A 230,686-nucleotide genomic window follows, 5' to 3' on the forward strand; every position below is an offset into this window, starting at 1 on the left:
AAAGCGCCCTGACCAGCGTGCGGGCAGGTTGTGCGCGGAAAATTTGTTTTTCTCTTCGCTTTCAAGCACAGCGGCGTTTCCAAACAGACGGGTGATGACCATATTGATTTCCTCAGGCGGGGGTGTACCGATTGTCCCGTTATCGTTCATCGTTTTTGCTTTTTTAAGGCAGGACGCCACCCATGCCGGCAATGCCGGTTCGATGACAGGGATGGAAGTGGTTTCCAGCAATTCCATGAACCACGTTACATTCATGCATCCTTTTTCAAGAATGAGCCAGATGATGCCGAACAGTTTGGCATCCTCGATCCGGCCCGGAATATACTTCGATCCCATTTGGCCGATCCAGCTTTTAACGGTGTTAGGGGATACACCTAGTTTGTATGCGATTTTTTCCATGTAAGATTGCCCGGTTTTGTTGCCGGCTTCTCTATTTGTCTTGTAATCCGGGTGCTGTTTTAAAGCTTTAACACCGGAAGATAGCAGACTGGAAAACTTTTTTTGGTTTTCAAGTTCGGCCAAGGACCTCACCTCCTTTCCTATATTTTATCAATATAATAACCGAAGTCTAAAATTTAAGCATAAAACATACAGTGCGGCTGTCCTTTTATACAGCAACAATAGCTGGTTCCCCTTTCATCCGTTTTGTATGATAAAAATAGTGAAAACAGAATATGCCAAAATGAATGCGCTTTCATCACGGTATATTCCGGAAATCCAGTTTTTCAAAGAGAGGGACTTTGAAGATGACAAACCATATACCTGAAACAATGAAAGCAGCAGTGATGCACGGGACACGAAATATTTCGATTGAGACATTGCCTGTTCCGCAAATTGAAGAAAATGAAGTTTTAATTAAAGTCATGGCGGTCGGCATTTGTGGTTCGGATTTACATTATTACGAAACGGGCAGAATTGGAAAATATGTAGTGGACAAGCCGTTTATTCTCGGGCATGAATGTGCAGGGGAAATTGCAGCAGTTGGTTCAAAAGTCCGCCATTTTAAAGTAGGGGACAGAGTCGCTGTTGAGCCAGGTGTCACTTGCGGGCATTGTGAAGCATGTAAAGAAGGGCGTTACAATCTTTGCCCACATGTCCAATTTTTGGCAACCCCTCCTGTAGATGGTGCCTTTTGCCAATATATTAAAATGCGAGAAGACTTTGTGTTCGCCATTCCGGATGCGCTTTCTTATGAAGAGGCTTCTCTTGTTGAACCTTTTTCCGTTGGCATTCACGCAGCCACAAGAACAAAACTGCAACCGGGATCGACCGTAGCGATTATGGGAATGGGTCCGGTCGGTTTAATGGCTGTTGTGGCAGCGAGGGCCTTCGGAGCGTCGAACATTATTGTAACGGACTTGGAACCATTGCGGCTTGAAGCGGCAAAAGAAATGGGCGCTACCTATGCGATCAATATTCGCGAACAAGATCCTTATGAAGCAATTCAAGACATCACCAATGGCAAGGGGGTTGATGTTGCTTGGGAAACAGCAGGTAATCCAGCAGCGCTCCAATCAGCGCTTGCATCTGTACGCCGCGGCGGGAAGCTGGCCATTGTCGGTTTACCGGCTCAAAATGAAATTCCGTTGAACGTCCCATTTATCGCGGATAATGAAATTGATATTTACGGTGTTTTCCGTTATGCGAATACGTATCCAAAAGGCATAAAATTTTTGGCTTCCGGCATCGCGGATGTGAAAAAACTGGTGACGGATCAATATGCCTTGGAAGATACTTATCAGGCGATGGAACGCGCACTGAATTTCAAGAACGAATGCCTGAAAGTCATGGTTTATCCGAACAACTGAAAATACTGAGCCGTTCATTTATAACAAGAGCGAGGCATCCCTATTTAGGAAAAGGGTAGTATCATTCGTTCATTTTATAGAAAATGGTTGCAATCTACATGCGCGGGCCGGATGGGTTTCACCGGAAAAATAGGATCGAAATCATGATGGCCTGTAGGATGTCACACGAATCATAGAATGGGGAGGATGATGCGGGCTGGCCGATGAATTTCAAGCCACCCGCATCCATCATCCATTTGCATGTTTGAAGGAAAAGCCGGTACAAAATGTCTGTTTTTCTGCAGGCAGTTGAATGAACGAATCATTGAAAACGCATTCGGAGGTATCACCTATGTTGGTTTCTGATAAAACAGTACGATTCCATGCAGCGGAAAATCAAAAGAGCGCTTCCGGCGGCAGGTTGTCTTGGACGGAACGAATCGGTTACGGGCTCGGGGATATGTCTTATAATATTATTTTCCAGTTCGTAAACGCCTATCTGTTATTCTATTATACCGATGTGGACGGGATTTCACCTGCTATCATTGGCACTTTGTTCCTTGTTGTGCGCGTTTTGGATGCCGTTTTTGACCCGGTGATGGGCGTCATTATGGATAAGACAAAGAGCAGATGGGGGAAAGCCCGGCCGTACTTATTATGGGCGGCAGTTCCTCTTGCTTTGTTTACTTTTTTATGTTTTACAACGCCCCATTTTAGTGTGGCGGGCAACAGAATTTATGCATACGTGACCTATATTTTGCTCGGGATGTCATTCAGCATGCAGACGATACCGGTAAACAGCCTGACTGCAAGAATGACGGACAATTTACAGGAACGGACATTATTGACAACGATCAGGATGATTTTGGTCTATATCGGAATTCTTCTCTCCATATCTTGTGCAACACCGCTTGCCCAATATTTCGGCGGCGATGACCAGGCAAAAGGATTTCAACTCACGGCGCTTGTTTATGCGGCCGCAAGCTTTGCATTAAATTTGATCAGTTTCCTGACAGTGCGGGAGAGGGTCGCTATAAAACCAGAAAAAAACACGGTGTAAAGAAAACATTGGCCGTCTTGATCCGAAATAAACCTTTGCTCATCCTGGCTTCTTCTTTCCTGGCTTTTGCCGTCGGTTTTAACATTAAATTGACGACAATGGTTTACTACTTCACCTATAATGTCCACCGCAAAGATTTGGTGTTTATGGGGACGCTGTTATTTTTTGGTGCTGCGCTGATCAGCAATATCTTCATCCCCAGCCTGTCCAAAAAATGGGACAGGAAGAACGTCATGATGATTTCGGCAGCCCTTTCCCTGATTTCTTATGTCGGCTTGCAATTTACAGCATATTCCTCCATTCCACTGATTTTGTTTTTACTGTTTGTTTCCGGGTTTTTTACCACCCCGCTGAACACGCTCGCATGGGGGATGCTTGCGGATTGTGTGGACTATGCAGAGTGGAAAACGGGAATCCGCGCAGACGGTGTGGTGATTTCGAGTATGAGTTTTACCAATAAACTGGGTGTTGCGCTCGCCGGTTCGTTTTCAGCGTTCTTTTTAAACAAGGCCGGCTATGTTCCAAATGTAGCCCAGTCCGTTTCATCCCTTCAAGCGATTAAGGACATGAATGCCATCATCCCTGGCATTTTCATCCTGCTGTCTGTTTTGCTGATCAGCTTTTATCCGATTACAGAAAACAGATACAAGAAGATGATGAAGGAACTGGAGCAGAGAAGATGAAACCGCATGTACGGGGGTTTTTGAACAGATCAAGGGGCCGGCCGGGATGCCGGTCCCCTTTTCCCCGGTAAAACGGGAGGGCTGCAGCAACCAGCCCTTTTTTGCATGTCCACATCTTCACCGGCGCTTTTCTGTTTCAACATCGAAACGGATTTTGCAAAAATAAAAATTGACATGAAATGCGTTTCATCATTTACACTATAAATACATAAAAATGAGCCTGCTGGCAGGGGCTTGGTTTAAACACTTCCATCCTAAAGCATGGATGCCTGCTGAAAAATCGCAAGTGTTTTAATAGGTGAGGTTATGACAAATATTAGAGACTTGGCGAAAATGGCCGGCGTGTCTGTGACGACCGTCTCCCGTGTGCTGAACAATCATCCGTATGTGAGTGAAGAAAAAAAGAACGCTGTTTTAAAAGCGGTGAAAGCGACCCGGTATCATAAAAACATCAATGCCGTCCATTTAAGTAAAGGGAAAACAAAATTGATCGGGGTCGTGTTGCCATTTACAGATCATCCTTATTTTGCCCTTTTATTGAAAGGGATCGCAAAGCAGGCGCTGGAGTATAACCATAAACTGCTTTTGTTTCAAACAGACTATATGGAAAGCAGGGAAACGGAAGCCTTACAAATGCTGCAACAAAAGCAAATTGACGGTTTAATCATTTGTTCGCGCGCCTGCAGTATGCGCAAAATTGAAGAATACTTGCCATTCGGGCCGATTGCGCTTTGTGAATGTGTAAAAGGCGGCGAAATATCGTCAACCTATATTGACCACTATAAAATTTTTATGGATGCACTGGAATTTTTGTACCGGAAAGGCCATACGAAAATCGGGTATTGCATCGGCAGGAAATCCGGCACCAACAGCCGGAATCGCGATAAAGCCTATTGGGATTTCCATGAAAAATACCATTTGCCGCACCATCCGGAATATATTTTTGACCAATGCTACGACTATGAGGATGGAGAAAGGGTTTTGAGCCGGGTAAAAGAAATGGACCCGCCTCCTTCGGCATTGCTTGTAACAAGCGACCAGGTTGCAGCGGGGATTGTCATCAGTTGCAACAAACAGCAAATTTCTATTCCGGATGAGTTGGCGATCATCGGATTTGACAATGAACCGATTGCCGGAATGCTGAATATTACAACGATAGATATTCCGCTTGTTGAAATGGGCCGGAACCTTGTCCACCAGGTTTTGACAAAGGAAATTAAAAACAAGGAAATCTCAGCAACACTCATTGAAAGAGGTACGGTATAGGGATATAGGCTGGGAAGTTTCGTCCTGCCGCGTGTAAAGCCCGGCCAACCTCAGCCTGCCAAAACAAAAACGGCGTCTGCAGCAGTGCCGCAAAAGGGATGCTTGTGCTTTATCAAACGGGGAGGGAGAAAAGTGAATATACTGGAAGATGCAAAGGCCATGGTTTTAGAACTGTATGCCAGTTTGTGCAGTAAAGTAGACGATCAACCATTAGAGCAGGTTGTAGAGGTGATTGGTCGGTCGAATCGTTTGTTTTTGGCAGGAACGGGCTGTTCGGAAATGATCCTCCGTGTCTTTGCCAACAGGCTGGTCCATTTGGGGTTCCGGGTTGGGATGATTGGCGACTTAATTTCCCCTGTTCCTAAAAAAGGGGATACCATCTTGTTCAGCTCAAAATCAGGAGAAAATCCCGTTTTATTGAATGCCGCCCGAAAAGCCAAGCTCCACGGTATAAACATTGTGGCCATCACGGCTTCTCCCGCATCAACCCTTGCAAAAATGGCGGATGTGACGGTCTTGTTGCCGGACGAATCGTCTGAATTTGAAAGCATAAAACAGGCCGGCCTCACCCCGGATAGAATCGGAACCTTATTTGAACTGCTGAGTTTTTTGATTTATGATGTCATTACAGCATCTTTAATGAAAAAACGGCATCCTGAAAATGAGTATGCTTGAAATAGAACGGGAAAGGATTATGAAGAATATGAAGCAACAAAGCGTGATTTTTTTTGATATCGACGGGACTTTGCTGACACATGAGAAGAAGCTGCCTGTCACAACCAAAAAAGCGATAGATAAGCTGAAAAGCGATGGCCATGTCACAGCCATTGCAACGGGCAGGGCCCCGTTTATGTTTGAAGATTTGCGGAAGGAACTCGGGATGGATACTTTTGTAAGTTATAACGGGCAATATGTTGTTATGAACGGAGAGGTATTGTTTAAAAATCCGTTAAACAGGCAATCGCTTGAAGAATTGACTGCATATGCCCTTTCCCACCAGCATCCGCTTGTCTACATGGACCATGAAGACATGAAGGCCAATGTGCCAAACCACGAGGATATTGAAAAAAGCATTACGTCTTTGAAAATTGGCCGGTTGCCTGCGTATGACCCGCATTATTATAAAGGGCGTGAATTGTACCAGGCGCTCCTGTTCTGTTCAGAAGGGGAAGAGAAACAGTATGAACAGGCGTTTCCGGATTTTGAATTTATTCGCTGGCATCCGCTTTCCGTCGATGTTTTGCCAAAAGGCGGGTCAAAAGCGAGAGGAATTGAAAAGATTGTTGAAAAATTGGGCTTTCCTCCAGAACGCCAATATGCATTTGGCGACGGGTTAAATGATATTAAAATGCTGTCCATGATTAAAAACAGTGTGGCAATGGGAAATGCGGAAGAAAAGGTAAAGGCTGCCGCCAAATACATTACAAAATCGGTGGAAGACATGGGCATTCCCCACGGTCTGCAAATTGTAGGGCTGTTATAACCTGTACAGAGCTAGCTGAATAAGCAAACTGCTTAGATTTGGCAAGGATGCTGACAGCTTTGGCAACCATTTAAATGCTAGTTTTACAACAAATCCGGTGAAAAGCTTGCACTCGTAAGCCAAATCAGATAAAATCACCCATTTCTGCAAAAGAATTCTGCTATATTTTGAGACAGAGCTTGCAGACAAACTCAGAATTGGATTCGTTCAGCAAGCCCTAAATAAAGGTGTCACGTTTACTGTGGCAGGAACGTCTATGCCGTTTTTGGGCATTTAAAAAAATACACAAAAAAGAAGCGCCGGCAAAACTATTCTCTTCCGGACGCTTCTTTTTCTTGGCTGATTTTGCTGAAGTATGCATATTCTGTTTCAAGTTCCGTCAATGTCAGGGTGAAAAGCTGCTTGTCATCTTCCTGATAGGCGCCAAGAGCAATCAGCTGTTCTATCAAATATTGCCGTTTTTTCTCTATCGCGTGCCGTAGAAAATTTTTCAAATGAGCATCCTCCCATTCTTTTGGAGCATGATTTAAAACTCATCATATTTCCGTACGGGTTTCGATATGCGCAATTTCTTGAACAAATAATGAACATTGGGCCGCAATCCATTCTTTTTCATGATCCATTGTTGCGACATGATAAGAGTTGCGGAGCGGTACGATTTTTTTCCGGCTGGCATGAATATGCGCGGCAATATACTCTGTATTTTCAGGAGGCACGACATGGTCTTCTGTTGATTGGAACAAAAGTGCGGGGCAATGGATGGCGGAGAGGTTTTCCCGCGTTTCCCACATCACGGACAGAAGCTCACGGATGGAAGCCACCGGCACTTTTTCATATGAAATTTCATGCACGCCCGCTGCTTTAATATCCGGCGGGCCCTCTTGAATAAACCGTCCTTTCGCCAGGCATTTTTCCAGTTCAGGAATGCTTTGGATAGCCGCGTTGATACACACTATTCCCTGGATATCCGGGTGTTTTTCCGCGAGATGCAAAGCCAGTGTGCCACCCATTGACTGGCCAATAACAAAAATATCGCGGCAATGCTGTTTCAGCAGCTGATAACCTTCTTCAAGGCTAGCAATCCAGTCTTTGTAAGTGCAGCGTTCCATGTCCAGGATATGCGTCCCGTGTCCCTTTAATCTTGGCGCGAAAACCGTAAACCCGTCCGATACCAGTGCCTCTCCCAAAAAGCGGACGCTCTGCGGGGTGCCGTTGAAGCCATGCGAGATGAGAATGCCAATTTCATTTCCTTTTATAAAAAAGGATTCTGCACCCGAAAGAACGGGATAGTATTCATGCATAAAAGAGCTCCTTCCTAACATTTATACGGTCAGTGAATTTAAAATGTTAACATAATTTTAAACCAATTAATCCTAGTTGTAAAGTATGTTTTATCGGTAAAATGGAATAGGTTAGGTAAAAAACAGAAGGATGCAAAGAGGCTGCTTGAAACAGCCTCTTCTCGCGGAGCAGCCCGGATGAAGGCTTATTCCGCCTTTTCAATGACAATGAAACAGGTGCTGTCCGGGAGTGCGGTTTCTTTTCCGCTCTCGTCCATTACTTTGACTTTCGGAAGCAGGTGCGTGCTGTAGCCTTCTTGAAGATAGTGGCGGAAACAAATGATGTTTGCCCTGCTGCCGAGCGTTTCTTCAATCACTTTCCGATATTCAGATGGGGTGAAGTATCCGAATTGTTCCTGGACTTCATGCGGATAAGCTTCCTCCCCCCATGTATAAGTATATAGAAATTCCATCAGGTCATTTACCGGGAGTTTGATCTTATTATCCTCTGTAATCTCGTAATCAATTTTTCTGCCTTTAAAATCTTCAACATATCTAGTGAAAAAGCGGAAGCCGTCCGGATCGCGGAATGCTAATAACCGGATCAGGTCTTTTGGCTCCGTCATAATGCCGTCGCGGATGATCATGCGCCACCCGGTTTCAGCACGGCAAAGGCGCTTTTTAAAGCCGCTTTTACGACATCCGGGTTATATGTCCGGCCGTGAAAAGGGATATAGGAATACATTTCATGCAAAATAGATGAAAATATAATTGTATCAGCGCTCTCTAACTCAAAATAAGATGAAAGTTTGAGCGCATCTGCCTGTTTCACCTTCCAGCTTTTCCGTTCACGGACCTTTTTTCTCTCCAGTTCTTGAATGACATTGGTCGAAATATCGATCCCCGTAATGTCGGCATCCGGGTGCTTTTCGGACAGGAGATCGAGCATGATCCCGCCCCCTGCGCCAACATCAATCATGACCGTTCCTTTTGCAAAGTCTGCGATGATCTTTTTATGGTCTTCGGCATTGTTCATGTCTGCCAAATAATGCTGTTCATTTTGCAGCCTGTCAAACGCATCTTTACGGAATCCGAAAAAATCGTACAACAAGAGTATGGAACGTTCATAGAGAGGGGACTTTTCTGCTTCCTGGCAAAATGCGATGAGCTTTTCCCCGGGTTTGGAAAAAGTAAAATTGACGCCGGTTGCACTGCCCAATGAATCGAACGGAATGAGTTCAAGCGTAACATGTTCGTTCGGCTGCGTATCTCCGCTGATCAGGCCTGCTAGCGGACAAGCTTTTAAATATGCTTCTATAATTCTTTTTTTATACAAATTAACCGATTTTTTCCCTTTGTAATCATAATAGATATCTTTCATCAACGGCTCAAAACTGATTTGCTCAACGGTAAGCGGGTTTGTTTTCTGATAGACGAGAAGAAAAATTTTCAGGAATTCCTCAAAAGAAAAATCCTGCAGTGCGGATTCCACATACCAAATATCCGTTTTCTGGAAAAGTAAGTGAAACATACTGGCAAGTTCCCGGTTGCTGAACCATTTTGTGTATAAAGCCTCAAAGTCCTCGCCTTTTTGGATGGAACTTTCTCTTAATCGCCTGAGCCGTTCTTTAAGGGAATGCTCCCGGCTTTTTTCTCCCGCGGCAATCCAGCTTATGATTTGTGAAGTTTCTGCACGGACTTTTTCCCATATAGCGGGGGATACCCCTTCAATAATACAGTGATTGAGGGCAAGCAAAATGCGTTTGATATCCCATTTTAAAGATGACCGGTGGCTTTGGATCCAATCAATTAGAGGATACAGCTGGCGGTAGCGGACTTCTCCCCTGATAAACTGCCCGACAAGGCCGTGGGTCAGGATGAGCGTATAGATCAGGTCTTCTTTTTGCAAATGACGCTGCCCGAATGGAACCGCCATTTGTTCATGGGCATAAATCCGCGCTGATCCGATATTATGGATACGCAATTGAAAACCGCGCCTGCGCCATTCTTCCCGCTTTTGGGCAGACCCGCATTTTGCCACCTCGCTCCATCTTAAAACTTCCTCAATGATTTCTTTTTCAGATGCGGGCAAGTCTGCATAACAGCGGTCCAATATGGCTAGCGTTTTTTCAACATAGTGCAGGACCGGATTCGGTTCAAGGTTTTCCAATGATTCGACTTGTTCGAGGTTCACATTTTTTTCGTCTGTACGGTACAAGTATGAAAGCCATTTATGTTCGTGGAGAATATCCGTATTTCCCGCTTTTGCTTTTGCGATCAGTTTCAGTGAAGATAACAAATCAGCCATTCCCTTCGTTTTTGATGAAAAACAGGGGCTGATATATCAGCCCCTGTTGCTTTAGTGCATCGGTTTTTCCCAGGCGCCCTTAATTTCCACACCGGTTGCTTTTGCCGCCGCTTCCAGTTCGCGGATTTCCTGTTCTGTCAAATGGACTTCAGCGGCCGAAACGGCGTCTTCAATTTGCGAAACCTTTGTTACGCCGATAATCGGCACCGTTCCCTTCGCAATGGCCCATGCGATTGTGATTTGTGCCGGGCCTGTTTCGTATTTGCTGCCGATTTTTTTCATCACCCGGATTAAATCTTCCAGTTTGCTAAGCACATCCGGAGTAAATGCATCGCCTCGCCTCGTGCCGGCAGGGAATGGGTTTTGCGGTCCGTATTTTCCAGTTAACGCCCCCTGTTCGAGTACCATATAAGGGAAGAACAGAATGCCGTTTTGATTGCAGTAATCTAGAATCCCGGCTTCTTCTGAAGAGCGGTACAGCAGGCTGTAATGGTTTTGCACGGCAGAAAGTTTCAGCCCTTCCGCTGCTAAAATATCGGCAGCCAGCTTGATTTCCTCCAGATTGTGATTGGAAACGCCGACATGCTTTATTTTTCCGCTTTTCATCAGTGGAATCAGCTTCGGGGTCCATCTTTTTACATCGCCCGGGTTGTGGATCCAGTAAAGATCAACATGATCCACACCAAGTCGCTCAAGGCTGCCTTCCAGAAACGCTTCCACCGCATTGTCGTCCTGTTCGCCGCCAGGGGTAAATTTTGTGGAGATCAGGGCGTCCCCGCGCTCACGGATAAAACGACCCAGAATCGTTTCGGAAGCGCCCATTCCGTATACAGCAGCTGTATCCCATAAGTTCAGCCCAGCATCCATTGCTGCATCAAACACCGGTTTCAGATCAGCTGCTGTAAGGTGATTACCAAATACGGTATCCCCGCCGTTTGCGCCGGTGCCCCATGACCAGGTCCCAAGCGCAATCGGAGGAATTTTGTCATTTTGCATTTGTACCATTTTCATCAAATTCGCCGCCTTTTGTCATAATTTTTTTGAGAGGATTGCCCCGTTAGCGGTTCTAATTGGACAAAAGCCCCTGCCGCCGCGGAAGAACTGTCCCGTTAGGTGTTCCAATTGGACATAAGCTCCACAAATACATTATGGGCGGCAAAAGGGGAGGAGTTCAAGGAATTGACTTAGAGATAAAATCAAATGCCTTTCTCTTCTTTTTGTTATGTAAGTTGGTTTTAAACGATAGACAAATAAGCCTATTGCAGAAGCAGCTGCTTCTGCAATAGGCTACTCACTGATACCCCGGGCTCACCGGAATGAAGCCATTATTGATACAATTGCCCGCTGTCTCCGGCAGTTGGGTTCTGGGACTGTGCCATGTACTGCTGGATTTGCGGCTGGTTTTCCGGAACAACTTGGTACATGGCGCCGATTTTTGCCGTATCCACAGATTCTGCCTGGTCAACCGGATAGTAGCCTTTTGATGCCATATACTGCCACATGTCATAGGCGTGGGCGCAGCTCATCATAAAGGCAGTCTGGCAAAACGACCGGATTTCAGGATTTGCCATTTCCATCGCCGCCCATGCATATTCCCGCCCGGCCCGTTTCAGCGTTAACAGATACGCAGTTGCCATTTCACGGTCGTTCATATCTTCAACCATCGTCCGCGGCTGGACGGGACAGCCGGTGGGGCCATTTGCAGTGCCATATTGGAGATCTCTTGATTTTCTTTTAACAACGGCAATTCTTTTTTTGCCCCTTCAGCTTTGTTTAAAAATTCGACTTTCATGTTATAGTCCCGGATATGGAGCGGAAAATGCTTTTCAAGAATTTTTTTGAATGCCGGATCCTGGACATGCTGGAGCATATAAGCCATGTTCGTAATCGAGTTGACACAGCTCATCGCCAGTTCATTTAAATCGTACAGTTCATGTGCGGCTAATTTCATGATTCAACCTCCACTTCATTTTTTAAACCAATCTTATTTTGTTTTAAACGGGGCAGGATATACAGGAACGTTTTCATTGTTTTTTGTAATTTCCGGTGCTACTGTAAAAATAAAGCCGTCCCGGAAATGGGCAGAAGGAGGAGAGCGTTGTGAAGACAGAAACTTTACATTTAAAGGCGCATCAGAATGCTGAACTGACGGCGTACGTACTGGACGGATCCCCCGAGTTCAGCAATATCGAGGCGCGCCCGGTTGTGCTTATTTTTCCCGGTGGCGCCTACCGGTTTACTTCGGACAGGGAAGCTGAACCGGTTGCGATGGCATATTTGGCGGAAGGATTCAACGCGTTTGTACTTCGCTACTCGGTCGGGGAAACATTCCGGTTTGAAGCGGCTTTACAAGATGCGGAAGAAGCGATTGCGATGATCCGCGCGCATGCGGAAGACTGGCATACCGACCCTGAAAAAATTGCGGTTGCCGGTTTTTCTGCAGGAGGGCATCTTGCCGCTGCACTTGGTACGATCGGAAAAAATAAGCCTAATGCCTTGATTTTAGGCTACCCATGTATTTTGGATTCGATGAGCGAAAGCCTTGCTTTTCCGGTGCCGTCTGTTGACAAGGAAGTGACTGCCGAAACGCCGCCGGTCTTTCTGTTTTCAACTTTTGAAGACCAAACCGTGCCGATTGAAAACTCGATTGCCTTCTTGCAGGCGTTGAATGTGCACGGCATTCCATTCGAGTCGCATATTTTTCAAAAAGGCAAGCACGGGCTGTCGCTCGCCAAACCCCACACTTCAAACGGATTAAAAGCAAATGTGGATGCAGATGTTGAAAAATGGTTTGGCCTAAGCGTTTCCTGGCTTCATAAAGTGCTCGGCCAGTTTCCGGCTAATGCTTAATTGAGGGGAATTTGACGGTCCGGGAAAACGGTTCTTGATGGCTCAGAAAAGGGTTCAAGAAAATCAGAATTTTCATGTTTTTGGTGCTTTACCACGCGCGCAGAGTCCGTCTATGTAAAGAAAGCTGGCGCAAAAATCGATGTTCCTTCACGTAGAGTGCGTCTACGGATTAAGTCCGTATAATTGTGTAAAAAGAAGGAGTCATTTTATCAACTCTTGGCAACACTGTTTTCAACAACAATAAACAATGAAAAGAGGAGATAAAATGACTCACTTACAGTTTAACCTAAATTTGGATGTTTTAAAAGAAGCCATCATGACTTCAGATCTTGACGCGGTAATTAAATCAGCGGTTGTCCTCGTGTTAAACGAGTTTATGGAAAAGGAAAGGGATGACTATTTAAAAACGAGCCCTTATGAACGCGCTGTTGAACGCCGGGATTACCGGAACGGTTACTATGAACGCGAGCTGTTGATGAGCATCGGCAATGTTACATTAAAAGTTCCCCGGACACGTAATGGCGAATTCTCAACTACCTTATTTGAAAAGTATGCCAGATGTGACCAAGCTTTCGTCCTTTCAATGTTGGAGATGGTCATCAATGGCGTCTCTACCCGTAAGGTCACAAATGTCGTAGAACAGCTTTGCGGTAAGAATGTATCCAAGTCGTTTGTCTCTTCCCTTACGCAAAAACTGGATCCCATTGTGAATGCTTGGGCCGAGAGACCGTTGAATACAACCTACTACCCTTATGTGTTTGTGGACGCCATGTATATAAAAGTACGGGAGCACCATAAGGTCATATCAAAGGCTGTTTATATTGCGACTGCCATTACAGAGAAGAATACACGTGAAATACTGGGTTTAAGCGTTGACCATGCAGAAAGTTTGGAGAGTTGGAGTTCATTTTTTAAACAACTTAAATCACGTGGACTCCAATCACCAAAACTCGTTATTTCCGATGCTCACACGGGCCTTCAGAAAGCAATACAACGGGAATTCATTGGCACTGCTTGGCAAAGGTGCAATGTTCATTTTAAACGCAATATCATTGAAAAACTGCCCAAAAAAGATACTGCAGAAATCCGGGTGATGATTAAGCGCGTGTTTGAGGCCGTTACGATTGAGGACATACGCAAGTTTAAAGATGAATTAATAAACAAATTTGGTACAGAAGCAAGATTTGAAAAAGCCCTGGCCATTTTAGATGAAGGTTTTGAAGATACTATCCAATACATGAACTTTCCTGAGAATATCCGTATGCACATACGGAGTACTAATTCCCTCGAGCGGCTTAACCAAGAGGTTCGTAGAAGGGAAAGGGTCATTCGCATTTTTCCTAATACCCAATCTGCTTTTCGTTTGGTTGGTGCCGTTTTAATGCAGTATCAAGATACAGAATACTCGAAGAGGAAGTCACTTATGGGAAAGAATAGTTAGCAGCATTTTCAGCTTAACTTCCATCATGGATGATTTCATCTCCGGGAAGGGATGTCAAATTGAAAGGCATTTGACATCCCTTCCCGGAGATGAAGAAAAAAATCCATGGAAGTTAAGCCGAAAAAATGAAAGGGTGGTTGAAAACATTTGCCCATAAATTTACACAATAACCTGGACTTGACTCGTCTACGTGAAGGAAGCGAGGAAAAAAGGTGTTGTTCCTTAACGTAGAAGCCGCCTATGTTAAGAAAGGGTGCAAGAAAATCGCCGTTTCTTAACATAGAGTGCGCCTACGTGAAGGAAACGCGCAAAAAAATTGATGTTCCTTAACATAGAGCGCGTTTATGTAAAGAAAGCACGCAAAAAAATCGTAGTTTCTTCACATAGGCTGCAACCGAAACGGCCGGTGCTGTAGTATAAACCATTTTTGTAAAATTGGGAGGAATGTATATGTCAAGTCTACATGAAACTTTTGTATTGGAAAATGGGGTGGCGATCCCGAAAATCGGCCTTGGTACATGGCAAGTCCCGAATGGCGAAACCACTTACCATGCCGTATCTTTTGCTTTAAAAAACGGCTATCGCCACATTGATACCGCCTATGCTTACCATAATGAAGAAAGTGTCGGCAAAGCAGTGCGGGATTCCGGCATTGACCGGCGCGACATTTTTGTCACGTCCAAGCTGCCGGCGGAAATCAAGTCGTATGACAAAGCGCTGAAAACATTTGACGAAACAATGGAAAATCTTGGCCTTGAGCAGCTCGACCTTTATCTGATTCATGCCCCGTGGCCGTGGAGCGAAAAGGGGGCCGATTACACGAAAGAAAATATTGAAGTTTGGAAAGCGATGGAGGAGATCTATGAAAGCGGGCGCTGCCGGGCAATTGGCGTTTCCAATTTCAGCGTTTCCGACCTGAAAGCCGTGATGGAAAATGCAAAAATCAAGCCGATGGTCAATCAAATCCGTTACTTCATTGGACATACACAGGAAGATGTGACAGCATTCTGCCAGGACAATGGCATTCTGGTTGAGGCCTATTCGCCGCTTGCTACTGGAAAAATTCTGGAAAACACCGAGATACAAAAAATTGCAGACAAATACGGCAAAACACTTCCGCAAGTTTGCATCCGTTACTGCTTGCAAAAAGGCGTGCTGCCACTCCCAAAATCGACGCATGAGGCATTTATCCTGCAAAATGCGGACGTAGACTTTGAAATTTCCAGTGAAGACATGCAATATCTCGATCAGTTGAAAGAGACAGAAAAATAAACGGAAAGAAAAAGGCTGTTCATTTGGACAGCCTTTTGAAATGTACCGGAGCCGATTCCGAAGCGCGATTAAGTGCAACCGTTCTTTTTTCATATTATAATAGTTACAAAAGAACAAAGCAGCAGTTTACAGAAAAGGTATAACAGCAATAACGCCGGCAGTCTGTCAATCCCGGCCGGCACAGGCTGTTTGAAAAAATAGAGAAATCGGCGGACTTTTTACCGGCATTGAAAAATATACAGCAAAGAACCAGGGGGAGCATAAATGAAGATTGTTGCACTTTCGGGCTCGCGAGTCGGCTCGAAAACAAGAACAGCGATGAACTACGCGGTAAACGTGATCCGTGGGAAATATCCAAACGCGGAAGTCACGCTCCTTGATCTGGCGGATTACGATGTGCAGTTCAGCGACGGGCGCCATTATATGGATTACGAAGGGGATACCAAATTTGTGGCGCAAACTGTCATGGACGCGGATGCGCTTATCATCGGCACGCCGGTTTTCCAGGCATCGATTCCGGCGACATTGAAAAATGTGTTTGACCTGCTGCCCGAAAAATCACTTCGGGATAAGGTGGCAAGCATCATTGTCACGGCCGGCTCACCGAAACATTATTTGATTGCCGAGCAGCAGATCAAGCCGATTTTGTCTTACATGCGGGCACAAATTGTCCAGTCTTATGTTTTTATAGAGGAAAAAGATTTTTACCAGAAAGAAATTGTCAATGAAGACGTCCTCTTGCGCATCAGCCGGCTTGTGGAGGACACCGTCATGCTTACGGAAACGTATGCAAAAATAAAAGAAGCAAAAGAAGCAAAAGAAGCAGCGTACATCTCCCGTGATTAAAGCCGCGCACGTACCGGACGATTCAGAAAAGGGCGGACAGCTAAAACTGTCCGCCCTTTTCTGATGCAGGTGGTAGGAGAGTAAAGGAAAATCCCGTTTTTGCAGCTCTCCGGGAAGAAAAAAGATACCAAAAACTGGTGAACGATATTCAATATAAACTGGGAATCGGCCGGGCGTAACTCCTCTGTTTAAACTACAACGACTTGCAAAAAAACCTACCGAAATATAAAAATTTTTCAGAAAAACGGTTTTTCTCTTGATCATTCCCTCCCTGTCCATGTAAAATGAAAATAGCAAATAAATGTTCTCGTTTTTAAATTCGGGAGGGAGTGCCTTGTCTTTTTCATTTATCCATGCGGCTGATATTCATTTGGACAGCCCTTTGGCCGGCCTGGAGCAATACGAGGGAGCACCAGTGGAAAAAATCCGCGGTGCAACCCGTGAAGCATTTAAAAATTTGGTGGATGCGGCGATTGAACGGCAAGTCCATTTTCTCATCATTGCCGGCGATTTGTATGACGGCAACTGGAAAGATTACAATACCGGCCTCTTTTTCACAAGCCAGATGGTGCGCCTGCAGAAAGAAGGCATTCCTGTTTTCCTCATCCGCGGCAACCATGATGCGGCCAATTTGATGACGAAATCTCTGAAACTGCCGGCCAATGTGCACGAATTTCCGGTCAAAGCGCCGGAAACGGTTACCCTTGATGCACTTGGCGTCGCCATTCACGGGCAAGGTTTTGCACAACGGGCAGTGGAAGAAAATCTTGTGAAGAACTATCCGCCGAAAAAAGAAGGCTATTTCAATATCGGCATTTTACATACAAGCGCGACGGGGCGTGAAGGGCATGAAAATTACGCGCCGTGCACGATAGAAGATATGATGGAGAAGCAGTATGATTATTGGGCGCTCGGCCATATCCATATGCGGGAATTGCTCCATCCGCATGATCCGGTGATTTTGTTCCCGGGAAATATCCAGGGACGGCATATCCGGGAGACAGGAGAAAAGGGCTGCACCTATGTGGAAGTAAAAGACGATACGATTGAAAAGATGGAACCCATCCCGCTTGATGTGTTGCGCTGGACATTATGCCCGGTTGATATGGGCGACATCGAAACGATGGACGGGCTCATGGACGCGGCCCGCAGTGCGCTTGAAAAGGCATACGGGGAAGCAGACGGGCGTTACTTGGCGGTGCGTTTTGAATTGGCCGGCGCAACGAAAATGCACAGGGAACTGATTGCAAAAAAAGACCTCCTCTTGAACCAGCTGCGTTCCATTGCGCTTGAGACAGGTTTCGGTGAAATCTGGGTGGAGAAAGTAAAAATCAAAACAACAGGACTGAACGATGCCGATGCCTTTTCCGATGAACAGTCGCCAATCGGGACGGTGCTAAAATTTATCCGCAGCACGGCCGAAAATGAAGAGATGCTTGAAGCGCTGCTGGATGAGTTCAGCGATATCCGCCAGGCCATTCCGCATGAACTGAAAGAAGGGGAAGACGGGTTTGATTTTTCCAACCCGGGCCTCGTCAAAAAGCGGATAAAAGATGTGGAAGACTTCATTCTTTATTCCTTAACGGAAACGGGGGCGGAAAAGGCATGAGATTTGATTATTTGAACCTGCTTGCTTACGGGCATTTTACTGACCAGATGCTTTCCTTTGATCCGGAGAAAAACTTCCATCTGCTGTTCGGGCCGAACGAAGCCGGAAAAAGCACAACACTCCGCTCGATTACGCATTTTTTATACGGATTTCCGCAAAAAACGAACGACGCTTTCCTCCATGGCAATACGAAATTAAGAATTGAAGGGCTTTTGCGCAACACAAAAGGGGAAGCCTTGCAGTTTACCCGCAGAAAAGGGAAAAAGAATACGGCACTTGACCCGGACGGCAACCCGGTCCCGGAAAATACGGTCGCGGCCTTTTTAAACCATATGCCGGAATCCCAGTTTTTAAATATGTTTGCCCTTGACCATGTCCGTCTTCGTGAAGGCGGCGAAAGCCTTTTGGAAAGCGGGGGCAATGCCGGGGAAAGTTTTTTCACCGCCGCTTCGGGCATCAATGTGCTGCGCCGGGTTCTCGAGAACTTTGACAAACAGGCAGGCGCACTGTACAAAAAAACCGGTTCCGTCCCTGAATTAAATAAGCTGCTCAAGCGGGAAAAAGAGCTTTCGAAAAAAATCAATGAGCAGCAGTTGAAAGTACAGGCATGGAAAGCTTTCGAGGCGCGTTACCGGGAGTTGGAAAAAGAACTCGGCGCCCTCACCGCAAAAATAAAGACGCTGCGCAGCCAAAAAGAACAGCTGCAACGGGTCAAATGGATTTTGCCGAAGATCGCAAACCGGAAAAACCTTTTGCAAAAATTGGAAGCGCTCGGCGATGTCCCGGATCTTCCAGATAATATTGCCGAAGTCCGTGCCGAAGCGGAAAACAAATGGAACGCTTCCCGGGCAAACTTGGACAAAATTTCCCGGCAACTGGCGGGCACCGAAGCGGAAATGAAAGAAATCAGCATTCCGGAACACATTTTAGAACAGGCTGCCGCGATTACAGCCCTTTACCGCCAAGTGCAACAGTACGAAGACGATGAAAAAATGTTGCCTGAGCTCGAAGGGAAAAAGCAGCAGCTCCAAGCCCAATTGATGTCCGTTATGAAGGAGATCGACCCGGGCCGTGCAGCCGTTGAAAATATAGAACTTTACCGGCTGCCTTCCGCCCAAAAAGAAATGATCCGCGAGCTTTGCAAGCAAAAGCCGTTGCTCGACCAGGCTTATGAATCATTGAAACGGGAAGGCGAAAAACTGGAAAAAGAGCTGGCAAAGAAGCTGGAAGAATTGGCTGCCTTGCCTGATCTGCCGGACGTGGAAAAACTGGAAGCCGTCCTGGCAAAGGTGAACCGTGCAGGGGACGTGGAAGCGGCGATACACGAGCTGGCCGCGGAATGCCGGCAAAAACAGCGGCAAGTGGAAGAAGCCGTTCGTGCTTTGCCGTTATGGGATGGCGAGGCGGAAGAACTTGTCAAACTTCCGGTGCCCGGTTTGGAAGAAACGGTGAAAAAGTTTGAAAAAGAAGCGGAGCAATTGACGCGGCAGCTGGATTCGGTGCAAAGCCGGATTTCCCGGTTGAAAGAGGACATCGAAGCTTCAGAAGAAAGCATCCGCCGGCTTGATTCCATTGCCGAGATCCCGTCCGAAGAAAAGCTGTCGGCCGTCCGTGCCTTAAGGGATGCCGGCTGGCAGCTGATACGCACCAAACTTGAAACCGGCCATTGGCTTGAAACGGCTGAAACATATACAAAGGGAGAGCCGGCCGCGTCGGTTTATGAGAAACATGTCCTTGAAGCTGACCAGATTGCGGATACGATGCGGCTGGAAGCGGAAAAAGTCGGCGAGAAGAATAAACTTTTAGCCGATATTAGAAAGTTCCGCGGGAAAAAGGAACAGCTTGAAAAAGAGAAATCCGGACTTGAAGAAGCTTTGCGTGCGTGGGAATCCGGCTGGCAAAATCTTTGGGCGCCGGCGCAAATCCGTCCGCTTACGCCTGGAGAGATGCGGGAATGGCTGCAAAAACACGCGCAAATTAAAAGCTTGATGCAGGATTATGAGAAGGAGCAAGATAAAATGCGCGCGCTCCATGATAGCCGTGCGGACTGCTGCAATGCGCTATCTGCCGTGCTGAAAACATTTGCCGCCGTTTCAGAAGGGCAGCCGCTTGCGGAACTGGTAAGTCTTGCAGAAAACGAATTGAAACGAGTCCGCAATCTTGCCGCAAAGAAGGACAGCCTCGAAACGGCTATCCGCGATTTAAAAGAAAAACGGGAAGAGATGCAAACGGAGAAAGCGGAAATCGGGAAGAAACGCGAAGCATGGCTGGCAAATTGGTCTTCGGCTGTCGCGGGCACGGCAATATTGGAAGAGGTGCCGCCGGCGGTTGCTGAATCCCTGCTCGCCCGCTATGAAACATGTATGCAACTCTATGATGCATACAACCAGACTGAAAAAGAGCAGCAAGCCGTTACTGAAAAAATGGCGCGCTTTGAAGAAAAAGTGCAGCATATCCTTGAAACGGCCCAACTTCCATTGAACGGGGAGAATGCCGCTGTTGCCGTAAACCGGATGTATCAGCTGCTGCAAAATGCCAAACAGGACGATGCCGCTTTGAAAAAGCTCAAACGCCGTTTAGAAGACTTGGAGAATGAGAGAAAAGAAGAAACAGAAGCACTGGAAGCAGCTGAAGCGGTTTTAACAGAACTTTTCCAACAGGCAGGCTGCAGCACAATCGAAGAACTAAAGCAAATTGAAACAGCTTTCCTGCTGAAAAAAAGTTTTGAAAAAGAAATCCGGCAAATCGAAGCGGACATGCTGGATGCGGGTGCCGGTAAATCACTGCAGGAATTGCTTGATGAGGCGGCCCGGTTTGATGCAGATTCGATTGACGCCGATTTGGCGGAAACCGGGCGTGAACTTGACCGTTTGGAAGCCTCGCGTTCCGAGGTGGAGCAGGAATATGGGGCGGTCAAAAAAGAATACGAAGAACAGATTCGCGGCGCCAACATGACAGCCATTGAAGCCGGCCAGGAAAGGGAAAGCGTGCATGCGCAAATCGCCAGTTTGACGGAGCAATATATCCAGTTGAAACTCGCTGCCGCTTTGCTGCAAAAGGGGATTGAATTTTACCGGAGCCAAAATCAAAATCCGATTTTAAATCGTGCGGGTGACATTTTTGCGCGGCTGACACTTCATTCTTTTGACGGGTTGGCGGTGGATTACAACGAGCAGGACGAGCCTGTTTTAATGGGCGTGCGCGGCGGGGAGAATGTGCCGCTGAACGGGATGAGCGACGGGACGACCGACCAGCTGTATCTGTCCTTACGCCTTGCGAGCATTGAAAAATACGCAGCTGAAAACGAGCCGCTACCGTTCATTGTCGATGATATCCTCGTTCATTTTGACGATGAACGTTCAAAAGAAACATTGAAAGTATTGCTCGAACTTTCCAGCTGCACGCAAATCATCTTTTTCACGCATCATCAGCGCCTTGTCGACATGATGCAGGAAATCGCCCCGCCGGAAGCCGTCCAATATTTGGCCTTCCATGGGCAGAAAATTGCCGTGCATTAAACAGGGCGTGTCGAACAAATCCGTTTTGGCTTTGGATCCGGCCCATTCAGCAAGTGCTGCAATGTTTACCAGATACAGGTTGATTCTTTTCTATCTATCTATGGCTGTGGCTTTTGAATTAAGTTTTTTCGGGATCACTATAAAAGCAAGACAAAATAAAAAAGGCCCCGCTTTGTGCGGGTCCTTCTTTTACATCAGGATTCGGTGGAAGGATATTTGTAAAAGCCCTTCTCCTGTTTCTTTTCCGAGTTTACCTTTGTCAATGTATTCCGTTTTCAGCAAGTCTGCAATTTTTTTATACAGCTCATCGCCGGTAGCTTCTGCTTTTGCCAAACTGATATTGTAGGCGGTGTTGATGCCGACAACATCCAGAATTTGGAATGGTCCAGCCGGGGCGCCTGTTGCAATGCGCCATGTTTTGTCAATCGTTTCCGGATCGGCAACCCCTTTTACCAGTAGCATTTGGGCTGCTTCCAACAGCGGTACGAGTAATGAGTTCAGAATATAGCCCGGCTGCTCTTTGTGCAAGGGCAGCGCTACCATGCCAATTGCCTCTGCGAATGCGATCACATCCTGAAACACTTTTTCATCTGTGCCAGGATGTTTCATGACTTCTGCTGTATTGTTTTTCCAAATTTCATTGGCAAAATGGAGCGCCAGAAATTTTTCCGGGCGGCCGGTTGCTTCTGCAAACTGGCTTGGCAGCAGGGTCGAGGAGTTCGTGGCAAAGACCGTTTTTTCCGGTGCTAATTTTCCAAGCTTTTGGTAAAAATCCTTTTTAATGGAAACCACTTCTGGAATGGCCTCAATGACCAGATCGGCATTGGCTACAGCTTGCCCCAGATCATCAGAAAAAGAAATTCTATGATAGGCTTCATTCACTTCTTGCTCTGTTGCACCAAGATCTTTCTGGTACCGGGCCTTCAACCCGGAAATTCTTTCTTTTGCCTGTTCGATTGCCTCGGCAGAAATATCATAAACGTATACACCAAAGCCTTTAAAAGCCGTTTGATAGGCAATTTGGCTTCCGAGTACGCCGCTCCCTGCAATGGTGATATTTTGAAAGTCCATCATCATACACCCTTCCCCATTTATGTAACCCCTTACATGTCTATCGTATCACCATGGAAATGAAGCGTCAAAAATTGAATAGCTACCGATGGAAAAATACAGTTTTTCAGGCCTCATTTGGCTTGCTGGCGCTTGTTTTCCGGGTTACCTGCTATTCACAAAATCGTAAATTTCGCCAGGCGAAAAAGCTTTACTCTTTTTATCAAGGTGATATAATATGGGTTGCATTCAAAAGAACGGATGAAAAAGCCCGCAAAATGAAGAAGAGAGGTCTTATGGAAATCAAAGCTGTCAAACTCAAGCAGAAGTCTACTTTTTACCTGAACAGATATTTAACGGGGGATTCTATAGATTATCGGGAAGTTATTGGCATTATTATCCCAATTTTGGTGGATCAGACGTTTTTGATCTTAATGAGTTTTCTAAATACGGCGATGATCAGTTCTGCCGGCGTCAGTGCTGTCAGTGCCGTAAACATGGTAGATTCATTGAATATTTTCCTTGTCAACGTATTTATAGCGATCGCAACCGGTGGAACGGTGATTGTTGCCCAGTATAAAGGAATCGGCAATAAAGAAATGGTGTCAAAGACCGCGACACAAGCCATTTCTGCTGTTGCTATTTTTTCGGTCGTGCTTGCCGTGTTTGTGATTGTGTTCAACACGCCGACACTCAATTTACTGTTCGGGAAAGCAGATGCAGCCGTTTTTCATAATGCGAGAATTTATTTGATTGGCAGCTGTCTCTCCTATCCTTTTATTGCGATTTTCCAGGCAGTACTGGGCGGTTTGCGCGGCGTCGGGGAAACAAAGCCATGCCTTGGCTTGTCGCTGTTTATGAACTTAACGAATACCGTGCTCAATGTTGTATTTATTACCATTTTTCATATGGGCGTCGTCGGCCTTGTGACATCCATTTTATGTGCAAGAATTTTCGGCATGATCGCTTCCATTTTTTATGTCATGAAGTACAATGAGACGATTCGTTTTAAAATTAAAAATGCGCTTCACCTCGACTTTTCTTTATTGAAGAAAGTGATGTTTATCGGGATCCCGTTTGCGGCGGAACAAATCTTTTTTAACGGCGGGAAACTGCTGACACAGACATTTATTGTGCAGCTTGGGACATTGGCGTTGACGGAAAATGCGATCGCAAGTTCAATCACGCTGCTCTTCCAGATTGGACCGAATGCGCTTAGCATTGCGATTGTCACGATTGTCGGACAATGCATGGGTCGGCGGAATATCGATGACGCACGGAAATTTGCAAAGTCGTTTATTGTTTTGTCTTCGCTACTTTATGTTGTAACGACAGCGGTTCTTTTGCCGTTTTTCCCTGTCATGATGCAATTGTTTAATCCGCCTGACTCAATTATTCCGACGATCTTTACGATTGTCCTGATTTCTGCGTTTGGGCAGCCGCTGTTATGGCCGCAAAGTTTTATTATGCCGGCCGTGCTCCGGGCAGCAGGTGACTCAACATTTACATCGGTCGCTTCGCTGCTGTCAATGTGGCTTTTGCGGGTCATACTCGGCTATATTTTAGGGATTACATTCGGTTTTGGCATCATTGGCGTCTGGGTCGCGATGATTGCCGAATGGGGTGTGCGCGGGCTCATTTTTATGAACCGCTTCAAAGGTGCCAAATGGTATGCGCATAAACTGGTTTAACGACGGAAAGCAGTGCGATCGTCCGCACTGCTTTTAGTTTTCAAAATGTGAAAACGTCAACAATTTCGACACAGCTTTTTTCGGCTGCCCATGCTATACTGCAAGTGTAAGGAAGGAAAGCCCTTACAGTTTGGGATTGCAGGAGACTCAACCATCCCGATTGGTTCCGTCTTCACGCGTATATTTCGAAAAGCCCAGAACGGTGAGCACAACCGGTTCACTAAAAAGGAATTGGCGAATGCCCTCCGCCCGTTCAGGCAGCTGAAAAGCAAACCTTTTGCCGGAACATAAACGATTGCCGAAAAAGTGATTTGAAGCATCATGGAAACTCCAGGCACTTGAGTAAATGAATGAAAGCCATTGGGGAACCAGTTTCCGACGATGAAAGTTTTCTAAGGAAAGTTTTCTAAGGAAAAGGCCGCAAAGCAATTCATTCATGAGAAAAAGTGCTGAACAGTCAAATGAAATGTCAATGAACTTTCAGGCAAAAGAATATGGTAAGGCAAAGGAAAGCCGGATCAGTTACGGATCTTTTAAGGCACAAGCTTTAAAAGCAGCAAATCTTAACAACGATTTGTATCTGTCACGGAGCCGACGACAGGCATCCTGATAACATCACACTCCGGCAGCCGGGAAAAGGCTGAAAACTCCATTCATACATTGGGGAGTTACCCCCCGAATGTGAAAATGTATACAGGATGCGGCATGGTTGGGTCCCCTGTAATACCAAACTAAAGGCAGTGCGATGAAGTACCCGTTCATCGCACTGCCTTTTTATTTGGGAAGCATGCCGTTCAAGAAAAAAACAGGATTGCCAAGAAGTTGGGGCTTCCGTTATTTGGAAAAAATGGAGTGGCCGCGATCGGAATAGGGGGCGAAACAGGTTGGGCTGCAGGGTTCAAGAGGAACAAAAGCGAGTTTGACAACGCCGGAATATCTTTTTTCTCGCTTCTTCCCGCAGGTCAGCCAATTGGACAAAACGAACGCCGGTCGGGGAGCTTTTGTCTAATTGGACCTTCTAATTAGACAAAACATTCAGGGAGCGTTGAGCTTTTGTTCAATTAGAGGGGTTCTAAGTCAAGATTGTCTTTTTCCTCCGCTTTCTTAGGCCCAGCCCCCAATCCAAATGCCTGTGCGCCGCGAAACATCCGCGTCCAAAATGTCTTCATCAGGCAGCGGGAGACAAAAAAGGGAGCAAATTCAGCTCCCAGTTTAAGAATGGGCTCCTGTTTTTTGTTTTTTCAACCACTGCCTCATTTGAAATGTTCAGCGTTCCCGTGTACTCCACTAAACCGATCTTGCAGCCGGGGCCGATTTCGATATTTTCCCCGCGAACCGTGCCGGCTTCAGTGTATTCCAAATAGATTTGATCTCCTTCAATGATATCAGCGTGCAATAGATGCCGCTTTTTTCCAAACATGCCGGGAAGCCCGCCTTGCATGCGGACGTCAATTTTCTTCCCGCCGATTTCGCCCGCGCGGCTGTTGCTATACTTTAACGCAATTTCAATTTCTTCCGCATTTAACAGGCCGCCAACTAGAAACTTTCCTTTTAAAATAAAAGCCTCTGCTTCGACATCTTCTTTGACGTCAAGCGAACCTTTGATCTCTGCTTTTTCCGTGCTGAACCGTCCGCCGATTTCCATCTCCCCGCGTACAAGGCTGGTCTTGATTTCCGCATCCCGTTCAATTCGGCAGCTGCCTGAAACTTTCAATTTCTCTGCCTCTACACTGCCGGCAAATATCCCCTCGCCAAAAACTGAAATCGTTTTGGCGGTTGTATTGCCGCTTACCTTGCTTGTACCGCGGATCGACAAGTTCAAACAATCGAGCGCATCGACAATTTCCGCTTCTCCGTTCACTTTTACATTTCCGTACAATCCGCCGCCATAAGCGCCCGAATCATTCACAATCAAAGGATTTCTCTCCATGTTCTGCACGCCTTTCTTTATATTTTCCGGTATTCTTTCACAACCGCTGAGCTGTCTTTTTCAAACGTATCCTTGTACTCCACAAGATTAATTTCACATTTTGGACCGATTTTTACACGGGCGCCCCGCACCACTTTCGCTGTCGTCATTTCAAGCACAATATCATCCCCTTCAATACTGTCAACCGTGAGGCCTGTGGGCGTAAACGGCTTCAACCAGCTTGAAATAGAATTGACTTTTTTCACCGTGATCTGCTGCCCACCCATTTCACGGATAAAACAGCGCCACAACGGGTTCATTTCAATCTTTTCGGCATTCAGTTCGCCTTCCATTTTGACGGTGCCGTGGATGTTGATTTCCTCGGCTTCACAATCTCCGGCAACAGACACATTCCCTTCAAGCAGGATTTCCGTTCCTTTCACTTTGCCGCCAAATTTTGCATTCCCGGATACGTGAAGATTTTCTGCCAGGACATCATCCAAAAACTTGGCCGATCCCGAAACCTCCATGCTTTTACTGGAGAGACTGCCGTGAAAGGTTGCGGTTCCATTGATCGTGGCATTTTGTGAAACAATGTTTCCTTTAAAAACCGCTATTCCGTTTTATTCCAAATTTTTACACTTGATTTCACTATTCACTGTTCCTTTTCCATTCACGATGACGTCGTCAAAAGTCCCGCCGTTTGAGGATGCGACTCCGTTTATGACAAGATTTCCCACTTTTGCCCGCCTCCTATAGCCATTTTCCTTTTAATTCTGCTGATAACTCCATCAGATCAAGGCTGACAATCACTTTTGCTTCACGGTCAAACAAAATATCTTCTGCCTTTTTTGTCAAAAAGCAGGTGGAAACGCCGAACTTTCGGATCAGCCATACGTTTGTGCCTTCCGTTGCAAAAGATTTTTCTGCATCCTGCAAGAGCCCAACCAGCATTTTTCCTTCCTCAAGGGAAATCTCCCCGCCGTGCAAAAGTTTTTCCAATAAAAAAATGGCGAGCACTTCCTCAAAAGGAAAAGCCTGTTCTTGCGCCTGCGTTTGTTCGATGTAAAAATTTAGTACAAAATCGGAGGCAATACCCCGTTTCAGTATATCTGCCTTGCTGATCCGTTTCCCGCCGCCCGGTGCAAACATTTCGGCAAGCGCATCAAGCGAAAGTTTTTCTTTCATCGCCTGGATTTTTTTAATCCGCTCCAAAATGCGTTCGCGGGGGAAAAAGGTTTCCTGCCCGGTAAACGTCGATTTGCGGATAAACCAGTCTTCCGGAATCAGGTTTTTCCGTTTCCACCGGTATAATTGCCCATAGGAGATGCCGGTTTGTTCGAGCAGATCTTTTTTGGAAATTAAGTCTTCATCCATTTTCGCCACTCCTTTGCTATTTTTAATATAACATAACACTGTTACACCGTAAACAAGAAAGCAAATTTAGAAAATTTCATCATAACGGGCTCAAAATATGTTATAGTTATATCTATACATAGGATTGATGTTCAGGAGGAAGAAAAACATGATTGCGGAAGAATTCAAAAGGATGCTTGGCCAGAAATCGGTCATCCGGGAAATTGCTGAATACGGGGCAGTACGTGCAAAGGAAATCGGGTCTGAAAATGTTTTTGACTATAGCCTTGGCAATCCGAGCGTGCCGGTCCCGCAAGCTTTTACCGAAAAACTTATGGAACTTGCGAAAAACCCGGCGGTGCACGGCTACAGCCCGAGCCTTGGGATTGATTCAGTCCGTGAAAAAATTGCAGATTCCTTAAAACAGCGGTTTGGCATGCCGTACCGGAAAGAACATATTTTTATGGCTACGGGGGCAGCCGGCGCCATTGCACACGCGTTAAGGGCGGTAACCGTACCGGGAGATGAAGTGCTCACGTTTGCGCCGTATTTTCCGGAATACGTGCCATACGTCAATCAAACGGGCGCGGTGTTAAAAGTTGTTCCTGCTGATACGGAAAATTTTCAGATTCATTTTGACGCGTTCCGCCGGATGATTTCGCCCAAAACGGCAGCCGTTTTAATCAACACGCCAAACAATCCTTCAGGCGCTGTCTATTCTGAAGCTACGATCCGGGAATTGGCGCAGATTTTGCAAGAAAAAGAGCGGGAATTCGGGCATGAGATTTATATCATTACAGATGAACCGTACAGGGAAATTGTGTTCAAGGGTGTAGAGGCCCCGTGCGTTGCAAAATATCATCCGTACACGATTACATGCTACTCTTTCAGCAAGTCGCTGTCGCTGCCAGGCGAGCGGATCGGGTACGTGGCTGTGAACCCGGACTGCCCGGATGCGGAATTGATTGTCAATATGTGCGGCCAGATCTCACGCGGCATCGGCCACAACTGCCCGCCGTCAATCATCCAGCTCGCTGTTGCCGAAGTGCTGGACATCACGGCGGATCTTTCAGTCTATGAAACCAACATGAATATTTTGTACGATGCCTTGACCGATATGGGTTTTTCCATCACAAAGCCAGGTGGTACATTCTACATGTTTCCGAAAGCCTTGGAAGAGGATGCTGTGGCATTTTGCAAAAAAGCACTTGAATATGACCTGCTGCTCGTTCCTTCTGATACGTTTGGCGTTCCGGGCTACTTCCGGATTGCCTACTGCATCCCGACAGAGAAAGTGAAACGGTCGCTTGCAGCGTTCAGGAAACTGGCAAATGAATATCAACTATGAAGCATTTGGCCAGTCCGCCGTATGTCGTGTAAAACAGACTTAAGCTTTTGCATCGGGGGTAAGTCAACAATTTTCATGGTGTTTGCGGCCGGTAGCAAAACAACAATGATTCGCTCGGTTTATCGAAGAAGGTGAACTTAACTTCAAAACTACGCATCCATTTTCATGTGTTTGTAGCAGACAGCAAAACAACAATGATTCGCTCGGTTTAACGAAGAAGGTGAACTTAACTTTAAAGCGACTTATCCATCTGCATGGTGTTTGCAGCCGGTGGCAAAACAACAATGTTTCGTCTGGTTTATCGAAGAAACTGAACTTAATTTCAAAGCCGCGCATCCATTTGCATGGTGTTTGTAGCAGACAGCAAAACAACAATGTTTCCCTGTTTTATAGAATAAAGTGAATTTAATTTCAAAGCCATGCATCCATTTGTATGGCGGCTGCTTTTTTCCGGCAGGGAGCATCTCCTCTGGTTCAACAACCCCAATAGTGCTAGAGACAGGCAGCTTATGATTTTGAGATCATGGAGTCTAAGTACTTGATGATCTCTTCTTTGTTTTCGGAGACGGATTCTTCCCTAAGCTGGTCTTTTTTTATTTTTTCCTGTGCTTTTTGCAATATCTTTTCTCCTTTTTCTGCCGGGACCACAACAACTCCGTCCGCATCGCCCACGATGATGTCCCCGGGATGTACGGCTACTCCCCCGCAGGAAATGGGGACGTTTATTTCGCCAACACCGCTTTTTCCGCTAGCGGCCACAGTTGTGCCTCTGCAAAAAACAGGATAGTTCAGTTTTTTAACGCCATCTATATCACGAATGACGCCGTCCACAACAATCCCGCTTATGCCTAAAGTTTTTGCCATCCCGACCACAAAGTCGCCAGCAATGGCTCTGTACTCGTCTCCTTTTGCATCCACGACAAGCACATCGCCAGGTTGTGCATGTCTGATGGCTTTTAGGACGGCTAAATTGTCACCCACCGGCATTTTAACAGTAAAAGCTTTGCCGCAGAGAAAATAGGAAGATTTCAATGGCTTAATCCGCGGGTGCAAGTTATTCAAGCCATCCATAGCATCTGATATACATGTGGTAGGAATAGAACGGAATGCGTCTACAAATGCATCCATAGTTGAACCCTCTTTCTTTAAGACTGGTTTTATGTATACTATACTGAAATAGAGAAAAAAATGAAAATAAAAAATTGTTATATTCATTCATAACAAAAATGAATAGAGGAGAGGAGAAAAGCCGCTGAAAAAGTCCAAGAGAAAACGGCAAGACACCGCGCCATTCATAGTGTCTCACCGTTTTTCAGTGTCCTCTGCCGGGGAAGAGGGGCGGTGTTTTTACTCGTATACCACCTTAAACTCCATCTTGTAACTTGCAAAGTCCTGTTTGTTAAACAATGGCAAATACAGCCCGATGTTCATCAGTTCGTCGCCACCGTAGATTTTGTCTGTTTCAATATGCCGGTAGTTTTTGTCCGGGTCAAGGCCTGCCAGTTTTAATATTTTCAACGGGCCGGCTGCTTCAGACAGTACGTTGAAAAAATAGGCAATGGTATGGTTGCGGTCCGGTGAGACAAATTGCCAGGCGGCGCTGTTGCCTTCAAACGGGCTTATCAGGCGGTAAAACCGGCCAAACTGGAACAATTGCCGGTGTGCCTTGTAAAATGCAATCTGGTCCCGGATCACCGCTTTTTCATCTTCCGTGCATTTTGTCAAATCCAACTCATAGCCGAAATTGCCGCCCATTGCCACGTCACCGCGCGTCGATAACGGCGTAACCCGGCCGGTTTGGTGGTTCGGAACGGCCGAGACATGCGCGCCCATCGTAATCGGCGGATAGGCGAGGCTTGTGCCGTACTGGATTTTCAGACGGTCGGCCGCATCGGTATTATCGCTCGTCCACGTTTGTGGCATATAATACAGCATGCCCGGATCAAAACGCCCGCCGCCGCCGGAACAGCTTTCAAACAAAATATCAGGGTAACGCGATGTCAACTTTTCTAAAAAGTCATACAGCCCAAGCATATAGCGGTGGGCAGTTTCTCCCTGGTTTTCCGGCTCCAGCAGGGCGGAATGGACTTCTGTCATATGGCGGTTCATATCCCATTTGATGTAATCGACATGGACATGATCCAGAATTTCTGTCATCTGCCGGAAAATGTTTTTGCGCACATCCCTGCGGCTAAAATCGAGCACATATTGGGAGCGCCCTTCAGAAAGCCCGCGGCCCGGAATTTGCAGTGCCCAGTCCGGATGTTCACGGAAAAGGTCGCTGTCCCGCGAAACCATTTCCGGTTCAAACCAGAGCCCGAATTGCATCCCACGTTTATGAATTTCTTCCGCCAGGTTTTTGAGCCCCATCCGGATTTTTCCCGCGTATTCATACCAGTCCCCTAAAGAACTGCGGTCATTGTCCCGGTGGCCGAACCAGCCGTCATCCAGCACAAACAGCTCAATGCCGAGCTTTTGTGCCTCGTCGGCGAGTTCAAGCAGCTTTTCATCATGAAATCGGAAATAGGTCGCTTCCCAGTTGTTGATCAATACCGGGCGTTCCGCATCTTTATGCTTGCCGCGCAAAAGGTGGCGGCGGTAGAGCGTGTGAAACGTTTGCGACATCCCGTTTAGCCCGTCTCTGCTGTATACCATCACCGCTTCAGGGGAATAAAAAGTGTCACCCGGCTCCAGCGTCCAGCTGAACCCGAAATCATTCAGCCCGATTCCAAAGCGTACCTGGCCGAACTGGTCCTGCTGCACCATTCCGGCAAAATTGCCGCTGTAAACGAGGTTCACTGCATATGCTTCACCTTGGAATTCCGTTGTTTCAGGCCGGACAAGCGCCAAAAACGGATTTTCCTGATGGCTGCTGGCGCCGCGCTTGCTGTCTATCCGCTTGACGCCGTCCGTTACGGTTTCTCTTGCTATTTGCCGTTCGCGTTTATGGGCGCCGGGGAGATGCAAAAGCTCAAAATTTCCGGCTGGGAAATCGACATTCAGGCTCATCAAGCGTTCAATCCGAACAGGTTTGTTTCCGCCGTTTGTCAGCACAGCCGCGCGGGAAATCGCCGGAAAGTCGCGAAAGATGGTATATAAAAGCGTTAATTGAAGGCCTGTAAGCTTGTCTTCCAACATGATTTTCAACGTTTCGGCTTCATTTGGATTGGCAAAAGTAGCGGGAAGCCCGGGAAGCGCCGGCTTGCCCTTTAAAATGTCATTCGCCCGGTAGCGGAAGTCCGTGACCGTTGACCCGTCCGCATGCCGGATAACATGTGCCGGTTCACGGAAATCGCCGTTGCCGTAACCCGGGAATTCCTGCAGTACCGTATCAAGAGAAAATTTGCGGTCTTTTGCACCGGGCGGGTTCGGGGAAAAACTGCGGTCAATGCGCGGATAGGCGCGACCTCCGTGATAGGCCCTCACCGGCTTTCCCCAATACAGATGTTCAACGTAGCCGAATGCATCCACTTGTAAAAGGTAACTCACTTCATTATTTTGCAAATGGAAAGTTTTCGTTTGTTCATCAAAAGAAATCATCCATCTTCCTCCTCGTTTCGTAAGTGCAGAGGCCATTTTCAGTTTTGCCGCATCAGTTGGAATGGCCGAGGCATCCCCAGTTTTGTTCAATATGATAATACGGTTAGAGAAAATTCTTTTGGGTAAAGGAATGGTGCATCTGCTTTACCGAAAGAATCCGTTTACACTTTACTATCATTTTAGTGTTTGCATCCGTCCTTGTCACTTGATTTGTAGAGAAGCTGTCCGGGCGGGTTCGTATCCAGGGAATGCTGCAGCGGCCCTTCCCCGGAAAAATTTGGCATAAAAAAGTTAGCGTCAGGTATTGCATTCTTGTGCTGGCGTTGTAAAATGACTATTATTAAAAGTAGATGAGAAACAATTTGTTAACATTTACACAATGGAGCTGATGATGATGCGGGAAACCATTTCAAAAGAAAATATCCGGGAAAGAGTGCGCGACATTGTGTTGAATGATTTCGATGATGACCCTTCGGAAATAAAGGACGACACCCTTTTTGTCGATGATCTCGGTGCGGACTGGATCGATCTTTCAGAGTTAGCTGTGGAGTTATCGGATGAATTTGATTTCGATATAGAGGAAGATGAAATCAACAAGCTTGTTTCCATTGAAAAGGCAACAGACTATATATATGAAAAACAGCGAAAATGTCGTGAACATCTGGCGATCAAACTGCCAAAAATACTGGAAATCAGAAAGCAAAACAAGGCCCGTGGATAACTCTAGATTCACGGGCTTTGTTTTGCTTATGGGTTGCTGAATAAGCAAAATTTATAGATTTGGTTTATAAAAATCTAGAGAAAAGTTTGCGCTCGAGCTGTTTCATCGTACTAGAAGACAGAATCCTGCATTTTGCAGATAGTTTCTTCTATATATTGAGACAGCATTTGCTGATCAATTGGGTAGAAAATCGGATTCGCCCAGCAAGCTTTATTTACGGGATGGCTTACAACGGTGCGATGCAGCATTTGCAAACCGCTTTTTTTCCATTATACTATTACAAGGCAGTGAAACGCCCGTTTTTTTGAATCGAAAATTTTACACTTTAAACGTGTTCAAGATATTTGTTTTTCAATGGAAGGAGAGATTGGATTGGCCATTTTGCAAGGGGAATCATTGGTGACAGAAATCCGCGGCCTTGATGCAAAAGGTTCCGGGCAGGCGGTTGTCTGGCGTGAAAATGAACTTGGTAACGCGAAAAAATTAAAACTGACCATTCCGCGTACGCTTCCCGGGGAAAAAGTACGCGTCACCGTGGATCAGCCGGAAAAAAGAAGAAGAAAGGCACTTCCGGATGAAATTCTGAAAGCCCATCCGGAAAGGGTGGTGCCCATGTGCCCGCACTTTGACCGTTGCGGTGGCTGTGTCTGGCAGCAGTGGGCATACGAAGGGCAGTTAAAACAAAAAACCGTCCATGTAAAAGAAGCCATTGCCGCACAAGGCTTTGACCCGGCGCTTGTCCGTGATACGATCGGCATGGATAATCCTTGGCATTACCGCAATAAAATGGAATTTACATTTGCTCCGGATGGATCGCTCGGCCTGCATGAGCAAGGGAATTTCCGGAAAGTGATTCCGCTTGAAACGTGCCTGATTGCCGGAAAAGAAATGGTGGATGGCGCGATGGAAGTGGCCGCGTGGGTAAAAGAGCATGGCTTAAAAGGCTATGACAAAGATGCGCACGAAGGCCTCTTACGCCACTTAATGGTGCGCCAGTCTTTTGCAACAGGGGAAATGATGCTCGCCCTGTTTGCAACCGAAGCGCCGGATGGGGAACTAGCTGAAGCGGCCCGCGATTTGGCAGAGCGGATCACCGGCAAATTCCCGCAAGTAAAAAGCCTGCTCTGGCTCGAAAATACCGATTGGGCAGACCGGACACAGGCGGAAAAAACACATGTCCTCTCTGGACGTGATTTTATTTACGATGAAATGGGCGGTTACCGTTACCGGATATGGTTCGATACATTTTTCCAAACCAACCCAGTACAGGCACAGAAACTCGTCGATCTTGCGCTTGAAATGGGTCGGCCGGAGAAAACAGAAAAAATGATTGACCTGTTCTGCGGCGTCGGCACATTTTCGCTGCCGTTTGCGGACCGTGTCAAGGAACTTGCCGGCATTGAAATTGTTGAATCCTCGATCGAATCGGCAAAACGGAATGCAAAAGACAATGGCATTTCAAGCACATATTTCCTTGCCAAAGATGCACGCAAAGGGATAGATGAAGTGCTGGAAAGCTTCGGCAACCCGGAACTGCTGCTCCTCGATCCCCCACGTTCCGGCGCCGGCGGCAAAGTGATGCGCAAAATCGGCCGGGCCCAACCTGCGCGCATTGTCTATGTCTCCTGCAACCCGGACACATTTGCAACGGATATAAAAGAACTCGAACCGTTTGGCTACAAACTGACTGCCGTCCAGCCGGTGGACTTGTTCCCGCATACGGTGCATGTGGAGTGCGTGGCGCATTTGGTTTTAGATGTGTAAACAGCAACGATACAAAGCCCTGATTTTGTGAAAATCACCTTTCCAAAATCAGGGCGATTTTTTATTCAAAATCAAAAATCTCCAATAGCCGGCTTATTACCGGGACTATAATGAATATTTATGATTTGTAATAAAATTTTCCGAATTTTTCTTTCCAATGAGGTATAATAAAATAAAGCTGGAGAGAATGAGCGAAACATTGCTATTTTGTTACCGGTTGCAAAAGCAATTAGGATGTAAAATGGATGACTTGGTCTTAATGTAAAAAACTAAGTTCAGTTTTTAGAGTAATATGATTTTTCAATAGAGATGAGGGATAAGAAATGGGAATTGATTTTCACAGTAAGCAAAATCGATTGACTTATACAACCCGTGTTGCGGATCGTTCCTGGATTGACATGATGAAAAGTCTGCTAACTGTCGAGCATATATCAAACGCTTTAGATATCGGGTGCGGAGGAGGGATTTATTCGAAAGCCCTGGCAGATATGGGCGTTCAAACTGTTATAGGCATCGATTTTTCGGAACCGATTCTTGAAGGAGCGAAGGAAAATTGTAAAGACTATAAAAATATCTCCTTTCAACTCGGAAACGCTTATGATACAGGCTTAGAAAGTCAAAGCTTTCAATTGGTGATTGAAAGAGCGTTAATACACCATCTTTGGGATTTGCATGCTTGTTTTAAAGAAGCACACAGACTGTTAAAGGATGGCGGGGTTTTTATTATTCAAGATCGCACACCCGATGATTGCTTATTAGAAGGAGATAACACAAACATCAGAGGGTATTTATTTGAGTTATTTCCAAAATTAATTGATGAGGAAATAAAACGCAGGCATAGCAGCCAAACGGTCATCGAGGCTTTGCAAGAAGCAGGGTTCAAAAAAATTGAAGAAGTTAAATTATGGGAAACAAGAAAGGTGCACGAAAATAAAGCGCAATTATTAAAAGACATAAGTGAAAGAACAGGAAGAAGCATTTTGTATGAACTGGATGATCAAGAACTAAGTTTGCTGACCGATTATGTCCAGAAAAAGGTGACAAAGGAAAATAACATCGTTGAAAAAGACCGGTGGACAATATGGAAGGCAACTATTTAGCTGATTGACCGCCTGCAGGGCAACGGGTAAGAACAACATACTCTCCCAAATTTTTCCAGGCATAAAATTAGAAGATCTGGAAATGCATCAAAAGGGGATGTTCAATTTTAATTACTAAATCCTGAACAATATTTATGTGTTTGTGAGGCGTCCTCTAAGGATAGCTATAGAGCAGATCATAACAATTATAAAGACATTGATAAAATAGATTTCCGGAAATATAAGTCCTGAAATTGAAGTATTTTTAACCATTTTCGGCCATTTCCTGGACAGTGCCGAAACGCGGCAAATTAGGGAAAGTGGCCGGTACTACTATTTTAGGCCGGGCCAGAATCAGTGCCCGTCAATGTCGAAGCAAACGCTATTGATTGAGTATCGTTTTAAAAGATGTCTCATGGCTAACCCAGATTCTGCTTAACGGATAGGACGTCCTGATATCTCACAGCACCTGAGCCATGTGGAGTGTGTTTGCATTTAAAAAATATAATGAGAAAATAAACCACAAGGCGGTGAAACGTTTTGAGAGTGAGCCGTGAAGAATTAAAGCGGATGATTGATCAAATTCCTGAACAAGATGTCCTTGAAGTGTATGATTTTATTGAATTTTTAACCTTCAAGCGGGGAGAACAAGCACTAAACGAAAAGGAAGTTGAATATCTGGCAAAAGATGAAGAAGTTGTTCGTCAGGTTCAAAAGAGTCGCGAAGATCGGCGAAACGGACGCATTTACAGCAAAGAACAGGGGCTTAAGTATCTTCGGAGATGTTTCAAGGGGTCTTAAGCGTGGACAAAGAGTATCGTGTATTTTGGTCACAAACTGCGCTGGACGAATTGAGCAATATTCGGGGATACAAACAAGAAGGCATATGCTTATTGGTGTTAGTATGAAACATAAACGCTTGGAACAAAAAGGATCGCTTGGTCAGCTTTCATTAGCTCGTAAAGTAACGATAAGTCGAGAAACCCCTACTTCGAGTGACCCATCGAAGTGAGAGTAGTTCACTGTGGAGCCATTTTTATACGTATATGTCAATTCTATTTCGTGCAATGTTTGTGCTCGCCTGAAGCGGGAGAAGGGAGAAAAATGAACAATCAATTTCGACGAGAAGATATTGACTTTTATTCAAATGGAACAAGGTGTAGCGCGTGGCTATATCTACCCAATGTAGATAAAAGGTGCCCGGTCATTGTAATGGCTCATGGCTTGGGTGGAGTGCGTGAAATGCGGTTGGACGCATATGCTGAAAGGTTTGCTGCTGCCGGGTATGCCTGCTTTTTATTTGATTATCGTAACCATGGAGCAAGTGACGGAAATAAAAGACAACGGATAAATGTAAAAGAACAACTTGCAGATTGGAACTCTGCCATTGATTTCATCAAAAAGAATGATAGCATTGATGATAGTAAAATACTCCTGTTTGGAAGTTCGTTTAGTGGGGGACACGTTATAACCCTATCAGCTCATCGAATAGATATTCTTGCAACCGTGGCACAGTGCCCATATACAAACACCTTAGCTACAGTGAAAACGGTCTCACCACTATCTGCCCTAAAAATATTCCCCTTTGCCATAGCTGACGTTTTATCTTCTATTACCGGGTATCATCCGGTCATGATTAAATTGGTGGATGCGCCGGGGAAAGTAGCGATGATGGCTGTTTCTGACTACAAAAAGGTTTTTAAGTTGATGCCTGAAAATTTAAAGTTTGTGAATAAAGCCCCCGCAAGATCGGTTTTAGAATTCTTTAAATATTCGCCTAGTAGATACACTAAAAATATAGGAATACCGATATTTTATGCGGTTTGTCGGAAAGATACATTAGCACCTGCTTGGGCAACCATAAAGTGTGCAAAACGCTCCAAGAAAGCAACGATAAAAGAGTATGACTGTGGACATTTCGATATTTATTTAGGTGATTATTTTGAAAATGCAATAGTAGATTATATAGGCTTTTTTGATAAAATTACAAAAGGCTAGTTGGATAATCAAATGCAACAAGCTAAATAAATGAAAAAAACCATGATAAACCGTTTGCGATAAAAACGCAATCAATACGGGGGTTTATCTATGGTGAAGATTGCCACCCTTCGTGCAGAAGGAAATCCATGCAAGTAATCACTGATATGGTTGGCTGTAATAAAAATACCGTATCTCGGGAACTGAAGCGTGGTACAGGCAGCATTTGAGTCAACATTCTTTGGCTCTGTTTCCATATTTTACAAAAACTTAAAAGACGGACAATAAATCTCCTGTTGCACAAAATACGATACTATGATATGGTAAGAGTAATGTAAATGAATATTCATAATAATCTACTAGGGGCGCCGGGTTGGCTGAGAAGTACCCTTTGAACCTGATCTAGTTCGTACTAGCGAAGGGAAGTAGGTGATGAAATTACACCTGATGATTTGTAATTGATACACCCGCTTTCCGATGGAGGGCGGTTTTTTTATTTTGAGGATGCTCCTCCTGCCATTGCTCGGGGCAAAGGGTGAAACCAGCCTGCAAACCGCATTCGGCTTTCCGGTAAACAAGGAGGAATCATTGTTGAAACGATCTTTTACAGAAAGACTATATCAAAATGTCCAGCCGATTTGGGAGAAAAACCATAACCATCCTTTTGTCGTGGGACTGGGGAACGGAACTTTAGAAAGAGATAAATTTATCTATTATTTAAAGCAGGATTACGTATATTTAGTTGAGTACGCAAAACTGTTTGCCATGGGTGTTGTGAAAGCGGGTAACCTCGGCATGATGACGAGATTTGCTGCGGTGCTCCATGAATCGTTGCATTTTGAGATGGAACTGCACCGCCAATACGCTGCCGAGTTTGGCGTTACTCGGACGGATTTAGAAGCAACCCAACCAACGCCGATCAACCTTGCTTACACGAGTTATATGCTGCAAGTGGCCGCCAATGGAAGCTTGGCTGAACTTGTTGCCTGCTTGTTGCCGTGTGCCTGGGATTATTGGGAAATTGGGAAACTGCTAAAAGTAAATCATCGAGACACATTGGAGGCCAATCCTTACAAGAAATGGATCGAAACCTATTCTTCAGAAACGTTCGGCTCCGGAACGCAGTGGTTAATTGACTTAATGGACCAACTGGCAAGCGGAAAATCAGAAACGGAATTGGCAGTCTTAGAACGCCATTTTCAAATAGCCTCAAAGTATGAATACTTATTTTGGGATATGAACGATAAAAAACAAGACTGGCCGGTCTGATTTTCATTCACAACTAAAAAGGAGGGAAGGTTGGTTCTAATGAGAAAAACACAAAAAATAACAGCAACTGCAGTTATTGCAGCTATCACAACTGTATCCAGCAGCTTGATTTATATCCCGGTTGGTTTTGCAAAAATTTTTCCGGTACAGCATTTTGCCAACATACTCTCGGCTGTTTTGCTAGGCCCCGGTTATGCGGTTACGCAAGCTTTTATATCCTCGCTTTTACGTAACTTGCTTGGGACAGGGAGTATTTTTCCTTTCCGGGAAGCATGATCGGCGCGTTTTTGGCAGCTTATCTGTACGCGAAGACGAATAAGCTCATTTTTGCCTTTGTTGGGGAGGTTATGGGGACAGGCATTCTCGGTGCCTTGGCATGTTATCCCATTGTTGTTTTCTTACTCGGCCAAGCGTCAACGCTTTTCGGATTTATCCCTGCCTTCTTTTTAAGCTCTTTTGCAGGGGCCATTTTTGGCTATGTTTTGATAAAAGTTTTACAAAAAAATAAAGGGTGGGACAGAATGATCAATCATACCGTAAGCAACCGTAAGTTTTGAGCGAAACACCGGGGAGGAGTGAAGGCATTACCACGGCGCATACAGGATGCCAGCCATTGATAACCGGTCAAAATTTATGCCAGCAAAACCAGGCTCTTGAAAACAGCAAGCTGTCTTACGTTATTTTTATTCCTGTCCCGAAATCTGTGCCAGCAACATCAGGCTCTTGAAAACAGAGCCTGATGTTATTGGCATTATGACGGCACTCCGGCATAGTCTGAAACCTTCGCTGGCCGGATCCATTTGCCAACCGGCTCGCCTGTATACAGCCGCTATCCAGATTGAATACGAGCTTCCTCTTACATTTACATTTGAACGAAGCACCACGGAGGATTGAAGGCATTTGCCATGGTGCATACAGGTTGCCAGCCATTGATAACCGGTCAAAATCCATGCCAGCAAAACCAGGCTCTTGAAAACAGCAAGCTGTCTTGCGTTATTTTTATTCCTGTCCCGAAATCTGTGCCAGCAACAACAGGCTCTTGAAAGCAGAGCCTGATGCTGTTGGCATTATGACGGCACTCCGGCATAGTCTGAAACCTTCGCTGGCCGGATCCATTTGCCAACCGGCTCACCCTTGATACCACCGCCATCCAGATCAAATACGAGCTGTCCTCTTACAAAAGTTTTCGTAACCCGGCAATCAATTTTTCTGCCGATATACGGGCTGTGCTTATGGCGGTAATAGAGGTCTTCCGCACTTACCGTGTATGGCCGGTCGGGATCGAGAAAGAGGAGATCCGCATCTTTTGCGAGCGCAATTTCCCCTTTCGATTTTAAGCCAAAACGTTCGGCAGGGTTGGTTGCAATCATGCGCGTAAATTGCGTAATGGGAATATTGCGCTTTTTGACAGCCTCATCGAACATCAAATCGACATTATTCTGGCACCCGGTTATGCCGCCCCATACCTCAAAAATATTTCCGGTTTCGCTGTCCTTCATTACAGGCGGGCAAGGGGAATGGTCGGATGTCAGCATATCGATTTTTCCTTGTTTCAATCCTTCCCAAAGTTTTTCCTGCTCCGCTTCGCTGCGCAAAGGCGGGGAACATTTGGCAAGTGGGCCGATTTCCGCAAATTGGGCTGTTGTGATGGTAAAGTAATGGGGGCATGACTCAAGCGTGACATCCTGTCCTTCGTTCCGCACTTTCGTAATTTCTTCCACCCCTTCCGCACTGCTGACATGGACAAAATGCAGTTTGCACCCGGTTTGTTTCGCAAAATATAGCGCCCGCTTGATGGCATCCACTTCTGTAAATACAGGCCGTGTTGCAACATAATCAGCCGGACTTGTTTTCCCTTGTTTGATCATCTCCTCTGCTAACCCATCGGTAATGGCGGCATTCTCTGCATGAATCAATAAAATATGTCCCAGCTCGGCTAATTTTTTCATCCCCGCATAAAGCGTGTAATCATCTACATTTTTAAAGTCTCCCGGCAAATCGGTTCCGCAGCTGGCCATAAAACATTTATAAGCAACAACACCGCAATCGGAAAGTTCTTTTAACTGATCGAGATTACCTGGGACTAATCCGCCGTAAAAAGCGTAGTCCACATAGTTTTTGCCGGCGGCAGCGGCAAGCTTTTTTTCTAAAGCATCTTTTGTTGTCGTGGCAGGCAGCGCATTTAAAGGCATATCTACATAGGTTGTCGTTCCCCCGGCGGCAAGCGCCTTTGTTCCGGTTTCAAATCCTTCCCATTCCGTCCTCCCCGGTTCGCACATATGCACATGGATGTCGACCATTCCCGGCATCACATATTGGTCTGAAGCGTCATAAACTTGTTCTGCCGTTTCCTCAATTTTATCCGCAATTACAGCAATTTTTCCATTTTGGATGGCAAGATCAGCGATTTTAACGCTGTTTCTAAAAACAACTTTTCCATTTTTTATGAGCGTATCATATTTCATTGTGAATCCCCTCCCTGTGATTTGATTCGAGAACGACTGTGTTTTGAAAAATTGTATCCTTTTTAAATTTTGAAAACGGAAATGCGTATTTTGACAGAATGATATAGGCTAAACCAGCCGCAACAAAGCCGATGATCCATGCCAGTTCCACTTTTGCAAATGCGGCAGCCGCGCCAATTACTAATGAAATGACAGCCGCAGGGTTATAGCCGGAATAAGGCCCGTCTTCCGCGTACAAGTCGGCGATATTTACCTTTTGTTTTCGGAAGATGTAGTACTCAATCAATAGAATGGCTACAATCGGACCTAAAAACGCCGAGTAAGCCAGAATGAAAATGTCGAGCCCCTTTGCTGAAGAATCCCGGACAAGCACCCATGGAAAAGATGCAAAAGCAAGCAGCCCTGTAATGGTGACAGCATACTTAAATTTTAATTTCGTAAGCAATGTAATGACGTAAGTTGGTGGAATAATATTGGCAACCATATTCACCGAAACGGTCCCGATCACGATAAACGCAGACACGAAAAATGTAATATAAGGATTATCGACCACTGCTGAAAAAGCCTTTACAGGATTTGTAATTCCGGTAGCAGAAGCAAGCATGGCCCCCATCGTTAAAGCAAACCCGTATGCGATAAAGATCGGAATAAAATACAATAACCTTCTTTTTGTATGGCTGATCCCGGCTTTCAATTCTCTTGAATAATCCGCTGCACTTAAAAAGATGGCGGCATAATTGCCCATAAACGTCATGATAAAAGCAAAGAATGGCAGCCCCCACGTTCCTTTTGCATGCACCCATTTGTTTGCAATCGTGGCGCTATGGGATGTGAGAAGAATGCTGAACACATAGAAAAGTGCAGCTAAAATCACGACTGAAGTCAGGGCCTCCACCCACTTAATCGCATGAAAGCCATAGAGGGAGAGCGCAATTTGAAACAATTGGAGCACGATAAAGCAAACAGCCGCATTGTCAAAAGCTCCGCCCGTTGCAATTTTGGCCATTTCATTTAAAGCCGTGCCGCCAATCCAGCTTTGGTATCCGTACCAAACAATGGCAGGTATCCCGCGGCAAAGCGATGTGAATATCGAACCTTTTACGCCGAAGGACATTCTCAGCTGGACAACGTACGGAATGCCTGTTTTGTAGCCTAATCTGTCGTTCAATGAAAAGATGGTTGAAATAATACTGATGGCGATCAATGCCGCAGCAAAAGTTTGATAAATGTTTAATGTCGCCATCCCGGCCACAATCAGACTTGCACCAAGCGTAATATTTCCAATATTGACCCCGTCCCCAATCCACATAAAAATATAATTCAAAGGGCCAACTGTTCTGTCTGCATCTGTTTTCGGGATCAGGGAGGGATCCATACTCGCCTTCTTCTGCGGTTGCGGATAAGCACTTTCCAATTGAGTAGCCATTGCTTCAGCTCCTTTTCAATAGATTTACGGTAGTGAATTTGGAATGTTTCTTTTGATGTCGTTTAATATCACATATAATGTCATCTATATTTTTAATATAGCAAAGGATAAACGGTTTTTCATTAGCGATTTTGCACAATTCTTTATCTATTTATTATTCAAAATAGATAAAGTAGAACCAGTGTTGGTGTTTTCTTTGTTTTTTATGTAAGGTAACTTAACATGAATAGGAGGGAGAGCTGAAAGATTTTTTCTTGGTGAAAACAAAAGCTTGGGTTTGAGGAGACATCCTTTATCCAAATAATCGCTGCTGTAGGAAATGTAAAAACAGCAGATTCTGCACATGATTCAACCAGGATTTTTTAGCAAAAATGGTCACGGCCGGATTTGTATGGATGTTTTGCACCGAAAACTCGCCTCAGCAATTTCCCCATTCAGTGCTACCAATTTTGTTATAATAGAAATGCTAGGTGAGAGCCCAAAAATATCAGTGATCATTTCTGGTGAGCGAGGACAAATATTGTAAGCGGTTAAGTATAGAATGGTTTTTATATATTGTTGTGTTTACATCAAATCCATTTAGGAAAAGGAGCGTTGCGCATGTCCTATATCGTTGATTTCAAAAATGTGTCTGATGTTGGTCTAGAGTCTTCACCTGTTGCGAAGGCGCTAGCCGGTTTGCGTGCGAATGAGGCGCGCTATTTTATGAATAAATACAAACACGTATTTACTGTTTTGCCAGCTGCAGAAAGCGGAGAGACCCTAGAATATGTGAATAGGATTTTGAAAGAAGAACGCGGCATTGAATTTGCAGCCAAGCCATTGGAAACTTCGCGTTTTCAAGTGGAAAATATCCAATTTGCTTACGTCTTTTACGAGGATGGCCTCGTTGTCAATGTAATGTATTCCATAGATGATCCGAAGAAGCGGGCGGTTGGTTTTAAACTTTCTGAGGGGATGGAAGTACCAAAGGAATTAGAAGGGAAATTTAAATTTGCCAGACAAAAGTCAAAACTGGCCGGCACCATACGGGGGTCATTTTTTGTCATAAAAGGCGAGTATTAAAAGCAATAATCTGGACGAGCTTGCTGGACGAGTCAGAACAGGCCAAAAGCTGATTCGTCCGGCAAGCTTCGTTACTTTTCGTTCTTCAAGGACGTAAACTATTCTATCAACTGCCATCTACATAACCAATGCCACATTTTCCATCACTTTTTATTAATTTCATTTGTTTTTTCAACTTAACTGTAAGATATTCCAATTTCCGCCCAGCTGAGAAAAACTCCCCATTCTAGTCGTGCTGTTTTAGTTGATCCTTCAATTAAGCAGCCCAATTTTGCACATAGTCTTCTGAACTGATTGCGCTTACATGTTTTAACATTTGTTATATGATGAAAATGTAGGAAGGAGGAACAAATGGGAGTGAAAAATATGGGCGCTTCCAAGAAAAAGCTCATTTTAAACTACTTAGCACATCAAGAAGGATACACATCTGTTGAAGATTTATCAAGCACCTTTAAAATTTCCAAAAGAACGGTCTATTATATTTTCAACGCTCTAAATAAAGAATTGCTTGCAAAAAAAATGGAGCCCATTCAAAATGTCAGGAATGAGGGCTACTATCTAAAAAAAGAAACGAAAGAAAAAATACTTAAAACAGAGGATGCCATCGAAGAATCAACACCGATTAAATATTCAAAAGATGAAAGATGCAACATAGATATTCTGCTTAGTTTAATCAGTACGAAAAAAGTTACCCTTGAAGGGCTGTCTGAACTTGAAAATATCTCAAGAAATACTGCTATAACAGATATTGATCGGGCCAGAAGCCTGCTTAAAAAGTCCAACCTTGCCCTTAAAAATGATCCTAAACACGGCTACTGGTTAAGCGGAAAAGAAGAAGATATCCGTTGGTGGTTTCATGAATTTATTAGCAATCACTCAAATTTGTACAAAAAAATGATAAGCAGTGAACATTTTCAACACTTCATCGATTGCAAAGCTGAAAATCAATTTATACGTGGAACCGGTGCATGGTTAGAAGATGTAGAAAGATTGACGGGAAAACATTTTTCGGACGACGCTATAAACATTTTATCGGTTTATATCCCGTTTGTTATTCAGCGAATTAAAAAGAATAGAACAGTCGGACCATTAAAAGAATACGAATTAAATGTTCTGAAAACGTACCCTGAATACGAACTGGTTTCGCAGCTGTTAAAGTTATTTGATATTAATCCTGAAGTATATGAAAACGAAATCTTTTATATAGAAACACTTCTTTTGAGCAGCCAGATCAATTTTATCAGTTCGGAGTCCAAATATGCACCGCAAAAATTTACCGGATTGGATACGGTCGTTGAAAAAGTGATTTTACGTTTTCAACAAATATCCGGCATCAATTTCGATAATATTTATGAATTGAAAAAGAATCTGTACGTGCATCTTCTTGCTTGTTACTATCGGGTGCGCTATGGTGTGAAGTATCAAAACAGGCTGTTAAAGGAGATCAAAAAGAATTACGGGAATGTATTTTCATTTACAAGATTCTCCATTCAGCCTTTTGAAGCCTTTTGTAAACATTCTATCAGTGAAGATGAAATCTCGTTAATCTCGATTTATTTTGGTGCGGAAATTGATAAACAAAGAAAAAACTGGCCTACAAAAGCAGTTCAAAAAGTTTTGCTTGTCTGCAGCAGCGGTGTTGGAACTGCAGCCATCTTGAAACAAAAACTTCAATCGTTGTTTCCATTTGTAAGTTTTGAAGGTCCAATCACAGAGCGAGAGTATTTAAAACAATCGGAAATACAGGAAAACCTGGTGATTTCCACGGTAAACATTCCGGAAAAAAATAAAAAAGTCATTACAGTTCATTCCATCCCGGATCATCAGGATTTAAAAATACTCACCAAAAATCTTGTTCAATTTGATATTTATCGAAATGAACTTGTCTCATCTATTTTGGATGTTGTTAGTGATTATGCGAAGATTCATGACTTTAATGGCTTAACACAAGGATTAATTCAGCTGTTTAATAAACCAAACTTCAAGAGTGGAACAGGAGGGATCTATCAGCCAATGCTGAGTGAGCTATTAACTGATCATACAATTCAAGTTGTAAAAAATGATGGCCTCGATTGGATGAAAGCCATTCAAAAGAGCGCAAGCCCGCTCTTAATGGAGGGCAAAATTAACCAGGAATATATTGATGCCATGATAAACGTTGTCAATCAGCATGGGCCGTTTATCAATATTGGCAGAGAAATTGCCTTGGCGCATGCACGTCCCGAAAATGGTGTCAAGCACTTAGGAATGTCACTGTTGAAGCTTGATAAACCGGTTGATTTAGTAGATAAAGAACATCCGGTTAGGATTTTTATTACTTTAGCAGCCATCGATAATACGGCCCACTTAAAAGCATTATCCGAGCTTGCAACATTGCTGGGGAAGGAAGAAAAATTAGAGCAACTTTTACATGCGAAAACGAAAGAAGAAATTTTATCCATTATTACAGAGGAGGAGAATATTCAATGAAAATTGCAGCTGTATGCGGATCAGGTTTAGGTTCCAGTTTCATGATTGAAATGAACATCAAGTCGATTTTAGATCAATTAGGGATTAATCAGGATGATATTGAAGTGACTCACTTCGATATGGGAAGTGCTACCCCGGATTCTGCAGACCATTTCTTTGTCGGCCAGGATTTAGCTGAGGCAACTGAAAAACTTGGAGCCGAGAAAGTAACAGTATTAAAAAGTATTATTGATAAAAATGAATTGAAAGAAAAAGTGGTTCAATTTTTGCAAGAATCCGGTCGTTTGCCTGAATAATTCATGGATAAGCAAAAAATTCGTGCATGGATGCGTTTTTATCCAGATCTAACCAAAGATGAATGAACAAAGCATTATTTTTTCATTCAGACAAATTGAGGTGACGAGATCATGAAAGATTTTTTAAATGTATTAATTGGTATTGCCAGTACGCCGGCACTTCTTGTTGCTTTAATTGCCGTTATCGGTTTAATCCTTCAAAAGAAATCGATCAGTAACATATTGCTGGGCGGTATAAAGACGTTTGTAGGATTCCTGGTTTTAACAGGGGGTGCGGGTATTGTACAGAATTCTTTAACACCATTTGGGGAAATGTTTAAACATGCTTTTTCCGTTCAGGGTGTTGTCCCAAATAATGAGGCGATTGTAGCCCTTGCCCTCACAAAATATGGTACACCGACAGCATTGATTATGCTGGTTGGCATGATTGTCAATATTTTCATTGCACGGTTTACGAGATTTAAATATATCTATTTAACAGGGCATGCGACTTTATATATGTCCTGTATGATTGCGGTCATTATGACGGTATCCGGTTTTACATCCGTACCCTTAATCCTTTTAGGCGGATTGATTCTCGGAATGGCAAATGCCTTGTCACCGGCTATCGTGCAGCCATTCATGAAAAATGTTACTGGTACAGATGAAGTTGCACTTGGACATACCGGTAATTTTGGATACATGATTTCAGCTGTTATTGGTAAATTTTTCGGAAATCAAAACCATTCAACAGAAGATCTTAAAGTCCCAAAAGGCCTTTCCTTCTTGCGTGATTCAACGGTTGCCATAACGCTTACGATGGGAGTTATTTATATAATTCTAGCTATTTTTACTGGCAAAGGATATATTGAAGCAAAACTAAGCGATGGAACAAACTTTATTATTTATGCCATCCAAATGGCAGGTACTTTTGCTGCAGGTGTGTTTGTCATCCTTTCGGGTGTCCGTTTGATCTTAGGCGAAATCATTCCGGCGTTTAAAGGGATTTCTGAAAAATTAGTTCCAAACTCTAAACCGGCACTTGACTGTCCAATTGTTTTTCCATATGCCCCAAATGCTGTTTTGGTCGGCTTTTTCTCAAGCTTTATCGGAGGAATCGTGAGCATGTTTCTGATGATTGCCTTCCACACGATAATCGTTTTACCAGGTGTCGTTCCTCACTTTTTCTGTGGTGCAACAGCAGGGGTATTTGGCAATGCAACAGGCGGGCGCAGAGGTGCGATACTCGGTTCATTCATCCATGGAATCGTTATTAGTTTCATGCCGATTGCGTTGATGCCGGTATTAGGCAATCTTGGCTTTGAAAATTCTACATTCTCTGATACAGACTATGGTGTTGTCGGCCTTTTCTTAGGAGGTTTAGGAGGATTAGGAGGCGTTGTACTGATAACGACAGGAATTTTTGCTGTTCTTGCCATTATGCTTATTCTAACCGCGTTCAAAAAGAAAAATGCAAATCCTGCTGGAAATAAATAACCAATTGGTTTGGGGAATTTTAGAGATGAGATAAGTGTAAATGGTCCGGACCTCCATGGCTGCCATTTTAAAAGACTAAAGCGGATGAATGGATCCGTATGAACGCATGTACTGCTAAAATGCTGTGGACTCTTCAAATCACTTAAAAAGAAAAAGCAATTGGCTTAAAAATGAAAGAAAGCTCTTCTTGTAGCCGCGAAAAGAGCTTTCTTTTAACGCATATTCCGCACGTAAATTTTTCTATTTTGTGATTTTTTTAAAGGAATTTTCTCCTTCTTTGTAGAATTGAATGATTATCTAACTAGAGGAAGATGAGGAAATTTTTATGTCAGATCAAATTTTAACCTTACATGTGGGGCCGTCTCAACTTTTATCTAAACTGTGTGATGAAATAGAACTCGAAAAGACCATTAATAATTTAGTCAAATGGGATTCTGTCCGTTGTCATATCTCACCCGGAACAAGGATTAAAGCCCTTGTCTTAAACATTTTATGCAGTGGCAAGCCCCTTTATAAGGTTCATGAATTCTATCAAAACCTAGATTCTGAGATGCTTTTCGATACATCGATTTCACCCGATCAATTAAATGATGATGCATTAGGAAGAGCATTAGATTACTTGTATAAAGCCGAAGCATGGAAAGTATATTCCACCCTTGCATTAAAAGCATTAAAAAAATTGAATCTTCCTATTGGTGTACTCCATAACGATACAACATCAATTTCTGTTTACGGTGAATATAAACAACCGAAGGAAGATGGACTGCAAATTACGTACGGGTATAGTAAGGCCCATAGGCCTGACTTAAAACAAATCGTTCTGGGGATGGGGGTCACACCTGAACGAATTCCTATTCTTGCAAAAGTAGAAAATGGGAATACTTCGGATAAATCTTGGAATGTGGAATTCATTCAAAAGATGAGAAAAATCCTTTCCCATGAAGATTGGAAAAATCTCATTTATCAAGCCGATTCTGCATTAATCACAACGGAAAATCTAGCGGAAATTCAACAACAAAATTTATCGTTTATTTCCCGTTTACCTGATACATTCGGTTTAAGCACAGAACTAAAGAAAGAGGCATGGTTGCTCAATAACTGGGAAAGGGTAGGCTCACTTAGCAATAAAAAAGACGCAGCTATTTACCAAATTCAAGCTTTTGAAAGACAAATTCAAAACCTTCCTTACCGGTTTCTTGTTGTCCACTCAAACAATTTAGATCAACGAAAAGAGAAAACCCTAAATCGGGCGATCGAAAAGGAAGAAATAAAATTAAAAAAAGAGATAGAAAAACTAAGTAAAGTTATCTTTCATTGTAAAGAGGACGCACTAGAAGCAATTCAATCTTTTAAGAAAAAACAAAAGGCTTCATATTTCTGTTATAAACTAAACGTCCAGATGAGTGATCAACCTATCAAACGAAAAAAGAGAGGAAGACCTAAAAAGGACGAACAGACAAAACGAGAACAAATCTATCAGATACAACTGGAATCGTTTGAAAAAGATCATGATTTTATCGAAAATAAGAAAAGAATGCTCAGCACTTTTGTTTTAATCACAAATAAATTAGACGAGGAGACACTATCCAATCAAGAAGTTTTGAGGGTTTATAAAGGACAGTCGGCCGTTGAGACCCGTTTCCGATTAATCAAAGATTCACAAATGATTGATGCCATTTACTTGAAAACCCCGGAAAGGGTTGAGGCCTTAGGGATTGTGTATGTGATGGCTTTATTAATCTATGGAATTTTAGAATATCGAGTTAGAAAAGAACTGAAAGAAAAGAACCTATCTCTAATCTTGAAAGGAAAAAGGAAACTCTATCAACCCACAGGTCAAGCATTGTTAGAGCAATTAGAAGATATCACCGTGATCCTTATAAATCAAAATCGACAAAAATTAAGGCTCTTACCCGATAATATTGATTCACAAGCCAAAAAAATCATTGAATTATGCGGGTATGATCTATCAATATACGTGTCAAAAAATGTCGAAAACAAAGGCGAATAACACACAACAGGAGGAATTCATGAAAAGAATGTCGAATTCAATAGAACTTTATCGAAAATTCCTCAAAAATAAGAAGATATCATCCCACCAAAATGTTTAAATATAGTTCATTCAAAAATTAAAATGAATTTTATTTAAGACGTGCGAAATGTGGGTTTTAATGTAGAAAGCCGAGTTGCTGATGGTGCCTACTCATGCGAATGTTTAAAATGAAAACAACGGTGTTAAGAAAAAGCCCCTATTATATAAAATAAACTTAAGTTTTTCATCAAGCATGAGCAGCAATTTGCATGAGGCCTACTTTATTCAGCAGGCAACGGAGCTGCGATATTTTGTTCATTTATATAGGAGCTTTTTTAAGATGTTTTTTTCGTGATTACATCTATTAATTTGATGAATGCTTTTATTATAAATATGATCCTGAAATATTCATAGCTACAAATCCCATTTGATAAATTTTGTTAAATTAGTTGAAAATAACGGTATTTAATTAAGAACCGTAGCCAATTCATAAAATAACTGAATTTTCAATAGAACAACTCTGGTATTTTGGGCATACTTGCCCCTTGACTGAAAAATTTATTTTTTTCAGTTATGAGAAGTATTCTATTGGTCATTCCAATTGTAGCTTTTGAATTCGATTCAGTACATCCCAAAAGAAATTTTGATACACAAAACTCGATGATAGTTTGAAGTAAAGGGATCTGCCTGATTTCACGACTTTACTTGCCGCTTTAATTAACCGAGTACGTATCGTATCAATTTGCATAGTTTTTTGACCTTCCGGAAAACAAAGAGTTCGTAACCAATTGGTCAAATTATATGCAAGAAGTGTTAACATCATTTTTACTTCGTTCACTAGAAAAGCGTGGCTATTCATATGATCAAAGTAAAAGCCATTTTTTGCTTCTTTGATATAGTTTTCCATCGTCCCTCTTTTTTGATAAGCTCGGACGATATCTTGAGGAAAAGCTAATTCAAAGTTAGTAACAAAAAAGGAATGGGTAAAGAACAGCTCACCTGCAGGACGTACCGATTGAATAATCACCCTTCTTGGTTTTGACCATGATTTTGCTTGGTAAATCGTTTCTTCATAATAGGTTTCCGTCTTGGAAACATCTAAAGGTGCGGAAGAAGGATGGTATTCCTTCGCTAAACTTTGTAGTTGTGAATTCGATTTCAACCGAATAATATACAAAACAGATTCTTCTTCACACAGATCGTATAATCCCGGAACAGCAAACCCGCTATCTCCACGAAGAAACAGGGTAGTTTCTGGAAACATTTCGTTATAATGTTTAATGAGAGGCCGAATAAATTCCACCACACCATTTGATGTATAAACATTTCCGGGACGGAGTTGTGCTTTCAAAAAGTCACCAGTCGCACCATCAAAGGCGACTAATGGATGAAAACCCATCGTGCCATAATGAGTATTATATGACGAAGATTCTTGGTCCCCATATGTATCCGAATGAGTCGAATCCAAGTCGATAAATAACTCTTTCGATTGTCGAAAACAATGAATCTTATCAAGCATTTCTTGGTTAGCCAGATTTAATTGTTCAATTGAATCTTTATCAAATCGTGTATAAAAGCGAGACAAACTGGGCTGGGAAGCAAGTGTTGGAGTTTCAATGATTTCCTTAAACACAGGATCATGAGTCAACTGATCAGCCGCATCATCTTCCGCATACCCGGCAATGATTTGATAGACTTTTTGACGTAACAAGTTTTCATTTGAATGAAGATAATATTTCCTTGAATCGTTAAGTCTCAAGTACTTAACTAAAGTCTTTGAAAAACCAATTTTTTCATCGAATTCTCTAAAAAGAAACTCACCTGTATCGGAGGAAAGAGAACCTCCATCATTTGACAATTTAATTTTATGATTGAAATCAAGTGTTTTTTGCGTTAAAGTAACCATATAAAGAGTCCTTTCTGTTTGGTTTTTGTTTTGGTTACTTTAACTTTAACAGAAATGGATTCTTTTTTCATTTTTTTAATGAATTACAATAAAGCCGAAAAGGCTTGGTAATCCATAAGTTATAATAAGTTTCTGAATTTCTGTGAATAATTCAGGAAGAAAATTCAACAACTGATCAAAAGTCAACTACAACAATGGATTGCGGGTCTGCCGAATTATATCAAGGTATACCTACCTGTTTCAGTCTGCGAAAGTTGAGTTAACATTTATAGCTGGATACATTATTTGTGATGCAAATGCAACTAAGACAATCAAATAAGTAATAATAAACGTTTTAGATAAAAAGAAGCTTTTCAAGCCGTACACCTCCATTCATCATTCATGCTATGCCCAGATCAAGCTTTGAGCAATTTTATTATAGCATCCTTTCGAAATCGCCTCCATAAAATCCAAGGAAAATTAATTTTTTTCCGAACTGTTAACTGTTTTCTCTTTTCTATGTGGTTATCTTCCCGATCATAGGTTACAATCTTGATCAGACACGGCTGCAATAAAACCTTTTCTGCCTGTGGTCAGAAAAAAGGTATTGAAAAGAGAAAAAATTCATTCTATAATATGCGCATAGTGTTGTTTAGCCAACCGTTGTGATTTTCCGGGCATGGGGACCCCTTTTATATCCAAAATTCTGGCTACTGGTTTCTTCAGTTTTATGGTTGGAGGATGGTTCTCTGTCGGAATGTAATGTGAATAGGTGAATCATTTGTCAAACCCTTCACTGAATCCGCTTACAAAAATGACTTCGAACAGGGGTATGGCATGGCAGATGGCGAAAAATCGATATGGGTGGCAGTGGGGAGGCGCCCGTTTCGCAGAGAAGAATGAAAGTCATCCAGTACATTTTTCAGGATGAATGCCATGCCAGGGCGAACATGGCACCGTCAAAAGAACGGAAGCCCATACCCGCCAGCAGCAAGGCAGTCGGAATATTGCCATTGAGCTGCTTTTGGCCGGGAAATGGGGGGAAGGATGCACACTGTTTTTACGCGCAAAAAAGACGACAGCGTGTAACTTAATCAAGGGGATGGGAGGATGAATGCATTTGCAAACAAAAACGTTACAGGAAACAGATGAAAAATATTTATGGCATGCCATGAGGGGAGCCGCAAGTCCCGGGCAGCCCAATTTGATTATCACAAAAGCGGAAGGTGCTTGGGTAACGGACATTGAGGGTAACCGCTATTTGGACGGGATGGCCGGGTTATGGTGTGTGAATACCGGTTACGGCCGGAAAGAATTGGCGGAAGCGGCATACAAGCAGCTTCTTGAGATGCCGTACTATCCGTTATCCCAAAGCCACGTGCCTGCCATTCAGCTGGCCGAAAAATTAAACGAATGGCTTGGCGGGGATTACGTCATTTTCTTCTCTAACAGCGGTTCGGAAGCCAATGAGACGGCTTTTAAAATTGCCCGCCAATACCACCGGCAAAGAGGGGACCTGGACCGGTACAAGTTTATTTCCCGTTATCGCGCGTATCACGGCAATACGATGGGGGCGCTTGCGGCAACAGGCCAGGCACAAAGAAAGTATAAGTATGAACCGCTTGGACAGGGATTTCTTCATGTTGCACCTCCTGACACGTACCGGCATCCGGATGACGTGGAAACGCTTGAAAGTGCCAAGGAAATCGACCGTGTAATGACGTGGGAGCTAAGTGAAACGATTGCCGGTGTTATTATGGAACCGATCATTACTGGCGGAGGGATTTTACTGCCGCCTGATGGTTATATGGCGAAGGTGAAAGAGATTTGCGAAAAGCACGGTGCCCTTCTGATTTGTGATGAAGTCATCTGCGGATTCGGACGGACCGGAAAGGCATTTGGTTTTATGCACTACGGCGTGAAGCCGGACATCATTACAATGGCAAAAGGGATTACGAGCGGTTATCTCCCGCTATCAGCGACTGCTGTCAAAAGGGAAATTTACGAGGCGTATGCGGGCAGTGAAGATTATGACCGTTTCCGCCACGTCAACACATTCGGAGGAAATCCTGCAGCCTGTGCACTGGCTTTAAAAAATTTGGAATTAATGGAAAATGAAGCGTTGTTTGAACGTTCCCGCATACTGGGTGAACGGCTGCTAGAAGCGCTAAAAAGCCTGAAGGATCATCCAAATGTAGGGGATGTCCGCGGAAAAGGATTGCTGGTTGGCATTGAGCTGGTGGAAAATAAACAAACAAAGGAACCGGCTGCAGTCGAGAAACTGAATAAAGTGATAAGCACCTGCAAAGAAAAAGGCCTGTTAATCGGCAAGAACGGTGATACTGTTGCTGGATTTAACAATGTATTGCAGCTTTCCCCGCCGTTAAGCATAACCGATGATGACTTTCGCACGATCGTGCAAGTTTTAAAAGAAAGCATCTTCCAATTGTAAAAACGTTTCTTGTTAGAAAATGTGCTGCAAAGGAGAGAGAGGGTTTGGAGAATCAGCAACTAAAGAAGGACTTGAAAATTCGCCATATTACGATGATTTCGATCGGAGGAGTCATTGGCGCCGGCTTGTTCATGGGAAGCGGCGCCGTCATCCATTCGGCCGGCCCGGGTGCAGTCATTTCGTATGCTTTGGCAGGTTTACTTGTCATTTTTGTTATGAGAATGCTGGGGGAAATGGCATCGGTGAACCCGACAAGCGGTTCGTTTTCCACCTATGCGCGTGAAGCCATTGGCCCTTGGGCAGGATACACGATTGGCTGGCTGTACTGGTTCTTTTGGGTCATTGTCATTGCGATTGAAGCAACTGCGGGGGCAGCGAATATTCAATACTGGTTCCCGGAAATGCCATCGTGGCTTTTAAGTTTAATATTAACCGTTTTATTAACGCTCACAAATGTATATTCCGTTAAATCGTACGGTGAATTCGAATATTGGTTTTCAATCATTAAAGTGGCCACCATTGTTTTATTCCTGCTGCTCGGCCTCTCCGTTATTTTCGGCATCGTTCCGGGTGTCCAATCCCCAGGACTTTCCAACTTAACAGGGAATGGCGGTTTTATGCCGAATGGCTTTGGCAGCGTCTTATTGGGCATTACGGTTGTCATCTTTTCTTTTATGGGGACCGAAATTGTGGCGGTGGCGGCGGGGGAATCCTCCGAACCGGAAAGGGCAGTCAGAACGGCTACCAACAGTGTCATTTGGCGGATTCTGATCTTTTATGTCGGTTCGATTGCGATTGTAGCCACCTTGCTTCCGTGGAACTCGGCGAATATTTTAAAAAGCCCGTTCGTCGCCGTTCTTGAACATGTCGGCATTCCGGCAGCGGCTCAGATTATGAATTTCATTGTGCTGACCGCCGTACTTTCCTGTTTGAATTCTGGTTTATATACAAATTCACGGATGCTGTACGGGATGGCAAAAGCCGGCGATGCCCCGAAAATTTTTCTGAAGTTAAATAAAAACGGGGTACCGGTTTATGCCGTTTTGTGCGGGACGGTTTTCGCTTATGTCGGGGTTATTTTTAATTATATTTCCCCGGATAAAGTATTCTTGTTTTTAGTAAACAGTTCAGGCGGGATCGCTTTATTGGTTTACCTTGTCATTGCCTTTTCCCATTTGCGCATGCGCCGGACGGTGGAAAAAACGAATCCGGATGCCTTGAAGGTGAAAATGTGGCTGTATCCGTATTTAACTTATGTCACCATTTTGGGCATTGTTGCGGTTTTAGTCGCGATGATCTTTATCGACTCATTGCGCACGCAAGTATTGTTGACTTTGCTTATTGCCGTTCTCGTGGTCGGCTCGTATTTCCTTTTGCATCCTAAAAAAACAAATGTGCTGCCACTGGATAGTGAGGATTCAAGTATAAAATCTTAAGCACAGCAAAAAGCACCGTCTCTTTTAAAAAGGCGGTGCCCATTTTCCAGCTGTTAATCTGAAGCCGGTTTTGTTTGCATGGTTTTCTTTCTGTTTTCCTTTTTGGCGCCTGGTTTAAATGTATCTGCCCGTTTCACAAAAAGGGACATGATCAATACGACAATATTAATCGCGAGCGCGACGTAGAAGGAATATTGGATGCCGGCCAGCAACGCTTTTTGTCCTAAGGCGGCTTTATCAGCTGCTGTAAAGTGAAGCGGATTGATCCCGGACATCAGGTCTTCCGCTTTCGATTTTGTGACAGCATTCATGATCGTGACAAAAACGGCTGTTCCGATTGACCCGGAAACTTGCTGTGCTGTATTATTAACCGCCGTTCCGTGCGGGTTCAGCCGGGAAGGCAATTGATTCAAGCCGTTCGTCATAATCGGCATCATCACCATCGACATCCCGAACATCCGGAGCGTGTAAACCAGAATAATATAGGTGTAGCTCGAGTCAATTTGCAAATTCGCCAACATATAGGTGGAAACAGCTGTGATGGAAAGCCCCGTGACAGCCAGCACGCGGGGGCCGAATTGATCAAACAGCTTTCCGGTGATCGGCGACATAATCCCCATGACAATTGCGCCCGGCAGCATCATTAAGCCGGAGTCAAGCGGAGAGATGCCCCGTACGTTTTGCACATAGGCAGGTGTTAAAATCATGCCGGAAAACATGGCTGCCGCATTTACAATGGCAATGACAGAGGCAAGGGCAAACATCGGATATTTATACACGCGCAAATCCAATAAAGGTTCATCCATCATAAACTGCCGAATAACGAAGGCGATTAAAGCCAAACTGCCGGCAATCAGTGCCGTTAAAACCACTGGATCTGTCCAGCCGTCCGAACTTGCAGAACTGAATCCGTAAAGTAAACCGCCAAACCCGATGGAAGACAAGACTACCGAAAGATAATCAAGCGTTGCTTTTTTATTTTGCTCCATGACGTTTTCCGCTTTCCAGATCCCCAGAACGAGACTGATGACGGCTAGTGGCAAAATCATTTCAAACAGAAAGCGCCAGTCAAAGTATTCGACAATGTAGCCGGATAACGTCGGGCCGATTGCCGGGGCTGTAATCATGACAAGGCCAAAGACCCCCATGGCTGTTCCACGTTTTTCAATCGGGAAACTAACCAGCATAATATTCATGAGCAATGGCCCCATGACAGAAGATCCTGCAGCCTGGATCATCCTTCCTGTCAGCAGCAGCCCGAAGTTCGGGGCAAATGCTGCCAGAGCAGTCCCTAACGTGAAGATTAACATGGCCGTAATAAACAACTGCCGGTTTGTAAAGCGGGTCAGCAGGAAGGCGGATGCAGGAACCAGCACGCCGCTGACCAGCATATAACCTGTTGCGAGCCACTGAATGGTGGAATAATCTTTGATGTGTAAATCTGCCATGATGGAAGGCAGCGCTACATTGAGCAGCGAGTTATTAAGAAATGAAACAAAGGCGCCGATAAAAAGAACCCCGATCATGAGATAGGGCGGCCTTTTATGATGTGTTGCTGGATTCATATACTCTTTTTCCCCTTTTTGTAAATTGTTTTTATTTCTTGCCTGAAATTGCCGGAGAAGGTTCCCTGTACAATCCTTTTTTGAGCAGTTCCATTTGGGCAAGATAATGATCGAGTGCTTCTTCGGCCGTTAATTCCCTTGCGAATGCTTGCACAAGATTATGAAAGGTGACGGCCTCCAAAATCGTGATCATATCCTGCAGTTCCCGTTCATTATTGATGTTCAATTTTTTTGTGTTGACGGACCGGAGCAAAGCCAAATCCTGCTTTTTCAGATCCTCTTCAAAAAAATTTTCTGCCAAAGTATTTTCGGTTTTATAATTCATATTGGAAAAAGCATTTTTGAAAAAATTGGCATTTTCCTGGTTTCGGATGTCTTGAATGGCAAATTGAAAGACCTCGGTAAAAGCCGCAAATAAATCCCCGCCCTTTTTTTGGAGAGTGGAAATAAACTGTTCTTTGCTTTTTCGTGAGAGCAAACGCAGCAAATAATAAAACAAATCCTCCTTGTCTTCAAAGTATTGGTAAAAGCTGCCTCTTGGAATGCAAGCCTCCTTTACAATGTTTGCGACAGAGGATTCGTGCAGCGGCGCTCTTGAAAATTCCTTTTTTGCAGCTTGAATCAAAGTATCCTGTTTTTCTTTCGGCAACCGGAAAAAAGTTGGCTTCGGCATGGCAGCATATTCTCCTATCTTGAAAAATTGCGGCACGGGCATCTGTCCTGAAAATGACACCGTGTCATAAAAGAAACAATAAGAAGATTATATATGACACCGTGTTAAGATGTCAATGAAAAAATGACACCGTGTCACTGGAAACATTTCTTAATAAAGTGCACCGGTCTCTTCGCCGCAGCTTGCCGGGACAAAATAAGGACAACCGTATCTGAAAACACAAAACAGGCTGGGGAAGTTTTAAATCCGGTCTTACCGGTCGCGAATCTGCGGGGAAATCGTCGCAGGTCCAATTATGGAAACACAGGCTGGTGCCCGTCCCAGTTTTTACTATATAAAGTGAACGGAAAAAGGCTATTCTGTTGCCTGCAAAAATAATCGTCCTGAAGTATAACGAAATATTGCCTGCTGTAAGCTATCATACAATGAATGGTTTGGCGCTCATCAGAATTTTTCCTTCATTAAAAATAAAATTTCAAAGGCCGAAATGGAAAAAATCGGTGATTGTTTAGACAAAATTAGAGAAAGCAAATCCGAACTCGGCATTTCCAATGTGATTGACCCGATCCATACGCCGGAAGCCAAAAGTTCCCTTTTATCAAAAGACGGCACCACGCTTATGGTCAGCTTCAAGCTGGATAAAAAAGGGAGAGAAATCGATGACATCCAAAAACAGTTTGATGCCAGGCTGAAACATTCGCCTGTCGATTATTATTTGAGCGGGGAAGATTTTATTAACAATGACTATTTGAAGGCCTCCCAAGCCGGTGTGGAGCGGAGCGCAGCATTAACGGTCATTTTTATTCTCGTTGTGCTGGTGATTGTGTTCCGCTCCGTTGTGACCCCGCTCGTCTCGTTGGCGGCTGTCGCTTTTTCCTATTTGTGTTCAATGGGGATTGCCGCCCAGCTTATCGACAAAGCCGGATTTCCGGTGACAAGCTTGACGCAGATGCTGCTTGTGCTGATTTTATTTGGAATTGGAACCGATTATAATATCCTGCTTTTTAACCGGTTCAGGGAAGAGTTGTCCCACGGGAACCCGATTGATGAAGCGATTGTCCGCACATACCGGACGGCGGGAAAAACGATCGCCTATAGTATTGTGACCGTTTTTATCGCATTTCTGGCGCTTATATTTTCCGAATCGCCGATATATCGGTCAGGTGTCGTTGTGGTGATCGGGGTAACGATCCTTTTGCTTGAAATTTTAACCCTAACTCCTTTCATCATGAAAGTCCTTGGTACAAAGCTGTTCTGGCCGTCGAAAAATGCAAGCGGGCATAAGCCGAACCGGTACTGGGGAAAAGCTTCTTTCATCGCCGTAAAACATCCGATTATTACAGTCACACTCATTCTTTTGATCATTGCCCCGGCATTGATCTTCCACCAGGAGAAGCTGAATTTTGATACGGTTGGAGAACTTGGCAATAAATATCCTTCTTCCAAAGCGATCAACCTTGTTGCTGAACATTTCGGGAAAGGGCAGTCCATGCCTGCGGAGGTTGTGATTGAGAACGGAAAAGCAATGGATAATAACGCATCCATGGCTGTCATTGACAATATTACACAAAGGCTGAAAAAAATAGACGGTGTCGGGAAAGTTTCTTCGGTTACGCGGCCTGAAGGAAAGAAAATGGAGGACTTTTACATCGACAAGCAGATGATTACGGTAACGGACGGCTTGTCGCAAACGCAGGACGGGGTTGACCAAATCAATGCTGGATTAAAGACAGCCCAGGAGAAACTCGGATCCGCCGATTTTTCGAAAGTGAACGACATGGTAGATGGAACCGCCAAACTTAAAAATGGAATGGCCGCTCTCACCACCGGGCTCGAAAAAATTCAAAACGGCATTGGCAATGGGTCCGACCAGCCGGAAACACTGGCAAACGGCATCGCTACCATTGAAAAAAATCTTTCCCAAATGAGCAGCGGGGTCAGCACATTGTCAGCAAATTACGGGAAAATGCAGGCCGGCTATGCTGAAATGGGCAAAAATTATCAGCAGGCTGCACAAGCACTGCTCGGTGTAAAAAGTGCGATTGCGCAAATGCAGACGCTCGTGACGGCGCTCGGGCAAAGTACGCCAAGTGTGCAGAGCGACCGGAACTATTTGGCGCTGAAGCAAATGACAAACCAGCTCTCATCATCCCTCAAGCAAATCACGCCGGAAGGGATCAACACGCTGAACAGCAATTACGACAAGACGACAGCCGGGTTCAAGACAGCGAACGACAATCTATCCAAGATGGCTGGCGGGCTTTCGCAAATGGCAGACGGGCTCAAGAAAACCGAAAGCGGGATTGGCCAGGCGTCTGATGGCATCGGCAAAATAGTAACCAATATGAACGATGTGACAAAGGGGCTGGGCCAGATGAAATCGGGCCAGCAGCAACTCGCTTCCGGCCTTAGCGGTTTTAAACAGTTCGGCGATAAGTTGTCGGATGTTAACCGCGGATTAAAGCAAATTTCAGACGGCCTTGGCAAAACAAATGACTATCTGGCACAGCTGAAAACGGAAAAAACATTCCATATTCCGAAAGAAGCGCTCGCCGACAAAGATTTTAAAAAAGCAATGGACACGTATATGTCGGATGACAGAAAAGTGACGAAACTGACTGTCGTGTTGAGCAACGATCCTTATTCAAATCAATCATTGGATACCATTGATAAGATCAATAAAACGGTTGTCACCGGGCTGAAAGGAACTGTGCTTTCAAAAGCCGACAGCGGGACAGCCGGAACGAGTGCAACGACCAACGACATGAACCATATTCTGTCAAGGGACCTTGCCAAATCAACCGTGATCGTGACCATCAGCGTGCTGCTTGTGCTTCTGTTGGTTATACGGTCTTTCTGGCCGCCGGTTTTCATTACGGCATCCCTTGTCGGTGCCTATTATACAGCCATGTTTGTCATCAACTCTATTTTTCTTGGCATGCTGGGCTATGAAGGCATTTCTTCGTTTGTGCCGTTCTTTTCCTTTATCATCATCGTCTCGCTTGGTGTAGATTACAGCATTTTCCTGATGATGCGCTATAAGGAATACCCGCAGCTTGACCCGAGGGAAGCGATTATACTCGCTTCGAGACATACAGGCGGTGTCATTATTTCCGCGGTCGTTATTTTAGGCGGCACATTTGCCACGCTGATGCCTTCAGGAATGCTGCTGCTGGCTGAATTGGCAATCGCCGTCATTACCGGCCTTGTCGTGCTTTGCTTTATCCTATTGCCATTCTTTCTGCCAGGCATGATCGCCTTGCCGGAAGCCTTGGAAAAAATATTTTCGGACAAAAAGAAAGAAAACTTGGAGCTGGAGAAAGAATCATCCAAGCGATAATGAAAAAAGCAGCCGCTTATCCAAATTGGGAAAGGGCTGCTTTTTTTGCTGGCACGGTTTTAGATCGAGGCGGAGGAAGCAGGTAACCTTTTAGCTAAAGTACGGTAAAGAGATGGTAAGTGAGCAAACAGGCCAACTATTTTTTTGAAAAGTGAGCATAAAACGAGTATAGGTGAAGGAGCGGGCGCAAAAACTGGTGTTTCTTAACGTAGAACGGGTCTAAGTGAAGGAAGCGCGGGAAAAAATTATTGTTTCTTAACGTAGGACGCGCCTATGTGAAGGAAGCGGGCGAAAATTCCGTTGTTCCTTAACGTAGAGCGCGCCTACGTTAAGGAAGCGAGCAAAAAACGCAGTGTTCCTTAACATAGAGTGCGTCTATGTTAAGGAAGCGGGCGCAAAAGACGTTGTTCCTTAACGTAGAACGGGTCTAAGTGAAGGAAGCGCGGAAAAAACGCCGTGTTTCTTAACGTAGAACGGGTCTACGTTAAGGAAGCGGGCGAAAATTCCGTTGTTCCTTAACGTAGAACGGGTCTGAGTGAAGGAAGCGCGGAAAAAACGCGTTGTTTCTTAACGTAGGATGCGTCTAAGTGAAGGAAGCGAGCGAAAAATCTGGTGTACCTTAACGTAGAAGGGGTCTACGTTAAGGAAGCGGGCGAAATTCCGACAAACAATGTACGTAAACGCCCATATCACAAAAAATACATGCCAGCGGAAGAATGAAAATCCCGTCGCAAATCAGGATAGACCGCTTCGAAGTGCCTAACCCCGTGAAAGATGCCATTTTAGCATGTATCAATTTCCGGGGTTCCTCTATACTAAACGTAAAAGCATTTTAGAAAGAAGGGGCAAGCATGAACTATTTTGCGGGTTTGCTGATTGTCTGTGCGCTCGTGCTCGGCAATGCGGGGTGCTCCGCAAAAGATGGCAAACAAAGCCGGGAAGCTGCAGCAATCAATACGGTTGCGCATTCTGGCTGCACGGCAAAGCAAAAAGCGGAACAGACCAAAATGGGGGTTGCCTGGTACCGGACATCCGGGGAAGCAAAAGCGCTCTATTATCAAGGATACAATATCGGAAAACAGCGTATTGAGGAGAGCCTGAAAACCAAGGTAAAAAAGAAGCGGGCCATCGTGCTGGATCTCGATGAAACGGTGCTGGATAACGGGCCGTACTTATCTTATATGGTAGAAAAAGGCATTTCGTTTGGCAGCGGCTGGGGAGCATGGGTGAAAAAAGCAAAAGCAAAACCGCTCCCGGGGGCGCTTTCCTTTTTAAAATATGCCGACAAAAAAGGAATCGATATTTATTACATTTCAAACCGGGACGAAAAATATATGGATGCCACCCTTCGCAACTTGAAAAAAGAAGGGATCCCGCAGGCCGTCCGTTCCCATGTGCTGTTGCAAATAGGAACAAGCAGCAAAGAAGCACGCCGACAAACCGTTGAAAAGAATTATGAAATCATTGCCTTGTTCGGTGATAATCTGGGTGACTTTTTTAAGACATTTGACGGAAAAGGAAACAAGGCGCGCAGCCTGGAAGCAGACCGTTTCCGCCATGCATTTGGCCGCAAATTTATCGTATTCCCGAATCCGGTTTACGGGGATTGGGAGCATGAATTGCCATGTGGTTCATAAACGCAAAAAAATTCCGGAGTTCTCCGGAATTTTTATATGCACTATGTATGGCGGAGAAGGTGGGATTTGAACCCACGCGACGGTCACCCGCCCTAACGCATTTCGAGTGCGTCCCCTTCAGCCGCTTGGGTACTTCTCCATATGGAAAAAAGAAAGATGCTGGTGAGAGGACTCGAACCTCCGACCCCTTCATTACGAGTGAAGTGCACTACCAACTGTGCTACACCAGCATGGAATCAATCAGGACAATGTAAATTATATTATAATAAAATCCGGATTGCAAGAGGAAATTTAAAAAAAGTGTTGTAATGTTTTTCCGGCATGTTTCCGGTAAAATAAGAGAAAAGATGTTTCCGGGGGAGGAAAGGATATGGATTTTTTAAAAGCCTCAACGCTGGAGGAAAAACTGGACCTAATTCAAACGCTTGCCGGCCCGTTTTCCGAAAGGGCGGCTGCCAATGACTTGGAAGGACGGTTTGCTTTTGAAAATATTCAAGATTTAAAAGAAACAGGCTATACAAAGCTGACTGTGCCGCAAAACTACGGTGGGGGCGGCATTTCGCTGTATGAGCTTGTCCGCCTGCAAGAGGCCATCGCGGTTGCGGACGGGTCGACTGCCCTTTCCATCGGGTGGCATATGGGGATTTTAATGCATTTGTCCGAAACAAGAACATGGAACGGGCAATTGTTTGAACGCATTTGCCGTGCGGCAGCAGGGAAGGCCGCCCTCATCAACACTTGCGCAACCGAAGCGCAAACGGGCAGCCCGACGCGCGGTGGCATGCCGGAAACAACGGCAACGGAAAAGAACGGCGAATGGGTGTTAAACGGGAGAAAAACATTTGCCACCATGTCTCCGGTGCTCGACTTTTTTATCATTACCGCAACGATTCCGAAAAAAGAAGCGGTTGGCAGTTTTGTCGTTCCGCGGGAGACGGCTGGCCTTTCCGTCGTCGAAACATGGGACAGCATTGCTTTAAGGGCAACCGGCAGCCATGATGTTGTGCTGGAAAACGTCAAAGTCCCGCTTGCGAACCTGGCGGAGATCCAGACGAAAAAGAAAGAGCCGGCCGGTTATCTGCTCCATATCCCTGCCTGTTATTTAGGCATTGCCGAGGCAGCGAAACGGGAAGCGGCCCGCTTTGCTAAATCGTATACGCCGAACAGCCTGAACCATCCGCTTGCGGAACTGCCGGCTATCCGCCAGAAATTCGGTGAAATCGAGCTGAAATTGATGCAGGCGCGGCATTTTCTGTATTCGGTTGCGAAAATGTGGGATGAAGCCGGAGCAGAACAAAGAAAAGAGATGGGCCCGGAACTTGGGGCAGCGAAAATGGCGGTTACGAATCATGCGATAGAAGCAGTTGATTTAGCGATGCGAATCGTAGGTGCCAGAAGCCTGTCCGAAAAAAGTCCGCTGCAGCGCTATTACCGCGATGTCCGCGCCGGGCTCCACAACCCGCCGATGGATGATGCCGTCCTTATGCAGCTCGGCGCGCGTGTGTAAAATCAAAAAGCATCCGATGGTCTAAAAAGCGGGAAAACAGAATTGTGGATCTGGCCATGAGGATAGTCGGCGCCCGCAGCCTTTTTCAAAAAAGCCCGCTGCAGTGCTATTACCGTGATGTGCATGCGGGATTACACAATCCGCCGATGGATGATACCGTCCTTATGCAGCTCGGCGCACGCGTGTAAAATCAAAAAGCACCCGATGGTCTAAGCAGCCGGGAAAAAGGGGGGGCGCAAAGCAGCAGAGCGCCGCCGCTTTTTTCGGTCCGCTTTGTCGCTACTGCTAAAAAAGCGGCAACTGCTGATAAATGCACTGTTGCCGCTCCATGGTTTGCTTACGTTCGATGATGTGCCGGATGAGCCCGTACGATTTCATCCTGCCATTTTTCAAGGATTTTCCTGATATTTTCCGGGGCGGTTTTCGGCTTGCGGGTGTAAGACAGCAGGCCGTTTGTTTCTTGCTCGACATCTGCAAGCTGCGTATAACAGAAGCCTCCTCCTTATCAAAACGTATTATAATAAAAAATAAAAATTTAGAAATAATTTATTGTCGAGGTATTTTTTATGAGGAAAATCTATGAATTCATGAGTAAAGATGAGAAGAAGAAGGCTATATCTTTGCTTACTAAAGATATAGATGAGCTAAAGAAGGAACAAAAACTAGAAGATGAAAAGGGATATCCCCGAGTAGTAAAAGACGCAATAGAAGAAACAATCCAAAGGTACAAAAAAGATATGGAGTATTTAAAAGATGATTTAAAAAAAGAAGAGAAAAAATCTTAAATCAGTTATTACAGCAGTGGATCGTATTGGAATGGTAAATGATTGTACTGAGGCTCTATTATTTATGGCTTGCTGAATAAGCAAAATTCCTAGATTTGGCAAGGATGCTGACAGCTTTGGCAACAATTTAAATGCAAGGGTTTTACAACAAATCCAGGAAAAGTTGCACGCGAAAGCCGATTCAACGTATTGAGAAGACAAAATCATGCATTTTCGCATATATTTTGTGACGGAGTTTGCAGAAAAATTTGGTACAAACTCAGAATCGGATTCGTTCAGCAAGCCCTATTTAGAAATGGAATATTACCAGTAAAAATTTTAGTAAAAATGTTGCCTTTTTTTACTTCTGCGTGTAAGATGGAATTGAAGAAAACGTTTGCAATCTTTTTATTCTATTCTATTACACTTAGGGGGGAACGACCATGAGCAACCCAAATTTGTCTCAGGCTTTTAAGGAGTATTTCGGGACGGCGGCGGAGCGCGCGTTTTTTGCGCCGGGCCGGATTAATCTGATCGGGGAGCATACCGACTATAACGGCGGCCATGTGTTTCCGTGCGCGATTACCATGGGGACGTATGCTTTGGCCAAAAAACGCGATGACCGCAACATTCGCTTTGTATCTTTGAATTTTAAAGAAAAAGGCGTCATCGAATTTACGCTTGACGATCTGGCATACAACAAAGCACATGACTGGGCCAATTACCCGAAAGGCATGCTGAAATATTTGAAGGAAGCGGGGCATGAAATAGAACAGGGTTTTGACTGCCTCGTGTACGGCAATATTCCGAATGGGGCCGGCCTGTCTTCTTCCGCCTCCATTGAACTATTAACCGGCGTGATGCTTGAAAAATTGTTCAACCTGAAAGTGGAACGGCTCGATCTTGTCAAGCTCGGGCAAAAAACGGAAAACCAATTTATCGGCGTAAACAGCGGGATCATGGATCAGTTCGCGGTCGGGATGGGCAAAAAAGACGCGGGCATTTTGCTCGACTGTGCCACGCTTGCGTACGAATATGCCCCGATCAAGCTGGATCACCATAAAATTTTGATTATGAACACGAATAAACGCCGTGAACTTGCGGACTCTAAATATAATGAACGACGTGCGGAATGTGAATCGGCACTGAAACAGCTGCAAAAGAAACTCGATATCGAAACGCTCGGCGATTTGACAGAAGAAGCATTTGAAAAAAACAAGGAAATCATAGACAATGAGATTGTGAGGAAACGGGCAAAACATGCGGTTTACGAAAATGTGCGCACGCTAAAAGCACTTGACGCATTAAAACGTGGCGACCTGCCCGCTTTCGGAGAACTGATCAATGCCTCCCACCGTTCGCTGCGGGATGATTATGAAGTGACCGGCAAAGAACTCGATACGCTGGCCGAAACCGCCTGGAAGCAGGAGGGCGTGCTCGGGGCGAGAATGACGGGCGCGGGATTCGGCGGGTGCGCAATCGCAATTGTTGAAAATGACAAAGTCGATGCGTTCATCAAAAATGTCGGGGACGTCTATGAAAAAGAAATCGGCTACCGGGCGGACTTCTACACCGCAAGCATCGGTGATGGAGCAAAAGAAATGACAATGGAGGAACTTGTATGAGCATTTTAGTATTAGGTGGAGCCGGTTATATCGGCTCGCATGCCGTATATCAACTGATCGACCAAAAATATGACGTGGTGGTGATTGACAATCTGCAAACCGGCCACCGCGCCGCAATCCATCCAAAGGCAAAATTTTACGAAGGCGATATTCGCGACCGTGCCTTTATGCAGGAAGTTTTCGGGAAAGAAAAAATTGACGCGATCATTCATTTTGCAGCCAACTCGCTTGTCGGCGAATCGATGGAACAGCCGCTGAAATATTTCGACAACAACGTATACGGTACGCAAATTGTGCTTGAAATGATGAAAGAATTCCATGTACCGCATATTGTGTTTTCTTCGACTGCCGCAACATACGGGGAACCGGAACGCGTGCCGATTACAGAGACAATGCCGACCGTTCCGACCAACACTTACGGCGAGACAAAACTGACGATGGAAAAAATGATGAAATGGTGTGAAAAAGCGTACGGCATCAAATACGTTGCACTTCGCTATTTTAACGTAGCCGGCGCAAGATCAACCGGCGAAATCGGCGAAGACCACCATCCGGAAACGCATCTCATCCCGGTTGTATTGGAAACGGTGCTCGGAAAACGCGAGGCAATCACCATTTTCGGCGAAGACTATGATACAAAAGATGGGACATGCGTCCGCGATTACATTCATGTGGAAGACTTGATTGATGCCCACATTCTCGCGCTTCAATATTTGCAAAACGGCGGTGCAAGCGATGTGTTCAACCTCGGATCAAGCAACGGATTTTCTGTCAAAGAAATTGTGGATACCGTCCGGGAAGTGACCGGCAAAGGCTTTAACGTCAAAATCGGCGACCGCCGCGCCGGGGATCCGAGCACGCTCATCGCTTCATCCGAAAAGGCTAAACGTGTGCTCGGCTGGAATCCGCAAAAAACGGATATCCGCCAGATTATCAAAGATGCATGGAACTGGCATGAAAGCCATCCAAACGGTTACGACGACAGAAGGTGAAACCAGTGGCAATTTTTGAAACGGTCGAGCAGCTTGTAAACAAGGCTGTCCGTGCCGGGTTAATCGGGGAAGAAGACCGGGTGTATGCGAGAAACCAGGTGCTGTCACTTTTGCATCTGGATGAATTTCATGAACCGGAAGAAGGCGGGGCGGATCAGGATATTCCTGATCTCCTCCGCATCCTTGTCCGTTACGCGTGCGAAAAAGGCATCATTCAGGATGTATTGGATGAGAAAGACATTTTTGCAAGCCACATCATGAATGTGTTTACGCCGCGCCCGTCAACGGTAAACCATATTTTCCGGGAAAAATATGCGGAAAGCCCGGCTGAAGCGACCGATTATTTTTACGCATTAAGCAAACACAGCAATTATATCCAAACGAAGCAGATTGCGAAAAACATTGTATACAAGACGCCAACGGAATACGGCGATCTTGACATTACCATCAATCTTTCAAAACCGGAAAAAGACCCGAAGTCAATTGCCAGGGAAAAAAACGCCAAAAAAGGCCATTACCCGAAATGCCTGCTTTGTATGGAAAACGAGGGATATGCCGGCAGAACGGGGCATCCGGCACGGTCGAACCACCGGCTTATCCGCCTTACCCTCGGCGGCGAGCCGTGGTATTTGCAATATTCACCGTATGTATATTACAACGAACATTGCATCGTGCTGTCGGAAACGCACCGTGATATGAAAATCGACAAAGCGGCTTTTCAAAGATTGCTTGAATTTGTCGGGAGGTTCCCGCATTATTTCCTTGGTTCAAATGCCGATCTGCCGATTGTCGGCGGTTCGATTTTGTCGCACGACCATTATCAGGGCGGGCGTTATGAATTTGCGATGGCAAAAGCGGCTGACGACTGGCAGTTTGAAATGAAGGCATTTCCGGATGTGGAAGCCGCCGTTATCAAATGGCCAATGTCGGTCATCCGGCTGCGAAGTGCAGAGGCGGCACGGCTTACAGAGGCCGCGGATCATATTTTGCAAATCTGGAAACAGTACAGCGATCCTTCCGCCGACATTCTCGCGGAAACAAACGGGACGCCGCATAACACGATTACGCCGATCGCAAGAAAACGCGCGGGCCGGTTTGAACTTGATCTTGTGCTCCGCAACAACCGGACAAGCGAAACCCATCCGCTTGGCATTTTCCACCCGCACGCCGAGGTCCATCATATTAAAAAAGAAAATATCGGGCTGATTGAAGTGATGGGGCTTGCGGTTCTGCCGGCACGGCTGAAAAATGAGCTGGCCGAAGTGGAGAAATATTTGCTCGGGCAGCCGAACGCCATTGCCGCCTACCATCTTGACTGGGCAAACGGTTTAAAGAAAAAATACGAAGGCACGGTGGCAGCGGAAAACGTGGAAGGCATCGTCCGCAACGAAGTGGGCAAAGTCTTCTTGCAAGTTTTGCAGCACGCCGGCGTCTTTAAACGGGACGAAAGAGGAAAACAGGCATTCCGGAATTTTTTGCGTAAGTTGTAGGCGGTCCGTTCCAACCTTTTTTTGCGCATGTTCACGGTGAAAGGGTGCGGGCTGCTAAACGCCTTCCGGAATGTACCGCGCACACCAAACAGCAGGCCGGTTTTTTACGTGGCTTTCAGGCCGGCTGCGGATTCCGGAAGCGATTGGCGCGGCCGCGGGGAACAGGAGCCGGCAACGCGTTCCAACATTTTTAGCATACGCTTTTGACGCATATAGGGGGCTGCAGATCACATTCCGTAACTTTTAGCTCAGACGGGTACACCGGGCCGTTTTATATGGCCCGCAATCTTTAACGGAAAAGGGCTGATCAAAATGGAAATAAAAAAGGCATTGTTTGGGGAATTGGAAGGGCGTCCGGTCCATGCTTATGAATTGAAAAATGACCGCGGCATATCTGTAACGGTGCTTGAATACGGTTGCATCATCAATAAGATCATCGTGCCGGACAAAAACGGCAAAGCGGAAAATATCGTGCTCGGGTATGACAACCTTGACGGCTACCTCCATGGTGTTCCGTATTTCGGCGCTATCATCGGCCGTATTGCCGGCAGGATCGCCGGAGCTTCTTTTGAACTGGACGGCAAAACATACAAGCTTTCTGCCAATGAAAACCGCAACCATCTCCATGGCGGCTTCAAAGGGTTTAACGCCGTCATCTGGGACAGCACACCCATTGAACAAGACGGCGCAGTTGGTGTGAAATTTACGCATATAAGCCCGGACGGCGAAGAAGGCTATCCCGGAAATCTCGATGCCACCGTGACCTATCTTTTAACAAATGAACAAGAACTGAAGCTGTCTTATCAGGCACATACGGATAAAAAAACGATCGTCAACATGACCAATCATGCATACTTCAATTTAAGCGGCGATATGAAACGCGATGTACGCGGGCACAAATTGCAAATCCCGAGTAACCGTGTGCTTGAACTTGGCCAGGAAACGCTGCCGACAGGGAAAACTTTCGATGTCACCGGCACCGCGTTCGATTTTCGGAACGGGCGAAAAATCGAAGACGGCACGGTATCAGATCATCCGCAAAACGTCCTTGTCGGAAACGGCTATGACCACGCGTTTTTATTGCCGGAAACGGAAAAAACGATCCGCTTAAAAGACGAAGAGAGCGGGCGCGTGCTGACGGTGGAAACCGACCAGCCTTGCGTCGTCGTTTATACTTGCAATACAATGGGCAATGACGAATATGAAATCCGCGGCCGCAAGCCTTCAGATTATTTGGCGGTCTGCCTTGAGACGCAGGGTGTGCCGGATGCGATCCATCACCCTGAATACCCGTCTGTGATTCTAGAGCCGGGTGAAACATACCGTGCCCATACAAAATGGATTTTTGGTTGAAAAAGATTGAGGTGTAAGCATGGCAACGATTAAAGATATTGCAGAGAAGGCGGGTGTTTCCATTTCAACGGTTTCACGCGTGCTGAATAACGACCCGTCACTTTCCGTTAGTGACGATACGAAAAAAAGAATCTTTGAAGCGGCTGAAGCGCTTTCCTACAAGAAAAAAACAGCCCGGAAACCGGAAAAAATTAAAATTGCGCTAGTGTACTGGTATACGGAACAAGAAGAGCTGAATGATTTGTATTATTTATCGATCAGAATGGGCATTGAAGCACGCTGCAGCATGAAAAATATCCGGCTGACGAAATACGATTTGACGCATTTGGAAGAGATGGGGAAAGAGCAAATCCAGGGCATTATTGCTGTCGGGAAATTCAGCCTGGCGCAAGTGGAGAAGCTTCTCTCTGTTACCCCGAATATCGTATTTGTCGACTGCTCGCCTGACGACAACCGCTTTGATGCTGTTGTGGCCGATTTTGAAAAAGCGACAGAAAAAGTGCTCGCCTATTTTACGGAAAAAGGCCATACACAAATCGGCTTTATCGGCGGCAGGGAAAATTATAAAGATGCGTCCGCCACGATTGAGGATCCGCGCGAAACGGCGTTCAGGCGCTGGATGCAGGCAGCAGGCCGCTGGAATGAAAAATGGGTATATATCGGTGCGTTTTCGACTGAAGACGGATACCAGTTGATGAACGAGGCGATCCGCGAACACGGGGACGCGCTTCCGACCGCTTTTTTTGCCGCCAATGATGCGATTGCGATCGGGTGCCTTAAGGCGCTTGCGGAAAACAACATCCCGGTGCCCGGCCGCGTGAGCCTTATCGGCGTCAATGACATCTCGCTGTCCAAATATGTTTTCCCGCCGCTTTCTACTGTGAAAGTGTATACGGAATTGATGGGCGAGACAGCAGTCGATACGCTGCTGGAACGTTTGGAAGGCAGAACCGTTGCAAAGAAAATTTTTATTGCCACAAAACTTGTTTGCCGCAAAAGCGGATGAGTGAGTGGGAAAGCGGGTAAAAATGATTTTGAGGCTGTCTGTTGCGATCTTGGTTTTGGAATGGTATGGCCGCGAACTTTACGGAAAGCGGAGTAAATTTTAGGGCAGATGATGCAAAGGTGCCGAAGCAGTGCAGGTCCCGGTTTCAATAATAGCGGGGGCACGAAAGAAAATGGGCGGGCTTTGCGAAAAGTAGAGTAGCGATTAAGGCAGGCTTTGCAAATGCATCGGGGCAGTGCGAGTATAGGTTGCTGTTTCGAAATGGCATATATTGCAAACAAAACCGCCGCAAACCTGTCGTAAGTGGGCAGGATTTTAGGGCAGATGATGCAATGCCTTGAAGCATTGCAAGTACCTGCTTCAAAAATAGCAGTGGCGCGAAAGAATGGCCGCGGCTTTGCGAAAAGTAGAGTAGCGATTAAGGCAGGTTTTGCAAATGTATCGAGCAGTGTGGATCCCGGCTCCAGCCCGGTTCCAGGCTGCAGCACTTGCCTCGTGCAAAGCGGAGGCCCGCATAAAGCCGGGGCCGCATGCATATAATAGAAGCATGCACGAATGCGCCGGGACGGTTTGCACACTTGCCTGCATACGTTAACGCAGCAGGGCCGGTCCCCTTTTTTGTGTTAAAGTGTGTTATACTAAACATAAGAAGGGAGTCTTTTATGATGGCATATTTTAATAACCAGAAGGAGCCGGTGCCTGAGGTGGAAACGACCGTATGGGCCTGCACAAACGATGATTGCAACGGTTTTATGCGTGAAAACTTTACTTTTGAAGAAAAGCCGCACTGCCCGCTCTGCCACTCCGATATGAAAAAAGAAGTACGCGTGCTGCCAGTTATCGGAAGTTAAAAAAACAGTTATTTTTTGTTGCCATTTTTCGGGCCTGTTGAAACCCCTGTTTTCAACGGGTTTTTTACTATCTGCGGGAATCGTTAAGCCATTTTTTGTAAAACCCGATTGCGCGCGGTCTCCAGCATACAAAAGGGGTGCCATGAAAGCACCCCTTTATCTCACTTTTTTTCTTTCCATTCGGCGAATATCTCATCCGCGATTTCTTCCAGAGATTTCACTTTGCCGTGCGGGTTTTGCGATTCTTTCCGGACTTTCCACTGTCGTTCTTCTTCGCGCTTTGATTTACTCACTTGGATCACTCCTGTTTGCCATCTGTAAATTTCGCGAATCTTTTCATATCCTTATCCGTTTCAAGCGCTGTCACAGCAAACGGTTTATAAGGCTTATGTTCACTGAACAAGCCAACCTGGTTGCTCCCATGCGCATCATTGACAACCGTTTCCGCCTCATTGTCCCGATGCGTCACCTCACGTTTGTCAGGCATAGTATTTCCACTCCTTGTTCAAAATAAAATCATGTTTTCCGCCGATCAATGTTATAATTACCTATTATGAAGCAAACGATTTACGGAGGAGGAAACTGCTGCAATGGATTTAACACCAGGAACCGTTGCCGAACTTACGGTGGTGCGGGAAGCGCCGTTCGGTTATTTTTTATCTAACGGGACAGAAGACGTGCTCCTGCATCACCGGGATATTGTGGAACCCTTTGATCCGGAAGCGGTGCAAACGGTCTTTCTATATCAGGACCATCAGGGGAGGCTGGCCGCGACAAATGTGATTCCGGACATCCGATTGGGGACATACGGCTGGGCGGAAGTTGCCGGCACCAAAGAAAAACTTGGCGTTTTCGTTTCGATCGGAATTCACAAAGACATGCTTCTTTCTGTTGATGACTTGCCCCCGATCCGCTCGCTCTGGCCGGAAAAAGGCGATCGTTTATACATTACCCTTGATCTTGACAAACATGGGCGCTTATTCGCAAAATTAGCCGAAGAAAACATGGTCAGGGATTTAGCGAAACAAGCCGGTCGTGAAATGTGGAACAAAGATGTCACCGGGCATGTGTTCCGACTGACAAAAGCGGGTTCTTCAATCATAACCGATGAGGGCTTTATTGGCTTCATCCATGAATCACAGCGCAAAAACGAACCGCGCCTCGGGCAGAAAGTGGAAGGCCGCGTCATTGATGTAAAAGAAGACGGGACACTGAATGTCTCGCTTTTGGGGCGCGCTTATGAAGCATTGGATAAAGATGCGGAAAATATCCTTGCCTATATGGATTCCCGCGGCGGAAAAATGCCGTATTGGGATAAAAGCATGCCGGAAGAGATTCAGGAGCGGTTTGGCATCAGCAAAGCGGCGTTTAAACGTGCGCTCGGCCGTCTGATGAAAAACGGCACCGTCTATCAAGAAGAAGGCTGGACTTATCGGAAGGAGGGAAAGTAATGGCAGCTCCAAGGTTGAAACGCATTCACCATATTGCCATCATTTGTTCCGATTATGCAAAATCAAAGCATTTTTATGTCGATTGCCTCGGATTGGAGCCGGTGCGGGAAGTATATCGGAAAGAGCGGGATTCCTACAAACTGGATCTTTCGGTCGGCGGCGTATATCAGATCGAGCTGTTTTCCTTTCCGAATCCGCCCGCGCGTCCGTCATTTCCGGAAGCTGCGGGCTTGCGGCATCTTGCATTTGAAACGGACGATGTAGAAGCGGATAAAAAGCGGCTTGAAGAAATGGGCATTCAAGTAGAAGACATCCGCATTGACCCGCTTACAGATAAAAAATTCACCTTTTTCCAGGATCCCGACGGTCTTCCGATCGAATTGTATGAAAGCTGACCTGTTACTGCGGATGAAAAAATTTGCAGACAAACGGCCGGTGCAAAAAAACAGATTGGCAGATAAAGAAATAGAAAACGCCCCCGTATAAACACTAAAATTTGGCAAACAAAAAAGCGGCATCCGGACAGCAAAAAAATGGCAGGCAAGAAACGAAAAATGGTTCCAAATGGGCAAAAAATTTTTCGCTCAGAAGATAGCTGAAGACAAACGGCCGATTGAAAAACACGGGGATACCGGGACAGCAAAAAATGGCAGGCAAGAAACGAAAAATGGTTCCAAATGGGCAAAAAATTTTGCATGCAGAAGATAGCTGAAGACAAACGGCCGATTGAAAAACACGGGGATACCGGGACAGCAAAAAATGGCAGGCAAGAAACGAAAAATGGTCCCAAATGGGCAAAAAATTTTGCGTGCAGAAGATAGCTGAAGACAAACGGCCGGTGCAAAAACACGGGGATACCGGGACAGCAAAAAATGGCAGGCAAGAAATGAAAAACGTCCCCAAACGGGCAAAAAAATTTTGCGTGCGGAAAGCAAATGGCCGGTGCAAAAACACGGGATAACCGGCGCGGGTGCAGGAGCGGTATGCTATAATGAAAAGGACTGAAAATGCTTTGTTCATATTTGAGCAAAGGATTGCCTTTCAAGGAGGAAGATTTGAATGAGCGAGCCTTTATTTCTTGAACCGGTTTTTAAAGAAAGAATTTGGGGAGGAACCGCGCTGAGGGACCGGTTTGGTTACCGCATCCCGTCTGACCATACAGGGGAGTGCTGGGCTATTTCCGGCCATCCGAACGGCCCGTCGACTGTAAAAAACGGTGAATTTGCCGGCAAAACCTTGATGGAACTGTGGGAAGAAAGACGTGACTTGTTCGGCGGAATGTCTGGAAAAGGATTCCCGCTCCTGACGAAAATTCTCGATGCAAATGCAGATTTATCGGTTCAGGTTCACCCGGATGATGCATACGCCAATGAACACGAAAACGGAGAACTTGGCAAAACGGAATGCTGGTACATCATTGATTGCAAGGAAGACGCACAGCTCGTTTACGGGCATCATGCCAAAACGAAAGAAGAATTCGTCCGCCTGGTTGAAGAAGGAAAATGGGACAGCCTGCTGCGCAAAGTGCCGATTCACCCGGGGGACTTTTTCTATGTGCCGAGCGGGACGATTCATGCTCTTTGTGAAGGGACGCTTGTGCTCGAAACGCAGCAAAGCAGTGATACAACGTACCGCGTTTATGACTACGACCGGACGGATGCTGCCGGCAACAAACGTGAACTGCATTTGCAAAAAGCCATTGATGTTACAACGATACCGCACCGGGATGCCGCAGTCCTCCCCCGTACGGAAGAAAAACCGGGTGTTACCATCACAACGTTTGCAAAGGAAGCCTTTTTCTCTGTATATAAATGGGATGTAAAAGGAACCGCATCGTTTACCCAAAACAAACCGTTCGAACTGGCCAGCGTGCTTGACGGGGAAGGGGCCATGAAAGCCGACGGAAAAACTTATCCGCTTGAAAAAGGGATGCATTTTCTGCTGCCGTCCGGATTTGGCCATTTTGAACTGGAAGGTCATCTGACGCTGATCATATCCCATCCGTAAACTGTCTGTCTATCAAGAATATTGCAGCAAACGGCAGAAAACCGATATAATGAAAAATACATGACAACTGAGTATGGGGGAGACGTTGAAAATGCCAATCAATATACCGAAAGATTTACCTGCCGGAGAGCTGCTGAGACAAGAGAAAATTTTTGTGATGGATGAGGACAGGGCGAGAACGCAGGATATCCGTCCGCTGAATATATTAATCTTAAATTTAATGCCGGAAAAAGAAAAGACGGAGTTGCAGCTGCTGCGCCTTCTTGGCAATACGCCGTTGCAGGTCAACATCACTTTTCTCCGGACGTCGACTTACCAATCCAAAAACGTCAGCAGCTACCATTTAGAACATTTTTACACGGTTTTTGACGAGGTGAAAAGCCGCCGTTTTGACGGGATGATTATTACCGGTGCCCCGGTTGAAAAAATGGATTTCGAAGCGGTGGATTATTGGGACGAGCTGAAGCAAATCATGGATTGGACCAAAACCAATGTCACGTCGACATTACATATTTGCTGGGGCGCGCAGGCTGCATTGTACTACCATTACGGCATTGAGAAGTACGAACTGCCGGAAAAGTGTTTCGGCATTTTCAAACACCGCTTGTTTTTGCCGATGGTCAAGCTGGTCCGCGGATTTGATGAGGTTTTTAACGCGCCCCATTCCCGCTATACGGATGTTGCACGCGGAGCCATTGAAAACCATTCGGAACTGCAGCTCGTTTCCATATCGGAAGAGGGTGCGCCATTCATTGTGATGGACGAAAACGGGAAAAATATTATGATCACCGGCCATTTGGAATATGACGCTACAACCCTTGCTGATGAATATGTGCGCGATCAGCAAAGGGGCCTTGGTACCGCCCTCCCGAAAAATTATTTTCCGAATAACGATGCCAATGAGAGGCCGCTCCATACATGGCGCTCGCACAGCTACTTACTTTTTTCCAATTGGCTGAACTATTATGTATACCAAGAAACACCATACCAATGGTAAACAAAGAGCTGTCCCACAAACAGGGGCGGCTTTTTTGGTGCTTGGGGATTTCAAAAGAAAGTTACCGTTCGATTCAGCTGGCTTTTGTTCCTTTGAAGCTTGCTAAAGGACAATGCGTAAACGGCAAAAAGCCCCCAACTGCTATCAGAAGCATCCCAAAAAAAGAGGCAGCCCCGCGTATCAGGACAGCCCCTTTTCGCTTTCCGCTTTCGGAACCGCGAAAGAGAGAAGAAAACAAACAAGTGAAATTATGGCAAGCAGGATGAAGATCGAATGAATGCCTGAAAAAAGCACATGCCGCAGCCAATCGCGCGCCGCTTCCGAAAACCGGCCTGCACTTTCCGGATTGATCAGCCTGTTCAGCGAATTCGTCGTAAACCCGCCCGGATTGTCTTTCGCAAGTTCCTCGGCAACTTTTGCATTGAAATACGTACCGAATACAGCGGAACCGGCCGACTGCCCGAGATTCCGGAAAAATGTATTCGATGCCGTCGCCGCCCCGCGCAAAGACCAGTCCACCGCCGACTGAACCGAAACGAGCGAGATCGTCATCACAATCCCGAACCCGAACCCGGAAATGGCGGAGAAAACGTAAAAACTCCATTCCTGCGTTCCCAATGAAAACAAGCTGAGCCAGGCAGTGCTTCCCAAGATGAAGGCCATCCCCGTTAAAAACGCCAAACGGTCCCCGTATTTCAACTGAAGCCTTCCGCCGGCAAAAGAGCCGAGCATCCACAAGACGGGACTCGGTGCCAGCATAAGGCCGGAAAGCGTTGCGCCATGCCCTTCAAGCCCTTGGATCCACATCGGAATATATACGTTAATCCCCATCAGAACGGCACTACCCAAAAAACAAACCAGATTTGAAACCGAAATGGCCCGGACGTGGAACAACGAAAGCGGCATTAATGGATCCGGATGCCGGTACTCAATCAAAATGAATAAACCAAGGAGAATAACACTGCCAGCTAACAATCCCAAAATCACCGGGTTTCCCCAGTCGCTTGTATCCCCGCCTTTTTGCAGGGCGTAAAGCAACGCGAGCATCCCGGCGGAAAAGGTGGCAGCCCCCCATACATCAATCGCATTTTCCGTTTTTTCCACCGGCTCATGTAAAAACAGGATGACCATCAAAACGGAAATCAGACCAAACGGCAGATTGATGAAAAAGATCCAGTGCCAGGTGAGCTGGTCGACAAAGAAACCGCCGAAAAGAGGCCCGATGACACCGGCAATGCCCCATGCCGCGCCCATAAACCCGAGCATTTTCGCCCGTTTTTCATGCGGATAAATATCGGCAACAATGGTATTCGTAACCGGCATGATCGCCCCGGCCCCGATTCCTTGAATGGCACGGAACACAATCAGCTGGCCCATCGAACCGGCAAGCCCGCACAACGTCGAACCGGCAAGAAAAACAACGGTGCCGGCTGTGAAAATTTTTTTGCGACCGTACAAATCCGCAAGCTTCCCGAAAATTGGAACCGTTACTGCTGAAGTGAGCAAATAAATGGCAAATACCCAGTTCATCACGCCGATCCCTTTCAGGTCGCTCACAATCCGCGGCATCGCGGTGCTGACAATCGTCCCCTCAATGGCTGTTAAAAAGGTAGCCACAAACAGGGCGATTGTGACCGTCTTGACATTGGTTTGTTTCATAAAAAGTCCTCCATGATTTGTTCGTTCTGCACTTTTTCTAGTATATATCAACTTGCCGCGGAAAAATAGATTTCTAGACTCAGGAAAGAATCTGCATAAAAAGAAATCATTTCCCCATAATAAAGATTGACATCTGACACATCATGAATGATAATTGGTATAGACAACTATATAAATTTTAAAAAAGAGGTGTTTTCCGTTGACGGAAAAAGTGCTGATCCACAGCAATCTTTATACAGGGAATGAACATATTGCAGACGGATTTATCCGGTTTACAGATAAAATCATTGAAACCGGCAAAATGGCAGATTACCGGCCGAAAGCAGGGGAAGAAGTGATCGACGGGAAAGGGATGACAACTATCCCGGGCATGATTGATGTCCATATCCATGGCGGCTATGGCATTGATGCGATGGATGCCGATCCGGAGGCGCTCGTTACATTAAGCCAAAAGTTGCGGCAGGAAGGGGTGACTTCCTTTTTCGCGACAACGATGACCCAGGATTACGGAAAAATCGAAGCCGCCTTGCGCGCCGTTAAAGTGGCAAAAGAAAAAGGGGGCACAACGATCGAAGGCATTCATCTCGAAGGGCCGTTTGTTTCGAAAAAAAGAGCGGGGGCCCAGCCGCTTGAATATATTAAGGCGCCGGACACGGAACTGTTTTTAAAGTGGGTTGAAGCTTCTGGCAATCTCATTAAGCTTGTCACCTATGCCCCTGAAAATGAAGGTGCACGGGCATTTGAAAATGTGATGATTGAACGCGGCATCGTGCCTTCCATGGGCCATTCAGATGCCGTCCGTGCTGAACTTTTACAAAGCAAGGCAACACACGCGACCCATCTTTATAATGGCATGCGCGGCCTGCACCACCGCGAGCCTGGCGTTGCGGGGCATGCGTTGCTGTCGCCTTATGTACAAGTTGAACTGATTGTTGACGGTATCCATGTGCATCCGGATATGGTGAAGTTCACGTATGAAATAAAAGGGCCGGAAAAAATCTCCGTCATTACTGATGCGATGCGGGCGAAAGGGCTGCCGGACGGGGAGTCGGAGCTCGGCGGCCAGAAAGTGCTGGTGAAAAATGGGGAAGCCCGGCTTGAAAATGGTGCGCTTGCCGGCAGCATCTTAAAGATGGACGATGCATTCCGCAACATTATGAAATTTACCGGCTGTTCGATTGCAGAAGCGGTACAGATGACTTCCGTGAACCAGGCGCGCGAGTTTGGCCTCGAACAAAAAGGAAGTCTCACGGCCGGGAAAGATGCCGATTTCGTACTGCTGGATGAACAATTACGAGCGAAAGCAACGTATCACCTTGGAGAGCGGAAATAACCAGTCGCGCAGTAAAAGAGTCTTACAACCAGTAAAGATCTGGTAAAAAAACATATCATCTTTGAAAGCGGGGATAAAAATGGATGTGCATATTTTTAAAACAAGCGATGAAGCAGCAAAATACGCCTATGAACTGATCGAAAAAGGGATTCGGGAAGGGCAAATCCGCACGCTCGGGCTTGCAACGGGCGGCACGCCGCTGAAGCTGTATGCTTACATGCGGCATGCCGGACTGGACGTTTCAAACGTTACCACTGTGAATCTTGACGAATATGTGGGCCTCAAAGATACCGATGAACACAGCTACCGTTATTACATGGAAAAAGAACTGTTTTCGCATATGAATTTTAAACAATCGTATCTGCCTGATGGAACGGCGGAAGACCTCGAAGAAGAATGTGCAAGGTATGAAAGAATTTTAAAAACGCATCCGGTCGACCTACAAGTGCTCGGCATCGGTAAAAACGGGCACATCGGCTTTAATGAACCGGGCACTTCCTTCGATTCCAGAACCCATATTGTCGAACTGACCGAATCGACGCGGGAAGCAAACCGGCGCTTTTTCGAAAGAGAAGAAGATGTGCCGGATCGCGCCCTTTCGATGGGGATTGCTTCGATTATGGACGCGAAAAAAATCGTACTGCTGGCATTCGGCAAAAGTAAGGCTGAAGCGGTCCGCAGCATGATCAAAGGGCCGGTGGACGAAGCCTGCCCGGCATCCGTTCTGCAAATGCATCCGAATGTCGTTGTCGTTGCCGATGAAGATGCCGCTTCTTTGCTGGAGGATGCCGGGAAGCGCCATGATTGACAAAACCTCCCCGATCCCGATTTACTTTCAAATTCAGGAAGAAATCCGGAAGAAAATCAGGGAGGGGGAATGGAAAACAGGCGAAGCCATTCCGTCTGAACGGGTGTTAAGCGATCTTTTTGAAGTGAGCAGAATGACAGTCCGCCAGGCGGTACAAGGTTTGGTGGATGAAGGCATTTTAATGAGAAAACGGGGAAGCGGCACGTTTATCAGCGAACATAAGGTGGAGCAGCCTTTGGAAGGGCGGATGAGTTTTACGCGGCTGATGGAAGAGCGCGGGATGAAAGCTTCGAATAAAATCGTGGCGTTTTTTGAAAGGGAAGCCTCCGTGCAGGAAATGGAGGCACTCACGCTGAAAGAGCCGGAAAACGTTCTTCATATCGAGCGGCTCCGCTACGGGGATGAGATCCCGATTGTATTCGAATCGATCATCACCCCGGCAAGGATTGCGGCAGGGCTTACTGAAGAAAAATTAAACCGTTCTTTCTACCAGTTTCTTGAACGGGAAAAGGGATTGCGGCTCGGAAAAGGGTACCAGACAATCGAAGCCGTTGCGGCGAGCGCACGGCTGGCAAAACTGTTAAAAGTGGCCCCGGGTTCACCGGTGCTGTCCATTGAACGCGTGACTTCGCTTTCAGACGGTACACCGTTTGAATATGTCAAAGCGCAATACGCCGGCAGCCGCTTTAAATTTTATATGTAAGAAGAATCAAATCGGGGCAAGCCGGTTCAGATGCAAAAAAACCGCGGAAGATCCGCGGTTTTTTTGGTTCAATTTATAGAACATTAATAGAAACGTTTATAGCTGTCAAAATGGGATTTCCAGTACGTGTAGCCGACAGAAGAAACAGATACGCCATCGGAATTCGCGGCGATAAACCGGCCGCCGCCGAGATAGATACCAACATGCGTGATCGCGCTCGGATTGGTTCCATACGTGCCTTCAAAGAAGACGAGATCTCCTGCCTTTGGGCTGTTCACATAGTAAGAACGGTTATAAAGGCCTGCTGCGGACATGCGGGAAATGCTGTACCCGGCTTTTTTGTATACATAATAGATAAAACCGCTGCAGTCAAATCCGGACGGGCTCGTACCACCCCAAACATACGGCGTGCCGATTAAGCTGTTCGCAATGCTGATTAAAGAAGATACAGAATGGGTACTGCCTGAAGTTGTATCGACTGTTGTGACCGATTTGGAAGAATCGGACGGACTGCCGGTTACTTTCAGCTTCTGGCCGGCATAAATCAAGTCGGAACTCAGATTGTTCAAAGATTTAAGCTTACTGACGGTGATTCCGTACTGTTTGCTAATGCCGGACAATGTGTCTCCGCTTTTTACCGTGTATGTAGCCGTAGCCGTGGAACCGGAACTGTTTGAACTTGCAGCGCCTGCCGTTCCCGATGTGGAGGAACCGGATGAGCTGCTACCGGTTACTTTTAGCTTCTGACCGGAAAAAATCAAATCGGAACTTAAATTGTTCAAAGATTTTAGCTTGCTGACAGTTGTCCCAAACTGTTTGCTAATGCCGGATAATGTGTCTCCGCTTTTTACTGTGTATGTAGTCGTGGAACTGGAACTGCCGGTTGAACGCGAACTGCTGCTTGAACTGGACGAGGAAGCGGAATCTGCCCCTTTGGAAACAGCCAATACGTCACCGGGATGGATCAGCGATGAAGAGAGCTTGTTCCAGCTCATTAAGTTTGAAACCGATATGCCGTGGTTTAAGGCAATCGTGCTCAATGTATCCCCCGGCTTGACCGTGTACGTTTTGGCAGAAGAGGATGGGGCCGAAACAGAACGGGCCGAAGCTTTTGCCTTGGACGCTGAAACGTTCAGTACCTGGTTCGGGTAAATCGTGTCAGATGCCAAATGGTTGGTTGATTTCAATGCATCAACGGACGTATTATACTTCTTTGCAATTTTCCAGAGGGAATCCCCTTTTTGGACTTTATATGTCTGGGCAAATGCCTGCGATGTAAACGAAGTGGCCAGAATGGTTGTAGCGGCAACAGAAAAGACAGTTTTCTTTCTCACACTCGTGTAACCTCCATTTATATTTTTATCTCTCTATTTAACATTCTATCAAAATTTTTTCACAATGGTACCCCATTTCGGCATTTTATAGGAAAAGATTGCACTTTTTTCCAATGAAAGCGGCAGAAATAGCGAAATTTGTTAAGATATCCGGCAAAATCGAAGGTCTTTCTTAACATAGAGTTCGTCTACGTTAAGATACCCGGGAAAACTGAGGGTCTTCCTTAACATAGAGCGGTTCTACGTTAAGATATCCATAAAAATTCCGCGTCTTCCTTAACGTAGAAGCGTTCTATGTTAAGATACCCGGCAAAACCGAGGGTCTCCCTTAACCTAGAGCGCGACTACGTTAAGATATCCGCAAAAATTTTCTCGCTTCCTTAACATAGAGTGCGTCTACGTTAAGATACCCGGCAAAATCGAGGGTCTTCCTTAACCTAGAGTGCGTCTATGTTAAGATATCCGTCTGCTAAATCATTTGATCGGCAAATTTTTCCTGCATTTGTTCGGTTTTTGCCCGGAACTGCTCCGCCTGGGCAGCCGCTTCATTGAGCGTTTCTGCAATTGTATGATGGTCATTCGTTAAGCTTTCGATCGTCGCCGACATTTCTTCTAGGCTGGCGGAAGTTTCTTGAATGATGGCCGCGAGTTCGCTTGATGCGCCTTCCACGCCATGCGCCTTTTCGGTCACTTTTTTGGACAACGTATCGAATTCTTTAAACTTCTCAACCTGTCCGTTTAACGTTTTTAATAGTTTACGGAAATAGGTGGTTACATTTTGGCTTGATTCCGCTGTCGTCAAAATTTGTGTGCTGCTTAATTCCAGCTTATCCCGTGCCGCCGCGTTGCTCTGGTTCAAATCAGCCAAATTATGGTTAATTTTTTCGGTGGTTTCGTGTGTCGTTTCCGCAAGGCGCCGGATTTCATCGGCAACAATCGAAAACCCGCGGCCTGCTTCCCCAGCGCGGGCCGCTTCAATCGAAGCATTCAGCGCAAGCAGGTTCGTCTGTTCTGTAATTTGTTTGATGCTGTCGGTGAACGTATTCGTTTCTTCCACTTTTTGCGTTAACACTGTAAATGTGTTGTTCAGCTCCATAATCGTATCTACCACATCACTGATTTCAAGCGTTAAATTTTCTACCGCCTTTTCACCGGCTTTTGCCGTTTCCTGTGCTTCAAGCGATTCGTTTGTCAGTTCACCGGACATTTGTGTTAAAAATTCCATCGATTGCACCGTATCTCCGGCGTGTCCGGCAATTTGCGTAATCTGCTCACTTTGGGTTACACTGCCTTTAGAGATTTCATGAACGGCGGACTTCATTTCGTTTTGGGCATGTAAATTGGTCTGAATATTGTCGTTCACATTGGAAACGCGGTCAAGAATCTCCGCCATTTCCTGCCGGTAAGCCGAACCTTGATCTTCCATGGTTTGAAGGGTTTTCTTTATGGATAAAAGAAAAGAATCCATCAAATTTTGATGCAGGTAGATCATGGCGTATAATAAAATTGCGGTTAAAACATAGCAGAGCAAAGCGGTCGGGACCAGGTTATGAATGAGGCCCGAATCGGCGGCCGGCACCAAGTAGCTGGCAAGAAATCCGGCAATGCCAAGACCGGCTCCGATAAAGAAAAGGACATTTTCAAACTGCAATGCCGCATAAGCAAGCAGAAAGAAAAACAAAATGTCTACGGAAAAGCTGTTTTGAACAAAAAGGGTGGCATATATTCTGAACAAATAAGAAATGATGACGCTCGCATAAGAAAACAAGCGGAATTTTTTCATGGCGCGCCCGAGTGTAAAATACAGTGCCAGAAGAACAACGATTTCCACGCCGTACAGGACAGCCATTCCGGCCTCTTGTTTGTAAAGATATGTTACAAAAACGACCAGCAGGGCAACAAGCAGGGTAATAAACATGAGAAGACTTTTTTTGCGCATGTTGTCTGCTTTTAACTGTGTAATGATGTCCACGTTCTTACCTCCAAATCTAGTTCTTCTTATCTAACACAAATGTAACACAAAAACCGGCAAACTTCTCCATTTTTTTCTCAAAAGGTGGAAACTTGTCGTTGTCAGGGAGGAGATTTTTTGAGGAAATATGTATTTATCATCGGTTTGCTGCTCGGGGTTTTGGCGGCCCTTGCCGGTTGCGAAAAAACGCCGACACCGAATGAACGCCTTGCAGATTATGTAAAAGCATGGAAACAGGAAAAATTTGCGGAAATGTATCAAAGTTATTTATCGGCTTCCGCAAAAAAAACGTATGCGAAAAAAGATATGGCGGACCGGTACAAAAAAGTTTACGGGGACTTGAATGTTTCAGATTTAAATGTTTCATACCAATCGTTGGATAAAGATGCCTATAAAAACAAAGAGAAAGTTACCGTGCCGGTCAAAATTTCGTTCCAAACCTCAGCCGGCAAAGTCGCCTACAAGGATAAAGTGGCGCTTGTAAAGGAAAAACGGGACAAAAAAGAAAACTGGTATGTCAATTGGAAGCCGGATCTTATTCTCCCGCATTTGGCCAAAGGGGATACGATTAAAGTGTCCGACCAAAACGCTGTCCGCGGGGAAATTTTGGACCGAAACGGAAAAGCGTTGGCCAAAAACGGCAGCGTGTACCAAATCGGCGTCATTCCGGAACAATTGAAAGGGGATAAACAAGCGGATATGCAAAAAGCTGCCGACCTGCTTGGCATGTCAGCGGACGAAATCAAACAAAAACTGGACGAGGACTGGGTGCAGCCTCATTTGTTTGTCCCGTTAAAAAAAGTCCCGATGGAGAAGAAGGATCTCGTGAAAAAAGTCACCTCCATCCCGGGCTTTTCTTCGCAAACGGTTGGTGCCCGCGTTTATCCTTATGGGAAAGCCGCTGCGCATTTAACCGGTTATATCGGTGCGATCACTGGCGAAGAACTGAAAAAACTGCAAAAGAAAGGCTATACTGCGGAGAGTGTAGTCGGCAAGCGCGGGCTCGAACAGTTGTATGACCAAAAGCTCCGCGGCCAGGCAGGAGAAAAAATTTACATCGAGAAGCAGGACGGCAGCACCTATACCGTTGCTGAGCAAAAAGTGAAAAACGGCGAAAATATCAAAGTCACCATCGATGCCGAATTGCAACAGAAAATTTTCAATCAAATGAAGGGGGATGCCGGCACGGCAGCGGCCATCCATCCGAAAACGGGTGACGTGCTTGCCCTTGTAAGCACGCCTGCTTTTGACCCAAATGATTTTATTTCAGGCATGTCTTCTTCCACTTACACGAAACTTGAAAAAGATCCTGATAAGCCGCTCATTAACCGGTTTGCCCTTACGTATGCGCCGGGTTCAACAATCAAGCCGGTCACTGCGGCTATCGCGCTTGATACCGGGACGACAACAGCCGCGGCAACGAAAACCATTACAGGGACTTCGTGGCAAAAGAGCGCCGACTGGGGCAGCTATAAAGTGACCCGCGTCCACGCCAATAACAGCCCGGAAAACATGGAAAAAGCGCTCGTGTTATCCGATAATATCTTTTTTGCCCAAACCGCGCTTGATATCGGGGCGGACAAATTTGCAAAGGGCCTGAAGGGTTTCGGATTCGGGGAAGACATTCCGTTTGCGTATCCGTTGAAGGCATCGCAAATTTCGTCTACCGGCAAGTTCAGCAGTGACATCCAGCTTGCAGACACGGGTTATGGCCAGGGGCAGATGCAAATGAATATTCTCCATCTCGCCATCAGCTACACGCCGTTTTTAAACAGCGGCGATGAACTGAAGCCAAATTTGCTTGCAGGTGAAAAAACAAAAGTGTGGAAACATGCCGCAAGCAGTAAAATCACCGGGGAGATTTCCGGTATGCTCCGCCAGGTCGTTGCGGATCCGTCCGGCACGGCGCACGCTGCCAATATCTCCGGAGCGCAGCTTGCGGGGAAAACGGGCACCGCTGAACTGAAAAAGAGCCAAAAAGATCAAAGCGGCAAAGAAAACGGCTTTTTCGTCGTATATGACGAAAAGAACCCGAATATGCTTGTTGCGATGCTGATTGAAAATGTTAAACATCGCGGCGGCAGCGGGCTTGTCGTGAACAAAGCCGTAAATCTGTTTCAATAGTTAACTTTGCAAGGGCCATCCCCGCTGCAAAAAAGGTTAAAGCTTCATGCTATATAAATTGAAATAAAATTTGTGACGCGGGATGAGATAAGAAGACTGCGTTCTTTATAACGATCCATTCGGAGGGGAAAGCCTAAGCTCATTTTATATAGCGTGAAAGGGCGGCATCTCGGGGAGCGGCATGGATGCCGGTTGTCCAGCCGCCAAAAAGATTTGTTTGCTGATGCCGGCCACTTAAACAATGCGGTTTTTGTATCTAAAGGTATCCCTGATGTCAAAGTGACCGGGGATGCCTTTTTTTATGTTTTTTGGCGGTTGCTGCGAGAAAAAGCATGAAAAATAGTAGAATCGCTCAAATGTTAGTGGATAAATTGTCGGAGAACAATTATAATGGTTACAGTGAATTTCGGGTAAATATTTTTTTAAGATTGCTTTAAGAAAGTTAAGGTATAATGTTTTTAAGAAAAAGTGAAACGGTTATCATGCTCAGGCATCGATGGCGGGTTCACGATCACTTCAATCCTTATTGGTTATGATCAACCAAAGGAGGCAGCACATTGATATTCCTGACCTTGTTTATATGCTTTATGCTCACATTACTCCTGACGCCGCTGATTAAAAAACTGGCGATCCGGATCGGGGCAGTTGACAAGCCGAACCAGCGAAAAGTTCATATGAAAGTCATGCCCCGTTTAGGCGGTCTTGCTATTTATATCAGTTTTATCGCCGGCGTTCTGCTGCTTCAACCGGACAGCCCGCATTCGCTGCCTATTTTGCTCGGCAGCTTGATTATTGTCATTACGGGCATGGTTGATGATGTAAGAGAGCTGTCACCGCGCGTCAAACTCATCGGCCAACTGGCAGCCGCACTGGTTGTTGTTTTAAGCGGTATTCATGTCGAATTCATCAACCTTCCTTTCGGCGGACAGCTGGAATTTGGGATTTTTAGTATCCCACTGACGATTTTGTGGATTGTCGGCGTCACGAATGCCATCAACTTAATTGACGGATTGGATGGGCTCGCTGCGGGGGTTTCCTCGATTGCGCTGTTAACCATTTCCGGCATGGCGATTATTATGGGGGACGCCTATGTGACGGTGCTCGGCCTAATTTTAATGGCCAGTACGATTGCGTTCTTATTTTATAATTTTTATCCGGCAAAGATTTTTATGGGCGATACCGGTGCCCTTTTTCTCGGCTACATGATTTCCGTGCTGTCATTGCTCGGTTTTAAAAATGTAACCTTTATTTCCTTGATTATTCCGGCGCTTATTCTCGGTGTGCCGATTTCGGATACTTTCTTTGCGATTATCCGCCGGCTTGTCCATAAGCAGCCTTTATCGGCCCCGGATAAATCGCATTTGCACCATTGCCTCTTGCGCCTTGGCTTTTCACACCGCCAAGTCGTGCTGATTATTTATGCGATCGCTGCCATGTTCAGCCTCGCCGCCTTTATCTTCTCGATGGCGACGCTCTGGGGTTCGCTCATCTTTATCGGTGTGATCCTGATTACAATTGAGATTTTCGTTGAAAGCATTGGCCTGATCGGAAAAGATTACAAGCCACTGTTGAATTTTATAAAAAACCGGTCATAGCCGTCCGGATCCACCTGGGCCGTTCCCGAAATAAATAATCCGGGGCAGCACCTGCACAAAACCGCAACTGGCAGTTTCAGGTTTGCGACTTTGGCAGCTCCGTTAACTGCAACGATGATGAGGTTCCGGCCGGCTGTAAACCTGTTTTGCAAGTCCCAGTTTTAACGGCAATCTGGCTGAGATTTCAGCATCTCCTGCTCACGGCCGGTTGTATCCGGCTCAGCGGCTGTTTTGCGTGCCGTGTTGGATTGATACCTGTTCGTCCGCTTCCGGTTTAAAAAAGCAGAAAGCCGGATGACGGGCTTTCCGCTTCTGCTTTTCCGATTTTTATGCTTCTCTTTACCGGGCAACATCCGTTTCCAAATATAGTTTTTCCCCCTCGGCCACATCCGCCTGCCCGTTTGTTAAATCAGAGATCCACGTTTCAAAAGCATGCTGTTCCCCTTCTTTTACATAAATATCCAATTCCACCTGCGCGAGATACCGGATTTCTTTTATTTCATACGGGGAATGGTGTAGCGCATTCTCGACTTTCCCGAGCCACGTATAATCCAGTTTGACATGGAAAGTGGCGGTAAGCGTCCTTTTGACGATGCCGCATGCGTTGATGCCTTCTGAAGCTGCTTTGCTGTACGCACGGATCAATCCGCCGGCTCCGAGTTTAATCCCGCCGAAATAGCGCGTCACCACGACTGCCGTATCCTTCAAATCCTTCTTTTTCAGCACTTCCAGCATCGGAACGCCCGCAGTTCCGGCCGGTTCGCCGTCATCCGATGCTTTCTGAATGAGATTCTGCTCACCGATCATATAAGCGGAACAGTTGTGATTGGCGTCCCGGTGCTTCTTTTTCACAGAAGCGATAAAACTGAGCGCCTCCTCTTCCGATTCCGCTCGCTTCACATGGGCGATAAACCGTGATTTCTGGATATCTATTTCATGCACAGCCTCGCCTTTGACTGTATAATATTCTTTTAACATTGCAACCTTCCTTTAGCAAAACCTGTTTTTCCCTCATTATAACACGGTTTTGTATGGTATAATTTTAATATATAAGAATATGTCGAAGCTGCCGTATATCGGTTCACATTTTCCTACAAAAGTACCTAGGAAAATAGTCCTGATATACGGTTATACTTTATTTTCTGATCGTTTACCGGCGGTTTTCGCGTTAAAATAACATTAGCCGCGTGTGTGCTGCGGCTTGCCCTGCTCTCGGATAAGCCTTTATTATACCTTTTGGGGGAAGTAAGATGACTTTTAAAACATTCGACTCCAAAGTATTGGATACGATTCTGGAGAAGATGATTACAACAGTTGAAGAAAGCAAACACGAAATTTTTGAAATTGGAGAAAGATGCCGCCAGGATTACGATGCGCTCATCAATGAGCTTGAGGAAGTCAAAGCAACAGTGGCTAAAGTTATTGAGCAGACAGATGAGCTGGAAACGAAGTCCAAATTTGCAAGGCGACGCCTGGCGGAAGTAAGCCAGCATTTCCGTGACTTTTCCGAACAGCAGGTGCGCGAAGCATATGAAAAGGCACATACGATCCAAATTCAGCTGTCCATGAACCGGCAGCGCGAACTTCAGCTGCGCGAAAGAAGAAATGAACTGGAACGCAGGCTGCATTCACTAAAGGATACGATTGACCGGGCCAATCATCTCGTCTCGCAAACAACGGTCGTATTAAATTATTTAACAAGCGACTTGCAAAGCATCAGCGAGGCGATTGAAGATGCAAAGCATAAACAGGAATTCGGTTTGCGTGTCATTGAAGCGCAGGAAGAAGAGCGGAAACGTATTTCCCGGGAGATACACGACGGGCCCGCACAAATGCTGGCCAATATGCTGCTCCGTTCCGACCTGGTGGAAAAAGTTTATCATGAAAATGGCATGGAGGAAGCCATTGCTGAAATGCGCACGTTAAAAGAACTGGTGCGCGATTCATTGAAAGAAGTGCGGCGCATTATTTACGATTTGCGGCCGATGGCATTAGACGATCTCGGGCTGATTCCGACGCTCAAAAAATATTTGTCTACGATTGAAAGCTATAAAGGAAGCCCGGTCATTACATACAGGCATCTCGGGGAAGAACGAAGGCTTCCGACTAATTACGAAATCGCGCTTTTCCGTCTCATCCAGGAATCCGTCCAAAATGCGTTAAAGCATGCGAAGGCGACGGAAATCCAGGTGAAATCGGAGCTGAGGAAAAACAGTTTTATCGCGACAGTCAAAGACAACGGCGTCGGTTTTGATATCCGCAGCATCCACGAAGGGGCTTTCGGGATTGTCGGCATGAGAGAACGTGTCAGCCTTTTAAATGGTGAAATTTCCATTCATTCAAAAATAGGAGCGGGAACATTGGTGATTATCCAAATCCCGATGCAATTAGACTTGGAAAAGGAGAAAAGGTGACCATGACGGTAAAAATTGCGATTATTGACGACCATCAGTTGTTCCGAGAGGGCGTCAAGCGGATTTTGGAATTTGAAAAAACATTTGAAGTGGTAGCCGAGGGTGAAGACGGCGAAGAGGCGCTGGACATTATTGAAAAATACCATCCGGATGTTGTTCTGATGGATATCAATATGCCCCACCAAAACGGGGTAGAGGCAACAAGAAAGCTGATCGAGGCATATCCGGAAACAAAAATTATTATTCTTTCCATTCACGATGATGAATCGTATGTCACACACGCATTAAAATCAGGCGCAACCGGTTATTTGCTGAAAGAAATGGATTCCGATGCGCTGATTGAAGCTGTAAAGGTGGTTGCTGAAGGCGGCAGTTACCTGCATCCGAAAATCACCCATAATTTGGTGGAAGAATTCCGCAAATTGTCGAATCGCTATACACCGGGCGGCGCCTACCAGCAGCCGCCGGCAGTTGTCCCGCCGCTGCATTTGCTCACGCCGCGCGAATGCGAGGTTCTGCAGCTGCTCGCGGACGGAAAAAGCAACCGGGCGATTGGAGATGCTTTATACATAAGTGACTCAACTTTCGCAGACTGAAACAGGTAGGTATACCTTGATATAATTCGGCAGACCCGCAATCCATTGTTGTAGTTGACTTTTGATCAGTTGTTGAATTTTCTTATTACTTTTATCCAGAGTATCTTCAAGAATCTCGACTAACTGCTGCAATGCAACAGCCCAATCAAGGTCATCTATTTCATCACATAATTCATAAAACATGCCACCTAATGTTCTGTCATCTACACTGCAACGGTTTTGCCATGACAAGACAATATACCTTGCAAACACAATGGTCGTGTGGCTGATAAGCGCGTCATATGAACGACTCTGGAATTCCTTTTGTAGTTTTAATAGGGACTTTGTTGTTTTGAAGAAAACCTCAATATCCCAACGCATCCCGTAAATACGGATGATTTCCTGGTCACTCAGTGTACAGTCTGTACTCAAAATCGCCAACCAGTCGCTTTTCTTGTTGCGGTTGCGAACAAAGACAACTTTAATTGGCACGCCATTGGCCTGCGTTGTATGGATGGAACGCAAGATTCCTTTCTTTCCACTAGTCGGTTTAGCTAGACGATACAATTCATCTAGGCTAACACGCTTACCATCGACAAAATAGCGTTGTTTTAATTTTTTGACCATACCAATTACGTCAAGACCTTGTTCTGTAATCTCCTTGATGAGAGGTTGTTGGGTGAACCACGAATCCATTAGAACATAGGAAGCATCGATACCAGAATTCATCGCCCGGGCAATCATGCCAGGAATCTGTTCTGGTGCCGTTTGTAATGCTTCTTTTCGGCGCTTATAACCGGAGCTGCGTTTATCGATATTTTCGGATATGCCGTTGATCTGGCTCTTTTTCGAACTCAATAATGAGAAGTCAACGGGTAGGAATGTTGCGCCATCAGACCATCCTAATGTCAACATGCGGAATCCTTTGTAAAAACGCATTTTTTGAGATGCATGATCAAAGCAGCGAGCCAGAAGCTCAACGTGTTTGCTTCGGTTCCGGTCATAAGATGAATCATCTAAAATCAATACTTTCGGACGGTCATGACGTGTCAATTTCGAAACTTTTCCAATCACTGAGGCAACCAGTGAAAGGAGGAAACGACGCCAGTTGAACGTTGATTGGTTGAGAAACCGATAAACGGTATCTTTGGCTGGAATGTCTGTAGCTTTCTTACTTTCCAACATCCTGAACCAGTTTTTGTTTTCAAAGATCATACAAAAAATCAATTGAAAAATGTAGGCACAAGAAAAACCAAAGGACTTCGTAATACCGGCGATTCGCAAGTGTTTCAACATATTCAACTCTTTAAATGTTGATTTTATTTCATTTGGTAGTTGATTATTCAGGCTGTTTTTCGCTATCATAGTAGGAGACACCTCTTCTATTTGGTAGTGATTTTCGATAAATCAACTATACCAAAAGTAGAGGTGTTTTTTCATATATTAATTTTACTGTCAAGTGCTGTATCTGAGACGTAATAGACATTAGCCAGCACTGAATTTATTATGATTTTCTAGGTGCGAAAGTTGAGTAAGTGAAAAAACAGTGAAAAACCATGTAAGCAATATTTTGCAAAAATTAAAAGTGAAAGACCGTACCCAGGCGGTTGTGACCGCCATTAAAAACGGGTGGGTTGAAGTCCGCTAAAACAAGGCCCTGGCCGTACACTTGTGTATGCCAAGGCTTTGAATGGTGCGCAGGCGCCATGCCACAATCATGCAACACCGGCGCAGAAATGAAAATCACCAAGTGCAAATTTACAGGATAGAAAAAGATTCCCGGGCGTATGCGTGCGCCCGGGAATCTTTTTTGACTTTATGTCTGCTTCAATTTTCCGATATGCGGCCAAGCCGGGGCAGCAATGCTTTTGTGGCGCCCATAAGCCGCTGTTCTTCTATTTCTAAGCCTGCCCGGATACCTGCCCGGCATTCTATGCAGGCGTTCTTTTGTCCGCTGGGCAGGTGTTCCTGTTGTCTCCCTATTTCAATTTTTAACCGGATCAGCCGGTGTTCTGTCATCTTTCCAATGCCCGAGTTCACTGTGCCGATACCCGTATCCGAAATAAATGGCAAGCCCGATGATGAACCATATGAGAAAGCCAATCCAGGTCACTTTCGACAGGTGGACCATTAAATAACCACACGCGATTACTGCCAGCACCGGAATAACCGGGACGAACGGTGTCTTAAAACTGCGCGGGATGTCCGGCCGTGTTTTTCTGAGCACAATGACACTGATCGAGACAACAATAAAAGCAAACAAAGTGCCGATATTCGTCAATTCTGCAAGCTGGTTCAACGGGACAACTGCTGAGAAAACCGTTGCCATCAGCCATGTCAAAATGATGCTTCTTGTCGGGGTTTTTGTCTTTTCCGTCAGTTTTGAGATCGATTTTGGAAGCAGACCGTCGCGGCTGATCGCAAAGAAAAGGCGCGTCTGCCCGTACATCATGACAAAGAGAACGGTTGTAATGCCAAGAATTGCACCGAGTGAAACAAAGCCTGCCACCCAATTCTGATGAACAACCCGGAGCGCAAACGCAACCGGATCGCCGACATTCAGCTTGGCATACGGAATCATCCCGGTCAGCACTGCAGATACAGCGACATAAAGGACAATGCAAATCGCAAGAGAAGAAATAATTCCGATCGGCATATCCCGCTGTGGGTTGCGGACCTCTTCAGCCGCAGACGAAACGGCATCAAATCCGATATAAGCGAGGAATGCGGTTGCCGCCCCTTTTATGATGCCGCTAAAGCCATAAGGCATAAATGGTGTCCAGTTCGCTGGTTTGACATAAAAAATGCCGACAGCGAGGAATAAAAGAATGACGCCGATTTTAATACAGACCATGACATTATTGATTTTGCTCGATTCCTTCACGCCGGTCAGCAATACAGCAGAAAGGAAGAACACGATCACTACAGCCATCAGGTCAATATACGAACCTTTGGCCGGATTATAAGCGCCGCTTAAAGCCTGCGGCAAATGGATGCCAAATCCGCGTACAAGATCCTGGAAATAGGCGGACCAGCCGCTCGCTACAACTGAACAGGCCAGGCCGTATTCGAGAATTAAGTCCCATCCGAGCACCCAGGCAAACAACTCGCCAAACGTTGCATAACTATAAGTGTACGCACTTCCTGAAGCAGGGATCATAGAAGCGAATTCAGCATAGCATAAAGCTGTTAACGCACAGGCAATCCCTGAAAAAATAAAGGACAGAATGATTGCCGGGCCTGCCGCCTGCGCAGCAACAATACCGGTCAAAACAAAAATGCCTGTTCCGATGACCGCCCCCACGCCAAGCATAGTCAAATCAAAGGGGCCAAGGGCTTTTTGCAGGCTCTTTTTTCCGCGGGCCTGCTTAAGCATGTAATCCATTGATTTTTTCCTGAATAATTCCATGTCGAAAATCTCCTTCTATTTGCAGCCAACCCAGTGATGAAGATGTGATCCAATAATTTTGCCAACGGAGAATTTTCAAATATTTTAAATCTGAACGATACACCTTTTGTCTCTGAGTTGCATGCACCATTTGAGTTACCTTAGACATTCTACAAAATATGACATGATTTGTAAAGGACAGATAAAACAGAAAATTAAGTTTTGAAAAAGGCGAAAACACGAACGTTTTCTGGAAAAGATTTATTTTTCCGTTAAAGAAAGCGCCATCAAGTGAATGATTGTATGCTGAACCATACGGATTCTTCCTTTTTTGGCTTCCGGACCTGGTATTATTTACAATTTTGTATCATTTGCGAAATCTTGAAGTGAAAAGGAAATTTTTGCAGTGAAGGGAATCTACGGCAGGATTGAAATAGCATTTTACACACTTGCAGGAGAATTGGGGGATTTGGCAAAAAACACCAGCCACAAAACAGATTTCCATATTGCAAAAAGAAGACGGCTGACAAATGGTTCCTGATTCTATAAAATAAAAATAGGAAAGCGGAAGGGAGATGGAAAAATGAGGACGGCCATTGTGACCGACAGTACCGCTTATATTCCAAAAGAAGTACGCGAAAAATATTCGATTTACATGATTCCATTGAATGTGATTTTCGGGCAGGAAGAATACCGCGAAGAAGTTGACATTACAGCAGATGTGTTTTTTGAAAAAATGCGCATGGCGGACGAGCTTCCAACATCCTCGCAGCCGTCAATCGGCCAGTTTGTCGAACTGTTTGAACAGCTTGCCAAAGACTACGATGCCGTCATCAGCATCCACTTGTCCAAAAAAATCAGCGGGACATACCAGGGTGCCGTAACCGCATCCGGGATGGTGGAAGGGATAAAAGTGTACCCTTACAATTCCGGCTGGAGCTGCATGGCACAGGGATTTTACGCGATTGATGCGGCGAAAATGGCGCTTGCCGGAAAAGAACCGGAAGACATCCTCGCCCGCCTCGATGAATTAAAAGCATCCACGAAAGCCTACTTCATGGTCGATGATCTCACCCACCTTCAGCGCGGCGGAAGGCTGTCCGGATCGCAGGCCGTTATCGGCAGCCTGTTAAAAATCAAGCCGCTATTAACTTTTGTTGATGATGAAATTGTCCCGTTTGAAAAAATCCGCACCCAGAAAAAAGCGCTCAACCGGATTTTTGACCTGCTCGGCGAGGATGCCGCCAAAGGCTTGCCACTAAAAAGCTCCATCATTCATGCCAATCGGGAAGAACAGGCGCTTGAGATCAAAGATGAATTGGAAAAACGCTTTCCAACCGTCGACTTTTCGATCAGCTACTTCGGCCCGGTCATCGCGACCCACCTTGGTGAAGGCGCGATCGGCATCGCCTGGATGCTGAAATAAGAGCCAGGCTGTTCCAAATCGCTGGAACAGCCCGGCATGATGGGATCATCCGGGACAAACTTGGCATAACACGCCCGAGGACAAGTCTTGAAACCCGCCGGACAGTCAATCACTTTGGAGGATTTTACCTCTTGGGACAAGTCCAAAAACCCGCCGGACAGCCAATCCGCGATTGAATAAGCGAAAAGGCGGTTGCACTCCATTATCCATACGGTCCTTTGCCTGCCATTTTCCCAAATCCGTTAGAACCGGGCTGCCCCCATTTTCCCACCCCCGCGATTAAAACAAAGGAGTGATCAGTTTGCCTTCTGTTTTCTCCGAACAGCTTCAACGCCACCTCGCCGGACGGATCCTGTTCGAACCGGAAATCCCTTTTTCACCGGAACTGCTTGATCAGCACTTTAAACAAGGCTGGATCCGCGCTGAGCCGGCGATACAGGGCGAATTCCCGCACTGTGTCTGCTTGCGCTGCGGCAACCGCGCGCCGCATCTTTTTGCCGAATTCCCTTGCGCCCACTGCGGGAAAACGAGCATTTATTGCCGGAACTGCCTGATGATGGGGCGGGTCACCGCATGCAAGCCGCTTATCACATGGGCAGGCCCTGCGCCCGCATTCCACTCGCCCAGGCACCCGCTCCATTGGGATGGCACCCTTTCTGAAGGGCAGCAGGCTGCATCCGAAGCGGTTAAAGCAGCCATTCTTCAAAAAAACGAGCTCTTGATTTGGGCTGTTTGCGGATCAGGGAAGACAGAGATCGTTTTCAAAGGGATTGAAGCGGCGCTTGCAAACGGCGAACGCGTCTGCATCGCAACCCCCAGAACAGATGTCGTCCTTGAACTTGCCCCCCGCTTCCGCCGCGTTTTCCCGGATATTCCGATTGCCGCGCTCTACGGCGGCAGCCCTGACCGCCATAAATGGGCGCAGCTCGTCATCTCCACTACCCACCAGCTGTACCGCTTTGCATCCGCCTTTGATGTCGTGATTGTAGATGAAGTGGACGCTTTTCCGTATACTTTCGATGAAACGCTGCAGTGCGCCGTTCAAAAAGCGGCAAAAGACCGCTGCGCCCGCATTTATCTTACCGCAACACCAAGTGAAACATGGCAGCTTGAATGCAAGACAGGTAAGCGCCCGTTTGTCACGATCCCGGCCCGCTATCACCGCAAGCCCCTCCCTGTTCCTGTATTCAAATGGGCAGGCAACTGGCGAAAAAAGTTTGAGAAAGGCAAGCTCCCGGTTCCGGTTGAAGCATGGGTAAAAAAGAGGCTTGAATCCGGAAAACAGGCGCTTCTTTTTCTCCCGAACATCCGCCTCATGAAAAAAGCAGAGCCGGTTTTTAAACAGCTGCATCCAGCGATTGAATCGGTGCACGCAGAAGACCCGGATCGGAAAGAAAAAGTGGAAAGGATGCGCGCCGGCAAAACGCCGCTTTTGCTAACAACGACCATTCTTGAACGCGGCGTCACGTTTCCGAATATTGATGTCTGTGTCGTCGGGGCGGAAGATGCTATCTTTACGGAAGCTGCCCTCGTCCAGATCGCGGGCCGAGCCGGAAGAAGCGCCGATTTCCCAAGTGGGGACGTGACGTTTTTCCATTACGGAAAATCAAATGCGATGGTGAAAGCACAGCGCCATATTCTCTCCATGAATGAAGAAGCGGGAAAGCGGGGGTTGCTCGATGCATGAATATTGCCTGTTCTGCCATCAGCCGCTTACCCATAAACTGTCCTGGCGCACGCTGATTTTTCCGCAGCCCGGACCACTTCTTTGCGAAGATTGCCGCGCGCAGCTTGAAAAAATTACACCGCCTGTCTGCCCGAAATGTTCCCGACCCCTGGCCAAGTTGGATGCTTCTTATGTGGAGGGAGCTCTGTGTCTTGACTGTGCCAGATGGGAACAAGACCCGGAATGGGCGGGCGTGCTGGATGAAAACATTTCGCTTTATACGTACAACGATTTTTGTAAAGAAATTTTTACCCGTTTCAAATTTCGCGGGGATTATGCGCTTGCCGCCATTTTTGCGGATGGCATCAAAGAGGTGCTTAAGTCCCGCACATTTGACTGCATCGTGCCGGTCCCACTCAGCCCGGAGCGCCTTTCCGAACGGCTTTTTAACCAGGCGGAGGCGCTCGCCCGTGCTGCCGGGCTCGAAACGGCAAACATTCTTCACCGCGTCCACGCTGAAAAGCAATCGAAAAAAACACGGGCTGACCGCATTCATCAAGCCCAAACTTTTTATATGGAAAAAGAAGTTTCAATCGAAGGCCGTTCCGTTTTACTGGTGGATGATATCTACACGACGGGTTCAACCGTCCGCCATGCAGCAAAAGTGTTGCGTGAAGCGGGCGCCCGAAAAATTGTATCGTTAACTGTGGCGAGAAGTTAAACACAACGAAATTTCTGCCGATATAGAAGATAGAAGACAAATGTGCCGGAAAAGGAGGCGGGCCGAATGGCGGAGTTGGCAAACTGCCCGAATTGCGGTAAATTATATGTCAAAAATTCCGTCCGCGATGTGTGTGAAGACTGTTATCGCGAGGAAGAAGCTGCATTTGAACGGGTTTTTCAATTCTTGCGGAAACGCGAAAACCGTGCGGCAACAATCGAGACAATTGTTGAAAAAAACAATGTCCCGGAAAAACTGGTTTTCAAATGGGTGCGGAGCGGCCGGCTTTTGATTGCGCATTTTCCGAATCTGGCATATCCTTGCGACCGTTGCGGAAAATTAATCCAGTCCGGAAAGTTATGCGAAGAATGTGCAAAAACGATTGCAAAAGATCTTGAACGTTTTGAAAAAGAAAAGAAACGGCAGGAAGAAATAAGGAAAAAGACTTATCACATCAAGTAAACATTGCGCAGCTTTATCCGATATAATAAACATAATGGAACGGATACTGTTTGAAAAAGGGGTGAGCCGAATGAAAATCAATCCGGTCAATACTTCAGGGATCAATCCGTATCAGCAGCAAGCCAGGCGGGATGTGCAGCAAACCGCCTCCAGCACCCGGAAAACGGATAAAGTGGAAATTTCTTCAGAAGCGAAACAGTTGCAAAAAACGTCCCAGTTTGAGCAGGAACGGAGCCGGAAAATTGAGGCTTTAAAACAACAGGTACAGCACGGAACCTATCAGCCGGATGCGGAAAAAACCGCTGAAGGCATTTTGAAATATTTTACAGGCAAGTAAGGAGGGGCGTAAATGGCTGCGGAAAAATTGATCCGATGTCTTGAAAAATTGCAGAAGCTCCATGAAAGCCTGTTTATCCTTGCCACCGAAAAAACCGAAGCGGTGAAAAAGCAGGAGATAGAACGGCTGCAAAAAATTACGCAGGAAGAACAGGCCCATATCCGTGCAATCGGCGCACTTGAACAGGAACGGGAAACGCTGGCAAAGACGCTTACCGGCGGCAATGGGACGCTGTCGGACTGCATCGCGGCCGTATCGGGGGAAGCACGGTCCCAGCTCGAAACATTGAGGGACAGCCTGATTGGCATCACAAAGAAGCTGAAACAGCAAAATGAGCTGAACCAGATGCTCCTTTATCATTCCCTTCAATTTACCCAATTCATGCTGGATCTGATTTATCTGAAAAATGAACCCACCACATACGGGCCGCCGTCCGGGCAAAAAGCGGCGGCCGCCATGCCGCGGTTCGACTCAAAAGCCTGAAAGAATACGGAGGAGAAGCAAGGTGTCCACTTTCTTTGGATTAGAAACAGCAAAACGGGCTTTGACGGCCCAACAGAATGCCCTGTACACCGTCGGGCAGAACGTGGCCAATGCCAATACCGATGGCTACACAAGGCAGCGGGTAAACTTGCAGGCGTCAGATCCGTACCCCGCTGCTTCGATGAACCGCCCGGCCATCGCCGGACAGCTCGGGACAGGGGTGGAAGCGGGCGAAGTGCAGCGGATCCGCGACAAGTATCTCGATGTCCAATACCGGGAAAACAACAGTGCAGCGGGTTACTGGTCAGCCAAATCTGGTGCATTAAGCAAAATGGAAGCCGTCATGGATGAAACGGGAACGAAAAGCAGTTTGTCCAACACAATGGAAGCGTTCTGGGAATCCCTTCAGGACTTAAGCACGAATCCAGAAGACGTATCTGCTCGCTCGGTTGTTTTGGAACGCGGGCAGACGCTGACGGATACATTCCACTATTTAAACAGCACGCTTTCCCAGTACAAAACGGATGTCGGCAGCGAAATCAGCGTATCGGTCAACGATATCAATTCCACTTTAAAGCAAATCAGTGACTTAAATAAACAGATCGCTGAACTTGAGCCGAACGGTTATTTGCCAAACGACTTGTATGACAAAAGGGACAGCCTTGTCGATAAGTTGTCCAGTTATTTGAACGTCACCGTCGAAGTACAAAAAAGCGGGGGAAATCCAAAAGCAAACGCGGACGGCATTTACAACATTAAAATGACCGCTGCGGATGGCACAAGCGTATACCTTGTCCAAGGTTCAAATTACAATGCAGTTGAAGTACAAGGGGGAACCGACAGCAACGGCGACGGTATCCTCGACGGCCCACCGGCAAACGGGGAAATGACCGGCATCACAATCGGCGGGAAAAATTTTGCTGTCGCGGATACAACCGGCAAGGTCACGTTCCCGCAAGGCAAACTGTTGGGACTGATTGACAGCTACGGTTATCAGTATGCCGGCGCAAACGGCACAGTGGAAGCAGGGGCTTATCCGAGTTTGCTCGACAGCCTGGACAAACTCGCCTACACATTCGGAAACGTATTAAATGCTGTCCACGAAAAAGGGACAGACCTTAAAGGGAATGCCGGGACTGCCTTTTTTACGTTCGGTACCTTAACGGACTACAAAGGGGCCGCGGGTCAAATTGCCGTCAACAGCAGCCTTACATACGACAAAATCGCCGCCTCTTCAAATGGCGATTCCGGCGACGGGCTGAATGCCATTAATCTTGCAAATGTGGTTACCTTTGATTTAAGCAGCCAATCCGTGCAGCTTGAAGGGATCAGTGGCAGGCTTAACATTGCGGCACTCGGTCTGCCGCTTGCATCCGGCACCATCACCAGCAATTACGAAGGCCTCATTGGAAAGCTCGGGGTTGATGCCGAACAGGCAGGCAATATGCAGACAAATACCGCTTCCCTTTTGGATTCGGTGGATATGAACCGGAAGTCCGTCAGCTCGGTATCGGTTGATGAGGAATTAACCAATATGATCAAATACCAACAAGCCTATAATGCTGCAGCAAGGATGATTACTATGACAGACGAAATGCTCGATAAAATCATCAACGGCATGGGTGTTGTAGGCAGATAGGCAGGTGAAAAACGATGCGTGTAACCCAATCGATGCTCGCCAATAATTTCTTAAACAATTTAAACACAAGCTATAGTAAACTCGCGAAATACCAGGAACAGCTGTCTTCCGGCAAAAAGATCAACAAACTTTCGGATGACCCGCTGTCCGCGATGAAAGGCATTTCCTACCGGAGAACCGTCGCCCAGGTGAAGCAATACGAAGACAACTTCGCGGAAGCCAGCACTTGGATTGAATCGACAAATGACGCTCTTGATGAAGCCAATCAGGTGTTGCAGCGGATCCGGGAACTGACAGTGGAAGGGGCAACGGACACGAAGACTCCGACTGACAGGCAGTCGATCGCCGATGAAGTGGAACAACTTCGCGATCAGCTTGTCAATATTGCCAATACGAAAGTCAATGACAAATATATTTTTAACGGCACCCGGACGACGGAGAAGCCGATCAGTGGCGATATCAGCACGTTTGACGGCTCAACCAGCCTCGGCATGAACACCAATCCGGTAAAAATCGAACTGTCAAATGGCATTTATCTGCAAGTCAATGCGAACGGAGCAAATGCTTTTTCTGATGATCTGTTTAAAGACCTGAACCATTTAATCAGCGATTTAAAATCCGGCACATCGGCAAGCGGCTTTGACAGCTATTTGGGCAAAATTGACGGCCATATTGACAATGTGCTGAGCGAACTGTCGCAGGCCGGGGCGCGGAGCAACCGCCTTGATTTGATGAAAGACCGCGTCACCCAGCAGGAAACAACGGCAACGAAGATCATGGCCGGAAACGAAGATGTGGATATCGATAAGGCGTACACGGACTTTTCCGTTGCATCCGGCGCCTATATTGCTGCGTTAAAAGTCGGCGCACAAGTGATCCAGCCGACATTGCTCGACTTTTTGAAATAATACGGGGACACCACCCTGCTTTGCCAGGTGGTGCCGTTTTTTTATCTGAATGTTTTTGAACCGGGCGGGGCAGGAGCGGAACGCCGGTTAGCAGCAGAAACATGCATGCCCCCCCAAAGGTTTAGAAAACGCAAAAGAATATGCCCATCGAAAGGAGAGAAGGCGGTTTTCCCCGGCAGCAAAAGTCGGGGACCCCTCACTAAACATGATGAAGCTTCAAACAAAATACCACGGTGAAGTGGAAATAGAGGATGCAGCTATATGGCATTTTGAAGGCGGGATTCCGGGATTTCCGGATGAGAAATCCTTTGTTTTGCTGCCGCTTTTGGACGACGGCATTTACATGGTCCTCCAGTCAACGGCGTCACCCTATGTCGCTTTTGTCGTCACAAGCCCGTTTTTGTTTTTCCGAGATTATGAATTTAACATTGATGATGCCACGCTTGAACAGCTGTCGATTGAAAAAGAGGAAGATGTGCGGGTTTATGCCATTTTGACGGTCCGTGATCCGTTTTCGGAAACAACAGCCAATTTGCAGGCCCCGCTCATTATGAACGAAAAGAATCATAAGGCGAAACAACTGATTTTAAACGACCGGCATTACCACACAAGGCACCCGCTCTTTGCGGACGGGCCGGACAAGGAAAAGGGGTGAGAAGATGCTGATTTTATCGCGGAAAAAAGGCGAGTCGATCCAAATCGGCGATGACATTGAAATCACTATCGCCGCGATCCATGGCGACCAGGTCAAAATCGGCATCAACGCCCCAAAACATGTTGAAATTCACCGGAAAGAAGTGTACTTGGACATACAGGAAGAAAACGCGAACGCCGCAAAAAATATCGAAGGCCTGCTCCACCTGCTTGCCCAATCCAAGAAAGACAGTGGGAGCGAGAAGAAGAATGATGGATAAAAAAATTCAAAACCAGCTCGTTCAAATCGGCCTTTCAACAGAAAAGGTAAAGAAAATTATCCTTTTCGGCTCGAGAGCGGTCGGAGATAACACAGACCGGTCTGATATTGATTTAGCCATTGTGGCGCCGGAAATGTCAAAAGAAGAATGGGTATTGTTTGCTTTGGACTTGGAAGACGAGCTGGATACTTTACTTTCCTTAGACATCATTAAGTTTGAAGATGCCTCTCAACAATTGAAAAGTGAAATCTTAAAAAATGGCAAGCTTTTGTATCAGGATGACGATATCCCGAATGAGATGGAAAAAGACAATTTTATAGAAAGTCCATAAACTTCATCACATCATTCCATTTTTTACAGACATCTCAAAAAAGGACTGACACCACTTTTAAATTCTTAACGCGGTGCCAGTCCTTTTTCACTTGGTGTTTGATCCCGGGATCGATTTATAATACAGTTATGATAGAGGTGACGACTTTGAAACATAATCGTACGGATGAACAAATATTATTGCAAGCATTAGAAACCATTCATGATGAGACGGAAAAAATGAGGGAGAAGGAAGCAAAAAAAATTTGGTCTGAGATTTCCCTTCCTTTCTCATTGCATGCCGGGCTTTTGCGATATACAAAAGATGAGTTACACGAAATCAGAAAACGGTTGAACATCCGCAATGCAAGCAGCTTAAAAAAAGCGGATTTAACGGCTGTACTAGAAGAACATATTCCGATACTCATGAAAATCATTCTCTGCCAATTAGATGAGCATTTATTTCGCTTGATTCAAAACATGATCCACAATGGGGGCTTTATATTTGCTCCTGCCATGGAAACCTATCAAATCAAGTTTTTACAATCACTTGGGTTTATCTTCACGGGGACGTACAAGGGAGAAAAAGTACTCGCTCTGCCGGCAGATTTAATCGAGCCGCTGTCTTCACTAGAAGGTGACATGAAAGTGAGATCCATTCTAAAAAGGAACACCGAATGGATTCGCCTCACACAAGGCATGCTGTATTATTATGGTGTGTTGAATTCCCAAACCATGCTGGAAAAAATCGAACAATATACAAAAAAGCCGGTTCGTCCAATCGAGTTTTTCAACGTGATGAGGCAGGCTGACGATTTTTATAAAGTGGTTTGCTTGGAATATCAGGGCCTGATACATCAACGTGTATTTGATCCTTTTAAAATTAAAGAAGAGCAGGACAGCAGAAAAGACCTGGATTACTATCCTTTTACGAAAGCACAGTTACTCCAAGCAGGCGCACCTGACTATGTTTCGGAAAATAAAATCACCAAATCATTCAGGCGCTTCCTTCTTGACAATTATCGGATTACCCGTAAAGAAACCGACCAAATCATCATGGAATGTATCTTTGCCATCAAAGTGGGCGAATCAACAAACAATCTTCTTGAATTCATGCAAACCCAGGTTGAAATCGCCGACTTCAAAACTGCAGAAGCGATGATGAACATTTTAATTCAATTAAATAATCATACAAGACAATGGATTTTAAAGGGCTATATGCCAAGCGAAATATTTAAGGAGGAAAAAGAGGCGCTGCATCCCCTCCCGTTGAAAAAAGAAAACAACAAACCTGTAACAACCAGAAAAATCGGCCGAAACGATCCATGTCCCTGTGGCAGTGGGAAGAAATATAAGAAGTGCTGTGGGAGGTAGGGTATAACCAGTAACAGGCACCAAAACAGTAAAAGAAATTATGCTGTTTTGGTGCCTGTTACTGCAAACACCGGATAACCACAATACAACAGCTCTCCCCCCCCCCCAGTCCCCCACACCACCTCCACAGGAAAGAAAAGAAAAAAATTCAGCAAAACTATTAAATCAAAAGTCCTGCTATCCGATATATAAAGTGAGCGGGGGAACAGGGCGGCCGACCTCGAACCCCGTTGATAATTTCGCCCACAAGGATGTGGGTGCACAACATTCAAGGAGGAAAAACAGATGATTATCAATCACAACATTGCAGCGTTAAACACGTTGAACCACTTAAATGCTGCGACAAACGCACAATCGAAAGCAATGCAAAAACTGTCTTCGGGGCTTCGTATCAACGGTGCTGCTGATGATGCAGCAGGCCTTGCCATTTCCGAAAAAATGCGTTCGCAAATTCGTGGCCTCGACCAGGCAACAAAAAATTCCCAGGATGCCACTTCCTTGCTCCAAACGGCTGAAGGCGCACTGAATGAAACGCATGATATTTTACAACGTATGCGGGAATTAGCGGTACAATCTTCTAACGATACAAATACGGATGATGACCGGCAAAACATTCAAAGTGAAATGTCACAGTTGGAAAGCGAAATTGACCGGATTGGCAATACAACCCAGTTCAACACAAAAAATCTGTTAGACGGTTCAATGGGTAAAGCTGTTACGACTGCTGTGGCAAATGAAAATACAAGCGGCATTTTTAAGGATAAAGGAAATGGGAATGCGGCTGCAACAACAGATACTTTGCTTACCGACCTTACAGATAAGGACGGCAATTCACTAGGCATTACGGCTGGGGACAAAGTCACTGTCACTTATGTCAAAAATGGAACGACAACAACAAATAGTGTAACTGTGGCAGCTGATACTAAATTGTCAGATATTGGGACAAATTTAGGGGGAACACTTACTGCTAACACAGACGGTTCTCTGAAATTGGAAGCTGCTGCAGCAGGAACGGCTGATGCGATTGAAGGCATCACGATTACCGTCCAAGACCAAAATGGGAATGTCAGAACAGCTGCAACCAACGCCCTTTCTTCTTTTAAAGAAACGCAAGCAGCAGCAGATGTCCGTTCCGACGGTTCCGCAACTTTCTTAATTGGGGCAAACGGAGGACAAAATTTACAAGTAGACATCAATGATATGCGTGCCCAAGCCTTAGGTGTCAGCGGATTGCAAGTGTCGACGCAGACACAGGCAAATGCAGCGATTAAAGTCATTGACAATGCTATTCAAAAAGTATCGGCTGAAAGAGGCAAACTTGGTGCTTTTGAAAACCGTTTAGACCATACAGTCAACAACCTGACAACTTCGTCAGAAAACCTGACTTCTGCTGAATCGCGTATTCGTGACGTTGACATGGCGAAAGAAATGTCTGAACAAACAAAGCAATCGATCCTTGCCCAGGCTGCTCAAGCTATGCTGGCTCAAGCCAATCAACAACCACAGCAAGTATTGCAATTGTTGCGTTAATTTTATATTTCACAAAGGAGGCCTTTTCCGGGGTCTCCTTTATATTTTTGTGTATATTTGATTCCCTTCATGATACTTCTTGATAAGCGTATGGCGTTTTTCCGGCATCTGCTGGATTGAAGTGAAAAAACCTGTTTACACCGGTAAAGATCTCACGTATAAAAGATAAGTACAGTCCAGAAGAAAAAATAGAAATAAGAGGAAAGCATTGGGGCAAATATGCTTTCCTTTTTTTAATGGCTACGGGAAAAAGACACTTTGCCATTTGCTAAAATAACGAATGGAAATCACCCCAAATCGTTAAACCATGAACACAATCGGGGTAAGAAGTATTTGCCAATTCTTTCTATTGACGGCTGAAGGAGAGTTTTTTATGAAGGAATTCCAGCAAGGTTAAAGGAATAAGTACATATAGCATGGTTATAAAAAGGGGGTAATTATTTTGAATATTGTTGATCTTGTTCAATCGCAGGTCATTGCTTCAGTGAAGAAAGAAGAAGATATTGAAAAAGCAGCTTTGAGCCGTGCTAATATTGTATTTCTCTTAACAGGGGATTTGCTGAATACGTCAGATTATCTCGAACAGTTAAGAAAGGCCGGAAAGCATATTTTTATACATATGGACTTTATTGAAGGGTTATCCAATGCAAGGAGTGCTGTCAAATTTGTCGCTCAAAAATGGAAGCCAACCGGAATTATCACCACCAAACATTCTTTAATTAAATATGCAAAAGATGAAAAACTAATGACCATTCAGCGCATCTTTCTCATTGATAAATCCGCTGTCCAGAAGGGAATTGACACGAGTAAAACCTGTAGTCCTGATGCCATTGAAGTACTTCCCGGTCTGATGCCAAACATTATCGACCAGCTGACAAGAAAGGTAAAATTTCCAATTATTGCCGGTGGTTTAATTGAATCAAAAGAGGATATTTTGCAAGGATTAGAGGCAGGTGCACTGGCGATTTCAACAGGGGATCCTTCACTTTGGAATTTTGATATTTAATTTGATAAAAAAGAAACGGCCTTTTGTGCCGTTTCTTTTTTTATCCGCTGATTTCCGACCGCTTGATTTCATTCATTTGAATGATTTCACTATAAATATAAGCAATGCTCGTTTTTTCTCTGACTTTTATTTTTAACTCAAGCTGGTATGCTGCATGTTCCAGATCTTTAATATGGGTTTGGATGATTTTCATATCTTGTTTTTCTAAGGAGCGAATGACTTTTTGGATATCACGGCTGTCCTGTAAGATAAGATTGAGAGAAATCTCTTTTGCGTACAGCTTTTCAAAACCAATTTTTTTCATCAATCCCGGAATGATCTCCACGCTAATGATGAGCAGTACGCCCCCTGCAATTGCTTCCATATAAAAGCCTGAACCGGTGGCAATTCCAATACCGGCTGCCCCCCAAACCATGGCAGCCGTTGTTAAACCGGAAATGGTATCATCTTCTTTTCGTAATATTACGCCTGCCCCAAGAAATCCGATTCCGGAAACAATCTGGGCAGCGAGCCTTAAAGGATCCATTTGAATACGGACAAAATCGGATTGCGGAAACGAATAAGCAGACTGGATGGAAACAATCGTCAATAAACAGCTGACAATTGAAATCACAAGACTTGTTTTTAATCCGAGTGGTTTTCTTTTTATTTCCCGTTCAAGCCCGATTGCCAATCCAAGTATGGAAGACATGACGAGTTTTAGGAGCATTTCGCTGTCAAACTGAAAAAATTCAATCATGCAAAGCACCTCGTCTTTCTGCTTTACAGTCCATAATCTCGGACATTTGCATAATTTCTTTTACACTTTCAAGAATGTACTCCGGTTGTATCCCTGTTGTTTTGATCGTTTGTTGCGTGCTGATCCCTGTTAAAACCAAAATGGTATGTAAGCCATACACATTTCCCATATGAATGTCAGTTTCGAGGCGGTCACCGACAATATAGCATTGTTCCGGCTTCAGCTTTAATATATGGTTGACAATAAGATCTGCAGCAAACCTCGAGGGCTTTCCCATAATATGGTCAATCTTGATGCCGCTCACGCCTTCAAATGCTCCAATTAATGCACCACAATCCGGAACCGGTCCTTCTGCAGTAGGGCATGTACGGTCAGGATTGGTGGCAATGATCAAAGCATGATTGTTTCGCCATGCCATATATGCCTGCTTCAGTTTTTCATAAGTAAACTGGCGATCCCACCCCAGCACAATATAGTTTGCGAGATTAGCATCTTCTGTAATTAAAATTCCTTCTTTTTCTAATTCATCATACAAAGCTTTTTCTCCGATCACATAGGCAAGCTCTGATGGATTCATTTTTTGCTTTAAAAATCTTGCAGTCACATAGTTTGAATTGATAATGTCTTCAAGTGAGGTACGGATCCCCAAATGGTTCAATTTTTTTACGTAATCAGTTCTGGTGGCAATAGATTTATTGGTAAAAAAAACAACATGGTGTCCCCGATTCTGCAAGAAGTCAATCGTTTCCGCACTCCCTTTTATTAATTGATTGTCGAGATAAATGGTTCCGTCCAAATCAAAAATAAATCCCTTTTTCAATTGCTTTCCCTCCCAGTAAAAGAAAAATCCCCCAGTTTAATAAACCTTGAAAAAGGTTTACTACCAGCTGGGGGTTTCTAAAGTCTCTGCCCGTGTTATTTTTGCTTTTCTCTAAACTTTGCCATATTATCTGCTATATTTTTTAGAGTATATTGATAAGGATTAATTTCGAATACAACCGGCCCTGTAAACTGATACTTTGTCAAAATATCAATCAGTTTTTCTGTATAATGGTTCCCTTCCCCCGGCAGCAAATGCAAATCCGCTTTTCCGTCATTTTCTGATACATGTATCTCTCCCAACAATTCACCAAGCTGTTTTACAGTCTCTTCCAGTTCATTTCCCATGATCGCCAGGTGTCCCGTGTCCAGGCATGCCTTCAAATTACAGGCTTGAAGCAGGCCGGTCCATTCTTCTAAGCTAGAAGCAACATGGTGGCAGTAATTTAACCGGTCAGGGATTAGATTTTCAAGCAACAACACGATCCCCCGCTTTTGTGCCGCTTCATTTAATTTCATGAGCCGGCTTTGAACACGACACAGCGTTTCATCACGTTCTTCAGAGGACCAGGCATAGCCACCGTGCAAAACGGCATGGCTGCCTCCGTATCCCGCTAAAATATCCATCCATTCATTTAATACATGAAACGCCCTTTCATAGATAATCGTGTCCGGCGTGGCAATGTTCAAATCATGGAATGGAAGATGAATGCTCGTTCTTAAGCCAGTTTGCCGGGCATATTCAAAGGTTTCTTTTGCCCGTAAATGCTCTGCCCAAATTTCAACGCCGTCAAAGCCGGCCTTTTGAAGTATTTTAAAATCATCCAGCGTGCTCTCCTGCCCGATTGACCATATACTAAGCCAAGTTTCCATTTTTACCTCCTGCTTCAGCATTTTTTTCATCAAATTCCTGATTAATAAGTTCGAGGTTTTTCCCTTTTGTTTCCGGTGCTAAAATAGCCGAGATAAGAAGTCCCAGCAATCCGGCGGCGGCAAAAAACCAGAGGGCTTTGCTGTTACCCCATGCCACAACAAGGTTTGGGAATACCAAAATGCCCATGATTGAACCAATCCGGCTGACGGCAGTTGCCAATCCGGAAGCGCTTGCACGAATGCCGGTTGGAAATAACTCAGTTGGATATACAAAATTAAGAATGCCGCCACCCATGTTGGCAAATAGTACGGCAAAACTGAATAAGATGACAAGAAAAGCCATTGTCGGAGAAGGGTTCAGTGCTAAAATGATTAATGCAATGGATAAGCCGGTAAAAGAAGTAATGATCAACGGCCTTCTGCCAATTCTTTCAACCAAATTCATCCCGATAATTGCTCCGATTAAGCCCAACAAACTAACCGTTCCGGAACCAATATATACCATCATTTGCGATCCGTGAGTAAATGGTTTTAGAATGGTCGGTGTATACATGGAAATTCCGTAATAGGCAACGGCATAGCAAAACCAGAATCCGCAAACAAAGAAAGTGCGACGGAAAAGTCCTTTCGTGAAAAGGCTGCTAATCTTTTGTTTTGGCTTCATATTTGGCTGAATTTTGACTTTCTGTCCGGTAATTTTCAGCATAATTTCTTCTGCTTCTTTTTCACGCCCCCTTGCAGTAAGCCATCGTGGTGATTCCGGAAGCGTTACACGGAAAAAGAAGACAATGAGAGCAAAAATGGCGCCAGTAAGTAACATGTAACGCCACGCATTTTCGCCGAGCGGGACAAGCAGTATGCCAACCAGATAGGCAACAACCGCTCCGACAAACCACATGGCGCCGAGTGATGTACTGTGCCTTCCCCGGCTTTGCGTCGCACTGAATTCGGATACAAGCGTAGCGGAAATCGGATAGTCTGCCCCGATCCCTATGCCAAGTAAAAATCTGAAGAGGGCCAGTTGCCAAGGTGCCAGGGCAAACGCCGTAAGTGTCGCAAAAACGACAAATGCCAACAAATCAACCACGTACATGGCTTTCCGTCCATACTTATCTGTTAAATTCCCCAGCCAGATTGCTCCGATAAAAGAGCCAATGACAGCTGAGGAAGTAATCAGTCCCTGCATGCCCGGCCCGAATTCCCAGTGATCAAGGATCAGCGGCATGGCAACAGCAATTACCGTTAAATCAAAGCCATCCAAAAAAGTACCGCCGGCAGACAAAAGTGTGACTTTCCTTTGGAAGCGCTTTAACTGTGGCGAGTCTAAATGCTCAAAAATCATTTTTCTCTCCCTTTCTTTTCCGTATAATCCTGCCGAAAAATAAAAGCCATAGCCAAAAAAACATTTGTCATGTTTTTGGCTATGGCTTCTCATCGTCTCCAGCCATAGAGATTATACGTTTTTTGTTGTTAAATTATTTATACAAGATTTAGGCTAGGCTGTCAATACAAAAAAACAAAATTTTTTATCAGTTCAGATTTTACTCCTCCTTCTTTTCCTTCCTGTCCATTGTCCCGTCCGTCAGTGTTTTGTCAGCCAGCTTCTTCGTTTTCTTCTTTTCATTTTCTTCTTCGTTCTTCAACTGTTTATCGGACATGGTTTCACTTCCTTTTTGTCGTTAGTATACCCCGAGGATCGGAAGCTGAAACATCCGCCGGTTTTGTTTAAACGGTTGGGCAAAGGGTATGCAGACAAAAAAGCGAATGGAGTTGGAAGGATGGAGAATGACAGAAAACAGGGCAATCATTTAAGCCGGTCGCTGAAAAACCGGCATATTCAGTTTTTGGCATTAGGGGGCGTCATCGGCGTCGGTCTGTTTTACGGCGCTTCGCAGGCAGTGAAAATGGCGGGACCGGGCGTTTTGGCGGCGTATATTGCGGCCGGCCTGGTTGTCGCCATTGTCATGCGGGCGCTCGGGGAAATGACGGTTGAAAAACCGGTGGCCGGATCATTCAGCAAGTATGCGCATGATTTGTTCGGCGAGCGGATGGGCTTTGTTTCAGGCGGCATGTGGTGGTTTTTATGGGTGGCGACTGTGATGTCGGAGCTTGCCGCGATCGGAAAGCTGGTCCAGTTCTGGTTTCCGCATTTTCCGGCCTGGATTCCAGGATTTTTGGCACTCATTTTATTCACAGTTTCTAATTTACTGGCTGTAAAAATTTTTGGCGAGATTGAGTTTGTGTTTGCGATTTTAAAAGTCTTTGCGATTCTCGCCTTTATGGTTTTCGGCGCGCTGATGATTTTTACCGGTTTATTTAGGGCTTGCTGAATAAACAAAAATTCCAGATTTGACAAGGATTTTGGCCACTTTTGTCGAATATAAAGTGTAAGGATTTTATAGGAAACGTGTAAAAAACCTTGCACTTGGAGGCCGTTACGATGTACAAAAAGACTGAACATCAATTAACTTTTGTAGAAGATTTTTTTCTACCATTCGGTGGAAAATTAAATAAAGAAAATCGCTGGGTCCGTCTTGCTGAATTAATCCCTTGGTGGAAGGCTGAAGAAAAGTATGCCAAGTCCTTCAAGAAAAAGTTCAAAGGTGAAAAGGCTTATTCTGTCAGAGTTGCTCTTGGGGCTCTCTATATCAAAGAACGGCTTGGGCTATCTGACCGGGAAACAGTCGAACAGATCACGGAAAACCCGTATCTTCAGTATTTTATCGGGTTGCCTGAATTCCAGGAAAAAGCCCCATTCGATCATTCTCTGATGACTCGTTTTAGAAAACGTTTGGGTGCAAACATCATCAATGAACTGAATGAATGGATTGTTCTGGAAGAACAAGAACGCCAATCGGAAGAAGCATCTAAGGAAAATGACAACGATGATGATCACCATGATGATGACGATCATAGTAGTGGTGATCATCAACCTTCCGGTCCTGCTTCGGAAGAGAATTCAACTGGATCGGCTTCTCCTAAAACGAAGAACAAAGGAAAGCTCATTCTGGACGCAACCTGTGCACCGGCTGATATTGCTTACCCTACTGATCTGGGGCTTTTGAACGAAGCCCGTGAGAAACTGGAACATATCATTGATGTACTGCATGAACCGCACAAAGGAAAATTACCAAAGCCACGGACCTACAGAAAAAGAGCCCGCAGGGACTATCTTTCTGTCGCTAAGCAACGCAAAGCTGGAGCCCGGAAAATCCGGAAAGCTGTCGGCAAACAACTTGGATATGTGAAACGGAATCTGGAGATCATTGGAAATCTCATTTCCCAAAGCTCCCTGTCTCTTTTGAGCAAAGATGAATACCGACAACTCCTCGTGATTCATGAACTTTACCGCCAACAGGCAGAAATGTACAAAAAGAAAACACATCGGATTGACCACCGGATTGTGAGCATTTCCCAGCCGCATGTCCGTCCAATTGTGCGTGGCAAGGCAAAAGCGAACGTGGAATTCGGCTCAAAAGTCGCCATTAGCGTTGTAGATGGCTATGCCTTGATTGAGCAACTCGACTGGGAAAATTACAATGAAGGGATCACCCTTAGAGAATCTATTGAGAACTACTACAACCGGTTCGGATTTTATCCAGAAGCGATTTTAGCAGATAAAATCTACCGAAACCGTGACAACCTAGCATACTGTAAATCTCTTGGCATTCGTCTGAGTGGGCCAAGGTTGGGACGCCCATCCAAAACGGAAGACAAAACCTTAGAACGCGTGGCAAGGCAGGATGCCTCCGAACGTAATGCCGTTGAAAGCAAATTTGGCGAAGGCAAGCGCAAGTATGGGCTAGGCCTTATTCGAGCACGCCTTCAGGAGACCAGTGAAACAGTAGTAGCCCTTCAATTCCTTATAATGAATCTGGAGCGGAAGCTCAGGGTTCTTTTTTTGAAATTTTTGTACAACACTATTTTATATTTTAATAACCGTAATTTGGCTTGTATCTGACAGAATCTGATTCGTTCAGCAAGCCCTATTTAATGGTGGAAAAATCGTTGGCTTTTCGAATCTTTGGGCGCACGGCGGGTTTTTCCCGGCCGGGTGGTTCGGCGTTTTCCAGGCGGTTGCGATTGTGATTCAGGGATACGCCGGCATTGAAACGCTCGCCGTGGAAGCAGGCGAATCGGACAACCCGCGCCAGTCGATGCCGAAAGCATTCAGAAGTGTTACATACCGGATTTCCTTTTTCTATATCGGATCCATTTTGATCATGTTGTGCGCGTATCCGTGGACGCAACTTGCGGGGCATGACGGCAGCCCGTATGTTCTTCTTTTCTCGCAAGTCGGCATTCCGGTTGCGGCGGCGCTGATGAACCTGATCATTATTTTCTCCGGGCTCTCATCGTGCAATACCGGCGTTTACGGCGGCAGCCGGCAACTTTACAGTATGGCGAATGAAGGATTGCTCCCGCGTTCCCTCAACAGACTCAACAAACAGCGGATTCCGTACGCCGGCGTGTTTGCAACTGCTGTGGCCATGTCGGTTGGAACCATCATGACGTATCTTGCGCCGGATACTGTCTATGTTTGGATCACAAGCGCTTCCGCCTTTTCGGCTATTTTTATCTGGGCACTGATCCTCGTGCTGGAACTTGTGAACCGGGCCGCATCCAAAGACAAAGGCGCAAGTTTTCATTACAAAATGCCGTTCTGGCCGGTTTTGCCAATTGCCGGGCTGGCCATGCTTCTTTTGGCTTTTATCGCGATTGCCATTTCACCGTTAACCCGCATATCCGTTTTCGCCGGTGTTCTCTGGCTCGTCTTTCTGCTTGTATACTACCAAATCGTAGTCGCCCCGAAAGTGCGCGCGGAGAACACGCCACTCAGGAAAACGCCTGTAAAAGATTACTAAGCTCTGAAGTGAACTGCTCCGGATCGAACCGGAGCAGTTTTTCGTGTTTCGATATTTGGTCCTGGAAGATTGCGGCTGCTCTGCGTTTTTCCTGCCGCGAAATGCCCGGGTTCTTCGCAATGTTTGCGCGTTTTCCCTCTGCAAATTTTCGCTCTGGATGTGCTGCCATAGAATGCCAAAAAATCTTTTTCAGGATGTTCCTGCTTTGGGAAAAAACAGATTTTTCCTGTCACCTGGTGAAATGCCGGAGAAAAATGAACACAACAGATTCCGTTTTAAAAATGTTCACTTTTTGACATGCCGCCATTTTGCAGGAATTCCGAAAAAAATGTCGAAATGCTACAGGAAGAGCATTGCCTATATTGGGAGGGATTGCAATGAATCAGGAAGAATATGAAACAGTTTTATCCGTACACCGTGTGCCTGTCTCATCCTTACGTTCGGAATGCAACCCGGACGAGTTTCCGTTTGAAACGACAGATGAGTTGGAAACGCTGCCGAATGAAATGATCGGGCAACAGCGGGCGGAACAGGCGATGGATTTCGGTTTGTCTGTCGAGCAGTCCGGTTACAATTTATTCGTCGTCGGGCCGTCCGGGACGGGGAGAATGACGTATACGCAACACAGTGTCGAAAAGCTCGCATCCGAACAGCCTGTGCCGGATGACTGGTGTTATGTCAACAATTTTGAAAATCCGGACCGGCCGCTTGTCATCAATTTGCCGGCTGGAAGCGGTCTCCGTTTTCAACGCAAGATGGAAACCCTTTTGATTGATATTGAACGGGAACTCCGCGCCACTTTTTCAAATGAAGAAACGGAAAAGAAGAAGCGGAATATCATTGACGCGTCGCAAAGCCAGGTTGAGGCACTTTGGAAAGAAACGGAAACGTTCGCGTCCGGGCTGAATTTTAAATTGGAACGGACCCCGGCCGGCATTCAAACCCTTCCGCTTTTTTTCGGCCGGCCGATGGAAAAAGAAGAATACGAACGGCTTTCCGATGCTAACAAAGAAAAATTGAAAGAACGGGAAAAACAGCTTGAGGAAAAAATCAATGAAACGGTGTACCAGATCCGGAAAATTGAAGAACAGCTCCGGAAAAATCTCGATCGTTTTCATAAAGAGACGGCTGCTTTTACAATTGAAGGCCTGTTCCAGCCGCTAAAAGAAGCTTACCGTGATTTTCCAAAAGTTCTCCGCTATCTTGAAGAATACAACCATGATGTTGTCGAGCATTTTTCGCTGTTTTTAACCGACCAGGAAGAAGGAAATGCCGTCGTTCAGGCGTTAACCGGCAGCAAAGAACAGCAGCTCCAACGCTATGCCGTCAATCTCCTTGTCAGCCATAAAAACGGACAGGGTGCGCCTGTCATCTATGAAACGAACCCGACGTACCAAAACTTATTCGGAAAAATCGAGTACCGCGGCGCGTTCGGCAGCTGGACAACCAATTTTACGCTCGTCAAACCGGGCGCAATCCATCTGGCAAACGGGGGCTATTTGATTTTGCAGGCTGCTGAACTGCTTTCACAGCCGTATGCATGGACCCTTTTAAAACGCGCGCTACAAACGGGGAAAATCCAGATTGAAGACCCGTTTGCCGAAAGGGGCGCTTTCCCGACGAGCGGCCTTAAGCCTGAGCCCGTCCCGCTCAATATCAAAGTGATCATCATCGGGTCTTACTATTTATACGATTTGTTATCAAGGGTGGATGAAGATTTCCATAAGCTGTTTAAAGTGAAAGTCGAGTTTGACACGGTGATGAAGCGGGATGCGGAAAACCGCAGGAAAATGGCTTATTTTATCAAAAGCTATGCGGATCGGAAAAATCTTCTCCCGTTCCACCGGCGTGCTGTTGCGAAAATCATTGACCACAGTGCGCGCCTTGCCGAGGAACAGGAAAAGCTGACAGCGCGTTTCCAGGACCTGACAAAAATCCTCGTCGAATCGGGTTACTGGGCGAAAAAAGAAGGGAGCCCCTTTGTAGACAGCCATCATATCCGCAAAGCGTTGGAAGAGCAGGCAAACCGGACGAACCATATTTCCGAGCAATACCGTGAAATGATCCATAACGGGACGATTATGGTGGATACGGACGGTGAACGGGTGGGCCAAATTAACGGCCTGGCTGTGATGGGGACAAGGGATGCAACATTCGGCATTCCGACAAAAATTACGGCGCAAACGTTTGTCGGGAAAAGCGGCATTATGAACATTGAACGGGAAACCTCTTTAAGCGGACAGATTCATAACAAAGGGCTGCTCATTTTAACCGGATTTTTATCCGGCATGTTTGCAAAAAACAAGCCGATCCCGCTTTCGGCAAGCATCACATTTGAACAGACGTATTCGCTTATTGATGGGGACAGCGCTTCCAGTACCGAATTGTATGTGCTTCTTTCATCGCTTGCCGGAGTACCGATCAAACAGGGCATTGCCGTTACCGGTTCAGTGAACCAGTGGGGCGAGATTCAACCGATCGGCGGTGTAAATGAAAAAATAGAAGGCTTTTTCGCCATTTGCAAAGATCGCGGGCTGACAGGGCGCCAGGGCGTCATTATTCCGCAGCAAAATATTTGCAATTTGATGCTGCATGATGAAGTCGTGGATGCCGTAAAAACCGGCCAATTCCACATATGGGCTGTTCGCCATATTTCGGAAGGGATTGAAATTTTAACCGGCGAAAGCGCGGGAGCAGAACGCACTTCAGGAGACCGCTTCCCGGACGGCACCATTTTTGCAAAAGTGGAAGCCCGTTTTCAAAAAATGTATGAATCTGTAAAAGAAACGAAACAATAATGTAATCTGGCGGGCAAAGAGAGCCCGCCTTTATTATAATTTTTCGGCAAGAACTAGTCTGAAAGTATCATTTCCGTTTTACGCTCTATAATGCTTCCTTCCTTTGCGGTTATAATAATAACTCAACTTTCGCACCTAGAAAATCATAATAAATTCAGTGCTGGCTAATGTCTATTACGTCTCAGATACAGCACTTGACAGTAAAATTAATATATGAAAAAACACCTCTACTTTTGGTATAGTTGATTTATCGAAAATCACTACCAAATAGAAGAGGTGTCTCCTACTATGATAGCGAAAAACAGCCTGAATAATCAACTACCAAATGAAATAAAATCAACATTTAAAGAGTTGAATATGTTGAAACACTTGCGAATCGCCGGTATTACGAAGTCCTTTGGTTTTTCTTGTGCCTACATTTTTCAATTGATTTTTTGTATGATCTTTGAAAACAAAAACTGGTTCAGGATGTTGGAAAGTAAGAAAGCTACAGACATTCCAGCCAAAGATACCGTTTATCGGTTTCTCAACCAATCAACGTTCAACTGGCGTCGTTTCCTCCTTTCACTGGTTGCCTCAGTGATTGGAAAAGTTTCGAAATTGACACGTCATGACCGTCCGAAAGTATTGATTTTAGATGATTCATCTTATGACCGGAACCGAAGCAAACACGTTGAGCTTCTGGCTCGCTGCTTTGATCATGCATCTCAAAAAATGCGTTTTTACAAAGGATTCCGCATGTTGACATTAGGATGGTCTGATGGCGCAACATTCCTACCCGTTGACTTCTCATTATTGAGTTCGAAAAAGAGCCAGATCAACGGCATATCCGAAAATATCGATAAACGCAGCTCCGGTTATAAGCGCCGAAAAGAAGCATTACAAACGGCACCAGAACAGATTCCTGGCATGATTGCCCGGGCGATGAATTCTGGTATCGATGCTTCCTATGTTCTAATGGATTCGTGGTTCACCCAACAACCTCTCATCAAGGAGATTACAGAACAAGGTCTTGACGTAATTGGTATGGTCAAAAAATTAAAACAACGCTATTTTGTCGATGGTAAGCGTGTTAGCCTAGATGAATTGTATCGTCTAGCTAAACCGACTAGTGGAAAGAAAGGAATCTTGCGTTCCATCCATACAACGCAGGCCAATGGCGTGCCAATTAAAGTTGTCTTTGTTCGCAACCGCAACAAGAAAAGCGACTGGTTGGCGATTTTGAGTACAGACTGTACACTGAGTGACCAGGAAATCATCCGTATTTACGGGATGCGTTGGGATATTGAGGTTTTCTTCAAAACAACAAAGTCCCTATTAAAACTACAAAAGGAATTCCAGAGTCGTTCATATGACGCGCTTATCAGCCACACGACCATTGTGTTTGCAAGGTATATTGTCTTGTCATGGCAAAACCGTTGCAGTGTAGATGACAGAACATTAGGTGGCATGTTTTATGAATTATGTGATGAAATAGATGACCTTGATTGGGCTGTTGCATTGCAGCAGTTAGTCGAGATTCTTGAAGATACTCTGGATAAAAGTAATAAGAAAATTCAACAACTGATCAAAAGTCAACTACAACAATGGATTGCGGGTCTGCCGAATTATATCAAGGTATACCTACCTGTTTCAGTCTGCGAAAGTTGAGTAATAAAATAGGCAATGTGAAAAATTTTCATCATCCCGTTTTTAATCGTTTCAAATCCGTATTGCATAAAGGGGGAAGGGGGGCGCTGCTGTGGCAATGCAAAAAAAGATACAGAGCGTGCAGCCCGGCATCTGCATAGTCGTGTAGAAAGGATTTGAGTTTGAAATTGAGCAAAACATCAAGTGAAGATTTAAAAAAAATTCCGTTGAGTGAGAATCAAATCAGAGGAATTCTCCACTCTTTCATGCATTCGTTTGAATCGATTGAAGTGCAGACAAGCAAAGACAGGCACCGGGAATTGACAATCGAGCAAGCAATCGATTTGCTTGTCCGCAATATGAGCAGGGAAAGTATACTCGATTTTATCCAACAGCTTAACATCATCCGCGAGCGCCGTTCGAGCGTGCTGGCTTATGTGAAATACATTTTAACCGCATTAGTCGCACGCCTCGAACAAAGCGGAAAAAGGGATATCAATCGTTATCATTGAATTGAGATGGATGCCTTTTCCCCGTCTCTGGTAACTGCTGTAACGTAACCGTTATCGTGGCAGGGAAGATCCATTTTTTGAATGTGCAAAGGGAGCTTTGAATGGAAAACATTTTTCCATTTCGGTTTATAATAAGGGAACGGTGTATAGGTTTTAAAACGAAGGAACCATTGCTGGATGGAAAGATTCGTTTGGTTCCGGATTCCGCAATCGCAGCAGCGTAGCCGTTATCGGTGGTGGGGGTTTTTTTAAAAGCGTGCGGGATATCCATTGTTGCCATTTCATGGAAAAAATTTTCATTCCGGTTTCCGTTCATATTGCACGTAACCGTTATCGTGGCAAGGTATGTTTAAAAATACGAAGGAACCATTGCTGAATGGAAAGATGTTTTTGTCTCCGGCTTCCGATTGGGTGGGAAGAAAGGGGCCTTCGAAGCGTTCGCGATGTCAAACGTTCGTTGCATAGGAAGAGTGTTCATTCCGGTTTTCGCTTGTGCTCGGCGAAACCGCTGTCGTAACAGAAAAAATGTTTAAGCGCATGAAAGATCCTTTACTGCACGGAAGATGCTTTTTGGCTGGATACTATATGATATGGAGAAAGGAGTTAAAGTGCCATTTGTCGGGTATCATGACTGTACGGAAAGTAGCGCCCCAGATAGAAAGGAGGCATTCGATGTGAGCAAAACCCCGTTGCTTATGCCTTTACCGGCGGATTTTTTTAAAAAAGATACGTTGGAGCTGGCACGTGCCCTTCTCGGTTGCCTGCTCGTCAAAGAGACGGAAGAAGGAACGGCGGCCGGTTTTATTGTCGAAACGGAAGCATACATGGGTGCATCGGACAGGGCCGCGCACAGTTATGGAAACCGGCGGACGAAAAGAACGGAAATCATGTACCATGGCCCGGGTCACGTGTATACATACCAAATGCATACCCATTGCCTCGTGAATGTCGTCAGCGGCCGGGAAGGTACTCCGGAAGCCATCCTGATCCGCGCCTTGGAACCTTTTATGGGAACGGAGCTGATGTTTGCCCGTCGGAAAGTCAAGGAAGCAAAGCAGCTTACAAACGGTCCGGGGAAATTGGCGAAAGCGCTCGGCATTACAATGGAAGACTACGGGCGCGTATTTTACGAACGCCCGCTCTTTATTGCGGAAGGATACGAACCGGAACAAATCGAAACCGGCCCGCGCATCGGGATCGACAACACCGATGAAGCCAAACATTACCCGTACCGGTTCTGGATAAAAGAAAACCGTTATGTATCGAGGCGGGCGTAAACGGTAGGGTGGTGCGTGAAGAAAGTGCCGAAGAGAAAAAACACCGGCATGTAGCCGGTGCCGAACGATTTTATGAAAGCGGATTTTTCTCATCCCCTGGGTCCTACGATCATCGCTTATCCAAACGAGCAAATGATCCGTTTTTCTATTTTTTAATGGAGGCCGGCAAAATTGGGATAAGCCGGCCTCTTTCGCCAGTCTACCAGAAAAACCCGTAGCCGTACGGGAAGCCGTATCCGCCGTAAAAAGCCGGTCCGAGCAATGCCGATGTTGCTAGGCCGCCTGCAAACCCTCCAAGGAACGGGCCGAAACCGAATCCCCACGGTCTGAATCCCCATGGCCGGAAACCCCATGGCCGGAAACCCCATGGCCGGAAACCCCACGGCCGCAATCTTACATCTTCTTGGTGAAATGTTTCATAATAAGGAACTCCCTGATAATCTGTATTCAAAGTTTTTTCCTCCTCAACCCCATTATTTTTTGTACGATAAAGCATATGTGAAAAAACCGGTGTCTGTATGGGTATCTGCCTTTTATCCCAAAAATTTGCGCTGCATCCCCCGTGCGGCTCAAGTAAGGCATTCGCCAACGTGAAATTTTAAAGCGGCGGATGTTAAAAACGGCTGGAAATATCCGATACAAATAGTAGACAAAAAAGCGGTTTTGTTCCGCCATGAAACAAGGGGCGGGACACGCCGGAAAATAAGGAGATACTTGCTATGATTGGAGCGACGCAGTGGCAGGCTGCGCATCCGCCTCTTGCAAACAGCACACCGCAGGCACAAAAGGCAACCGAGGCGGATCAGGCCAGGCCAATTGTGACAAAAGAAAACAGGGAACAAAGCCTTCCCGCCAATGAAGAAACGAAAGAAAAAGTGAAAAAAGCGGTGGACCAGCTGAACCATTTCTTGTCCGGATCATCCACCCATTTAAAATTTCAATTTCATGACCAGCTGAAAGAATATTATGTTACGATTGTCGACGACAAGACGGACCAGGTGATTAAAGAAATTCCGCCGAAAAGGATTTTGGATACGTATGCCGATATGCTGCACCATGTCGGGATTCTGGCCGATGAAAAGGTATAAGGAGGGAATTGAATGACATCCATACAAAGAATCACAGGGCTTGCGAGCGGCATGGACATCGATTCCATTGTCGAAAAAATGATGACCGCGGCAAAACAGCCTTTGGTCAAACTGCAGCAGCAAAAGCAAATTTTGGAGTGGCAGGAAGAAGACTACCGGACGCTGAACCAAAAATATTTTGACTTCCGCTCCACGCTGTCCAACATGAAATTGACAACCAAGTACAGGGTGCGTACGACAACCTCGTCAAACGAAAATAATGTGACGGCCACTGCGGCAAATAATGCTGCACTCGGATCAGCAACCATCCAAAGCGTTACGCAACTGGCAACGGCTGCGACAAAAATCAGCGGATCAGGATCTGAAACGGCAACAACGATTTCCAAATCCGGTGCCAAAATCAAAGCGGACGCAAGCCTTTACAGCCAGACCGGGAACTTTTTAAACGGCATTACTTGGAACAACGGGGTCGTGGTCTCCCAGTCTTTTTCAGGAGACGGGGATGCGACGGCATCGGTCAAACTGTCCAATCCGCCTGTTTCAACAACGACGGACGGTATTACCTATTATGCTATGAATGTAAAAGTCAATGGCAAAACCTATCAGGTTGTAAATGATAAAAGCAATATTCCTGACAATGAAAAAGGCAATTATGCCGTTTATAACGCGGAAAGCGGCGTGTTGACATTTGACAGTGCGGTATCTTCGGGATCCAGCATCAATGTGGAGTATGTCGCGGGGGCGGTGACAGAAACAAAAACATTGGCCCAGGGTACGGCAACGATGCAGCTGGGGCATGGCTTGATCGCAACGGATGCGGGCGGAGATCAGGCGTTCAGCTTAAAAATCAACAATACAAACTATGTGCTCGAAAACGACAAACTGTACGCAGAATCCGATACAGGAAAAAGCAGTCCGATCGGTACGCTGGATGCTTCAACCGGCCTGATCACGTTTACGGATTCATCTGTATTAAGCGGAGAAAGCAACACAGTTTCCGTCACTTATTCATCAAAATATGCCACCATGTCGCTCGGAAGTTATAATGAAGACGGAAGTATAAATAAAGCGACTTTTTATATTGATGGCACGGATTCTTTAAATACTGTCATGGCAGATGTAAACAACCATTCGACACTTGGGATCGGCATGTACTATGACGCAAATGCGGACAGGGTTTCGCTCACGAGAAAATCGACTGGAGACCTTAACAAAGACGGTGATGAAATCATCATTGGCGGGTCTGGCAATGATTTTTTAAATCAAACATTGCAGTTTAATGGCAGCAAAGAATCCGGCGGTGAGAATGCAAAATTTACGATGAACGGCCTGGAAACAGAACGTACGTCCAACACGTTCGCCATCAACGGCGTAACGTACACCCTTAAAAGCAAATTTGATACACCCGTCACGGTTACGGTCTCTAACGATACGGACACCATTTTCAAAAACATCAAAGATTTTGTGGACCAGTATAACAGCCTGATTGATGCCGTGCAGTCGAAGCTGAATGAAGACCGCTACCCGGATTATGCGCCGCTTACGGACGACCAACGCAAGGAATTGACGGACACGCAGCAGGACCAATGGGATAAAAAAGCGAGAAGCGGCCTTTTAAGGAATGATATGACGCTGAAAAGTTCCCTGTCGAACATGCGGTCATTGATTTATTCAAAAGTAAATAACGCCAATATTTCATCCGAATACAGCCAATTATCAAGCATCGGCATCACGACAACTTCCGACTGGCTGGAAGGCGGCAAGCTGGAAATTGATGAAGACAAGCTGAAGGCTGCGATCCAAAACGATCCGGATTCGGTTGAACTCCTGTTTCGCGCGTCCGGTAGCACAACATCGGAAAAAGGCATTGTCCAAAGGCTGTACGACAGCGTCAATCAAACGTATAACACGATCGTTGACAAAGCCGGAAAGTCCACTTATGTGAACACCCAGTTCACGATTGGGAAAAACATCAACGATTTGACGGATAAAATTAGTGACATGAATGACAAACTGGACAAGCTTGAAGACCGTTATTATGCGCAGTTTACAGCGATGGAGCAAGCGATCCAAAAATACAACAGCCAATATACTTATTTATCCAGCTTTTTCAGTCAGCAATAGTTAAAGGAGGGGCCGCAAATGGCAACACGTAATCCATACCAGGCGTATCAGAACAACTCGATTGCAACCGCATCGCCGGGCGAGCTGACATTGATGCTGTACAATGGCTGCCTGAAGTTTATCCATTTGGCGAAAAAAGCCATTGAAAACAAAAATTTTGAAGAAAAAAATAAAAACATCCAAAAAGCGCAAAACATCATCCGTGAATTGATGATGACGCTCGATACGGGCAAATTTGAAGATGCAGAAAAGATGCTTTCCCTTTACGATTTTATCCTGCGCGAACTGATCCAGGCCAATGTGAAAAATGATATGTCAAAACTCGATACAGCGGAAGAGTTGGTAACGGGTTTCCGCGACACCTGGAAGCAGGTCATCCAGGCGAACCGCCGGCAAACATACGGGCAAGGCGGCAAAGTATGATGGGCGATCTAGCCGCCTGCCTGGAGCTAACGGAAGCGCTGCTTTCGGAATTTCATAAAGAGCAGCCGAGGGATACCTTGATCCAAAACGTCCACCGGCTCCTTGACCGACGCGGCGCGCTGCTTGCTGCCATGAAACCGCCTTTTTCCGCTGAAGCGCAATTGCTTGGAAGAAAAATCATGGATCTTGACAAACAATTGAAGCCCCTGATGCAGGAAACGCTGTCCGGCATCCGGAGCGACATCCAACAAGCTGCGAAAAAGAAAACGTCCATGAAGCAGTATATTAATCCGTACCAGTCCCTGCAGTTAAATGATGGAAGGTTTTATGACCGGAAAAGATAGGAGTTCTGATCAATGCAGAACTTCTTTTTTTTCAGGGAAAGCCGTGTAAACTGCTTTTTACAGCACCATCGGAGGGGGATGACAAATATTTCTAAGAAAAATTCGCCAAAAAAGAAGGAATTTAGACAGGCAATGTGTAAATATATAAGTGTAAGATTATTAGAGAAGGCAGCGCTTTCACTGTTCAAAGTGAAAGTACGAGCATACCGCGGTATGCAAGGGGCTGCCAGTTATGAGGAGGGGTCCACATGATGAACTACAACATTCGTGGCGAAAACATTGAGGTAACTCCGGCGATTCGGGATTATATTGAGAAAAAAGTGAACAAGTTGGATCGGTATTTCGTAGAAACGCCAGACACTTCCGTCAATGTAAAACTTAAAGTCAATCCGGATAAAACTTCCAAAGTGGAAATTACGATTCCGATGCCGCAGGTTGTATTGCGTGCGGAAGAAACCAATGAGGATATGTATGCGGCAATTGACCTGATTGCTGACAAATTGGAGCGGCAAATCCGCAAACATAAAACAAAAGTAAACCGGAAACTGCGCGAAAAAGGAAGCACGAGGGAACTGTTCACTACTCAGGACACCGGACTTAAAGAAAAACAAGCCAGGAAAGAAGAAGACTCAGAACTGCAAATTGTGCGGACCAAACATTTTAACTTAAAACCGATGGACAGTGAAGAAGCAGTGCTGCAAATGAACCTTCTGGGCCATAACTTCTTCATTTACACCGATGCGGAAACAAATCATACGAACATCGTATATCGCCGCAAAGACGGCAAATACGGGCTGATTGAAACAAAATAAGGAACGGACGAAACAAGCACCCGCGGTGAATCCGCGGGTGCTTTTGCAGCGTGGGCCCATCCGGTGAATGCAAAACGGGCCCGGTAAAGCCGGGGGCGGTTTTTAAGCAAACAACGCAAGCCGAAAAGGAACGCGGCACCGGCAGATTGATGAAAACAGCCGGCGCATATGTTCAGGGATAGAAGACCTAATTAGACAATTTGACTTGCCTTGGCAGTTGTTTTGTCTAATTGAAAAACTTAATTGGACATTACAGACTGCCCCGTGGCTCTTTTGTCTAATTAGAGCTTCTAACGGGACAAAATCCCTGGCAGACAAGGATCTTTTGTCTAATTAGGGGCTCCAATTGGACAATTCGCCCTGCCTCGCTAGCGGTTTTGTCTAATTGGAAAACCTAATTGGGCATTTCAATTTGCCCCGTCTGCTTTTTTGTCTAATTAGACGCCATGCCGCAATGAACGCAGCGTCGGCAGAAGGATGAAAATCAGCCGGCGCATAGGTTTAGGGATAAAGAAAATGGCAAGGTAGGCAGGAGAAAAGCCCGGATGACAGACTGAAAACCGGAGCGGACGAGCAGCCGGCAAGGCCTACACTTGCGAACAGGAAAAAAGAGTGCATTTTATACGAGGGGGGAAAATGATGAACCTGGATTACTTGTATCATCCTTATGTATCCACCAGAAATACCATTTTTGCCAAAAAAGGAATGGTTGCCACTTCACAGCCGTTAGCTGCCCAGGCCGGCCTTGAAGCTTTACAAAAAGGCGGCAATGCGATTGATGCCGCTATTGCCGCAGCCGCCGCCTTAACGGTCGTGGAACCGGCTTCGAACGGCATCGGTTCAGATGCATTCGCCATGGTTTGGACGGGCGGGAAGCTGCATGGTTTAAATGCAAGCGGACCTGCCCCGCAGTCGATTTCCATTGAGGCCGTGAAAAAACAGGGGTATGAAAAAATGCCGGCTTATGGTGTGGTCCCGATTACGGTGCCGGGCGCGCCGGCAGCATGGGCGGCTCTATCGGAAAAATTCGGTCGGCTCCCTCTGACAGACGTTCTGCAACCGGCAATCCGGTATGCGGAAGAAGGGTACCCGCTGTCTCCGGTTTTGGGAAAATACTGGGAAAGGGCATTCCGCCGTTTTCAAACGATTTTTAAAGAAGAAATGTTCCGGCCATGGTTTGACACGTTTGCGCCGGACGGCACGGTGCCTGCAATCGGAGAAGTGTGGAAATCGCCCGGGCATGCCGCGGCATTGAAGGAAATTGCGGAAACGAAAGCAGAAAGTTTTTACAGGGGGCCGCTTGCAGAAAAAATCAGTGCCTTCATCCGGAAATGGGGCGGTTTTTTAAGCAGGGAAGATTTGGAAGCCTATCATCCCGAATGGGTGGAGCCGATTTCCACCAGCTACCGCGGCTATGAGGTGTGGGAAATGCCGCCGAACGGCCAGGGGCTTGTTGCGTTGATGGCGCTCAATATTGCGCGCGGATTTGAATTCCGTGAAAAAGACTGCGTGGATACCTATCATAAACAAATTGAGGCAATGAAACTCGCTTTTACGGACGGTAAAGCGTTCATTACAGATGCCGGGGAAATGAAGGCGGACATTGCACATTTGCTTTCGGAAGGCTATGCTGCAAACCGGCGCAGGTTGATCGGGGATCTGGCGCTGGATCCGGAACCGTATGAACTGCCAAAGAGCGGCACTGTCTATTTGGCGGCGGCGGACGGGGAAGGAAATATGGTTTCTTATATCCAAAGCAATTATATGGGATTCGGCTCCGGTATTGTCGTTCCGGGCACAGGCATTGCCTTGCAAAATCGGGGGCATGATTTTTCTTTGGATGAAACGCATGTGAATGCATTGAAAGCCGGGAAAAAGACGTATCATACGATTATTCCCGGCTTTTTAACAAAAGACGGGGAAGCTGTCGGGCCGTTTGGCGTAATGGATGGCTATATGCAGCCACAGGGCCACTTCCAAGTGATCATGAACACGATTGATTTTCATCTTCATCCGCAGCAGGCGCTGGATGCCCCGAGATGGCAATGGACGGAAGGGAAAAAAGTGCTGGTGGAACCCCATTTTCCGAATCACCTTGTGCAAGGGCTGATTCGAAAAGGGCATGATGTTCAAGTGGCTGCGGATACGGGAGGTTTCGGCCGCGGCCAGATCATCTGGCGGAATCCGGACACGGGCGTACTGATGGGCGGCACGGAATCGCGTGCGGACGGCATGGTTGCGGCCTGGTAAAACGCTTTTCTAATTTTAAATGAGTGCGCGCGCCGCTTCATTTTTTATTCAGCACAGTGGCCTGAACATTCCAAACCGGAAAAGCCGGAATCGGTTGTCCGACCATGTAAAAGGAATCTAACCATTTGCATCAAGTCCGGGCACGATGTCTTTTTACAGCAGGCAACAGAGCAGCCATATTTTGTTCATTTTATATAATCTTAAGCACCGGCAGCATCCTCAATCCGGTCTCTTCCGCCCGGGCCTGCTGCCCACCCCGGGTTCTTTTGTTGTATGCGCTCCGTTTCAGTGTTAAAATACAATAAGGTATATTTCAGGAAACAAAATACACGCACCCGGCCGCATCCGGGGCTGTATCATCGGAACTTTCCTCAAAAAGCATGGAAACCCTGGTTTGACACGGCCGGGAAAACCCGGCGAAAAAAGAGACGCAGAAAAGAAACTGTGCTATAATTAAAATTTAAAAGTCATGGCAATTACAACGATAGGGCCGAAAAGTCCTGTTTTGATACTGAAATAAAGGAGCGTTTTGAATGGTGGCTTTTTTGGACAAAGTTTTTGATGCCAACAAACGTGAACTGAAACATCTTGAGAAGATCGCAAACCAGATTGAGGAATTGGCGTCGGATATGGAAAAGCTGTCGGATGAGCAGCTGCGCGACAAGACGGAAGAGTTTAAGCAGCGTTACCAAAACGGCGAGAGCCTTGATGACCTGCTTGTGGAAGCTTTTGCGGTTGTCCGGGAAGGCGCCAGACGTGTGCTCGGGCTTTATCCTTATCATGTCCAGCTGATGGGCGGTATTACGCTCCATGAAGGAAATATTGCCGAAATGAAAACCGGTGAAGGAAAAACGCTGACCGCGACGATGCCGGTTTATTTGAACGCCCTGTCCGGAAAAGGCGTCCATGTCGTCACAGTGAACGAATACTTGGCGAAGCGGGATGCCGAGGAAATGGGCAAGCTGTACCAATTTCTTGGGCTTACTGTCGGCCTGAATTTAACCAATATGTCGAACGAAGAAAAACAGGCCGCATATGCAGCAGATATCACATACGGGACGAACAATGAATTCGGCTTCGATTATTTGCGCGACAATATGGTGCTCTACCAAGAACAAAAAGTGCAGCGGCCGCTTTATTTTGCGGTCATCGATGAAGTCGACTCGATTTTAATCGATGAAGCGCGGACGCCGCTTATTATTTCCGGACAAGCCGAAAAATCGACGGCACTGTATACACAAGCGAACGCATTTGTGCGTACATTGGAAAAAGAAAAAGATTACACTTATGACGTGAAAACGAAGAGCGTGCTGCTGACGGAAGATGGCATCACGAAAGCCGAAAAATATTTTCATATCGACAACCTGTACGATATCCGCAATGTGACAATCAACCACCATATTAACCAGGCGCTGAAAGCCAATGTTGCGATGCACCGGGATGTCGACTATGTTGTGCAGGACGGGGAAATCATCATCGTCGACCAGTTCACCGGCCGCCTGATGAAAGGCCGCCGTTTCAGTGAAGGGCTCCATCAGGCGATTGAAGCAAAAGAGGGCGTGGAGATCCAGAACGAAAGCATGACGATGGCCACGATCACATTCCAGAACTATTTCCGGATGTATGCGAAGCTGGCCGGGATGACCGGTACAGCGAAAACGGAAGAAGAAGAATTCCGCAACATTTATAACATGCGTGTTGTCGTGATCCCGACAAACCGCCCGATCATCCGCGATGACCGGCCGGATTTGATTTACAAAACGATGGAAGGCAAGTTCAGAGCCGTTGTTGAGGATATAAAGCAGCGGCACGACCTTGGCCAGCCGATACTTGTCGGGACGGTTGCGATCGAAACGTCTGAATTGATTTCCCGAATGCTGAAAAAGAAAGGCGTCCCGCATAACGTGTTGAACGCGAAAAACCATGCGCGTGAAGCGGAGATCATCAAACAGGCCGGGCAAAAAGGCGCGGTCACGATCGCGACGAACATGGCCGGGCGCGGTACCGATATCAAGCTTGGCGACGGTGTCGTGGAACTGGGCGGCCTTGCCGTTATCGGAACTGAACGCCATGAATCAAGGCGGATCGACAACCAGTTGCGTGGGCGTTCCGGACGCCAAGGAGATCCCGGGATCACACAGTTTTATCTGTCAATGGAAGATGAACTGATGCGTCGTTTCGGATCGGATAATATGAAGAGCATGATGGAACGGCTCGGCATGGATGATACGCAGCCGATCCAGAGCAAAATGGTGTCGCGCGCCGTTGAATCTGCACAAAAACGGGTGGAAGGCAATAACTTCGATGCCCGGAAACAACTGCTCCAATATGATGATGTCCTCCGGCAACAGCGTGAGATCATCTATAAGCAGCGCGATGAAGTACTGACGGCGGATAATTTGCGTGAAATCGTTGAAAAAATGATCCGCTCGGTCGTAGAACGCGTTGTCAACGCTAATGCACCGCTTCATGAAGATGAGGAAGAATGGAACTTGCAGGGCATTGTCGATTATGTCTTGACCAATCTGCTTCGTGAAGGCGACATCTCGCGGGAAGACTTGCTCGGAAAAGAACCGGACGAAATGGTTGACTTGATCATGGCAAAAGTGAAGATGCGCTATGATGAAAAAGAAGAAGCATTCGGGCCGGAACAGATGCGCGAATTTGAAAAAGTCATTTTGCTGCGCTCTGTTGACTCAAAATGGATCGACCATATTGATGCGATGGACCATCTCCGCGAAGGGATCCACTTGCGCGCGTACGGCCAGATCGACCCGCTGCGCGAATACCAGTCGGAAGGCTTTGCCATGTTTGAAAATATGGTTGCATCCATCGAGGAAGATACGGCAAAATATATTATGAAAGCAGAAATCCAAACCAATCTGGAGCGCCAGGAAGTGGCAAAGGGCCAGGCTGTCGTGCCGGGCGGGGAAGAAACAACTGTGAAGAAAAAACCGATCCGCAAAAAAGTGCGCATCGGCCGGAATGACCCTTGCCCGTGCGGTAGCGGCAAAAAGTATAAAAACTGCCACGGCCGGCTTGAGGCTTAAAATCAGGCAGGCATACGCAAAAAAGGAGGGGCAAAACGCCGCCCTTCTTTTTTGCGGAAAACAGCAGAAAAATTTAATGAGGTGAATGGAATGGAGTTATCAGAAATTAGAGCGGAATTGGAAAATACAGCTAAGAAATTAGCGGGTTTCAGGGGGTCTCTTTGAATTAGAAGAAAAAGAGACACGTATTGCTGAACTGGAAGAAAGAATGCTGGAACCGAACTTTTGGGACGACCAGCAGGAAGCACAAAAAATTATTAATGAATCCAATGCTTTAAAAGAAATGGTAAACGGCTACCGTGAACTCGAGTCGCAACAGGAGGATCTCGAAGTCACGCACGAACTGGCCAAAGAAGAAAATGACTCGGAACTGAAAGAAGAGCTCGAGGCTGAGCTTGAAGCGTTCACGGAAAAATTAAATGAATACGAGCTGCAGCTGCTTTTAAACGGACCGTATGATGCGAACAATGCGATTTTGGAACTGCACCCTGGCGCGGGCGGTACAGAATCCCAGGACTGGTGTTCCATGCTGCTCAGAATGTATACACGCTGGGGCGAGAAAAAAGGCTTTAAAGTCGAAACCCTTGATTACCTCCCGGGCGACGAAGCCGGTGTGAAAAGTGTCACCCTTCTTTTCAAAGGGCATAATGCGTATGGTTATCTTAAAGCGGAAAAAGGCATTCACCGTCTTGTCCGGATCTCGCCGTTTGATGCAGCCGGCCGGCGCCACACTTCGTTCGTCTCGTGCGAAGTGATGCCGGAAATAGACGACAATATTGAAGTGGAAATCCGGCCGGAAGATTTGCGTGTCGACACATACCGGGCAAGTGGTGCAGGCGGCCAGCACATTAACAAAACATCTTCAGCTGTCCGGATGACCCATATTCCGACCGGGATTGTCGTCTCCTGCCAATCGGAACGTTCGCAAATTCAGAACCGCGAACAAGCCATGAAAATGCTGAAAGCGAAATTGTACCAAAAAGAAGTAGAAGAAAAAGAGAAACAATTGGCAGAAATCCGCGGTGAACAGAAAGAGATCGGATGGGGCAGCCAAATTCGTTCTTATGTGTTCCATCCCTATTCGATGGTAAAAGATCACCGCACAAATGTTGAAACAGGGAATGTCCAGGCGGTGATGGATGGCGAAATTGATCCGTTCATTGACGCTTACCTGCGTGCGCATATTTCGTAATGAGAAAAAGTTTTTCTGAAAAATTGAACGCATGACAGGCCGGATGCCACAATGCCAGAAAATATAGAGGGGTGCGAAACAAGCGGTCCTGTATATTGGTGTGTGGCATCCGTTTTTTTATGAAAAGGGGGAGGGAAATGGCAAAGAAAAGGAGAAAGCCGGAGAACAAATACTGGACGATGCTGAAAGAATACATTTATATCCTTGCTGGATCAGCGATCGTTGCCATTACATTTAATGTTTTCCTGCTTCCAAATAATATTGCGTCCGGCGGCGTCAGCGGGATCAGCACGATTTTGCACGGGGTGTTCGGATGGAAGCCGGCTTACGTGCAATGGGGGCTCAACATTCCGCTATTTATTGCCGGCCTCATTTTTTTAGGTTACCAATTTGGCATTAAAACACTTGTTGGCACCGTGTTTTTGCCGTTTGTTGTTTTTTTAACGGAAGATTGGCAGCCGTGGACGCATGACGCATTGCTGGCCGCACTTTTTGGCGGAATCGGCGTCGGGGCTGGGCTCGGGATTGTGTTTCTTGGCAGGGCTTCAACCGGCGGAACCGATCTGGCCGCGCAAATTATCCATAAATTTACCGGCATCTCACTCGGGAAATGTGTACTTGGCATTGACGGGCTTGTTGTCCTGTCAGCAGCTGCCGTTTTTGATATTGAAAAGGGTTTGTATGCAATCATCGGGCTGTTTGTCACAAGCAAGACCATTGACCTCGTCCAGGTCGGCCTGAACCGTTCGAAAAATGTACTGATCATTTCTGACAAACACGAGGATATCCGGAAAGAGATTTTGTTCCAGATCGACCGGGGGGTTACAAGGCTCCATGCATATGGCGGATTTACCGACCATGAAAAACCGATTCTCATGTGTGTCGTCGATCAGTCTGAATTTATTAAGTTAAGAAACCTTGTTAAAACCATTGACGGGAAGGCATTTGTTGTTGTGATGGATGCCGCCGAAGTGCTGGGCGAAGGTTTTAACATGCCGTAGCCGCCGGTTTACGCGTTTTTCGTATTTCTTTCCCTACCTAGGCGGACATTCGGTATAATGGAAGAAGAATGTGCACAGGAGGGAGGGCTTCGTATGAAATGGCGCGCAGCTTTGGCGGCGGTTCTGCTTGCAGCTGGACTTTCCGCCTGCGGGAACGGATCTCCATCGTCAGACGGCGGGAAAAACACGGCAAGTGGCGGCGATGCCGAAAAACTGGTAGACCAAAAATGTTCTGCCTGCCATGGCGATCAATTGCAAGGAAATGTCGGGCCGAATTTGCAGCATATCGGTTCTAAGCTCAGCGAAAAACAGATTTTAAATGTCATTGAAAACGGAAAAGGAGACATGCCAAAAGGGCTTTTAAAGGGAGACGATGCCCAAAAAGTCGCGAAATGGCTTTCCAAGAAAAAATGACAAAAACGGACCGGAAAACCGGCCCGTTTTTTGGTATAAGTGGAAATTTTTCTACAGCAACTGCAAAAATACCGGCTCAGTATGGGCTAAAAAGGCAAGCGTTACGCGACCTTTTTGAAAAAACGAAAAAATAAAATTAAACGTTTACAAATATAAAAGCCGTGTGTTATAATGTAAAAAAATTCCAATTGGTTGTAATACAGGGAATAAATTCATACGATGCAACAGTCCTATAGTCAACCAAAATGAGGTTTGCACAAAGAGAGACTCTTTGGTGTATTCCATTTAAATGTGGAGGAGTGATAATTATTTGGTGTAGATCAATATTTATGAGTCTTTGAAAATGAACGAGAAAATTGAGAGTCAATTGATCTTTATGGAAGAATGCGGAGGGGAAAATCATGGGGTTTTGGGTCATGCTTTTTTGCTTTGTTGTTGGCATTGTTCTTCTTGTGAACAGCTTTAAGTACAGGAAAAACAAGACAGCCAGATTTGGGATTGAACTTGTAGTCGGGTTCATTTTTTTGGCAATATCAGTATATATGGCACTGCCAAAATGAGAATGCTTATGATATAAAGGAATCATTTGTAACCATGCTATCTATATTACAATTGATTAGTAGTGGTTAGGTTCAGGCATTATTATGATCTTCGTACCAACTAACATTACAGGTCAAGGATATAATGAAAATAGATGAATAGGGACATTTTTAGTGGCGGACTGTGTTGTAAGCGTAATTTCTTTTATTACCGGGTTTTTTTCGAAAAAGTGAATGCGAGGACACAGTGAATGAAAATAGGGATTCCCATACGACGGGAATCCCTATTTTTTGTCGAGGGAGGGAGAATGATGGGGAAGTGTCAACGGTATTCATTTATAGTTTCAGACAAGGCTTAAAAAGTTCCAAAATGCGAAGCGATCCTCAAAAAAATGTTCACCCCCATTAGAAAATTTGAAACAAAACTGTAATGTCGCTCAAGGGTAGGGATGCTATAATAATAAATGTGCGAATTTCGAGCAATTATGCGAATTCTCGCGCGTTGAAAAGAGAAAAAAGTCAAATTTTATGCGGAAAGGTTTTCACACAGCCTTTTCTTACAGCAAATCATCCTGTACGGCTCTTTTACAGGGACGGGTGTGCAGGGAATGCAAAAATTGGCGTTTTTTGCCGGTGCCGTTGACACATTTTTCATTCCGGCACGTTACATTGAAAAAAAGCTAGGTGAGGAAATGATAGAATTAAAGGACGTCTATAAAAAGTACCCGAACGGCGTCATGGCTGTGAGCGGGTTAAATATAAAAATCAACCAGGGCGAATTTGTTTATATCGTTGGCCCGAGCGGCGCGGGTAAGTCCACGCTCGTCAAACTGATTTACCGCGAAGAAAAGCCGACAGCAGGGACCGTCACTGTAAACGGCATCAATCTTTCAAAACTCCGGGACAAACGAATCCCTTATTTCCGACGGCAGATCGGTGTCGTATTCCAGGATTTTAAGCTGCTACCGACATTGACTGTATATGAAAATATCGCGTTTGCTCTCGAAGTGATCGAGCAGGAACCTTCTTATATCCGGAGCCGCGTCATGGAAGTACTCGACCAGGTCGGGTTGAAAAATAAAGCAAGAATGCTGCCTTCTGAGTTGTCCGGCGGTGAACAGCAGCGGGTTTCCATCGCGCGTTCCATCGTCAACATGCCGAAAGTGGTCATTGCCGACGAGCCGACAGGAAACCTCGACCCGGAAACTTCATGGGACATTATGAAAATCCTCGAAGACATCAACGTAACCGGGACAACGGTTGTCATGGCTACCCATAACCGTGATATTGTAAACACAAACAAGCACCGCGTCATTGCCATTGAAGGCGGGAAAGTGGTGCGCGATGAGCAGCTGGGAGGTTACGGTTATGAAGATTAATACGCTTAAACGCCACTTCCGGGAAAGTTTTAAAAGCCTTGGCCGGAATGGCTGGATGATGTTTGCATCGGCAAGTGCCGTAACGATTACCCTGCTTCTTGTCGGCGTATTTTTCGTGATCATCCTGAACATGAATAAATTTGCTTCCGATATTGAAAACGACGTGGAAATTCGCGTCCATATCGACTTAGCGGCGAAGGCTGCCGACAGGGAAAAACTGGAAAGCGAGATTGAGAGTCTGAATGCCGTCAATTCCGTCAAGTTTTCTTCTAAACAACAGGAACTAAAAGAATTGATTAAAAGAATGGGTGATGACTTTAAACTGTTCCAGCAGGACAACCCATTGTATGACGTATTTATTGTCAAAACAAAGCAGCCGACGGACACGCCAAAAGTTGCGGCGCAAATTCAAAAAATGGACCATGTCGAATCCGTCATTTATGGTAAAGGAAAAGTGGAAAAGCTGTTCCATGTTTTAAGTATCTGCCGCAATGTCGGGCTTGTGTTAATCATTGCCCTGCTGCTTACGGCGATGTTCCTTATCTCAAATACGATTAAAATTACGATTTTTGCCAGAAGAAAAGAAATCGAGATTATGAAACTGGTAGGGGCGACAAACTGGTTTATCCGCTGGCCGTTTCTTCTCGAAGGGCTCTGGCTCGGAATCCTGGGGTCCATTCTGCCGATTGTGCTGATTTCCTTCGGCTATTACTCTGTTTATAAAATCGTAGAGCCGAAGCTGCAAAACAATATTATCCATATGCTTGATATCAGCCCGTTCATTTACGGCGTAGACGGCCTGCTGCTTGTACTTGGCGTCTGCATTGGAATCTGGGGCAGTTCGATGTCGATCCGCCGTTATTTGAAAGTGTAACGGGAACGGCCGGGATGCATTCCACTCCCGTCCGCCTGATTTTTTATTCTATACCCTTTCTGTTCATTTTAAAACACAGGAAAAACGGGGCGTTGCGTCCCCGGATACATAAAACAAAAACATTTTGCTTTGAGGGGGAAAAAGATGAAGAAGCGTTCCATTCTGCCTGCTGCCGTTGTGTTCACGCTCAGCTTGGGCGGCATGCTTGGCTACCAGTCCAATGCTGCTGCGGCCGGCGATTTGCAGCAGAAAAAAAGCGAGATTGAGAGTAAACTTTCCAATGTCGAATCAGAGATGAACAAAAAAGAAAACCAGATTTCCGACATTCAAGACAAGCAGGCTTCTCTCGGCGGCCAGCTTGAGGCCATTGAATCGAAAATTCAATCGGCGAACAAAAAAATCAGCGAGCAGGAACAGAATATCAGCACAACGAAAGACCAGATTGCTGATTTGAAGAAAAATATCGCTGAAATCAAAAAGCGGATTGAAGACCGGAACGCTATTTTAAAAGACCGCGCCCGTGCCATGCAGAAAAACGGCGGCGGTTCGGTCAATTATTTGGATGTTTTTCTTGAAGCGAAAAGCGTTGGTGATTTTATTGACCGCTTTTCAGCAGTGAAGACATTGGTTGAAGCAGACCGGCAAATTTTGGAAGAACAGAAAAAAGATGAACAGGATTTAAAGGACAAACAGGCTTCAGTGGAAAAGAAACTGTCCGATTTGGAATCGATGCTGTCTGATTTACAATCATTAAAAGACAGTCTGAAACAGGATGAGAGCGAGAAATCGGCATTAATCAAAAAGCTGGAAAAACAAAAAGACAGCCTTAAAGAAGAGAAAATGTCGCTGAGTGAACAAAAGAGCATCCTGGCTGACCAAAAAGCTTCCATTGAAAAAGCCATTGCGTTTGCGAAAAAGCAAGCGGAGGAAGAAAGAAAGGCTGCAGCAAAAGCAGATGCAGCAGCAAAGGCACAAACGAATGCAGGATCAACAGGATCAGCAGGATCAAACGCAGGGACAACCCGCTCTGCATCGGTCAAGTCAAGTTCCGGGAGCCATTCCGGCGGATCCCTTCCGCAAGTATCTTCCGGGTCCTTTACGCGACCGGCATCCGGATATATTTCATCTGAATTCGGCGGGCGTTCCGGCGGGTTCCATCCGGGCATTGACATTGCCAACAGCATCGGGACACCGGTTGTCGCTGCAGCCGACGGTGTCGTGTTCAGGGCGTACCACTCTTCTTCATACGGGAATTGCGTCATGATCACCCACTATATTAACGGGAAGTTGTACACAACCGTTTATGCCCATTTGAGCTCGTACAGCGTCAGCACCGGGCAGCACGTCAGCAAAGGGCAGCAGATCGGAGCAATGGGAAATACCGGGGAATCAACAGGACCGCATCTTCACTTTGAAATTTATAACGGCCGCTGGACACCACCGCCACATACCGGTGCCCAAAACCCGAGAAACTATGTTAACTTTTAATAAGGACGAAAAAAAGAACCGTATCCATTGGTGCGGTTCTTTTTGCATGCAATGGCAGGGAAAGTGCGTATGTGTAAAATTTTACTCGACGGGGCATATGAGTGGAAAAAAATGGGAAGACGCTCTATCATCTAATTGTACACTTCAAGATGAACATCTAGAGAGAGAGGTCTTCCCATGGATATTATATCAATAATTGCTGGATTATTAAAGGATACAAAGAGTCTTATCGAATTTGAAGAACAGCTTAAACTTCTGATGCAGAAGGCTTTTACACAATGGGTTGGGGAAATATTTGAAGAGTTAGATAAAATAATTAAACAGGAGAAGTTAGAGGAGGGCTGGGTGTACTGCCGGAGTGATAACAGAAACATTCAGTTTCTATTTGGAAGTGTGACCTTTAAACGCTCATTAATGCATGACAAGAGAGGAAATTCCCATTATCCTCTGGATGAATGGTTAGGGCTGGTACCACACCAACGATACAGCCCGTTAGTGGAATTAAAGGTGGCAGAGTTGGCAAGTGAGAACACCTATCGGGAAGTAGCTGATATTTTAAAAGAGTGGACAGCAGTGAGTCTTAGTCACACAACTGTAGGGAACATGGTAAAACACGTAGGGAAAACTCAGGCGGAAGCCGATAAGGCACTTGTAGAAGAGCTAGAAATAGCTGTTTCCCTGCCTGAGGGGAAGAAGGTAGACTACCTGTTTTCTGAAGCAGATGGTGTATTCGTTCGGGGACTAAAAAAGAAACAGAGTATGGAAGTCCACCACGCCATTCTCTATGAGGGATGGGAAACCAATGGAAAAAGGGTCTCCCTGCGTCAGCCCACAGTCATCATGACGACGGAAGACATTCAGACATTTTGGGATGAAGTCCAAGCCACAGCTGCCAACACCTATTCCCTCGAAAAAGCGCAAGTCATTACAAACAGTGATGGAGGTGCTGGGTACACAGCTGAACGGTTTCAAACAGCATTCTCACAGTCGGAATTTCCGGTGCTCAACCAGCTGGATACCTACCACGTTGCACAAGCCATCATAAGGACATTTGGGGGCGGAAAGAGCGAGATCAAGGAGCAAATTAGAAAAGCGATTAGAACGCATGACCTGGACCAATTCACGTTATATTTGGATACGCACGAAAGCACCTTGACGGATAAAAAGGCCCTCAAGAAAATCAAGGAATTCCGTTCGTATATCTTGAAAAACTGGGACCGCATTTTTGACTGGAGGGACAGGGTGAAAAACGTGCCGGAAGGTGCGAGAGGCCTAGGAGCGATGGAATCGAATCAAAGGCATATCTCCTTCAGGATGAAAAAAAGGGGCATGCATTGGAGTGAACTTGGCGCAGAAGCCATGGTGAAAATCAAACAAGGCATACTCAATGGGACATTGAGAGAAGCCTATCTGAAACACCGTTCAAGAAGCGAGAGAAAGCAACGGAACTTGAAACAATCCATCAGGATGTCTCAACTACTCAAGCAGCCTGTACGCCCGTCAGTGGGCGTAAAGCACGGATCAGTTGCCCTGCATTCAAGCAGTTCATCGGCAATGGGACATTTAAGCAAAATATTAGAGCTTTCGTTTTAAGCCTGGCTCAGTGGGGACTGATCGTTGAGGCGCGCGAAATTTACGAGACTCCTGCGGGAAAAGCGAGCCAGGAGAGACCCCGCAGCGAGGTACGAGCGAGGAGGCTCGCCGGCCGCCCGCGGAAAGCGAGTGAATTTCGCGCGCCTCAACATCCCCGTTATCCATCTTTATACGGAAATATTACATCTTTTCCGAAAATTACACCGAGCAAGTAAAGCACGGTAGCCGAAAGTGTACAAAAAGAGTGTCTTGGAATACCCGATATTTAAACCTTGTCGAGAAAAACTTGACACATACGGAAAGTGCTGTACGATAGGTAAGGCGCAAATATTATGGTATGATACAATTGTTATTTTTGCTGCGCAAACATATCCTATATCAATTCCAAAACACTTCACCGTGTTCCCGGATACCGGCCGGGAACAAACCTCAAGCAGGAACAAAGGGTGTACGAAAAGGAGAACGCAATGATTATAACGGTACTACTGGTTATCTTGTTTCTTTTGAATTTTATTCTGGCGGGAACCGTTATTTTCCTGGAACGGCGAGATGTCGGCGCAACTTGGGCATGGCTTTTGGTGCTATTATTCCTGCCGATTGCCGGCTTTATCCTGTATTTGGTATTCGGGCAAAATTTAAGCCGCCGGAAAATTTTTGACTGGAAGGTACAGGAGAAGATCGGCATTAAGGAAATTTCCCAGCAGCAAATTGAACTGCTGCGCGAAAACCGGTTTCCGTTTCATGATGAGCGGACAATCCAGTACAAGGATCTCGTTTATATGCTGCTGATGAATGACGGGGCAATCCTTTCCCAGGACAATCACGTCGATATATTTACAGACGGCAGGAAAAAATTCGAGGCTTTATTTGAAGACATCCGGAATGCAAAAGACAGTATTCATCTTGTATATTATATTTTCCGGAATGACCGCCTCGGCCATGAATTGATTGAACTGCTGTCGCAAAAAGCAAGAGAAGGCGTAAAGGTGCGGCTGCTTTATGATGATATGGGGTCGCGGATGCTGTTCCGCCGCAAATTTTTCCGGCCGCTTGTTGTTGCTGGTGGGGAAGTGGCGTCCTTTTTTCCTGCCCGGATCCCGCTCGTCAATTTGCGCGTCAATTTCAGGAATCACCGGAAATTGGCGATTATTGATGGGCAGATCGGATATATCGGCGGTTTTAATGTCGGGGATGAGTATCTTGGCCTGAATAAGAAATTCGGTTACTGGCGGGATACGCATCTACGGATTGTAGGGAGTGCTGTTTATGCCATGCAGACCCGCTTTATTTTGGACTGGAATCAGGCGTCACCGCATGATGTAAGAGATGAAGAACGTTATTTCCCGGTCATCCCATCGCAGGGTGAAACCGATATCCAAATCGTCTCAAGCGGCCCCGATTCTGAATGGGAGCAGATTAAAAACAGCTATATTAAAATGATCAATTCCGCCAAAAAATATATTTATTTGCAAACACCGTATTTTATTCCGGATGACAGCCTCCTGAATGCGCTGACGCTTGCCGCCTTATCCGGAGTGGATGTTCGGATTATGATTCCAAATAAACCGGATCATATGTTTGTCTATTGGGCGACGCTTTCCAACATCGGCCAGCTGTTAAAAACGGGCGTCAAAGTGTACATTTATCAAAAAGGGTTCATCCATGCGAAAATGATTGTCGTAGACGGGAAAATTGCTTCCGTTGGGACGGCCAATATCGATGTGCGCAGTTTCCGTCTCAATTTTGAAGTGAACGCCGTGCTGTACGACCGTGAGCTTTCCGGCACACTTGCCGGCGTTTTCCGGGACGATATGGCCGAATCAACCGAATTAACGCTCCATGATTACCAGAACCGGCCGCTTTATGTGCGGTTTAAAGAGTCCATTTCCCGGCTATTGTCGCCAATATTGTAGAAGAAAAAGAAAATTTTTTCAAAAAAAGGTTGACGGTTTGCCATTGTTCTTCTATAATCTTAAACAATAAGTCATTCAAAATTGAATTATGAAAAGAAACTCTTATCGAGAGCGGCGGAGGGACTAGGCCCTGCGAAGCCCGGCAACCTTCAGGCATTTGCCTGAAAAGGTGCTAATTCCTACAGACATGCGTCTGAAAGATAAGGGAGGAACTTACATACATTGTAACCCTCTTCCCTTACGAAGAGGGTTTTTTCATTTCCTCTTCCATCTTTCACGAAAAAATTTTAAAAAATCAGGAGGCTTTAAAATGACACAACCATCATTCCAACCGGAAACTTTATTGTTGCACGGCGGCCAGGAACCGGACCCGGCGACAGGATCGCGCGCCGTACCGGTATACCGGACGACTTCTTACGTTTTTCCGGATACAGAACATGCGGAGGGCGTCTTCAATTTATCAAAAGAAGGTTTCATTTATTCCCGTCTCGGCAATCCGACTGTGGATGTTTTTGAAAAACGTGTTGCTGCACTGGAAGGCGGAACAGCGGCTGTCGGTTTATCATCCGGCGCATCGGCCATTGCCTTTTCCATTTTGAACATCGTGCGTGCGGGTGATGACATCGTATCCGCCAGCAATCTTTACGGCGGCACCTATAATTTGTTTGCTGTGACATTGCCGAAATACGGCATTAACGTCAAGTTTGTGGACGGGTCCGACCCTGAAGCGTTCCGCCAGGCGATCACCCCGAAAACAAAAGCATTGTACGCGGAAATTATCGGCAACCCAAGCCTGCAGGTGCTCGACGTGGAAAAAGTGGCGGAAGTGGCCCATGAAAACGGTATTCCTTTGATTGTCGACAACACGTTTGCTTCTCCGTATGGCGCGAATCCGATCAAATGGGGCGCGGACGTGGTTGTCCATTCGGCGACAAAATGGATCGGCGGGCACGGAACGGCGATCGGCGGTGTTGCCGTTGACGGCGGGTGTTTTGACTGGAACACAGACAAATTCCCGGACTTTAGCGAACCGGATCCGAGCTATCACGGCTTGCGCTACGGCGTCGACACGGCACAGGCTGCGTTCGCCACAAAACTTCGCGTTCAGCTTTTGCGCGACTTCGGGCCTGCTTTAAGCCCGGACAACGCCTTTTTATTCCTGCAAGGGCTTGAAACGCTGCATCTGCGTGTGGAAAGGCATAACGAAAATGCATTGAAAGTCGCGGAATTTCTGAAAAACCATCCAGATGTTGCTTGGGTCAATTACCCGGGCCTTGAAGACCATCCGTCCCATGAGCTGGCGCAAAAATATTTGAACGGCGGTTACGGCTCCATTGTCAACTTTGGTGTGAAAGGCGGCCGGGAAACAGGAAGACGCGTGATCGACAATATTAAGCTGTGGTCGCATGTAGCGAATGTCGGCGACGCGAAATCGCTGATCATCCACCCGGCAACGACTACGCATTCGCAGCTGAGCGATGAAGAACTGGAAAAATCAGGGGTCACAGGCGATTTGATCCGCCTGTCCGTCGGGCTTGAAGCCGTCGAAGATTTGACAGCCGACCTCGATCAGGCCATTACAAAAGCAACAGCCGTTACAGCCCGGTAAAAGCGGGGAGCGGGTCCGGCAGATTCGTGCGAAGGCCGCCATGCGAATGCCAACAGGCGATCCGGAAAACTTATACGATGTTCTGGGCTGATCCCATTGAACAATGTTGCGGCCCGGACGGTCTGCATACCTGATCCAGATCGGGAGCTTCTGGATACCGGCTGCACCGAATACTGTCGGACCGCTTGACCGTTTTAAATGAACAAAACGCTTCAGAGGCGAAAGAGCGCTAGATGTAGGGAGGAGTTTGGATAATGAGAGTGATTAAAGCAGCGCTGCTCGGCTTTGGGACGGTCGGCCAGGGCGTGTACGAAGCGGTCCGGACCCACCGGGAGCAGCTGAAAGAAAAGCTGCATGCCGAGGTAGAGATTGCAGCGGTTCTGATCAAAAACCCCCGAAAAAAGCGGAACATTGACAGTTCTGTACTCGTTACGACGGACTTCCGGGAAGTTCTCGCCATTCCCGGCCTTGAAGTCGTGTTTGAAGCGATTATCGGGGAAGAACCAGGCTTTTCTTACTGTTTACAAGCGATTGAAAAAGGCTGCCACGTCATTACTGCCAATAAAGTCATGTTTGCACGATATGGGAATGTGTTGCTTGAAAAAGCGAAAGAAAAAGGCGTGTTTGTCGGTTACGAAGCGACAACTGCAGGCGGCATCCCTGTGATTCGGACGATTTCCCAGCAGCTTCAGGTTAATGATATCCAGCGTGTACAGGCGATTTTAAACGGCACATCCAATTTTGTTTTATCGGCCATGCGCGAAAAACATCTTCCGTTTGAAGAAGCGTTGGAAATTGCCAGGCAGCACGGCTATGCAGAAGCTGACCCGGGCAATGATGTAAAAGGGCAGGACGCCTTTTGCAAGCTGATGATCCTGAGTCGGCTCGTATTCGGAACCCAGCCGGACTGGGAGAAAGTAGAAGTTGAAGGCATAGGCGGCCTCTCGCTTGCGGATATTGAAAGAGCGGATCGGCAGGGACTCCGTTATAAGCATATTGCGGACATATACCGTGATGGCGGTACGCTGAAAGCATCCGTTAAGCCTGTCCTTGTCCCTCCCGAACACGCCCTTTATGCGGTGGAAGGCGTCAACAATGCCATCACGATTTACGGCAGCCTGATCGGAAAAATTACCCTTACAGGTCCGGGTGCCGGAAAATTTCCGACGGCAAGCGCCATGATTGAAGACTTTGCGGCGGGTTACCGGCCCGTTCCGCAATTGGATGCCGTTTCGTGAACCAAGGAAACGTATCCATATTTTTTGCGATGCTAAGATGTCATTTTAGCGCGGGGGGAGAACCCCTCAACCTCTTTACGGCTTCTTCCGTTTTTGCTTTGCCGGCTTAGCGGAAGAGGCTTCTTTTTTACATGTTGTGATGGTGGCTCCGTCCCGTTCGTGCTGTTTTGTGAACAGCATGGTCATGGCCGGATCGCGTATCCCCTAAAGAAACCAGAGCCCGTTTTGCATTACGCATTTTTTAGCTTCACGGCAGCCTGTTTGCATCCTCGGCGGGACTTTCGCCGTCTTTTTCCGCTACCCGGCATATGCCCCCCGGCTTGTACATATATTGAATTATCGAGATGAAGAACCCCGCTTTTGGCGGCGCTTCTTGTACAAGGAGGGCATCACCATGAAACGAAAATGGCTGGCGCTTGCGATTTCGGGATCGCTGCTTGCCGGTGCAGGCGGCGGCTATACGGCAGGCCAATGGTTTTCACAAAAGGACAAGGCAGCCCCCACCCGCCAGGAAACAACCGGTGGGACAAGCAATATGCCGGACCTCACAAAAATTGCCCAGGCATACCAATTAATCAAAAGTTCCTATGTCCGGAAAGTTGACGAAAAAACACTCGTGGAAGGCGCAATCAAAGGCATGGTCAGTACATTGGACGATCCGTATTCCGTCTACATGGACAAAGAGACAGCCGCGCAATTCAATGACACGCTGGATTCCTCTTTTCAAGGCATCGGCGCCGAAATTACCAAAAAAAACGGAAAAATACTGATTGTTTCTCCTTATAGAAACTCCCCGGCGGAAAAAGCGGGACTGCGCCCGGAAGACGTGATTACAACAATTAACGGAAAAAGTACGGCAGGCATGGACTTATACGAAGTGACAACACGAATCAGAGGAAAAAAAGGCTCCAATGTGAAGCTGGGTATTTCAAGGGCCGGATCCGGCAAACAGATGACAGTGACGGTCAAACGTGATGAAATCCCGCTTGACACGGTCTACTCGAAAATGAAAAAGGCAAACGGGAAAAAAATCGGTTATATCGGCATTACCCAGTTTTCAAAAGATACGGCAACAGATTTTGCACAGCAGCTCGAAAAACTTGAAAACCGCGGCATGGAAGGGCTTGTTATTGATGTACGGGGAAATCCGGGCGGCCTTCTTTCCAGTGTTGAAGCGATTCTCAAGCAGTTTGTTACAAGAAACAAGCCGTATTTGCAAATTGAGGAACGGAGCGGGCACCGTGTCCAGTATGTGTCCAAACTGAAGAAAAAGAAGGCTTACCCGGTTGCGGTTCTCGTCGATAAAGGCAGCGCGAGCGCTTCTGAAATAATGGCGGCAGCACTTCATGAAACGGAAAATTATCCGTTAATTGGCGTCCGGACATTCGGCAAAGGGACGGTGCAGGAAGCGGTGCCGATGGAAGATGAGAGCATCATCAAACTCACCATGTTTAAATGGCTTACGCCCGATGGCCATTGGATCCATCATAAAGGCATTGCCCCGACGATTGAAGTGAAACAGCCGGACTATTTTGATGCCCAGGCTTTGCAAATTGCACACATTTTGAAAAAGGATATGAACAACACCCAAATCAAAACCGCCCAGCAAATGCTAAAGAGTCTTGGTTTTTCACCGGGAAGGGAAGACGGTTATTTCGATATCCAGACGGAAAATGCCGTCAAGGCGTTCCAGTTTGACAAAGGCCTTCCGGTAACCGGCAGCATCAATCAAAAAACGGCCGATGAAATGGAAAAATCGCTGTACAAAATGGCGCACGCGGAAAAAAACGATTTGCAGCTGCAAGTCGCATTAAAGGTTGTCAGCAAGTAACACCGTTTTAGCGGACCGGGTTGCAAGCCAACGTGCAGCAACTTGCTTTTTTTGCCCTTAACTCTCATGTCTCTGTCTTACTGCCACTTTTTGCGACTCCCAGCGCAATTGTAAAAAAACGGAAAAATAAACGTGGATGCCGGTTTGGACAGAAAATCTATGAGTCTGGAAAAAATCCTTATGGTCATTGTCTTATGACGGTAATATAATAAAGAAAAGATAACTATGCCTTTGAAAAAGGGGTTAATGATGTATTGGAAATTAAGAATTCCTTTATTGTTACTTGTTTTTGGTGTTACAGCTGGTTTTTGTCAAAAGTATCCCACGCTCTTTTTGGCGAATGTAAGTAACTTTGTAGCAAGTGCAGTATATATTGGATTGGTAGCAGTCATAATTCTTATTTTAGAAAGAACAGGAATAAACGAAAAAAAGGTCCACTTCCTTTTTGCAATTCTCTTAATTTGTGTAGGATACTTATTTGACAGTTGGATGGCATAAGGGCTTGCTGAACGAATCCGCTTCTGCGTTTGTCCCCACTTTGTCAGTAAGCTCTAGAAGAACTTCGAAAATGCGATTCTGTCTTTTCTATACATTGAATCAGTTTTCAAGTGCAAGCTTTTCTTTGGATTTTTATAATCCCCTTGTATTTAAATTTTTGCCAAAGCTGTCAGCATCCTTGCCAAATCTAGGAATTTTGCTTATTCAGCAAGCCCTATGTTAAGGAAGCGCGGGAAAAAGAAGGCCTTCCTTAACATAGAGTCCGTCTATGTTAAGGAAGCGTGGAAAAAAGGCGGCCTTTCTTAACATAGAACCTGTCTACGTTAAGGAAGCGCGGAAATAAGAAGACCTTTCTTCACATAGAGTGCGTCTACGTTAAGGAAGTGTGGAAAAATGACGGCCTTTCTTCACATAGAGCTCGTCTACGTTAAGAAAGCATAGAAAATTGATGGCCTTCCTTCACATAGGGCGCGTCTACGTTAAGGAAGTGCGGAAAAAAGGCGGCCTTTCTTAACATAGACTGTGTCTATGAGTCAAGTCCAGGTTATTGTGTAAATTTATGGGCAAATGTTTTCAACCACCCTTTCATTTTTTCGGCTTAACTTCCATGGATTTTTTTCTTCATCTCCGGGAAGGGATGTCAAATGCCTTTCAATTTGACATCCCTTCCCGGAGATGAAATCATCCATGATGGAAGTTAAGCTGAAAATGCTGCTAACTATTCTTTCCCATAAGTGACTTCCTCTTCGAGTATTCTGTATCTTGATACTGCATTAAAACGGCACCAACCAAACGAAAAGCAGATTGGGTATTAGGAAAAATGCGAATGACCCTTTCCCTTCTACGAACCTCTTGGTTAAGCCGCTCGAGGGAATTAGTACTCCGTATGTGCATACGAATATTCTCAGGAAAGTTCATGTATTGGATAGTATCTTCAAAACCTTCATCTAAAATGGCCAGGGCTTTTTCAAATCTTGCTTCTGTACCAAATTTGTTTATTAATTCATCTTTAAACTTGCGTATGTCCTCAATCGTAACGGCCTCAAACACGCGCTTAATCATCACCCGGATTTCTGCAGTATCTTTTTTGGGCAGTTTTTCAATGATATTGCGTTTAAAATGAACATTGCACCTTTGCCAAGCAGTGCCAATGAATTCCCGTTGTATTGCTTTCTGAAGGCCCATGTGAGCATCGGAAATAACGAGTTTTGGTGATTGGAGTCCACGTGATTTAAGTTGTTTAAAAAATGAACTCCAACTCTCCAAACTTTCTGCATGGTCAACGCTTAAACCCAGTATTTCACGTGTATTCTTCTCTGTAATGGCAGTCGCAATATAAACAGCCTTTGATATGACCTTATGGTGCTCCCGTACTTTTATATACATGGCGTCCACAAACACATAAGGGTAGTAGGTTGTATTCAACGGTCTCTCGGCCCAAGCATTCACAATGGGATCCAGTTTTTGCGTAAGGGAAGAGACAAACGACTTGGATACATTCTTACCGCAAAGCTGTTCTACGACATTTGTGACCTTACGGGTAGAGACGCCATTGATGACCATCTCCAACATAGAAAGGACGAAAGCTTGGTCACATCTGGCATACTTTTCAAATAAGGTAGTTGAGAATTCGCCATTACGTGTCCGGGGAACTTTTAATGTAACATTGCCGATGCTCATCAACAGCTCGCGTTCATAGTAACCGTTCCGGTAATCCCGGCGTTCAACAGCGCGTTCATAAGGGCTCGTTTTTAAATAGTCATCCCTTTCCTTTTCCATAAACTCGTTTAACACGAGGACAACCGCTGATTTAATTACCGCGTCAAGATCTGAAGTCATGATGGCTTCTTTTAAAACATCCAAATTTAGGTTAAACTGTAAGTGAGTCATTTTATCTCCTCTTTTCATTGTTTATTGTCGTTGAAAACAGTGTTGCCAAGAGTTGATAAAATGACTCCTTCTTTTTACACAATTATACGGACTTAATCTGTCTATGTTAAGGAAGCACGAAAAAACGAAGTCCTTTCTTCACATAGAGCCCGTCTACGTTAAGGAAGCGCGGAAAAATGACGGCCTTTCTTCACATAGAGCTCGTCTACGTTAAGAAAGCATAGAAAATTGATGGCCTTTCTTCACATAGGGCGCGTCTACGTTAAGGAAGTACGAAAAAAAGACGGCCTTTCTTAACATAGACTGCGTCTATGTTAAGGAAGCACGAAAAAAAGAAGTCCTTCCTTCACCTAGAGTGCGTCTACGTTAAGAAAGCAAGCAAAAACGAGACTCTTCCTTCACATAGGGCGCGTCTAGTTATGCCCCTTTGAACTGTCCTCCGGAACTCTTTGAAGTCCATCCCCGCAGCGAGGCACGAGCGAGGAGGCTCGCCGGCCGCCCACGAAAAGCGAGTGGATTTCGCGCGCATTAACACCCCTGTTATCCATCTTTATACAGAAATATTACGTCACTTCGGGGCAGCTTCCTCCTGAGCCAGGAAAGCAAGCATAGCGCGGTAGCCAAAAGTGTACAAAAAGAGCGTCTTAGAATACCCGATTTTAAACCCCTGTCGCGAAAAACTTGGTACATATCCCTATCGCTGAAAAACTTGACACATACAAAATCCGGAATTTCGAAGCGCTTTTCGCCAAAATCTGCTAAAATAATACTACAAATAGGTACGTGCGGGGGATGGTGTTTCGGTTGGAACAGATTTGGCTCATTGAAGTGTTAAAAGGCATCGGAAGATTTTTTCTCCATCCGATATTCTATTATGCGCTGTTGCTCGCGCTCGTTTCTGGTGCGGCAAGAGTGAAGCGGGAAAGAAACGATTTTCATATCAGGATTTATAAAGGATCGCTTGAACTGCGGTCTTTATTTCCTGCCGGGCTCATATGCGGGTTGATCCTTTCCGCTCTCTCAGTGGCGGCGGGGGTTGAAGTGTCATGGCCTGTTCTTGCTGCGGTGGCGGCTGCGACGATTTTATTTTCGCTCGTAGGCCAATTCCGGTTTCTCTCACCGGCATTTACCTTGGGCATACCGGTACTCCTGTTTTTTGTTTTCACATGGCTGCCGGTTCAACTGCCGGATTGGATGAGCGGCACAACCGATGCGATGGTTGCCGGGCTCTCCATTTTAGCAGGTCTTCTTTTGTTAGCGGAAGGCGTGCTGCTGAGGACAAGCGGCACGAAGCATGTTTCCCCGAAACTGCGGAAAAGCCGGCGCGGTTTGAATGTCGGTGCATTTGTGGCCAAAAAACTCTGGCTTGTGCCGGTCGTTTGTTTTCTGCCCGCAGGCCCGCTTTCGGTCACCGCTTCATGGTGGCCTGTTGTGAACTGGGGTGGACATACGTTTTCACTGGTGCTTGTCCCGTTTTTAATCGGTTTCCAGCACCAAATCCAGAGCACTTTACCGCAATCTGCATTGAAGCGGATCGGGACCTGGGTTATTTGGGCGGGCATCATGACGACCGCAATCGGAGCAGCAGGGCTCTATTTTCCTTATTTTCCTGCAGTAGCAGCCGTTTTTGCCATTGTCGCGAGAGCATGGATCTCCATTCGCCACCGGATGCGTGAAAACAACGCACCGTATTATTTTACACAGCAGAACAACGGCATGATCGTTTTAGGGATCATACCGGGTTCAAAAGCGGAGAAAATGGGGCTTTCCATCGGTGAAGTGATTTCCAAATGCAACGGCGAGCCCGTTCGCAATACGGATGAATTTTACCGTGCCCTACAGAAAAGCCCGGCTTATTGCAAACTTGAAGTCATCGATACGAACGGGGAAATGCGCTTTGCCCAGGGCGCGCTTTATGAAGGCGAGCATCATGAACTTGGCATATTGACCGTAGAAAATAACATCAACTGGGATCCGGACCAGGCGGGATGACCGGAAAATAGAAAGCGGCGGAAACTTCCAAAAGGAGGTCCCGCCGCTTTTTTCATCGACACATCGTAACCACAATTGCGTTTGTCACTGACCATCTCGTACGGAGGCGATTTCAAAAGGCCGGTTGCGTTTTTCGTTGACTATGATCCTTGCAATTCTATCTGTCAAAATTCAAAACCTGTTTTCTATGGAAAACACGTTAAAAATATTGAAAACTTAATTGACAATGATTCTCACTATCAATATAATTATAATTGATAATGAAAATCAATTACAACGAGCTGACAAAAGAAACGGGGGAGTACGAATGGAATGAAAAAAAGATATTTAGTGCCCCTGCTTGCCGTCCTGTCCATCATTTCAATTTTCATCGGCGCAGAAAATATCAGACCGGCGGATATGCTCCATTTAAGCAGGGAGCAGACGGAAATTTTGCTGGCAAGCCGCCTGCCGCGTCTGATCAGCATCATCATTGCAGGCATGGGCATGAGCATCTGCGGCCTTGTGATGCAGCAGTTGACGAGAAATAAATTTGTCTCCCCGACGACAGCCGGCACGATGGACTGTGCCCGGCTCGGCATTTTAGTTGCGATCATTCTGTTTTCGGCGGCAAGCCCGCTGATCAAAATTGCGGTTGCTTTTTGCTTTGCACTGGCTGGCACCTTGCTGTTCATGAAAATACTGGGCCGGATTAAATGGAACGATACAATTTTCATCCCGCTTGTCGGGCTGATGTTTGGCAATATCGTAAGCTCTGTATCGACTTTCTTTGCGTATAAATTCGATTTAATCCAGAGCCTGTCCTCATGGCTGCAAGGCGATTTTTCAGGCGTGCTGAAAGGGAAGTACGAGATGCTTTATTTAGCAGTTCCCGCCGTTTTGGTCGCGTATGTGTTCGCAAACCGGTTTACGGTCGCCGGCATGGGGGAAGATTTTGCCAAAAACCTTGGCCTGAATTACAAGCAGGTGGTCAATATCGGCCTTGCCCTTGTCGCGCTGATTACTTCGGCAACTGTACTGACAGTCGGCACCATCCCGTTTCTGGGCTTAATTATTCCAAATATTGTGTCCATTTACCGCGGCGACCATATGAAAAAAAGCATTACGGTGACGGCGCTGCTTGGGGCAGTGTTCCTGCTATTTTGCGATATTTTGGGGCGCCTTGTCATTTATCCATATGAAGTGCCGATCAGTTTAACAGCCGGCATCATCGGGAGTGGCATTTTTGTATATTTGCTGCTGAGGAGACACGCTTATGCATAGTCGTTCAAAACTGCTTATGCTTGCCGCAATCGCAGCGGGCCTCATAGCAGCGTATATTTGCATCGGGTCTTACTGGGATTTCAACTATATTATCCCGTCAAGAATCCGGAAAATTTTCGCCATCATTCTGACCGGCTGTGCGATTGCCTTTTCAAGCCTTATTTTTCAGACGATTACGAACAACCGCATTTTAACGCCGAACGTGCTCGGGCTGGATTCCCTTTATCTCATGATCCAGACGGCGGTCGTTTTTGCAATGGGGGCCAAAACGCTAACGATGATGCAGAACCATGTCAATTTTGTGGTTTCACTTGTGGCGATGGTGCTGTTTTCTGCCGTTTTGTTCCATTTGATTCTTCGCCGGGGCAGGCAAAATATGTATTTTCTGCTTTTGATCGGGATGATTTTTGGCACTTTATTCGGCAGTTTCACCTCTTTTATGCAAATGCTGATCGATCCGAATGAGTTTCAGGTGCTGCAGGATAAAATGTTTGCCAGCTTCAACAATGTGAATGTCCATTTGCTGTGGGTTTCTTTTGTGCTTGTTGTATTGTGCGGGTTGTATTATTTGCGTTTTGCCAAGTTTATGGATGTGATGCTGCTCGGGCGGGATCAGGCGGTCAACCTTGGTGTCGATTATAACCGGGTAGTGCGACATCTGCTTTTGATTGTCGTCATCCTTGTCTCCGTCTCGACGGCGTTGGTCGGACCGATCACATTCCTTGGCCTGCTCGTTGTCAACGTCGCTTATCAATTTTTTGATACATACCGGCATACAATCCTTATACCGGGTGCAATGCTGATCAGCGTCGTCTTCCTGACAGGAGGGCAGCTGCTTGTGGAAAGAGTCTTCCAGTTCTCTGTTCCGCTCAGCGTCATCATCAATTTTGCCGGGGGCATCTATTTTATTTACTTACTTTTAAAGGAGAGTCGCGCATGGTAAATGTGATGAATGTCTTAAAAAGCTACGGGAGCAAGAAGGTCATTGATCATGTGTCTGTTAAAATTCCAAAAGGGAAAATCACTTCTTTTATCGGGCCAAATGGTGCCGGGAAAAGCACCCTGCTTTCGATCATCAGCCGGCTTGAATTTTCGGATGAAGGGGATGTATACATAGACGGGGAGGCCGTCAGCCGTACAAACAGTAAAAAGCTGGCGAAAAAAATATCCATCCTGAAGCAGTCCAATCATATGAACATCCGGCTGACAGTAAGGGAACTTGTCGCATTCGGGCGCTTTCCGCATTCAGAAGGACGGCTCACGGATTCGGATCAAAAAATGATTGATAAAGCGATTGCCTATATGGAACTGGAAGAATATGAGAACCAGTACCTGGATGAACTGAGCGGTGGGCAGCGGCAGCGCGCATACATCGCAATGGTGCTGGCCCAGAACACGGAGTATATTTTGCTTGATGAACCGTTAAATAATCTTGACATGAAACATTCGGTCCAGATTATGAAAGTGTTGCGCAAGCTTGCCGATGAGCTGGGCAAAACCGTTTTAATTGTCATTCACGACATTAATTTCGCCTCGTTTTATTCCGATTACATTGTGGCGATGAAAGACGGGAAAATCGTAAAACAGGGGAAAACGGATGACATCATTCGCCCTTCTGTTTTAAAGGAAATTTACGATATGGATATTCAAATTCAGGATTACTGTCAAAATAAGTTTTGCTTATATTATGGATGAAAAGGGGATTTGAGATGAGAAAGCGCTATTTGGCCGGAGTCATGATTTTGTTGTTAGCAGTATTTGCTGCCGGGTGCGGAACGAAAGAAAGCGCCGGGGGTAGCAGTGCCTCATCAAAGAAAATAACTGTAAAGCATGAACTTGGAACCACGAAAGTCACGGAAAACCCAAAGAAAGTCGTCGTGTTTGACTTTGGTGTGCTGGATTCGATGGATAAGTTGGGCATTAAAGTGACAGGTGTGCCGCAGGACAATCTTCCGTCATATTTGAAAAAATACAAAAGCAGCAAGTATGAAAATGTCGGCGGCGTCATGGAACCGGATTTTGACAAGATCAGTGAAATCCATCCGGACCTGATCATCATTTCCGGCAGGCAGCGGGACAACTACAAGGAATTTAAGAAAATTGCCCCGACGGTTTATATGGGGCTGGATACAACGAAGTATATGGATTCCTTTAAACAGAATATGGAAACGCTCGGCAACATTTTCAATAAAGAAAATGCCGTGAAAAAGCAATTGGCCGATATTGATGATTCAATCAACAGCCTGCATGCAAAAGCGGAAAAAGTGAACGGCAAAGCGTTGATTGTCCTGACAACCGGCGGAAAAGTGAGCGCGTTCGGACCGGGTTCACGGTTTGGCCTCATCCACGACGTATTTGGTGTACCGGCTGCGGACAAAAACATTAAAGCATCCATTCACGGGCAGAATGTGTCATTTGAATATATCATGAAAACCAATCCCGACTATTTGTTTGTCATTGACCGCGATGCAGCCATCGGGCAGGGCGGAAATGCCAAGAGCATCATCGAAAACGACCTCGTCAAGAAAACGAATGCTTACAAGAACAAACATATCGTTTACCTTGACCCGGGCTACTGGTACCTTTCCGGCGGCGGGCTCGTCTCCGTATCCGAAATGGTGAAAGAAGTCCGGAATGCGATTGATTAAGCCGTGCCAACGCCCGGTTTTAAAAATAACCCCCGCATATGGTGCGGGGGTTATTTTTACTCTGAATAAAATTTGCGGGCTTTTTCCAGGAAGGCCATATCCTCTTCTTCCAGTTCTTCTTCATGATAGATGGCTTCTACCGGACAAACTGCCTGGCAAGCGCCGCAATCGATGCAAATATCCGGGTCGATAAAGTACTGGTCTTCCCCCTCGGCAATACAATCCACGGGGCATACATCCACGCATTCGGCCGCTTTTTCGCCGATGCACGGTTGGGTAATTACAAATGCCATTTTCCAGATCACCTTTTTCCTATATGTTAATCATTATCCGTCTAGCGTTGCGTTTATATCCATCCATTTTGCCAGCTGGGCATCCCGGGCTGGCGGGGTGACAATACGCAATATTCGAAGCCTGGAATCCATGCTTTATCTTTTAACGATCATTTTTAATATAACAAAATGGTACGAATCTTTCAATCAAAATTCTCTGCATACCGGCATATTGCGGGAAAAAACGCAACAAGAGGCGTCTTAAGAGCAGGACATTTTACGATGAAGGCGGAATATAACTTATAAAGAAAAGGAGGGGGGCAAAATTGAAGGCATATGCTTTTATAATCGGAATAATCATTGCTGCGATTGGCATTATTGTGGGGCTTTTTACCGGGGATTTTTCAAAAACCTATTGGCTCTGCGGGATAGCGGCAGCAATTGGAATTGTATTCTCCGGCATCACGATGGGGGCGTTTGTGGGCGGCATGGAGACGCGAGCAAACTATTTTTCTGAAACAAATCAGCCTGACGATGCTATTTTTCCTGTTCGGATTGCCGAATCTGATTACCGTACTGGTGGGATTTCTCATCCAAATGTACGCTTAACATTTACATATTTCCCGGCCGCGCGTGGAATGCTTGAGATCCAGCTTTACAATGGAAAAGCAGGCACGATACAATGAAGAAAAACAAGTCGGGGAGCGGGGCTATAACAGATGGCTAAAAAAGTTTTGGTTGTGGATGATGAACCATCCATTGTGACCCTTTTAAAATTTAATCTTGAGCAGGCCGGTTTTGAAGTGCTGACTGCCAGTGACGGAAACGAGGGATATGATACAGCAAGGAAAGAAAAACTTGATGTCATTATTCTCGATCTGATGCTTCCGGGCATGGACGGCATGGACGTTTGCAAGCAGCTGCGGCTTGGGAAAATCAATACGCCCATTTTAATGCTGACAGCCAAAAGCGATGAACTGGATAAAATTCTCGGCCTTGAACTCGGGGCAGACGACTATATTACAAAACCGTTCAGCCCGCGGGAAGTGGTGGCACGTGTGAAAGCGATCCTGCGGCGGGCAGAAACAAAAACAGAAGAAGAAACCGCTGAGGCGATAAAAGTGGGCGACCTGCGCATTTTACCGGAACAATTCGAAGCCTATTTTAAAGAGAAAAAACTGGAGCTGACCCCGAAAGAATTCGAATTGCTTTTGTATTTGGCAAACCATGCAGGAAAAGTGTTAAGTCGCGACCAGCTGCTTAATGCTGTTTGGAATTTCGATTTTGCGGGTGATACAAGAATCGTCGACGTACACATCAGCCACCTTCGCGAAAAAATGGAAGAAGATACGAAACAGCCGCAATATATTAAAACAGTCAGGGGTTTTGGCTATAAAATGGAAGTGATGTAGCAGGAAAGGGCTATGCAATGAATAAATTATGGATCCGCATTTTTATTGCATTTTTATCGATTTTGGCCGCCGTATTGCTGGCTATCGGTTTTTTCGTTGCTGATATGATTCAACATACATATATGGACATGGCGCGCACGCAGCTTTCCCAGGATGCAGATCTACTGATGAAAACGATCCGTCCGCAAACATTCAAAGACAAGCCGGATGTACTGCAAGGAAAAGTCCGGCATTATTATTCCAACCACGAACCGCGTATTACCATCATTGATACAAACGGGAAAGTGCTCGCAGATTCGGACGATGATCCGGCAAAGATGGAAAATCACGCAAACCGACCGGAATTCAGGCAGGTTATAAGGCAGCATAAAGCAAGCGGTGAGTCCATCCGCTCAAGCCATACGCTCGGGTACAATATGATGTATGTCGCAAATCCGATAAAAGAAAATGGGAAAGTTATCGCAGTCATCCGGACCTCCATTGCGCTTAACCGGATTGATGCTGTGCTAAAAGGATTGTGGTTCAGCCTCGGGCTTGCAATGGCGGTGGCCTTCCTCATTTCCGGCTGGATCAGCTATGTGTTGGCACGGAAATTTACGCGCCCGATTGAAGCGAGCATTGAGGTTAGCAACCGCCTGATTGAAAAAGATTATGACAGCCGTGTCCGTGTCAATGCAAGCGGGGAATTGCGGCAGCTGACAAAAGCCATTAATAATCTTGCCCATAACTTAAAGCAGCAAATGAACGAGATTGATGAAAACGAGCAGCAGCTGACCGCCGTATTGGAAAATATGGACAGCGGGGTCATGCTTATTCAGACATCGGGGCGGATCATGCTTGTGAACCGGGCAATGGAAGAAATGACGGGTTTGTCGTCCGGCGAATTGATTGGAAAGCGCCATATCGAAGCGGGAAAAAGTTTCGGGCTCAGCCAGCTGATCGATCGTTCATTAAAAACGGGTGAACGGTTTCGGGACGAGGTCCATCTTTATTACCCGAAAGAGCGCATTCTCGATGCCCATATTGCGCCATATGTCGGGGAGAGCGGAGAGCTGCGCGGCGTTGTGGCGGTCCTGCACGACGTAACAGAAACGAGACGACTTGAGCAGATCCGCAGCGAGTTTGTTGCAAATGTCTCCCACGAATTGAAAACGCCTGTCACCTCTGTCAAAGGATTTGCGGAAACGTTATTAGACGGTGCCATGTATGATGAAGCGACACTCAGGGAATTTTTAAAGATCATCTATGACGAGTCTGACCGGCTGCACCGGCTCATTTCCGACATTCTCGATTTGTCCAGGATTGAGCAGCACCGCATTCCGTTGAAAATGGAACAGCTCAATGTGGTGGATGTTGTCGCAGAGACCGTCCAAACGATGCGGAAAAGAATAGAAAAGAAACAGCTGGAACTTGTGCTGCCACAAAAGCGGCACGTCATGATGGAAGCAGACAAAGACCGGCTCCGCCAAATCCTGTTGAATTTGGTTACGAACGCGATTGCTTATACGCCGGATAAAGGCAGGATTGAAATCAGCCTGATCGAAAGGGAAAATGAGCTGGACCTGATCGTAAGCGATACAGGCATCGGCATTTCCGAAAAGGATTTGCCACGCATCTTTGAACGGTTTTACCGGGTCGATAAAGCCCGATCAAGGCAGTCCGGCGGTACGGGGCTCGGCCTTGCGATTGTTAAGCATCTTGTTGAATCATACCATGGCAAAATCCGGGTTGAAAGCGAGGAAGGAAAAGGGAGCACCTTTATCGTCACCCTGCCGCGGACGCAAACCAGGCCGGACGCTGTTTAAAAGCGTCCGGTCTGTTGCTTTTTGCGGATAATAAACGCGTTCTATGTGAAGGAAGCGCTTCGTTTTTGTTTGCTTTCTTCACGTAGATGAGCTCTATGTGAAGGAAGCGCCTCGTTTTTGCTTACTTCCTTAGCATAGGCGGGCTCTATGTAAAGGAAGGTCGTCAATTTTCCTCGCTTTCTTAACGTAGACGGGCTCTATGTAAAGGAAGGTCGTCGTTTTTCCGTGCTTTCTTCACGTAGACGGGTTCTATGTGAAGGAAGGCCTTCGTTTTTTCGTACTTTCTTAACGTAGATGGGCTCTATGTGAAGGAAGGCCGTCAATTTTCCGTGCTTTCTTAACATAGACGGATTAAGTCCGTATAATTGTGTAAAAAGAAGGAGTCATTTTATCAACTCTTGGCAACACTGTTTTCAACGACGATAAACTAATGAAAAGAGGAGATAAAATGACTCACTTACAGTTTAACTTAAATTTGGATGTTTTAAAAGAAGCCATCATGACTTCCGATCTTGACGCGGTAATTAAATCAGCGGTTGTCCTCGTGTTAAACGAGTTTATGGAAAAGGAAAGGGATGACTATTTAAAAACGAGCCCTTATGAACGCGCTGTTGAACGCCGGGATTACCGGAACGGTTACTATGAACGCGAGCTGTTGATGAGCATCGGCAATGTTACATTAAAAGTTCCCCGGACACGTAATGGCGAATTCTCAACTACCTTATTTGAAAAGTATGCCAGATGTGACCAAGCTTTCGTCCTTTCTATGTTGGAGATGGTCATCAATGGCGTCTCTACCCGTAAGGTCACAAATGTCGTAGAACAGCTTTGCGGTAAGAATGTATCCAAGTCGTTTGTCTCTTCCCTTACGCAAAAACTGGATCCCATTGTGAATGCTTGGGCCGAGAGACCGTTGAATACAACCTACTACCCTTATGTGTTTGTGGACGCCATGTATATAAAAGTACGGGAGCACCATAAGGTCATATCAAAGGCTGTTTATATTGCGACTGCCATTACAGAGAAGAATACACGTGAAATACTGGGTTTAAGCGTTGACCATGCAGAAAGTTTGGAGAGTTGGAGTTCATTTTTTAAACAACTTAAATCACGTGGACTCCAATCACCAAAACTCGTTATTTCCGATGCTCACATGGGCCTTCAGAAAGCAATACAACGGGAATTCATTGGCACTGCTTGGCAAAGGTGCAATGTTCATTTTAAACGCAATATCATTGAAAAACTGCCCAAAAAAGATACTGCAGAAATCCGGGTGATGATTAAGCGCGTGTTTGAGGCCGTTACGATTGAGGACATACGCAAGTTTAAAGATGAATTAATAAACAAATTTGGTACAGAAGCAAGATTTGAAAAAGCCCTGGCCATTTTAGATGAAGGTTTTGAAGATACTATCCAATACATGAACTTTCCTGAGAATATTCGTATGCACATACGGAGTACTAATTCCCTCGAGCGGCTTAACCAAGAGGTTCGTAGAAGGGAAAGGGTCATTCGCATTTTTCCTAATACCCAATCTGCTTTTCGTTTGGTTGGTGCCGTTTTAATGCAGTATCAAGATACAGAATACTCGAAGAGGAAGTCACTTATGGGAAAGAATAGTTAGCAGCATTTTCAGCTTAACTTCCATCATGGATGATTTCATCTCCGGGAAGGGATGTCAAATTGAAAGGCATTTGACATCCCTTCCCGGAGATGAAGAAAAAAATCCATGGAAGTTAAGCCGAAAAAATGAAGGGGTGGTTGAAAACATTTGCCCATAAATTTACACAATAACCTGGACTTGACTCATAGACGGGCTCTATGTTAAGAAAGGTCTACGTTTTTCCGTGCTTTCTTCACGTAGATGGGCTCTATGTGAAGAAAGGCCGTCTTTTTTTTGAGCTTCCTTAACATACAAAAACTGAAACGTCCTTCATCCCGCTTATGAAGGACAAAAGGTTGGGAACCACAAGTTGAAATGTCCTTCATAAGCGGGATGAAGGACAAAAGGGGACGAACCACAAGCTGAAATGTCCTTCATAAGTTGAATGAAGGACAAAAGGATGCAAACCGCAGTCTGAAATGTCCTTCATAAGCGGGATGAAGGACAAAAGGGCAAGAGCTGCGAGCCGAAACGTCCTTCATAAGCGGGATGAAGGACAAAAGTAGGCGAACTGCAAGCTGAAATGTCCTTCATAAGTTGAATGAAGGACAAAAGGGTTGGAACCGCAGTCTGAAATGTCCTTCATAAGCGGAATGAAAGACAAAAGGGTTGGAACCGCAGTCTGAAATGTCCTTCATAAGCAGGATGAAGGACAAAAGGGCAAGAGCTGCGAGCCGAAACGTTCTTCATAAGCGGGATGAGGGACAAAAGGGGACAAACCGCAGTCTGAAATGTCCTTCATAAGCGGAATGAAGGACAAAAGGGGACGAACCACAAGCTGAAATGTCCTTCATAAGTTGAATGAAGGACAAAAGGGGCGAGCTGCAATTCGAAATGTCTTTCATAATTGGATTGTAAGACAAAAGAGCAGGAACTGCATCTCCGGTAGAACTGTCCCGTTAGGCGTTCCAATTAGACAAAAGGCCCGCGCCCGGCGCAAGCTTTGACCAATTGGCGGATCTAACTAGACAAAAGCTCCTGCCGCCCAGTAAGAACTGTCCCGTTAGCAATTCTAATTGGACAAAAGCTCCTGCCGCCCAGTAAGAACTGTCCCGTTAGGCGTTCCAATTAGACAAAAGGCCCGCGCCCGGCGCAAGCTTTGTCCCATTAGCGGGTCTAACTAGACAAAAAGCTCCCGTTCCCCGCAAGCTTTGTTCCGTTAGGCGTTCTAATTAGACAAACCCTCCTGACCTCCGTAAGTTTTGTCTAATTAGACGTCAAAACCACATTCACTGAGGCACCAGTGGAAAAATAAAAAATCAACCGGCGCATCTTTTCAGGATAGACAAGATAAAAATGGCCGATCCGTGTTTTGCCCGATCAGTGCAGCCAATCTTGTCTGCGGGTTTCAACAGAAATGCCGAATGAACAAAGCTTTGCAAATTTTGTCCATTCGGCAATACATGATTTACACATTTAAACTGCCCTGCTCCCTTAGTTTTTCCATTACCTTTCCCGCCGTTTCTTTTCCATTCATGATGCAATCGGCGATGCCTACGCCGTAGTAAGAGCAACCGGCGAGCACCACGTTCGGGTCGCTTGCTGACAGCTTTTTGGTTAGCGCCTCTACCCTCTGCCGGTGGTGCAAATCGTACTTCGGCATCTTGCCCAGCCATTTTGTCACTTCCGCTGCCACTGGCTGTGCACTTATCCCGAGTGCCTGCCGCACATCTTTCAGCGCCGTTTCAATCAGCCCCTCCTGATCCATCGCATTCAGCCGGTTAAACAGTGCGGCATCCGCGTCTTTATAAAACAAGCGCAACAGCAGGCGTCCATTTTTCGACGTGTGTGGCCATTTCCGGCTTGTCCATGTGCAGGCATTGCAAACGAGCCCACTTCCGCCAGAAACAATAAAACCTGTCCCGTCTTTCGGCAAGACTGCATCCGGCACGTCAAAACCAAGATAAACGGTGATCACCGAAGCGGCCTTAAACTGATCCCATTCCTCATCCAAAGCAGGGTTCGCAAGCAGTTTCTTTGCTGCAGCATGCGGTACGGCAAGCACCACCACATCTGCTTTAAGCCTGCGCCCGTCCGACAATACAACCGTATAGCCTTTTTCGTGCCGTTCAAGCGCATCTGCTTTCACGCCTTTTATGATGTCAGCGCCCGCTGCCTTTTCCTCAAGGCGGTCAGCCAGTTCGGACAAACCGTTTTTAAACGATACAAATTTTTTCTTCTCAGGAGACAAGAAAGTTTGCTTATGTTCGGACAAACCTTTCATAATGCTGCCATACCGATTTTTATAATCGACAAGAAACGGCATTGTTGTCGCCAATGTCAGTTCATACAAATTGCCGGAGTAAACGCCGGACAGCACCGGCGCAATTTGTTTCTCCACCAGTTCTTTGCCGAAAAAAGCCTCCAAAAATTCCCCGGCTGAACTGTCTTTTGTAAAAGAATGGTTTTTCGTAAACAAATCTTTCAGCGCCGTCAGTTTCCCTTTCGTTGAAACAAGTTCACTGCCAAAAAGGGCATCCAAACTTGCCGGAATGCCAAACACTGCCTCTCGCGGAATCGGTTTTAACCCATCTTCCCGGTAAAGATACGAGATGCCGGTAGCATTGTGGCGGATCCGGTTTTCAAGCCCAAGTTCTTTCAAAAACCCGGCTACCCCTTTTTTGCGGGCAACGATCGAATCCGCACCCGTTTCCATAATAAAACCCTCTTTCCGGACGGTACGGAGCTTTCCGCCGACTTCCGGATTTTCTTCCACAAGGGTCAAGGATACCTGTGCCCCTGTTTTTTCGATCTGTTTATGAAGCTCGTACAATGCGGTAAGGCCCGTAATGCCCCCGCCAATGATCACGACCGATTTCAATTTTATACCTCCGTTCAGCCTCTGTTACTTCTATTATAAACAAATCGGTTTCTTCTATTTTTTATGTTTTTGCCTAAAATGTGACAATCACCCTTTCAAATCTTACACCTGGTTCTATCATCTTTACAAACTCTTAACATTCCATTCATATCTGCTTAATACCGCACGATTATCTTTAAAAGTGCAAGGAGCAAGCCAATAAAAAACAGGGGGCAAAAAAATGAAGAAAAAGTTTGCAGCGGTATTTGGCTTATTCACGATTTTCGCAGTGATTGCAGCTGGGTGCGGGAACGCAAAAGAGACGACAGTATCCGGCAAGGGCGCAAAACAGGAAAGCATCACGTCCGTAGGTTCAACCGCACTCCAGCCGCTCGTGCAGGAAGCCGCGACACAATATATGAATGATCATTCTGGTGCAACCATTAACGTACAGGGCGGCGGCAGCGGAACCGGCTTGAGCAAAGTTGCGGAAGGCGCTGTCCAAATCGGGAATTCTGACGTTTTTGCCGAGGAAAAAGACGGCATTGACGCAAGCAAAATTACGGACCATAAAGTTGCGGTTGTTGGATTTGCGCCGGTTGCAAATCAGGATATCGGCGTCGATAACCTGACAAAACAGCAGCTGATCGGCATTTTCACTGGAAAAATTAAAAACTGGAAAGAAGTCGGCGGAAAAGACCTGAAAATCGTTGTGATCAATCGTGCGGAAGGATCTGGCACACGGGCCGTCTTTGAAAAACAGGCTTTAGATGGCGCTACTGCAGTGAAGGCGCAGGAACAGGACTCTTCGGGTACTGTGCAAAAAATTGTCAACGAAACACCGGGGGCTATCAGCTATCTCGCATTCTCTTATATGAACAATAAAGTCAAAGCTTTAAAAGTGGACGGCGTTGAACCGACAGAAGAGAACGTCAAAACAAACAAATGGAAAATTTGGGCTTATGAACATATGTACACAAAAGGAAAGGCAAAAGGCTTAACGAAAAAGTTTATAGATTACATGCTTTCGGATGAAGTGCAAAAAAACCTCGTTCCGAAACTCGGGTACATGCCTATTTCTGAAATGCAAGTTGAACGGGATGCAAGCGGAAACGTTACAACAAAATAAAGTGGATTTAAAACTTTGCGGAGCTCTGAACTGATGCAAGCAGCAGAATGATCGCCAGAACGATACGGTTTCCGGTTATCCGGGGCACGTCCGGCGGCACATTTCTGCTTGTCTTGTCCTTTTTTGAAAACCGCAACTGAAAAGGATAGACCATGTAAAAGCACAAGCAGCCAAGCGGGCAGAGCGGGTTGCTCGCAAAGCAGAAATGAGTTCGGCAATCAAAGCGGCAACCATGCCCGTTTTTCAAAACCGCAACTGAAAAGGATAGACCATGTAAAAGCACAAGCAGCCGAGCGGGTAAAATAGGTTGCTCGCAAGGCAGAAATGAGTTCGGCAATCAAAGTGGCAACCATGCCCGTTTTTCAAAACCGCAACTGAAAGGGATAGACCAAGTAAAAGCACAAGCAGCCGAGCGGGTAAAATAGGTTGTTCGAAAACAAAATGAGTTCGACAAACAAGCGGCAACCATGCTCTTTTTTCAAAACCGCAACTGAAAAGGATAGACCGTGTAAAAGCACAAACAGCCGAGCGGGCAAAGCAGGTTGCTCGCAAAGTAGAAATTCATCCGGAAATCAAAGCGGCAACCATGCCCGTTTTTAGAAACCGTAACCGGAAGGGGATTTGAACAACGTGAGTGAAAATGCACTCAAATGGACAGAACAGGTTGTCAAAAATAAAGCTAAGCCGCGTTCGAAAATCAAAATAGAACGGCGCGGGAAAATGATGACACTGATTTGCATTGCTTTGATGGCGGTTGTTGCCACATCAATTTTTATTTTTGTCGCAACAAAAGGGCTTGCCCTTTTCTTTGAACATCACGCCAGTGTCCTAGAATTTTTCACCGGAAAAGACTGGAATCCGGGCAAAAAGGATGCTGCTGGAAACCCGGTTGCGGGCGCTTTGCCGATGATAACCGGTTCCTTTGCTGTAACATTTCTTGCCGCTATCGCCTGTGCGCCGCTTGCAATCGGCGGGGCTGTATTTATGACGGAAATTTCCGCTAAACGGGGGCAAAAAATGTTGCAGCCGGTCATCGAATTGCTTGTCGGCATTCCGTCGGTTGTTTACGGATTTATTGGATTAAGCGTCGTCGTTCCTTTTCTTCGTGAACATATATCAGGAAGCGGCTTTGGCATTGCGGCAGGAACCATTGTGCTTGCAGTCATGATTTTGCCGACTGTGATGAGTTTGTCGGTGGATGCAATCCGGGCTGTGCCCGATTCGCTCCGGGAAGCCTCGCTTGCGCTTGGGGCGACGCGTTGGCAAACGACTTACAAAGTAGTGCTGCGGACGGCGCGGCCGGGCCTGTTAACAGCTGTTATTTTCGGGATGGCCCGGGCATTCGGCGAAGCGCTCGCGGTGCAGATGGTGATTGGCAACGCAACGGTGATGCCCCGTTCATTGTTCGAACCGGCATCCACTTTAACGAGCATTTTAACGATGGGCATGGGCAATACCGTGATGGGAAGCGTGGAAAATAACGCGCTTTGGACGTTGGCGCTCGTGCTGCTGCTCATGTCGCTCGTCTTTATCATCATCGTCCGTTTTATCGGCCGCAGGAGGGATGCATCATGAAAGCAAAAATGGCGGACCGTATCGCAACATCCGTTCTTTACTTCATTGCCATGTTTATCGTCGCCATTCTTGCGGGGCTCGTCGGATACATTCTTGTAAAAGGGCTGCCGCACGTTAGCTGGTCATTCATTTCGTCCCCTCCCCAAACCTTTAAAGAAGGCGGGGGAATCGGGCCACAGTTGTTCAATTCCTTTTATTTACTCGTGTTGACAATGGTGATCAGCATGCCAATCGCACTTGGCGCAGGTATTTATATGGCAGAGTATGCACGGAAAAACCGGCTGACGGATTTGCTCAGGACGGCGATTGAAGTGTTGTCTTCGCTTCCGTCTATTGTGGTCGGGCTGTTTGGTTTTCTGTTCTTTGTCCTGTCGATGGGCTGGGGATTTTCGATTTTGTCCGGCGCGTTTGCATTGGCGCTTTTCAATTTGCCGCTGCTGGTCCGGGTCGTGGAAGATTCGCTCCGTGCCATTTCGCCAGCGCAGCGGGAAGCAGGCCTTGCACTTGGGGTGTCAAGATGGGAAACGATTCAATCGGTGCTGCTTCCGGCTGCGTTGCCGGGGATCATCACCGGGATTATTTTGGCCTCCGGGCGCGTTTTCGGCGAAGCGGCAGCCCTAATTTATACAGCAGGCATGAGCTCGCCGAATCTTGATTTTTCAAACTGGAACCCGTTCAGCATGAACTCTCCGCTGAATCCGCTCCGCCCGGCTGAAACATTGGCTGTGCACATTTGGAAAATCAACGGGGAAGGCCTCATGCCGGATGCCGCGTCCGTATCAAGCGGCGCGTCCGCAGTGCTGATCCTGTTTGTGCTCATCTTTAATTTTTCAGCAAGGTTTATCGGCAAATGGCTCCACAACCGGATGACTTCGCAATGAAGGCACCGTATCCATTTGGAAACGTGCCGTGCCTGCTTTCAAATCGGTGCATGGCAGGATTAAAAGCAACAGCTTCGCAACCGGATAAGTGGGGATGTTCAAAAACTAACAACGCTACGTCTGTTTGGCATCATAGCTCGTTTTTACTTAGAGAGAATGAGAAGCAAACAGCTCGACAATCGGTTGAGTTCGCCATAAGAGGTTGGGCATGTACCGTTCCAAAAACTGGTAACGGCCATCCGTATCAAACGCTAGGCTTGCACACGTTTCCTTTTAGCCAAGACAAAAAACAGATCCACCTGAATCATTTCACAATAAAAGGAGGAATGACCCATGGCAGTATCGATGCTGGCACGGAATGAAAAAATAGTGCTACCCGCGGTTGAAATCCCTGGGCAGATGCCGGAAGCACAGAACATTATCATCGAAACCAAAAATTTAAGTGTTTTTTACGGGGAAAAAGCAGCGATCCAAAATGTTAGCCTCGCGTTTCCCGAACATCAGGTGACGGCATTAATCGGCCCGTCCGGATGCGGAAAATCCACCTTTTTGCGGAGCCTGAACCGCATGAATGATGAAATTGCAGGCTGCAGGATGTCCGGCGGAATTTTTTATAAAGGAGCCGACATCACCCTTTCGTGCGCGGACGTTTTTGAAATCCGAAAGCATATCGGCATGGTGTTCCAGCGCCCGAATCCGTTCGCAAAATCGGTTTTTGAAAATGTCGCGTTCGGCCCAAAGCACCATGGCGTGAAGAAAAAAGCATGGCTGGAAGAAATTGTCGAAGAAAGCTTAAAAAAAGCTGCATTATGGGATGAAGTGAAGGACCGCCTGCATACGTCCGCGCTTGCCCTATCAGGCGGCCAACAGCAGCGGCTCTGTATTGCAAGGGCGCTCGCCATGAACCCAGATGTCCTGCTTCTTGATGAACCGGCATCGGCGCTCGATCCGGTCTCAACCGGTAAAATTGAGGAACTGATGCTCGAACTGAAAAAAGATTATACCGTTGCCATTGTCACGCACAACTTGCAGCAGGCCGCCCGCATTTCTGACAAAACCGCCTTCTTTTACATGGGTGCACTGATCGAAGCGGGGGACACGACGAAAATGTTTACTAAACCGGAAAAACAACAAACAAGGGATTACTTATCCGGCTTTTTTGGCTAAATCCTGGTGGAAAAGGAGAAATGCAAAATGGCAACAGTATTGGAAAAACGGGCAGACAACCAAACGGCTATCCGTGCCGAGCATGTAAATGTGTTTTATAAAAACTTCCAGGCCCTTTACGATATCAATCTGGCATTTCCAAAAAAGCATGTAACAGCACTGATCGGCCCGTCCGGATGCGGAAAATCCACGTTTTTAAGGACGTTGAACCGAATGAATGACAACATCCCCGGTTTCCGAATGGAAGGCCATGTTACGATTGGAGACGAAAATATTTATGCGCCGAAAACGGATGTTGTCCAATTAAGAAAAAAGGTCGGCATGGTCTTCCAGCGCCCGAATCCGTTTCCGATGTCCATTTACGATAATGTCGCGTACGGACCGCGCATCCACGGCGTTAAAAACCGGCATGTGCTTGATGAAATGGTAGAAAGATGTTTGCTTCAGGCTGCGCTGTGGGATGAAGTGAAAGACCGCCTTCATACATCTGCCGCGGGGCTTTCCGGCGGGCAGCAGCAAAGGCTTGTGCTTGCGAGGGTGCTCGCGGTTGAACCGGGTATTATTTTAATGGACGAACCGGCATCGGCGCTTGATCCGGTATCGGCCGCAAAAATTGAGGAGTTGATCCTTGAGTTGAAGGCGCAATACACAATCATCATCGTCACCCATAATATGCAGCAGGCGATGCGCGTGTCCGGACATACCGCTTTCTTTTTGAATGGCAGGGTGGTGGAATTCGCTGAAACAACCAAAATGTTTACAAATCCTGCATCGAAGCAGACAGAAGACTATATTTCAGGACGGTTCGGCTAATCCTTTCCATCGCTTGACAGGTGAAGGAAAGCACATTTTCCATTCAAGTTCAGCTGAGAGGGCAACCGTGCAGCTGACATTTCTGTTTTCTTGAGCCTGAAATGCACAAAAAAAAGCACGTTCACGAAGCGTGTTCTTTTCGTGTACCCGGTGAGCGGAACCATGGCAACAAAACGGAAAAAAGGTCCCGGCAAATCCGGAAAAATCCTGAAACACTCTTTCACTAAAATTTCTCCTCGTGCTATAATAGTTCAGTACTGTATGGCGAATGATAAAATCAGTAATGATTTGGAGGAGCAACAATGAAAACAGCCGTCTTGGTTCCTTGTTATAACGAAGAACTGACGATTGCAAAGGTGATCCGGGACTTTAAGAGAGAGTTGCCTGACGCGGACATATATGTTTATGATAATAATTCAACGGATCGTACATATGAAATTGCCCGGGAAAACGGGGCCATTGTAAAAAAAGAACCGCGCCAGGGAAAAGGCAATGTCGTAAGAGCCATGTTCTTTGAAATTGATGCAGATTACTATGTAATGGTAGACGGGGATGATACGTATCCTGCTGAATTTGTACATCAATTGTTAGAGCCTTTAAAAACAGGCGAAGCCGATATGACCATTGGGGACAGGCTGTCAAACGGCACTTACGAAAAAGAAAATAAACGGGCTTTTCATAACCTGGGAAACAATTTGGTAAGAAGTTTAATCAACAAGCTTTACAAAAGCAATATCCAGGATATTATGACGGGATACCGTGCATTTAACCGCTTGTTTGTACGTTCTTTTCCTGTGGTAAGCAAAGGTTTTGAAATTGAAACAGAGATGAGCATCCATTCGCTCGATAAAGGATTTAAAATCAAAGAAATTCCCATTGACTACCGCGATCGTCCGGAAGGGAGCGAGTCAAAACTCAACACTTTTTCCGACGGCCTGAAGGTAATCAAAACGATTTTTACCCTTTTTAAAGATTACAAACCGATGCTATTTTTCACATTTTGGGCCGTCATTTTGCTTATTCTCGGGCTCGTAGCGGGCGTGCCGGTTATTGTGGAATTTTTCCACACCCATTACATTACAAAAGTACCGTCAGCGATCCTGGCAGTCGGTCTTGTCCTGATGGCCATGCTTTCTTTTGCCTGTGCGCTCATTCTGGATACGGTTGTCAGCCACTCCCGCAAGCAATATGAAATGGAGCTTCACGCCGTTTACGAAGAATTAAAAAGAGAAAAGGAATGGAGCAGGTAATGTTTGCGCATCAAAAGACCATGCAGGCGGTACTTAGTTTAGTGATCGGCATCTTGGTAGGACCCGGTTTTCTGCTTTTTTCTTATTCTTTTAAAAGCGTGCCCGGTTGGTATCCGGTTTTTTTCGCGCTGGCCGGTAGCTTTCTGGCATACGGTGCCATTTTTTGGAATATTGGCCGGATGAAGCGCCCTTTAAAATGGGGTTCTTTTCTTTTTTCCCTTGTGCTCTCGGTCATTGTCACATTTGCCTTAAAAGGGCCGCAGCAGCATCTGGCGCACCAGCCCTTTTTGATAAACTGCCTTATTTATCTTGCAACGATTGTGTTTTTGCTATTTGCCATGCTGCTGGCGATCAAAATATTGTATTCTTTAACAGAGAGCCGGGCAGAAGGGGATGTTCCCAAGAGGCATATTCTTTATTTTTCAATCCTGCCTTTATTGATCTCCCTTCTGTACTTCTGGGCTTTTTATCCGGGCATTTTAATGGCTGATTCTGTCAATCAGTGGCAGCAGGCACACTCCACTTTTTACAATGACTGGCACCCTGCTGTGATGACGTGGATTATCAAATTGGCGGCCCGCATATGGGATACGCCGGCATCATATGTGATTTTCCAGTTCATCTTGACAGCGCTGATTACCGGATACGTCTTTTATGTATTTGAAAAATTAAGGATCAAAAAGCCGGTTTTATGGCTGGGGTATGCGTTTTTCTGCTTTTTGCCGCTTATCCCGCTTTATTCTGTCGTGATTTGGAAAGATACGTTGTTCAGTTATTTTCTGCTGGCGTTTACGGTTATGCTGATTCAGATCATTGATTCGAACGGCAAATGGCTGCGGTCGTTCTCCCATTTGTTGTTTTTGTACTTATCCGTTTGCGGTGTCATTTTTTACCGGCATAACGGCTGGCCGGTGCTGCTTGCAACGATTGTTATTTTTCTTTTTTTCCTGCGAAAACGGTATTGGTATATGTATGGCGTTTTCGCGCTTGCGGTCATTACGTTCCTAATTGTGACAGGCCCGGTTTACAAGCATTATAAAGTGTTTCCGGCTGATGAAACGGAATCGTATTCCATTCTTTACCAGCAGATTGGAAGGATTGTGAAGGAAAACGGGCATATAACGCCTGCCCAAAGAGCCGTGATCAATCAGGTGATGCCGATTCCGGATTGGAAAAAATATTATCAGCCGACAGACGTTGATCGGATAAAGTTTACGCCGCACTTTGACCGTGCGTATATTAAATCCCATAAAAAAGCCTTTTTCAGTACGTGGTTCGCGCTATGCCGGCAAAATCCAAAACTTGCTTTGGAAGCTTTTTACGATCAGGAAAAGCTTTCGTGGAAACTGTATATTTCCGGCGAAGAGTTGCGCCGCCCGATTTTCCGGAACAAGGATTTTGAGAAGTACCGTCCCGTTTATTTTATGACCCAAAAGAATGTGCAAAAATATCATGTTCATTATAAATGGTTCTATTATAAAGATTATGGATCAGATCTGGCGAATACAAAACTTTCGTCGCGCATTACGCAAATCAATCAGACATTTTCACAAGGGATGCTCCGTGTGCTTATGATGCCGGCGTTCTATTTGTATCTCATCCTTTTGTTTTTGTTTACTGCCATTTTAAAAGGAAACTGGCGGTTTGTGCTCGCGGCTGTTCCGATGTTTTTAAATCTCGGTTCCATGTTCGCGGCGATTCCGGCCCAGGACATCCGCTACTTTTTTCCAAACTTTTTACTGGCGGTGCCGTTTTTCTTCCTTGCAACATTAACAAGCAGAAAGCGTGATAGCCATGGGTAATTCTATTTTTCAATCGATCCGTAAAAATAAAACGGGCATTTTGCTGATTATGCTTGCGGCATTTTCCACCTCTGTCGGACAGATGCTGTGGAAAATGTCCGGCCATTTTTTGGATGGATACTTTGTGATCGGCTTTTTTCTCTATTTTTGCGGCGCCCTGCTGATGATTGTTGCATTTCGTTTCGGGGATCTTTCTGTCCTTCACCCGCTTTTAAGTATGGGGTATATTTTTTCCCTTTTTCTGGGGAGCATTTTTTTAGGAGAACATATGACGCCTTTCAAAATCATCGGCACTTGCATCATTTTTGCAGGGGCGGCGCTGATAGGGGGCGGGGATGCTGATTAAGCTTGTACTGCTTCTATGCATGACGCTGTTAGGGTCATTGGGGGGCTTCTTTTTCAAAAAATGCACTTCCAGAGGATTAAAGCTGAGCGGATTTTTCATTGTCAATCTTGGTATTGGCGGTGTTTTCTATGTATTAGGGGCATTGCTGAATATTCAGTTGCTGAAAATGATGCCGTATACGATTGTGTATCCATTAACATCCATCACATATATTTGGACCTTGATCCTTTCTTCCCTTTTTTTGTCGGAAAAAATGAACAGGAGAAAATGGTTCGGGATTCTGCTCGTCATTACAGGGGCATTTTTCCTTACCATGTAGATTTAAATCAGCTCTGAGGAGTAAAAATTTTTCGTGATAATTTAACTATTCCCCCCCCCAAAAATGCGGCTAAATATGTAATAATTTAAATAATTAGAGCTTGCTGGACGAATATTTTGGCATGGCTTAGTGACAAGTCGAATACAAGCTAAAATTTGATTCGTTCAGCAAGCCCTAATTAAACTTGGCTGTTTTGAGGGGGTTTTTATTTTGGTTACTAGAAAAGAAAAAAGAAATCGTGAAAAAGAAGCAAATTATTTTTTCGAGTTCCTTAAAATTCAGAAGCATTTTTTCAAAGACCTGATGAATAACCTAAAAAAGGTAGCAGACCACCGACATCAAAGCTATATCACTTATGGTCCAGAGGTCCTTTTATTTACGATGATGTTGAAAAATATGACCGGCCTAAAATCCATGAGAAACATGAGTGAGCGTTTTAATAAAGAAGAATGTATTAAAAATGTAGGGAAGGTGTTAGGCTTAGATTCTCTTGAAGAACTTCCACATTATGATACAATTAACGACTTTTTATCTGGCTTAGATGTAAATGAATTAGAAAAAATTAGAACGTATATGATTAAAGAATTATTGAAAAAAAGGTCTCTCGAGTCTTATCGAATTGAAGGAAAGTACTGGGGTGTCATCATTGATGGAACTGGATTACACACCTTTCATGAGAAACATTGTAAACACTGCCTGAGACGGGCATATACAAATAAAGAAACAGGAGAAACGAACGTACTTTATATGCACCATGTACTTGAAGCCAAGCTTGTCGTGGGGGATATGGTCTTCAGTATTGCCTCCGAATTTATCGAAAATGAATCAGAAAATGTTTCTAAGCAAGATTGTGAATTAAAAGCCTTCGACAGGCTGGCAAAGAAAATAAAAAAAATATTTAAAAGACTACCGATTTGTATCTTGGGAGATAGTCTCTATGCATGTGAAACGGTATTTAATCTGTGCAGGGCGCACAAATGGAAATATATATGCAGATTTAAGGAAGGGAGAATTAAAAGTATCTCGACGGAGTTTAAGGCAATAAAAGAGCTGGAACAAAGTAAGGATCAGAATTCATTAGTTTGGGTGAATGATATTGCCTACAAAGACAGAACGGTCAATCTGATGGAGGCCACAATGAAAACAGAGGATGGGAAATCGAAAGAGTATGTATTTATAACGGATATTAAAATCACGAAAAAGAACGTGGAACGACTCATCGCTGCAGGAAGAAGCCGCTGGAAGATTGAAAATCAAGGATTTAACGAACAAAAAAATAATCGTTACAATATAGAACATGCCAATAGCCAAAACTACACAGCCATGAAAAATCATTATTTATTAGTTCAAATAACAGATATTATTAGACAGCTGTTTGAAAAAGGTTCGTCAATCTTAAAAGCACTCAAAAAAACGGCAAAAGAAAAATCCTCAAATCTGTTGGAATCGTTTCGGACACGCATTTTAACAGACGAGGATTTCACCCATTTAAGTAAGCCAATACAAGTAAGGTTTACTTAATGGTTATATTATAGCAAAGGATGTGATGTAAAAAAAGGTTTTTTTGAAGTTATCCACAATTTTAAAAAAGAAATTTGCAAATTCGGCTCTTTTTGACTTTGAAAGCAGAAAAAATAGATGGAAAAATTTTCTAAATGTGGATAAGTCATTTTATCATAAAACATCTAAAAATTGATGAATTTACTCTTCAGAACTGGATTTAAATCCAGTTGCTTGACGCTGGGTTTATTTTTTTCTAGAATAGTGGAAATATCAAAAAACCAGTCCCAATCCTATAAGAAAAGAAAATCGGACAGCAAGGAGGGAGCAGGATGGGGGTTCACCAATATTTTAAAAGTTTGTCTGACCTGGAAAAAATTTACCGTTGCCCGGGCAAATTTAAATTTCAAGAACACTCGGTGGCAGCCCATTCTTTTAAAGTGGCAAAAATCGCCCAGTTTTTCGGCCATGTGGAAGAGAAAGCCGGCAATAAAGTGAACTGGCGCGCGCTCTATCAAAAGGCGCTGAATCATGATTATCCGGAACTGTTTACAGGCGACATCAAAACGCCGGTCAAATATTCTTCAAAAGAGCTGCATGAGTTGTTCAAACAAGTCGAGGAAGAAATGACGAAAAACTTTATCAACGGCGTGTTTCCGGAAGAATACCGGGAAATTTATTTTGACTTGTTCAAAGAAGGCAAGGACGATACGTTAGAAGGAAAAATATTATCCGTTTCCGACAAAGTCGATCTTTTGTATGAATCTTTCGGGGAAATCCAAAAAGGCAATCCGGAACCGCTGTTTCTGGAAATTTACGAGGAATCGCTGCGGACCATTTTGCAGTTTTCGGGGCTTGCATCCGTCCAATACTTTTTAACGTCCATTTTGCCTGATTTGCTCGCAGAACGTTTTATCGAACGGAGCCAGTTGCGCGGCATTACAAATGAAATCATTGAAAATGAATTCAAAAGATAATTCATTTTCAATGATTTTTCTTGTATTTTCGGGTGGAATGTTAAAAAATAGGGATAGCAGAAGTAAGGGCTTGGAGTGGGGTGAGGATGATCGTTCAATTGGTGGTAGCCGCTGTTTTTCCATGCTTTCTCGTCATCTTTTTTTCGCGGGTTACGTTTAACCAAGTGATTGGGTTGATTCTTACGGTTGCGCTCATTGTCGCTTCCGTTTATAAAGGCTATACGCGCACGTGGCCGGTGTATATCGTGGATGCAGCTTCATTGACAATCGGGTTTTATTTTGCTAATACAATGATACGGAAGGCAAAGATGAAAAAAGGAATGAAAAAATGAAGACGGAGGCACCCATGACCGGATTCAAAATGGACCCTGCAGAAAAGCAGCGGGTTCTGCGGGAAATACAGCAATTTGTCTGGGAACAGACAGGTGAAGAAATCGGCGTGATTGCCGCACAGGCGTATTTTGACTTTTTTCAGGAAAAGCTTGCGGCACACTACTATAATAAGGGAATTGAGGATGCGAAGAAAATATGGGAAGGGCAAAATGCACGTCTTGAAGAAGAATGGTACGCCCTGGAAATCCCGGTGAAATAACGGCCATCCGTTCCTAAAAGCGGTAGGGAAAATCCTTACCGTTCTTTCTTATGAAAAAGATAGAAAACTTGTTCGCTTTTTGTTGGAGACAGGGCAGGATTTATGTTAAAATAAAAAGACTGAAAGACGAAGAACGCCTTTTAAGGTTGAAATAGATGATGCCGGTTAAGGAGGCTCATGGATGGAACAGCATGCTTTTGAACTTGTTTCGAAATACAAGCCGGAGGGGGACCAGCCGGAAGCGATCCGCCAGCTTGTGGACGGCATCCGTGCAGGCAAAAAGATTCAGACACTGCTCGGGGCGACCGGAACGGGAAAAACGTTTACGGTTTCGAATGTGATTAAAGAAGTGAATAAGCCGACGCTTGTCATTGCCCACAACAAAACGCTGGCCGGGCAATTGTACAGCGAGTTTAAGGAGTTTTTCCCGAACAATGCAGTAGAGTATTTCGTCAGTTATTACGATTATTACCAGCCTGAAGCGTACGTGCCGCAAACCGATACGTATATTGAAAAAGATGCAAGCATTAATGATGAAATTGACAAACTGCGGCACTCGGCAACGTCTGCCCTGTTTGAGCGCAATGATGTCATTATTATTGCGAGCGTCTCCTGTATTTACGGCTTAGGTTCGCCGGAAGAATACCGCGAGCTTGTCGTCTCGCTCCGGACCGGGATGGAAATCGAGCGGAACCAGTTATTGCGGCGGCTTGTCGATATCCAGTATGCCCGCAATGATATTGACTTCCAGCGCGGGACGTTCCGTGTGCGCGGCGATGTCGTCGAAATTTTCCCGGCTTCGCGCGATGAACACTGCATCCGTGTCGAATTTTTCGGCGACGAAATTGACCGGATCCGGGAAGTCGACGCGCTGACCGGCGAGATTATCGGTGACCGCGACCATGTCGCGATTTTCCCGGCTTCCCACTTCGTTACGCGCAATGAGAAACTGCAGATTGCGATCCGGAATATTGAAGCGGAACTCGAAGAACGGCTGAAAGAGCTCCGCGATAACGGCAAACTGCTCGAAGCGCAACGGCTCGAACAGCGGACGCGCTATGATCTGGAAATGATGCGGGAAATGGGCTTTTGTTCCGGGATTGAAAACTATTCCCGCCATTTGGCGCTGCGCCCGCCCGGTTCGACGCCGTATACGCTTCTGGACTATTTCCCGAAAGATTTTCTGCTCGTCATTGACGAGTCCCATGTTACGCTCCCGCAAATCAGGGGAATGTTTAATGGGGACCAGGCGCGCAAGCAGGTGCTCGTCGACCACGGGTTCCGGCTGCCGTCCGCGCTTGACAACCGGCCGCTCCGGTTTGAGGAATTTGAAAAACATATTTCGCAAATGATTTGCGTATCCGCTACGCCGGGGCCGTATGAACTCGAGCATACGCCGAAAATGGTGGAACAAATTATCCGCCCGACAGGCCTTTTGGATCCGGAAATTGAGGTGCGGCCGATCGAAGGGCAAATCGACGACCTGCTCGGGGAAATCCAGGACAGAATTGAGAAAAATGAGCGCGTGCTTGTCACGACACTGACGAAAAAAATGGCGGAAGATTTGACGGACTACTTGAAAGAAGTGGGCATTAAAGTCCAGTATCTCCACTCTGAAGTAAAAACGCTTGAACGGATTGAAATTATCCGCGACCTCCGTCTCGGCAAATATGATTGTATCGTCGGCATCAACCTGCTCCGGGAAGGGCTGGACATCCCGGAAGTGTCGCTTGTTGCCATTCTCGATGCCGATAAGGAAGGCTTCCTGCGTTCCGAACGCTCGCTGATCCAGACGATCGGCCGCGCCGCTCGGAACGCAAACGGCAAAGTGATCATGTACGCCGACAGAATCACGGATTCGATGGAAAAAGCGATCAGCGAAACGAAACGGCGCCGTGCCGTCCAGGAAGCCTATAACAAAAAACATGGCATCACGCCGAAAACGATCCAAAAAGATATCCGCGATACGATCCACGCGACCTATGCGGCGGAAGATGCAGCGCCGTATGAAGCGGAAGAAACGAAAAAGCCGCTGACAAAAGAAGAGCGCATACGGATGATTGCAGAACTGGAAGAAAAGATGAAAGAAGCGGCAAAAGCGCTTGACTTCGAGCAGGCTGCCCGGTACCGTGATGCCCTTTTAGAACTGAAAGCAGGTGATGACCACAATGGTATTAGATAAAATTGAAGTAAAAGGGGCCCGCGTTCATAATTTAAAAAATATTGATGCAACCTTGCCGCGGGACCAGCTTGTTGTGCTGACGGGATTGTCCGGGTCCGGAAAATCTTCGCTCGCATTTGATACGATTTATGCGGAAGGGCAGCGGCGCTATGTTGAATCGCTGTCCGCCTATGCCCGGCAATTTTTAGGGCAGATGGACAAGCCGGATGTGGATGCGATTGAAGGTCTTTCCCCGGCAATCTCCATCGACCAGAAGACAACGAGCCGAAATCCGCGTTCCACCGTCGGGACGGTAACAGAAATTTATGATTATTTGCGGCTTCTGTATGCCCGCGTCGGCCACCCGATCTGCCCGAACCATGGCATTGAAATTGCATCGCAGACGGTCGAACAAATGGTGGACCGGATCATGGCATATCCGGAACGGACACGGCTCCAGGTGCTTGCCCCGGTGGTATCGGGTAAAAAAGGCCGGCATGTGAAACTGCTGGATGATATTAAGAAACAGGGTTTCGTCCGCGTCCGCATTGACGGGGAAATGCTCGACCTCGGCGAAGAAATCGAGCTGGACAAAAACAAAAAACATTCCATTGATATCGTTGTTGACCGTATTGTCGTAAAAGATGGAATTGAGCCCCGCCTGGCCGATTCGCTTGAAACCGCGCTGAAATTGGCGGACGGGCGTGTGGTAATTGATGTGATCGGGGAAGAGGAACTGCTGTTTAGCGAGCACCTTGCCTGCCCGATTTGCGGCTTTTCGATCGACAAACTGGAACCGCGCATGTTTTCGTTCAACAGCCCGTTCGGCGCCTGCCCGGAATGTGACGGGCTCGGGGCAAAGCTTGAAGTGGATCCAAGCCTTGTCATTCCGGACGCCTCGCTTACGCTCAATGAAGGCGCGATCGCCCCGTGGGAACCGATCAGCTCACAATATTATCCGCAGCTCTTAAAAGCGGTGTGCGAGCATTTTGGCATTGACATGGACACGCCTGTAAAAGATTTGCCAAAGCATCAGATGGAGATCATTTTATACGGATCCGGCAATGAACGGATTTATTTCCATTATGAAAATGATTTCGGCCAGGTGCGCGACAATATGATTCAATTTGAAGGCGTACTGAACAATATCGAACGCCGTTACCGCGAAACCAGTTCCGATTTTACGCGCGAGCAGATGGAAAAATATATGGCTCAGCAGCCATGCCCGAAATGCAAAGGTTACCGTCTGAAACCGGAAAGCCTTGCTGTGAAAGTGGGCGGGAAACATATCAGTGAAGTGACGGATTACTCGATCGCGGAAGCCCGCTCCTTTTTTGCCCATCTCGAATTGACGGAAAAAGAGCAGGCGATCGCCCGGCTGATCCTGCGCGAAATCGAATCCCGGCTCGGTTTTCTCGTCAATGTCGGCCTCGATTATTTGACGCTGAGCCGTTCTGCCGGCACGCTCTCCGGCGGCGAAGCCCAGCGCATCCGGCTTGCGACGCAGATCGGATCGAGGCTTACAGGCGTTTTATACATTCTTGATGAACCGTCGATCGGCCTCCATCAGCGCGACAATGACCGCCTGATTGCAACGCTCAGGCAAATGGCTGATATCGGCAATACGCTTATTGTTGTCGAACACGACGAAGATACCATGCTTGCCGCAGACTACTTGATTGACATCGGCCCGGGAGCAGGCGTCCATGGCGGAAAGGTTGTTGCTGCCGGCACGCCGCGCGAGGTGATGAAAAATCCGGATTCACTCACCGGCCAGTATTTATCCGGAAAGAAATTTATCCCGCTCCCGCCTGAACGGCGGAAAGGGGACGGCCGTTTTGTTGAAATCAGGGGCGCGAAAGAAAATAATTTAAAAAACATCAATGTAAAATTCCCGCTCGGCCTGTTTATTGCTGTAACCGGCGTCTCCGGCTCCGGAAAGAGCACGCTTGTCAATGAAATTTTGCATAAGGCGCTTGCCCAAAAATTGCAGCGTGCAAAAGCAAAACCGGGCGCTTACAAAGAAATCAAGGGTATTGAACATCTCGACAAAGTCATTGACATCGACCAGTCCCCGATCGGCAGGACGCCGCGGTCCAACCCGGCGACCTATACCGGCGTGTTCGATGATATCCGCGACGTGTTTGCTTCCACGAACGAAGCAAAAATCCGCGGCTATAAAAAAGGGCGGTTCAGCTTTAACGTCAAGGGCGGCCGGTGTGAAGCCTGCCACGGCGACGGGATTATCAAAATTGAAATGCACTTTTTGCCGGATGTGTACGTACCGTGTGAAGTATGCCACGGCAAACGGTACAACCGTGAAACGCTCGAAGTCCAATACAAGGGCAAAAATATTGCAGATGTCCTCGATATGACGGTGGAAGATGCGATTGCGTTTTTCGAAAACATTCCGAAAATCAGACGGAAACTGCAGACCATCGCGGATGTTGGTCTTGGTTACATCAAACTCGGGCAGCCGGCAACAACCTTGTCCGGCGGCGAAGCGCAGCGCGTGAAACTCGCATCCGAACTGCACCGGCGTTCGACCGGCCGTTCTTTCTATATTTTGGATGAACCGACAACCGGCCTTCACGTCCATGATATTGCCAAACTGCTTGATGTGCTGCAGCGGCTGGTGGAAAACGGCGATACGGTGCTTGTGATCGAGCATAACCTCGATGTCATCAAAACCGCCGACTATATCATTGACCTCGGACCGGAAGGCGGAGATGGCGGCGGAACCGTTGTTGCTACCGGTACGCCGGAAAAAGTTGCGGAACACCCAACCTCCTACACCGGAAAATATTTGAAACCGGTGTTGGAACGCGACCGGGAAAGAATGGAAAAAGAAATAGAAAACCTGGCGCGCTGAGGCATGCTTTTTGTTTTTTCATAAGTGCGACTCTGGCTGTGTTCGCGCCTAAAGTCCCGGACGCCCGCGTTTCTCTACCTCCTGCCCTGCCGGATGAATAACTGAATGCGGGATGTACGGTGTCTTTTGGCCATTTTTTCTATTACGTGGAAAACCGGCGTGCTCACTGTATGGCGTTCCTCCCCGCTTGTGGGAGGGACCCTCGTACATAGGGGAAAACCCGGCGCCCGCTTCTTGAAGAAGTATTTGAATTCTGCTTGAAATAGACATATAATGAGTAAAGATTAGGGAAAAATAATGAAAAGTGTCGCATTGTGCAGGAATGTTGCCTATTACATTTAGCAGGGAGAGAACTGTATGAAAAAAGTAATCACATACGGAACATTTGACCTTCTCCATTGGGGGCATATCAATTTACTGAAACGCGCAAGAGCATTAGGCGACTATTTAATCGTCGGCCTTTCATCGGATGAATTTAACGAAATCAAAAATAAAAAATCGTACCATAGCTATGAAAACCGGAAATTAATTTTGGAAGCGATCCGTTACGTTGACCAGGTCATACCGGAACATTCGTGGGAACAAAAAATAGACGATATTAAAAAATACAATGTCGATGTTTTCGTGATGGGCGATGACTGGAAAGGCAAATTTGATTTTCTGAAGGATTATTGTGAAGTGGTTTACCTGCCACGGACGGTTGGCATCTCTACGTCAAAAATTAAGAAGGACCTCTTCTCTGTGAAAAATGGTTAGGGAACTGTTCATTTCCTTATACTTACTGCTTTTTCGCGTGCTTTTTACATTGTGTAAAATTTTTCCTTTGAAAAGGAAAATCACTTTTGTCGTTTCATTTGAGCAGAACAGTTTATACGTGTATGAGGAATTGAAAAAGCTTCCCGATCCTTTTCAGGTAGCGTTCGTTTGTACTTCTTCCTGCTATCGCCGTGTTGCGGAAACCGTCCGGCAAGAGAAGGTATTTCTGTTTGAACTGAAAAATTTGCAGCATTTTATCCGTAGCATATACAACATTGCGACATCGAAATTTGTGATTGTTGATAATTATTACGGTTTCCTGGCTGCCGCCCCGTTTAAAAAAGAGGTGGAGTGCATCCAGCTCTGGCATGCAGCAGGGGCTGTTAAAACGTTTGGCCTTGAAGACAAAACGATCCGCACGAGGGGCAAGCGTGCATTGAAGCGGTTTAAAAAAGTGTATGCCCATTTTGACCGGGTAGTGGTGGGGTCTGAAAAAATGAAGCATATTTTTATGAGGGCTTTCGGGCTTCCTCCTGAAAATTTTCTTTGCACAGGCATACCACGGACCGATCTTTTTTTTGACCAAAACAGGATTCGGGACATAAAGAGGGAGCTGTACAAACGGTATCCTGCCTTTCAAAAGAAAAAAGTGATCTTGTATGCTCCGACTTTCAGGGACCAGCATCCGGATCATTTTGAAGTGCCGCTTGATTGGGGCCAGCTTTATGATGCATTGAAGGATGAGTATATTTTCGCTGTGAAATTTCATCCGGCTGTAAACAAAGGGGCAGGGCTGCTGCAGTATCCTGATTTTGTGGTGGACTGCCCGCAAGATATGAATATCAACGAATTATTGCTGGTAACGGATTACTTGATCACGGATTATTCTTCTGTCCCTTTTGAGTTTTCCCTGTTAGGCCGCCCAATGATCTTTTATCCGTATGATCTGGAAAGCTATCAGGCCACACGGGGGCTGTGGGAACCGTATGACCGGCTTGTCCCCGGGCCGATTGCGTGTACGACGGCAGAAATCATTGGTTTGATTAAAAATGGTTCTTTTGATGCGGGAAGTGTTGAAGCATTTTCAAGAACCTGGAATACGTACTCTGCCGGCCACTCCAGCCGCGATCTGGTACAGTATTTGCGTGAACAGGACGAGAAAAAGGGAAGAATGTATGGGTGAGTTTGCAGGAAAACGGAATTCCGGGGCGGATTCCGGTATTGTAGGAAACCGGAATCAACGGAGAACCTGTTTAATTTTACTGTGTTTCAGCCGTCTAAGTGCTTTTAATCGTGTCTTGATGTGAGGATGCATTTGTATGAAAAAAATCTTGAAAAGCATAGCACAGCAAATTTATTTTTTGGCTATGCTTTTGATCGGGAAATTGCCCGCCAAAAAGAACGTGATTATGTTTGAGAGCTTTCAGGGCAAGCAGTACAGCGATAATCCGCGGGCGATATATGAATATATCAAAGCGCATTACCCGGGCTATACTTGTTACTGGAGCGTGCACAAAAACTTCTTACATAACTTCCAAAATAAAGACGTCCGCTATATTAAAAGGCTATCTCCTTACTGGGTATATATGATGGCTAGGGCCCGTTACTGGGTGACCAACAGCCGGATGCCTTTATGGATTCCGAAGCCGAAACATACCGTGTATCTTCAAACATGGCACGGGACGCCTTTGAAAAAACTTGCAAATGATATGGAAGAAGTGCATATTCCGGGAACTACGGCTGAACAGTATAAAAAAGATTTTTTGAAAGAGGCGGGGAAGTGGGATTTCTTAATTTCGCCCAATGCCTATTCAACAGCCATTTTCCGGAGCGCTTTTCAATTCCGCCAGGCGATACTTGAAACCGGGTATCCGCGTAATGATATTTTAGCCGCCCAAAACAACCGTGCATCTATTAAGTCATTAAAAAGCAAACTGGGGCTTCCGGCTGATAAGAAAGTGATTCTTTATGCCCCTACCTGGCGGGATAACCAAATTCATGAAACCGGGAAGTACCGGTTTGAATTAAAACTTGATTTAGATCAGTTGCAGCATCATCTGAGCCATGATTATATCTTAATTTTACGGATGCATTATTTGGTTGCGGAACAATTGGATTTAGCACCTTATCAAGGTTTTGCCTATGATTTTTCCAATTATGAAGATATCGCGCAGCTTTATTTAATTTCTGATTTGCTGATCACGGATTATTCATCCGTATTTTTTGATTATGCCATTTTAAAACGGCCGATGCTTTTCTTCGTATACGATATTGAAGAATACCGAGACCATTTGCGCGGTTTTTATTTTGATTTTGAAAAAGAGGCACCGGGCCCGCTTGTTACAACGACCGCACAGGTGATTGATGAAGTGAAGAAGATGGATGCCGCGGGATATAAACTGCCGGATTCATTTGATGCTTTTTATCAGAAATTCTGTTATTTAGAATGTGGAGAATCAGCACGGCGCGTTGTTGAAAGGGTATTTGCAGAAAGGAAAGAGTTATGAAATCTGCCATTACTGTCTTAAAAGAGCAATTCAACAGTTTTTATTTAATTATCCGCCTTTCCTTATATGAGGTAAGGAGTGAAAACAGGAATAATTATTTGGGCATCCTTTGGGAAGTCATAAATCCGATGATCCAGCTTGCGATTTACTGGTTTGTTTTCGGTTTTGGTTTAAGAGGCGGGCATCCGCGGCCGGGTTATATTCCATGGCTGTTTGCAGGGTCGTCTATTTGGTTTTTTATCAGCCCGGCTGTTTTGCAAGGATCCCGTTCCATTTATTCCCGGATCCGAATGGTTGCAAAAATGAATTTTCCATTAAGCGCCATTCCGAGTTATGTCATTATGTCAAAATTTTATCAGCACTTGCTGCTGCTTGCGATTGTGATCATTATCCTTCAATTTCAAGGTTATCCGGTTTCCGTCTATTACCTTGAGCTGCCATATTATTTGGTTTGCACGTTTGTATTTACATTTTCTTTATCTTTGATTACATCTACGCTGGCAACGATTGTACGGGACGTGCAAAACATTGTGCAGGCGATTATGCGGATGATGATTTATATTTTGCCTGTTCTTTGGGATCCATCTGCAAGATTGCATGGCCCGATTGAATTGATTTTAAAGTTAAATCCGTACTACTACATTGTTGAAGGGTACCGCTCTGCATTGCTTGGAAATATGGGATGGTATCTTGTTGAACATTTACATTACACGATTTATTTCTGGGCTGTAACCCTCATCGTCTTTATGATTGGTTCGGCGCTGCATATCAAATTTAGAAATAGTTTTGTCGATTTCTTATAAGGGTTTTCCCGAAAGATGGCCATTTCCGGCCGTGATCAGATTTTTAGAGCTGACTCGAAATGGCCCGGATGACGAAAAACAGGTATGAAAAAAAGCACTTCCTATTAATAGGGAGTGCTTTTTTTCATCTTATTCATGCAAGCATCTGTAGAATGTTTCCATGGCGGCTTTGTTATACGCCTGATAATGAAACTTTTCAAATTCCGGATGCTGGTGGGTGATCATGGCTTCCAATCCTGATTTTAACCCGTTAATGCTGTCTTCCACAAGCAGCCCGTATTTGCCGTCTTCGAGGACGGTACGATTTGCGACAATATCTGTTGCCACGATTTTCATGCCGAGCGTTAACGCCTCGAGCAGTACCATCGGCTGGCCCTCATAATGCGATGACAGGACAAAACAATCGCATTTTTTCATAAAAGGAAAAGGATTATCAAGCTGGCCCATTAGGAAAACAGAATCGCTTACGCCAAGCTCCAGAATCAGCGCCTGCAACTCGGCTTTTAAAGGGCCCTGCCCGAGAATATAGAGTTTACTTTTCGGATGGTTTTTATGAAAATCGGCAAACGCCGAAATTAAATTGGCCTGCGCTTTTTCCGGAGAAAGCCTGCCCATGTTGACAAAATTGTAATGGCTGCTGTCCGGTTCCGGGACATACTGGCCATTTACTTCGTATCCGTAAGCACGCTCTACAAAGACGTTCCGCATGTTGATCCAGCCAATTTCAGGCCCGTCCGCCTGCAGGATACGGCCATAAGTCCCGGATGGGGTGGTAACTTCCCTGTCTATTGTAAAGGTTGCATCACCTTTCAGCATATCGGGAAGCCCTGCCTTTTCCGCGCCTTCCATTCCATATGGCTTGGACCAGATTACCGCATTTTTCTCATCCGGCAATATCCTCGCGATTTTTAAAACTTCAATGTCAGAGACGACAGTTGAGCGTTTCAATGGGCTTAATGCGCTTGTATGAATCCAGCCGATTTTATTGTTTTTTAAATAAATGAGAGCGTAAACGCCCTGTTTTGTTTTTGCTAATTTCTTTACAGTGACAATGGCATCTTTATAGTTCAAAGCTTCTTCTACCATCTTGGCCTTATGATTTGGATACGGCTTGTTCCATATTGGTTCATTTACTGAACCTGCCACTTTATAATATTTAGGCTTGCGGAGGTCAACAAGCCTGCGTGTTCGGCCGTCAAGATGGTTTAAAAATTCTCTTTTACTGTAATTTAACGTTTGAATCAGCTTTCGTAAAACAAATATCTTGAGCTTGCTGAAAATTCCCGTATTGGGTTCAATCGTACAGCTGCTGTAAAATCCAAGCGCTCTTTTGTCAATCCAGCCAATGGCTTCTTTCTTTACAGAGAACCGGTAATAAGTTGAATGCTGTGTTTGTACTGCCTGATCAACAGCTACAATACAGTTTTTAAAGTCGGAACTCAAAGAGATCTTTCTTGTTCCAGGCAGTTTAAAAGGTTTGCTCCATATAGCATTTCCTCTTGTTTTAACAATCTTTGCCAGCTTATCTACCTTTTCCGATGTGACAACACTATCCGGAAGAAGGGCAACTGCTTTTTCATGAATCCAGCCGATTTCTTTGCCTTCGTAATGGAAACGGTAATATAATGCGTGTTTTACTGTTGATTTGGCTGTAATCAAAACCTCGGCATTCGCCATCTCATTGGACAAAGATACTTGTGTTGCGCCTTCAATGGAAGGGAGCACCCGCCAAACCGGATAATCATTTACATTACTGAGGAGCGCCCGTGCCTTAAACTTGGTAATTTTAGGCTCATCCGATTTTTCTTCTTCTGCATAAAGAATTCTGTCCGGATTAATGGAATTCAGGACGTAATCAAATTGATCATCATTTGCATACCGGCTTAAATTTTTCCGGTTGACTTCCATTGTTCCTTTGGAGACGCTGACCAGCTTATCAAATCTGTAGTACAGCGTGAACAAGCCTCTCAGGTTGATTCTGTGCGGGTGTTTCCCGTTGATTTCACGTTCACTGTCTGAAAGCAGGTCGTTATGCATAAAGCAAATTTTTCTTTTCGCATCTGCAACGACCAGATACTTTGCCCAATAGTAACTGTATCCACTGAAATCGATAATATAATCAAAATGGCTGTTGCCAAACAATCTCGTATGTTCCCTGACATAAGCACGCTCTGGAAAAATCTTTTTCCCAAGATTCCCTTGTATGCCCCGGTTATGCGTAAATTTATCCCGGTATACTTCAAACACGCGGTAAAGCGGTACGCCAGGTTTAAAGATCATGCGCACATTTTTATTGATTTTGTAAATATTATTCAGGACTTCTTTCGATCTTGGTGCGCCGGTAAAACAGCTGACATCGTATTTTTCAAAATCAATGTTGTTCATTAAATTCAGGAAAGAGGAGGTAATCCCGTTATTTCGCATCCCCCCCGGATAAATCAGTATCCGTTCCTTTTTAACCGGCACTGCATTGACAATATGAAGGGGCAAAGAAGCTTGGTCGAAAATATACTGTACAATTCTTTCCGTCACTTTTCCGTCTTCATGGTTGGTAAAACGGCTGCGGAGGTTTTGGTAATTTGAAGCATATTTTTGCGATACCGTTTCAATGTTGTGAATGGCTTCAATCAATTGCTCTACGCTAAACAAGAGCGGGCCGGGCAAATCTTCATTTTTGAGATATTGTCCTCTTTCCTCGCTGTATACATCATAATCCCATGTATAAAATAATATTGGTTTTCCTGTGACCAGGTAATCGAAAAAGATGCTGGAGTAATCCGTAATTAAAAGATCCGTTGCAGCAAGCAGTTCATTCGTGTCCATATAGTCAGGAACAAGCCGGCTTTGCAATTCAGGATATTTGGCTGCCTGCGGGTATAAAAACGGATGGACTTTTACGAAAACGTTGTATTCATTTCCGGCCTCTTTTTCGACTCTGTCCATGTCAGAGATGATTTGCATTACATCATTATTGGCCTTTGAAACACTTTTTCCTTTCCAAGTCGGCGCGTAAAGGAGGTTCTTTTTATTGAAATCAACGGTTAATCCGGCGTCTTTTAACGCTTTTTTTACGGTATTCGGATTTGTATGGAAGGTTAAATCAATCCTCGGATACCCTTCTTCGATAATTTTTCCGTCATACAGCCCTTCAAGCTTATAACTGTCCAGATACATTTTGGTCGTATGTTCATTCGGGCTCAGCAAATAGTCGGCACTCAGGAAATTTCTTAACACGTTTTGCGACTGGGCCGGATTGCCCGGAATGTCAAAGCCCATGCTTTTCAATGGCGTGCCGTGCCACGTATTGATATAAACCTGGCCTTTTTTCGGAGCGTAAAAAGATTGGAATGTGGAATTATTAATTAAATACGCACATGAGGCCAATTCCTTTAAATATTCCCTGGAATTACGCTGTACAAATTTAACGTTTGGATATTTTTTGTATTTGTCTATAACCGGCTGGAGCGATTGAAAATCCTGGATTGACCAAATATGGTTGTAATGTTGATAAGCGGGATTGTCAACCATATATTTAAAAATCGCATAAGGGCTGTCTGTCATACTTTTTCCGTCGCGGCTTTCGTAAAGAATGGTGTTTGGTTTTATCCGCAACTGGTCATAAAATTTTGCATATTGATTGGCACGCTGATGGTTATCTTTAATGAGATACTGTATAATCGGCGCACCGATAAATTTCAATCTTCTTTTTAATACCTTTTTATTCAACTGACGGTGTCTCCTTTCAAAAGAGATCTCTATATTGGTAATGATTTACAAGTTTTTTCTGTCATGATCCATCATATTATTTCCTTATCGATAAAAATTGATATGAATTTTGTCAAAAAAGGAATCATATTGTAGGGAGGTTTCCCTAACAAATCTTATCGAAAAAAAGTATATTTGTCTATATGATGGCAGCAAAGGAATCCGGTTTCAGGTTTTTAAAATGAATGATGGAATAATTGAAACTTAATATGCTGTTAAACGTAAGAGAAGTAACGAGCAGAAAAAGGAGGCCATCCCCCATGGAAAACAAACGAAAACGGATTTTGGATATGGTGAAGGACGGGAAATTGTCGACGGATGAGGCACTGACGCTGTTGGAGGCGTTGGACAGGGAAGAGGCGGGACAAATTGCTGCGAAAGAGGATCCGGCAGAAAACGGGGAACAGGCTACAAACGGCGGCAGCGGCGAGGCTGGTAGTACCACCGGACAGAAAAAGTTCCGCGACGCAGACCGGAATTTTAATGAAACGAAAGAAAAGTTGTTTGATCTTGTCGGCGGCGCGCTGAAAAAAATAAAGGACTTTGATCTCCAGCTGGGCCAGTCTGCCGAAGTTTCCCATGTTTTCCAGCAAAGCCTGCCGGAAACCGATACGATTGAATTGGACATCGCAAACGGGCATTTAACGTTTAAACAATGGGATCAGGAAGATGTGCGGATAGAATGCCAAGCAAAAGTGTACCGCACCAATGACAGGGAAGATGCCCGCAGTTTTCTGCTGAACAATAGCACGTTTTCGGTGGAGGGCGGCAGGCTTGTGTTTTCTACGCAATCCAAATGGATGAAAGTGGATACAGCCGTTTATGTTCCGGCGTCCCGCTACCGGAAAATCACGTTGAGCACTTTCAATGGAAACGTCCAGGTGAAAGACATTCAGGCAGACCAGTTAAAAGTGAAAACACTCCACGGAAAAGTACTTGTGGAACATGCCGATTTGGAAACGGCGGAAGTCGAAACGGGAAACGGCACCGTTGATTTTGACGGAAATACAATCGGGCAGGTTGAAGTACAGACGATGAACGGGGACATCCGGTGGAACGGAGCGTGCAGGCGGTCAGACTTTGAAGCATTTAACGGCAATATTACGGTAAAAATGGCTCCGGGCGCCGATTCATTGCACAGCAAGACCGTCTCCGGAAACATTGAAATGACCATCCCGGAAAACATCTCCGTACACGGGGAAGGAAAAAGCAACTTCGGCAACTTTGCGATTGACCTTCAAGGCATGGAAAAATATGAAGAACGAAAAGAAATGATTCAGAAAGTGGCGCGGTTCAGCAGAAAAGGCACCACCGAGCCCGCATTATATATTTTTGCCGACGCGAAAACGGGGTCCATCACGATCAACGAACAAACGCCGGATGAAGAAGAAAGCCCGGAAGCATAATCGTATTTTTGCCGGGGGAGCAGAAATTTCGCGAAAAAAAGATGCGTACCTGCTCTGCTGCTGGAATCAACTGCTATGCCGTTATATACTGTAAAAAGAACCACACAGAAAAGGTTTGATGATCATGCGCTGGTTACTTGGAATTTTGATCAATGCGGCGTTGTTTATTGCACTTTCCGGCTATTTTCATGGCTTTTATGTCGAAAATATTGGGGCTGCCGTTATGTCAAGTCTCGTCTTGTCCATTTTAAATATTCTGGTACGGCCGATCCTGATTTTGCTTACGTTGCCGATCACGATTCTCACCTTGGGCATTTTTTTGCTCGTCATTAACGCCATTACGCTTGTGCTGACGGATGAACTGATGGGCGCAAGTTTTGAAATTGACAGCTTCGGCATGGCTTTTTTCGTTGCGATCATCATGGCGGTCGTAAACTTAATTTTACAGGAAACCGTATTCCGAAAATAAGATACGCGGCGGCCTGAAACCGGAGCTTTGAAAAAACGGCGGCGAAAACCCGCCGTTTTTTCATGCCATGGCCCGATGGATATAGGGTAAATCATTTTCAGGCAGCCAAGCTATTTTTAAAATGAAAAATGCACCACCCGGCATTTATCTCAAAAGAAGTAACAGGGTGGCGACTTTTCGTTCATTTATAGCGTCGCCCTTTTGGAAAAGGAGGAAAGCAGCGTCCGCTCTGATTTGCCATTAGGCCCTGAACCGCTCTAACGCAGTTTTACACGGCACAGGATGATTTTTGGTTGAAAAGGGTGGAACGGGCCCTTTGGGAAATGATAAAATAATAAGAAGCCTTTGAATCATCAACAAGCCGTTCCGGTGGTTTTCATCCGGACTTAACAGGAGGAATTACAGTGGCAAAGGTGCGCGTAGCAGATATGATTAAACATTTTAATCTGGAATTGATCAGTGGGGAAGAGGGCATCCATCGCCCGATTACCACAAGCGATATTTCAAGACCGGGGCTCGAGATGACGGGATTTTTCGATTATTATCCAGCCGACCGGATCCAGCTGCTCGGGATGACGGAAATCACATTCAGCAAGAGGCTCTCGCCGGAGGAACGGAAAAGCAGGATGGACAACTTATGCAGCGATATTACACCGGGCATCGTGATATCACGAAATTTGGAAGTACCGGATGAGTTAATAGAAGCTTCCGAAGAAAAATCGATCCCTGTGATGCGGACCCCGATGAAAACAACCCGGTTTTCAAGCCGCTTAACCAATTATTTGGAATATAAGCTCGCCCCGGCAACAGCCATCCATGGTGTGCTTGTAGATGTGTACGGGGTCGGCGTTCTGATCACCGGCAAGAGCGGGGTCGGAAAAAGCGAAACAGCGCTTGAACTTGTCAAAAGGGGGCACCGCCTTGTCGCGGATGACTGCGTGGAGATTGTCCAGGAAGAAGAAGGATCTCTGATCGGGCATGCGCCGGAATTGATCGAGCATTTGCTTGAAATCCGCGGCCTTGGCATTATCAATGTTATGACGCTGTTTGGCGCTGGTGCGGTCCGAAGCCATAAAAAAATTACTATGATTGCCAATCTCGAGTTATGGGACGAGCATAAGCAATATGACCGGCTCGGGCTGGATGAGGAAAAAGTCAAAATCCTTGATACCGAAATTACAAAGATGACGGTACCGGTGCGGCCGGGGCGGAACCTCGCCATTATCATCGAAGTGGCGGCGATGAATTACCGTCTGAAAAATATGGGCGTCAATGCGGCGCGGCAATTTACGGCCAAGCTCGCAAACGTCATCGAAGAACACGAGCAGGGAACGGAAGAAGAAAAGAACGAACCGTAAAAATGGCCGGCTGTATTTTAGGCTGGCCTTTACGGCGCGGAAAAGAAGGAGTGGTTGTGAAAAATGGATTCGAATATTACCCCGCTGGATCCGATTGCGTTTCATTTAGGCGGGTTTAGTGTGCACTGGTACGGAATCATTATCGGCTGCGGCATTCTTTTGGGTCTTGCCCTTGCGATGCGGGAAGCTGACCGGCTTTCGGTTGACCAAAATATCATTGCCGATTTATGCATTTGGGCGATTCCGGTTTCCATTATTTGCGCCCGGATTTACTATGTCCTGTTTGAATGGAAGTATTATGCCCAACATACAAGTGAAATCATTAAAATTTGGAATGGCGGCATTGCCATTCACGGCGCGCTGATTGGGGCGGTGGTCACCGCCATTCTTTTTACACGTGCAAAGGGCGTTTCTTTCTGGAAAATTGCGGATATCGTTGCGCCGAGCCTGATTTTAGGGCAGGCGATCGGGCGCTGGGGCAATTTTATGAATCAGGAGGCGCATGGCCGGGCTGTGTCCAGGGCTTTTCTCGAGAACTTGCATCTCCCGGACTGGATCATTAATCAAATGTACATAAACGGCACTTATTACCAGCCAACATTTTTATACGAATCACTTTGGGATCTTGCAGGTTTCATCTTTTTGCTTTTGTTGAGAAGGCGGGCGGCGATGCACAGGGGCGAAATTTTTCTAACCTATCTTATCTGGTACTCGATCGGCCGGTTTTTTATCGAAGGTTTGCGGACGGACAGCCTGATGTTGACTGCGCATATCCGCATGGCGCAAGTTGTATCCTTCATCCTGATTGTTTGCGCGCTTCTTCTCTGGTTTTACCGCAGAAAAACAGGCTTATCGGCCAAACGATACGATGAAGAGTGAAAAAGGCTTAATTTTTCCGGATGGATCAACCTGTTTCAGACAACAAACAGGCTTATCGGAAAAACGATACAACGAAGAGTGAAAAAGGCTTAATTTTTCCGGATGGATCAACCTGTTTCAGACAACAAACAGGCTTATCGGAAAAACGATACAACGAAGAGTGAAAAAGGCTTGATTTTTCCGGAAGGATAAGCCTGTTTCAGACAACAAACAGGCTTATCGGCCAAACGATACGACGAGCAGTGAAAAAGGATTGATTTTTCCGGATGGTCCAGCCCGTTTCAGAGAGGCAAACAGGCTTGCCGGCCAAACGGAGCCACGAAAAGAAAGAGGGAAGCAGATTGAAAAACCGGATTACGACATTGTTGTTTGACTTTGACGGCACTTTAATTGACACAAACGAATTGATTATTCATTCCTTTTTGTATACGCTCAATGCGTACTATCCGGGCCGTTACAGCCGCGAGGACGTGCTCATTTTTAACGGCCCGCCTTTAATCGACACGTTTCTATCGATCGATCCGGAACGGGCGGAAGAAATGACCGCCAAATACCGGACGTATAATATTCAGCAGCATGATGCGCTTGTAAAGGAATTTCCGGGCGTATATGACACGATTAAAATGCTCAAGGAACACCGCTTTAAGCTCGGAATTGTTTCAACAAAAATGAAGGACACGATCAAGAAAGGACTTAAACTGGCAAAACTGGACCCGTTTTTTGATGTGATTGTGGCGCTTGATGATGTCAAAAAGGCCAAACCGGATCCGGAGCCTGTTCAAAAAGCGCTCCGCCTTCTCGGTTCAAAGCCGGAAGAAGCGATGATGATCGGCGACAATTACCATGATATCGAAGCGGGGAAAAATGCCGGCACCTTTTCGGCCGGTGTGGCATGGTCGGCAAAAGGGCGCGCTTTTCTCGAGCAATACAACCCGGATTTTATGCTCGAAACGATGACGGATCTTGCTGAAATTGTCGGGGTCCATGTGAAATGAGAAATACAAAGCGGTATCCGGTTAAAGGATCGAATGCCCTTTGGCAAATTTATAAAACCGTTTCATTCTGGAAAGTTTTTAAAAACGTGCTTGTCATTGAAATTGCGCGCTTTCTTCCGTTTTTGCGCTTCAAAAACCAAATGTACCGCACCTTTTTGCACATGCAAGTCGGGGACAGGACGGCTTTTGCCTACAAAGCGCTTGTCGATATTCTGTTCCCGGAGATGATCACAGTCGGCAAAAATTGCGTGATCGGCTATCATACGACCATTCTCGCGCATGAATATTTGATTGATGAATACCGAATCGGTGAAGTTGTGATTGGCGATGATGTGATGATCGGGGCGAACACGACGATCCTTCCAGGTGTAACGATCGGAGACAGGGCGGTGGTGGCCGCCGGTTCTGTCGTCCATAAAGATGTGCCGGCTGGTGCCTTTGCTTGCGGGAATCCGCTTCAAATCAGGCAGAAAAGTAGCGAAAAGAAAGACCCGGAACAAACAAAACGATAAAAAAGGGAAGAATTACTTTATCCCAAAAGGTTAAAGGCTTTCCAATTGTATGTTATACTACAAGAAACGATGAATGTTACTTGTTTGTGAGGGAACAACATGAGCAAAGATTCCAAATTAAGGCAGGAACATGACAATGTGCTGTCTTTTGTACCAACGGGAGAATACTATTTTAATAAAGGTGTCCAGGCTTATGACCGCCATGACATCAAAAAGGCATTGAAATATATGCAGCGCGCTGCCCAGCTTGACCCGTATGATCCGGTCATCGCCTGCCAGCTTGCGATCATTTATACCCATTGTGAAGCGTTTCGGAAGGCGATTGACATTTTTCGCCATATTTTAGCAAAACTCGATCCCGGCATGGTCGAATGCCATTATTTTATTGCCAATAATTATGCGGATCTCGGATTTTTTAACGAAGCTTTATACCATGCGCGAAAATATCTTGAACTGGACCCGTTTGGCGAGTACAGGGAAGAAGCAGAAGAACTCATTTATGTGCTTGATTTGGAAGAAGAGGACGAAACGGGCGCTATTTCGTATGAACAGGACGAACTCATGGCCAGACAAGAGGAAGCAAGGCGGTATCTCGAAGCGGGACATTTCGATACGGCGCTTTCGGAGTTGCATAAACTGATCAAGAAATACCCCGATTTCTGGTCTGCCTACAACAACATGGCGCTTGCGTGTTTTTACCTTGGCCAGACGGAAAAAGCGGTCGAGGTACTGATGGATTTGCTCGAAAAGAACCCTGGCAACCTTCATGCACTTTGCAATTTAGCGGTTTTTTACTACCATAAACGCGATGACGAAAAGCTGGAACAGATTTTACGCGGCCTTGAAAAAGTTCGGCCGGTGTTACTGGACCATCAATATAAACTCGGTGCAACATTTGCAATTGTCGGGCGCTATGAAGAGGCGTACCTTTGGCTGAACCGGTTGAAAAAAGTTGGATTTGACGGGGATGCTTCGTTTTACTACTGGCTTTCGCGGGCGGCTTACCATACGAACCGGCAACAGGCAGCAGAAGCCGCCTGGGAGCAGCTTGTGGAACTGAATCCGGAGAAAAAAGGCTGCGAACCATGGAACCGGGAAATGGAAAAGAAAATGAACGAGAAAAATGTCCAGTTTATTTTGGACAGGTTGAACAGCACGGAGTTGCCCGAGCGGTTCTTCGGAATTTTCATGATCGGATTGTCTTCCAATCGTTCGGATATCGTATCGCATCCGGATTTTAAACCGCTTGACGATTTTACGCTGACCGAAAAAATTTATCTCGCCCATGTGCTGGAGTCGGATATTCGCGAATCGTTTGACCCGGATGAGGTGTTTGTGCGCGGCCACAATATTGCATGTATCCTCCACAGCCATTACGGTCCGATGTTTCCGGGCTATACGAACTTAATGCTCGCCTGGTTTTCGATTTTTTTAACCGGTCTGAAACGCGGGGAACGGTTTCAAAATGAGTCCGGTTTTGCCGCCGCTATCGATTACTTGTGGCATCACCAAAAAGGCGATAAAGTATCCCAACAGGCAATCGCAAGGGAGTACCGGATTTCCGTCTCCACATTAAGGAAATACGCAAACCGGATCAAATCGCTCCTTTAAGCACAAAAATAGACGATAAACCAATATTCCTTTACTATAGAGAATGAAAGAAAACCCCACTGCATAAAAGAGAGTGGGTTTTTTTCAAAAAAATCGTATGGAATTGCATCTTTGTGGAACGATGAAAACAGGCGGCCTGCGGTTTCCCGGCCGCGGCCTTTCAATAAGGAGTGGTACAAACGATGAGTGAAGAACAAATTTATGATGTGATCATTATCGGGGCGGGGCCTGCCGGGATGACAGCTGCCGTTTATGCATCGCGGTCTGACTTGAAAACCTTGATGATCGAGCGCGGCGTTCCAGGAGGCCAGATGGTCAACACGGAAGAAGTGGAAAACTATCCGGGTTATGAATCGATTCTCGGTCCGGAGCTATCAAATAAAATGTTTGAGCATGCCAAAAAGTTCGGTGCCGAGTATGCATACGGCGATATTAAAGGCATTGAGATAGACGGGGATTATAAAATTGTCAAAGCGGGCGCAAAAGCATACAAAGCGCTTGCTGTGATTATCGCAACGGGCGCCCAATATAAGAAACTCGGTGTCAAAGGCGAAAACGAACTGGGCGGCCGCGGCGTTTCTTATTGTGCAGTGTGCGACGGCGCTTTCTTCAAAGGAAAAGATCTCGTTGTCGTTGGCGGCGGTGACTCGGCTGTTGAAGAGGGAAATTACCTGACGCGCTTTGCCAATAAAGTGACGATTGTGCACCGGCGTGATCAGCTGCGGGCGCAAAAAATCCTGCAGGACCGGGCTTTTAAAAATGAAAAAATTGACTTTATCTGGAATCATACGGTGAAAGAAATCCATGAAGAAAACGGAAAAGTCGGCTCTGTGACGCTCGTTTCGACTGTGGACGGATCAGAAAAACCATTTAAAACGGACGGCGTTTTCATTTATATTGGCATGGTGCCTTTGACCAAGCCTTTTGAAAACCTGGGCATTACGAATGAAGCCGGTTATATTTTGACGAATGAGGAAATGGAAACGAAAATTCCGGGCATTTTTGCAGCCGGCGATGTCCGTGAAAAAACGCTCCGCCAAATCGTCACGGCAACGGGCGACGGCAGCATTGCCGCACAAAACGCCCAGCATTATGTAGAAGAAGTGAAAGAAGCCATGAAAGCCGGTTGATTGCTGGATAAAAAGGCGTGCATCCTCGGCATTTTGCTAAAAACAGGGAAAACGTCAAGTGGTTTTAACGTGTTTGTAACCCGCATGAAATAAACTTGCGGTATGATGTAAATATAAATTGACCCCCTTTTTTATATGTTTGAACCAAGAACACTTATGGCTCCGGCTATAAGCGGTTCAAGGAACCTATCTCCCAGGCACAGGAAAATCCTGTGCTCTTTTTTTGCGCAAAAATTGCGGTGCGGGATATTGCGCTGCTTTTTCCGGCTGATAAATGCGCTGGCTCGTTTATACGGGAGATGAAAGACATTTTAAAGGGTGGCGGGCGCCTATTTGTCCTTCACCGGTTTGATGAAAGACAAAACAAAGCGCGACTGCTTGCCATTTGTCCCTCATCGATGCGATGAAAGACAAAACAAGGTATGACGGGTATCGATTTGTCCTTCATCACCCCGATGAAAGACATTTTATAAGATGGCTGCCAGTATTCTGTCCTTCACCGGCATAATGAAAGACAAAACAAAGCGCAGCTGCCAGCCATTTGTCCTTCATCTGCCCGGTGAAAGACAAATCAAAGTTCAGGAGCCACGGACTTGTCCTCACCCATGCGATTTTCACGATTGGGGAAAACTTGACACAAACGGGGCAGGTGCATTCATTGTTCAACCATTTCATTAATAGTATAATAAAAAGGTACATGGTTTTACGCACGGGAAAGGTTTATCCATCGGTTGAATAGATGCGGATTTGTCCGCATCATTCCGGTTCAGATATGAGGTGACTCCTTTGCAAAGAATAACAAATTGTGTATTCATCAAAGACGGACAGGTTTTATTGCTGCAAAAGCCGCGGCGCAACTGGTGGGTTGCACCCGGTGGGAAAATGGAGCAAGGAGAAACGGTCCGTGAAGCTGTCATTCGTGAATACCGTGAAGAAACGGGCATCTATTTAAAACATCCTGATTTAAAAGGCGTTTTCACCATTGTCATCAAAGACGGGGATAAACCCGTGTCTGAATGGATGATGTTTACGTTTGTTGCCACAGACGGCGACGGCAAAAACTTCGAGCAATCTGCTGAAGGAATTTTGCAGTGGCATGCCATTGATGAAATGAAGAACTTGCCGATGGCGGCGGGGGATACCCATATCTTGGAATATATGGTTCACGGAAGCGGCATCATCTACGGCCAGTTTACGTACACGCCCGACTTTGAATTGCTTTCATACAGGCTCGATCCAAGCTGAAACGCCATGCTAAATTTTCCGTCAGGGGGAAAAAGAATGGGTTTAGAAGGAAATCAAATGCAGTTTGTCATCATTACCGGCATGAGTGGGGCCGGAAAAACAGTTGCGATCCAAAGCCTGGAGGATCTCGGGTTTTTCTGTGTCGATAATTTGCCGCCGACGCTTTTGCCAAAATTTCTGGAACTGATGAAAGATGCCAGTAATAAAATGAATAAAGTCGCGCTTGTAATGGATTTGCGCGGCCGTGAATTCTTTGATGACTTGTTCCGGGCACTGGATGAACTTGACAAGTCTTCGTGGGTTACGCCCACCATTTTATTTTTGGATGCGGATGATTCTGTGCTCGTGCGCAGGTATAAAGAAACGCGCCGGTCCCATCCGCTTTCGCCGGATGGGACGCCGCTCGAAGGAATACAGCAGGAAAGAAAAATCCTCGAGGAGCTGAAAGGGCGTGCGCAGCTTATTCTCAACACATCCAATTTAAAACCGCGCGAACTCCGCGAAAAAATCGTGTTGGAGTTTTCGGCGAATAAGCAGTCGGTTTTCACGGTCAATGTCCTGTCGTTCGGCTTCAAAAACGGCATTCCGATTGACTGCGACCTTGTTTTTGATGTCCGGTTTTTGCCGAATCCGTTCTACATTGAGCATATGCGCCCGAAAACCGGACTGGACGAAGAGGTATACACTTACGTTTTAAAATGGAATGAAACGCAAAAATTTCTTGAAAAGCTGACCGATTTGCTTGCTTTTATGCTCCCGCATTACAAACGGGAAGGAAAAAGCCAGCTGGTGATCGGCATCGGGTGCACGGGCGGCCAGCACCGTTCCGTAGCGCTTGCCGAGTATATCGGCCATTTTTTTGAAAAAGACTATCATACAACAATTTCCCATCGTGATATCAAAAGAAAGGAGGAGCGTAAGCCATGAGGCATCCGAAAATTGTGCTGATCGGGGGCGGGACGGGGCTTCCGGTGCTTTTGCGGGGGCTGAAAAAATACCCGGTTGAGATCAGCGCCATTGTAACCGTTGCAGATGACGGCGGGAGTTCCGGAAGAATCCGCAATGAAATGGATATGCCTTCCCCGGGGGACATCCGCAATGTGCTCGCGGCTCTATCCGATGTGGAGCCGCTGCTTGAAAAAATGTTCCAGCACCGCTTTGAAACCGGCGATGAACTTTCCGGGCATTCGCTTGGCAATCTGATCATTGCGGCGCTCACTTCGATAACTGGAGATTTTGTACACGCCGTAAAGGAACTGAGCAAAGTCCTGAATGTACGGGGGCAGGTTTTACCATCCGCCAACCAAAGTGTCGTGTTGCACGCCGAAATGGAAGACGGATCGATCGTTTCCGGAGAATCCAAAATTCCGTGTGCCGGCAAAAAAATCAAAAGGGTGTTTTTGACCCCAGAAGTCATTCAGCCGCTTCCGGAAACATTAACGGCCATTCAGGAAGCTGACTTGATCGTGATCGGCCCAGGCAGCCTTTATACAAGTATTTTGCCGAATTTAATGGTGCCAGGTCTTGGAGAAGCAGTATGCCAGGCACATGCGAAAAAAGTGTATGTATGCAATTTGATGACACAGGCGGGCGAGACGAATCATTATACTGCCGCGGATCACGTGCAGGCGATTTTAAACCATATGGGCAGTGCCTGTATTGATACGATCCTCGTCAATGATGAAGATGTGCCGGAACCGGTTATGAGCCGGTACCGCGAGGAGCTGGCACAGCCTGTTGTATACGACGTGAAGCGTTTAATGGGGCTCGGCCTGGAGGTGGTTTCGGGAAATATTTTAACGTATAAAGGCGGGGTCATCCGCCACGATACGGAAAAAGTTGCCGAAATCCTTTATGATATTTTGAAAAAGCAGCAATGGCTTTCACGCTCCAGTGCCCGGTGAAAGGATAAAGGTGGAACATCCCCTTTTCATGTGCATTTTTTCGCATAGCTCTAAATTTTGCCAAGGGAGGGGCCTGGAGGATGTCATTTGCATCAGAGATCAAAAAAGAGCTGACCAATTTAGCAGTAAAAGATTGCTGCGTGAGATCCGAATTATCGGCACTGATCCGGATGAACGGATCTTTATCTTTTTCCAACAAGGTGCTGGTTGTCAATGTGCAGACGGAAAATGCCGCCATTGCCCGGCGGATTTACGTCCTTGTAAAAAGATTATATGATGTCCCGGTGGAATTATTAGTCAGGAAAAAAATGCGCCTGAAAAAAAACAATGTCTACATTGTCAGGCTGAAGGCCCGGGCAAAAGAAATATTGGAAGATTTGCATATTCTCGGTGAACATTTTACCTTTACCCGGAACATTTCCCCGGAACTGCTGAAGAAGAAGTGCTGCAAACGCTCCTATTTGCGCGGGGCTTTTCTGGCGGGCGGATCCGTTAACAATCCGGAAACTTCCTCTTATCATTTGGAAATTTCCTCCCAATACAAAGAGCACAACGATGCACTATGCCGCCTGATGAACGGGTTTCATTTAAACAGCAAAACGCTTGAAAGAAAAAAAGGATATATTACGTATTTAAAAGAAGCGGAAAAGATTACGGAATTTCTCAATATTATCGGCGCCCATCATGCCCTGCTCCGGTTTGAAGATGTCCGGATTGTCCGGGATATGCGCAATTCCGTCAACCGGCTCGTCAATTGCGAAACGGCCAATTTGAATAAAACGATCGGGGCGGCCCTTCGCCAAGTGGAAAATATCCGCTATATTGAAGAAACGGTCGGCCTTGACGCACTGCCGGAGAAATTGCGCGAGATTGCAGTATTGCGCGTGAACCATCAGGATGTGACGTTGAAGGAACTCGGCGAAATGGTGTCCGGCGGGCATATCAGCAAATCCGGCATCAATCACCGGCTCCGCAAAATCGATGAAATTGCCGAAAAACTGCGGGCAAACGGGCCTGCCAATAAAAATTCATAATGGGTGCCAAAAATTAATCATGTAAGATGGATAGGTTTAAAAAGTATAAAGACGGGGGGCGTATTGGCAGAAGGCGCCCCTGTCCTGCTACTTGAAAGGAGAGGGTTATCGTGATCGAAAAACAATTGGAAGTGAAATTAAAATCCGGTTTGCAGGCGCGCCCTGCAGCCCAATTTGTCCAGGAAGCCACCCGCTTTTCATCGGAAATTTTTCTTGAAAAAGAAGGAAGAAAGGTAAATGCAAAAAGCATTATGGGGCTGATGACCCTTGCTGCGGGCCACGGGGAAACTGTTACGCTGAGCGTGGACGGGAGCGATGAAGAAGAAGCTTTTGAACACTTGGCAAACTATATTGAAGGGAAAGAAAAACTTCCGTCCTGATGTAAGCGCATGCGGCCGTCAGCCTGCGGGTTTTTCAAACACAGCACAAGGCCGCCCGCTTGCGGACGGCCTTGTTCAATCTTATTTCAATTCTTTTTTGTCATAATATGGTCAATCAAACCATATTCTTTTGCTTTTTCCGCGCTCATGAAGTTATCGCGGTCTGTATCCCTTTCGATCACTTCAATCGGCTGGCCGGTATGGTCGGACAAAATTTTGTTTAATTTCGCGCGCGTATACAAAATATGTTTTGCCGCGATTTCAATTTCTGTTGCCTGGCCTTGGGCGCCGCCTAATGGTTGGTGAATCATCACTTCGCTGTTCGGCAGGGCATAACGTTTCCCTTTCGTGCCGGCGGTCAACAGCACGGAGCCCATTGATGCAGCCATCCCGACGCAAATCGTTTGCACGTCCGGTTTGATGATCTGCATGGTGTCATAAATGGCAAGGCCCGCAGTGACACTCCCGCCAGGACTGTTAATATAAAGATAAATATCTTTTTCAGGGTTTTCCGCTTCCAGGAACAAAAGCTGGGAAACAATCGAGTTGGAAACATTGTCGTCAATCGCGCTGCCAAGCATAATAATCCGGTCTTTTAACAGGCGGGAATAAATGTCGTATGCGCGTTCCCCGCGGTTTGTTTGTTCAATTACTGTGGGAATTAAATTCATATTGAGTATCCTCCTTCTTCTCTTCGGAATGGTCCATCATATGCTATATCATGGATGTTAAAGGAATTATTCTCCATCCTTATGTACTGATCATACAATATTGGTCAATGAAGGTCAAAAGAATTGCCTTCACCTGAACTACAATACCCATCATAACCAAATTCCGATAAAATAAAACCAAAAAGGGGCTTGCTTTTTTGTTCATTGTCCTTTATAATCTATTATTGTTGAATCACTTATTGCCCTCGTGGTGCAAAGGATAGCACGTGAGATTCCGGTTCTCAAAATGTGGGTTCGATTCCTGCCGAGGGCGTTTTCTAAAAACTGAACAATTAGCTTAAAATTTTTTAAACCCTTGATACGACTGCATTTGCAGTCGTTTTTCTTTTTCTCTGATACGGAAAAATAAGGCGAAAATTGAATGAATTTTGCACCACAAATCTCATTCATTGCGCCACCTGCGACATTTCCTTCATAGTGCCATATATTCAGGTTTTGAACAGTTTTTGTATTAATCATGGAGGGCTTTATTGGTTACGATAAATTGATAAGAAATATGCAAAAGGAGAATGCCGGACCAAATTTGCAAAATCCACTTGAAAAACGAACGTTTGTCCTTTATAATAAAACTGAAAAATGAGAAAAGGGGTGTTGCCATTGGAACTTGTAATGGAAAAACATGCCGGTTATCACGTGCATGATCGTTTTTTTAAGGAGCTGATCCAAAACTTTTTTCAGGAGTTTATGGAGGCGTTTTTCCCGGATGTGGCAGCGGATCTCGACTACCGCCGGGTGCGGTTTTTGTCGCAGGAACAGTTTACGGACTTTCCGGGCGGTGAGCAAAAACGGGTTGACATCCTTGCCGAAACGAAGGTAAAAGGCAAAGATACCGTGATTCTCATCCATGTAGAGCCGCAGTCGTATTACGAGAAACCTTTTCCTGAACGCATGTTTCGTTACTACATGATGATCAGTCTCCGGCACCGGAAACCGGTATTGCCGATTGCCGTTTTTAGTTACGAGGAGAAAACAGAAACCCCTGATACGTACACCTTTGCGTTCCACAACATTGAAATTCTTCGTTTTCACTATTTATCCATTCATCTGATGAAACAAAATTGGAGAAATTATATCCGGAGCAACAACCCTGTTGCCGCGGCATTATTAAGCAAAATGGGGTATACAGAAAAAGAACGGGTGCAGGTCAAACTGGAGTTTCTGCGGATGCTGGCCCGGATGGAACTTGACCCTGCAAAAATGAGGCTGTTACACGGTTTCTTTGATTATTATTTAAAATTGAACGAAAAAGAGGAGGCGGAAGTAATGGAAAACATTAAAATGCTGGATCCAGACGAAGCAGAGCAAGTATTGAAGCTGCCGAATTCCTATTTTGACCGCGGGTATAAGAAGGGGAAAGAGGAAGGCAGAGAAGAAGGAAGGGAAGAAGGGGAAGAAAGGTTAAGAAGATTTATTGTTAACTTGTTGAAAAATCAAGTGGATGTGAAGGTCATTGCCCAAGCATCCGGCTTGAGTGAAGATGAGATCATGAAAATCAAAAGGCAGATAGAAGGGGAAAAGCCTTGAACCCGAGTTATGACGAAGCAGAGCAAGTATTAAAGCTGCCGAATTCTTACTTTGATCGCGGGTATAAGAAAGGAATTGAAATAGGAGTAGAGAAGGGAAGAGAAGAAGGAAGGGAAGAAGAAAGAAAAGAATTGTTACAAACGATTCCAATTGCCATCAAAATGTTGCTGGCAGGTACGGAGCTTCAATTAATTGTAGAAAAAACCGGCCTGAGCCAGACAGAAGTGGAAAAAATAAAACAGCAACTGGAGACAAAGCAGGACAAGTATTGAAGCTGCCGAATTTTTATTTTGATTTCGCGAATATATGAAATAAAATAAATGCACACCATTGCGAACAGGCTGCTCAGGGCGGTAGCGACCCGCAATGCATTGAAAAAACGGCCGGCCTGAGTCAGCAGGGGTGCCGTTCAAGCGGTCGTTAGCGGGGAATGATGTCTGTTACAATCCGGCAAATCCGGAGAGTGGCAGGCATTTTTTCAGGACTGTGATACCGGCAAACGGTAAATGTACGGCATTGGCCGGCTCGTGAACGGATATGCCGCTTTTTTGGTGCAAGTTTCATTCCTGAAAATTGTTTTCAAAAAGGAATTGATCAGCGACTCGCGAGCGTTGAGGTGTTGCTTTGCGGGAATTTATAGTAAAATAAACTTGCAGCTACATACCGGCAAGTTTTTTAGGCTTGCCACCGTTTCCACCGTTTTGCAAAACTCAATTGTAAGCACATACAGGAGGGGAAGAAAGTGGAGTACCGAATTGAAAAAGACACACTCGGAGAAATGAAAGTGCCGCGGGACAAATATTGGGGGGCACAAACGCAGCGCAGCAAGGAAAACTTCCCGATCGGCGGGGAAAAAATGCCGATGGAAGTGATCCGCGCTTTTGCCCATTTGAAAAAGGCGGCTGCCGTCAGCAACAATCGCCTCGGCAAATTATCGGATGCCAAAATGAAGGCCATTGTCCAGGCTTGTGAAGAAGTGCTGGACGGGAAATTTGATGAACATTTTCCGCTTGTTGTCTGGCAAACAGGCAGCGGCACCCAGTCAAACATGAATGTGAATGAGGTGGTGGCAAGAAGGGCAAACGAAATTCTTTCCGGAGAAAATAGTGCTGAACACGTCCATCCGAACGATGATGTGAATATGTCGCAAAGCTCGAACGATACGTTCCCGACTGCAATGCATATTGCCGCCTACCATGAACTACAGACAAGGCTGTTGCCGCCGCTGGAACAGCTGAAAGAAACGCTGCTTGAAAAAGAAAAAGCATACATGAAAATCATCAAAATCGGGCGCACGCATTTGCAGGATGCAACCCCGCTTACTCTCGGCCAGGAAATCAGCGGCTGGCGTGCCATGCTGGAAAAAAGCGAACGCATGATCAAAGAAAGTGCAAAACATATTTTGAACCTGGCGATCGGCGGCACGGCTGTTGGTACCGGCATTAATGCGGACCCGACTTTTGGTGATAAAGTTGCGGAAGAACTGGAAAAACAGACCGGCTACCCGTTTGTTTCTTCTGATAACAAATTCCATGCGCTCACAAGCCATGACGAAATCGTTCATGTCCACGGGGCATTAAAAGGCCTTGCTGCAGATTTAATGAAAATGGCCAATGATGTCAGATGGCTTGCAAGCGGGCCGAGAAGCGGAATCGGTGAGATTACGATCCCGGCCAATGAACCGGGCAGCTCGATTATGCCTGGCAAAGTCAACCCGACCCAGTGCGAAGCGTTGACGATGGTAGCGGTCCAAGTATTCGGGAATGATGCCGCAATCGGGTTTGCCGCGAGCCAGGGCAACTTTGAATTAAATGTATTTAAACCGGTAATTATATACAACTTCCTGCAGTCCGTCCATCTGCTCGGCGATGCGATGAAGTCATTTGATGAAAGATGCGTGCGCGGCATCGAACCGAATGTAGAAACGATCCGGGAAAATGTCAATCGTTCCCTCATGCTGGTGACGGCCTTAAATCCGCATATCGGTTATGAAAAAGCGGCCCAAATCGCGAAACTTGCTTTCAAGGAAGGTACGACGCTGAAAGAAGCCGCCATTAAAACAGGTTATGTAACCGAAGAACAATATGAGGAGTGGATTGTGCCGGAAAAAATGGTCAATTTAAATCACTGAAAAAAAGGGAGGCGATTGCCCCCCTTTTTTTCAGCCATTTTATTGGTTTGTTTTATTACGAATGGAAAGTACCACCAAGTTGTTGTTCAGCCATTTGCACAAGGCGTTTTGTAATTTCTCCCCCGACAGATCCGTTCGCGCGGGATGTCGTATCTGCGCCGAGGTTTACGCCGAATTCTTGTGCAATTTCGTATTTCATTTGGTCGAGAGCCTGCTCAGCACCGGAAACTAACAATTGGTTTGAATTGCTGTTGTTTGCCATCTGTGTCATCTCCTCGTTGTAAGTTTTTGGTTGGGTCGGCTGGAATTGCACCAGCAAGCGGGGAATTCCCCGCCACCTTCTTGGTTGAACCCAGCGGAATTTGATCGATGTACTACGTATTATGGAGGAAAAAATTTTAATTATACTGGTTCCTGGATGGTAATCGCTGGTGATTTTTGCAGTGAAAAAATGCCGGCTGCAACCAGCAGCCGGCATTTCTATTCACCCAATCCTTAATTCTGTTTCAGCATCAAAGAAATGGGCTTTGTTCATATCAAGCCCGAGCGTAATTTCGTCACCCGGTTTGACAACCGTCCTGGAATCGATGCGGGAGATAAACTCTTGCCCGTTGATTCTGGAATAAAGCATTGTTTCAGCGCCATGAAGTTCGGAAACATCAATCGTGGCTTTGATGGTAGCGCCCGGCATTGTCTCAATGAAAACAGGTTCATCGTGGATGTCTTCGGGGCGGACGCCGAGGATGACATCTTTCCCGATATGGCTTTTCAAGTGTTTCATTTTTCCTTCCGGCACATCAATCTGAACCGATTCGTTTAAGTGGAATTTGCCGTTATCCAGTTTACCGCGGAAGAAGTTCATCGCTGGTGAGCCGATAAAACCGGCGACGAACAGGTTAGCAGGTGAGTCGTATACTTCACGCGGCGTTCCGACTTGCTGGATGACACCATCTTTCATGACGACAATCCTCGAAGCCATCGTCATTGCTTCCGTCTGGTCATGCGTCACATAAATGGTCGTCGTTTGCAAACGCTGGTGAAGCCGGGCAATTTCGGCCCGCATTTGCACCCGCAATTTTGCGTCCAGATTTGATAAAGGTTCGTCCATGAGGAAGACTTTTGCATCCCGTACAATCGCGCGGCCGAGGGCAACCCGTTGCCTTTGTCCGCCTGATAAAGCTTTTGGTTTCCGTTTTAAATATTCTTCAAGGCCAAGAATTTTTGCGGCTTCCTGTACCCGCTTGTCAATTTCCGCTTTCGGCACTTTGCGGAGTTTCAGCCCGAATGCCATATTGTCGTATACCGTCATATGCGGATAAAGCGCGTAGTTCTGGAATACCATCGCGATATCACGATCTTTCGGCGCGACATCGTTCACCCGTTTGCCATCCATGTATAAATCGCCTTTTGAAATTTCTTCAAGCCCGGCAATCATCCTGAGCGTCGTCGATTTCCCGCAGCCGGAAGGACCGACAAATACAATGAATTCCTTGTCATTAATATGTAGATTAAAATCGGATACAGCGGTTACATTATTGTCGTAAATCTTATAAATATGCTCAAGCGCAAGTTCTGTCATCGTAAAATCCTCCCCCGTTATAAGTTGTCTTTATTATAAAGAAAACCCTTTCATAATGGGAACGTCAGGATGCACAAAAAATGCAGGGCGATTTTCGGCACCCTGCCCACACGATTTTCCCGGTTGACGCAGTGAAATGAGAGAGCCGGGATCCTGGCAATGTAAAAGCAGCTCGTTTTCCATTCTTCTGGTTGCCGCATTCATTACAACATGGGAGCTGATGCCGGCATGCCACTCTTGATACAACCATTTTTTGTAAAATAGGCCTATTCCATCTCAAGGCAGATCACGTAAGACTTATCGGAAGGGTTAGCCGCCAAAGGTTTCGAGACAGGCGAAATACGCAAAGATCGCATCTGTAAAATGTTTTAAATTCAAACCCGTTTTTTCTTCGAATTTTTCAATCCGGTACTGCAAGGAATTGCGGTGGATGAATAATTGTTTTGCCGTCAGGCTGGCATTCGCAAAATTTTCAAGATACCGTTTGATCGTTTGCCCCATTTCCCGGTCTTCTTCAAACAGCCCGTGCAGGGATTGAAAGAGCAGGCCCTTTTCACTTTCAGGCAAATTAGACAGCAAATAAAGGGGAAGCAGGGAATGAACCGTGAACAAAGCGGACGTTTTCCGGCGGCTTTTGGCAAATTCGAAAAGCCGGCGTTCGAATGAGAAGTGGTGCTTTAATGCTGCCATTTCCTGAAATTCGCCTAAATACAGCAAAACAGGGGTGTAGAAATCCCCTTCAAACGCACGGAGGGATGCCGTCAGATCGTCTTTGGTTGCAATTGTTTCACTTTTTTCTTCAATCACAATGCCTTCCAGCTGATTGGTCACAATCACCAAGACATCAGGCACAAACATGTTTTTGATAGCTTCCTGAACGCCGGATACATCCGACCCTGCTTTTGCCAGCGCAAATTGTGTAACGCGATATACGCCGTCATGGACAGGGGCATCGGCATCCGGCAAAAACAGGTAGTCATACCATTTGGATGCTTCGCTCGTCGTGCCGGCAGTATTTTCTTGAAATTTTGGGAATAATGTCTTTAACAGCAGCGTTTCTTCCGGTGTCAATTCGACCGGATCAATCCCGAAATACTTTTTTTCTTCTTCCATCCAAAACCACAACAAAGGTTTCGCCGCAATCGGTTCATTTGCAATGCAAGCATTTGGATACCTCGTTTTTAATCTTTCCAGCATGTTTGGACCCCTCAGTTTTTCATTGGATATAGTCTATTTTACTCAATTTTTTTAAAGGGAGGGAATCATTTTGCCAAAAATCCGGTAACGGCATAAAACAAATCGGCAAGTTTCTGGGTTTTTGCTGTTTCAATTTCAGGTTCATCAAAGGACATTGGTTTCGCATTCAGTTCAAACAAATAAAAGCTGTCTTCATTGCCGGGTGCGATGTCAGCGGTAAATTCCCCGAAAAAGCCGTATGATTCCGCTAAAGCATTGCCGCATGCTGAAATGAGCGGCGCAAGCTTTTTTTCAATCTCCGTTTTTTCCCGGGAAGATAGCACCAGCGTTTCCCCGCCCTTTGCCGTATGGGTTGTCATGCCGCCGGGGCGGGCAACCCGCACGCCGATGCTGGTAACCCGGTAACCTGTTCCGTCGTAATGGACGTGGACACGGTAGTCATATTTCCGACCATCAAGCAATAATGTTGGCACGGTTTCTTGGACAATGTACGTTTCTTTTTCCGCAAGCAGGCCAATCTCCTGCCACACATCCGAAAAGCTGGCGGGCAAGCGGGCGGATTGGGGCGTGTAAAATGTCCATGTCTCACAGGGTCCCTCTACAATGCGGCGGATGCCGTATCCTTGCGAACGGGCGGCGGGCTTGATATAGACATCCTTGTGCGTCAATAAAAAAGCGTGCAAGCTGTCTTCATCAGAAATAAGCGCCGTTTCCGGAAGAAAACCAGCAATCGCCGGGTCCTGCTTCAATTTTTCGTACACATCATATTTATTTAAAAAATGCGGGTTGAAAAAAGGAATCCTTTTTTGCCGGAGAAGCGTGGTGAAGCGGTGGAAATCTTCGCCCGATTCTTCCTCCCGCTTCCGGATCCGGTTATAAACCACGTCCGGAAGCGGGAACATTGCCCTGTGCCATTTTTCTTGTTTTATATCCCAAAACACACCGGTAATATGTGCTGAAATATCGGCAAGGCTGAATAAAAAAGACAGACCGCCCTGTTTTTCCTGCAATGCTTGTTGAATGGCGATAAAAAAATCACGATCTCCGCTGATGGCTTTCTTTGATTTACTGATAAGTATCCCGATAAGGGGGCCGGCCGATGCTCCTTTTAACATCAGGCGGTGAGGCGTTTCCTCACCGGGTTTCGCGGAGAAAGGAATCAGTTCCGCTTCTTTTCCCCAAAAAAGCGGGGACGGGGTAGTGCGCTTAAACATTTTTTCCTTGCGGTCAAACCAGATGACGGTCATGGGAACATTTCCCCTGGTGACTGCACCTGCCGTTCCGTCAAATAAACGGCAAATGATAAGCTCATTTTGCGCGTCAATAAATCGCACGCCTTCATGAACGGATGGTTGAAAATGGAGCGCCCGGGCTTTGAATTGGCTTCAAACAGCCATACTTTTCCGTCCGTACTGATGCCGAGGTCAAACCCGATTTCTCCAATGATTCCTTCGACATGTTCATCGATGGCACGGGAAAGTTTGAGGGCGGCTGTTTCCAGTGCATGCCGGTACATCTCCTGTTGTTCCGGGTTTTCCGTAAGCTCGGGAAGTGTTTTAATTAATCCGCCGCTTCTCACATGCGTTGTCGGGCTTCCCGGGCCGGCCACTTTTGCCGCGATTGCTGTAACGACCCAGTTTCCATCCCCGTCTTTATTGGTATGGACCCGGAAATCAACCGGCCGCCCTCCGTCTGTTACGAGAAAAATGCCCTGCTGGACAAGCAGCCGGTTCCATTGCTTTTTGGAAAAAACACGGTTCATTAAGTTTTCAAGGCTGCTGAATTTTAACAATCGGTTGCCAGTGTCCCGGTACCGGCAATAATACGCACCGGAAGCATGGTGGTAAAGGATTTGATGGACGCCGAGGCCAAGGCTGCCATTCACCGGTTTGATATAGACCATCCCGTAGTCAGACAGCATCCGTTCAATTTGATGAAAAGAGGTGAGCGGGTTTGTTTCCGGCAAATATGGGCGCACATCCGGATCTTGAAACAGCCGCTCGTTAATTTCTAGTTTGTTGAAAAAACCGGGATTGTACCATGGAATGAAATATTCATTTTCCAATTTTTCTTTAATTTTCTGCGCATTTACAAGTTTTTCACTCTTCCGGTTCGGGAGCCGGTCGTAAATGGCATTGGGAAATGGAACTTCCTGTTTTTCCCAGCCCGCTCTCCCGTAAAAGTAGCCGGTGATCACACCCTGTTCCCAATCTATATGCTGTTCGCCGAATAAAAACGGCACAACACCGGCGTCCGGCTGGGCGGAAAGAAGTTTTGCAAACCACGCTGACCTTGCGCCGGCCGGCCGGTTTTCAAAAGGGGTGAAGCCGGCCGTAAAAATGCCGACAAGCGGGCCGAGCATTAGGATATCGCTGTTTTGGAAACAGTGAAGAACCGTTAAAAAGGCGGGCATTCTCAGTTCACCGGCAAGTGCGCTTGAGACGGAAAAAACATTGCGGCCATTTGGATGCGGTTCGATTTTTGCGGCAGCGATCTTAGAGCCGAAAGCCACTTTGTCGGTGTGTTCAAGTATCGGAAGGCTTTGCGGCGTGTACAGGATCGGGTCGGATGCCTCAAAAAACTCGATTTTATATTTTCTAGCCATTTGCAAAACACCTCGTTTCATTTTCAGCTTCGTGCTATACAGTTTCGATATTTGCCCGCGCGCAGCTTCCGGTTTCCTGTAAATGCCGGCAGTAGGCAAGCGGGGCTTCAGCCATTTGCCCGGTTTTTTCCGGATGGAGAAGGCTGACCATTTTCCTGCCCGGTTTCGAATTGATGTCGAGTATCCAGATCGATTGGTCTCCCGCAATGAGCAGATCGATCCCCAGCTCAAACAGCGGTTGAAAAGTTTCTTCCAAAACAGCCGGCAAGGTGCTGATGATGTCAGAGATTTCCTGGCTGATATAGACGTGATTAAAATGCGGCGTTTCGCGTTGCCAGTTCTCGTATGTTGAGAGGCTTGCCCCTGCGCTCAAATTGGTTAGAATGCCGTTTTCCATGCCGGTACGGATGCCCCGCGCCACTTCCTGCCACTCGCCGCGGCTGTCTTTTTGCAAAAAGATGCGGAGATCAAAAGGCCGGTTTTTCCGGTCCATATTGTCAATCCTTGCCTGAATGAGAAAATCATGCTTTCCAAGCAGCTGATTGAGCCAAGCTTGAAATTGATCCAAACGGTCGAAGTTCCGCGATATAAGACTGCCGTTTTTCGTCGTACTCACAAGCAGTCCGCCCGTTCTCTTTTCGAGGGAATATACCGCATAACCATGCGCACCGTTTGCCGGTTTTAAAATAATGGAAAGGTATTTGTTCAGCTCCCGCAAAACCGTTCCCGTGCTGTCCGCCTTTACTGTCTCCGGCAAATACGGAGAGATCTCCGGAATTTCCTTTAGGCGGTCATAAAGCATGGCTTTATTCGGCAGCCCGTATCCGAGAAAGGTAAGGTCTTTCCGTTCTTTCAGCCATGCGACAATTTTTTTGGCATCTTTTGATGGCTGGTCTTCACCGTAAAAGCAGCGGTCATAAAGGAATTCCGGAATTTGGAAAACTTCTTCTTTCCATATGCCGCTTGCAGTGTCAAAATGGAGTCCTTTTGCTTTCTGCGTGCCGGGCAGTAAATCAAGGGGGGAGAATGAATAAAGATCGGTCCCGTATTTTTTTGATTCATGTGCCATTTGGTCAAAATATTCCTGCCGGGAAGCAGGATCCAGCGTTAGAATGCCTAATTTATCCGGCATGTTCCATTCCCCTTTCAGTCCATAGAAATAAACCGTAACGGTAAAGTGCTTTTACGGATGGGCGGATGCCGCCGCGGGATACGCCAAACGCGGCCTTAGACGGCTTAACGTTTGCTTCAATTACCCACGGTTTTCCTTCCCGGTCCACGCCTATATCGATCCCGAATTCCGCAAAATGCCCGTTTCCGGCAGAACAGAGCGTGATGGCGGCGGCTTCCGCCAGCTCGTGCATGAGTTCCAGCGCAAGCCGGCCTTTTTCCTTTCCGAAATGATGGAAGATCAGCGGCGCCGGTTTTGCCGGAAGCCCTCCTTGTGAGAGGTTTGATACAATCGCATCATCTGCCGCTGTTCTTGCGAGGGATGACGCGATCTGCCAATCGTTTTTTGCGCCGGTTCTCCAGACAAGAAACCGGAAATCGGTTTGCCTTCCATCTGCCGAAAGCAATGGAATGCCTTGTTGAAGGATATACGGAAGGTTTCCGGTGAGTTGGTCCATTTTTTTAACGGTGTCTTCCACATTTTCCGCAACTTCCGGCAAACTGTTTTCCTTGTGCGTATTATGGTCAAGGAGGAACCGGCCTTCTTTTTTTTCAATCCGGATGATGCCGCGCCCCTGGCTTCCGTTTTCGGGCTTGACATACAGGACGCTTGATGCCTCAAGTTTTTCCGCAAGGCACGCTGGCCCGTACCGGCAAGTTTCCGGTAAATACGGCCGCAAAAATCGGTTTGCATAAAGGCATTCGTAAACTTCCATTTTTGTTAAATACTTGGCGTTAAAAAAATCGATTCCCTTTTCTTTGTACGCCGCTGTTTTTTTCTCAAACTGACGGCTTTTTTCAGCCAGCCTGGAGTGAATGCGGTTATAGACGATGTCCGGTTCCGGCACTTCCCTTGTTTTCCAACGGTCGTCGGAAAACGTGCAGCCGGTACCGGCACGGGAATCCAAGCCTTCTACAAAAAGGTAGCCGCCTTCTTTTTCGAGCAGGTTGTGCAGTTCTTCGCAAAATGGCCGAATGTTTTCGGAAGGGGCACTTCCAGTGAGTTCTGTTAGGACGGCAATTACCGGGCCAAGTTCAAGCGCTCCCTGCCGGCAGAAGGCTCTCATCCGTGCGGGCGGAACAGGGAGCTTCAGATGTTTGTAACCATCCGCAGAGAGCATCATCACCGTTTTGCCGGATGCATCGGTTTCTACTTTTGCCGTGGCTGTTTTTCCCCCGAACCGGATGGTGAGCTCGCCGTTTGAAATGTGCAAAAAGGAAAGGAGCGCCCGTGGAATTTCCGCCGCCGCGCCTTTCGTTTCATCATCATGCCGGAATGCAATGGTTGATGCCAATCCGTTCCCTCCCTTCCTCCTGAAAACACGGGCACGAACACGGTCCATTTTTGACTTTATTGGGCTTTTGCTGATATCTTATGATTAGTACAGAAAATCGGTTCAAAAAAAATAGCTGATTTTAGAAATACCCGGCCGCAAAAAAGGGTATTTTTTCATTAAGTTTGCGGTTTTCCGCAGCATAGAACCAAAATCAACGGTTGTGTCCGCATAGCGGGCTGGAAACTTCCCGTGCTTCTTTGGAAAAAATTTCACAACGAAAACAATGAGGGATGATTGTGTATGCATGCATTTTTGGAAATTTTGTTTATGACTGTCGTGGGGGCAGTGATCGGCGGATTCACAAATTATCTGGCCATTAAAATGCTGTTTCGGCCGTATGAGGCGATTTATATTAAAAATTGGCGGCTTCCGTTCACGCCCGGGTTGATTCCGAAAAGGCGCGAAGAAATTGCGAAACAGCTCGGCGAAATGGTGGTGCGTCATCTGGTCACCCCGGAAAGCATCGAAAAAAAGCTGTTGTCGCCCGGGTTTCGGAAAGAGACGGCCCGATGGATGACGGATACTTTTTTGAAATGGCTGGAGATGAGTTGGACAGCCCCGCAAATGGCTCGTTTTTTTAAAGTGGATTTGTCGGCGGAGCGTGTGCAAACCGGGATCAAAGCATTCATCCGCACCCGTTACGGGCAGGCAAAACAACATATCGCACCTCAAACGCTTGAAGCACTGCTGCCCGAAGCCGTGATCAAAAAAGCCGAAGAAAAAATCCCTGTTTTGGCGGATTTGATCATTGCAAGGATTAGTGAATACATTTCGAGCCCTGCAGGCCGCACGAAAATTGAAGGGATGATTAGCCATTTTCTCGATGACCGCGGCATGATCGGCGCGATGGTGAAACGTTTTATCGGAAATACTTCGATTGCCGATAAAATTCAGCCTGAGATCATCCGGGCGCTCCAGGAACCTGGAATGAAAGCAACCATGGCGGAAATGCTGGAAAGGGAATGGAACGGCCTGAAAGCAAAACAGGCCGGGGAACTTTTGCCGGATTTGCCGGATGAAGAAATAAGCGGATGGCTGGAGAAAAATGTATTGTCTCTCCTCCCTGTCGAACGTTTTTTGGACACACCCGTCCAGGCATTTGTTGCCCGGTATCGGAATAAAATTGAAGAAGAATGGATCCCTGTATTGGCGGAAAAAGCGCTGCACCTTATTAGCGAAAACGTGCATTTGATCATCCGGAAGCTGCAGGTAGCGGATCTTGTGCGCCAGGAAGTGGAATCTTTTCCGATTGAGCGCCTGGAAAGTCTGATTCTTGGCATTACCGCCCGCGAATTTTCAATGATTACGTATCTTGGCGCGTTACTGGGCGGCCTGATTGGGATCGTTCAGGGGGTGATCGTGCTGCTTGTATAAAGGAAGCAAGCTCCGGCGCATTGTTGGCATAAGGCCGGCCTGATCCTGCTTTTCGTGCAGGAAAGAGAAAACAGGAAACCTATGTATTCCGGCATTTCTGTGACAGGTTTCAGGCGGCCCGGCCGCTGCTTGTGTAACGCGTCAAAACCGTGAAACCATCCGTGACGAATAAAATTTGATAAGGAGGAGTTATATGCCATCCCATTTAAATGAGTACGCGCGTATGCTTGAAAAAGGAATTCGGGAAAGCCATGAATTTGCTGCATTGAAGCAGGCGTATGAAAATGTCCGGTCAAACGGCCAGGCGAGAGCATTGTTTGACCGTTTCAGGCAGCTTCAACTCAATTTGCAAGATAAACAAATGCAGGGGCTTCTGGTTACAGAAGAAGATGAAAAACAGGCGCAGGCTGCCATGCAAGCGGTCCAGTCAAATCCCGCCATTATGCAGTTGATCGGTGCTGAACAGCGGCTAAGCGATCTGCTCAGCGAAATCAACCAGGTGCTGATGAGGCCTGTCGAAGATTTGTACGCCGGAAAATAGAAGAATGGAGCCGGAAAGTTCTATTTCCCCCTTTTTTCTCATACATCTGTAAAAGAAAGCAGGCTGTGTGAGAAATCAGCCCGGCAGCCGGGAGCATCATGAAGAGGGGGAGCATCCATGATCTATAAAATGCTGGCGTTAAATATTGAGGGAACATTGCTGCAGGATAACGGCCGGCTCGGCAAAACAACGAAAGAAGCAATCGAATATGCAGGTGCAAAAGGCATTGCGGTGACGCTCATTACGTCAAAAAATTTCGCTTCGGCCCACCGGATTGCCAAATGGCTGAAGCTGCATTCTTCCTTAATCACGCACCAGGGCGCTTATATTGCCAGTGAACTGGATAAACCGATTTTTGTCAGAAGGATCAGCGAAGAGGCCACCCGTGACCTTGTGCGCTTTTTGGAAGGGTTTCACGCCCAAATCCGCCTTGTTTCCGAGCGGTTTACATTGTCTAACAGAGTGAAGCATCCGAATAAGTTGATGGGAAAAGTCATTTATCAAACGTCCAATCCGTTTTCTTATGCAGAACAATATGTGGACGATTTATCGGCAAAACTGGAACAAACGCCGCTTTCCCCGCCCAAAATCGAAGTGATTTTTTCTGACGGAGAGGACATTCAGGCAGCTAAAAAAGCGATTGCCAATATGTTCCATGAAGTGGATTGTATTTTTTGCGGAAACGGGAAGCTGGATATTGTGCCGGCTGGTATTTCCAAGCTTCGCGGGCTTTTATATGTATGCGACCGGATGAACATCCGTCGTGAGGAAGTGGTCGTAATCGGTTCGGGCCTTGATGATCTCCCGCTTGTCGAGTGGGCTGGGCTCGGCGTTGCGATGGGAAATGCGCATCCCGCTGTCAAAAACGTGTCAGACTGGGTGACCCGTTCTAACAATGAAAACGGGGTGTCTTATATGGTAAAAGAGCATTTCCGGAAACAGCAGCCAATCGACTTTTTGAAAAAAATGAAACTGCTGAAATAAGGATGGAAGGGGCTGTTTGCTTTAGGCGGCAGCCTCTTTTTTTTGATGAATTTTTTAAAAAGCTGTCATTTTGTATTGGAAATTGCCGAATATTTCGCTATCCTAGTAATAGGAAGAATAAAACAAAGGGAGAGGGATCTCGGTGATTTCAACGTATGAGACGATCAAAGTGGAGGAAAAAGACGGGGCGGCCTATTTGTATTTCAACCGCCCGGACGCAATGAACGCGCTGAACTTGGAGATGATTAAGGAACTGGCGGACGCGTTGAAAGCGATTGCGATGAAGGATGACATTCACATTCTCGTCTTGTCCGGAAACGGCAAAGCATTCTCCGCAGGCGGGGACATTAAAGCCATGCTGGCGATGGAAGAAGAGAAAGGGTTCACCTCTTTTATGAACCAAATAAATGAAGCCGTTTCCATTCTTGTGGGCATGCCGAAACTCACCATTGCGGCGATTAATGGAGCTGCTGCAGGATTGGGCTTAAGCCTTGCCCTAGCCTGTGATACCATTATCAGTGATTTGGACAGTAAAATCGCGATGAACTTCATCGGGATCGGCCTTGTGCCGGACGGTGGCGGCCACTATTTGCTGCAGCGCCGGATCGGCCAGGAAAAGGCGAAAAAAGTGATTTGGGAAGGAAAAGTCATGTCCGCTGAAGAGGCAGCCGAAACGGGCATTATCGATGAAGCCGTGCCCGATCTTGCGCTTGCCGTTGACCAAAAAATTACAGAATGGCAGAAAAAACCGGTCCTCGCGATGATCAAAACGAAAAAAATCTATACGGAACTGAACCGCCCTGATTTCAATAAATCATTGGAACTGGAAAAACATGCACAGTGGAAAATGCGCCAGACGAAAGACCACAAGGAAGGCATCCGCGCTTTTGTAGAGAAGCGGGCGCCGCAATTCAAAGGGGAGTGAAAACATGCGCGACTATAAACTGACTGCCTTTGAACCGACAGGAGAAAAGATTCTCGATGAAGGTTTTGAAGCACAGGATGATACGGAAGCGAAGAAAAAAGGGGAGGCGCTTTTAAAAGAAAAAGGCGTCGATGAGAAAACGCACCGTTGCGTATCCCCTGAAGGAAAACTGATTTTGTTCCACCGCTAAAAAGAACCCGGGCCAACCTAGCCCGGGTTCATTTAATGGGAACGGCGCATGCGCTTGCCATTAATGGATATGGACACGCTGCTGCACATCCTGCTTTACATCCTTTTTTATATCCCGTTTTACTTGCTTAACCTGCTTTACCGCCGCCCTACGGTTCGAAAGCCAGCCAAGGAACAACACCAAAACCGTAAGAATGCCGCCGATCGTATACGTTACCGGCCCGTGTGAGATATTCAACCATTTCAGGATTTGTTCATCTTTAAAGAGCATTTCTGCTGCCGTCCAGGCGAGGATGCCGGACCCGACATAGGCAATCCAGCTGTAACGGTTCATCGCTTTTACAATCATCTTTGAACCGAAGATCATGACCGGAATACTGATGGCAACGCCGAGCGCAATCATGCCGATATGCCCGTTTGAAGCACCGGCCAGCGCCACTACATTGTCAAGGCTCATAATCGCATCAGCCATAATAATCGTACCAATCGAAACCAGCAGCCCATTTTTTGCTCTGACGTGGACATTTTCATCTCCGCCGCCGAGCACTTTATATGCGATCCATAGAAGCAAAAGCCCGCCAATGACATTTACATAAGGAATTTTCAGCAAAGCAACGATTGCCATTGCCAGCAGAATTCTTAAAATCACCGCACCGGCTGTCCCCCAGAAAATCGCTTTGTTTTGTTGTTCGCGCTGCAGTTTCCGGGTTGCCATGGCGATCACAACCGCATTGTCGCCCGATAAAATGATATCGATCATAATGATCTTAAGCAGCGCAACAAAAGCCCCGGCAGAAACAACCAACCCAAAGTCAAATATAGATACCGGCAATTGCTTCATTCCCTTCACGTTCTCAATACTAGTTCATTTGACACTATCATAACACAGTCCGACCCGAAAAGTAATAGAATCGCATCGATTTCATCAAATTGGAAATCATTTTTTTCCATCGTTTCCCTGCTTACCCGCCATTTCCTGGTTTTCTTCATTTACGCCAATGAAGACTTATAGTATCCTTATTGGGAGAGTTTTTTGTGAGTGTGATAGAAAAAGGAGTGCGATATGCCGTTATGGGCCAGTCCTTATTGCAAATGAATACCATTTTTATCAGCATTATCATCGAGGCGTTGCCTTTTATTGTGCTGGGTGTGTTCATTTCAGCGGTGATCCAGATGTTTGTCACTGAGGAAATGATTGCAAAAGTTATGCCGAAAAACCGCTTTTTATCCATTGCGTTCGGCACCGGGATGGGCGCGCTTTTTCCAGCCTGTGAATGCGGCATTGTCCCGATTACGGAAAGGCTTGTCCGGAAAAATGTCCCGCTTTCTGCCGCCATCGCTTTTATGCTGACGGGGCCGATTATCAACCCGGTTGTCATTTTTTCTACGTTTGTCGCGTTTGGCGATTCCTGGAAAATGGCACTGCTTCGCTGCGGACTGGCGATTTTTACTGCTGTTTTAACCGCGATTGCGATTTCATATTTTTTTTCCGAAAACCAGCTTCGCGAATTTGTGGAGGCCAAATTGCACCACCACGGGCATGACCACGAAGCACATGATAAACCGAATTTTCTGCAAAAAATCACCGGTACGATCGACCATGCGATTGATGAGTTTTTTTCCGTCGGGAAGTTTCTCGTGTTTGGCGGCCTGATTTCTGCCGCAATGCAGACCTTCTTCCGGACGAGCACGCTGCTGTCGCTCGGGCAGACAAAAATGGCGGCGATTCTAATTATGATGCTGCTTGCTTTTATTATGTCGATCTGTTCCGAGGCGGATGCCTTCATTGCTTCGTCTTTCAACGGGATGTTCGGGACGTCGGCCATCCTTGCGTTTTTAGTATTTGGCGCGATGGTGGATATAAAAAATCTGCTCATGATGATGCATTCCTTTAAAAGAAAATTTGTCTTTTCGATGATCGGGCTGATTATCGTTTTTGTGTTTACGGGTGCATTCTTGATATAGAAGGTGTTTAAAATGTTGCGATTTATCGTTTTGTTCGGCTTCGCGTATTTTTTTATGAAGCTGCACGCGACAGGAGATATTAGCAAATATATTAATATGAAGTATGCGTATTTGTCGTTTTCCATGATTTTTGCGATGGGTTTTTTATGTTTGTACCAGCTCGTGAAATGGGTCAGGGCGGGAAACGAGGCGCATGACCATCATCACGCCGCCCACCACGGCCATTCGCATGAAACGGATGAAAATACATGGTACAAAAAAATGTTTACGTACGGTATGATTTTAATCCCGGTTGTAACGGGCATTTTTCTTCCGGTGGCCACCTTGAATTCCACCGTTGTCAAAGCAAAGGGCTTCCACTTTTCGATGATTGACAATGACAAGGACCAATATGCCAATCACCAGATTTTACGGCCGAATTCCAGCCTTTACTATGATAAGGACCAGTATACAGAAATGGAAAGTTCGGATTTGAAAAAGTACAGTAAATTGCAAAGCATCGTCCTCGATGATGACCATTATTTCCACGGGCTTGAAACGATTTATAATTATCCGGGGAATTTTATCGGCAAAAAAGTGGCGATTAAAGGGTTTGTCTACCGGACGGATGATATTAAAGCGAATCAGCTGTTTGTGCTCCGGTTCGGCATTATCCACTGCATTGCCGATGCCGGCGTATACGGGATGCTCGTTGATTTTCCGGACAATATGGCAAACGTGAAAGAAAATACATGGATTGAGGTTGAAGGAAAACTGGATACGACGTACTATACGCCGTTTAAAGAGAATATCCCGTATTTAAAAGTAACAAGTTACCATAAAAGCAGCGAGCCGAAAGATCCATACGTATACCGGCAATACAATTAAAAAGGTTTGGCATGTTCAGCCATTTTTTTGTTGCCTGAACGTGCCAAACCTTTTATAATGAAGATAGAACATATATTCTATGAAATGCGTTTGATTACGAACAGGTTGGATTTCACAAAAAATGGAAAAATGCCGGTTATTTTTTTACGAAAGAGGGATGTCGTTGAAAAGGATTCGCTTTGTCCATGCGGCCGACCTGCACCTTGACAGTCCGTTTGCGGGGCTCCGCAAGCTTCCGCCGGCGCTGTTTGAACGGGTAAAGGAGAGCACTTTCCGGGCATTTAAAAATCTATGTGACCTTACAATTGAAAAAGAAGCGGATTTCCTGCTGATATGCGGGGATTTATACGACGGGGAAGACCGCAGCCTGAAAGCCCAGGTGAGGCTGAAGAAGCAGTTTGAGCGGCTCCAAGAGGCTGGCATTTCCGTATTTGTGCTGCATGGCAATCACGACCATCTAAGCGGGTCATGGACAAAATTGGACATGCCCGCAAATGTCCGGATATTTTCCGAGCGTGTTGAAGCCAAATCTTTTACAGCTAAAAACGGGTCGAAAGTCCATGTGTACGGGTTCAGTTACCCGAAGCGGCACGTGCTGGAGAACAAAACGGATGAATACAGGAAAACAGGAGATGCTGATTTTCACATCGGCATGTTGCACGGTTACCTTGAAGGCGGGACGAAAATGCACCAGCCTTATGCGCCTTTTGCCTTGCAGGATTTGCTGGAAAAAGGGATGGATTACTGGGCGCTTGGCCATATCCACAAGCAGCAGATTTTACATACGCATCCCTATATCATTTATCCCGGGAATATTCAGGGGAGAAACCGGAAAGAAACGGGTCCGAAAGGCTGTATGGTTACCGAAATGGATCCGCTTGGTACGCATACCGCATTCTATGAGACGGCGGACATTTTATGGGAAAAACGTACCGTTTCCGTAAAAGGCGCAAATGATTTTAATCGTCTGTACACAGTTTGCCGCAATGCCCTTGAAGAAGAAAGGAAAGAGGCACAGGGCGTATTTTTGCAATTGGATATAAAAGATCCGGATCTGCTCGATGATGAAGCGCTTGGAAAAGTGAAAAACGGCGAACTGATGGAAGTGCTACAGGAAGGCGAAGAAGCAGACCGCAATTTTGTCTGGGTACACCGCATCACACTGCCTGAAGATGCCTTTGTCTCCGCACGGGATGACGGCTTTATTTTGCAGGAAATGAAGAAAACGCTGGCACAATTGGAAGAAACCACAGTAGATGAAGCGGTCTCCCCGTTGTACAGCCATATGGTTGCGGGCCGCTACCTGGACTTGGACGGAGATGAAAAGCAGCGGCTTCTGTTGGAAGCGGAAGCGGCTGTTTTTGAGAAGTTGAAAGGCAGGGGGAAACGATGAAAATACGGGAGGTCCATATTTACGGTTTTGGCCGGCTTGTTGATTTTCATATGGAAAATCTTTCGGATCTGCAGGTCATTTACGGGGAAAACGAAGCCGGCAAATCAACCTTCATGGCTTTTATCGAAGCCGTTTTATTCGGGTTTCCTTCAAGACAGCAAAACGGGCAGCACTATGAGCCAAAATTTTCACCGGTGTACGGCGGGAGGCTTGTCCTCGAAACAGAAAAAGACGGAAAAATAACGGTGGAACGGATAAAAGGAAGAGCAGCCGGAGAAGTGTCCGTCACTTTTGCAGATGGCAGAACAGGCGGCGAAGAGGTACTTGCACAAGTTTTAAACGGGCTGAACCGGCAAATGTTCCAGTCCATTTATTCTTTTAATCTGCAAAGCCTCCAGGAAATCCGCAAATTAACAGGCGATGATATCAGCCGCTATTTATTTGCTGCAGGGACAATCGGGACGGATGCGCTGCTTTCGGCGGAACGGGAACTCGAAAAGGAAATGGAGGCGCGTTTTAAACCGAACGGGCGGAAGCCGGTCTTGAACGTGCAACTCCGGAAACTGCAGGCCATGGAAAAAGAACTGAATCACCTGAAAGCGGAAAACGGCCGTTATGGCGAATGGAAAGCCCGGCTGGCAACGATTGAAGCAGCACAGGAAGAAGCGGAGGCGGAGCTGGAAGCCTTAAGGGGAACGGTTCAGCAGTATGAACATCTCACAAGCCTTTGGCCGCTTTATGCAGAAAGAAAGCATATCAAACTGCAGCTGGCGGAAATCGGTCCCGTCCGCTTTCCCGCTGACGGAATCCGGCGCCTCGACGCGCTGATGTCGGAATGGCGCGCTTCTACCGGGCGCCTGTCAGCCGTTAAAAAACAAAAACAGGTACTGGTGGAAAAAATGGAAGGAGAGCAGCCGGATCCGCTTTTCGTCCGGCATGAAGGGGAGATTAAAAAGCTGCTCGATGACTGGCCGCAATACCGCGGGTGGCAGGCGGAAGCAGAGCGCCTTCAATCTGAACGCGAAATCCTAGACAGCCAAATCTCCGAATTATCGGGCATGCTGCATCTTACGGCATCGCAAGTTGAAAAAGTACCGCAGCTTGACTTAAGCATTGCGGCAAAAGAAAGGCTCAGCACCCTTATCAAGGCGTATGACCATCACCGTTCCCGCAACGATGCTTTACAGGCACAGCTTGAGGACTTGCGGGCTCGGATGAATGCTGTTGAGCAGCAATGCGCACTTTTGGAAAAAGAGCTCGTATCCGAAGAGGCTTTTCGCGATTTATCGGCAAAGCGGCAGGAAAAGGAAAAAAAATCATTGCTTGAAGCCGATATCAGGCGCGGGAAACAGCAGCTTTCCCGCCTGAAAAAAATGGCGGATGAGGCCCGGAAGCCCCCGGTCCTGTTTTTTGGCCTTGCATTATTGTTTCTGATGGCCGGCGTGTGGAGTTTGCTCACAGGGCAATACCTGTTTCTGGGCGTTTTTGTGCTTGGTGCAATCGTGTCAGGCTACCATGCTTTGAAGGGAAAGCGGAACCCGTTTGAAGAAGAAATCCGAGCGCTCGAACAGGAACTGGAGGAAGAGGAAAAAGAGCTGCGGAATTGGAAAGACGGGGACACGGATTGGCATGAGTATGAACGGCAGAAACAGCTGCGCGAAAACTGGAAACAGCTCATTCTGAAGCTTGAGGAAGGCGAACAGAACGGCCGGCAAATGCAAAACCGGAAGCAGCGTCTGGAAGCGGAAGAAAGACAGCTGCTGGCAGAAATCAGCCATTTCAGGCAAACTTTGCAATTGGGTGATGGCTTCCGGCCCGGACAGCTGCCCGATGCGTTCCAACTTTTGACGGACTTAAGCGGGAAATTGCGCGAGCGGTCGCGTATCGAAAAGAAACTGGCGCAGCTTTCCGCCTCTCAGTCGGCATTTGCAGAAAGGATGGAAAACCTGTGGTCCCGGCTCCACGTCAACTGGCCATTACGCCAGGAGGGTATCTTGCTGTTGCAGCAGGCGTGTGCGGAACAACAGGAAAGAAAAATCCGCCTGCAGGAATGGGAAAAGAAATGTGCCGAGCTGGAAGAACAATTGCAGCTGCTTGAATCGGAAGCGGAAGCAACAGATAAGGAGATTAAAAAACTTTTTGCCCTTGCCGGTGCCGCGAATGAGGAAGATTTCCGGAAAGCCGGTAGCCTTTTTCAGCAATACGAAAAGTTGACCGGTCAGCTCGAAATCATAGATTTACGGATCAGCCGGGAAGACCTAGAACGGCTCGAAAGGATAGAAGATGTATCCATATTTGAGCAGGAAAAGCAAAAGCTGGAAGAGAAAATTGCGGAAAAGGCGAACGCGCTTCGCAGTATGAGAAAAGAAGCGGCGGAAATCCGGTTTGAACTGGACAGGCTGGAAAAAGGCGGGACGTTTACCGAAAAACTGCATGAATATTACAGCGCGCTTTCAGATTTCCGGGAAGAAGCTTTCGAATGGGCACGGTTTGCCACGGCGAAACGTTTGCTTTCCGGCATGATGAAGCGGCTCCGGGAAACCCGCTTTCCGCAAGTCCTGAATAAAGCCGAAGCGTATTTGCAATCTTTAACAAACGGATCGTATGTCTCCCTCCATATGGGCGGGGAGGATGGCCGTTTTTACGTTAAACGGCGTGATGATGTGCTGTTTGCTGCAAATGAGCTGAGCCAGGCAACGGCGGAACAGCTGTATATTGCTTTGCGTTTTTCCCTTGCGGAGGCGCTCGGCGGAGAATTCCCGTCACCGGTTGTCATTGATGACGGTTTTGTTAATTTTGATATTTACCGGACAGAGAAAATGGCCCGCTTGCTCGACCAGGTGAGCGAATCGAGGCAGGTGCTGCTTTTTACATGCCAGCAGCCGATGCTCCGGTTTTTTAAAGGCCATGAGGTGAAAACCTTGGGGGCTATACACGGTCAAGAGCTGACAGGTTCTGGAAACATCAGCCGTATTCAGCCGTAAATAAGAGGGGCGGGCCGAATGTCTGTATTTCGACACGGTGGTGAAACGCACAAGCAGTAAACCAGTTTGTCCTGGCCGTAGTCGTCTTTTTCCTAATTTCAACACGGCGGTGAAACGCACAAGCAAATCCGGTTTAGATCAAAAGCGGATTCCGGCCGGATTATGGTATACTTTAAGACAAATCAATCAGGGGTTAGATCGGAGGATTATTATGGCAAAAGGGCTACTCTACTATGAGGTGGGCGAACAGTTTGACGCGTTTTTGCTCATCAAACACGCAACAAAAGGAATTGCGAGCAACGGCAAACCTTTTTTAACATTGATTTTGCAGGACCGGACCGGGGATATCGAAGCAAAACTCTGGGATGCGACCGAACAGGACGAACAAACATATAAACCGGAGACGATTGTAAAAGTAACTGGGGACATTTTAAATTACCGCGGGCGGCTGCAGCTGAAAATCCGCCAGATCCATCCGGCACAACCGGGGGACGGTGTCCGGATTTCCGATTTTATCGAAACGGCCCCGTTATCGCAGGAAGAAATGATGGGGAAAATCACCCAGTACATTTTTGATATGAAAAATCCAAATATCCAGAGGCTGACCCGGCATCTGCTGAAAAAATACCAGAAGCGGTTCCTTGTCTATCCAGCTGCAACGAAAAACCATCACGAATTCGTATCGGGGCTGGCGTACCATGTTGTCTCCATGCTCGACCTTGCCAAGGCAATCGCGGGCCTTTATCCTTCACTCGACCGGGATTTGTTGTATGCCGGTGTCATTTTGCATGATTTGGGAAAGGTGCAAGAACTGTCCGGCCCGATCTCAACAACTTATACGGCTGAAGGGAATTTGCTCGGCCATATCTCGATTATGGTCACAGAAATTGCAAAAGCAGCGGAGGAACTCGGAATCCACGGGGAAGAAGTCATGGTGCTGGAACATATGGTGATCTCCCACCACGGAAAAGCGGAATGGGGAAGTGCCAAGCCCCCGATGATTAAAGAGGCGGAAATTCTCCACTATATTGATAATATTGATGCGAAAATGAATATGCTTGACCGTGCGCTCCGCAATGTCAAACCGGGCGAGTTCTCGGACCGGATTTATGCACTTGATAACCGTTCTTTTTACAAACCAACGTTTCATCAGTGAGATTCATAGAAACGCAAACGTTTGGAAAGCGCCCGTCTGGTGAAAAACTTTTAAAATGCCTTTCAAAATGAAAGGCATTTTTTAATGGATTCTGCCATACATTATAGCAGGGACAAACCGAAAAGGAGGGGAAAACATGGATTTCCCAATCTGGATTTATTTTGTTGTGGCAGGCATTGTCATATGTGCGTTTATGGCGGTGAAAACAGCCCGGGAAGAACACGAACAGGAACAGGAATGGATTGAAAAAGAAGGGGAAGTTTTTATTGAAAGGATGCATAAAGAAAAAGAATTGCGCAGCGGTGAAGCTGAAAAAGCCCATGAAGCATAACGGCCGTAAAAAAACCGCCCCTAACCGGAAGGGCGGTTTTTTGCGGCATTATTTGCTTGATGAAGTCCCAAGCAGGGGGTCAAAAGTTGTTTTCAAATCTTCATCTTTTACTTTTATGTCAGCCGCTTTTAATTCTTTCTTCAAAACGGACTGGATTTTTTCTGTTGTCACTTTTGATTCTTTATATTGTTTGACGACGTCTTTTTTCATTTCGCTGTACGGTTTTTTCTGTTTTTCGCCGGTCAGCTGAATAATATGGTAGCCGTAAGAAGTCTTAACAGGGCCGCTGATTTCATTGACTTTCAGTTTATAAGCAGCATTTTCAAAATCGCTGTCCATTTCGCCTGCACCGAACCAGCCGAGGTCTCCGCCTTTAGAAGCAGTTGCGGTATCGGTTGAATACTTTTTGGCCAGCGTTGCAAAGTCGGCGCCTTTATCCAGTTGTTTCTTGATATCTTCCGCTTTCGACTTGCTGGAAACAAGAATGTGGCGCGCTTTGATTTTCGGTTTTATGTCATTGTTATAATAATTTTTTAACTGCTTTTCCGTTGGATGTATGGTTGCCTCTGCCGCTTTTTGTTCAAGCAGTCCGATTTTCACACTGTTGCGGAAATCTTTTTCATTTGCATAACCGTATTGCTGCAGCGCTGTATTAAATGAGCTGCCCAATTGTTTTTTTGTATCGTTTACTTGTTTGTCAATTTCGCTCTTTTTGACAGTGTATTTTTTGGAAAGGACTTTTTCAATGGTAAGCTGCTGGAGCACAGTTGAACCATATTTATCCTTCATTGCATTATATAACTCGTCTTTGGTAACATTTCCGGCGTTCGTCTTCACGACGGCGCTATTGCCGCTGTTGCCGCATGCTGCAAGTCCGAACATGCTGCCTGCCAAAACAAGGGATAGTACCCATTTCTTCATTCAAGAACAACTCCTATTCATTTTGTCTTGCAAGAGAGATTTACAACCACTACTATAACATAAATTGAAAGAGAAAAGAAAGGGATTGCCGGGTTTCTTATGGAATTTTCACACCATGCCAATCTTCTTTTCATATGGGGCAGGCGTTTGTAGAAGGCAGGATGGATGTTTGCTGCATATGATATTGCATGGGGTTCCATTGTGAATTTGTGAAATTTAGGCCGGCAAATAGACGGGTGCCTTAACCAATACAGGGGTGGATGAATAATATACTGATGAAACAAGAGGAGGTGGATGGAATGAGCGGAGGAGCAGCTTACGGAGGCGGCTTTGCCTTGCTGGTTGTGTTGTTCATTTTATTGATCATTATTGGTGCATCCTGGGCTTGGTAAAATTTGGGGTCGGCAGCTGCCGGCCTTTCTTGTTGTGTTGTTATTGAGTGCCAAGGTAGGAGGAAAACAGTAAAATGGTCATGAGGATGTTGATCGTCCGAAAAACTCCCGGCCGGTGTTCTTCCGGTATTTCTTTTTTTGTACATAGATGGCTTGTCAATACGTTGATAAAGTATAATATAAAGAAAGCGTAACTGTAAAAAAAACAAGCACATACATGCCGGCCGGCCCCCCTCCCGAAAATTTGCAGTAAAATAAAGGCGGAGCGCGCCGGTTTAGAATCTGGGTTCGTAACGTTCCGCCTGTCTTTCGGATGGCAAATGTGTAATGCACGCTGGTCTTTTCCATGCAAGGTGGATGAACGATTATTCATTTTTAACAGGCACTGCCTTGAACCGCTCGTGGCGAATGCCGCGGGGAAGTTTTTAAAGGCCGGCCGGACAATGGGCCTTGCCGGAAAACACGCCCCTGTCTAAAACTGAAGCATCCCATGACCGGGGTCGCGCTGTTCTCAGCAGAATCATAAAAACATATAAACGAGGGAACTGAATGGAATCGATTGAACAAAAGCTGGAAAGACTGGAATTTTATCAAACATTGCTTTTAAAAATGATCGGGACCAGCCAATATCCGTTTTTCAGGCTGATTATGGAAAAACAGCTTTCAAAACAGGATATTGAACAATTTTATGCGCTGTGCGATCGTTTGAGCGATGAGCTGAAAGAACAGAAGGCGGACAAATTTGTATATTTTTATCCGCTTTTTCAAAAGTTTAAGGAATCCCTGCATGAAAAACTGCAGCCGGCGGAAGTGATTGCCGCCTGTTTGCAACAAGGGCTGTATCCTGACTTAATGAAGGCATTGAAACGGAATTTGTAGCTGCCCGAAACGGGTCAGAAGCGGTTCAGCGAAGGTTTTCCCAACAGTTCCGTTTCAATGACATCATCCAGCTCCCCATTGAAAATGGAATTTTCTACAATGTCCATAAAATCTTGACCATAAATCTGGCGTACGATCGCAGCCAGTTCCATCATGTCCGGAAATTTGCCGTAAAGATCGTAAAGCGGCATCGTGCCTTGTACGACGGTGCTTTTTTTCGGGTTAAACGCTTCCAATGACTTTAAAAAAATCTCTCTTCCTTTATTAGTTAATTGAATATACGTGTTCCGCTTGTCGTTTTCCTTTTTCGAGAATTCGAGCAAGCCGCGCTCCTCAAGCTTTTTCGAAAAATTAAAAGCTGTTGATACGTGCATCACCCCGAATTTTGCCACGTCCGAAATCGATGCGCCCTTTAAATGATAGGCAATCCATAAAATATGATGTTCATTGATGTTCAGATCGAAAGGCCTAATCCATTGCTGCCAGTCTTTTTCAATCGTTTTCCAGAGCGCTTTCGACAATTGCGTGACCCTTTTGCAAAATAGAAGATACTCATTGGTCGTCAACATTTGTTCCGTCATATTTTTCCCATCACCCCTTACCCTATATATTATCATTATGCCAGTAAAATAAAAAGTAATAAAAAACAATTTCAGTTCTGAAGAGTAAATTCATCAATTTTTAGATGTTTTATGATAAAATGACTTATCCACATTTAGAAAATTTTTCCATCTATTTTTTCTGCTTTCAAAGTCAAAAAGAGCCGAATTTGCAAATTTCTTTTTTAAAATTGTGGATAACTTCAAAAAAACCTTTTTTTACATCACATCCTTTGCTATAATATAACCATTAAGTAAACCTTACTTGTATTGGCTTACTTAAATGGGTGAAATCCTCGTCTGTTAAAATGCGTGTCCGAAACGATTCCAACAGATTTGAGGATTTTTCTTTTGCCGTTTTTTTGAGTGCTTTTAAGATTGACGAACCTTTTTCAAACAGCTGTCTAATAATATCTGTTATTTGAACTAATAAATAATGATTTTTCATGGCTGTGTAGTTTTGGCTATTGGCATGTTCTATATTGTAACGATTATTTTTTTGTTCGTTAAATCCTTGATTTTCAATCTTCCAGCGGCTTCTTCCTGCAGCGATGAGTCGTTCCACGTTCTTTTTCGTGATTTTAATATCCGTTATAAATACATACTCTTTCGATTTCCCATCCTCTGTTTTCATTGTGGCCTCCATCAGATTGACCGTTCTGTCTTTGTAGGCAATATCATTCACCCAAACTAATGAATTCTGATCCTTACTTTGTTCCAGCTCTTTTATTGCCTTAAACTCCGTCGAGATACTTTTAATTCTCCCTTCCTTAAATCTGCATATATATTTCCATTTGTGCGCCCTGCACAGATTAAATACCGTTTCACATGCATAGAGACTATCTCCCAAGATACAAATCGGTAGTCTTTTAAATATTTTTTTTATTTTCTTTGCCAGCCTGTCGAAGGCTTTTAATTCACAATCTTGCTTAGAAACATTTTCTGATTCATTTTCGATAAATTCGGAGGCAATACTGAAGACCATATCCCCCACGACAAGCTTGGCTTCAAGTACATGGTGCATATAAAGTACGTTCGTTTCTCCTGTTTCTTTATTTGTATATGCCCGTCTCAGGCAGTGTTTACAATGTTTCTCATGAAAGGTGTGTAATCCAGTTCCATCAATGATGACACCCCAGTACTTTCCTTCAATTCGATAAGACTCGAGAGACCTTTTTTTCAATAATTCTTTAATCATATACGTTCTAATTTTTTCTAATTCATTTACATCTAAGCCAGATAAAAAGTCGTTAATTGTATCATAATGTGGAAGTTCTTCAAGAGAATCTAAGCCTAACACCTTCCCTACATTTTTAATACATTCTTCTTTATTAAAACGCTCACTCATGTTTCTCATGGATTTTAGGCCGGTCATATTTTTCAACATCATCGTAAATAAAAGGACCTCTGGACCATAAGTGATATAGCTTTGATGTCGGTGGTCTGCTACCTTTTTTAGGTTATTCATCAGGTCTTTGAAAAAATGCTTCTGAATTTTAAGGAACTCGAAAAAATAATTTGCTTCTTTTTCACGATTTCTTTTTTCTTTTCTAGTAACCAAAATAAAAACCCCCTCAAAACAGCCAAGTTTAATTAGGGCTTGCTGAACGAATCAAATTTTAGCTTGTATTCGACTTGTCACTAAGCCATGCCAAAATATTCGTCCAGCAAGCTCTAATTATTTAAATTATTACATATTTAGCCGCATTTTTGGGGGGGGGAATAGTTAAATTATCACGAAAAATTTTTACTCCTCAGAGCTGAAACAATTTACTAAATTTTTTTGAAAAGAATAGCAAAGAAAAAGCCC

Annotated in this window: 190 protein-coding genes, 3 tRNA genes, 6 pseudogenes and 2 riboswitches (1 of these 201 running past the window's edge); of the genes and pseudogenes, 149 read left to right on the plus strand and 50 right to left on the minus strand. The window is 45.8% G+C overall.

All coding sequences use genetic code 11. The features are described from left to right. Positions 1 to 522: the beginning of a tetratricopeptide repeat protein gene (locus OF158_RS03935; RefSeq protein WP_035182325.1), read on the minus strand. It extends 1,998 nt beyond the left edge of the window; only the first 522 of its 2,520 coding nucleotides appear in the window; its start codon is at positions 520 to 522; the stop codon falls past the left edge of the window. Positions 523 to 746: 224 nt separating this feature from the next. Here OF158_RS03935 and OF158_RS03940 point away from each other — a divergent pair, with 224 nt between their 5' ends. The 5 genes and pseudogenes from OF158_RS03940 to OF158_RS03960 all read left to right on the plus strand — a co-directional run bounded on the left by OF158_RS03940 (position 747) and on the right by OF158_RS03960 (position 6,279). Continuing rightward, positions 747 to 1,808, plus strand: a complete 1,062-nt coding sequence (locus tag OF158_RS03940; protein WP_035182323.1) for an NAD(P)-dependent alcohol dehydrogenase — start codon at positions 747 to 749, stop codon at positions 1,806 to 1,808. Between the two features lie 331 nt (positions 1,809 to 2,139). Further along, a pseudogene (locus OF158_RS03945) lies at positions 2,140 to 3,530 on the plus strand (MFS transporter). Between the two features lie 306 nt (positions 3,531 to 3,836). Next, positions 3,837 to 4,796: a LacI family DNA-binding transcriptional regulator gene (locus OF158_RS03950; RefSeq protein WP_014095967.1), complete on the plus strand. Its 960-nt coding sequence runs from the start codon at positions 3,837 to 3,839 to the stop codon at positions 4,794 to 4,796. A 132-nt stretch (positions 4,797 to 4,928) separates the two neighbouring features. Next, a complete protein-coding gene (locus OF158_RS03955) occupies positions 4,929 to 5,471 on the plus strand; it encodes an SIS domain-containing protein (protein WP_014095966.1) in 543 nt (180 codons plus the stop codon). Positions 5,472 to 5,499: 28 nt separating this feature from the next. Then, a complete protein-coding gene (locus OF158_RS03960; protein ID WP_014095965.1) occupies positions 5,500 to 6,279 on the plus strand; it encodes a Cof-type HAD-IIB family hydrolase in 780 nt (259 codons plus the stop codon). A gap of 308 nt (positions 6,280 to 6,587) precedes the next feature. Here OF158_RS03960 and fbpA read toward each other — a convergent pair whose 3' ends face one another. The 7 genes from fbpA to OF158_RS03995 all read right to left on the minus strand — a co-directional run bounded on the left by fbpA (position 6,588) and on the right by OF158_RS03995 (position 11,818). Then, positions 6,588 to 6,773, minus strand: a complete 186-nt coding sequence (gene fbpA / locus OF158_RS03965; RefSeq protein WP_014095964.1) for a Fur-regulated basic protein FbpA — start codon at positions 6,771 to 6,773, stop codon at positions 6,588 to 6,590. 42 nt (positions 6,774 to 6,815) lie between these two features. Beyond that, on the minus strand, positions 6,816 to 7,580 hold the full coding sequence (locus OF158_RS03970; protein WP_035182320.1) for an alpha/beta hydrolase: 765 nt from the start codon (positions 7,578 to 7,580) through the stop codon (positions 6,816 to 6,818). A 185-nt stretch (positions 7,581 to 7,765) separates the two neighbouring features. Continuing rightward, positions 7,766 to 8,206, minus strand: coding sequence for a class I SAM-dependent methyltransferase (locus tag OF158_RS03975; RefSeq protein WP_225620962.1), 441 nt, complete (start codon positions 8,204 to 8,206; stop codon positions 7,766 to 7,768). After that, positions 8,203 to 9,858 (minus strand): class I SAM-dependent methyltransferase, encoded by a 1,656-nt coding sequence (locus tag OF158_RS03980; RefSeq protein ID WP_225620963.1) that lies wholly within the window; start codon positions 9,856 to 9,858, stop codon positions 8,203 to 8,205. The genes OF158_RS03975 and OF158_RS03980 overlap by 4 nt, the downstream gene beginning before the upstream one ends. Before the next feature lie 60 nt (positions 9,859 to 9,918). Next, complete coding sequence (locus OF158_RS03985) at positions 9,919 to 10,878, minus strand: aldo/keto reductase (RefSeq protein ID WP_172653417.1); 960 nt, start codon at positions 10,876 to 10,878, stop codon at positions 9,919 to 9,921. Positions 10,879 to 11,192: 314 nt separating this feature from the next. Continuing rightward, positions 11,193 to 11,519 carry a spore coat protein gene (locus tag OF158_RS03990; protein ID WP_225620964.1) on the minus strand — a complete coding sequence of 109 codons (327 nt, stop codon included), beginning with the start codon at positions 11,517 to 11,519 and terminating at the stop codon, positions 11,193 to 11,195. Continuing rightward, positions 11,516 to 11,818, minus strand: a complete 303-nt coding sequence (locus OF158_RS03995) for a hypothetical protein (protein ID WP_225620965.1) — start codon at positions 11,816 to 11,818, stop codon at positions 11,516 to 11,518. The genes OF158_RS03990 and OF158_RS03995 overlap by 4 nt, the downstream gene beginning before the upstream one ends. Positions 11,819 to 11,967: 149 nt before the next feature. Here OF158_RS03995 and OF158_RS04000 point away from each other — a divergent pair, with 149 nt between their 5' ends. From OF158_RS04000 to OF158_RS04025, 6 genes are all read left to right on the plus strand, one after another. Further along, positions 11,968 to 12,717, plus strand: a complete 750-nt coding sequence (locus OF158_RS04000; protein ID WP_035182319.1) for an alpha/beta hydrolase — start codon at positions 11,968 to 11,970, stop codon at positions 12,715 to 12,717. Positions 12,718 to 12,982: 265 nt separating this feature from the next. Next, positions 12,983 to 14,158, plus strand: coding sequence for an IS256 family transposase (locus OF158_RS04005; RefSeq protein WP_048339800.1), 1,176 nt, complete (start codon positions 12,983 to 12,985; stop codon positions 14,156 to 14,158). A 450-nt stretch (positions 14,159 to 14,608) separates the two neighbouring features. Then, positions 14,609 to 15,430, plus strand: coding sequence for an aldo/keto reductase (locus OF158_RS04010; RefSeq protein WP_035182318.1), 822 nt, complete (start codon positions 14,609 to 14,611; stop codon positions 15,428 to 15,430). A gap of 264 nt (positions 15,431 to 15,694) precedes the next feature. After that, positions 15,695 to 16,276, plus strand: coding sequence for an NADPH-dependent FMN reductase (locus tag OF158_RS04015; RefSeq protein WP_014095957.1), 582 nt, complete (start codon positions 15,695 to 15,697; stop codon positions 16,274 to 16,276). Positions 16,277 to 16,610: 334 nt separating this feature from the next. Then, positions 16,611 to 17,885, plus strand: coding sequence for a metallophosphoesterase family protein (locus OF158_RS04020; protein WP_035182309.1), 1,275 nt, complete (start codon positions 16,611 to 16,613; stop codon positions 17,883 to 17,885). Further along, positions 17,882 to 21,403, plus strand: coding sequence for a YhaN family protein (locus OF158_RS04025; RefSeq protein ID WP_035182307.1), 3,522 nt, complete (start codon positions 17,882 to 17,884; stop codon positions 21,401 to 21,403). Before OF158_RS04020 ends, OF158_RS04025 begins: the two co-directional genes overlap by 4 nt. Before the next feature lie 189 nt (positions 21,404 to 21,592). Here OF158_RS04025 and OF158_RS04030 read toward each other — a convergent pair whose 3' ends face one another. Further along, complete coding sequence (locus tag OF158_RS04030; protein WP_225620966.1) at positions 21,593 to 22,477, minus strand: 3-hydroxyacyl-CoA dehydrogenase; 885 nt, start codon at positions 22,475 to 22,477, stop codon at positions 21,593 to 21,595. 272 nt (positions 22,478 to 22,749) lie between these two features. Here OF158_RS04030 and OF158_RS04035 point away from each other — a divergent pair, with 272 nt between their 5' ends. Next, on the plus strand, positions 22,750 to 24,144 hold the full coding sequence (locus OF158_RS04035) for an MATE family efflux transporter (protein ID WP_035182314.1): 1,395 nt from the start codon (positions 22,750 to 22,752) through the stop codon (positions 24,142 to 24,144). A 1,168-nt stretch (positions 24,145 to 25,312) separates the two neighbouring features. On the opposite strand, the gene OF158_RS04040 is transcribed toward OF158_RS04035, so the two are convergent. The 3 genes from OF158_RS04040 to OF158_RS04050 all read right to left on the minus strand — a co-directional run bounded on the left by OF158_RS04040 (position 25,313) and on the right by OF158_RS04050 (position 27,430). Continuing rightward, entirely contained in the window at positions 25,313 to 26,074 is a 762-nt protein-coding gene (locus OF158_RS04040; protein WP_225620967.1) for a hypothetical protein, read from the minus strand. A 17-nt stretch (positions 26,075 to 26,091) separates the two neighbouring features. Continuing rightward, the gene (locus OF158_RS04045; RefSeq protein ID WP_225620968.1) at positions 26,092 to 26,556 is read right to left on the minus strand and encodes a bactofilin family protein; all 465 of its coding nucleotides are present in this window, start codon (positions 26,554 to 26,556) and stop codon (positions 26,092 to 26,094) included. Positions 26,557 to 26,806: 250 nt separating this feature from the next. After that, positions 26,807 to 27,430: a YhbD family protein gene (locus OF158_RS04050; RefSeq protein ID WP_035182304.1), complete on the minus strand. Its 624-nt coding sequence runs from the start codon at positions 27,428 to 27,430 to the stop codon at positions 26,807 to 26,809. 148 nt (positions 27,431 to 27,578) lie between these two features. Here OF158_RS04050 and OF158_RS04055 point away from each other — a divergent pair, with 148 nt between their 5' ends. Then, positions 27,579 to 28,757, plus strand: coding sequence for a pyridoxal phosphate-dependent aminotransferase (locus tag OF158_RS04055; protein WP_035182303.1), 1,179 nt, complete (start codon positions 27,579 to 27,581; stop codon positions 28,755 to 28,757). Between the two features lie 507 nt (positions 28,758 to 29,264). On the opposite strand, the gene OF158_RS04060 is transcribed toward OF158_RS04055, so the two are convergent. Together OF158_RS04060 and OF158_RS04065 are read right to left on the minus strand one after the other, a co-directional pair. Then, positions 29,265 to 29,885 carry an RraA family protein gene (locus OF158_RS04060; protein WP_035182299.1) on the minus strand — a complete coding sequence of 207 codons (621 nt, stop codon included), beginning with the start codon at positions 29,883 to 29,885 and terminating at the stop codon, positions 29,265 to 29,267. 219 nt (positions 29,886 to 30,104) lie between these two features. After that, entirely contained in the window at positions 30,105 to 32,297 is a 2,193-nt protein-coding gene (locus OF158_RS04065) for an alpha-galactosidase (RefSeq protein ID WP_035182298.1), read from the minus strand. A gap of 394 nt (positions 32,298 to 32,691) precedes the next feature. Here OF158_RS04065 and OF158_RS04070 point away from each other — a divergent pair, with 394 nt between their 5' ends. The 7 genes and pseudogenes from OF158_RS04070 (at position 32,692) to thiW (ending at position 39,664) form a co-directional block, all read left to right on the plus strand. Further along, entirely contained in the window at positions 32,692 to 33,018 is a 327-nt protein-coding gene (locus OF158_RS04070; protein ID WP_014095944.1) for an acyl carrier protein, read from the plus strand. A 372-nt stretch (positions 33,019 to 33,390) separates the two neighbouring features. Further along, positions 33,391 to 34,782, plus strand: coding sequence for a 23S rRNA (uracil(1939)-C(5))-methyltransferase RlmD (rlmD, locus tag OF158_RS04075; protein ID WP_035182297.1), 1,392 nt, complete (start codon positions 33,391 to 33,393; stop codon positions 34,780 to 34,782). 323 nt (positions 34,783 to 35,105) lie between these two features. Then, positions 35,106 to 35,882: a class I SAM-dependent methyltransferase gene (locus tag OF158_RS04080; protein ID WP_035182296.1), complete on the plus strand. Its 777-nt coding sequence runs from the start codon at positions 35,106 to 35,108 to the stop codon at positions 35,880 to 35,882. Between the two features lie 525 nt (positions 35,883 to 36,407). Next, on the plus strand, positions 36,408 to 36,662 hold the full coding sequence (locus tag OF158_RS04085; RefSeq protein WP_225621020.1) for a hypothetical protein: 255 nt from the start codon (positions 36,408 to 36,410) through the stop codon (positions 36,660 to 36,662). Positions 36,663 to 36,965: 303 nt separating this feature from the next. Continuing rightward, positions 36,966 to 37,859, plus strand: a complete 894-nt coding sequence (locus OF158_RS04090; RefSeq protein ID WP_014095935.1) for an alpha/beta hydrolase — start codon at positions 36,966 to 36,968, stop codon at positions 37,857 to 37,859. Positions 37,860 to 38,189: 330 nt separating this feature from the next. Beyond that, positions 38,190 to 38,279: riboswitch (TPP riboswitch) on the plus strand. 36 nt (positions 38,280 to 38,315) lie between these two features. Then, positions 38,316 to 39,107, plus strand: a complete 792-nt coding sequence (gene tenA / locus OF158_RS04095; protein WP_337680452.1) for a thiaminase II — start codon at positions 38,316 to 38,318, stop codon at positions 39,105 to 39,107. 39 nt (positions 39,108 to 39,146) lie between these two features. Continuing rightward, positions 39,147 to 39,664, plus strand: a pseudogene (thiW, locus tag OF158_RS04100) (energy coupling factor transporter S component ThiW). Positions 39,665 to 40,174: 510 nt separating this feature from the next. Here the strand turns inward: thiW and allB are convergent. Together allB and OF158_RS04110 are read right to left on the minus strand one after the other, a co-directional pair. Next, the gene (gene allB, locus OF158_RS04105; protein WP_035182294.1) at positions 40,175 to 41,572 is read right to left on the minus strand and encodes an allantoinase AllB; all 1,398 of its coding nucleotides are present in this window, start codon (positions 41,570 to 41,572) and stop codon (positions 40,175 to 40,177) included. Beyond that, positions 41,562 to 42,998, minus strand: a complete 1,437-nt coding sequence (locus OF158_RS04110; protein WP_035182293.1) for an NCS1 family transporter — start codon at positions 42,996 to 42,998, stop codon at positions 41,562 to 41,564. Before OF158_RS04110 ends, allB begins: the two co-directional genes overlap by 11 nt. A 600-nt stretch (positions 42,999 to 43,598) precedes the next feature. Here OF158_RS04110 and OF158_RS04115 point away from each other — a divergent pair. The 5 genes from OF158_RS04115 to OF158_RS04135 all read left to right on the plus strand — a co-directional run bounded on the left by OF158_RS04115 (position 43,599) and on the right by OF158_RS04135 (position 50,315). Beyond that, positions 43,599 to 44,063, plus strand: coding sequence for a DUF8821 family protein (locus OF158_RS04115; RefSeq protein WP_026684858.1), 465 nt, complete (start codon positions 43,599 to 43,601; stop codon positions 44,061 to 44,063). A gap of 351 nt (positions 44,064 to 44,414) precedes the next feature. Then, entirely contained in the window at positions 44,415 to 46,532 is a 2,118-nt protein-coding gene (locus OF158_RS04120; RefSeq protein WP_035182292.1) for a BglG family transcription antiterminator, read from the plus strand. Next, positions 46,529 to 46,828 (plus strand): PTS sugar transporter subunit IIB, encoded by a 300-nt coding sequence (locus OF158_RS04125; protein ID WP_035182291.1) that lies wholly within the window; start codon positions 46,529 to 46,531, stop codon positions 46,826 to 46,828. Before OF158_RS04120 ends, OF158_RS04125 begins: the two co-directional genes overlap by 4 nt. Positions 46,829 to 46,939: 111 nt before the next feature. Next, on the plus strand, positions 46,940 to 48,304 hold the full coding sequence (locus tag OF158_RS04130; RefSeq protein WP_035182290.1) for a PTS ascorbate transporter subunit IIC: 1,365 nt from the start codon (positions 46,940 to 46,942) through the stop codon (positions 48,302 to 48,304). 325 nt (positions 48,305 to 48,629) lie between these two features. Further along, positions 48,630 to 50,315, plus strand: a complete 1,686-nt coding sequence (locus OF158_RS04135; RefSeq protein WP_014096930.1) for an IS1634 family transposase — start codon at positions 48,630 to 48,632, stop codon at positions 50,313 to 50,315. Between the two features lie 613 nt (positions 50,316 to 50,928). Here OF158_RS04135 and OF158_RS04140 read toward each other — a convergent pair. Further along, complete coding sequence (locus tag OF158_RS04140) at positions 50,929 to 52,242, minus strand: IS1380-like element ISBco1 family transposase (protein WP_017550355.1); 1,314 nt, start codon at positions 52,240 to 52,242, stop codon at positions 50,929 to 50,931. Between the two features lie 1,093 nt (positions 52,243 to 53,335). On the opposite strand from OF158_RS04140, the gene OF158_RS04145 reads away from it, so the two are divergent. Then, complete coding sequence (locus tag OF158_RS04145; RefSeq protein WP_026684374.1) at positions 53,336 to 54,673, plus strand: aspartate aminotransferase family protein; 1,338 nt, start codon at positions 53,336 to 53,338, stop codon at positions 54,671 to 54,673. Positions 54,674 to 54,717: 44 nt separating this feature from the next. Further along, positions 54,718 to 56,109, plus strand: a complete 1,392-nt coding sequence (gene gabP, locus OF158_RS04150) for a GABA permease (protein ID WP_035182284.1) — start codon at positions 54,718 to 54,720, stop codon at positions 56,107 to 56,109. Positions 56,110 to 56,162: 53 nt separating this feature from the next. Here gabP and OF158_RS04155 read toward each other — a convergent pair whose 3' ends face one another. Both OF158_RS04155 and OF158_RS04160 read right to left on the minus strand, forming a co-directional pair. Next, a complete protein-coding gene (locus OF158_RS04155; RefSeq protein ID WP_035182283.1) occupies positions 56,163 to 57,674 on the minus strand; it encodes an MDR family MFS transporter in 1,512 nt (503 codons plus the stop codon). A 31-nt stretch (positions 57,675 to 57,705) separates the two neighbouring features. After that, positions 57,706 to 58,347, minus strand: a complete 642-nt coding sequence (locus OF158_RS04160) for a TetR/AcrR family transcriptional regulator (RefSeq protein ID WP_035182281.1) — start codon at positions 58,345 to 58,347, stop codon at positions 57,706 to 57,708. 487 nt (positions 58,348 to 58,834) lie between these two features. On the opposite strand from OF158_RS04160, the gene OF158_RS04165 reads away from it, so the two are divergent. Next, positions 58,835 to 61,687: an MMPL family transporter gene (locus OF158_RS04165; protein WP_035182280.1), complete on the plus strand. Its 2,853-nt coding sequence runs from the start codon at positions 58,835 to 58,837 to the stop codon at positions 61,685 to 61,687. Between the two features lie 851 nt (positions 61,688 to 62,538). Next, a complete protein-coding gene (locus OF158_RS04170) occupies positions 62,539 to 63,324 on the plus strand; it encodes a 5'-nucleotidase, lipoprotein e(P4) family (protein ID WP_035182278.1) in 786 nt (261 codons plus the stop codon). 48 nt (positions 63,325 to 63,372) lie between these two features. Here the strand turns inward: OF158_RS04170 and OF158_RS04175 are convergent. Continuing rightward, a tRNA-Ser gene (locus OF158_RS04175) sits at positions 63,373 to 63,463 on the minus strand. 18 nt (positions 63,464 to 63,481) lie between these two features. Continuing rightward, positions 63,482 to 63,554: transfer RNA gene (locus OF158_RS04180), tRNA-Thr, on the minus strand. A 140-nt stretch (positions 63,555 to 63,694) separates the two neighbouring features. On the opposite strand from OF158_RS04180, the gene OF158_RS04185 reads away from it, so the two are divergent. The 9 genes and pseudogenes from OF158_RS04185 (at position 63,695) to OF158_RS04225 (ending at position 72,912) form a co-directional block, all read left to right on the plus strand. Continuing rightward, a complete protein-coding gene (locus OF158_RS04185) occupies positions 63,695 to 64,831 on the plus strand; it encodes an acyl-CoA dehydrogenase family protein (protein WP_035182276.1) in 1,137 nt (378 codons plus the stop codon). A gap of 41 nt (positions 64,832 to 64,872) precedes the next feature. Continuing rightward, positions 64,873 to 65,019 (plus strand): annotated as a pseudogene (locus OF158_RS04190) (acyl-CoA dehydrogenase); the annotation flags it as partial. 378 nt (positions 65,020 to 65,397) lie between these two features. Beyond that, complete coding sequence (locus OF158_RS04195; protein ID WP_035182274.1) at positions 65,398 to 65,616, plus strand: hypothetical protein; 219 nt, start codon at positions 65,398 to 65,400, stop codon at positions 65,614 to 65,616. A 422-nt stretch (positions 65,617 to 66,038) separates the two neighbouring features. Next, entirely contained in the window at positions 66,039 to 67,220 is a 1,182-nt protein-coding gene (locus OF158_RS04200) for a galactokinase (RefSeq protein WP_026684379.1), read from the plus strand. Then, positions 67,217 to 68,212, plus strand: coding sequence for a UDP-glucose 4-epimerase GalE (gene galE / locus OF158_RS04205; protein ID WP_035182272.1), 996 nt, complete (start codon positions 67,217 to 67,219; stop codon positions 68,210 to 68,212). The genes OF158_RS04200 and galE overlap by 4 nt, the downstream gene beginning before the upstream one ends. Before the next feature lie 5 nt (positions 68,213 to 68,217). After that, positions 68,218 to 69,702, plus strand: coding sequence for a UDP-glucose--hexose-1-phosphate uridylyltransferase (galT, locus tag OF158_RS04210; RefSeq protein WP_035182270.1), 1,485 nt, complete (start codon positions 68,218 to 68,220; stop codon positions 69,700 to 69,702). Between the two features lie 312 nt (positions 69,703 to 70,014). Beyond that, positions 70,015 to 71,055, plus strand: coding sequence for an aldose epimerase family protein (locus OF158_RS04215; protein ID WP_017551613.1), 1,041 nt, complete (start codon positions 70,015 to 70,017; stop codon positions 71,053 to 71,055). A gap of 19 nt (positions 71,056 to 71,074) precedes the next feature. Continuing rightward, positions 71,075 to 72,061 carry a LacI family DNA-binding transcriptional regulator gene (locus tag OF158_RS04220; protein ID WP_017551614.1) on the plus strand — a complete coding sequence of 329 codons (987 nt, stop codon included), beginning with the start codon at positions 71,075 to 71,077 and terminating at the stop codon, positions 72,059 to 72,061. Positions 72,062 to 72,723: 662 nt separating this feature from the next. After that, positions 72,724 to 72,912: a cold-shock protein gene (locus OF158_RS04225; RefSeq protein WP_014095913.1), complete on the plus strand. Its 189-nt coding sequence runs from the start codon at positions 72,724 to 72,726 to the stop codon at positions 72,910 to 72,912. A 161-nt stretch (positions 72,913 to 73,073) separates the two neighbouring features. Here OF158_RS04225 and OF158_RS04230 read toward each other — a convergent pair whose 3' ends face one another. Both OF158_RS04230 and OF158_RS04235 read right to left on the minus strand, forming a co-directional pair. Next, positions 73,074 to 73,205: a DUF6254 family protein gene (locus OF158_RS04230; protein WP_014095912.1), complete on the minus strand. Its 132-nt coding sequence runs from the start codon at positions 73,203 to 73,205 to the stop codon at positions 73,074 to 73,076. 5 nt (positions 73,206 to 73,210) lie between these two features. Beyond that, entirely contained in the window at positions 73,211 to 73,399 is a 189-nt protein-coding gene (locus tag OF158_RS04235) for a hypothetical protein (protein ID WP_014095911.1), read from the minus strand. A gap of 103 nt (positions 73,400 to 73,502) precedes the next feature. Between OF158_RS04235 and OF158_RS04240 the strand changes: the two genes are divergently transcribed. From OF158_RS04240 to metA, 4 genes are all read left to right on the plus strand, one after another. After that, positions 73,503 to 74,363, plus strand: coding sequence for a CvfB family protein (locus OF158_RS04240; RefSeq protein WP_035182268.1), 861 nt, complete (start codon positions 73,503 to 73,505; stop codon positions 74,361 to 74,363). After that, positions 74,363 to 74,758, plus strand: coding sequence for an SMU1112c/YaeR family gloxylase I-like metalloprotein (locus tag OF158_RS04245; protein ID WP_035182266.1), 396 nt, complete (start codon positions 74,363 to 74,365; stop codon positions 74,756 to 74,758). The genes OF158_RS04240 and OF158_RS04245 overlap by 1 nt, the downstream gene beginning before the upstream one ends. Before the next feature lie 664 nt (positions 74,759 to 75,422). Further along, the gene (gene manA, locus OF158_RS04250; protein ID WP_017551620.1) at positions 75,423 to 76,370 is read left to right on the plus strand and encodes a mannose-6-phosphate isomerase, class I; all 948 of its coding nucleotides are present in this window, start codon (positions 75,423 to 75,425) and stop codon (positions 76,368 to 76,370) included. Between the two features lie 91 nt (positions 76,371 to 76,461). Continuing rightward, the gene (gene metA / locus OF158_RS04255) at positions 76,462 to 77,367 is read left to right on the plus strand and encodes a homoserine O-acetyltransferase MetA (protein WP_014095907.1); all 906 of its coding nucleotides are present in this window, start codon (positions 76,462 to 76,464) and stop codon (positions 77,365 to 77,367) included. Positions 77,368 to 77,547: 180 nt separating this feature from the next. On the opposite strand, the gene OF158_RS04260 is transcribed toward metA, so the two are convergent. Beyond that, on the minus strand, positions 77,548 to 79,026 hold the full coding sequence (locus OF158_RS04260; protein WP_035182264.1) for an MDR family MFS transporter: 1,479 nt from the start codon (positions 79,024 to 79,026) through the stop codon (positions 77,548 to 77,550). A 199-nt stretch (positions 79,027 to 79,225) separates the two neighbouring features. Between OF158_RS04260 and nagA the strand changes: the two genes are divergently transcribed. The 3 genes from nagA to OF158_RS04275 all read left to right on the plus strand — a co-directional run bounded on the left by nagA (position 79,226) and on the right by OF158_RS04275 (position 81,870). Further along, positions 79,226 to 80,359 carry an N-acetylglucosamine-6-phosphate deacetylase gene (nagA, locus tag OF158_RS04265; protein WP_035182262.1) on the plus strand — a complete coding sequence of 378 codons (1,134 nt, stop codon included), beginning with the start codon at positions 79,226 to 79,228 and terminating at the stop codon, positions 80,357 to 80,359. Between the two features lie 85 nt (positions 80,360 to 80,444). Then, the gene (gene nagB, locus OF158_RS04270) at positions 80,445 to 81,167 is read left to right on the plus strand and encodes a glucosamine-6-phosphate deaminase (protein WP_272864727.1); all 723 of its coding nucleotides are present in this window, start codon (positions 80,445 to 80,447) and stop codon (positions 81,165 to 81,167) included. After that, positions 81,160 to 81,870: a GntR family transcriptional regulator gene (locus tag OF158_RS04275; protein ID WP_014095903.1), complete on the plus strand. Its 711-nt coding sequence runs from the start codon at positions 81,160 to 81,162 to the stop codon at positions 81,868 to 81,870. Before nagB ends, OF158_RS04275 begins: the two co-directional genes overlap by 8 nt. 83 nt (positions 81,871 to 81,953) lie before the next feature. On the opposite strand, the gene OF158_RS04280 is transcribed toward OF158_RS04275, so the two are convergent. Beyond that, a complete protein-coding gene (locus OF158_RS04280) occupies positions 81,954 to 83,204 on the minus strand; it encodes a C40 family peptidase (RefSeq protein ID WP_014095902.1) in 1,251 nt (416 codons plus the stop codon). A 469-nt stretch (positions 83,205 to 83,673) separates the two neighbouring features. Next, positions 83,674 to 85,176, minus strand: a complete 1,503-nt coding sequence (locus tag OF158_RS04285) for a methyl-accepting chemotaxis protein (protein WP_035182261.1) — start codon at positions 85,174 to 85,176, stop codon at positions 83,674 to 83,676. A gap of 117 nt (positions 85,177 to 85,293) precedes the next feature. Here OF158_RS04285 and OF158_RS04290 point away from each other — a divergent pair, with 117 nt between their 5' ends. Both OF158_RS04290 and OF158_RS04295 read left to right on the plus strand, forming a co-directional pair. Then, positions 85,294 to 87,300: a penicillin-binding transpeptidase domain-containing protein gene (locus tag OF158_RS04290; protein ID WP_035182259.1), complete on the plus strand. Its 2,007-nt coding sequence runs from the start codon at positions 85,294 to 85,296 to the stop codon at positions 87,298 to 87,300. 557 nt (positions 87,301 to 87,857) lie between these two features. Continuing rightward, positions 87,858 to 88,895: a glycosyltransferase family 4 protein gene (locus OF158_RS04295; protein ID WP_035182257.1), complete on the plus strand. Its 1,038-nt coding sequence runs from the start codon at positions 87,858 to 87,860 to the stop codon at positions 88,893 to 88,895. A 339-nt stretch (positions 88,896 to 89,234) separates the two neighbouring features. Here OF158_RS04295 and OF158_RS04300 read toward each other — a convergent pair whose 3' ends face one another. Then, the gene (locus tag OF158_RS04300; protein WP_017551629.1) at positions 89,235 to 89,873 is read right to left on the minus strand and encodes a YigZ family protein; all 639 of its coding nucleotides are present in this window, start codon (positions 89,871 to 89,873) and stop codon (positions 89,235 to 89,237) included. 272 nt (positions 89,874 to 90,145) lie between these two features. Here OF158_RS04300 and OF158_RS04305 point away from each other — a divergent pair, with 272 nt between their 5' ends. Then, positions 90,146 to 91,309, plus strand: a complete 1,164-nt coding sequence (locus tag OF158_RS04305) for a sensor histidine kinase (RefSeq protein ID WP_035182255.1) — start codon at positions 90,146 to 90,148, stop codon at positions 91,307 to 91,309. A gap of 2 nt (positions 91,310 to 91,311) precedes the next feature. Then, positions 91,312 to 91,887, plus strand: a pseudogene (locus OF158_RS04310) (response regulator); the annotation flags it as partial. On the opposite strand, the gene OF158_RS04315 reads toward OF158_RS04310, so the two are convergent. Beyond that, entirely contained in the window at positions 91,888 to 93,249 is a 1,362-nt protein-coding gene (locus OF158_RS04315; protein WP_043052472.1) for an IS4 family transposase, read from the minus strand. It lies immediately after the preceding pseudogene. A 166-nt stretch (positions 93,250 to 93,415) separates the two neighbouring features. Here OF158_RS04315 and OF158_RS04320 point away from each other — a divergent pair. After that, positions 93,416 to 93,532 (plus strand): annotated as a pseudogene (locus OF158_RS04320) (response regulator transcription factor); the annotation flags it as partial. A gap of 336 nt (positions 93,533 to 93,868) precedes the next feature. Here OF158_RS04320 and OF158_RS04325 read toward each other — a convergent pair. Then, on the minus strand, positions 93,869 to 95,293 hold the full coding sequence (locus tag OF158_RS04325) for a branched-chain amino acid transporter BcaP (RefSeq protein ID WP_035182251.1): 1,425 nt from the start codon (positions 95,291 to 95,293) through the stop codon (positions 93,869 to 93,871). Positions 95,294 to 95,855: 562 nt separating this feature from the next. On the opposite strand from OF158_RS04325, the gene OF158_RS04330 reads away from it, so the two are divergent. From OF158_RS04330 to OF158_RS04395, 14 genes are all read left to right on the plus strand, one after another. Beyond that, positions 95,856 to 96,698 carry a DegV family protein gene (locus OF158_RS04330; protein ID WP_014095894.1) on the plus strand — a complete coding sequence of 281 codons (843 nt, stop codon included), beginning with the start codon at positions 95,856 to 95,858 and terminating at the stop codon, positions 96,696 to 96,698. Positions 96,699 to 96,999: 301 nt separating this feature from the next. Beyond that, the gene (locus OF158_RS04335; RefSeq protein WP_014095892.1) at positions 97,000 to 98,385 is read left to right on the plus strand and encodes an ATP-dependent helicase ComFA; all 1,386 of its coding nucleotides are present in this window, start codon (positions 97,000 to 97,002) and stop codon (positions 98,383 to 98,385) included. Continuing rightward, on the plus strand, positions 98,378 to 99,085 hold the full coding sequence (locus OF158_RS04340; protein WP_014095891.1) for a ComF family protein: 708 nt from the start codon (positions 98,378 to 98,380) through the stop codon (positions 99,083 to 99,085). The genes OF158_RS04335 and OF158_RS04340 overlap by 8 nt, the downstream gene beginning before the upstream one ends. Before the next feature lie 66 nt (positions 99,086 to 99,151). Continuing rightward, a complete protein-coding gene (locus OF158_RS04345) occupies positions 99,152 to 99,547 on the plus strand; it encodes a TIGR03826 family flagellar region protein (RefSeq protein ID WP_013858610.1) in 396 nt (131 codons plus the stop codon). A gap of 70 nt (positions 99,548 to 99,617) precedes the next feature. Beyond that, complete coding sequence (gene flgM / locus OF158_RS04350; protein WP_014095890.1) at positions 99,618 to 99,884, plus strand: flagellar biosynthesis anti-sigma factor FlgM; 267 nt, start codon at positions 99,618 to 99,620, stop codon at positions 99,882 to 99,884. Positions 99,885 to 99,896: 12 nt separating this feature from the next. Beyond that, positions 99,897 to 100,367: a flagellar protein FlgN gene (locus OF158_RS04355; RefSeq protein WP_035182249.1), complete on the plus strand. Its 471-nt coding sequence runs from the start codon at positions 99,897 to 99,899 to the stop codon at positions 100,365 to 100,367. Positions 100,368 to 100,389: 22 nt separating this feature from the next. After that, the gene (gene flgK, locus OF158_RS04360; protein ID WP_017551636.1) at positions 100,390 to 102,006 is read left to right on the plus strand and encodes a flagellar hook-associated protein FlgK; all 1,617 of its coding nucleotides are present in this window, start codon (positions 100,390 to 100,392) and stop codon (positions 102,004 to 102,006) included. 14 nt (positions 102,007 to 102,020) lie between these two features. Then, positions 102,021 to 102,914, plus strand: coding sequence for a flagellar hook-associated protein FlgL (flgL, locus tag OF158_RS04365; RefSeq protein ID WP_013858614.1), 894 nt, complete (start codon positions 102,021 to 102,023; stop codon positions 102,912 to 102,914). 205 nt (positions 102,915 to 103,119) lie between these two features. Continuing rightward, complete coding sequence (fliW, locus tag OF158_RS04370; protein ID WP_014095887.1) at positions 103,120 to 103,569, plus strand: flagellar assembly protein FliW; 450 nt, start codon at positions 103,120 to 103,122, stop codon at positions 103,567 to 103,569. A gap of 4 nt (positions 103,570 to 103,573) precedes the next feature. Then, positions 103,574 to 103,828 (plus strand): carbon storage regulator CsrA, encoded by a 255-nt coding sequence (gene csrA, locus OF158_RS04375; protein WP_017551637.1) that lies wholly within the window; start codon positions 103,574 to 103,576, stop codon positions 103,826 to 103,828. Beyond that, entirely contained in the window at positions 103,821 to 104,159 is a 339-nt protein-coding gene (locus tag OF158_RS04380) for a type VII toxin-antitoxin system MntA family adenylyltransferase antitoxin (RefSeq protein WP_043052582.1), read from the plus strand. The genes csrA and OF158_RS04380 overlap by 8 nt, the downstream gene beginning before the upstream one ends. Positions 104,160 to 104,305: 146 nt before the next feature. Further along, positions 104,306 to 105,511: a YecA family protein gene (locus OF158_RS04385; protein ID WP_052042106.1), complete on the plus strand. Its 1,206-nt coding sequence runs from the start codon at positions 104,306 to 104,308 to the stop codon at positions 105,509 to 105,511. 285 nt (positions 105,512 to 105,796) lie between these two features. Beyond that, positions 105,797 to 107,041, plus strand: a complete 1,245-nt coding sequence (locus OF158_RS04390) for a flagellin N-terminal helical domain-containing protein (protein WP_035182248.1) — start codon at positions 105,797 to 105,799, stop codon at positions 107,039 to 107,041. A gap of 442 nt (positions 107,042 to 107,483) precedes the next feature. Continuing rightward, positions 107,484 to 108,047, plus strand: a complete 564-nt coding sequence (locus tag OF158_RS04395) for a glycerol-3-phosphate responsive antiterminator (RefSeq protein ID WP_017551641.1) — start codon at positions 107,484 to 107,486, stop codon at positions 108,045 to 108,047. A 40-nt stretch (positions 108,048 to 108,087) separates the two neighbouring features. Here OF158_RS04395 and OF158_RS04400 read toward each other — a convergent pair whose 3' ends face one another. The 4 genes from OF158_RS04400 to OF158_RS04415 all read right to left on the minus strand — a co-directional run bounded on the left by OF158_RS04400 (position 108,088) and on the right by OF158_RS04415 (position 111,820). Further along, a complete protein-coding gene (locus tag OF158_RS04400; RefSeq protein WP_017551642.1) occupies positions 108,088 to 108,786 on the minus strand; it encodes an MgtC/SapB family protein in 699 nt (232 codons plus the stop codon). Continuing rightward, a complete protein-coding gene (locus OF158_RS04405; protein ID WP_035182246.1) occupies positions 108,779 to 109,606 on the minus strand; it encodes an HAD-IIA family hydrolase in 828 nt (275 codons plus the stop codon). Before OF158_RS04405 ends, OF158_RS04400 begins: the two co-directional genes overlap by 8 nt. Positions 109,607 to 109,701: 95 nt before the next feature. Continuing rightward, positions 109,702 to 110,478, minus strand: coding sequence for a sugar phosphate isomerase/epimerase family protein (locus tag OF158_RS04410; protein WP_017551644.1), 777 nt, complete (start codon positions 110,476 to 110,478; stop codon positions 109,702 to 109,704). Continuing rightward, positions 110,462 to 111,820 carry an MFS transporter gene (locus OF158_RS04415; protein WP_035182286.1) on the minus strand — a complete coding sequence of 453 codons (1,359 nt, stop codon included), beginning with the start codon at positions 111,818 to 111,820 and terminating at the stop codon, positions 110,462 to 110,464. Before OF158_RS04415 ends, OF158_RS04410 begins: the two co-directional genes overlap by 17 nt. 436 nt (positions 111,821 to 112,256) lie before the next feature. Between OF158_RS04415 and OF158_RS04420 the strand changes: the two genes are divergently transcribed. From OF158_RS04420 to OF158_RS04450, 7 genes are all read left to right on the plus strand, one after another. Next, a complete protein-coding gene (locus OF158_RS04420; protein ID WP_080738146.1) occupies positions 112,257 to 112,808 on the plus strand; it encodes an amino acid permease in 552 nt (183 codons plus the stop codon). 110 nt (positions 112,809 to 112,918) lie between these two features. Then, positions 112,919 to 114,439: an IS5-like element ISBco3 family transposase gene (locus tag OF158_RS04425; RefSeq protein ID WP_043052461.1), complete on the plus strand. Its 1,521-nt coding sequence runs from the start codon at positions 112,919 to 112,921 to the stop codon at positions 114,437 to 114,439. 43 nt (positions 114,440 to 114,482) lie between these two features. Then, entirely contained in the window at positions 114,483 to 115,343 is an 861-nt protein-coding gene (locus OF158_RS04430) for an amino acid permease (RefSeq protein ID WP_080966409.1), read from the plus strand. Between the two features lie 377 nt (positions 115,344 to 115,720). Beyond that, a complete protein-coding gene (locus OF158_RS04435; RefSeq protein WP_035182240.1) occupies positions 115,721 to 118,141 on the plus strand; it encodes a Lon protease family protein in 2,421 nt (806 codons plus the stop codon). Between the two features lie 288 nt (positions 118,142 to 118,429). After that, the gene (locus tag OF158_RS04440) at positions 118,430 to 119,791 is read left to right on the plus strand and encodes an IS4 family transposase (RefSeq protein WP_043052472.1); all 1,362 of its coding nucleotides are present in this window, start codon (positions 118,430 to 118,432) and stop codon (positions 119,789 to 119,791) included. Positions 119,792 to 119,958: 167 nt separating this feature from the next. Continuing rightward, on the plus strand, positions 119,959 to 120,282 hold the full coding sequence (locus OF158_RS04445) for a hypothetical protein (protein WP_225620970.1): 324 nt from the start codon (positions 119,959 to 119,961) through the stop codon (positions 120,280 to 120,282). 695 nt (positions 120,283 to 120,977) lie between these two features. Beyond that, entirely contained in the window at positions 120,978 to 121,559 is a 582-nt protein-coding gene (locus OF158_RS04450) for a DNA-3-methyladenine glycosylase (protein WP_035182234.1), read from the plus strand. Positions 121,560 to 121,758: 199 nt separating this feature from the next. On the opposite strand, the gene OF158_RS04455 is transcribed toward OF158_RS04450, so the two are convergent. After that, on the minus strand, positions 121,759 to 122,010 hold the full coding sequence (locus tag OF158_RS04455) for a hypothetical protein (RefSeq protein ID WP_017551656.1): 252 nt from the start codon (positions 122,008 to 122,010) through the stop codon (positions 121,759 to 121,761). A gap of 268 nt (positions 122,011 to 122,278) precedes the next feature. On the opposite strand from OF158_RS04455, the gene flaG reads away from it, so the two are divergent. The 19 genes from flaG to OF158_RS04550 all read left to right on the plus strand — a co-directional run bounded on the left by flaG (position 122,279) and on the right by OF158_RS04550 (position 147,219). After that, entirely contained in the window at positions 122,279 to 122,647 is a 369-nt protein-coding gene (gene flaG / locus OF158_RS04460; protein ID WP_017551657.1) for a flagellar protein FlaG, read from the plus strand. Positions 122,648 to 122,659: 12 nt separating this feature from the next. After that, positions 122,660 to 124,771, plus strand: coding sequence for a flagellar filament capping protein FliD (fliD, locus tag OF158_RS04465; RefSeq protein ID WP_026684155.1), 2,112 nt, complete (start codon positions 122,660 to 122,662; stop codon positions 124,769 to 124,771). Positions 124,772 to 124,789: 18 nt separating this feature from the next. Next, on the plus strand, positions 124,790 to 125,194 hold the full coding sequence (fliS, locus tag OF158_RS04470) for a flagellar export chaperone FliS (protein WP_014095877.1): 405 nt from the start codon (positions 124,790 to 124,792) through the stop codon (positions 125,192 to 125,194). Further along, entirely contained in the window at positions 125,191 to 125,538 is a 348-nt protein-coding gene (locus OF158_RS04475; RefSeq protein WP_026104639.1) for a flagellar protein FliT, read from the plus strand. Before fliS ends, OF158_RS04475 begins: the two co-directional genes overlap by 4 nt. Positions 125,539 to 125,786: 248 nt before the next feature. Then, positions 125,787 to 126,350 carry a ribosome hibernation-promoting factor, HPF/YfiA family gene (raiA, locus tag OF158_RS04480; protein WP_017551661.1) on the plus strand — a complete coding sequence of 188 codons (564 nt, stop codon included), beginning with the start codon at positions 125,787 to 125,789 and terminating at the stop codon, positions 126,348 to 126,350. A gap of 639 nt (positions 126,351 to 126,989) precedes the next feature. Then, positions 126,990 to 128,600 (plus strand): gamma-glutamyltransferase family protein, encoded by a 1,611-nt coding sequence (locus OF158_RS04485; RefSeq protein WP_172653416.1) that lies wholly within the window; start codon positions 126,990 to 126,992, stop codon positions 128,598 to 128,600. 533 nt (positions 128,601 to 129,133) lie between these two features. Further along, complete coding sequence (gene secA / locus OF158_RS04490; RefSeq protein ID WP_026684157.1) at positions 129,134 to 131,650, plus strand: preprotein translocase subunit SecA; 2,517 nt, start codon at positions 129,134 to 129,136, stop codon at positions 131,648 to 131,650. 90 nt (positions 131,651 to 131,740) lie between these two features. Beyond that, positions 131,741 to 132,842, plus strand: a protein-coding gene (gene prfB / locus OF158_RS04495; protein WP_100183734.1) for a peptide chain release factor 2 whose coding sequence is annotated in 2 segments (ribosomal slippage) — positions 131,741 to 131,812 and positions 131,814 to 132,842 — 1,101 coding nt in all. Because the reading frame shifts where the segments join, the coding sequence is not laid out codon by codon here. Between the two features lie 137 nt (positions 132,843 to 132,979). Further along, on the plus strand, positions 132,980 to 133,843 hold the full coding sequence (locus tag OF158_RS04500; RefSeq protein ID WP_017551667.1) for a YitT family protein: 864 nt from the start codon (positions 132,980 to 132,982) through the stop codon (positions 133,841 to 133,843). 93 nt (positions 133,844 to 133,936) lie between these two features. Further along, positions 133,937 to 134,257: a cytochrome c551 gene (gene cccB, locus OF158_RS04505; RefSeq protein WP_017551668.1), complete on the plus strand. Its 321-nt coding sequence runs from the start codon at positions 133,937 to 133,939 to the stop codon at positions 134,255 to 134,257. Positions 134,258 to 135,488: 1,231 nt separating this feature from the next. Then, positions 135,489 to 136,175: a cell division ATP-binding protein FtsE gene (ftsE, locus tag OF158_RS04510; protein ID WP_026684159.1), complete on the plus strand. Its 687-nt coding sequence runs from the start codon at positions 135,489 to 135,491 to the stop codon at positions 136,173 to 136,175. After that, positions 136,165 to 137,049, plus strand: a complete 885-nt coding sequence (gene ftsX, locus OF158_RS04515; protein ID WP_014095867.1) for a permease-like cell division protein FtsX — start codon at positions 136,165 to 136,167, stop codon at positions 137,047 to 137,049. The genes ftsE and ftsX overlap by 11 nt, the downstream gene beginning before the upstream one ends. Before the next feature lie 144 nt (positions 137,050 to 137,193). Next, positions 137,194 to 138,537 (plus strand): murein hydrolase activator EnvC family protein, encoded by a 1,344-nt coding sequence (locus OF158_RS04520; RefSeq protein ID WP_017551671.1) that lies wholly within the window; start codon positions 137,194 to 137,196, stop codon positions 138,535 to 138,537. 177 nt (positions 138,538 to 138,714) lie between these two features. Continuing rightward, complete coding sequence (locus OF158_RS04525; RefSeq protein WP_048339805.1) at positions 138,715 to 140,130, plus strand: ISLre2-like element ISBco6 family transposase; 1,416 nt, start codon at positions 138,715 to 138,717, stop codon at positions 140,128 to 140,130. 467 nt (positions 140,131 to 140,597) lie between these two features. Next, the gene (gene cls / locus OF158_RS04530) at positions 140,598 to 142,043 is read left to right on the plus strand and encodes a cardiolipin synthase (protein ID WP_014095865.1); all 1,446 of its coding nucleotides are present in this window, start codon (positions 140,598 to 140,600) and stop codon (positions 142,041 to 142,043) included. 99 nt (positions 142,044 to 142,142) lie between these two features. Next, positions 142,143 to 142,250: riboswitch (SAM riboswitch) on the plus strand. Positions 142,251 to 142,353: 103 nt separating this feature from the next. Then, positions 142,354 to 143,652: an O-acetylhomoserine aminocarboxypropyltransferase/cysteine synthase family protein gene (locus tag OF158_RS04535; RefSeq protein WP_026684160.1), complete on the plus strand. Its 1,299-nt coding sequence runs from the start codon at positions 142,354 to 142,356 to the stop codon at positions 143,650 to 143,652. Between the two features lie 254 nt (positions 143,653 to 143,906). Then, the gene (locus OF158_RS04540; protein WP_035182209.1) at positions 143,907 to 144,890 is read left to right on the plus strand and encodes a homoserine dehydrogenase; all 984 of its coding nucleotides are present in this window, start codon (positions 143,907 to 143,909) and stop codon (positions 144,888 to 144,890) included. Positions 144,891 to 145,284: 394 nt separating this feature from the next. Beyond that, entirely contained in the window at positions 145,285 to 146,721 is a 1,437-nt protein-coding gene (locus OF158_RS04545; protein ID WP_017551675.1) for a S41 family peptidase, read from the plus strand. Positions 146,722 to 146,970: 249 nt separating this feature from the next. Then, positions 146,971 to 147,219, plus strand: coding sequence for a hypothetical protein (locus tag OF158_RS04550; RefSeq protein WP_074964141.1), 249 nt, complete (start codon positions 146,971 to 146,973; stop codon positions 147,217 to 147,219). 714 nt (positions 147,220 to 147,933) lie between these two features. On the opposite strand, the gene OF158_RS04555 is transcribed toward OF158_RS04550, so the two are convergent. Beyond that, positions 147,934 to 149,109: an IS256 family transposase gene (locus OF158_RS04555; RefSeq protein WP_017551449.1), complete on the minus strand. Its 1,176-nt coding sequence runs from the start codon at positions 149,107 to 149,109 to the stop codon at positions 147,934 to 147,936. A 795-nt stretch (positions 149,110 to 149,904) separates the two neighbouring features. Between OF158_RS04555 and OF158_RS04560 the strand changes: the two genes are divergently transcribed. From OF158_RS04560 to OF158_RS04580, 5 genes are all read left to right on the plus strand, one after another. Then, on the plus strand, positions 149,905 to 151,101 hold the full coding sequence (locus tag OF158_RS04560; protein WP_225621021.1) for a PDZ domain-containing protein: 1,197 nt from the start codon (positions 149,905 to 149,907) through the stop codon (positions 151,099 to 151,101). Between the two features lie 312 nt (positions 151,102 to 151,413). Then, on the plus strand, positions 151,414 to 152,364 hold the full coding sequence (locus tag OF158_RS04565) for an ABC transporter permease (RefSeq protein WP_035182202.1): 951 nt from the start codon (positions 151,414 to 151,416) through the stop codon (positions 152,362 to 152,364). After that, on the plus strand, positions 152,357 to 153,307 hold the full coding sequence (locus OF158_RS04570) for an iron chelate uptake ABC transporter family permease subunit (RefSeq protein ID WP_035182199.1): 951 nt from the start codon (positions 152,357 to 152,359) through the stop codon (positions 153,305 to 153,307). Before OF158_RS04565 ends, OF158_RS04570 begins: the two co-directional genes overlap by 8 nt. Then, positions 153,301 to 154,059, plus strand: a complete 759-nt coding sequence (locus tag OF158_RS04575) for an iron ABC transporter ATP-binding protein (RefSeq protein ID WP_014095858.1) — start codon at positions 153,301 to 153,303, stop codon at positions 154,057 to 154,059. The genes OF158_RS04570 and OF158_RS04575 overlap by 7 nt, the downstream gene beginning before the upstream one ends. 14 nt (positions 154,060 to 154,073) lie before the next feature. Beyond that, entirely contained in the window at positions 154,074 to 155,012 is a 939-nt protein-coding gene (locus tag OF158_RS04580; protein ID WP_035182195.1) for a siderophore ABC transporter substrate-binding protein, read from the plus strand. A gap of 56 nt (positions 155,013 to 155,068) precedes the next feature. Here OF158_RS04580 and OF158_RS04585 read toward each other — a convergent pair whose 3' ends face one another. Beyond that, the gene (locus OF158_RS04585) at positions 155,069 to 155,305 is read right to left on the minus strand and encodes a 4Fe-4S ferredoxin (RefSeq protein WP_026104642.1); all 237 of its coding nucleotides are present in this window, start codon (positions 155,303 to 155,305) and stop codon (positions 155,069 to 155,071) included. 305 nt (positions 155,306 to 155,610) lie between these two features. Here OF158_RS04585 and OF158_RS04590 point away from each other — a divergent pair, with 305 nt between their 5' ends. From OF158_RS04590 to OF158_RS04605, 4 genes are all read left to right on the plus strand, one after another. Continuing rightward, positions 155,611 to 155,970 (plus strand): DUF5316 family protein, encoded by a 360-nt coding sequence (locus OF158_RS04590; RefSeq protein WP_225620971.1) that lies wholly within the window; start codon positions 155,611 to 155,613, stop codon positions 155,968 to 155,970. Positions 155,971 to 156,003: 33 nt separating this feature from the next. Continuing rightward, positions 156,004 to 156,696: a response regulator transcription factor gene (locus tag OF158_RS04595; protein WP_013858648.1), complete on the plus strand. Its 693-nt coding sequence runs from the start codon at positions 156,004 to 156,006 to the stop codon at positions 156,694 to 156,696. Between the two features lie 17 nt (positions 156,697 to 156,713). Next, positions 156,714 to 158,501, plus strand: a complete 1,788-nt coding sequence (gene pnpS / locus OF158_RS04600) for a two-component system histidine kinase PnpS (protein ID WP_035182192.1) — start codon at positions 156,714 to 156,716, stop codon at positions 158,499 to 158,501. Positions 158,502 to 158,949: 448 nt separating this feature from the next. After that, a complete protein-coding gene (locus OF158_RS04605; protein ID WP_017551449.1) occupies positions 158,950 to 160,125 on the plus strand; it encodes an IS256 family transposase in 1,176 nt (391 codons plus the stop codon). 1,447 nt (positions 160,126 to 161,572) lie between these two features. Here OF158_RS04605 and hemG read toward each other — a convergent pair. Continuing rightward, positions 161,573 to 162,985 carry a protoporphyrinogen oxidase gene (gene hemG / locus OF158_RS04610; RefSeq protein WP_035182189.1) on the minus strand — a complete coding sequence of 471 codons (1,413 nt, stop codon included), beginning with the start codon at positions 162,983 to 162,985 and terminating at the stop codon, positions 161,573 to 161,575. A 220-nt stretch (positions 162,986 to 163,205) separates the two neighbouring features. Between hemG and OF158_RS04615 the strand changes: the two genes are divergently transcribed. The 20 genes and pseudogenes from OF158_RS04615 (at position 163,206) to OF158_RS04710 (ending at position 184,414) form a co-directional block, all read left to right on the plus strand. Continuing rightward, on the plus strand, positions 163,206 to 164,093 hold the full coding sequence (locus OF158_RS04615) for a phosphate ABC transporter substrate-binding protein PstS family protein (RefSeq protein WP_035182186.1): 888 nt from the start codon (positions 163,206 to 163,208) through the stop codon (positions 164,091 to 164,093). Between the two features lie 720 nt (positions 164,094 to 164,813). Further along, positions 164,814 to 165,668, plus strand: a complete 855-nt coding sequence (pstC, locus tag OF158_RS04620; RefSeq protein ID WP_225621023.1) for a phosphate ABC transporter permease subunit PstC — start codon at positions 164,814 to 164,816, stop codon at positions 165,666 to 165,668. After that, a complete protein-coding gene (pstA, locus tag OF158_RS04625) occupies positions 165,665 to 166,549 on the plus strand; it encodes a phosphate ABC transporter permease PstA (RefSeq protein ID WP_014095849.1) in 885 nt (294 codons plus the stop codon). The genes pstC and pstA overlap by 4 nt, the downstream gene beginning before the upstream one ends. Beyond that, a complete protein-coding gene (locus OF158_RS04630) occupies positions 166,546 to 166,911 on the plus strand; it encodes a hypothetical protein (RefSeq protein WP_035182183.1) in 366 nt (121 codons plus the stop codon). The genes pstA and OF158_RS04630 overlap by 4 nt, the downstream gene beginning before the upstream one ends. After that, positions 166,895 to 167,716 (plus strand): phosphate ABC transporter ATP-binding protein PstB, encoded by an 822-nt coding sequence (gene pstB / locus OF158_RS04635; RefSeq protein ID WP_225621024.1) that lies wholly within the window; start codon positions 166,895 to 166,897, stop codon positions 167,714 to 167,716. Before OF158_RS04630 ends, pstB (OF158_RS04635) begins: the two co-directional genes overlap by 17 nt. 27 nt (positions 167,717 to 167,743) lie before the next feature. Beyond that, positions 167,744 to 168,529 carry a phosphate ABC transporter ATP-binding protein PstB gene (gene pstB / locus OF158_RS04640; protein WP_035182176.1) on the plus strand — a complete coding sequence of 262 codons (786 nt, stop codon included), beginning with the start codon at positions 167,744 to 167,746 and terminating at the stop codon, positions 168,527 to 168,529. Positions 168,530 to 168,831: 302 nt separating this feature from the next. Continuing rightward, the gene (locus OF158_RS04645; RefSeq protein WP_017551687.1) at positions 168,832 to 169,779 is read left to right on the plus strand and encodes a glycosyltransferase family 2 protein; all 948 of its coding nucleotides are present in this window, start codon (positions 168,832 to 168,834) and stop codon (positions 169,777 to 169,779) included. After that, positions 169,767 to 171,581, plus strand: coding sequence for a DUF6020 family protein (locus OF158_RS04650; RefSeq protein WP_035182173.1), 1,815 nt, complete (start codon positions 169,767 to 169,769; stop codon positions 171,579 to 171,581). The genes OF158_RS04645 and OF158_RS04650 overlap by 13 nt, the downstream gene beginning before the upstream one ends. Then, positions 171,574 to 171,927, plus strand: a complete 354-nt coding sequence (locus tag OF158_RS04655; RefSeq protein ID WP_035182170.1) for a DMT family transporter — start codon at positions 171,574 to 171,576, stop codon at positions 171,925 to 171,927. Before OF158_RS04650 ends, OF158_RS04655 begins: the two co-directional genes overlap by 8 nt. Next, positions 171,917 to 172,246, plus strand: coding sequence for an EamA family transporter (locus tag OF158_RS04660; RefSeq protein ID WP_017551713.1), 330 nt, complete (start codon positions 171,917 to 171,919; stop codon positions 172,244 to 172,246). Before OF158_RS04655 ends, OF158_RS04660 begins: the two co-directional genes overlap by 11 nt. Before the next feature lie 210 nt (positions 172,247 to 172,456). Further along, positions 172,457 to 173,767: a transposase gene (locus OF158_RS04665; protein WP_014095824.1), complete on the plus strand. Its 1,311-nt coding sequence runs from the start codon at positions 172,457 to 172,459 to the stop codon at positions 173,765 to 173,767. Between the two features lie 311 nt (positions 173,768 to 174,078). Next, positions 174,079 to 174,723 carry an HD domain-containing protein gene (locus tag OF158_RS04670; RefSeq protein ID WP_035182157.1) on the plus strand — a complete coding sequence of 215 codons (645 nt, stop codon included), beginning with the start codon at positions 174,079 to 174,081 and terminating at the stop codon, positions 174,721 to 174,723. 86 nt (positions 174,724 to 174,809) lie between these two features. Further along, entirely contained in the window at positions 174,810 to 175,055 is a 246-nt protein-coding gene (locus OF158_RS04675; protein WP_014095840.1) for a CsbA family protein, read from the plus strand. A 14-nt stretch (positions 175,056 to 175,069) separates the two neighbouring features. Next, complete coding sequence (locus OF158_RS04680) at positions 175,070 to 175,315, plus strand: DUF2164 domain-containing protein (RefSeq protein ID WP_225620972.1); 246 nt, start codon at positions 175,070 to 175,072, stop codon at positions 175,313 to 175,315. 181 nt (positions 175,316 to 175,496) lie between these two features. Further along, positions 175,497 to 177,497 carry an excinuclease ABC subunit UvrB gene (gene uvrB / locus OF158_RS04685; protein WP_013858672.1) on the plus strand — a complete coding sequence of 667 codons (2,001 nt, stop codon included), beginning with the start codon at positions 175,497 to 175,499 and terminating at the stop codon, positions 177,495 to 177,497. Next, positions 177,484 to 180,348, plus strand: coding sequence for an excinuclease ABC subunit UvrA (uvrA, locus tag OF158_RS04690; RefSeq protein ID WP_035182151.1), 2,865 nt, complete (start codon positions 177,484 to 177,486; stop codon positions 180,346 to 180,348). The genes uvrB and uvrA overlap by 14 nt, the downstream gene beginning before the upstream one ends. A gap of 357 nt (positions 180,349 to 180,705) precedes the next feature. Continuing rightward, complete coding sequence (tagD, locus tag OF158_RS04695; RefSeq protein ID WP_013858674.1) at positions 180,706 to 181,104, plus strand: glycerol-3-phosphate cytidylyltransferase; 399 nt, start codon at positions 180,706 to 180,708, stop codon at positions 181,102 to 181,104. Continuing rightward, positions 181,097 to 182,287, plus strand: a complete 1,191-nt coding sequence (locus tag OF158_RS04700; protein WP_035182148.1) for a CDP-glycerol glycerophosphotransferase family protein — start codon at positions 181,097 to 181,099, stop codon at positions 182,285 to 182,287. The genes tagD and OF158_RS04700 overlap by 8 nt, the downstream gene beginning before the upstream one ends. Positions 182,288 to 182,477: 190 nt before the next feature. Continuing rightward, positions 182,478 to 183,611 (plus strand): annotated as a pseudogene (locus OF158_RS04705) (CDP-glycerol glycerophosphotransferase family protein); the annotation flags it as partial. After that, positions 183,608 to 184,414, plus strand: a complete 807-nt coding sequence (locus tag OF158_RS04710) for an ABC transporter permease (RefSeq protein WP_014095834.1) — start codon at positions 183,608 to 183,610, stop codon at positions 184,412 to 184,414. The pseudogene OF158_RS04705 and the gene OF158_RS04710, both read left to right, overlap by 4 nt. A gap of 129 nt (positions 184,415 to 184,543) precedes the next feature. Here OF158_RS04710 and OF158_RS04715 read toward each other — a convergent pair whose 3' ends face one another. After that, positions 184,544 to 188,140, minus strand: coding sequence for a CDP-glycerol glycerophosphotransferase family protein (locus tag OF158_RS04715; protein WP_014095833.1), 3,597 nt, complete (start codon positions 188,138 to 188,140; stop codon positions 184,544 to 184,546). A 299-nt stretch (positions 188,141 to 188,439) separates the two neighbouring features. On the opposite strand from OF158_RS04715, the gene OF158_RS04720 reads away from it, so the two are divergent. The 13 genes from OF158_RS04720 to OF158_RS04780 all read left to right on the plus strand — a co-directional run bounded on the left by OF158_RS04720 (position 188,440) and on the right by OF158_RS04780 (position 201,102). Then, positions 188,440 to 189,585, plus strand: a complete 1,146-nt coding sequence (locus tag OF158_RS04720; RefSeq protein WP_035182145.1) for a DUF4097 family beta strand repeat-containing protein — start codon at positions 188,440 to 188,442, stop codon at positions 189,583 to 189,585. A gap of 124 nt (positions 189,586 to 189,709) precedes the next feature. After that, positions 189,710 to 190,054: a phage holin family protein gene (locus OF158_RS04725; protein WP_035182163.1), complete on the plus strand. Its 345-nt coding sequence runs from the start codon at positions 189,710 to 189,712 to the stop codon at positions 190,052 to 190,054. Positions 190,055 to 190,458: 404 nt separating this feature from the next. Next, the gene (hprK, locus tag OF158_RS04730; RefSeq protein WP_014095830.1) at positions 190,459 to 191,412 is read left to right on the plus strand and encodes an HPr(Ser) kinase/phosphatase; all 954 of its coding nucleotides are present in this window, start codon (positions 190,459 to 190,461) and stop codon (positions 191,410 to 191,412) included. Between the two features lie 63 nt (positions 191,413 to 191,475). After that, positions 191,476 to 192,291: a prolipoprotein diacylglyceryl transferase gene (gene lgt / locus OF158_RS04735; RefSeq protein ID WP_035182142.1), complete on the plus strand. Its 816-nt coding sequence runs from the start codon at positions 191,476 to 191,478 to the stop codon at positions 192,289 to 192,291. A 341-nt stretch (positions 192,292 to 192,632) separates the two neighbouring features. Beyond that, positions 192,633 to 193,286 carry a pyrophosphatase PpaX gene (ppaX, locus tag OF158_RS04740; RefSeq protein WP_035182160.1) on the plus strand — a complete coding sequence of 218 codons (654 nt, stop codon included), beginning with the start codon at positions 192,633 to 192,635 and terminating at the stop codon, positions 193,284 to 193,286. Further along, positions 193,283 to 193,798, plus strand: coding sequence for an acyltransferase (locus OF158_RS04745; protein WP_017551706.1), 516 nt, complete (start codon positions 193,283 to 193,285; stop codon positions 193,796 to 193,798). The genes ppaX and OF158_RS04745 overlap by 4 nt, the downstream gene beginning before the upstream one ends. 99 nt (positions 193,799 to 193,897) lie before the next feature. After that, on the plus strand, positions 193,898 to 195,409 hold the full coding sequence (locus OF158_RS04750) for a tetratricopeptide repeat protein (protein ID WP_014095826.1): 1,512 nt from the start codon (positions 193,898 to 193,900) through the stop codon (positions 195,407 to 195,409). A 182-nt stretch (positions 195,410 to 195,591) separates the two neighbouring features. Continuing rightward, a complete protein-coding gene (gene trxB, locus OF158_RS04755; protein WP_017551707.1) occupies positions 195,592 to 196,539 on the plus strand; it encodes a thioredoxin-disulfide reductase in 948 nt (315 codons plus the stop codon). A gap of 786 nt (positions 196,540 to 197,325) precedes the next feature. Continuing rightward, on the plus strand, positions 197,326 to 197,784 hold the full coding sequence (locus OF158_RS04760; RefSeq protein WP_014095823.1) for an NUDIX hydrolase: 459 nt from the start codon (positions 197,326 to 197,328) through the stop codon (positions 197,782 to 197,784). A 36-nt stretch (positions 197,785 to 197,820) separates the two neighbouring features. After that, complete coding sequence (rapZ, locus tag OF158_RS04765) at positions 197,821 to 198,711, plus strand: RNase adapter RapZ (protein WP_017551709.1); 891 nt, start codon at positions 197,821 to 197,823, stop codon at positions 198,709 to 198,711. Beyond that, entirely contained in the window at positions 198,708 to 199,688 is a 981-nt protein-coding gene (gene yvcK / locus OF158_RS04770) for a gluconeogenesis factor YvcK family protein (RefSeq protein ID WP_017551710.1), read from the plus strand. Before rapZ ends, yvcK begins: the two co-directional genes overlap by 4 nt. Before the next feature lie 80 nt (positions 199,689 to 199,768). Then, complete coding sequence (gene whiA / locus OF158_RS04775) at positions 199,769 to 200,722, plus strand: DNA-binding protein WhiA (RefSeq protein WP_013858691.1); 954 nt, start codon at positions 199,769 to 199,771, stop codon at positions 200,720 to 200,722. 110 nt (positions 200,723 to 200,832) lie between these two features. Then, complete coding sequence (locus OF158_RS04780) at positions 200,833 to 201,102, plus strand: HPr family phosphocarrier protein (protein WP_014095819.1); 270 nt, start codon at positions 200,833 to 200,835, stop codon at positions 201,100 to 201,102. Between the two features lie 86 nt (positions 201,103 to 201,188). Here the strand turns inward: OF158_RS04780 and clpP are convergent, their stop codons facing one another. Then, positions 201,189 to 201,773 carry an ATP-dependent Clp endopeptidase proteolytic subunit ClpP gene (gene clpP / locus OF158_RS04785; protein WP_035182139.1) on the minus strand — a complete coding sequence of 195 codons (585 nt, stop codon included), beginning with the start codon at positions 201,771 to 201,773 and terminating at the stop codon, positions 201,189 to 201,191. 241 nt (positions 201,774 to 202,014) lie between these two features. Here clpP and OF158_RS04790 point away from each other — a divergent pair. The 4 genes from OF158_RS04790 (at position 202,015) to fumC (ending at position 205,488) form a co-directional block, all read left to right on the plus strand. Beyond that, positions 202,015 to 202,086, plus strand: a tRNA-Arg gene (locus OF158_RS04790). Positions 202,087 to 202,430: 344 nt separating this feature from the next. Continuing rightward, positions 202,431 to 203,357, plus strand: coding sequence for an RpnC/YadD family protein (locus tag OF158_RS04795; protein WP_048339806.1), 927 nt, complete (start codon positions 202,431 to 202,433; stop codon positions 203,355 to 203,357). After that, positions 203,354 to 203,629, plus strand: a complete 276-nt coding sequence (locus tag OF158_RS04800; protein WP_014095817.1) for a hypothetical protein — start codon at positions 203,354 to 203,356, stop codon at positions 203,627 to 203,629. Before OF158_RS04795 ends, OF158_RS04800 begins: the two co-directional genes overlap by 4 nt. Before the next feature lie 470 nt (positions 203,630 to 204,099). Next, the gene (gene fumC, locus OF158_RS04805; RefSeq protein ID WP_017550237.1) at positions 204,100 to 205,488 is read left to right on the plus strand and encodes a class II fumarate hydratase; all 1,389 of its coding nucleotides are present in this window, start codon (positions 204,100 to 204,102) and stop codon (positions 205,486 to 205,488) included. A 55-nt stretch (positions 205,489 to 205,543) separates the two neighbouring features. On the opposite strand, the gene OF158_RS04810 is transcribed toward fumC, so the two are convergent. The 7 genes from OF158_RS04810 to OF158_RS04840 form a co-directional block, all read right to left on the minus strand. Then, complete coding sequence (locus OF158_RS04810) at positions 205,544 to 205,750, minus strand: alpha/beta-type small acid-soluble spore protein (protein ID WP_014095815.1); 207 nt, start codon at positions 205,748 to 205,750, stop codon at positions 205,544 to 205,546. Positions 205,751 to 205,972: 222 nt separating this feature from the next. After that, the gene (locus OF158_RS04815; protein WP_014095814.1) at positions 205,973 to 207,067 is read right to left on the minus strand and encodes an ABC transporter ATP-binding protein; all 1,095 of its coding nucleotides are present in this window, start codon (positions 207,065 to 207,067) and stop codon (positions 205,973 to 205,975) included. A 309-nt stretch (positions 207,068 to 207,376) separates the two neighbouring features. Further along, positions 207,377 to 208,264, minus strand: a complete 888-nt coding sequence (locus tag OF158_RS04820; RefSeq protein WP_014095813.1) for a helix-turn-helix domain-containing protein — start codon at positions 208,262 to 208,264, stop codon at positions 207,377 to 207,379. Between the two features lie 65 nt (positions 208,265 to 208,329). After that, positions 208,330 to 209,511, minus strand: a complete 1,182-nt coding sequence (locus tag OF158_RS04825; protein ID WP_017550236.1) for a YheC/YheD family endospore coat-associated protein — start codon at positions 209,509 to 209,511, stop codon at positions 208,330 to 208,332. Further along, a complete protein-coding gene (locus OF158_RS04830) occupies positions 209,508 to 210,869 on the minus strand; it encodes a YheC/YheD family endospore coat-associated protein (RefSeq protein ID WP_014095811.1) in 1,362 nt (453 codons plus the stop codon). Before OF158_RS04830 ends, OF158_RS04825 begins: the two co-directional genes overlap by 4 nt. 34 nt (positions 210,870 to 210,903) lie before the next feature. Next, entirely contained in the window at positions 210,904 to 212,001 is a 1,098-nt protein-coding gene (locus OF158_RS04835; RefSeq protein ID WP_014095810.1) for a YheC/YheD family endospore coat-associated protein, read from the minus strand. Continuing rightward, entirely contained in the window at positions 211,991 to 213,334 is a 1,344-nt protein-coding gene (locus OF158_RS04840) for a YheC/YheD family endospore coat-associated protein (RefSeq protein ID WP_035182110.1), read from the minus strand. The genes OF158_RS04835 and OF158_RS04840 overlap by 11 nt, the downstream gene beginning before the upstream one ends. 282 nt (positions 213,335 to 213,616) lie before the next feature. Between OF158_RS04840 and OF158_RS04845 the strand changes: the two genes are divergently transcribed. The 5 genes from OF158_RS04845 to OF158_RS04865 all read left to right on the plus strand — a co-directional run bounded on the left by OF158_RS04845 (position 213,617) and on the right by OF158_RS04865 (position 217,390). Continuing rightward, complete coding sequence (locus OF158_RS04845) at positions 213,617 to 214,750, plus strand: DUF445 domain-containing protein (protein ID WP_017550233.1); 1,134 nt, start codon at positions 213,617 to 213,619, stop codon at positions 214,748 to 214,750. A 193-nt stretch (positions 214,751 to 214,943) separates the two neighbouring features. Further along, entirely contained in the window at positions 214,944 to 215,291 is a 348-nt protein-coding gene (locus OF158_RS04850; RefSeq protein WP_014095807.1) for a YlbF family regulator, read from the plus strand. Positions 215,292 to 215,408: 117 nt separating this feature from the next. Beyond that, positions 215,409 to 216,275, plus strand: a complete 867-nt coding sequence (locus tag OF158_RS04855) for a Cof-type HAD-IIB family hydrolase (protein WP_014095806.1) — start codon at positions 215,409 to 215,411, stop codon at positions 216,273 to 216,275. A 142-nt stretch (positions 216,276 to 216,417) separates the two neighbouring features. After that, the gene (locus OF158_RS04860) at positions 216,418 to 217,200 is read left to right on the plus strand and encodes an enoyl-CoA hydratase (RefSeq protein ID WP_014095805.1); all 783 of its coding nucleotides are present in this window, start codon (positions 216,418 to 216,420) and stop codon (positions 217,198 to 217,200) included. Positions 217,201 to 217,204: 4 nt separating this feature from the next. Then, positions 217,205 to 217,390 carry a YhzD family protein gene (locus OF158_RS04865; protein ID WP_014095804.1) on the plus strand — a complete coding sequence of 62 codons (186 nt, stop codon included), beginning with the start codon at positions 217,205 to 217,207 and terminating at the stop codon, positions 217,388 to 217,390. Between the two features lie 60 nt (positions 217,391 to 217,450). Here OF158_RS04865 and OF158_RS04870 read toward each other — a convergent pair whose 3' ends face one another. Continuing rightward, positions 217,451 to 218,230, minus strand: coding sequence for a TerC family protein (locus OF158_RS04870; RefSeq protein WP_014095803.1), 780 nt, complete (start codon positions 218,228 to 218,230; stop codon positions 217,451 to 217,453). A gap of 194 nt (positions 218,231 to 218,424) precedes the next feature. Between OF158_RS04870 and OF158_RS04875 the strand changes: the two genes are divergently transcribed. The 6 genes from OF158_RS04875 to OF158_RS04900 all read left to right on the plus strand — a co-directional run bounded on the left by OF158_RS04875 (position 218,425) and on the right by OF158_RS04900 (position 226,085). Continuing rightward, complete coding sequence (locus OF158_RS04875; RefSeq protein WP_014095801.1) at positions 218,425 to 219,354, plus strand: permease; 930 nt, start codon at positions 218,425 to 218,427, stop codon at positions 219,352 to 219,354. A 12-nt stretch (positions 219,355 to 219,366) separates the two neighbouring features. Next, positions 219,367 to 220,221, plus strand: coding sequence for a TIGR03943 family putative permease subunit (locus OF158_RS04880; protein WP_017550232.1), 855 nt, complete (start codon positions 219,367 to 219,369; stop codon positions 220,219 to 220,221). A gap of 157 nt (positions 220,222 to 220,378) precedes the next feature. Next, positions 220,379 to 221,614: a metallophosphoesterase family protein gene (locus OF158_RS04885; protein WP_225620974.1), complete on the plus strand. Its 1,236-nt coding sequence runs from the start codon at positions 220,379 to 220,381 to the stop codon at positions 221,612 to 221,614. Continuing rightward, on the plus strand, positions 221,611 to 224,598 hold the full coding sequence (locus tag OF158_RS04890; RefSeq protein ID WP_017550230.1) for an ATP-binding protein: 2,988 nt from the start codon (positions 221,611 to 221,613) through the stop codon (positions 224,596 to 224,598). Before OF158_RS04885 ends, OF158_RS04890 begins: the two co-directional genes overlap by 4 nt. 211 nt (positions 224,599 to 224,809) lie before the next feature. After that, a complete protein-coding gene (gene yhaM, locus OF158_RS04895; protein WP_014095797.1) occupies positions 224,810 to 225,754 on the plus strand; it encodes a 3'-5' exoribonuclease YhaM in 945 nt (314 codons plus the stop codon). A 136-nt stretch (positions 225,755 to 225,890) separates the two neighbouring features. Next, entirely contained in the window at positions 225,891 to 226,085 is a 195-nt protein-coding gene (locus OF158_RS04900; protein ID WP_013858718.1) for a sporulation YhaL family protein, read from the plus strand. Between the two features lie 48 nt (positions 226,086 to 226,133). Here the strand turns inward: OF158_RS04900 and OF158_RS04905 are convergent, their stop codons facing one another. Further along, the gene (locus OF158_RS04905) at positions 226,134 to 227,006 is read right to left on the minus strand and encodes a peptidylprolyl isomerase (protein WP_035182107.1); all 873 of its coding nucleotides are present in this window, start codon (positions 227,004 to 227,006) and stop codon (positions 226,134 to 226,136) included. Positions 227,007 to 227,305: 299 nt separating this feature from the next. Here OF158_RS04905 and OF158_RS04910 point away from each other — a divergent pair, with 299 nt between their 5' ends. Further along, positions 227,306 to 227,398 (plus strand): YjcZ family sporulation protein, encoded by a 93-nt coding sequence (locus OF158_RS04910; protein ID WP_017550228.1) that lies wholly within the window; start codon positions 227,306 to 227,308, stop codon positions 227,396 to 227,398. 549 nt (positions 227,399 to 227,947) lie between these two features. Then, positions 227,948 to 228,277: a YhaI family protein gene (locus OF158_RS04915; protein WP_014095795.1), complete on the plus strand. Its 330-nt coding sequence runs from the start codon at positions 227,948 to 227,950 to the stop codon at positions 228,275 to 228,277. Positions 228,278 to 228,291: 14 nt separating this feature from the next. Here OF158_RS04915 and OF158_RS04920 read toward each other — a convergent pair whose 3' ends face one another. Then, complete coding sequence (locus tag OF158_RS04920; protein ID WP_035182105.1) at positions 228,292 to 228,858, minus strand: HTH-type transcriptional regulator Hpr; 567 nt, start codon at positions 228,856 to 228,858, stop codon at positions 228,292 to 228,294. Positions 228,859 to 229,126: 268 nt separating this feature from the next. Next, a complete protein-coding gene (locus OF158_RS04925; protein ID WP_014095824.1) occupies positions 229,127 to 230,437 on the minus strand; it encodes a transposase in 1,311 nt (436 codons plus the stop codon). Positions 230,438 to 230,686 lie beyond the last annotated feature (249 nt).

It is taken from the genome of Weizmannia sp. WK01, from assembly GCF_025905465.1.
Taxonomy (GTDB): domain Bacteria; phylum Bacillota; class Bacilli; order Bacillales; family Bacillaceae_C; genus Weizmannia; species Weizmannia faecalis.

What these genes read in the sequence shown, in the direction of transcription:
- OF158_RS03940 (WP_035182323.1), top strand. Translation starts at nt 747, where the DNA reads ATGACAAACCATATACCTGAAACAATGAAAGCAGCAGTGATGCACGGG.
- OF158_RS03950 (WP_014095967.1), top strand. Translation starts at nt 3,837, where the DNA reads ATGACAAATATTAGAGACTTGGCGAAAATGGCCGGCGTGTCTGTGACG.
- OF158_RS03960 (WP_014095965.1), top strand. Translation starts at nt 5,500, where the DNA reads ATGAAGCAACAAAGCGTGATTTTTTTTGATATCGACGGGACTTTGCTG.
- OF158_RS03970 (WP_035182320.1), bottom strand. Translation starts at nt 7,580, where the DNA reads ATGCATGAATACTATCCCGTTCTTTCGGGTGCAGAATCCTTTTTTATA.
- OF158_RS03975 (WP_225620962.1), bottom strand. Translation starts at nt 8,206, where the DNA reads ATGATCATCCGCGACGGCATTATGACGGAGCCAAAAGACCTGATCCGG.
- OF158_RS03985 (WP_172653417.1), bottom strand. Translation starts at nt 10,878, where the DNA reads ATGAAAATGGTACAAATGCAAAATGACAAAATTCCTCCGATTGCGCTT.
- OF158_RS03990 (WP_225620964.1), bottom strand. Translation starts at nt 11,519, where the DNA reads ATGAACGACCGTGAAATGGCAACTGCGTATCTGTTAACGCTGAAACGG.
- OF158_RS03995 (WP_225620965.1), bottom strand. Translation starts at nt 11,818, where the DNA reads ATGAAATTAGCCGCACATGAACTGTACGATTTAAATGAACTGGCGATG.
- OF158_RS04005 (WP_048339800.1), top strand. Translation starts at nt 12,983, where the DNA reads ATGACTCACTTACAGTTTAACCTAAATTTGGATGTTTTAAAAGAAGCC.
- OF158_RS04010 (WP_035182318.1), top strand. Translation starts at nt 14,609, where the DNA reads ATGTCAAGTCTACATGAAACTTTTGTATTGGAAAATGGGGTGGCGATC.
- OF158_RS04015 (WP_014095957.1), top strand. Translation starts at nt 15,695, where the DNA reads ATGAAGATTGTTGCACTTTCGGGCTCGCGAGTCGGCTCGAAAACAAGA.
- OF158_RS04025 (WP_035182307.1), top strand. Translation starts at nt 17,882, where the DNA reads ATGAGATTTGATTATTTGAACCTGCTTGCTTACGGGCATTTTACTGAC.
- OF158_RS04030 (WP_225620966.1), bottom strand. Translation starts at nt 22,477, where the DNA reads ATGATGGACTTTCAAAATATCACCATTGCAGGGAGCGGCGTACTCGGA.
- OF158_RS04035 (WP_035182314.1), top strand. Translation starts at nt 22,750, where the DNA reads ATGGAAATCAAAGCTGTCAAACTCAAGCAGAAGTCTACTTTTTACCTG.
- OF158_RS04040 (WP_225620967.1), bottom strand. Translation starts at nt 26,074, where the DNA reads ATGGAGAGAAATCCTTTGATTGTGAATGATTCGGGCGCTTATGGCGGC.
- OF158_RS04050 (WP_035182304.1), bottom strand. Translation starts at nt 27,430, where the DNA reads ATGGATGAAGACTTAATTTCCAAAAAAGATCTGCTCGAACAAACCGGC.
- OF158_RS04055 (WP_035182303.1), top strand. Translation starts at nt 27,579, where the DNA reads ATGATTGCGGAAGAATTCAAAAGGATGCTTGGCCAGAAATCGGTCATC.
- OF158_RS04060 (WP_035182299.1), bottom strand. Translation starts at nt 29,885, where the DNA reads ATGGATGCATTTGTAGACGCATTCCGTTCTATTCCTACCACATGTATA.
- OF158_RS04065 (WP_035182298.1), bottom strand. Translation starts at nt 32,297, where the DNA reads ATGATTTCTTTTGATGAACAAACGAAAACTTTCCATTTGCAAAATAAT.
- OF158_RS04070 (WP_014095944.1), top strand. Translation starts at nt 32,692, where the DNA reads ATGCGGGAAACCATTTCAAAAGAAAATATCCGGGAAAGAGTGCGCGAC.
- OF158_RS04080 (WP_035182296.1), top strand. Translation starts at nt 35,106, where the DNA reads ATGGGAATTGATTTTCACAGTAAGCAAAATCGATTGACTTATACAACC.
- OF158_RS04090 (WP_014095935.1), top strand. Translation starts at nt 36,966, where the DNA reads ATGAACAATCAATTTCGACGAGAAGATATTGACTTTTATTCAAATGGA.
- tenA (WP_337680452.1), top strand. Translation starts at nt 38,316, where the DNA reads ATGGAGGGCGGTTTTTTTATTTTGAGGATGCTCCTCCTGCCATTGCTC.
- allB (WP_035182294.1), bottom strand. Translation starts at nt 41,572, where the DNA reads ATGAAATATGATACGCTCATAAAAAATGGAAAAGTTGTTTTTAGAAAC.
- OF158_RS04110 (WP_035182293.1), bottom strand. Translation starts at nt 42,998, where the DNA reads ATGGCTACTCAATTGGAAAGTGCTTATCCGCAACCGCAGAAGAAGGCG.
- OF158_RS04115 (WP_026684858.1), top strand. Translation starts at nt 43,599, where the DNA reads ATGTCCTATATCGTTGATTTCAAAAATGTGTCTGATGTTGGTCTAGAG.
- OF158_RS04120 (WP_035182292.1), top strand. Translation starts at nt 44,415, where the DNA reads ATGGGAGTGAAAAATATGGGCGCTTCCAAGAAAAAGCTCATTTTAAAC.
- OF158_RS04125 (WP_035182291.1), top strand. Translation starts at nt 46,529, where the DNA reads ATGAAAATTGCAGCTGTATGCGGATCAGGTTTAGGTTCCAGTTTCATG.
- OF158_RS04130 (WP_035182290.1), top strand. Translation starts at nt 46,940, where the DNA reads ATGAAAGATTTTTTAAATGTATTAATTGGTATTGCCAGTACGCCGGCA.
- OF158_RS04135 (WP_014096930.1), top strand. Translation starts at nt 48,630, where the DNA reads ATGTCAGATCAAATTTTAACCTTACATGTGGGGCCGTCTCAACTTTTA.
- OF158_RS04140 (WP_017550355.1), bottom strand. Translation starts at nt 52,242, where the DNA reads ATGGTTACTTTAACGCAAAAAACACTTGATTTCAATCATAAAATTAAA.
- OF158_RS04145 (WP_026684374.1), top strand. Translation starts at nt 53,336, where the DNA reads ATGCATTTGCAAACAAAAACGTTACAGGAAACAGATGAAAAATATTTA.
- OF158_RS04155 (WP_035182283.1), bottom strand. Translation starts at nt 57,674, where the DNA reads ATGAATCCAGCAACACATCATAAAAGGCCGCCCTATCTCATGATCGGG.
- OF158_RS04160 (WP_035182281.1), bottom strand. Translation starts at nt 58,347, where the DNA reads ATGCCGAAGCCAACTTTTTTCCGGTTGCCGAAAGAAAAACAGGATACT.
- OF158_RS04165 (WP_035182280.1), top strand. Translation starts at nt 58,835, where the DNA reads ATGGAAAAAATCGGTGATTGTTTAGACAAAATTAGAGAAAGCAAATCC.
- OF158_RS04170 (WP_035182278.1), top strand. Translation starts at nt 62,539, where the DNA reads ATGAACTATTTTGCGGGTTTGCTGATTGTCTGTGCGCTCGTGCTCGGC.
- OF158_RS04185 (WP_035182276.1), top strand. Translation starts at nt 63,695, where the DNA reads ATGGATTTTTTAAAAGCCTCAACGCTGGAGGAAAAACTGGACCTAATT.
- OF158_RS04195 (WP_035182274.1), top strand. Translation starts at nt 65,398, where the DNA reads ATGAGGAAAATCTATGAATTCATGAGTAAAGATGAGAAGAAGAAGGCT.
- OF158_RS04200 (WP_026684379.1), top strand. Translation starts at nt 66,039, where the DNA reads ATGAGCAACCCAAATTTGTCTCAGGCTTTTAAGGAGTATTTCGGGACG.
- galE (WP_035182272.1), top strand. Translation starts at nt 67,217, where the DNA reads ATGAGCATTTTAGTATTAGGTGGAGCCGGTTATATCGGCTCGCATGCC.
- OF158_RS04215 (WP_017551613.1), top strand. Translation starts at nt 70,015, where the DNA reads ATGGAAATAAAAAAGGCATTGTTTGGGGAATTGGAAGGGCGTCCGGTC.
- OF158_RS04220 (WP_017551614.1), top strand. Translation starts at nt 71,075, where the DNA reads ATGGCAACGATTAAAGATATTGCAGAGAAGGCGGGTGTTTCCATTTCA.
- OF158_RS04225 (WP_014095913.1), top strand. Translation starts at nt 72,724, where the DNA reads ATGATGGCATATTTTAATAACCAGAAGGAGCCGGTGCCTGAGGTGGAA.
- OF158_RS04235 (WP_014095911.1), bottom strand. Translation starts at nt 73,399, where the DNA reads ATGCCTGACAAACGTGAGGTGACGCATCGGGACAATGAGGCGGAAACG.
- OF158_RS04240 (WP_035182268.1), top strand. Translation starts at nt 73,503, where the DNA reads ATGGATTTAACACCAGGAACCGTTGCCGAACTTACGGTGGTGCGGGAA.
- OF158_RS04245 (WP_035182266.1), top strand. Translation starts at nt 74,363, where the DNA reads ATGGCAGCTCCAAGGTTGAAACGCATTCACCATATTGCCATCATTTGT.
- manA (WP_017551620.1), top strand. Translation starts at nt 75,423, where the DNA reads ATGAGCGAGCCTTTATTTCTTGAACCGGTTTTTAAAGAAAGAATTTGG.
- metA (WP_014095907.1), top strand. Translation starts at nt 76,462, where the DNA reads ATGCCAATCAATATACCGAAAGATTTACCTGCCGGAGAGCTGCTGAGA.
- OF158_RS04260 (WP_035182264.1), bottom strand. Translation starts at nt 79,026, where the DNA reads ATGAAACAAACCAATGTCAAGACGGTCACAATCGCCCTGTTTGTGGCT.
- OF158_RS04275 (WP_014095903.1), top strand. Translation starts at nt 81,160, where the DNA reads ATGATTGACAAAACCTCCCCGATCCCGATTTACTTTCAAATTCAGGAA.
- OF158_RS04300 (WP_017551629.1), bottom strand. Translation starts at nt 89,873, where the DNA reads ATGTTAAAAGAATATTATACAGTCAAAGGCGAGGCTGTGCATGAAATA.
- OF158_RS04305 (WP_035182255.1), top strand. Translation starts at nt 90,146, where the DNA reads ATGACTTTTAAAACATTCGACTCCAAAGTATTGGATACGATTCTGGAG.
- OF158_RS04315 (WP_043052472.1), bottom strand. Translation starts at nt 93,249, where the DNA reads ATGATAGCGAAAAACAGCCTGAATAATCAACTACCAAATGAAATAAAA.
- OF158_RS04325 (WP_035182251.1), bottom strand. Translation starts at nt 95,293, where the DNA reads ATGGAATTATTCAGGAAAAAATCAATGGATTACATGCTTAAGCAGGCC.
- OF158_RS04330 (WP_014095894.1), top strand. Translation starts at nt 95,856, where the DNA reads ATGAGGACGGCCATTGTGACCGACAGTACCGCTTATATTCCAAAAGAA.
- OF158_RS04340 (WP_014095891.1), top strand. Translation starts at nt 98,378, where the DNA reads ATGCATGAATATTGCCTGTTCTGCCATCAGCCGCTTACCCATAAACTG.
- OF158_RS04345 (WP_013858610.1), top strand. Translation starts at nt 99,152, where the DNA reads ATGGCGGAGTTGGCAAACTGCCCGAATTGCGGTAAATTATATGTCAAA.
- flgM (WP_014095890.1), top strand. Translation starts at nt 99,618, where the DNA reads ATGAAAATCAATCCGGTCAATACTTCAGGGATCAATCCGTATCAGCAG.
- OF158_RS04355 (WP_035182249.1), top strand. Translation starts at nt 99,897, where the DNA reads ATGGCTGCGGAAAAATTGATCCGATGTCTTGAAAAATTGCAGAAGCTC.
- flgL (WP_013858614.1), top strand. Translation starts at nt 102,021, where the DNA reads ATGCGTGTAACCCAATCGATGCTCGCCAATAATTTCTTAAACAATTTA.
- fliW (WP_014095887.1), top strand. Translation starts at nt 103,120, where the DNA reads ATGATGAAGCTTCAAACAAAATACCACGGTGAAGTGGAAATAGAGGAT.
- csrA (WP_017551637.1), top strand. Translation starts at nt 103,574, where the DNA reads ATGCTGATTTTATCGCGGAAAAAAGGCGAGTCGATCCAAATCGGCGAT.
- OF158_RS04380 (WP_043052582.1), top strand. Translation starts at nt 103,821, where the DNA reads ATGGATAAAAAAATTCAAAACCAGCTCGTTCAAATCGGCCTTTCAACA.
- OF158_RS04390 (WP_035182248.1), top strand. Translation starts at nt 105,797, where the DNA reads ATGATTATCAATCACAACATTGCAGCGTTAAACACGTTGAACCACTTA.
- OF158_RS04400 (WP_017551642.1), bottom strand. Translation starts at nt 108,786, where the DNA reads ATGATTGAATTTTTTCAGTTTGACAGCGAAATGCTCCTAAAACTCGTC.
- OF158_RS04410 (WP_017551644.1), bottom strand. Translation starts at nt 110,478, where the DNA reads ATGGAAACTTGGCTTAGTATATGGTCAATCGGGCAGGAGAGCACGCTG.
- OF158_RS04415 (WP_035182286.1), bottom strand. Translation starts at nt 111,820, where the DNA reads ATGATTTTTGAGCATTTAGACTCGCCACAGTTAAAGCGCTTCCAAAGG.
- OF158_RS04420 (WP_080738146.1), top strand. Translation starts at nt 112,257, where the DNA reads ATGGAGAATGACAGAAAACAGGGCAATCATTTAAGCCGGTCGCTGAAA.
- OF158_RS04425 (WP_043052461.1), top strand. Translation starts at nt 112,919, where the DNA reads ATGTACAAAAAGACTGAACATCAATTAACTTTTGTAGAAGATTTTTTT.
- OF158_RS04435 (WP_035182240.1), top strand. Translation starts at nt 115,721, where the DNA reads ATGAATCAGGAAGAATATGAAACAGTTTTATCCGTACACCGTGTGCCT.
- OF158_RS04440 (WP_043052472.1), top strand. Translation starts at nt 118,430, where the DNA reads ATGATAGCGAAAAACAGCCTGAATAATCAACTACCAAATGAAATAAAA.
- OF158_RS04450 (WP_035182234.1), top strand. Translation starts at nt 120,978, where the DNA reads ATGCCTTTACCGGCGGATTTTTTTAAAAAAGATACGTTGGAGCTGGCA.
- flaG (WP_017551657.1), top strand. Translation starts at nt 122,279, where the DNA reads ATGATTGGAGCGACGCAGTGGCAGGCTGCGCATCCGCCTCTTGCAAAC.
- fliD (WP_026684155.1), top strand. Translation starts at nt 122,660, where the DNA reads ATGACATCCATACAAAGAATCACAGGGCTTGCGAGCGGCATGGACATC.
- fliS (WP_014095877.1), top strand. Translation starts at nt 124,790, where the DNA reads ATGGCAACACGTAATCCATACCAGGCGTATCAGAACAACTCGATTGCA.
- OF158_RS04475 (WP_026104639.1), top strand. Translation starts at nt 125,191, where the DNA reads ATGATGGGCGATCTAGCCGCCTGCCTGGAGCTAACGGAAGCGCTGCTT.
- raiA (WP_017551661.1), top strand. Translation starts at nt 125,787, where the DNA reads ATGATGAACTACAACATTCGTGGCGAAAACATTGAGGTAACTCCGGCG.
- OF158_RS04485 (WP_172653416.1), top strand. Translation starts at nt 126,990, where the DNA reads ATGAACCTGGATTACTTGTATCATCCTTATGTATCCACCAGAAATACC.
- secA (WP_026684157.1), top strand. Translation starts at nt 129,134, where the DNA reads ATGGTGGCTTTTTTGGACAAAGTTTTTGATGCCAACAAACGTGAACTG.
- OF158_RS04500 (WP_017551667.1), top strand. Translation starts at nt 132,980, where the DNA reads ATGGCAAAGAAAAGGAGAAAGCCGGAGAACAAATACTGGACGATGCTG.
- cccB (WP_017551668.1), top strand. Translation starts at nt 133,937, where the DNA reads ATGAAATGGCGCGCAGCTTTGGCGGCGGTTCTGCTTGCAGCTGGACTT.
- ftsE (WP_026684159.1), top strand. Translation starts at nt 135,489, where the DNA reads ATGATAGAATTAAAGGACGTCTATAAAAAGTACCCGAACGGCGTCATG.
- ftsX (WP_014095867.1), top strand. Translation starts at nt 136,165, where the DNA reads ATGAAGATTAATACGCTTAAACGCCACTTCCGGGAAAGTTTTAAAAGC.
- OF158_RS04520 (WP_017551671.1), top strand. Translation starts at nt 137,194, where the DNA reads ATGAAGAAGCGTTCCATTCTGCCTGCTGCCGTTGTGTTCACGCTCAGC.
- OF158_RS04525 (WP_048339805.1), top strand. Translation starts at nt 138,715, where the DNA reads ATGGATATTATATCAATAATTGCTGGATTATTAAAGGATACAAAGAGT.
- cls (WP_014095865.1), top strand. Translation starts at nt 140,598, where the DNA reads ATGATTATAACGGTACTACTGGTTATCTTGTTTCTTTTGAATTTTATT.
- OF158_RS04535 (WP_026684160.1), top strand. Translation starts at nt 142,354, where the DNA reads ATGACACAACCATCATTCCAACCGGAAACTTTATTGTTGCACGGCGGC.
- OF158_RS04540 (WP_035182209.1), top strand. Translation starts at nt 143,907, where the DNA reads ATGAGAGTGATTAAAGCAGCGCTGCTCGGCTTTGGGACGGTCGGCCAG.
- OF158_RS04545 (WP_017551675.1), top strand. Translation starts at nt 145,285, where the DNA reads ATGAAACGAAAATGGCTGGCGCTTGCGATTTCGGGATCGCTGCTTGCC.
- OF158_RS04550 (WP_074964141.1), top strand. Translation starts at nt 146,971, where the DNA reads ATGTATTGGAAATTAAGAATTCCTTTATTGTTACTTGTTTTTGGTGTT.
- OF158_RS04555 (WP_017551449.1), bottom strand. Translation starts at nt 149,109, where the DNA reads ATGACTCACTTACAGTTTAACCTAAATTTGGATGTTTTAAAAGAAGCC.
- OF158_RS04565 (WP_035182202.1), top strand. Translation starts at nt 151,414, where the DNA reads ATGAAAAAAAGATATTTAGTGCCCCTGCTTGCCGTCCTGTCCATCATT.
- OF158_RS04570 (WP_035182199.1), top strand. Translation starts at nt 152,357, where the DNA reads ATGCATAGTCGTTCAAAACTGCTTATGCTTGCCGCAATCGCAGCGGGC.
- OF158_RS04575 (WP_014095858.1), top strand. Translation starts at nt 153,301, where the DNA reads ATGGTAAATGTGATGAATGTCTTAAAAAGCTACGGGAGCAAGAAGGTC.
- OF158_RS04580 (WP_035182195.1), top strand. Translation starts at nt 154,074, where the DNA reads ATGAGAAAGCGCTATTTGGCCGGAGTCATGATTTTGTTGTTAGCAGTA.
- OF158_RS04585 (WP_026104642.1), bottom strand. Translation starts at nt 155,305, where the DNA reads ATGGCATTTGTAATTACCCAACCGTGCATCGGCGAAAAAGCGGCCGAA.
- OF158_RS04595 (WP_013858648.1), top strand. Translation starts at nt 156,004, where the DNA reads ATGGCTAAAAAAGTTTTGGTTGTGGATGATGAACCATCCATTGTGACC.
- pnpS (WP_035182192.1), top strand. Translation starts at nt 156,714, where the DNA reads ATGAATAAATTATGGATCCGCATTTTTATTGCATTTTTATCGATTTTG.
- OF158_RS04605 (WP_017551449.1), top strand. Translation starts at nt 158,950, where the DNA reads ATGACTCACTTACAGTTTAACTTAAATTTGGATGTTTTAAAAGAAGCC.
- OF158_RS04615 (WP_035182186.1), top strand. Translation starts at nt 163,206, where the DNA reads ATGAAGAAAAAGTTTGCAGCGGTATTTGGCTTATTCACGATTTTCGCA.
- pstC (WP_225621023.1), top strand. Translation starts at nt 164,814, where the DNA reads ATGATGACACTGATTTGCATTGCTTTGATGGCGGTTGTTGCCACATCA.
- pstA (WP_014095849.1), top strand. Translation starts at nt 165,665, where the DNA reads ATGAAAGCAAAAATGGCGGACCGTATCGCAACATCCGTTCTTTACTTC.
- OF158_RS04630 (WP_035182183.1), top strand. Translation starts at nt 166,546, where the DNA reads ATGAAGGCACCGTATCCATTTGGAAACGTGCCGTGCCTGCTTTCAAAT.
- pstB (WP_225621024.1), top strand. Translation starts at nt 166,895, where the DNA reads ATGCTGGCACGGAATGAAAAAATAGTGCTACCCGCGGTTGAAATCCCT.
- pstB (WP_035182176.1), top strand. Translation starts at nt 167,744, where the DNA reads ATGGCAACAGTATTGGAAAAACGGGCAGACAACCAAACGGCTATCCGT.
- OF158_RS04645 (WP_017551687.1), top strand. Translation starts at nt 168,832, where the DNA reads ATGAAAACAGCCGTCTTGGTTCCTTGTTATAACGAAGAACTGACGATT.
- OF158_RS04650 (WP_035182173.1), top strand. Translation starts at nt 169,767, where the DNA reads ATGGAGCAGGTAATGTTTGCGCATCAAAAGACCATGCAGGCGGTACTT.
- OF158_RS04655 (WP_035182170.1), top strand. Translation starts at nt 171,574, where the DNA reads ATGGGTAATTCTATTTTTCAATCGATCCGTAAAAATAAAACGGGCATT.
- OF158_RS04660 (WP_017551713.1), top strand. Translation starts at nt 171,917, where the DNA reads ATGCTGATTAAGCTTGTACTGCTTCTATGCATGACGCTGTTAGGGTCA.
- OF158_RS04670 (WP_035182157.1), top strand. Translation starts at nt 174,079, where the DNA reads ATGGGGGTTCACCAATATTTTAAAAGTTTGTCTGACCTGGAAAAAATT.
- OF158_RS04675 (WP_014095840.1), top strand. Translation starts at nt 174,810, where the DNA reads ATGATCGTTCAATTGGTGGTAGCCGCTGTTTTTCCATGCTTTCTCGTC.
- OF158_RS04680 (WP_225620972.1), top strand. Translation starts at nt 175,070, where the DNA reads ATGACCGGATTCAAAATGGACCCTGCAGAAAAGCAGCGGGTTCTGCGG.
- uvrB (WP_013858672.1), top strand. Translation starts at nt 175,497, where the DNA reads ATGGAACAGCATGCTTTTGAACTTGTTTCGAAATACAAGCCGGAGGGG.
- uvrA (WP_035182151.1), top strand. Translation starts at nt 177,484, where the DNA reads ATGGTATTAGATAAAATTGAAGTAAAAGGGGCCCGCGTTCATAATTTA.
- tagD (WP_013858674.1), top strand. Translation starts at nt 180,706, where the DNA reads ATGAAAAAAGTAATCACATACGGAACATTTGACCTTCTCCATTGGGGG.
- OF158_RS04700 (WP_035182148.1), top strand. Translation starts at nt 181,097, where the DNA reads ATGGTTAGGGAACTGTTCATTTCCTTATACTTACTGCTTTTTCGCGTG.
- OF158_RS04710 (WP_014095834.1), top strand. Translation starts at nt 183,608, where the DNA reads ATGAAATCTGCCATTACTGTCTTAAAAGAGCAATTCAACAGTTTTTAT.
- OF158_RS04720 (WP_035182145.1), top strand. Translation starts at nt 188,440, where the DNA reads ATGGAAAACAAACGAAAACGGATTTTGGATATGGTGAAGGACGGGAAA.
- OF158_RS04725 (WP_035182163.1), top strand. Translation starts at nt 189,710, where the DNA reads ATGCGCTGGTTACTTGGAATTTTGATCAATGCGGCGTTGTTTATTGCA.
- lgt (WP_035182142.1), top strand. Translation starts at nt 191,476, where the DNA reads ATGGATTCGAATATTACCCCGCTGGATCCGATTGCGTTTCATTTAGGC.
- OF158_RS04745 (WP_017551706.1), top strand. Translation starts at nt 193,283, where the DNA reads ATGAGAAATACAAAGCGGTATCCGGTTAAAGGATCGAATGCCCTTTGG.
- OF158_RS04750 (WP_014095826.1), top strand. Translation starts at nt 193,898, where the DNA reads ATGAGCAAAGATTCCAAATTAAGGCAGGAACATGACAATGTGCTGTCT.
- trxB (WP_017551707.1), top strand. Translation starts at nt 195,592, where the DNA reads ATGAGTGAAGAACAAATTTATGATGTGATCATTATCGGGGCGGGGCCT.
- rapZ (WP_017551709.1), top strand. Translation starts at nt 197,821, where the DNA reads ATGGGTTTAGAAGGAAATCAAATGCAGTTTGTCATCATTACCGGCATG.
- yvcK (WP_017551710.1), top strand. Translation starts at nt 198,708, where the DNA reads ATGAGGCATCCGAAAATTGTGCTGATCGGGGGCGGGACGGGGCTTCCG.
- whiA (WP_013858691.1), top strand. Translation starts at nt 199,769, where the DNA reads ATGTCATTTGCATCAGAGATCAAAAAAGAGCTGACCAATTTAGCAGTA.
- clpP (WP_035182139.1), bottom strand. Translation starts at nt 201,773, where the DNA reads ATGAATTTAATTCCCACAGTAATTGAACAAACAAACCGCGGGGAACGC.
- OF158_RS04810 (WP_014095815.1), bottom strand. Translation starts at nt 205,750, where the DNA reads ATGGCAAACAACAGCAATTCAAACCAATTGTTAGTTTCCGGTGCTGAG.
- OF158_RS04815 (WP_014095814.1), bottom strand. Translation starts at nt 207,067, where the DNA reads ATGACAGAACTTGCGCTTGAGCATATTTATAAGATTTACGACAATAAT.
- OF158_RS04820 (WP_014095813.1), bottom strand. Translation starts at nt 208,264, where the DNA reads ATGCTGGAAAGATTAAAAACGAGGTATCCAAATGCTTGCATTGCAAAT.
- OF158_RS04825 (WP_017550236.1), bottom strand. Translation starts at nt 209,511, where the DNA reads ATGACCGTCATCTGGTTTGACCGCAAGGAAAAAATGTTTAAGCGCACT.
- OF158_RS04830 (WP_014095811.1), bottom strand. Translation starts at nt 210,869, where the DNA reads ATGGCTAGAAAATATAAAATCGAGTTTTTTGAGGCATCCGACCCGATC.
- OF158_RS04835 (WP_014095810.1), bottom strand. Translation starts at nt 212,001, where the DNA reads ATGCCGGATAAATTAGGCATTCTAACGCTGGATCCTGCTTCCCGGCAG.
- OF158_RS04845 (WP_017550233.1), top strand. Translation starts at nt 213,617, where the DNA reads ATGCATGCATTTTTGGAAATTTTGTTTATGACTGTCGTGGGGGCAGTG.
- OF158_RS04850 (WP_014095807.1), top strand. Translation starts at nt 214,944, where the DNA reads ATGCCATCCCATTTAAATGAGTACGCGCGTATGCTTGAAAAAGGAATT.
- OF158_RS04855 (WP_014095806.1), top strand. Translation starts at nt 215,409, where the DNA reads ATGATCTATAAAATGCTGGCGTTAAATATTGAGGGAACATTGCTGCAG.
- OF158_RS04865 (WP_014095804.1), top strand. Translation starts at nt 217,205, where the DNA reads ATGCGCGACTATAAACTGACTGCCTTTGAACCGACAGGAGAAAAGATT.
- OF158_RS04870 (WP_014095803.1), bottom strand. Translation starts at nt 218,230, where the DNA reads ATGAAGCAATTGCCGGTATCTATATTTGACTTTGGGTTGGTTGTTTCT.
- OF158_RS04880 (WP_017550232.1), top strand. Translation starts at nt 219,367, where the DNA reads ATGTTGCGATTTATCGTTTTGTTCGGCTTCGCGTATTTTTTTATGAAG.
- OF158_RS04885 (WP_225620974.1), top strand. Translation starts at nt 220,379, where the DNA reads ATGTCGTTGAAAAGGATTCGCTTTGTCCATGCGGCCGACCTGCACCTT.
- OF158_RS04890 (WP_017550230.1), top strand. Translation starts at nt 221,611, where the DNA reads ATGAAAATACGGGAGGTCCATATTTACGGTTTTGGCCGGCTTGTTGAT.
- yhaM (WP_014095797.1), top strand. Translation starts at nt 224,810, where the DNA reads ATGGCAAAAGGGCTACTCTACTATGAGGTGGGCGAACAGTTTGACGCG.
- OF158_RS04900 (WP_013858718.1), top strand. Translation starts at nt 225,891, where the DNA reads ATGGATTTCCCAATCTGGATTTATTTTGTTGTGGCAGGCATTGTCATA.
- OF158_RS04905 (WP_035182107.1), bottom strand. Translation starts at nt 227,006, where the DNA reads ATGAAGAAATGGGTACTATCCCTTGTTTTGGCAGGCAGCATGTTCGGA.
- OF158_RS04910 (WP_017550228.1), top strand. Translation starts at nt 227,306, where the DNA reads ATGAGCGGAGGAGCAGCTTACGGAGGCGGCTTTGCCTTGCTGGTTGTG.
- OF158_RS04915 (WP_014095795.1), top strand. Translation starts at nt 227,948, where the DNA reads ATGGAATCGATTGAACAAAAGCTGGAAAGACTGGAATTTTATCAAACA.
- OF158_RS04920 (WP_035182105.1), bottom strand. Translation starts at nt 228,858, where the DNA reads ATGACGGAACAAATGTTGACGACCAATGAGTATCTTCTATTTTGCAAA.